Origin of the sequence: Streptococcus cristatus (assembly GCF_003943535.1) — a bacterium.
Lineage (GTDB): Bacteria > Bacillota > Bacilli > Lactobacillales > Streptococcaceae > Streptococcus > Streptococcus cristatus_L.
On sequence record NZ_RJPU01000002.1, the window covers coordinates 114,840 to 345,525 of the forward strand.

At 41.5% G+C, this 230,686-nt stretch carries 215 protein-coding genes, 2 tRNA genes, 1 other RNA gene, 9 pseudogenes, 1 CRISPR repeat array, 1 riboswitch and 1 other annotated feature (2 of these 230 only partly in view); of the genes and pseudogenes, 209 read left to right on the forward strand and 18 right to left on the reverse strand.

Annotated features, from left to right (window positions below):
- The 40 genes and pseudogenes from D8790_RS03770 to lepB form a co-directional block, all read left to right on the forward strand.
- Window positions 1-231, forward strand: partial view of a helix-turn-helix domain-containing protein gene (locus D8790_RS03770; protein WP_125387640.1) — the 3' portion only. Its footprint begins 141 nt before the window's first position; 231 of the gene's 372 nt are visible here — the last part of the coding sequence; its start codon lies beyond the left edge, outside the window; its stop codon occupies window positions 229-231.
- A gap of 14 nt (window positions 232-245) precedes the next feature.
- A complete protein-coding gene (locus D8790_RS03775; RefSeq protein WP_011184692.1) occupies window positions 246-1,478 on the forward strand; it encodes a site-specific DNA-methyltransferase in 1,233 nt (410 codons plus the stop codon).
- Window positions 1,475-2,743: a DNA cytosine methyltransferase gene (locus D8790_RS03780; RefSeq protein ID WP_011184691.1), complete on the forward strand. Its 1,269-nt coding sequence runs from the start codon at window positions 1,475-1,477 to the stop codon at window positions 2,741-2,743. Before D8790_RS03775 ends, D8790_RS03780 begins: the two co-directional genes overlap by 4 nt.
- A 62-nt stretch (window positions 2,744-2,805) precedes the next feature.
- On the forward strand, window positions 2,806-3,018 hold the full coding sequence (locus D8790_RS03785) for a DUF4314 domain-containing protein (protein WP_032462752.1): 213 nt from the start codon (window positions 2,806-2,808) through the stop codon (window positions 3,016-3,018).
- Between the two features lie 306 nt (window positions 3,019-3,324).
- Window positions 3,325-3,574 (forward strand): annotated as a pseudogene (locus D8790_RS03790) (Nmad4 family putative nucleotide modification protein).
- A 65-nt stretch (window positions 3,575-3,639) separates the two neighbouring features.
- Window positions 3,640-4,107 (forward strand): phage terminase small subunit P27 family, encoded by a 468-nt coding sequence (locus D8790_RS03795; RefSeq protein WP_032462765.1) that lies wholly within the window; start codon window positions 3,640-3,642, stop codon window positions 4,105-4,107.
- A gap of 1 nt (window position 4,108) precedes the next feature.
- Window positions 4,109-5,701, forward strand: a complete 1,593-nt coding sequence (locus D8790_RS03800) for a terminase large subunit (protein WP_032462751.1) — start codon at window positions 4,109-4,111, stop codon at window positions 5,699-5,701.
- 11 nt (window positions 5,702-5,712) lie between these two features.
- Window positions 5,713-6,954 (forward strand): phage portal protein, encoded by a 1,242-nt coding sequence (locus D8790_RS03805; RefSeq protein WP_011184688.1) that lies wholly within the window; start codon window positions 5,713-5,715, stop codon window positions 6,952-6,954.
- Window positions 6,947-7,633, forward strand: coding sequence for a head maturation protease, ClpP-related (locus D8790_RS03810; protein ID WP_011184687.1), 687 nt, complete (start codon window positions 6,947-6,949; stop codon window positions 7,631-7,633). The genes D8790_RS03805 and D8790_RS03810 overlap by 8 nt, the downstream gene beginning before the upstream one ends.
- A gap of 15 nt (window positions 7,634-7,648) precedes the next feature.
- The gene (locus D8790_RS03815) at window positions 7,649-8,836 is read left to right on the forward strand and encodes a phage major capsid protein (protein WP_011184686.1); all 1,188 of its coding nucleotides are present in this window, start codon (window positions 7,649-7,651) and stop codon (window positions 8,834-8,836) included.
- A gap of 3 nt (window positions 8,837-8,839) precedes the next feature.
- Window positions 8,840-9,103 carry a head-tail connector protein gene (locus D8790_RS03820; protein ID WP_032462750.1) on the forward strand — a complete coding sequence of 88 codons (264 nt, stop codon included), beginning with the start codon at window positions 8,840-8,842 and terminating at the stop codon, window positions 9,101-9,103.
- Entirely contained in the window at window positions 9,104-9,433 is a 330-nt protein-coding gene (locus D8790_RS03825; RefSeq protein ID WP_011184684.1) for a phage head closure protein, read from the forward strand.
- A complete protein-coding gene (locus D8790_RS03830) occupies window positions 9,430-9,789 on the forward strand; it encodes an HK97 gp10 family phage protein (protein WP_032462749.1) in 360 nt (119 codons plus the stop codon). Before D8790_RS03825 ends, D8790_RS03830 begins: the two co-directional genes overlap by 4 nt.
- Complete coding sequence (locus D8790_RS03835; RefSeq protein WP_011184682.1) at window positions 9,786-10,103, forward strand: hypothetical protein; 318 nt, start codon at window positions 9,786-9,788, stop codon at window positions 10,101-10,103. The genes D8790_RS03830 and D8790_RS03835 overlap by 4 nt, the downstream gene beginning before the upstream one ends.
- Before the next feature lie 12 nt (window positions 10,104-10,115).
- Window positions 10,116-10,706, forward strand: a complete 591-nt coding sequence (locus D8790_RS03840) for a major tail protein (RefSeq protein WP_011184681.1) — start codon at window positions 10,116-10,118, stop codon at window positions 10,704-10,706.
- The gene (locus D8790_RS03845) at window positions 10,703-11,122 is read left to right on the forward strand and encodes a hypothetical protein (RefSeq protein ID WP_011184680.1); all 420 of its coding nucleotides are present in this window, start codon (window positions 10,703-10,705) and stop codon (window positions 11,120-11,122) included. The genes D8790_RS03840 and D8790_RS03845 overlap by 4 nt, the downstream gene beginning before the upstream one ends.
- A gap of 38 nt (window positions 11,123-11,160) precedes the next feature.
- Window positions 11,161-11,283 (forward strand): hypothetical protein, encoded by a 123-nt coding sequence (locus D8790_RS10840; RefSeq protein WP_032462748.1) that lies wholly within the window; start codon window positions 11,161-11,163, stop codon window positions 11,281-11,283.
- A gap of 17 nt (window positions 11,284-11,300) precedes the next feature.
- Window positions 11,301-14,420: a phage tail tape measure protein gene (locus D8790_RS03850; RefSeq protein ID WP_032462747.1), complete on the forward strand. Its 3,120-nt coding sequence runs from the start codon at window positions 11,301-11,303 to the stop codon at window positions 14,418-14,420.
- Entirely contained in the window at window positions 14,417-15,142 is a 726-nt protein-coding gene (locus D8790_RS03855) for a phage tail protein (RefSeq protein ID WP_011184677.1), read from the forward strand. Before D8790_RS03850 ends, D8790_RS03855 begins: the two co-directional genes overlap by 4 nt.
- Complete coding sequence (locus tag D8790_RS03860; RefSeq protein ID WP_125387641.1) at window positions 15,142-18,030, forward strand: phage tail spike protein; 2,889 nt, start codon at window positions 15,142-15,144, stop codon at window positions 18,028-18,030. The genes D8790_RS03855 and D8790_RS03860 overlap by 1 nt, the downstream gene beginning before the upstream one ends.
- A gap of 12 nt (window positions 18,031-18,042) precedes the next feature.
- On the forward strand, window positions 18,043-19,899 hold the full coding sequence (locus tag D8790_RS03865) for a DUF859 family phage minor structural protein (RefSeq protein WP_032462746.1): 1,857 nt from the start codon (window positions 18,043-18,045) through the stop codon (window positions 19,897-19,899).
- 10 nt (window positions 19,900-19,909) lie between these two features.
- Window positions 19,910-20,326: a phage holin family protein gene (locus D8790_RS03870; protein WP_032462745.1), complete on the forward strand. Its 417-nt coding sequence runs from the start codon at window positions 19,910-19,912 to the stop codon at window positions 20,324-20,326.
- Window positions 20,327-20,336: 10 nt separating this feature from the next.
- A pseudogene (locus D8790_RS10845) lies at window positions 20,337-20,804 on the forward strand (CHAP domain-containing protein); the annotation flags it as partial.
- A 393-nt stretch (window positions 20,805-21,197) separates the two neighbouring features.
- A complete protein-coding gene (locus tag D8790_RS10490) occupies window positions 21,198-21,359 on the forward strand; it encodes an SHOCT domain-containing protein (protein WP_032462744.1) in 162 nt (53 codons plus the stop codon).
- Window positions 21,360-21,443: 84 nt separating this feature from the next.
- Window positions 21,444-22,655, forward strand: coding sequence for a recombinase family protein (locus tag D8790_RS03880; protein ID WP_228380115.1), 1,212 nt, complete (start codon window positions 21,444-21,446; stop codon window positions 22,653-22,655).
- Window positions 22,652-24,217 (forward strand): recombinase family protein, encoded by a 1,566-nt coding sequence (locus tag D8790_RS03885; RefSeq protein ID WP_011184672.1) that lies wholly within the window; start codon window positions 22,652-22,654, stop codon window positions 24,215-24,217. Before D8790_RS03880 ends, D8790_RS03885 begins: the two co-directional genes overlap by 4 nt.
- 55 nt (window positions 24,218-24,272) lie before the next feature.
- On the forward strand, window positions 24,273-24,848 hold the full coding sequence (locus tag D8790_RS03890; protein ID WP_011184671.1) for an ADP-ribosyltransferase: 576 nt from the start codon (window positions 24,273-24,275) through the stop codon (window positions 24,846-24,848).
- A 79-nt stretch (window positions 24,849-24,927) separates the two neighbouring features.
- A pseudogene (locus tag D8790_RS03895) lies at window positions 24,928-25,503 on the forward strand (ComEC/Rec2 family competence protein); the annotation flags it as partial.
- Between the two features lie 106 nt (window positions 25,504-25,609).
- Window positions 25,610-26,545 (forward strand): DUF805 domain-containing protein, encoded by a 936-nt coding sequence (locus D8790_RS03900; protein WP_125387642.1) that lies wholly within the window; start codon window positions 25,610-25,612, stop codon window positions 26,543-26,545.
- A 293-nt stretch (window positions 26,546-26,838) separates the two neighbouring features.
- The gene (locus D8790_RS03905; RefSeq protein WP_179856623.1) at window positions 26,839-27,309 is read left to right on the forward strand and encodes an RNA polymerase sigma factor; all 471 of its coding nucleotides are present in this window, start codon (window positions 26,839-26,841) and stop codon (window positions 27,307-27,309) included.
- A complete protein-coding gene (locus D8790_RS03910) occupies window positions 27,296-28,294 on the forward strand; it encodes an anti sigma factor C-terminal domain-containing protein (RefSeq protein WP_045499358.1) in 999 nt (332 codons plus the stop codon). The genes D8790_RS03905 and D8790_RS03910 overlap by 14 nt, the downstream gene beginning before the upstream one ends.
- A 122-nt stretch (window positions 28,295-28,416) precedes the next feature.
- Window positions 28,417-29,613 carry an elongation factor Tu gene (gene tuf / locus D8790_RS03915; RefSeq protein WP_005590656.1) on the forward strand — a complete coding sequence of 399 codons (1,197 nt, stop codon included), beginning with the start codon at window positions 28,417-28,419 and terminating at the stop codon, window positions 29,611-29,613.
- 139 nt (window positions 29,614-29,752) lie between these two features.
- On the forward strand, window positions 29,753-33,037 hold the full coding sequence (gene rexB / locus D8790_RS03920; RefSeq protein WP_125387643.1) for an ATP-dependent nuclease subunit B: 3,285 nt from the start codon (window positions 29,753-29,755) through the stop codon (window positions 33,035-33,037).
- Window positions 33,034-36,696, forward strand: coding sequence for a helicase-exonuclease AddAB subunit AddA (gene addA, locus D8790_RS03925; RefSeq protein ID WP_125387644.1), 3,663 nt, complete (start codon window positions 33,034-33,036; stop codon window positions 36,694-36,696). The genes rexB and addA overlap by 4 nt, the downstream gene beginning before the upstream one ends.
- 141 nt (window positions 36,697-36,837) lie before the next feature.
- Entirely contained in the window at window positions 36,838-37,836 is a 999-nt protein-coding gene (locus tag D8790_RS03930) for an LTA glycolipid anchor biosynthesis glycosyltransferase, IagA/BgsA family (protein ID WP_125387645.1), read from the forward strand.
- 1 nt (window position 37,837) lies between these two features.
- Window positions 37,838-39,151: a glycosyltransferase family 4 protein gene (locus D8790_RS03935; RefSeq protein WP_125387646.1), complete on the forward strand. Its 1,314-nt coding sequence runs from the start codon at window positions 37,838-37,840 to the stop codon at window positions 39,149-39,151.
- A 36-nt stretch (window positions 39,152-39,187) separates the two neighbouring features.
- Window positions 39,188-39,553 (forward strand): hypothetical protein, encoded by a 366-nt coding sequence (locus D8790_RS03940; protein WP_125387647.1) that lies wholly within the window; start codon window positions 39,188-39,190, stop codon window positions 39,551-39,553.
- 331 nt (window positions 39,554-39,884) lie between these two features.
- The gene (locus tag D8790_RS03950; protein WP_125370710.1) at window positions 39,885-40,241 is read left to right on the forward strand and encodes a hypothetical protein; all 357 of its coding nucleotides are present in this window, start codon (window positions 39,885-39,887) and stop codon (window positions 40,239-40,241) included.
- A 90-nt stretch (window positions 40,242-40,331) separates the two neighbouring features.
- Complete coding sequence (gene thrS / locus D8790_RS03955; RefSeq protein ID WP_125387648.1) at window positions 40,332-42,281, forward strand: threonine--tRNA ligase; 1,950 nt, start codon at window positions 40,332-40,334, stop codon at window positions 42,279-42,281.
- A gap of 152 nt (window positions 42,282-42,433) precedes the next feature.
- Window positions 42,434-42,991 (forward strand): signal peptidase I, encoded by a 558-nt coding sequence (gene lepB / locus D8790_RS03960; RefSeq protein WP_015605388.1) that lies wholly within the window; start codon window positions 42,434-42,436, stop codon window positions 42,989-42,991.
- A 26-nt stretch (window positions 42,992-43,017) separates the two neighbouring features.
- Here the strand turns inward: lepB and D8790_RS03965 are convergent, their stop codons facing one another.
- The 3 genes from D8790_RS03965 to murT are packed head-to-tail and all read right to left on the reverse strand — an operon-like array spanning window position 43,018 to window position 45,418.
- A complete protein-coding gene (locus D8790_RS03965; protein WP_125387649.1) occupies window positions 43,018-43,275 on the reverse strand; it encodes a LapA family protein in 258 nt (85 codons plus the stop codon).
- 14 nt (window positions 43,276-43,289) lie between these two features.
- Window positions 43,290-44,075: a lipid II isoglutaminyl synthase subunit GatD gene (gene gatD / locus D8790_RS03970; RefSeq protein WP_125387650.1), complete on the reverse strand. Its 786-nt coding sequence runs from the start codon at window positions 44,073-44,075 to the stop codon at window positions 43,290-43,292.
- Window positions 44,075-45,418 carry a lipid II isoglutaminyl synthase subunit MurT gene (gene murT, locus D8790_RS03975; protein ID WP_125387651.1) on the reverse strand — a complete coding sequence of 448 codons (1,344 nt, stop codon included), beginning with the start codon at window positions 45,416-45,418 and terminating at the stop codon, window positions 44,075-44,077. Before murT ends, gatD begins: the two co-directional genes overlap by 1 nt.
- A 107-nt stretch (window positions 45,419-45,525) precedes the next feature.
- Between murT and cdaA the strand changes: the two genes are divergently transcribed.
- The 6 genes from cdaA to D8790_RS04005 all read left to right on the forward strand — a co-directional run bounded on the left by cdaA (window position 45,526) and on the right by D8790_RS04005 (window position 50,355).
- The gene (gene cdaA, locus D8790_RS03980) at window positions 45,526-46,383 is read left to right on the forward strand and encodes a diadenylate cyclase CdaA (RefSeq protein WP_125370609.1); all 858 of its coding nucleotides are present in this window, start codon (window positions 45,526-45,528) and stop codon (window positions 46,381-46,383) included.
- Window positions 46,370-47,119, forward strand: coding sequence for a CdaR family protein (locus D8790_RS03985; RefSeq protein WP_048763687.1), 750 nt, complete (start codon window positions 46,370-46,372; stop codon window positions 47,117-47,119). The genes cdaA and D8790_RS03985 overlap by 14 nt, the downstream gene beginning before the upstream one ends.
- Before the next feature lie 29 nt (window positions 47,120-47,148).
- On the forward strand, window positions 47,149-48,501 hold the full coding sequence (gene glmM, locus D8790_RS03990) for a phosphoglucosamine mutase (protein WP_125387652.1): 1,353 nt from the start codon (window positions 47,149-47,151) through the stop codon (window positions 48,499-48,501).
- Between the two features lie 195 nt (window positions 48,502-48,696).
- The gene (locus D8790_RS03995; protein WP_065426516.1) at window positions 48,697-48,825 is read left to right on the forward strand and encodes a DUF4044 domain-containing protein; all 129 of its coding nucleotides are present in this window, start codon (window positions 48,697-48,699) and stop codon (window positions 48,823-48,825) included.
- A 52-nt stretch (window positions 48,826-48,877) separates the two neighbouring features.
- Window positions 48,878-50,188, forward strand: a complete 1,311-nt coding sequence (gene obgE, locus D8790_RS04000; RefSeq protein WP_125387653.1) for a GTPase ObgE — start codon at window positions 48,878-48,880, stop codon at window positions 50,186-50,188.
- Window positions 50,189-50,199: 11 nt separating this feature from the next.
- On the forward strand, window positions 50,200-50,355 hold the full coding sequence (locus tag D8790_RS04005) for a hypothetical protein (RefSeq protein ID WP_125387654.1): 156 nt from the start codon (window positions 50,200-50,202) through the stop codon (window positions 50,353-50,355).
- 157 nt (window positions 50,356-50,512) lie between these two features.
- Here D8790_RS04005 and D8790_RS04010 read toward each other — a convergent pair whose 3' ends face one another.
- Window positions 50,513-50,755: a type B 50S ribosomal protein L31 gene (locus D8790_RS04010; RefSeq protein WP_048763695.1), complete on the reverse strand. Its 243-nt coding sequence runs from the start codon at window positions 50,753-50,755 to the stop codon at window positions 50,513-50,515.
- Window positions 50,756-50,860: 105 nt separating this feature from the next.
- A complete protein-coding gene (locus tag D8790_RS04015) occupies window positions 50,861-51,796 on the reverse strand; it encodes a DHH family phosphoesterase (RefSeq protein ID WP_125387655.1) in 936 nt (311 codons plus the stop codon).
- Between the two features lie 105 nt (window positions 51,797-51,901).
- On the opposite strand from D8790_RS04015, the gene D8790_RS04020 reads away from it, so the two are divergent.
- The 17 genes from D8790_RS04020 to D8790_RS04100 all read left to right on the forward strand — a co-directional run bounded on the left by D8790_RS04020 (window position 51,902) and on the right by D8790_RS04100 (window position 68,390).
- Window positions 51,902-52,342 (forward strand): flavodoxin, encoded by a 441-nt coding sequence (locus D8790_RS04020; RefSeq protein WP_037586414.1) that lies wholly within the window; start codon window positions 51,902-51,904, stop codon window positions 52,340-52,342.
- A gap of 123 nt (window positions 52,343-52,465) precedes the next feature.
- On the forward strand, window positions 52,466-53,848 hold the full coding sequence (sufB, locus tag D8790_RS04025; protein ID WP_125387656.1) for a Fe-S cluster assembly protein SufB: 1,383 nt from the start codon (window positions 52,466-52,468) through the stop codon (window positions 53,846-53,848).
- A 153-nt stretch (window positions 53,849-54,001) separates the two neighbouring features.
- Window positions 54,002-54,268: a chorismate mutase gene (locus D8790_RS04030; RefSeq protein ID WP_125387657.1), complete on the forward strand. Its 267-nt coding sequence runs from the start codon at window positions 54,002-54,004 to the stop codon at window positions 54,266-54,268.
- A complete protein-coding gene (gene crcB / locus D8790_RS04035) occupies window positions 54,265-54,639 on the forward strand; it encodes a fluoride efflux transporter CrcB (RefSeq protein ID WP_125387658.1) in 375 nt (124 codons plus the stop codon). Before D8790_RS04030 ends, crcB (D8790_RS04035) begins: the two co-directional genes overlap by 4 nt.
- A complete protein-coding gene (crcB, locus tag D8790_RS04040; RefSeq protein ID WP_185761904.1) occupies window positions 54,636-54,962 on the forward strand; it encodes a fluoride efflux transporter CrcB in 327 nt (108 codons plus the stop codon). The genes crcB (D8790_RS04035) and crcB (D8790_RS04040) overlap by 4 nt, the downstream gene beginning before the upstream one ends.
- Window positions 54,963-55,080: 118 nt before the next feature.
- A complete protein-coding gene (gene rplS, locus D8790_RS04045) occupies window positions 55,081-55,428 on the forward strand; it encodes a 50S ribosomal protein L19 (protein WP_005590628.1) in 348 nt (115 codons plus the stop codon).
- Between the two features lie 40 nt (window positions 55,429-55,468).
- Window positions 55,469-55,540 (forward strand) — tRNA-Arg (locus tag D8790_RS04050).
- 818 nt (window positions 55,541-56,358) lie between these two features.
- Window positions 56,359-58,773 (forward strand): CRISPR-associated helicase Cas3', encoded by a 2,415-nt coding sequence (cas3, locus tag D8790_RS04055; RefSeq protein ID WP_185761905.1) that lies wholly within the window; start codon window positions 56,359-56,361, stop codon window positions 58,771-58,773.
- Window positions 58,774-59,018: 245 nt separating this feature from the next.
- Entirely contained in the window at window positions 59,019-59,747 is a 729-nt protein-coding gene (cas5c, locus tag D8790_RS04060; RefSeq protein ID WP_125387661.1) for a type I-C CRISPR-associated protein Cas5c, read from the forward strand.
- Window positions 59,747-61,636 carry a type I-C CRISPR-associated protein Cas8c/Csd1 gene (gene cas8c, locus D8790_RS04065; protein WP_125387662.1) on the forward strand — a complete coding sequence of 630 codons (1,890 nt, stop codon included), beginning with the start codon at window positions 59,747-59,749 and terminating at the stop codon, window positions 61,634-61,636. The genes cas5c and cas8c overlap by 1 nt, the downstream gene beginning before the upstream one ends.
- A gap of 16 nt (window positions 61,637-61,652) precedes the next feature.
- On the forward strand, window positions 61,653-62,504 hold the full coding sequence (cas7c, locus tag D8790_RS04070; protein WP_125387663.1) for a type I-C CRISPR-associated protein Cas7/Csd2: 852 nt from the start codon (window positions 61,653-61,655) through the stop codon (window positions 62,502-62,504).
- A 1-nt stretch (window position 62,505) separates the two neighbouring features.
- Window positions 62,506-63,177 carry a CRISPR-associated protein Cas4 gene (gene cas4 / locus D8790_RS04075; protein ID WP_185761906.1) on the forward strand — a complete coding sequence of 224 codons (672 nt, stop codon included), beginning with the start codon at window positions 62,506-62,508 and terminating at the stop codon, window positions 63,175-63,177.
- Window positions 63,174-64,199 carry a type I-C CRISPR-associated endonuclease Cas1c gene (gene cas1c / locus D8790_RS04080; RefSeq protein ID WP_125387664.1) on the forward strand — a complete coding sequence of 342 codons (1,026 nt, stop codon included), beginning with the start codon at window positions 63,174-63,176 and terminating at the stop codon, window positions 64,197-64,199. The genes cas4 and cas1c overlap by 4 nt, the downstream gene beginning before the upstream one ends.
- Window positions 64,200-64,209: 10 nt before the next feature.
- Window positions 64,210-64,503 carry a CRISPR-associated endonuclease Cas2 gene (gene cas2 / locus D8790_RS04085; RefSeq protein ID WP_002930608.1) on the forward strand — a complete coding sequence of 98 codons (294 nt, stop codon included), beginning with the start codon at window positions 64,210-64,212 and terminating at the stop codon, window positions 64,501-64,503.
- Between the two features lie 146 nt (window positions 64,504-64,649).
- Window positions 64,650-65,940: direct repeats of the CRISPR family, unit length 32 nt; unit sequence GTCGCTCCCTTCACGGGGGCGTGGATTGAAAT.
- A 310-nt stretch (window positions 65,941-66,250) separates the two neighbouring features.
- Complete coding sequence (locus D8790_RS04090) at window positions 66,251-66,892, forward strand: amino acid ABC transporter permease (RefSeq protein ID WP_125370595.1); 642 nt, start codon at window positions 66,251-66,253, stop codon at window positions 66,890-66,892.
- Window positions 66,893-66,900: 8 nt separating this feature from the next.
- The gene (locus tag D8790_RS04095; RefSeq protein ID WP_061422651.1) at window positions 66,901-67,530 is read left to right on the forward strand and encodes an amino acid ABC transporter ATP-binding protein; all 630 of its coding nucleotides are present in this window, start codon (window positions 66,901-66,903) and stop codon (window positions 67,528-67,530) included.
- An 11-nt stretch (window positions 67,531-67,541) separates the two neighbouring features.
- Complete coding sequence (locus D8790_RS04100) at window positions 67,542-68,390, forward strand: amino acid ABC transporter substrate-binding protein (RefSeq protein WP_125387665.1); 849 nt, start codon at window positions 67,542-67,544, stop codon at window positions 68,388-68,390.
- A 7-nt stretch (window positions 68,391-68,397) separates the two neighbouring features.
- Here D8790_RS04100 and D8790_RS04105 read toward each other — a convergent pair whose 3' ends face one another.
- A complete protein-coding gene (locus D8790_RS04105; RefSeq protein WP_125387666.1) occupies window positions 68,398-69,588 on the reverse strand; it encodes a cation diffusion facilitator family transporter in 1,191 nt (396 codons plus the stop codon).
- 146 nt (window positions 69,589-69,734) lie between these two features.
- On the opposite strand from D8790_RS04105, the gene pcrA reads away from it, so the two are divergent.
- The 21 genes from pcrA to D8790_RS04210 all read left to right on the forward strand — a co-directional run bounded on the left by pcrA (window position 69,735) and on the right by D8790_RS04210 (window position 96,195).
- Window positions 69,735-72,023 (forward strand): DNA helicase PcrA, encoded by a 2,289-nt coding sequence (gene pcrA, locus D8790_RS04110; protein WP_125387667.1) that lies wholly within the window; start codon window positions 69,735-69,737, stop codon window positions 72,021-72,023.
- Window positions 72,020-72,418 (forward strand): NUDIX hydrolase, encoded by a 399-nt coding sequence (locus D8790_RS04115; RefSeq protein WP_125387668.1) that lies wholly within the window; start codon window positions 72,020-72,022, stop codon window positions 72,416-72,418. The genes pcrA and D8790_RS04115 overlap by 4 nt, the downstream gene beginning before the upstream one ends.
- 98 nt (window positions 72,419-72,516) lie before the next feature.
- Window positions 72,517-73,797 (forward strand): O-acetylhomoserine aminocarboxypropyltransferase/cysteine synthase family protein, encoded by a 1,281-nt coding sequence (locus D8790_RS04120; protein ID WP_125387669.1) that lies wholly within the window; start codon window positions 72,517-72,519, stop codon window positions 73,795-73,797.
- Between the two features lie 98 nt (window positions 73,798-73,895).
- A complete protein-coding gene (locus D8790_RS04125; RefSeq protein ID WP_125387670.1) occupies window positions 73,896-74,822 on the forward strand; it encodes a glycosyltransferase family 2 protein in 927 nt (308 codons plus the stop codon).
- Window positions 74,819-76,303 (forward strand): glucosyltransferase domain-containing protein, encoded by a 1,485-nt coding sequence (locus D8790_RS04130; RefSeq protein ID WP_125387671.1) that lies wholly within the window; start codon window positions 74,819-74,821, stop codon window positions 76,301-76,303. The genes D8790_RS04125 and D8790_RS04130 overlap by 4 nt, the downstream gene beginning before the upstream one ends.
- 276 nt (window positions 76,304-76,579) lie before the next feature.
- Window positions 76,580-77,434 (forward strand): dTDP-4-dehydrorhamnose reductase, encoded by an 855-nt coding sequence (rfbD, locus tag D8790_RS04135; RefSeq protein WP_125387672.1) that lies wholly within the window; start codon window positions 76,580-76,582, stop codon window positions 77,432-77,434.
- Between the two features lie 113 nt (window positions 77,435-77,547).
- Window positions 77,548-78,825, forward strand: coding sequence for a lipopolysaccharide biosynthesis protein (locus D8790_RS04140; protein WP_125387673.1), 1,278 nt, complete (start codon window positions 77,548-77,550; stop codon window positions 78,823-78,825).
- Window positions 78,826-78,831: 6 nt separating this feature from the next.
- Window positions 78,832-79,824: a glycosyltransferase family 8 protein gene (locus D8790_RS04145; RefSeq protein WP_125387674.1), complete on the forward strand. Its 993-nt coding sequence runs from the start codon at window positions 78,832-78,834 to the stop codon at window positions 79,822-79,824.
- A gap of 36 nt (window positions 79,825-79,860) precedes the next feature.
- A complete protein-coding gene (locus D8790_RS04150) occupies window positions 79,861-80,577 on the forward strand; it encodes a glycosyltransferase family 2 protein (RefSeq protein WP_185761907.1) in 717 nt (238 codons plus the stop codon).
- Window positions 80,577-80,936 (forward strand): DUF2304 domain-containing protein, encoded by a 360-nt coding sequence (locus tag D8790_RS04155; protein ID WP_125387675.1) that lies wholly within the window; start codon window positions 80,577-80,579, stop codon window positions 80,934-80,936. The genes D8790_RS04150 and D8790_RS04155 overlap by 1 nt, the downstream gene beginning before the upstream one ends.
- The gene (locus D8790_RS04160) at window positions 80,926-81,705 is read left to right on the forward strand and encodes a glycosyltransferase family 2 protein (RefSeq protein WP_125387676.1); all 780 of its coding nucleotides are present in this window, start codon (window positions 80,926-80,928) and stop codon (window positions 81,703-81,705) included. Before D8790_RS04155 ends, D8790_RS04160 begins: the two co-directional genes overlap by 11 nt.
- Window positions 81,706-81,729: 24 nt before the next feature.
- Window positions 81,730-84,663, forward strand: a complete 2,934-nt coding sequence (locus D8790_RS04165; protein WP_125387677.1) for a rhamnan synthesis F family protein — start codon at window positions 81,730-81,732, stop codon at window positions 84,661-84,663.
- Window positions 84,650-85,951, forward strand: a complete 1,302-nt coding sequence (locus D8790_RS04170; protein ID WP_185761913.1) for a DUF2142 domain-containing protein — start codon at window positions 84,650-84,652, stop codon at window positions 85,949-85,951. The genes D8790_RS04165 and D8790_RS04170 overlap by 14 nt, the downstream gene beginning before the upstream one ends.
- Window positions 85,952-85,960: 9 nt before the next feature.
- On the forward strand, window positions 85,961-87,205 hold the full coding sequence (locus tag D8790_RS04175) for a glycosyltransferase family 4 protein (protein WP_125387679.1): 1,245 nt from the start codon (window positions 85,961-85,963) through the stop codon (window positions 87,203-87,205).
- A 170-nt stretch (window positions 87,206-87,375) separates the two neighbouring features.
- Window positions 87,376-88,524 carry a beta 1-4 rhamnosyltransferase Cps2T gene (gene cps2T / locus D8790_RS04180; protein ID WP_125387680.1) on the forward strand — a complete coding sequence of 383 codons (1,149 nt, stop codon included), beginning with the start codon at window positions 87,376-87,378 and terminating at the stop codon, window positions 88,522-88,524.
- Window positions 88,521-89,456, forward strand: coding sequence for a glycosyltransferase family 2 protein (locus tag D8790_RS04185; RefSeq protein WP_125387681.1), 936 nt, complete (start codon window positions 88,521-88,523; stop codon window positions 89,454-89,456). The genes cps2T and D8790_RS04185 overlap by 4 nt, the downstream gene beginning before the upstream one ends.
- A gap of 5 nt (window positions 89,457-89,461) precedes the next feature.
- Window positions 89,462-90,271, forward strand: coding sequence for an ABC transporter permease (locus D8790_RS04190; RefSeq protein ID WP_125387682.1), 810 nt, complete (start codon window positions 89,462-89,464; stop codon window positions 90,269-90,271).
- Window positions 90,271-91,479, forward strand: coding sequence for an ABC transporter ATP-binding protein (locus D8790_RS04195; protein WP_125387683.1), 1,209 nt, complete (start codon window positions 90,271-90,273; stop codon window positions 91,477-91,479). Before D8790_RS04190 ends, D8790_RS04195 begins: the two co-directional genes overlap by 1 nt.
- 17 nt (window positions 91,480-91,496) lie before the next feature.
- A complete protein-coding gene (locus tag D8790_RS04200; protein ID WP_125387684.1) occupies window positions 91,497-93,143 on the forward strand; it encodes a rhamnan synthesis F family protein in 1,647 nt (548 codons plus the stop codon).
- Window positions 93,144-93,167: 24 nt separating this feature from the next.
- The gene (locus D8790_RS04205; RefSeq protein ID WP_045499488.1) at window positions 93,168-95,636 is read left to right on the forward strand and encodes an LTA synthase family protein; all 2,469 of its coding nucleotides are present in this window, start codon (window positions 93,168-93,170) and stop codon (window positions 95,634-95,636) included.
- A gap of 70 nt (window positions 95,637-95,706) precedes the next feature.
- On the forward strand, window positions 95,707-96,195 hold the full coding sequence (locus D8790_RS04210; RefSeq protein ID WP_045499491.1) for an EbsA family protein: 489 nt from the start codon (window positions 95,707-95,709) through the stop codon (window positions 96,193-96,195).
- On the opposite strand, the gene D8790_RS04215 is transcribed toward D8790_RS04210, so the two are convergent.
- Window positions 96,192-96,389 carry a ferredoxin gene (locus tag D8790_RS04215; protein WP_279539025.1) on the reverse strand — a complete coding sequence of 66 codons (198 nt, stop codon included), beginning with the start codon at window positions 96,387-96,389 and terminating at the stop codon, window positions 96,192-96,194. The genes D8790_RS04210 and D8790_RS04215 overlap by 4 nt on opposite strands.
- Before the next feature lie 45 nt (window positions 96,390-96,434).
- Between D8790_RS04215 and D8790_RS04220 the strand changes: the two genes are divergently transcribed.
- The 17 genes and pseudogenes from D8790_RS04220 to D8790_RS04305 all read left to right on the forward strand — a co-directional run bounded on the left by D8790_RS04220 (window position 96,435) and on the right by D8790_RS04305 (window position 110,042).
- On the forward strand, window positions 96,435-96,893 hold the full coding sequence (locus tag D8790_RS04220; RefSeq protein ID WP_048765175.1) for an SAG1386/EF1546 family surface-associated protein: 459 nt from the start codon (window positions 96,435-96,437) through the stop codon (window positions 96,891-96,893).
- A 9-nt stretch (window positions 96,894-96,902) separates the two neighbouring features.
- Entirely contained in the window at window positions 96,903-97,580 is a 678-nt protein-coding gene (gene cmk / locus D8790_RS04225; RefSeq protein ID WP_125387685.1) for a (d)CMP kinase, read from the forward strand.
- 26 nt (window positions 97,581-97,606) lie between these two features.
- Window positions 97,607-97,737 (forward strand) — a sequence feature (ribosomal protein L20 leader region).
- Between the two features lie 16 nt (window positions 97,738-97,753).
- Entirely contained in the window at window positions 97,754-98,284 is a 531-nt protein-coding gene (gene infC, locus D8790_RS04230; protein WP_015604487.1) for a translation initiation factor IF-3, read from the forward strand.
- A gap of 33 nt (window positions 98,285-98,317) precedes the next feature.
- A complete protein-coding gene (gene rpmI, locus D8790_RS04235) occupies window positions 98,318-98,518 on the forward strand; it encodes a 50S ribosomal protein L35 (protein WP_005590589.1) in 201 nt (66 codons plus the stop codon).
- Between the two features lie 45 nt (window positions 98,519-98,563).
- Entirely contained in the window at window positions 98,564-98,923 is a 360-nt protein-coding gene (gene rplT, locus D8790_RS04240) for a 50S ribosomal protein L20 (RefSeq protein ID WP_005590588.1), read from the forward strand.
- Between the two features lie 102 nt (window positions 98,924-99,025).
- Window positions 99,026-99,493 carry a deoxycytidylate deaminase gene (locus D8790_RS04245; protein ID WP_125387918.1) on the forward strand — a complete coding sequence of 156 codons (468 nt, stop codon included), beginning with the start codon at window positions 99,026-99,028 and terminating at the stop codon, window positions 99,491-99,493.
- Window positions 99,494-99,835: 342 nt separating this feature from the next.
- Window positions 99,836-100,141 (forward strand): tetratricopeptide repeat protein, encoded by a 306-nt coding sequence (locus D8790_RS10850; RefSeq protein WP_312023745.1) that lies wholly within the window; start codon window positions 99,836-99,838, stop codon window positions 100,139-100,141.
- Between the two features lie 343 nt (window positions 100,142-100,484).
- Window positions 100,485-101,675, forward strand: a complete 1,191-nt coding sequence (metK, locus tag D8790_RS04260; protein WP_125387686.1) for a methionine adenosyltransferase — start codon at window positions 100,485-100,487, stop codon at window positions 101,673-101,675.
- A 102-nt stretch (window positions 101,676-101,777) separates the two neighbouring features.
- A complete protein-coding gene (murA, locus tag D8790_RS04265; RefSeq protein ID WP_125387687.1) occupies window positions 101,778-103,037 on the forward strand; it encodes a UDP-N-acetylglucosamine 1-carboxyvinyltransferase in 1,260 nt (419 codons plus the stop codon).
- Window positions 103,038-103,070: 33 nt separating this feature from the next.
- The gene (locus tag D8790_RS04270) at window positions 103,071-103,622 is read left to right on the forward strand and encodes a GNAT family N-acetyltransferase (protein ID WP_125387688.1); all 552 of its coding nucleotides are present in this window, start codon (window positions 103,071-103,073) and stop codon (window positions 103,620-103,622) included.
- On the forward strand, window positions 103,615-104,892 hold the full coding sequence (gene spxR / locus D8790_RS04275) for a CBS-HotDog domain-containing transcription factor SpxR (RefSeq protein WP_125387689.1): 1,278 nt from the start codon (window positions 103,615-103,617) through the stop codon (window positions 104,890-104,892). The genes D8790_RS04270 and spxR overlap by 8 nt, the downstream gene beginning before the upstream one ends.
- A gap of 14 nt (window positions 104,893-104,906) precedes the next feature.
- Complete coding sequence (locus D8790_RS04280; protein ID WP_125387690.1) at window positions 104,907-105,764, forward strand: methionyl aminopeptidase; 858 nt, start codon at window positions 104,907-104,909, stop codon at window positions 105,762-105,764.
- A gap of 47 nt (window positions 105,765-105,811) precedes the next feature.
- Entirely contained in the window at window positions 105,812-106,732 is a 921-nt protein-coding gene (locus tag D8790_RS04285; RefSeq protein WP_125387691.1) for a YihY/virulence factor BrkB family protein, read from the forward strand.
- A 10-nt stretch (window positions 106,733-106,742) separates the two neighbouring features.
- Window positions 106,743-107,590, forward strand: a pseudogene (locus D8790_RS11065) (hypothetical protein).
- A gap of 82 nt (window positions 107,591-107,672) precedes the next feature.
- A complete protein-coding gene (locus tag D8790_RS04295) occupies window positions 107,673-108,476 on the forward strand; it encodes a hypothetical protein (RefSeq protein ID WP_125387692.1) in 804 nt (267 codons plus the stop codon).
- Between the two features lie 400 nt (window positions 108,477-108,876).
- Window positions 108,877-109,326 carry a MarR family winged helix-turn-helix transcriptional regulator gene (locus D8790_RS04300; RefSeq protein ID WP_125387693.1) on the forward strand — a complete coding sequence of 150 codons (450 nt, stop codon included), beginning with the start codon at window positions 108,877-108,879 and terminating at the stop codon, window positions 109,324-109,326.
- Between the two features lie 8 nt (window positions 109,327-109,334).
- Complete coding sequence (locus D8790_RS04305) at window positions 109,335-110,042, forward strand: B3/B4 domain-containing protein (RefSeq protein WP_125387694.1); 708 nt, start codon at window positions 109,335-109,337, stop codon at window positions 110,040-110,042.
- Between the two features lie 72 nt (window positions 110,043-110,114).
- Here the strand turns inward: D8790_RS04305 and D8790_RS04310 are convergent, their stop codons facing one another.
- Complete coding sequence (locus tag D8790_RS04310) at window positions 110,115-110,555, reverse strand: GtrA family protein (RefSeq protein ID WP_125387695.1); 441 nt, start codon at window positions 110,553-110,555, stop codon at window positions 110,115-110,117.
- A gap of 28 nt (window positions 110,556-110,583) precedes the next feature.
- Window positions 110,584-110,706: riboswitch (PreQ1 riboswitch) on the forward strand.
- Here D8790_RS04310 and D8790_RS04315 point away from each other — a divergent pair.
- The 4 genes from D8790_RS04315 (at window position 110,704) to pulA (ending at window position 116,564) form a co-directional block, all read left to right on the forward strand.
- The gene (locus tag D8790_RS04315; RefSeq protein ID WP_125387696.1) at window positions 110,704-111,219 is read left to right on the forward strand and encodes a QueT transporter family protein; all 516 of its coding nucleotides are present in this window, start codon (window positions 110,704-110,706) and stop codon (window positions 111,217-111,219) included. Its footprint overlaps the riboswitch before it by 3 nt.
- 106 nt (window positions 111,220-111,325) lie before the next feature.
- The gene (ligA, locus tag D8790_RS04320) at window positions 111,326-113,284 is read left to right on the forward strand and encodes an NAD-dependent DNA ligase LigA (RefSeq protein WP_125387697.1); all 1,959 of its coding nucleotides are present in this window, start codon (window positions 111,326-111,328) and stop codon (window positions 113,282-113,284) included.
- A gap of 8 nt (window positions 113,285-113,292) precedes the next feature.
- Window positions 113,293-114,252, forward strand: a complete 960-nt coding sequence (locus D8790_RS04325; protein ID WP_125387698.1) for a diacylglycerol kinase family lipid kinase — start codon at window positions 113,293-113,295, stop codon at window positions 114,250-114,252.
- A gap of 14 nt (window positions 114,253-114,266) precedes the next feature.
- Entirely contained in the window at window positions 114,267-116,564 is a 2,298-nt protein-coding gene (gene pulA, locus D8790_RS04330) for a type I pullulanase (protein ID WP_125387919.1), read from the forward strand.
- A 132-nt stretch (window positions 116,565-116,696) separates the two neighbouring features.
- Here pulA and D8790_RS04335 read toward each other — a convergent pair whose 3' ends face one another.
- A complete protein-coding gene (locus D8790_RS04335) occupies window positions 116,697-118,898 on the reverse strand; it encodes an LTA synthase family protein (RefSeq protein ID WP_125387699.1) in 2,202 nt (733 codons plus the stop codon).
- Between the two features lie 360 nt (window positions 118,899-119,258).
- Here D8790_RS04335 and D8790_RS04340 point away from each other — a divergent pair, with 360 nt between their 5' ends.
- The 13 genes from D8790_RS04340 to D8790_RS04400 all read left to right on the forward strand — a co-directional run bounded on the left by D8790_RS04340 (window position 119,259) and on the right by D8790_RS04400 (window position 129,252).
- Window positions 119,259-120,422 (forward strand): class I SAM-dependent rRNA methyltransferase, encoded by a 1,164-nt coding sequence (locus D8790_RS04340; protein WP_125387700.1) that lies wholly within the window; start codon window positions 119,259-119,261, stop codon window positions 120,420-120,422.
- Window positions 120,419-121,096, forward strand: coding sequence for a type I 3-dehydroquinate dehydratase (gene aroD, locus D8790_RS04345; protein WP_005590561.1), 678 nt, complete (start codon window positions 120,419-120,421; stop codon window positions 121,094-121,096). Before D8790_RS04340 ends, aroD begins: the two co-directional genes overlap by 4 nt.
- On the forward strand, window positions 121,086-121,940 hold the full coding sequence (locus tag D8790_RS04350; protein WP_125387701.1) for a shikimate dehydrogenase: 855 nt from the start codon (window positions 121,086-121,088) through the stop codon (window positions 121,938-121,940). Before aroD ends, D8790_RS04350 begins: the two co-directional genes overlap by 11 nt.
- A gap of 53 nt (window positions 121,941-121,993) precedes the next feature.
- Window positions 121,994-123,061 (forward strand): 3-dehydroquinate synthase, encoded by a 1,068-nt coding sequence (aroB, locus tag D8790_RS04355; RefSeq protein ID WP_125387702.1) that lies wholly within the window; start codon window positions 121,994-121,996, stop codon window positions 123,059-123,061.
- 90 nt (window positions 123,062-123,151) lie between these two features.
- Window positions 123,152-124,318 carry a chorismate synthase gene (aroC, locus tag D8790_RS04360; protein ID WP_125387703.1) on the forward strand — a complete coding sequence of 389 codons (1,167 nt, stop codon included), beginning with the start codon at window positions 123,152-123,154 and terminating at the stop codon, window positions 124,316-124,318.
- A 15-nt stretch (window positions 124,319-124,333) separates the two neighbouring features.
- On the forward strand, window positions 124,334-125,440 hold the full coding sequence (locus D8790_RS04365) for a prephenate dehydrogenase (protein ID WP_125387704.1): 1,107 nt from the start codon (window positions 124,334-124,336) through the stop codon (window positions 125,438-125,440).
- A gap of 18 nt (window positions 125,441-125,458) precedes the next feature.
- Window positions 125,459-125,794 carry a YlbF/YmcA family competence regulator gene (locus D8790_RS04370; protein WP_048765128.1) on the forward strand — a complete coding sequence of 112 codons (336 nt, stop codon included), beginning with the start codon at window positions 125,459-125,461 and terminating at the stop codon, window positions 125,792-125,794.
- Window positions 125,795-126,052: 258 nt separating this feature from the next.
- Window positions 126,053-126,538 carry a thioesterase family protein gene (locus D8790_RS04375; RefSeq protein ID WP_125387705.1) on the forward strand — a complete coding sequence of 162 codons (486 nt, stop codon included), beginning with the start codon at window positions 126,053-126,055 and terminating at the stop codon, window positions 126,536-126,538.
- A gap of 108 nt (window positions 126,539-126,646) precedes the next feature.
- Window positions 126,647-126,995: a transfer-messenger RNA gene (gene ssrA, locus D8790_RS04380) on the forward strand.
- A 27-nt stretch (window positions 126,996-127,022) separates the two neighbouring features.
- A complete protein-coding gene (locus D8790_RS04385; protein ID WP_125387706.1) occupies window positions 127,023-127,847 on the forward strand; it encodes a DUF695 domain-containing protein in 825 nt (274 codons plus the stop codon).
- Window positions 127,848-127,885: 38 nt separating this feature from the next.
- Window positions 127,886-127,973: transfer RNA gene (locus D8790_RS04390), tRNA-Ser, on the forward strand.
- A gap of 210 nt (window positions 127,974-128,183) precedes the next feature.
- Window positions 128,184-128,564, forward strand: coding sequence for a CidA/LrgA family protein (locus D8790_RS04395; protein WP_125387707.1), 381 nt, complete (start codon window positions 128,184-128,186; stop codon window positions 128,562-128,564).
- Window positions 128,557-129,252, forward strand: a complete 696-nt coding sequence (locus D8790_RS04400) for an LrgB family protein (protein ID WP_061422692.1) — start codon at window positions 128,557-128,559, stop codon at window positions 129,250-129,252. Before D8790_RS04395 ends, D8790_RS04400 begins: the two co-directional genes overlap by 8 nt.
- 53 nt (window positions 129,253-129,305) lie before the next feature.
- Here the strand turns inward: D8790_RS04400 and D8790_RS04405 are convergent, their stop codons facing one another.
- Window positions 129,306-129,854 (reverse strand): NADPH-dependent FMN reductase, encoded by a 549-nt coding sequence (locus D8790_RS04405; protein ID WP_125387708.1) that lies wholly within the window; start codon window positions 129,852-129,854, stop codon window positions 129,306-129,308.
- An 88-nt stretch (window positions 129,855-129,942) separates the two neighbouring features.
- A complete protein-coding gene (locus D8790_RS04410; RefSeq protein ID WP_125387709.1) occupies window positions 129,943-130,389 on the reverse strand; it encodes a MarR family winged helix-turn-helix transcriptional regulator in 447 nt (148 codons plus the stop codon).
- Between the two features lie 85 nt (window positions 130,390-130,474).
- On the opposite strand from D8790_RS04410, the gene D8790_RS04415 reads away from it, so the two are divergent.
- The 7 genes and pseudogenes from D8790_RS04415 (at window position 130,475) to D8790_RS04445 (ending at window position 138,782) form a co-directional block, all read left to right on the forward strand.
- On the forward strand, window positions 130,475-130,963 hold the full coding sequence (locus D8790_RS04415; RefSeq protein ID WP_125387710.1) for a cell wall elongation regulator TseB-like domain-containing protein: 489 nt from the start codon (window positions 130,475-130,477) through the stop codon (window positions 130,961-130,963).
- Window positions 130,960-132,138 (forward strand): pyridoxal phosphate-dependent aminotransferase, encoded by a 1,179-nt coding sequence (locus D8790_RS04420; protein WP_125387711.1) that lies wholly within the window; start codon window positions 130,960-130,962, stop codon window positions 132,136-132,138. The genes D8790_RS04415 and D8790_RS04420 overlap by 4 nt, the downstream gene beginning before the upstream one ends.
- A 2-nt stretch (window positions 132,139-132,140) precedes the next feature.
- Window positions 132,141-132,505, forward strand: a pseudogene (locus D8790_RS04425) (VOC family protein).
- A gap of 20 nt (window positions 132,506-132,525) precedes the next feature.
- A complete protein-coding gene (gene asnS, locus D8790_RS04430) occupies window positions 132,526-133,872 on the forward strand; it encodes an asparagine--tRNA ligase (protein ID WP_125387712.1) in 1,347 nt (448 codons plus the stop codon).
- Between the two features lie 157 nt (window positions 133,873-134,029).
- On the forward strand, window positions 134,030-135,217 hold the full coding sequence (locus D8790_RS04435; protein WP_125387713.1) for an MFS transporter: 1,188 nt from the start codon (window positions 134,030-134,032) through the stop codon (window positions 135,215-135,217).
- A 96-nt stretch (window positions 135,218-135,313) separates the two neighbouring features.
- The gene (locus D8790_RS04440) at window positions 135,314-137,056 is read left to right on the forward strand and encodes an ABC transporter ATP-binding protein (protein ID WP_125387714.1); all 1,743 of its coding nucleotides are present in this window, start codon (window positions 135,314-135,316) and stop codon (window positions 137,054-137,056) included.
- Window positions 137,046-138,782, forward strand: a complete 1,737-nt coding sequence (locus D8790_RS04445) for an ABC transporter ATP-binding protein (protein WP_125387715.1) — start codon at window positions 137,046-137,048, stop codon at window positions 138,780-138,782. The genes D8790_RS04440 and D8790_RS04445 overlap by 11 nt, the downstream gene beginning before the upstream one ends.
- Window positions 138,783-138,857: 75 nt before the next feature.
- Here the strand turns inward: D8790_RS04445 and D8790_RS04450 are convergent, their stop codons facing one another.
- From D8790_RS04450 to D8790_RS04460, 3 genes are all read right to left on the reverse strand, one after another.
- On the reverse strand, window positions 138,858-140,384 hold the full coding sequence (locus D8790_RS04450; RefSeq protein WP_125387716.1) for an ATP-binding cassette domain-containing protein: 1,527 nt from the start codon (window positions 140,382-140,384) through the stop codon (window positions 138,858-138,860).
- Window positions 140,385-140,753: 369 nt separating this feature from the next.
- On the reverse strand, window positions 140,754-141,494 hold the full coding sequence (locus tag D8790_RS04455) for an amino acid ABC transporter ATP-binding protein (protein WP_005590533.1): 741 nt from the start codon (window positions 141,492-141,494) through the stop codon (window positions 140,754-140,756).
- A complete protein-coding gene (locus D8790_RS04460; protein ID WP_125387717.1) occupies window positions 141,494-143,668 on the reverse strand; it encodes an ABC transporter substrate-binding protein/permease in 2,175 nt (724 codons plus the stop codon). The genes D8790_RS04455 and D8790_RS04460 overlap by 1 nt, the downstream gene beginning before the upstream one ends.
- A gap of 161 nt (window positions 143,669-143,829) precedes the next feature.
- On the opposite strand from D8790_RS04460, the gene D8790_RS04465 reads away from it, so the two are divergent.
- The 8 genes from D8790_RS04465 to D8790_RS04500 all read left to right on the forward strand — a co-directional run bounded on the left by D8790_RS04465 (window position 143,830) and on the right by D8790_RS04500 (window position 153,806).
- The gene (locus tag D8790_RS04465; RefSeq protein WP_125387718.1) at window positions 143,830-147,672 is read left to right on the forward strand and encodes a metallophosphoesterase family protein; all 3,843 of its coding nucleotides are present in this window, start codon (window positions 143,830-143,832) and stop codon (window positions 147,670-147,672) included.
- Window positions 147,673-147,695: 23 nt separating this feature from the next.
- The gene (locus D8790_RS04470) at window positions 147,696-148,643 is read left to right on the forward strand and encodes a CPBP family intramembrane glutamic endopeptidase (protein ID WP_125387719.1); all 948 of its coding nucleotides are present in this window, start codon (window positions 147,696-147,698) and stop codon (window positions 148,641-148,643) included.
- A 159-nt stretch (window positions 148,644-148,802) separates the two neighbouring features.
- Window positions 148,803-150,791, forward strand: coding sequence for an excinuclease ABC subunit UvrB (gene uvrB, locus D8790_RS04475; protein ID WP_125387720.1), 1,989 nt, complete (start codon window positions 148,803-148,805; stop codon window positions 150,789-150,791).
- Window positions 150,792-150,898: 107 nt separating this feature from the next.
- Window positions 150,899-151,675 (forward strand): hypothetical protein, encoded by a 777-nt coding sequence (locus D8790_RS04480; protein WP_125387721.1) that lies wholly within the window; start codon window positions 150,899-150,901, stop codon window positions 151,673-151,675.
- Window positions 151,676-151,706: 31 nt separating this feature from the next.
- Entirely contained in the window at window positions 151,707-152,204 is a 498-nt protein-coding gene (locus tag D8790_RS04485; protein ID WP_125387722.1) for a GNAT family N-acetyltransferase, read from the forward strand.
- Between the two features lie 36 nt (window positions 152,205-152,240).
- The gene (locus D8790_RS04490; protein ID WP_125387723.1) at window positions 152,241-152,786 is read left to right on the forward strand and encodes a DUF1697 domain-containing protein; all 546 of its coding nucleotides are present in this window, start codon (window positions 152,241-152,243) and stop codon (window positions 152,784-152,786) included.
- Window positions 152,787-153,126: 340 nt separating this feature from the next.
- Complete coding sequence (locus tag D8790_RS11045; protein ID WP_376739450.1) at window positions 153,127-153,261, forward strand: hypothetical protein; 135 nt, start codon at window positions 153,127-153,129, stop codon at window positions 153,259-153,261.
- A 95-nt stretch (window positions 153,262-153,356) separates the two neighbouring features.
- On the forward strand, window positions 153,357-153,806 hold the full coding sequence (locus D8790_RS04500; protein WP_260470268.1) for a hypothetical protein: 450 nt from the start codon (window positions 153,357-153,359) through the stop codon (window positions 153,804-153,806).
- Between the two features lie 17 nt (window positions 153,807-153,823).
- Here the strand turns inward: D8790_RS04500 and D8790_RS04505 are convergent, their stop codons facing one another.
- Both D8790_RS04505 and D8790_RS04510 read right to left on the reverse strand, forming a co-directional pair.
- A complete protein-coding gene (locus D8790_RS04505) occupies window positions 153,824-154,600 on the reverse strand; it encodes an XRE family transcriptional regulator (RefSeq protein WP_125387724.1) in 777 nt (258 codons plus the stop codon).
- Window positions 154,601-154,690: 90 nt separating this feature from the next.
- A complete protein-coding gene (locus tag D8790_RS04510) occupies window positions 154,691-155,533 on the reverse strand; it encodes a DegV family protein (protein ID WP_125387725.1) in 843 nt (280 codons plus the stop codon).
- Window positions 155,534-155,659: 126 nt separating this feature from the next.
- On the opposite strand from D8790_RS04510, the gene D8790_RS04515 reads away from it, so the two are divergent.
- From D8790_RS04515 to D8790_RS04555, 7 genes are all read left to right on the forward strand, one after another.
- Complete coding sequence (locus D8790_RS04515; protein ID WP_015605159.1) at window positions 155,660-156,232, forward strand: TetR/AcrR family transcriptional regulator; 573 nt, start codon at window positions 155,660-155,662, stop codon at window positions 156,230-156,232.
- A 183-nt stretch (window positions 156,233-156,415) separates the two neighbouring features.
- Window positions 156,416-156,757, forward strand: coding sequence for a LytTR family DNA-binding domain-containing protein (locus tag D8790_RS04520; RefSeq protein WP_125387726.1), 342 nt, complete (start codon window positions 156,416-156,418; stop codon window positions 156,755-156,757).
- Between the two features lies 1 nt (window position 156,758).
- Window positions 156,759-157,490 (forward strand): response regulator transcription factor, encoded by a 732-nt coding sequence (locus tag D8790_RS04525; protein WP_125387727.1) that lies wholly within the window; start codon window positions 156,759-156,761, stop codon window positions 157,488-157,490.
- Between the two features lie 32 nt (window positions 157,491-157,522).
- On the forward strand, window positions 157,523-158,857 hold the full coding sequence (locus tag D8790_RS04530) for a sensor histidine kinase (protein ID WP_125387728.1): 1,335 nt from the start codon (window positions 157,523-157,525) through the stop codon (window positions 158,855-158,857).
- Between the two features lie 1,094 nt (window positions 158,858-159,951).
- Entirely contained in the window at window positions 159,952-160,815 is an 864-nt protein-coding gene (locus D8790_RS04540; RefSeq protein ID WP_125387730.1) for an ABC transporter ATP-binding protein, read from the forward strand.
- Window positions 160,812-161,972 carry an ABC transporter permease subunit gene (locus D8790_RS04545; protein WP_125387731.1) on the forward strand — a complete coding sequence of 387 codons (1,161 nt, stop codon included), beginning with the start codon at window positions 160,812-160,814 and terminating at the stop codon, window positions 161,970-161,972. Before D8790_RS04540 ends, D8790_RS04545 begins: the two co-directional genes overlap by 4 nt.
- A gap of 349 nt (window positions 161,973-162,321) precedes the next feature.
- Window positions 162,322-162,720, forward strand: coding sequence for a hypothetical protein (locus tag D8790_RS04555; protein WP_125387733.1), 399 nt, complete (start codon window positions 162,322-162,324; stop codon window positions 162,718-162,720).
- Window positions 162,721-162,964: 244 nt separating this feature from the next.
- Here D8790_RS04555 and D8790_RS04565 read toward each other — a convergent pair whose 3' ends face one another.
- The gene (locus tag D8790_RS04565) at window positions 162,965-163,135 is read right to left on the reverse strand and encodes a DUF3042 family protein (RefSeq protein ID WP_005590510.1); all 171 of its coding nucleotides are present in this window, start codon (window positions 163,133-163,135) and stop codon (window positions 162,965-162,967) included.
- Between the two features lie 82 nt (window positions 163,136-163,217).
- Here D8790_RS04565 and miaA point away from each other — a divergent pair, with 82 nt between their 5' ends.
- The 18 genes from miaA (at window position 163,218) to D8790_RS10860 (ending at window position 179,076) form a co-directional block, all read left to right on the forward strand.
- Window positions 163,218-164,102: a tRNA (adenosine(37)-N6)-dimethylallyltransferase MiaA gene (miaA, locus tag D8790_RS04570; RefSeq protein WP_125387734.1), complete on the forward strand. Its 885-nt coding sequence runs from the start codon at window positions 163,218-163,220 to the stop codon at window positions 164,100-164,102.
- 31 nt (window positions 164,103-164,133) lie between these two features.
- Window positions 164,134-165,372 (forward strand): GTPase HflX, encoded by a 1,239-nt coding sequence (hflX, locus tag D8790_RS04575; RefSeq protein WP_125387735.1) that lies wholly within the window; start codon window positions 164,134-164,136, stop codon window positions 165,370-165,372.
- Entirely contained in the window at window positions 165,365-165,988 is a 624-nt protein-coding gene (locus D8790_RS04580) for a cystathionine beta-lyase (protein WP_185761908.1), read from the forward strand. The genes hflX and D8790_RS04580 overlap by 8 nt, the downstream gene beginning before the upstream one ends.
- Before the next feature lie 10 nt (window positions 165,989-165,998).
- Window positions 165,999-166,928 carry a ribonuclease Z gene (gene rnz / locus D8790_RS04585; RefSeq protein WP_125387737.1) on the forward strand — a complete coding sequence of 310 codons (930 nt, stop codon included), beginning with the start codon at window positions 165,999-166,001 and terminating at the stop codon, window positions 166,926-166,928.
- Between the two features lie 39 nt (window positions 166,929-166,967).
- Window positions 166,968-167,459, forward strand: a complete 492-nt coding sequence (locus D8790_RS04590) for a DUF7832 domain-containing protein (RefSeq protein ID WP_125387738.1) — start codon at window positions 166,968-166,970, stop codon at window positions 167,457-167,459.
- A gap of 24 nt (window positions 167,460-167,483) precedes the next feature.
- Window positions 167,484-168,239, forward strand: a complete 756-nt coding sequence (locus D8790_RS04595; RefSeq protein ID WP_125387739.1) for an SDR family NAD(P)-dependent oxidoreductase — start codon at window positions 167,484-167,486, stop codon at window positions 168,237-168,239.
- Window positions 168,240-168,245: 6 nt separating this feature from the next.
- Entirely contained in the window at window positions 168,246-168,956 is a 711-nt protein-coding gene (locus D8790_RS04600; RefSeq protein WP_125387740.1) for a class I SAM-dependent methyltransferase, read from the forward strand.
- Window positions 168,957-168,995: 39 nt separating this feature from the next.
- Complete coding sequence (locus tag D8790_RS04605) at window positions 168,996-170,048, forward strand: acyltransferase family protein (protein WP_125387741.1); 1,053 nt, start codon at window positions 168,996-168,998, stop codon at window positions 170,046-170,048.
- 219 nt (window positions 170,049-170,267) lie between these two features.
- Window positions 170,268-172,484, forward strand: coding sequence for a single-stranded-DNA-specific exonuclease RecJ (gene recJ / locus D8790_RS04610; RefSeq protein ID WP_125387742.1), 2,217 nt, complete (start codon window positions 170,268-170,270; stop codon window positions 172,482-172,484).
- A 464-nt stretch (window positions 172,485-172,948) separates the two neighbouring features.
- Complete coding sequence (locus tag D8790_RS04615; protein ID WP_005590499.1) at window positions 172,949-173,461, forward strand: adenine phosphoribosyltransferase; 513 nt, start codon at window positions 172,949-172,951, stop codon at window positions 173,459-173,461.
- Window positions 173,462-173,561: 100 nt separating this feature from the next.
- Entirely contained in the window at window positions 173,562-174,503 is a 942-nt protein-coding gene (gene metA, locus D8790_RS04620) for a homoserine O-acetyltransferase MetA (protein WP_048763248.1), read from the forward strand.
- A gap of 9 nt (window positions 174,504-174,512) precedes the next feature.
- A complete protein-coding gene (locus D8790_RS04625) occupies window positions 174,513-175,193 on the forward strand; it encodes a DnaD domain-containing protein (protein WP_061909295.1) in 681 nt (226 codons plus the stop codon).
- A 301-nt stretch (window positions 175,194-175,494) separates the two neighbouring features.
- Window positions 175,495-175,767, forward strand: coding sequence for a TIGR04197 family type VII secretion effector (locus D8790_RS04630; RefSeq protein ID WP_125387743.1), 273 nt, complete (start codon window positions 175,495-175,497; stop codon window positions 175,765-175,767).
- Window position 175,768: 1 nt separating this feature from the next.
- On the forward strand, window positions 175,769-176,128 hold the full coding sequence (locus D8790_RS04635; RefSeq protein WP_125387744.1) for a cingulin: 360 nt from the start codon (window positions 175,769-175,771) through the stop codon (window positions 176,126-176,128).
- On the forward strand, window positions 176,119-178,122 hold the full coding sequence (locus D8790_RS04640; RefSeq protein ID WP_185761909.1) for an EndoU domain-containing protein: 2,004 nt from the start codon (window positions 176,119-176,121) through the stop codon (window positions 178,120-178,122). Before D8790_RS04635 ends, D8790_RS04640 begins: the two co-directional genes overlap by 10 nt.
- A gap of 23 nt (window positions 178,123-178,145) precedes the next feature.
- Complete coding sequence (locus tag D8790_RS04650; RefSeq protein ID WP_045504288.1) at window positions 178,146-178,526, forward strand: hypothetical protein; 381 nt, start codon at window positions 178,146-178,148, stop codon at window positions 178,524-178,526.
- A 139-nt stretch (window positions 178,527-178,665) separates the two neighbouring features.
- Complete coding sequence (locus D8790_RS10495) at window positions 178,666-178,842, forward strand: hypothetical protein (protein ID WP_155719696.1); 177 nt, start codon at window positions 178,666-178,668, stop codon at window positions 178,840-178,842.
- A gap of 24 nt (window positions 178,843-178,866) precedes the next feature.
- Window positions 178,867-179,076: a hypothetical protein gene (locus D8790_RS10860; RefSeq protein WP_260470269.1), complete on the forward strand. Its 210-nt coding sequence runs from the start codon at window positions 178,867-178,869 to the stop codon at window positions 179,074-179,076.
- Window positions 179,077-179,517: 441 nt separating this feature from the next.
- On the opposite strand, the pseudogene D8790_RS04660 reads toward D8790_RS10860, so the two are convergent.
- A pseudogene (locus D8790_RS04660) lies at window positions 179,518-179,652 on the reverse strand (IS110 family transposase); the annotation flags it as partial.
- A gap of 134 nt (window positions 179,653-179,786) precedes the next feature.
- On the opposite strand from D8790_RS04660, the gene D8790_RS04665 reads away from it, so the two are divergent.
- The 51 genes and pseudogenes from D8790_RS04665 to uvrC all read left to right on the forward strand — a co-directional run.
- Window positions 179,787-180,476 (forward strand): tRNA (adenine(22)-N(1))-methyltransferase, encoded by a 690-nt coding sequence (locus D8790_RS04665; RefSeq protein ID WP_125387745.1) that lies wholly within the window; start codon window positions 179,787-179,789, stop codon window positions 180,474-180,476.
- Window positions 180,463-181,260, forward strand: coding sequence for a Nif3-like dinuclear metal center hexameric protein (locus D8790_RS04670; RefSeq protein ID WP_125387746.1), 798 nt, complete (start codon window positions 180,463-180,465; stop codon window positions 181,258-181,260). Before D8790_RS04665 ends, D8790_RS04670 begins: the two co-directional genes overlap by 14 nt.
- 11 nt (window positions 181,261-181,271) lie before the next feature.
- A complete protein-coding gene (locus D8790_RS04675) occupies window positions 181,272-182,390 on the forward strand; it encodes an NAD(P)/FAD-dependent oxidoreductase (protein ID WP_125387747.1) in 1,119 nt (372 codons plus the stop codon).
- Window positions 182,381-183,421 carry a hypothetical protein gene (locus tag D8790_RS04680; RefSeq protein WP_125387748.1) on the forward strand — a complete coding sequence of 347 codons (1,041 nt, stop codon included), beginning with the start codon at window positions 182,381-182,383 and terminating at the stop codon, window positions 183,419-183,421. Before D8790_RS04675 ends, D8790_RS04680 begins: the two co-directional genes overlap by 10 nt.
- A gap of 108 nt (window positions 183,422-183,529) precedes the next feature.
- A complete protein-coding gene (locus tag D8790_RS04685; protein ID WP_125387749.1) occupies window positions 183,530-184,000 on the forward strand; it encodes an 8-oxo-dGTP diphosphatase in 471 nt (156 codons plus the stop codon).
- Between the two features lie 176 nt (window positions 184,001-184,176).
- Window positions 184,177-185,046 (forward strand): glucose-1-phosphate thymidylyltransferase RfbA, encoded by an 870-nt coding sequence (gene rfbA / locus D8790_RS04690; RefSeq protein ID WP_125387750.1) that lies wholly within the window; start codon window positions 184,177-184,179, stop codon window positions 185,044-185,046.
- Window positions 185,047-185,050: 4 nt separating this feature from the next.
- Entirely contained in the window at window positions 185,051-185,644 is a 594-nt protein-coding gene (locus D8790_RS04695) for a dTDP-4-dehydrorhamnose 3,5-epimerase family protein (protein ID WP_125387751.1), read from the forward strand.
- A 14-nt stretch (window positions 185,645-185,658) separates the two neighbouring features.
- Complete coding sequence (locus D8790_RS04700; RefSeq protein WP_125387752.1) at window positions 185,659-186,138, forward strand: hypothetical protein; 480 nt, start codon at window positions 185,659-185,661, stop codon at window positions 186,136-186,138.
- A gap of 9 nt (window positions 186,139-186,147) precedes the next feature.
- Window positions 186,148-187,194: a dTDP-glucose 4,6-dehydratase gene (gene rfbB, locus D8790_RS04705; RefSeq protein ID WP_125387753.1), complete on the forward strand. Its 1,047-nt coding sequence runs from the start codon at window positions 186,148-186,150 to the stop codon at window positions 187,192-187,194.
- Window positions 187,195-187,394: 200 nt separating this feature from the next.
- Window positions 187,395-187,997: a hypothetical protein gene (locus tag D8790_RS04710; RefSeq protein ID WP_125387754.1), complete on the forward strand. Its 603-nt coding sequence runs from the start codon at window positions 187,395-187,397 to the stop codon at window positions 187,995-187,997.
- A gap of 212 nt (window positions 187,998-188,209) precedes the next feature.
- Window positions 188,210-188,503, forward strand: a complete 294-nt coding sequence (locus tag D8790_RS04715) for a cupin domain-containing protein (RefSeq protein WP_005590484.1) — start codon at window positions 188,210-188,212, stop codon at window positions 188,501-188,503.
- 116 nt (window positions 188,504-188,619) lie between these two features.
- Complete coding sequence (gene hemW, locus D8790_RS04720; RefSeq protein WP_125387755.1) at window positions 188,620-189,750, forward strand: radical SAM family heme chaperone HemW; 1,131 nt, start codon at window positions 188,620-188,622, stop codon at window positions 189,748-189,750.
- Window positions 189,751-189,753: 3 nt separating this feature from the next.
- Window positions 189,754-190,491, forward strand: a complete 738-nt coding sequence (locus tag D8790_RS04725; RefSeq protein ID WP_125387756.1) for an acyl-[acyl-carrier-protein] thioesterase — start codon at window positions 189,754-189,756, stop codon at window positions 190,489-190,491.
- Between the two features lie 10 nt (window positions 190,492-190,501).
- Window positions 190,502-191,272: a TIGR01457 family HAD-type hydrolase gene (locus D8790_RS04730; protein WP_125387757.1), complete on the forward strand. Its 771-nt coding sequence runs from the start codon at window positions 190,502-190,504 to the stop codon at window positions 191,270-191,272.
- Window positions 191,265-191,888: a TIGR01906 family membrane protein gene (locus D8790_RS04735; RefSeq protein WP_125387758.1), complete on the forward strand. Its 624-nt coding sequence runs from the start codon at window positions 191,265-191,267 to the stop codon at window positions 191,886-191,888. The genes D8790_RS04730 and D8790_RS04735 overlap by 8 nt, the downstream gene beginning before the upstream one ends.
- A 19-nt stretch (window positions 191,889-191,907) precedes the next feature.
- The gene (locus D8790_RS04740; RefSeq protein ID WP_125387759.1) at window positions 191,908-192,879 is read left to right on the forward strand and encodes a CPBP family intramembrane glutamic endopeptidase; all 972 of its coding nucleotides are present in this window, start codon (window positions 191,908-191,910) and stop codon (window positions 192,877-192,879) included.
- Between the two features lie 147 nt (window positions 192,880-193,026).
- Complete coding sequence (locus D8790_RS04745; RefSeq protein WP_125387760.1) at window positions 193,027-193,770, forward strand: DeoR/GlpR family DNA-binding transcription regulator; 744 nt, start codon at window positions 193,027-193,029, stop codon at window positions 193,768-193,770.
- The gene (pfkB, locus tag D8790_RS04750; RefSeq protein WP_125387761.1) at window positions 193,767-194,678 is read left to right on the forward strand and encodes a 1-phosphofructokinase; all 912 of its coding nucleotides are present in this window, start codon (window positions 193,767-193,769) and stop codon (window positions 194,676-194,678) included. The genes D8790_RS04745 and pfkB overlap by 4 nt, the downstream gene beginning before the upstream one ends.
- Window positions 194,675-196,633, forward strand: a complete 1,959-nt coding sequence (locus D8790_RS04755) for a PTS fructose transporter subunit IIABC (RefSeq protein ID WP_125387762.1) — start codon at window positions 194,675-194,677, stop codon at window positions 196,631-196,633. The genes pfkB and D8790_RS04755 overlap by 4 nt, the downstream gene beginning before the upstream one ends.
- Before the next feature lie 328 nt (window positions 196,634-196,961).
- Window positions 196,962-198,353 carry a vWA domain-containing protein gene (locus D8790_RS04760; RefSeq protein ID WP_125387763.1) on the forward strand — a complete coding sequence of 464 codons (1,392 nt, stop codon included), beginning with the start codon at window positions 196,962-196,964 and terminating at the stop codon, window positions 198,351-198,353.
- 672 nt (window positions 198,354-199,025) lie between these two features.
- The gene (locus tag D8790_RS04765; RefSeq protein ID WP_005590470.1) at window positions 199,026-199,400 is read left to right on the forward strand and encodes a DUF1149 family protein; all 375 of its coding nucleotides are present in this window, start codon (window positions 199,026-199,028) and stop codon (window positions 199,398-199,400) included.
- A gap of 2 nt (window positions 199,401-199,402) precedes the next feature.
- Window positions 199,403-200,251 (forward strand): DegV family protein, encoded by an 849-nt coding sequence (locus tag D8790_RS04770; protein WP_125387922.1) that lies wholly within the window; start codon window positions 199,403-199,405, stop codon window positions 200,249-200,251.
- 42 nt (window positions 200,252-200,293) lie between these two features.
- Window positions 200,294-201,061: a 4-hydroxy-tetrahydrodipicolinate reductase gene (gene dapB, locus D8790_RS04775; RefSeq protein ID WP_125387764.1), complete on the forward strand. Its 768-nt coding sequence runs from the start codon at window positions 200,294-200,296 to the stop codon at window positions 201,059-201,061.
- Window positions 201,058-202,263 (forward strand): CCA tRNA nucleotidyltransferase, encoded by a 1,206-nt coding sequence (locus D8790_RS04780; protein ID WP_125387765.1) that lies wholly within the window; start codon window positions 201,058-201,060, stop codon window positions 202,261-202,263. Before dapB ends, D8790_RS04780 begins: the two co-directional genes overlap by 4 nt.
- Window positions 202,260-204,125: an ABC-F family ATP-binding cassette domain-containing protein gene (locus D8790_RS04785; RefSeq protein WP_125387766.1), complete on the forward strand. Its 1,866-nt coding sequence runs from the start codon at window positions 202,260-202,262 to the stop codon at window positions 204,123-204,125. The genes D8790_RS04780 and D8790_RS04785 overlap by 4 nt, the downstream gene beginning before the upstream one ends.
- 50 nt (window positions 204,126-204,175) lie before the next feature.
- Window positions 204,176-205,033 (forward strand): GNAT family N-acetyltransferase, encoded by an 858-nt coding sequence (locus D8790_RS04790; RefSeq protein WP_125387923.1) that lies wholly within the window; start codon window positions 204,176-204,178, stop codon window positions 205,031-205,033.
- Window positions 205,034-205,082: 49 nt separating this feature from the next.
- Window positions 205,083-205,997, forward strand: a complete 915-nt coding sequence (locus tag D8790_RS04795; protein ID WP_125387767.1) for a TDT family transporter — start codon at window positions 205,083-205,085, stop codon at window positions 205,995-205,997.
- A gap of 102 nt (window positions 205,998-206,099) precedes the next feature.
- Complete coding sequence (locus D8790_RS04800) at window positions 206,100-207,008, forward strand: LysR family transcriptional regulator (protein ID WP_125387768.1); 909 nt, start codon at window positions 206,100-206,102, stop codon at window positions 207,006-207,008.
- A complete protein-coding gene (lspA, locus tag D8790_RS04805) occupies window positions 207,005-207,472 on the forward strand; it encodes a signal peptidase II (protein ID WP_125387769.1) in 468 nt (155 codons plus the stop codon). The genes D8790_RS04800 and lspA overlap by 4 nt, the downstream gene beginning before the upstream one ends.
- Window positions 207,456-208,358 (forward strand): RluA family pseudouridine synthase, encoded by a 903-nt coding sequence (locus D8790_RS04810; RefSeq protein WP_062006099.1) that lies wholly within the window; start codon window positions 207,456-207,458, stop codon window positions 208,356-208,358. Before lspA ends, D8790_RS04810 begins: the two co-directional genes overlap by 17 nt.
- Window positions 208,359-208,481: 123 nt before the next feature.
- Window positions 208,482-210,305: a translation elongation factor 4 gene (gene lepA / locus D8790_RS04815; protein WP_125387770.1), complete on the forward strand. Its 1,824-nt coding sequence runs from the start codon at window positions 208,482-208,484 to the stop codon at window positions 210,303-210,305.
- Between the two features lie 170 nt (window positions 210,306-210,475).
- Entirely contained in the window at window positions 210,476-211,120 is a 645-nt protein-coding gene (locus tag D8790_RS04820) for a hypothetical protein (protein ID WP_125387771.1), read from the forward strand.
- A 94-nt stretch (window positions 211,121-211,214) separates the two neighbouring features.
- Window positions 211,215-211,709 carry a YkgJ family cysteine cluster protein gene (locus D8790_RS04825; protein WP_002904626.1) on the forward strand — a complete coding sequence of 165 codons (495 nt, stop codon included), beginning with the start codon at window positions 211,215-211,217 and terminating at the stop codon, window positions 211,707-211,709.
- Window positions 211,710-211,795: 86 nt separating this feature from the next.
- Window positions 211,796-212,629 carry an AraC family transcriptional regulator gene (locus D8790_RS04830; protein WP_125387772.1) on the forward strand — a complete coding sequence of 278 codons (834 nt, stop codon included), beginning with the start codon at window positions 211,796-211,798 and terminating at the stop codon, window positions 212,627-212,629.
- 576 nt (window positions 212,630-213,205) lie between these two features.
- Entirely contained in the window at window positions 213,206-213,961 is a 756-nt protein-coding gene (locus tag D8790_RS04835; protein ID WP_125387773.1) for a hypothetical protein, read from the forward strand.
- A 317-nt stretch (window positions 213,962-214,278) separates the two neighbouring features.
- Window positions 214,279-214,965: a pyrimidine 5'-nucleotidase PynA gene (pynA, locus tag D8790_RS04840; RefSeq protein WP_125387774.1), complete on the forward strand. Its 687-nt coding sequence runs from the start codon at window positions 214,279-214,281 to the stop codon at window positions 214,963-214,965.
- Window positions 214,966-215,092: 127 nt separating this feature from the next.
- Complete coding sequence (gene rpsP / locus D8790_RS04845; protein WP_005590447.1) at window positions 215,093-215,365, forward strand: 30S ribosomal protein S16; 273 nt, start codon at window positions 215,093-215,095, stop codon at window positions 215,363-215,365.
- A gap of 19 nt (window positions 215,366-215,384) precedes the next feature.
- Window positions 215,385-215,624: an RNA-binding protein KphA gene (gene kphA, locus D8790_RS04850; RefSeq protein ID WP_005590445.1), complete on the forward strand. Its 240-nt coding sequence runs from the start codon at window positions 215,385-215,387 to the stop codon at window positions 215,622-215,624.
- A gap of 261 nt (window positions 215,625-215,885) precedes the next feature.
- Window positions 215,886-216,436 (forward strand): annotated as a pseudogene (locus D8790_RS04855) (putative immunity protein).
- Complete coding sequence (locus D8790_RS04860; protein WP_125387775.1) at window positions 216,433-217,782, forward strand: TrkH family potassium uptake protein; 1,350 nt, start codon at window positions 216,433-216,435, stop codon at window positions 217,780-217,782. The pseudogene D8790_RS04855 and the gene D8790_RS04860 overlap by 4 nt, the downstream one beginning before the upstream one ends.
- A 10-nt stretch (window positions 217,783-217,792) precedes the next feature.
- Complete coding sequence (locus tag D8790_RS04865) at window positions 217,793-218,458, forward strand: potassium channel family protein (protein WP_125387776.1); 666 nt, start codon at window positions 217,793-217,795, stop codon at window positions 218,456-218,458.
- 158 nt (window positions 218,459-218,616) lie between these two features.
- The gene (locus D8790_RS04870) at window positions 218,617-219,171 is read left to right on the forward strand and encodes a GNAT family N-acetyltransferase (RefSeq protein ID WP_125370468.1); all 555 of its coding nucleotides are present in this window, start codon (window positions 218,617-218,619) and stop codon (window positions 219,169-219,171) included.
- Between the two features lie 75 nt (window positions 219,172-219,246).
- Window positions 219,247-219,609, forward strand: a complete 363-nt coding sequence (locus D8790_RS04875; RefSeq protein WP_125387777.1) for a TIGR02328 family protein — start codon at window positions 219,247-219,249, stop codon at window positions 219,607-219,609.
- Window positions 219,610-219,703: 94 nt separating this feature from the next.
- Entirely contained in the window at window positions 219,704-220,222 is a 519-nt protein-coding gene (rimM, locus tag D8790_RS04880; RefSeq protein WP_125387778.1) for a ribosome maturation factor RimM, read from the forward strand.
- Window positions 220,212-220,943, forward strand: coding sequence for a tRNA (guanosine(37)-N1)-methyltransferase TrmD (gene trmD / locus D8790_RS04885; protein ID WP_005590438.1), 732 nt, complete (start codon window positions 220,212-220,214; stop codon window positions 220,941-220,943). Before rimM ends, trmD begins: the two co-directional genes overlap by 11 nt.
- A 260-nt stretch (window positions 220,944-221,203) precedes the next feature.
- Window positions 221,204-222,136: a metal ABC transporter solute-binding protein, Zn/Mn family gene (locus D8790_RS04890; protein ID WP_125387779.1), complete on the forward strand. Its 933-nt coding sequence runs from the start codon at window positions 221,204-221,206 to the stop codon at window positions 222,134-222,136.
- An 8-nt stretch (window positions 222,137-222,144) separates the two neighbouring features.
- Window positions 222,145-223,362 (forward strand): annotated as a pseudogene (locus tag D8790_RS11070) (pneumococcal-type histidine triad protein); the annotation flags it as partial.
- Between the two features lie 96 nt (window positions 223,363-223,458).
- A pseudogene (locus tag D8790_RS11075) lies at window positions 223,459-224,733 on the forward strand (pneumococcal-type histidine triad protein); the annotation flags it as partial.
- Between the two features lie 910 nt (window positions 224,734-225,643).
- The gene (locus tag D8790_RS04900) at window positions 225,644-228,088 is read left to right on the forward strand and encodes a CAP domain-containing protein (RefSeq protein WP_125387781.1); all 2,445 of its coding nucleotides are present in this window, start codon (window positions 225,644-225,646) and stop codon (window positions 228,086-228,088) included.
- Between the two features lie 195 nt (window positions 228,089-228,283).
- Complete coding sequence (hemH, locus tag D8790_RS04905; protein ID WP_125387782.1) at window positions 228,284-229,378, forward strand: ferrochelatase; 1,095 nt, start codon at window positions 228,284-228,286, stop codon at window positions 229,376-229,378.
- A gap of 111 nt (window positions 229,379-229,489) precedes the next feature.
- A protein-coding gene (uvrC, locus tag D8790_RS04910; RefSeq protein ID WP_125387783.1) for an excinuclease ABC subunit UvrC crosses the window boundary here: on the forward strand, window positions 229,490-230,686 show its 5' portion. It continues 639 nt past the right edge of the window; only the first 1,197 of its 1,836 coding nucleotides appear in the window; the start codon lies at window positions 229,490-229,492; its stop codon lies off the right edge, out of view.

Here is a 230,686-nt window from a genome sequence, read left to right on the forward strand (position 1 = left end):
AGAAATGGACAATTGTGCAAAGAATGTTTGAAACCCATTGAGCAACCTCGTAAAGGGAGAACGAAACAATTCTGCTCAGACAGTTGCCGTCGTAAGAATTGGGTGACGCAACATCCTGAAAAAGCGGATAGCCATGTTTGTGAACTGTGCGGTAAGACCTTCACAGCTTATGGTAGCCCTAGAAGAAAATTTTGTAGCAGAACCTGCGCAAGAACACCACGGAGGACATGATGACGAAAGAAAGTATGACATGGTTAACATTAACAGTTGACCAACTTAATTCAGCTAGTTATAACCCAAGGAAGGCTCTCAAAAAGGGCGACAAGGAATACGAAAAAATCAAACGGTCGATTCAAGAGTTTGGTTATGTCGAACCTATTATTGTCAACTATGATATGACTATCATTGGTGGTCATCAACGACTGACGGTCTTGAAGGACTTGGGCTTTAAAGAAGTACAGTGCGTTCAAGTCCATATTGAAGATGAGAATAAGGTTAAGGCACTGAACGTTGCCCTAAATAAAATCACTGGTAGCTGGAATGAAGAGTTGCTTGCGGATTTGATGTTGGACTTACAAGAAGCTGACTTTGATACAGACCTAACTGGTTTTGAATTCCCAGAAATTGACCAGCTTTTTTCTAAGGTCCATAACAAGGAAGTCAATGAGGATGACTTTGATGTGGATGAAGAACTCAAGAAACCAACTGTTGCTAAACAAGGTGACATTTGGTACTTAGGAAAACATCAAGTCATTTGTGGCGACTCTACCTTGCCAGAAACTTACATCACATTGATGGGGGATAAGAAAGCTAACTTAGTTTTGACAGACCCACCTTATAACGTCAATGTGGAAGAGACAGCAGGTAAAATTAAGAACGACAATATGAGTGACTCTGACTTCTATAAGTTCTTATTTGCTATGTTCGTTAATGTTGAACAGAACATGGAGTCCGATGCCTCTATCTATGTTTTTCATGCTGATACGGAAGGGTATAACTTCCGTAAAGCGTTCAAAGATGCAGGCTTTTACTTGAGTGGATGCTGCATCTGGAAAAAGAACTCACTTGTTCTTGGTCGCAGCCCTTATCAGTGGCAACATGAGCCTTGTCTCTTTGGTTGGAAGAACAAAGGGAAACACCAATGGTTTTCTGACCGCAAACAAACTACCATTTGGGAATACGACCGTCCTAAGTTAAGCAAAGAGCACCCAACCATGAAACCAATTCAATTGATGGCCTATCCCATTCAAAACTCATCCATGCGTGGAACAGTCGTCCTTGATCCATTCCTTGGAAGTGGGTCAACCTTGATCGCTTGTGAAGAAACAGGTCGGATTTGTTATGGTATTGAATTGGATGAGAAGTTTGTGGACGTGATTGTGAAACGTTACTTTGAAGCGACTGGTGACCAATCAATCAAGGTTATGCGAGATGGGAAAGAAATCAAGTATGCGGATTTAGTTGAGGTGTCAGTATGAATCAGTTAACCTTCATTGATTTCTTCGCAGGTATTGGTGGTTTTAGACGTGGACTTGAGCTGGCTGGGATGACCTGCATTGGTTATTGTGAAAAGGATAAATTTGCGGTTAGAAGTTACCAAGCCATGTATGATACGGAAGGAGAATGGTATTCAGATGATATTACAAAACTTAAGCCAAATGACATTCCAAAAGCAGATATATGGACTGCGGGAAGTCCTTGCCAAAATGTGTCTATCGCAGGAAAGCGAGCTGGACTACGAGCTGAAAGAAGTGGACTCTTTTTTACACTCGTTGACCTCCTCAAGAGCCAAAGTGAAGAAGATAAGCCCGAGTGGCTCATCCTTGAGAATGTTAAGGGACTTTTATCAAGTCGCAGAGGAGTCGATTTCCTCGACTATCTCCTTGAACTGGACGAAGCAGGGTACGACCTTGAATGGCAAGTGTTCAATTCCAAAGATTACGGAGTTCCCCAAAACCGAGAACGTGTCTACACTATCGGACATCTTAGAAGCAGAGGTAGACGACAAGTATTACCTCTCCAGCCAGAAAGCAGTGGCAATCTTAAGCAACTTGTAGGAGGTATGCAGTCCTATCGTGTCTATGATACGGACGGTATTTCTACAACTTTAGTTGGCACTGGTGGCGGTGTTGGGGCAAAGACAGGGCTTTACTTGATTGACCAATCTACAACCAAACCAAAGGTAACAGACCAAGCACGGTGCATCACTGCTCGTTACACAGCAGGTTCTACCAAGAGGACAGCCATGAACTCTGGTGTGATGGAAGTACAACCTATTCTAACTCCAGACCGAGTGAACAAACGTCAAAATGGTCGTCGATTAAAAGAGAAAGGTGAGCCTATGTTTACCTTAACTTCTCAAGACAGACACGGAGTTGTAGAAGGAATTAAAGTAAGGAACGGTACAAAGCAAGGGTATCAAGTGGCAGAACTTGGTGACTCTGTTGATTTATCTTATCCAGCATCTCCAACGAAACGAGCAAGAGTAGGTAAGGGCATTGCTCATAACCTCTCTTGCAGTGGTCAAATGGGTGTGGTGGTCTGGAATGGTCGAATGGTTAAAATCAGACGATTAACACCTCGTGAGTGTTTTAGACTTCAAGGTTTCACGGATGACCTCTTTGAGAAAGCTCAAGCCGTAAACTCTGATGCCCAACTCTACAAACAAGCAGGTAATGGTGTAACAGTTACCGTTGTTTATGCGATTGGAAAGGCTATTCTTTCTTGCTTAAATCTTAGATGATTACTGGATAGTGTTTGGTACTAATGGTAATATACAGCTACCAAAAAGAAGGAGGCTTCACAATGAATAACGGTGCAAAAGAAAGAGTTGAATGTTTATACCCTGTAGGCTGTCGAGTTAAACTACTTGAAATGGATGATCCATTTCCACCACCTATTGGAACGCTAGGTACTGTCTATGGACATGACGACTTAGCTTCAGTTTTAGTTCATTGGGATAATGGTAGTGGGCTGAGTGTCGTCTATGGAGTTGATAGGATAGTAAAGGTGGAATAAGGCTATGTGGGAGTTGGTAGTCATTGATAGAGGTGAGAGACATTATGTCTGCGATTTGCTCAGAGAATCTTCAACTGACCCAAGTTATATCAATGGTGAATAGATTGCTCATTTGACCTTGAAACGTGACGGTCATCTTGTGTATGCTTACCATCGTGGGGTCTCATTAGATGCAATGAATGCTTTGGATAGGGAAGTTTTTAAAGAAATAATAGCAGATTATAATTGATAATAGTGAGCTTATAACTGGCTATTAAACTCCTTTAGAGGTAATATGTTCACAACAAAAGAAGAGGAGAACAAAAAATGTCAACATCCACAACACTTGAAAAAATGTTTCAAACTATGGAACAACCTCAAGTATCATCCCTTACATAGATTGGGTGATTGTAGCTTTCAATGGATACAAAGGGGTTGGACTTCATATCTATGAAACCATAGATAGCCTAGAAGACTTTGATAACTTTGAAAGAAAGTTTGACAGAATCATTGAAGCTGAAGAAACATTTCAAGATTTGGGCATGCAGTAAAATGGGCTTTTGAACAATTACAATAAACCGAAAGGGTCTCGCAAGAGGCCTTTTTGCGTGTCAGAAAAATGGAAGATAGGAGGTGAGCGACCTGGCACAGCGTGGACGTAAACCAAAACCAACTGGTTTAAAAGTTCTTGAAGGTAACTTAGGTAAGCGTCCTCTCAACCATAAAGAACCTAAACCAACTAAGAAAGCTCCTCGATGCCCATCGTGGTTAGAAGAGGATGCCAAGAAAGAATGGAAACGCATGAGCAAGGTGCTCGAGTCCATGGGTCTTTTGACAGATATGGATATGACGGCTTTTGCAGGATACTGTCAAGCGTACGCTAGATGGAAAGAGGCAGAAGAGTTCCTAACGAAACATGGCTCTATTATCAAAACACCGAACGGCTACCTCCAGCAGGTTCCACAAGTTTCCATTGCTCAAACCAACATGAAAATCATGCTCAAGTTCTCCGAGCAGTTTGGTCTAACCCCTTCTGCAAGAAGTCGAATACAGGCTGATAGTAGTGATGGAGAACAAGATGAAATGGAAAGTCTATTGAGGGAGGTATAGGATGACTTATCACTATAAACCAAGTCCTTTTATGTTGCCTACCTCACACTACGATGAGAAGAAAGCGGATAGGGCGGTAGCCTTTATCCAAAATCTTAAACACACCAAAGGGAAGTGGGCAGGTAAGCACTTTTTACTTTTACCATGGCAGGAACAGATTATTCGTGACTTATTTGGAATTGTGAAAGAGGATGGAAACAGACAGTTTCTCTCCGCTTATGTAGAGATTCCAAAGAAAAATGGTAAGAGTGAGCTTGCGGCTGCCATTGCCCTCTATCTGTTATATGCGGATGGTGAAGCAAGTGCTGAAGTTTACGGTGCTGCTTGTGATAGAAACCAAGCCTCCATTGTATTTGATGTGGCCAAGCAAATGGTAGGGATGTCAAACCCATTAAACAAGCGATCCAAAATCATGGGAGCAACCAAACGCATTGTTAATTACAATAATGCAGGTTTTTATCAAGTGCTATCTGCGGAGACTGGGACAAAGCACGGACTTAATGTGTCAGGTCTTGTCTTTGATGAAATCCATGCTCAACCCAACCGCCATCTCTATGATGTTCTTACCAAAGGTTCTGGTGATGCGCGTGAACAACCACTATTTTTTATCATCACTACCGCAGGTACAGATAAGAACTCTATCTGTTATGAACTTCATACGAAGGCACTAGATATCTTGTCTGGACGAAAGAAAGATGAAACGTTCTACCCAGTTGTTTATGGCCTAGCTAATGATGAGGATTGGCAGGATGAAGAAAATTGGTATAAGGCAAATCCATCATTGGGTCACACCATTCAGATTGACCGTGTGCGTGAAGCCTATCGAAATGCCATCGACAATCCAGCTGAAGAAAATGTTTTTAAGCAACTCCGTTTGAATATGTGGACAAGTTCCACGGTGACGTGGATTGCGGAACATGTCTATGACAAAGGAAATAGACCGATAGTTGAAAGTAGTCTGCTTGGTCGAGAGTGTTATGCAGGGCTTGACTTATCAAGTACGTCTGACATTACTGCCTTTGTTTTAGTGTTTCCACCACGGACTGAGGATGAATCTTACATTGTGTTGCCCTACTTTTGGTTGCCAGAAGACACGCTACCTTTGAGATGTCGACGTGACCATGTTCTTTATGATGTTTGGGAACGTCAAGGCTATCTCAAAACAACCGAAGGGAATGTGGTACATTATGGCTTTATTGAGCGTTTTATCGAAGACTTATCTACTAAGTTTAACATCAAAGAAATTGCTTACGACCGTTGGAATGCGACACAGATGGTTCAAAACTTGGAGGATATGGGCTTAACTGTAGTGCCATTTGGTCAGGGATATAAAGATATGTCACCACCATCTAAGGAATTATACAAACTCATGATGGAGGGCAGGGTCACACACGCTGGTCATCCAGTTTTGAAATGGATGGCTCAAAATGTGGTCATGAGGCAAGATCCAGCTGGTAACATCAAGCCAGACAAAGAGAAGTCAGTCGATAAGATTGATGGGATTGTAGCTCTCATTATGGGACTAGACCGTTGTATCCGTCATAAAGGTGATGATGGTAGTATTTACGACCAGCGAGGAATTTTGAGTTTTTAGAAGGAGGCTCTATGGGAATCTTAGAATTGATAGGCTTAAAGAGGGCAAGAGACAAACCGACCAACTCGTATGAGGGGTCGGATTTTTCGTACCTCTTTGGACGAACCACATCAGGGAAGAATGTCAATGAAATGACAGCTCTTCAAACCACTGCAGTCTATGCCTGTGTGCGAATTTTAGCTGAGGCGATTGCCAGTCTCCCCATTCATGTTTACAAGCATACGGATGAAGGCAAGGAACAAGATGTTAATCATCAGCTCTATTACCTACTTCATGATGAACCAAATCCAGACATGACATCCTTTGTCTTTCGTGAGACACTCATGAGTCATCTATTGATTTGGGGCAATGCTTATGCCCAGATTATTCGTGATGGAAGAGGGCAGGTCTTAGCCTTGTATCCCTTGTTGCCAGATAGGATGACCGTCAAGCGTGATGATAAGGGTGAACTCTACTATGTTTATCAACGTAGTGAAGAGGACAACCCGAACTTCAAAGATAAAGGAAATATCATTCTCAAAAAAAGTGAGGTTTTACATGTTCCTGGCCTTGGCTTTGATGGTTTAATTGGCTACTCACCGATTGCTATGGCAAAAAATGCCGTTGGTATGACCTTGGCGACTGAAGAGTATGGTGCATCATTCTTTGCGAACGGTGCGAATCCCGGAGGTGTTTTGGAACATCCCGGTATTCTCAAAGACCCCAGTAAGGTTAGAGAGTCGTGGAATCAAGTCTATCAAGGCACAAACAATAGCCATAAGGTTGCTGTCCTTGAAGAAGGCATGATCTATAAGACTATTGGGATTCCACCCAATGAAGCCCAGTTCTTAGAGACACGTAAGTTTCAAATCAATGAAATTGCAAGACTCTATCGGATACCACCTCATATGGTCGGTGACTTGGAGAAATCTTCCTTTTCAAATATTGAACAACAGTCCTTGGAGTTTGTGAAGTACACGCTAGATCCTTGGGTAGTTCGATTTGAACAAGCCTTTCAAAAAGCTCTGCTTTTACCTGATGAGAAGAAGACCTACTTTATCAAGTTCAATGTGGACGGTTTGTTAAGAGGGGACTACCAGAGTCGGATGAATGGCTATGCCATAGGCCGTCAAAATGGTTGGTTGTCAACAAATGATATTAGACGCTTAGAGGACATGAACCCACTTTCAAAAGAAGAAGGTGGTGACCTTTACTTGGTCAATGGCAACATGACCAAGTTAGAAGACGCAGGAGGTTTTATCAAAGATGCATAAATTTTGGAATTGGGCCAAAAATGAGGGGGAACGAACCCTCTTTTTAAATGGTGTGATTGCCAGTGAATCTTGGTTTGGGGATGAGGTAACTCCTCAACTATTTAAAGATGAACTGCTTTCAGAACAAGGAGATATCACACTTTGGATTAATAGCCCGGGTGGAGATGTCTTTGCGGCGGCTCAGATTTATAACATGTTAATGGATTATAAAGGAGCAGTCACCGTAAACATTGATGGCATTGCGGCTAGTGCAGCATCTGTCATTGCCATGGCTGGAACAATTGTAAACATGAGTCCAGTCTCTATGATGATGATTCATAATCCGGCCACTTTTGCGAGTGGTGACAAACGTGAGATGGAAAAAGCTATTCAGCTTCTAAATGAAGTGAAGGAGTCGATTATCAACGCTTATGAGATTAAGACATCTCTAAGTCGTCAGAAACTCTCAAACCTCATGGATGGAGAGACTTGGCTCAATGCAAAGAAAGCAGTTGAGTTAGGTTTTGCGGATCAGATTATCTTCGATGGCACTCATGACAATGATGAGTCACAAGATGCCTATGCATTTTCAATGCAGACAGTAACCAATCAAGTGGTCGCCAAGTGTGAACAGTTGATAGATAAACCCAAGGTTGCAGTAAGCACCTTGGAAAAACGACTACAGTTATTAAAACCCTAGGAGGACATTTATACTATGGACAAAATTTTAGAACTACGAGAAAAACGTGCCAAGGTTTGGGATAAAGCCAAGAACTTCTTAGATTCATGTCGTGATGAAAAGGGCATGATTTCACAGGAAGATAGTGAACACTACGATAAGTTGGAACAAGAAGTGGTTGACCTTGGAAAAGAGATTGACCGTTTGGAACGCCAAGAACGTATTGAGCGTGAACTGTCACAAGCAACTAGCGCGGCTATTGTCTCTCAACCACGAACTGATGCTGGTGGTGATGAGAAGACAGGTACGGCTTCAACTGTTTACAACCAATCATTCTGGAAAAATGTGCGTCAAAAGAATTTCTTTGACGTTAATAATACCTTGAACATTGGGAATGATGGTCAAGGTGGTTACTTGGTACCTGATGAATACGAGAACCGCTTGATTAAGGCTCTTGAAGAGGAGAACTTCTTCCGTCGTTTGGCAACCATTATCAAGACCTCAAATGGTGAGCGCAAGATTCCAGTGGTGACAGGTCATGGTACGGCTGCGTGGATGGATGAAAATGGTACTTACCCAGAGAGTGAAGAAACCTTTGGCCAAGTGACTCTTGGTGCTTACAAGGTTGGGACAGCTATCAAGATTTCAGAGGAGTTGATTCATGACTCTGTCTTTGACCTTGAATCCTATATGGCAGAAGAGTTTGCTCGACGCATTGGGTCTAAGGAAGAAGAAGCCTTCTTGATTGGTGATGGTTCTGGTAAACCAACTGGTGTCTTTACCACAGTTACTGAAGGGGTTACTTCAACAGGTGCCAACATCACCTTTGATGATGTGATGGACCTTTATCATTCTCTCAAGTCACCTTACCGTAAGAATTCCGTTTGGATTCTCAATGATTCTACTATCAAGGCTCTGCGTAAGTTGAAGGACAACAACGGAAATTACATCTGGCAACCATCTGTTCAAGCAGGAGTACCAGATATGATTTTGAATCGACCATACTATACGTCAAGCTATGCCCCAGAAATTGCTTCTGGGCAAAAAGTTCTTGCTTTTGGGGATTTCTCCCACTATTGGATTAGTGACCGTCAAGGGCGTTCCTTCAAACGTCTGAACGAGTTGTATGCGACTAGTGGTCAAGTTGGATTCTTGGGTAGCCAACGTGTGGATGGGAAATTGGTTCTTCCTGAAGCTGTCAAAGTGCTCACCATGAAAGGGTAAGATATGCTTACGCTTTTAGAAGCTAAAATCTATCTACGAGTTGATACTTCTGAGGAAGATAATTTGATAAAAGTCTTGATTGCAACGAGTGAAGAACTCTGCAAAGACGTATTGCGAGTGGATGAGTTGGTGGATACACCGCTTATTCGCTCCGCAATGCTCTATGCGGTAGCTTATCTTTTCGAGCATCGAGAAGAGGCTAACCATCATGATTTGAAAGAGACGCTCTATCATCTGTTAGGTGGTTTGCGAAAAGAGGTGTTTTAAATGAAAATTGCACCTTTAAACCAGCGAGTTCTTTTCAAGAAACGTGTGATTACTCAAGATGATATTGGTAACGAAACAAGTCAGTTTACTAATTTATTTTCACGATGGGCTAGTGTGAATCAAGCAAATAGTGATGAGATATTTGAAGTGGGTCAAACGAAACGAAAACTTCAGCTGATAGTCACTCTTAGATATGATTCAGAAGTCGCCTCACTTGATACCACCAATACACAACTCATCTTTCAAGGGAAATCGTTTAATATTCTTTCAATTGACCATGTCTTTTTTGAAAAGAAAATGGTCAAATGTCGAGTGGAGGAAGAGCCATGAGAGCTGATGAACTGAGTAGGGCTATTGAAAAGGAGCTAGAGGAATACTTGCATCAAACAACAGAGACGGTAGTTGAAGCAGTCGATGATGTAACGGACGAGGCGATTGCGACTCTAAAATCTACATCGCCCAAGCGGAGTGGTCGCTATGTGAGAGGGTGGACTTCAAAGGAAACGAGTAGCACGTCCACTGGTAAAACGAAAACGATTCATAATCGGACACCAGGCCTAACTCATCTACTTGAGAATGGCTATGCCAAACAAAATGGTGGTCGAGTTTCCGGGCGTCCTCATATTGGCCCCGTTGAACAAAAAGCAGTTCAAGCTTTGGAGAAGAAGATTCGAGGTAACTTATGAGTGAAAAGGAGTTTTTTAAACAGCTAAAAGCCTTACATCTTCCGATTGCTTATCATCACTTCGAAGAAGGTCACAGTCCAAGTCCGCCTTTTATGGTTTATTATAGTCCGCAATCAGAAAACTTTGGGGCAGACAATCAGGTTTACCATAAGGGCGCGCAATTCATTCTTGAACTTTACACAAGGAAGAAAGACCTCGACGTTGAAGGGAAGATTGAAACTTTTCTGACGGAACAACATTTGTTTTTTGACAAGGTTGAAACTTATATTGATACCGAGCAACTTTATCAGGTTGCTTTTCATTTTGCATTTTAAGAAGGAGAACATATGGCTGAAAAAAATAAAGTCACGTTTGGTCTACAAGATGTCCACTGGGCAGAAGTCACAACGGAAGGGAGTGACGGAGCCTTAACCTATGGGAATGTTGAACGATTAAGAGGTGCTGCAGAGTTGACCCTTGAAGCAACAGGAGATTCAGGTTCCTACAAAGCGGATAATATCAACTTTTATACGACTGAGTCTAATGATGGTTATAGTGGAACTTTGAAGGTTGCCCTTTTAACACAAGAGTTCTTAACTCGAGTGTTAGGAGAAACACTAGATGATACCAATAAGGTGATTACGGAATCATCCAATGCAACTCGGAAAAACTTCGCATTAATGTTCCGTTTTGAAGGGGATAAGAAGGAGACACTTCATGTCCTCTATTACTGTTATGCCTCTCGACCAACAGTAGGCTCAAAAACCAAGAATGGTAGTGATATCAATGAAGTGGAATTGAAATTCACAGCCAGTCCACGTCCACTTGATCAGGTGGTTCGTCGTCGGACAACAGAAGAGACCCCCGAAACAGTGAAGAAAAATTGGTTTAAGTCTGTATATGAGCCAACTGTCGCAAGTGGAGGTAGTCGTACATGAGAAAACAGGTGACGATTTGTGGGAAAGTTTACCCACTAGCAAGTAATGCTTACACGCCGATTGCCTATAAAGAACAATTCGGTAAAGATTACTTTCAAGACCTCTTTCAAATGATTAATGCCAAGTCTATTTTAGACCAACTTAATCAGTTAGAAGAAGGAGAGGAGCTAACCGCACAAAATATGGATGTCTCCATTCTTTCTGATTTCGATATGACCTTCTTTCATCGACTATTTTGGGTATTTGCCAAATCAGCCAATCCACGGGTGAAAGCATTTGATGTTTTCTTTATGGAGATGGAGGAGTTACCGATTCAGGAGATTGGTCCAGTCTTGATGGAGATGTTAAATCAAGGAATGTCGACTCGAAAAAAGTCGATGAAACCGATGAAGCGAGTGAAGAAATCTTCACGGTAGAAAGCTACTTGTCCTGTTGCAAGGAAACTGGACTATCTATGGATGATTTAAAACACATCTCTATTGGGATGGCACTGGATTATCAGACGGATTATGTCGCCTTGCGTTCTGACAAACCACAAACTAGACGAGCAACCCAAGCTGATTTTGATAACTTTTAGAGAAAGGAGGGAGAACTATGGCTGGTAACATCAAAGGCATTACGATTGAGATTGGTGGTGACACCCAACCTTTACAACGAGCCTTGAAGGGAATAAATAAAGAATCAGCGGAATCCACTAAAGAGCTGAAACAAATTGATAAAGCACTGAAATTTGATACTGGCAATGTCACTCTCCTTACTCAAAAGCAAGAGGTGCTTTCAAAACAGATTGCGACCACGAAAGAAAAATTAGAAACCTTACGTCAGGCACAAAGTCAAGTTGAAGCGCAATTCCAACGTGGGGATATTGGTGCAGAACAATATCGAGCATTCCAACGTGAAGTTGAGACAACACAAAATGTCCTAAAAAGCTATGAAACAAAACTTGAAGGAGTTAATCGAGCGCTTGATTCTCACGGAAACACAGTTGAAAGCAACCGGTCGAAATTAAACAGTTTAGAAGCTGAACAGGCCCAATTAGCATCAGAGAGTGAGAAACTCAATTCCACCTTTCGTTTGCAAGAGAGTCAGCTTGGTTCAAATGCTTCAGAGTCTGAAAAATTAGCCTTAGCACAAAGAAGAATTGCTAGTCAGTCTGAACTCGTTGAGCGTCAAATTGCGAATTTAGAACGTCAGTTAGAACTAACCAAATCAGAATATGGCGAGAATTCTGTCGAAGCCAATCGGCTTGAGAAAACACTCAACGATACTAAGACAGCCTATAACAATCTCCAACAGGAAATGGAGGGGCTTTCCAATGCCTCCCAACAATCTGCAGCAAGCCTTGAACAAACCAATGGTTTATTAAAAGCAGATATCCTTATGGAGTTTGGAGACCGATTGGGTGAACTCTCTCAAAAGTTAATCGAATTTGGGCAACAATCTCTTGAAGCTTTTCGTGAAGTTGATGAAGGAATGGATATCATCATCACCAAGACTGGTGCTAGTGGAAAGGCACTTGAAGGGATGCAAGATATTGCGACTGAACTCGCCACTTCCATTCCTACAGACTTTGCGACAGCAGGTAGTGCGGTTGGGGAATTAAATACTCAGTTTGGCTTAACAGGAGATGCTTTATCACAGGCTTCAGCATTACTGATTAAGTATTCTGAAATCAATGGTTCGGATGTGACGCAATCGGCTATTTCTGCCAAACAGGCCATTGAAGCCTATGGTCTTGAGTCTAAAGACCTCGCCATGGTACTTGATACGGTCACTTTTACTTCCCAACAAACTGGGGTTGGTGTTCAGGATCTAATGAGTAAGGTCGTATCTGGTGCTCCTCAAATTAAGTCACTTGGGTTATCCTTTGACGAGGGTGTCGCCTTAATGGGACGCTTTGAAAAAGCTGGTGTCGATTCAAGTGCTGCACTTTCTACTTTATCTAAAGCGGCTGTTAATTATGCCAAGGATGGCTTAACCTTACAAGATGGTCTGGCAAAAACTGTTGAACAAATTAAGAATTCAACAAATGAGACAGAGAGTCTGACACTCGCTTCAGAAGTTTTTGGTTCAAAAGCTGCGCCACGAATGGTCGATGCCATTAAGCGTGGTGCTTTTTCATTTAATGATTTATCAGGGACTGCTAAGAATGCTTTAGGAGTTGTGACGTCAACTTATGAAGCAACACTTGATCCGATTGATAAATTTACGATTGCACAAAATACTGCTAAAGCTGCCATGGCAGAGGTTGGTGGTGTTTTAGCTGAAGCTCTAGCACCAGTCTTAGAATTATTGGCTCAATTACTACAAGCTGTCGCCAATTGGTTCAGCAACTTACCTGGTCCCATTCAGACCTTTATTGTCATTATGGGGGGGTTAATTACAGTTGTCGGTCTGTTGTTACCTGGACTCTTAGCCCTTCAAGCGGCAGCAGTCGCCATGGGAACGACCATTGGCGGATTGGTCGTTGCAGCAGCTCCGATTGTTGGAACAGTTCTAGGCATCATAGCAGTGATTACCCTATTAGTCGTTTGGATTCAAGAACTGTGGCAAAACAATGAGGGCTTTAGAACTGCAGTCATTGAAATCTGGAATGCCATCTATGCTTTTATTTCTGTGATCATTCAAGAGATTTCTACCTTTATCATGACGATTTGGGGAACTCTTACCACTTGGTGGACAGAAAATCAAGCCCTTATACAAGCAGCAGTGGAAACGGTCTGGAATGCCATTTCTACAGTTATTCAGACGGTCATGTCTTTGATTGGCCCTTATCTTGAAGCTGCTTGGGCAAATATTCAGTTAATCATCACCACGGCATGGGAGATTATCAAAACGGTTGTAGAAACAGCTATCACAGTTGTATTAGGAATCATCAAAGCCATTATGCAGGCTATTACTGGTGATTGGTCTGGTGCATGGGAAACCATTAAGGGTGTTCTTCAAAGAGTTTGGCAAGCTATTCAACAAATTGTGACGACTATCTTGTCAGCAATTGGTCAGTTTATTTCCAACACTTGGAACGGTATCAAAAATACCATCAGCAATATCCTATCTGCCATTTCAGGTATCGTGTCTTCTATTTGGAACACGATAAAATCCGTCATTTCGTCAGTGATTTCTTCAATTGTTTCTTTTGTATCCAGTGGCTGGTCTGGCATTCAACAGACCATTTCTAGTATTCTCAGTGGTATTAGCTCCACTGTTTCAAGTGTCTGGAATGGTATCAAGAATTCTATCTCAAACGCCATCAATGGTGCAAAAAATGTTGTATCTTCTGCCATTAATGCCATCAAGAATCTGTTTAACTTTAAGATTTCATGGCCACATATTCCTTTACCTCACTTTTCTGTGAGTGGTTCTGCCAATCCACTTGATTGGTTAAAGGGCGGTTTGCCTAAGATTTCGATTGCTTGGTATGCCAAGGGTGGGATTCTAACGAAACCGACAGCCTTTGGCATGAATGAGAAACAACTGATGGTTGGTGGTGAAGCTGGGAAAGAGGCTGTCTTGCCTTTAACCAAACAGAATCTTGCGGCAATCGGTGAAGGAATCGCCTCAACCATGGGAACTGGTGGCAATTTCATCAATGTTTCCATTACAGATGTAGTGATAAGAGAAGAAGCCGATATCAAACGACTAGCCAATCAAGTAGCAGAAAGAATTCATGACGAGTTAACTCGTCAACAATCATTGAGAGGGGTGACTTTGTGATCCAACATAATGCTTTAATCATAGACGGTGTATCAACGGCCTCATTCCCTTACAAGATACTCGTGGAAGATAGACCAAGTTTTCATATTCCGACTTCTAAAAGCCAACTGCAAGAACATGACGGTTTGAGTGGTGGTTTGGTTTTGACCAATAAGCACCGAAAAGCGATTGAGAAAGCTTATCGGATTCACCTTATTGGTGCGACTGAGGAACAAATTAATGAATTTTCTGCACTTTTAACTCGTGAAGGCTTTTGGCTTGAAAGTGAGCGCATGAAAATGACTCGGTACTGGTGCTATAAGGTGGATAGTTTTGATATTGTTCAAGATAATTTAGGAGTCTTCAGCATGGAGGTAACTTTTCTGTGTCACCCCACTCGATATTTTAAGAAAGTGAGTGAGTATACTTTAACGAAGAATGGGATGATTCCCTTGCTTGGTTCAGCTCTGTCTTATCCTAAGATTACTGTTTCAGGTAAATCGACTGGAGAGACAAGTTTCACCATCGGTGAACAAGTTATTGGTTTGGAGCAACTAAACAAAACTTTGGTTATGGATAATGACCCAAGTCATCCTAGTTTTTTGACGGAAAGTGGAGAGTTGGTTCATTGGTCAGGAGATTTTATCACGCTTGATGCCAATCAAAAGGACAAGAAAGTTGGTGTTGTTCTTGGTACTGGAATCACCAGTCTTCACATTGAAATATTATGGGGGTGGACGTAATGTTATTTTTGTTAGACGGACAAACTAAAACTCCAAAATGGAATGGGTTTCCTCTTCATGAAACCTTGAGTGCGGAAGTTGAAGAAACTTTGAATGGAGATTTTACGCTTCAATTTGACTATCCCATCACAGATTCAGGCATCTATAAAGAGTTGGTGACAGATAAATTGATACTATGTCCAGTACCATATGTCAAAAAACAACTCTTTCGGATTAAGAAACCAGTTGAAGAAAACGATAGGGTTCGTGTGACTTGCCAACATATTACGGATGATATCATGCGTCGCTCTATTCTACCAGTTTCGAATCAAAATGTGACCTGCCAAAGTGCCCTTGGACAATTGATTTCAAAAGCTAAAAGAGATATAGCACCCTTTTCTTTTGATAGTGATATTACAAAGAAACGGTCGTTTAATACGACAGAGACAGCTACACTTTACCAAGTGTTGATGGATGGGAAACATTCTATTTTAGGAACTTGGGAGGGAGAGTTGGTTCGTGATAACTTTTTGTTCACTATCAAAGAACATCGAGGAAAGAATCGTGGGGTGGTCATTTCAACGCATCATAACTTAGAAAAGTTTGATCGTACTCGTTCTAGTCAGTCTATTGTCACTCGCATTTATGCGTCCTCAATTTTTAAGCCAGAAGGTGAAAAGGAAGAGAAAACTCTTTCGGTTATGGTGGAGAGTCCTCTCATCCATCAATATCCTTATGTGCATGAGGCGGAGTATGAGAACAATAATCTCCATACCGAGGAAGAATTGAGACAATGGGCGATGGCAAAATTTAGCAATGACCATTTAGATCAGGTTTCAGAAGTGATTGAGATTGAAGCCTTTGAACTAGATGGGCAAGAGGTGCAGTTGGGGGACGAGGTGACCCTAAAAAGTAGACTTCATCAAGTTGATGTGGTCAAAAGAGCAGTTGGTTATCGCTTTAATGCCTTAACAGAGCAAATCACATCCATCTCATTTGACGATACGGTCGCGTTTGGTGGACAAGGGGTGTCAGGAAATCCAATATCATCTGTCGCAAATGAGCTCTTAACTCTCAATGATGGAAAGATTCAACGTCAGATTGAAAGGGAGCGAGCCAATCTCAGTCGTGTACTTGATTTCAATATGAGTCGAGTAAACAAGGATGTAGAAGATGGGATTGAGCGAGCAAAAGCTGAAGCAATTCGGAGTGGCAATCAAGCAGCAGTTGACTATTTATCCTCAGAGGCGGCAGAAATTCGCTTTGCGGCTATTCAAAAAGCAAAGATAGATGAACTAACCGTGTCCAATTCTGCTTGGATGCGTCGTTTGGTTTCTCATCAGGTGTTGACTGAGTATTTAAATGCGATAGAAGTCAATGCCAACAAGGTTGTTATTCCTGGAAGTCACAAGCCAGTATTTTCATTGGACTCCAATGGGAATATTTCAATTGATACACCACTCTTAAAAGTGAGAGGCGAAGAACTAGCTACCAAGAGTCAACTTTCTAAACTGTCACTCACTCCAGGTCCAAAAGGAGACAAAGGTGTCAGCATTTCCCAAATCGAAGAATACTATTTAGCGAGTAATCAAAAAACAGGAGTCCTCACATCAACGAGTGGTTGGTCAAAAACCATTCCTGTTTTAACGGATACCATTAAATATCTTTGGAATTACAAACGAACTGTTTTCACTGATGGAAATGAAACGTCGACGACACCAGTGGTTATTGGTGTATATGGGAATAAGGGAGATACCGGTCAAACCTTATATACGTGGAAGATGTATGCGGACAGTGAAAAAGGAGAAGGCGTTTCACCCTCACCCAAGGGAAAACGCTATTTTGGTCTGGCGGTGAATCGACCAACCGCAACACCCTCAACGAACCCAAGTGATTATACTTGGTCTTCTTTCTTTGAGGGGACTGTTTTAGGTGGTCGGAATTACATTGATGACTATGCCATGCGAGAAACAAGTTTCACTAATCTTCAGTCAGAATGGCGAAAAGAAATCGTAGAAGATAGTACATCTGTCAGTGGCATCTCGATTAAAATGACTTGTACCAAAGCAGGAAGTGGTGGCTTTAAGCGAGATTTTTTTGACTTGCGGACACGCATTGGACAGACCATGACTTTTTCGGTGGAACTAAAAGCTTCAAGAGCAGTATCCATGATGATTGGCTCTGAATTAGGTGGAACAAAGCCTGTTTCACTGACAGCTAATTGGGAACGAGTGGTGTCTAGCTGGAAGGTGTCCAGTAATTCAACATGGTCTTTTGTCTTTACCTTATCCTCAGGAGCATGGGCGCAAGGAGATGTGGTTTGGTTACGGAATGTTCAATTAGAGGATGGCAATGTGGCAACCGCTCCAGGTCCATCCTTAGCAGATTTGATGAAGCAAATTGATGGGAAAGCAGACCAAAGTTTTATGAAGCAACAATTGGATATCCTAACGGAGAAGACGGAGTCGATTCGAGTGGATATGGAAGCGAGGGCACTGGCCAGTGAAGTTTCTGATTGGCTCAAGACCTATAAGGAATTTGAAAAGAGTAACAAGGAAACACTCACCAAATTCAATCAGGATTTTGTCACAAACACGCAACGCATCGCAGCTATTGAAGCTGATTTGAAAAGTAATGCCTTGCTTTTACAATTTGTGAACACTTATCTGCGAGCAGGTGATAATGGTGTCATCATTGGTAAGAAAGATAATTCTGAGTTTATCGAATTAACCCCACAAGGAATGATGATTAAATCAGCAGGGAATGCGGTCATGACCGTTACTTCTGGTGTGATTAAAATCCACCATGGTGTATTCGTTGAAACGCTACAAGTTGGATATTATCGTTTAGAAGCTGCAAGGCATAACCCCAAACATTTGGTTTGTCGCTTCATCGACAGCAAGACTTAGAAAGGAAAGACTATGGCAGATTATGGCAGTAATAATGACCGAGGGTACAATCTTCTACTTAGGGTAGAAGAAACAGGAACTAGCACCGCCAATAATACCTCAACTGTACGTGTTCAATTGTGGCTACGAAATGGCCAAACAACCTTTGGGATGTATAACTGTAGTGCCAGTGTTTCCATAGATGGTCAAACTCTTTCTTGGAGTGGTAGACCAGATATGTACAGCATGAACTCTTCTCTTCATCTCATTGATAAAACCATCACCATCGCTCACAATTCCAATGGTCAAAAGACCATTGGTTTTTCTGCGACCTTTTCAGGAAGTGGTGGATGGTCACCAGGAACTCTTAATACCGGTTATCAATCGTTACGATTACGAGATATTCCACGGTCCTCAACAGCTAGTGTTTCTGGGAATATGATGGGTTCTCCAATTACCATTTCTATTACGAGAGCAAGTGGGGATTTTACACACAAGGTTACTTGGCAATTTGGTAGTTTGAGTGGAGTGGTCGCAACTGGTGCAACCACTTCTTGTAGTTGGACACCAGAAGTTGCAAAATTAGCTCCTCAAATCCCCAATGCGACCTCTGGTATTGGCACAATTTTAGTACAAACCATTTATGGAGGAAAGGTCATCGGTGAGTCTCGGATTCAAGTGACTCTTCAACTTCCGAGCTCGGTGGTTCCCAGTCTATCCTCTATCAGTTTATCGGATTTAAATACGATTGCTCAAAATGCCATTACAGGCAATACCTTTGTTTCATTGGAGTCAAATCCCAAGGTTACCTTTAATGGTGCTACAGGAATTTATGGATCAACTATTCCAGCTAGTGGTTATCGAGCGGAAGTGTTTAAATTTGAAGGAAATAGCTGGATACAACTCCAGAATGTAGCTACTGCACAAAATGGCGGAGTAGGAGGTATTAACCATGTTGGTCGTGCCAAAATCTCTGCTTTTGTGACGGATTCAAGAGGAAGACAAAGTCCGAGAAAGGAAGTCGAGATTTCTCTACTTGAATATTTTAAACCCATTCTATCCTTTACTTCAGTTCGAGTCGGAACTACCATGAATCAATTAAATGTGATTCGAAAAGTAAAAATTGCACCACTCATTGTAGGCAATAGTCAGAAGAATCGAGCCACTATGACGTGGGATATTCTTGATTTATCAACTGGTACAAAGACAACGAATGTAGGTGGAGCCGCTAACTGGAGTACGACAACGGAACATACCAAAGAGAATTTTCAAGCTACCCTGAATGGCACCTATGACCAAACCAAGTCTTATACCATCATTGGTCATTTGCGAGATTTATTCTATGAAACGGATTTTGAGTTTACGGTTGGTCCTGAAAAGGTAGTTTATGGCTTATCTCCGACAGGGATGGGGATAGGAAAAGCATGGACACGAGGGGTTCTTGATGTGGATGGTAGTCAGCCTTCTTATTTTGATGGAGACATCATCATGCGTAACAAAAAGCTGATTGATATTTTCTATCCGATTGGAACGATTTATGAGTCTACGAGTTCTGAAAGTCCTTCAACTTTTATGGGAGGGAAGTGGGAGCGGTTTGGGAATGGACGTGTTTTGGTTGGTGTCTCTGAGACAGAAAGCGAATTTAATACTGTTTCAAAAACAGGTGGCAGCAAAACTCATACCTTAACCATCAATGAAATGCCTGTTCACTCACATCCGCAATATGTTTCTGCCAATTCAGGTAATCAGGCCACACGTCGAGATTATTCTTCTGACGGGAGTTCATCATTGTATCCTCAAGGAAATAACACAGGTAATTCTGGAGGAGGACAGGCTCATAACAATTTACAACCTTATATTACAGTTTATCGGTGGCGACGTACCGCTTAGAGGAGAAACAATGAAACAAGAAGTTTTGACTAATAAATTAGTGTTTTCAGGAATCGGTGGGGTCATCGGTTCTATTTTTGGAGAAATCGATGGCTTTCTTTATGGCCTTTTGATTTTTATGTTGATTGACTATGTGACAGGGATTATGGCAGCCATTGTCGAGAAGAACCTCTCCAGTTCTATCGGTAAAAAAGGGATTTTCAAAAAAGCCATGATTATCTGTTTGGTGGCTGTTGCCCACATGATTGACCTACATGTCTTAAAACAAGGTGGGGCAGTTCGAACAGCTGTTATCTTTTTCTACTTCAGTAATGAAGGACTGTCCATCTTGGAGAATGCGACTCGTATTGGATTGCCAGTGCCTAATCGTATTAAACAAGTCTTACGTCAGTTAAACGAAGATAAGGAGGATGAGAATGACAAGTAAAGAAAAGGTTGTTGCCAATGCCCTCTCGAAAGTCAATACCAAAGTGACGGTGCCTACCAATCCTTATGGTGGGCAATGTGTGGCTCTAATTGATAAAATCGTTCAGGAGGAAACAGGGAAGAATATGTCTTACACCAATGCCATTGACTGTCTTGATAAGGCAAAAGCCAATGGTTTTCAGGTCACCTATGATGCCGTAGGGGTTAACCCACAGGCGGGTGACTTTTACGTGATTCGTGTACCGAGTCACAGTTTTGGTCACATCGGTGTTTGTTTAGCGGATTCTGATGGTACTGGACTTGAAGGTGTGGAACAAAATGTCGATGGTTATTCGGATAGTAACCGTAATGGGGTCAACGATCAACTGGAAGTTGGCGGTTACACTCGACGTGTGTCACGAAAGTGGTATTCTGATGGGCGATTAGTTGATAGCCATAGTGGTGGATTGGTTGGTTATATGGTTGGCTGGTTTAGACTGCCTTATGAGGTAGCAACTAGCACAAAGAAAGTAGAAACTTCGGAGGATGAGGATATGAAAAATTTTGTCGTACGATCAAAAAGTGGGAAACAAGGTTATGTGGCAGTGGTCAATGGTGCTGTCTTTGGGATTGGTCACATTGATACAGTTGTTCAGTTGCAATCAGCTGGTGCAGCACACTTAACCTTAGACGATGGCGATTTCAACCGTTTCTTAGAGTCACAAAAGTTTGACGATGAGAAATTGGTTGCTTCAGTACAGGCCTTGGAAAAGGCAATTAAACAGTAACTTATGTTAAGCCTGATGGAGTGTATTTTCTGTCAGGCTTATTTTTTTTGCCTAAAAAGCGGAAAAAATGCCCTCAGCCTTACTTAGTAAGGTAGGAGGGCTATTATGACTAATGACAAATTACAAGATGAGATGACTTACCAACTGACCATGATACAGGCCGATAGACTCCTAAAATCTAGGATTATTAGTGAGGAAGTTCATCAGCAATTTAAGGAAAAGATGCTTGAAAAATATCAACCATTTATTAGTAGATTATCGACCTAAAGACTTGATAAATGAGGCCTTTAGAGTGATATATAGTAGCGAAAGGAGTGTATCAAATTGAGAATAGTTAGACGAATTCAACCGATGATGACACCGCAAAAACCTAAGTTGCGTGTAGCAGCATATGCGAGGGTATCTGATAGTCGCCTACATCATTCGTTATCCACTCAAGTCAGCTATTATAGTAGATTAATTCAGTCTCATCCAGACTGGGAATTGGTTGGCGTTTATTATGATGAAGGCATCAGCGGTAAAGAACAAAGTAACCGTCAAGGGTTACAAGATTTGTTAAAGGCATGTGATGATGGAAAAATTGATAGAATTTTAACTAAATCCATTGCAAGGTTCGGTAGAAACACCGTTGACCTATTGTCTACAGTGCGTGTACTTAGACAAAAGAACATAGGAATTACCTTTGAAAAAGAAGGGATAGATAGCCTAAGTTCCGAAGGCGAGTTGATGTTAACTCTCCTAGCTTCTGTCGCTCAAGAAGAATCGCATAACATCAGTGAAAACTTAAGATGGCAGATTAAGAAAAAGTTTGAACAGGGTCAACCTCATACACCTCAAGATATCTATGGCTACCGTTGGAATGGTGAGAATTATGTCATTGAGCCTGATGAAGCAAAGGTTGTACGACAGGTGTTTCAATGGTTCTTGGACGGAGATAATGCCCCAATGATTACTAAAAAGTTAAATGAGCAAGGAGTCTTGACACGACTGGGAAATCCCTTCACAGTCTCTAGTGTCCGAGAGTTCTTTAAGCAGGAAGCATACTTTGGACGTTTGGTATTACAGAAGACTTACCGAGAACCTTTTTCACGAAATCCTAAACGAAATAATGGGCAAAAGAATAAGTATATTGTAGAGGATGCTCATGAAGCCATTGTTTCAAAGTCTTATTTTGATGTGGTACTACAAGAAAAAGAACGTCGGTACAAGGTAATGTATCAGGAAAGCCATATGCACAAAGGTACTTTTAGAGAGTTAATCGAGTGTAGCCATTGTGGAAAAATAATGATTACTAGAGTAGACTCCAAAAAGGTACACCGAACCATCAGATACTGTTGCCGCACTAGAGACAGGTTCGGAACATCCTCTTGTCCTAGTAAGACTCTATCTGAAAAACGGATATTAGCTACATTTGAAGATAAAATTGGATTTAAACCAGATAAAAATTGGGTTACCGAAAATATCAAGAAGGTTATTTATGACTCATCAGTAGGTTTAATTACCGTCTTTCCTATAAAAGGTAGAAAATATGAACTGAAGGTTAGAAAGGAGCACTTCTTATGAAAAACGTCATAACTATTGAAGCAAATGCGCCTAGGAACTCAGAGTTAGCTAGCATTTCGCTACCTAAGAAACGTCGTGTAGCAGGTTATGCGAGGGTATCAACTGATCATGAAGACCAAACAACCAGCTATGAATCTCAGATGAGGTATTATGCAGAATACATTTCAACTCGAAGCGATTGGGAGTTTGTTAAAATGTACTCGGATGAAGGTATTAGTGGCACTAATACTAAACTGCGAGTGGGTTTTAAGAGCATGATTGAGGATGCCTTGGCTGGCAAAATTGACCTCATTATTACCAAGTCAGTTAGTCGGTTTGCAAGAAATACAGTTGATTCATTGACAACAGTTCGTAAGTTGAAGGAAGTCGGAGTTGAAATCTACTTTGAGAAAGAGAATATCTGGACTCTAGATTCAAAGGGTGAGCTGTTGATTACCATCATGTCTAGCTTGGCCCAAGAAGAAAGCCGTAGCATCTCAGAGAACGTCACTTGGGGCTTGAGGAAACAGTTTGCGGAAGGAAAGGTACATTTTCCCTATACCAACGTCATGGGCTTTGAAAAGGGCGAGAATGGTGAGATTGTTGTTAATCAGGAAGAAGCTAAGACTGTCCGCTACATTTTCCAACAGGCATTGCTTGGTAAAACTCCCTATAGCATTGCAAAAGACTTGACACAACAAGGTATCCTCTCACCTAGTGGTAAGAATCATTGGAGTTCTGTGACCATCAAACGGATGTTAAGGAATGAGAAGTACAAGGGTGATGCCCTCCTTCAGAAAACCTACACAATTGATTTTCTATCCAAAAAGAAGAACATTAACAAGGGAGAGTTACCACAGTATTATGTAGAAAATAACCATGAAGCCATTGTAGATAAAGAAACGTTTGATGCAGTTCAAGCATCACTAGATAGGAAAGAAAAGGGTAAGGGGAGTACTACACTATTTAGTTCAAAGCTGGTATGTGGGGATTGTGGGCATTACTTCGGTAGCAAGGTCTGGCACTCCACATCAAAATATCGAAGGGTTATCTACCAATGTAATGAGAAGTACAAGGGCGAAAAGAAGTGTACCACTCCTCATGTTACTGAAGATGAAATTAAGGATTGGTTTGTAACAGCAATAAATAAGGTAATCAGCAATAAGGATGAGATTATCCAGAATCTAGAAATGTTACTTGACGTTGGGGAAAGTTCTGACCTTGAACGAAGGTTGGTTGAGCTTGAAACCGAGGTAGAAGTAGTCACTCAAATGGTTTCTAATCTAGTGAAAGAGAATGCGATAATGCCACAGGACCAAGATACCTATCAGAAAAAGTACAGTAACTTGGTCGAGCGGCATGATGCACTGGTTAGTGAAATTGAGTCGATAGAGAAGCAGCTACTGGAAGCAGCCAGTCATCAAAAAGACCTCAAAGAATTTTTAAAGACACTCAATCAGCAAAGTGAGCTTATAAGTGAGTTTGATGAGTTGCTTTGGGAAACTATGGTAGATGAAATTAAAATTTTTTGTGACCAAACAGTGGCTATAAAATTTAAGAATGGAATAGAGGTAGTAGAGTAATTCTATGAAATTTTGATATAATGTGTGTAAAAAAAGTAGGTAAGAATAAAGTCTTATGAACGAGTTTTGCTATAAACTTAAAGGAAAAATACTTAGAACTGGCCAGAAATGGGATTTGCTTTCGAGTTCCCAAGCTGATGTACCCCTCTTTGTCGCAAAGTATCTAAATAATGAGCCACCAAGGTATGTGGGGAAAATACCATCTGACGAATATATTATTGCTTCTTCTGGGCCAACCATAAATGGTAGATTGAGGTCAGGTTCTGTTGATGAAAAGATAGAAAATATTTACCAAACTCTAAAAAAATATAGCACAAAAGCAGATATTGTAGTATATCGAGGAGTTAGTATGGAAACATTAGAAAAAATGGTAGAATCAGCACAAGTGGAAGGATGTATTGATTTTAAAGAGAAAGGCTTCCTTCATACCTCTCTTGTCAAAGGATTTGAATTCAGAGATCCTTATAAAAAACTACGTATTAAAATTCCTAAAGGAACTAACGCATTTTATGTAGGAAATCTTAATAATGAAGAGACACATTATTATGAAGTCATTATCCAAAAAGGAGCCAAGTTAAAAGTGATTTCGATTGATGATTATATAAATTGTGAGTTAGTGGGTACGGATTAATAAGTTAAGAAAAAAATGAAACTCAAATGAAACTCAATTAGGAGTTTCATTTTTTTATTGAGCTTGTATCAAATTGAGAACTCACACCGATACCGATCACATGGGTGATATGTTGGAGGTGGCCAAGCATTTTTCTATAAAGGAAATTTACGTATCTAAGGGAAGTTTGACCCAGTCGGATTTTGTTGAGAAACTGGAGCGGATGCAGACGAGAGTCCATGCGGTAGAGGTAGGGGATAAGCTTCCGATTTTTGATGGAGCTTTGCAGGTTCTTTATCCTGAGGAGACGGGCGACGGCAGTAATGATGACTCTGTCGTCTTGTACGGGAAGTTTTTTGGAACCAGCTTTTTGTTCACAGGAGACTTAGAGGAAAATGGCGAAGCTACCTTGATGCGGCGTTTTCCGCAACTCAAGGTGGATGTCTTAAAAGCAGGCCACCACGGTTCTAAAGGATCCTCTAGCCCAGAATTTTTACATCAGCTTCAGCCCAAAATTGCCCTCATCTCTGCCGGTAAGAATAACCGCTACAAGCATCCTCACCGGGAAACTCTGGACAGATTTGAGAACATTCAGACACAGATTTTCCGAACAGATGAACAAGGAGCTATTCGCTTCAGTGGCTGGGATTCATGGGAAATCGAAACGGTAAAGTAACACCTGTTTCCTTGCTCTGAGAGTGAGCCAAGATTAACTTACCTTGATTTCGAGCTAAAATTATGATACAATGAATTCTGTTAATAAAAATTTAGAGGAGATTTCTATGTTTTCTGCTTATAAAAAATTTTGGACTCGTTATGCAGACTTTAGTGGTCGTTCAAGTCGTTCGGATTACTGGTGGGTTGTCCTATGTCATTTTTTGATTACCTTACCATTTTCGTTTATTGCCGTTTTTGGTTTTCTCATTCCGCTTTTTAGTGAAGTTTATTATGCAGGACTATACGATTATGAACCAGATTTATCTGGAGTTACGGCTGGCGCTGGTTTGGCTGTGTTCATAATGTTCTTACTTGCCATCTATTGGGTTGCAACAATCGTTCCTAATCTTGCCATCGCTGTTCGTCGTCTTCGTGATGCTGGCTTCCATTGGGCATTTATTTTTCTCACTGTAGGGCCTTCACTAGCTTCCTTCATTCCAGTGTTGAATATCCTAGCTGCTTTAGTCAGCTTGCCATGTAGTATTGCTTTAATTGTCTTGCTTTGCCAAGCTAGCAAACCAGCTCAGCAAGTTAAAGGAGCTCCTTATGGTCAACAAGGATTCCAAGGTCAGCAATTTGGTCAAGCTCAACAACCAGTTCAAAACCAACAGTTTGCTCAGCCTGGATTCCAAGGACAACAACAGCCGGCACCAAACCAACAATTTGGTCAAGTTCAACAGCCAGCTCAAAACCAACAGTTTAGTCAGCCTGTTAGCCAAGAGCAACCATTTGCTCAGCAACAAGCACCAGTTCAAAATCAAGGATTTGGTCAGCCTCAGCAACCTTTTGGTCAGAATCAAGTGAACCAGCCAACTCAACCGTTTGCTGCTAGCCAAGCCCAAACTCAAGAATCAACTCAATCAGCATTCTCAGCATCAGTTTCAGAACCAGCTGAATCAGTTCATTCAGTAGAAGCTCATCAGTCTCAAGCTGAAACTGCAGAACAGGCTCTGGGAACTGCTTCTGAACAAATCAACAACTCAGAGTCAATCTCTCAATAAAATCTATAAGATATCAACCCTAGATAGTTTCAATCTATCTGGGGTTTCTTTGTCGTCTTTTAAACTTTTGTAACCAAAATGACTTTCTATTCGTTATACTAGTAGAAAGGGGGAAGAATAGAAAAGTATTGAATAGAGAAAAGTAGTATCAAATGAAAAGTAGCAGCTGCGAGCTTTGGATTAGAAAGACTTTTTACTATTATTCTGCTTTTTTAAGGAATGCAAGTAAGGAGAGATTTGAGGAGAAGTTGTGGGGAGGTGAGATTATCAAACTGGATGAATACGAAAACATCTTGATTGGCTTTGCCCGAGAGATTGTTTTCTACTTGCAAAAGTCAGGAGCTTCTAAGGCCGAGGCAGAAGATGTGGTACAGGATGTTTTTGTCAAAATGTTAGAGACTGATCTGGTCATCCCAGCAGAGAAGATGCGAGCTTGGATGTATCGGGTTTCCATCCGCCGCTACATCGATCGCTATAGGCGCGATCAGCATTATCTAGAAATTTTGCAAAAGGAATTTTTCAAACAAGATGTGATTCAACCATTTGAGAACGACCATTATGAGCTGTTAAGGTTGACGATAGAAGAGCTCCCAACTAAGGAAGCAATGCTTTTAGATCTTTATTATTTCCAAAATTTTACAGTAAAGGAAATCGCTCAAATTATGTCGTATTCTGTAAGTAAAGTGAAAGTACAACTCATGCGTAGCCGAATTAAGCTCCGCCATAAATTGGAAAAGAAAGGATATAAAAATGGAAACATTTGAAATTTTAGCGAAGAAAAGTAAACGGAAACGACTTTGGAAGACAGTTGCCATCAGTAGTCTTGTCTCCTTAGCTTTATTGCTTTTACTAGGAAAGGGATTGATAGAATTAGCCTCGAGTAATGGTCGAAATTTGCAGAAAGAGTACGAAGTTATGTCGGAAATCGCCTACCCTAATGTTGACTATGACAGTCTTTACTACACTCAAAATTCTTTGTTTTCAGGAACCTTACATTCTGATCGTTTCAAAGATTTAGATGGAGTGAAGGTGGCTTATCCTTCCTATGAGGGGAACTATTCACTCATAGGTGCTTTTAGAGATCCGACTGCGGAAGGGACTTATTTGTCTCTCTCAGGAACCTATACGCGAACCCTGCGTCAAAAATATCCGGTCTTCTATAATATCAATGTCAAAGGGACAAAGGATAGTAATTCTATACCTAAGGAGTTGGCTTCTGTCAAAGAAATGCCAAATCAATTGGTGGAAGTAGCTTTGACTTTTGATAAAGCTTATACTTATAAGGAAATCCAGAAGATGATACCGAACAATCTCAAGATTAACTGGTACTGGATTGGCAGTCAGTCAGAAGATGTTGACAATACTGGGGCATTGCGCACTGATCCTAAGACGACTTACGGAGCTAACGCTGGTCTTCTCTTTACTTATGATTCAGATGTTAGAAAGAAGGCAAAAGAGGCTAAGAAAGAGCAGCAGACTTTCTTGGATTATCTGAAAAAGGCAGATAAAAATCTTTTCCCAAGTGTTAGTGGGTACAACACGTACAATGATGTGGAGTCCTATCTCAAGAAATTTGGTCAGCTAGATATTCGTGAAGCAGAAAATCGGGATCAATTAACTTTCTCTGGTGTCATCTTGACAGGAAAAGCTGAAAATTTCGCTCAACTAGAAGAGAAAGAATGGATTTATGCTTCCAGTATTGGTGCTTCTGTTCCCAATCAGCCTTACTATAAGCTAGATAAGGAATAATTGACAAAAAATGTGTAAAAGGCTTGCATTTTCAGTAAAATTTGATAAAATAGTAAGGAAAGTTAGACTGTATTGCCTACTGTCTATCTATAAAATATATTTTATTGGAGGCTTTTACTCAAATGGCAAAAGAAAAATACGATCGTAGTAAACCACACGTTAACATTGGTACTATCGGACACGTTGACCACGGTAAAACTACTTTGACAGCAGCTATCACAACTGTATTGGCACGTCGCTTGCCTTCATCAGTTAACCAACCAAAAGACTATGCGTCTATCGATGCTGCTCCAGAAGAACGTGAACGTGGTATCACTATCAACACTGCGCACGTTGAGTACGAAACTGAAAAACGTCACTACGCTCACATCGACGCTCCAGGACACGCGGACTACGTTAAAAACATGATCACTGGTGCCGCTCAAATGGACGGAGCTATCCTTGTAGTAGCTTCAACTGACGGACCAATGCCACAAACTCGTGAGCACATCCTTCTTTCACGTCAGGTTGGTGTTAAACACCTTATCGTCTTCATGAACAAGATCGACTTGGTTGATGACGAAGAATTGCTTGAATTGGTTGAAATGGAAATCCGTGACCTCTTGTCAGAATACGACTTCCCAGGTGACGATCTTCCAGTTATCCAAGGTTCAGCTCTTAAAGCTCTTGAAGGTGATACTAAGTACGAAGACATCATCATGGAATTGATGAACACTGTTGATGAGTACATCCCAGAACCAGAACGTGATACTGACAAACCTCTTCTTCTTCCAGTCGAAGACGTATTCTCAATCACTGGTCGTGGTACAGTTGCTTCAGGACGTATCGACCGTGGTACTGTTCGTGTCAACGATGAAATCGAAATCGTTGGTATCAAAGAAGAAATCCAAAAAGCAGTTGTTACTGGTGTTGAAATGTTCCGTAAACAGCTTGACGAAGGTCTTGCAGGGGACAACGTAGGTGTACTTCTTCGTGGTATCCAACGTGATGAAATCGAACGTGGTCAAGTTATCGCTAAACCAGGTTCAATCAACCCACACACTAAATTCAAGGGTGAAGTTTACATCCTTACTAAAGAAGAAGGTGGACGTCACACTCCATTCTTCAACAACTACCGTCCACAGTTCTACTTCCGTACAACTGACGTTACAGGTTCAATCGAACTTCCAGCAGGTACTGAAATGGTAATGCCTGGTGATAACGTAACTATCGACGTTGAGTTGATCCACCCAATCGCCGTTGAACAAGGTACTACTTTCTCTATCCGTGAAGGTGGACGTACTGTTGGTTCAGGTATGGTTACTGAAATCGAAGCTTAATTCGATTTCGTTCCCAGATAACAATTATAAAATCAGACACGAAAAGTCTCGCTTCGGCGGGGCTTTTTCTTTTAGAGAAAGCCTTTTTCTCACAAACATGATATAATATTTCTATATTTTGTTGTTGAAAAGAGACGGTATGAAATTACTTTATACGGATATCCGCAGTCCTTTGACAGCGCATTTGGTTAAGCAAGCTCAGGACTTAGCAGCAGCCGGCAAGCGGGTCTTTTATATAGCTCCCAACTCCCTTTCTTTTGAAAAGGAGCGAGCAGTTTTGGAGGAATTGGAAAATCAGGCTTCCTTTGCCATTACAGTGACGCGTTTTGCCCAGATGGCTCGCTATTTTGTCCTCAATGATGTTCAGGAAGGACAGTCCTTGGACGACATTGGCCTAGGTATGCTATTTTACCGAATATTATCGGAAATGGATGATCGAGAACTAAAGGTTTATGGGCGGATCAAGAAGGATGCACAATTTATCCAGCAACTGCTAGACCTTTATCATGAGCTTCAGACAGCCCAGATGACTTTTGCGGATTTGAATCATCTAGAAGAGCCAGAGAAGCGCGAGGATTTGCTCAAGATTTTCACGGCTTTTTCTGCTGCTCTTCAGGCGGGAAATTATGATGCGACCTCTAAACTCACGATTTTTGCCCAGCATATTCTAGCTGGAGATTTGGATGGGGAATTGGCTAATCTCGCGCTGGTTATTGACGGATTTACCCGCTTCTCAGCAGAGGAGGAATATCTAGTAGATTTGCTGCATCGCAAGGGAGTGGAGATTGTCATTGGCGTTTATGCTAGTCAAAAAGCCTACCGGACAGCCTTTCGTGAGGGCAATCTTTACCAGGCCAGCGTGGACTTTTTGCTCAAGCTGGCTCAAACTTATGAGATCAAGCCAGAGTATCTAGCGGGAGATTCGATTCAGTCGGATGATGCCTTTGGCAAGATTTCAAAGATTTTAGAGAGTCGCTATGATTTTTCTGAAACCCATGTGGAATTGACTGCGGAGGATCGCTCTCACGTAGAGATTTGGTCGGTGCGCAATCAAAAAGAAGAACTAGAGTATGTGGCCAAGTCCATTCGTCAGCGGCTCCATGATGGCGCTCGCTACAAGGATATCCGGCTGCTTTTGGGTGATGTGGAGGTCTACCAGCTCCAGCTGAAGACCATTTTTGACCAGTATCAAATTCCATTTTATTTAGGGCGGTCTGAGTCCATGGCTCAGCATCCTTTGGTCCAGTTTTTAGAGTCACTGGAACGGTTGAAACGCTATAATTTTCAGACAGAAGATTTACTCAATCTTTTAAAAAACGGCCTGTATGGCGGCTTGCGTCAGGAGGAGCTGGATAGTTTTGAGCAGTACCTTCGCTTTGCGGAAATTAAAGGAGCAGCCAAGCTGGGGAGAGATTTCACCATTAACCGTCAGGAGAAATTTGACCTGAAGCGGCTCAATGTCATGCGTCGCAGCCTTATCACGCCTCTGTTAGACTTTTTCAAATCTCGCAGTCATACAGTGGCTGGCCTCTTGGCTAAATTTACCAATTTTATCAAAGAAGTTCGCTTGGATGCCAATCTGATGGGGCTGTTGGAAGATGCAAGTCAGCAGGAAGTAGAGCGGCAGGAGGAAGTCTGGAAGACCTTTTGCCATGTCTTAGAGCAGCTTGCTCAGGTGTTTGATGGTAGCAAGCTCAAGATCGATGATTTTCTGGCTCTGATTCTGTCTGGCATGCTTCTGGCCAAGTACCGAGTTGTACCAGCGACAGTGGACGTGGTGACAGTTCAGTCCTATGATTTGATTGAGCCCATGGCTGCGCCTTATGTCTATGCTATCGGATTGACGCAGGAGCGCTTGCCTAAGTTAGCGCAAAATAAAAGTCTACTCAGTGACGAGGAACGTCAGGCCTTAAACCAAGCAACTGGGGACGAATCAGAGTTGCAGGTAGCTAGCAGTGAAAATCTCAAGAAAAACCGCTTTGCCGCCCTATCTTTACTCAATTCAGCGACAGAAGATTTGGTTCTGTCTGCTCCTGTTTTGACCAATGAAGTAGAAGATGCCATGTCTTCCTATCTGACAGAGCTGGAAATAGCGCCTATCTCTCTACCCATCATCAGCAAGCAATCACAGGCTAGCAGTGACGATATTGGGACTTATCGGGCTCTGTTGGCGCGCGTGATTGACCTCTATCAGGAGGATATTGACCGCGAATGGACGCCGGAGGAACAGACCTTTTGGGCAGTGGCCATCCGAGTCTTGCGTAAGAAGTTGGCAGCTGAAGGGATTTCTATTCCCCAGATCAGTAAGGAGTTGAAAACGGAGCCTCTCAAGTCGGAAACCCTCCAGGCTCTGTATCCTTCAGAACAGCCATTGAGACTATCAGCCTCTGCTCTCAATGAATACTTTAAAAACCAGTATGCCTATTTCCTTAAGTATGTTTTGCGGTTGCAGGAGGAGTGGACCATTCAGCCGGATGCGCGCAGTCACGGGATTTTCCTCCACCGAATCTTTGAAAAGGTTATGCAGGAGCACTTGGAGCAGGATTTCGACACTCGCTTGCAACGGGCTATGGAGGAGACTAGCTGGGAGGCTGAATTTGAGTCTATCTATGGTGAAAATGGGGAGACCCAGTTTGCCCGCCGTTTGCTATTGGACACGGCTCGAGCTACTGGTCGTATCTTGGCTCAGTCGGATGGGCTGGAGGTCATCGGTAAGGAGACTGACTTTGGTCATGATCGGCCTTTCTTACTTTTTGACAATGGCAGAGCTCTTCAGGTGAGCGGCAAGGTGGACCGTATTGATCGTCTAACGGAGACGGGGAGTCTGGGAGTTGTGGATTACAAGTCGGGCGATACCAAATTTAGCTTTGAAAAGTTCTTTAATGGGCTTAATTCTCAGTTGCCGACCTACCTAACAGCTATCCGAGAAATGCCAAAATACCAGGAAGACAAGGGAATTTTCGGTGCCATGTACCTACAGATGACGGAGCCTCTAGCTAGCTTAAAGGAGACCAAGGCGCTGGACGAGGCAGTGAAACAAGTTATGAAAAGTCAGGTCTATAAAGGCCTCTTTCTTGCTGACCAGGCCAAGGACTTGTGCGCTAACTATGAGAAAAGCAAGGTTAATTTGCTGACTAAGGAAGAGTTGGAAGTGATTCTGACTTATAATGCTTTTCTCTATCAGCAAGTAGCAGAAGGCATTTTAGCTGGTCGATTTGCCATCAATCCTTATACAGAAAATGGACGCAGCATTGCCCCTTACGTGGACCAGTTTAAGGCCATTACAGGCTTTGAAGCCAATCTCCATCTGGGGCAGGCTAGACAGCTGACCAAGTTAAACCTGGACCAGTATGATAAACGGCCGACAGGCGAGAAGCTGCGTCAAGCCTGGCTAGAAAAAATCAAGGAGGAGTTGGACAAATGAGACGGATTCCCTTTTTAAGCGAGCAGGATATCCTAGTCAAGCAGGCTGAGGAAGCTGCCTCTGACAAGCCACAAAAGCGCACACCAGAGCAGATTCAGGCCATCTACTCCTCTGGTCAGAATATTCTCGTCTCAGCTTCGGCTGGCTCTGGTAAGACCTATGTTATGGTTCAGCGGATTATTGACCAGATTCTCAGAGGTGTGGAGGTCAGCCAACTCTTCATCTCCACCTTTACTGTCAAGGCGGCAGGTGAGCTCAAGGAACGGCTGGAGAAGGAGCTGAGTCTGGTACTCAAGGAGACTTCAGATCAGGAACTCCGCCAGCATCTGGCCCAGCAGTTGGCTGAGATTGCCAATGCGGATATTGGTACTATGGACGCTTTTACCCAGAGAGTAGTCAATAAGTACGGCTATTTGCTGGGGCTGGCACCGCATTTTCGGATTTTACAGTCGGCCAGTGAGCAGCTCATTCTGCAAAATGAAGTCTTTGATCAGCTTTTCGATACCTACTATGAGAGTGATCGACAGGAATTATTCAGTCGCTTGGTCAAAAATTTCACGGGCAAGCGCAAGGACATTGCTAGTTTCCGCCAGCAGATTTATAGTATTTATAGCTTTCTCCAGTCTACCAGCAATCCGCGAAAATGGTTGGAAGAGACCTTTCTTCTAGGTTATGAAATCAGTGATTTTGTGGCAGAGCGGGAGCGAATTCTCTCTGAGGCTAGGCAGTCTTTGCTAGATTTGGAAGATTTTTTCCAGAGCCATTTGGCTCATGAAGGTCAGGCCTTTGCTGGGGCTAAATATCAGGAAAATGTTCAGGCATCCTTAGATATCTTGGCTGAGCTGACAGAGCAGACCGAATCGGAACAGTTGCTAGACTTGATTCAGCGCTTTTTAGAATTAGCCAAGACCTCTAACCATCAGGCTTTTACTGCCCGAGTTGGTAAGAATGCGGACGAGCTTAAAAAGGAGCTGGCTCAGATCTATAATGAGGCCCGCAAGCCCTTGATAGAGCGAATTAAAGAGCTGGATGTCCGCCTTTACCATCTGAATTTTATGGAGCAGCATCAGGCGGAAGCACTCCCTCTACTAGATTTGTTGCGCGAGTTTGTCCGAGATTTCTCGCAAGCTTATTTGGAGCGCAAGGTAGCGGAAAATGCCTTTGAATTTGGCGACATCAGCCATTTTGCTATTGAGATTTTAGAAAATTATCCAGAAGTGCGGCGTTATTATCAGGATAAGTACCATGAGGTCATGGTCGATGAGTATCAAGACACCAACCATACTCAGGAGCGAATGCTGGAATTGCTGGCTCGAGGAAATAATCGCTTTATGGTTGGCGACATTAAGCAGTCCATCTATCGATTCCGCCAGGCCGATCCGCAGATTTTTAATGATAAATTTAAACTCTATCAGGCCGATCCTAGTCAGGGCAAGCTGATTATTCTCAAGGAAAATTTCCGCAGTCACATCGAGGTACTGGAAGCCACTAATGATGTCTTTAAACGACTCATGGACGAGGAAATCGGCGAGATTGACTACAATGAGACCCACTACTTGGTGGCAGGAAATCCAGCCAAACGGGAGCCGAATCCAGCCAATCAGGCGGAGTTCCTGATTTATGATGGTAGCGCCGAAGAGGATTCTGACCAAGGCCTACCTAGTATTTCAGCTGGTGAAGTCGCCTTGGTAATCAAGGAAATCATCCGTCTTCATAATCAGGAAGGGGTGGATTTCAAGGATATTACCTTGCTGACAGCTTCGAGGACCCGCAATGATCTAATTTTGGCAGAGTTTGACCGACATCATATCCCGATTGTGCCTGATGATGGCGAAACCAATTACCTCCAGTCAGTAGAGGTTATGGTGATGTTGGATACCTTGCGGACCATTAACAATCCTCTCAATGACTATGCCCTGACCGCTCTCCTAAAGTCGCCAATGTTTGACTTTGATGAGGACGAATTGGCTCGGCTAGCCTTGCAAGCCTCCAGTCCTAAGTCTATGGAAAATCTCTACGAAAAGCTGAGGAATGCTCTGGCTGATCAAGGTCTGGAACCTCAGCTCATCCATGATGAATTGCGTAAGAAACTGCAGCACTTCCAGGAAACGCTTAATGACTGGCGCAGCTATTCCAAGACCCATTCTCTCTATGATTTAATCTGGAAGATTTATCAGGATCGTTTTTACTACGATATGGTCGGGGCTCTGCCCAACGGTGAGCAGCGTCAGGCTAATCTCTATGCCCTGTCCTTGAGGGCCAACGACTATGAAAAGTCGAGTTTCAAAGGCTTGTCCCGTTTTATCAGCATGATTGACAGAATTTTGAAAAATGAGCACGATTTGGCCAGTGTCCCTCTGGCTGCTCCTAAAAATGCTGTCCAGCTAATGACTATTCATAAGAGTAAGGGGCTGGAGTTTAAATATGTCTTTCTGCTCAATATGGATAAGACCTTCAATCGTCAGGATAGCAGCTCTGCCATTATCCTCAGCCGACAAAAAGGCATTGGAATCAAATATGTAGCCGATGTGGTCGTTGAGGCTCAGGATCCTCATGCACCCAAGCAGATCCGCATTTCCATGGAGACCCTACCTTATCAGCAGAATGCCGAAGAACTCAAGCTGGCTAGCTTATCTGAGCAGATGCGTCTGCTCTATGTGGCCATGACGCGGGCTGAAACTAAGCTCTATCTGGTCGGCAAGGGCAATCAAGCTAAGCTCCAAGAGCGCAAGTGGGGGACTAGCCAAAATGGGCGCTTATCTAGCAGTCTTCGAAGCCAGCTGACCAATTTTCAGGATTGGCTCTATGCTATTCAGTCAGTGTTTGAAAAGGAAAATCTAGCTTATCAAACCCGCTTTGGAACTGATCAGGAGCTGACAGACGAGCAGATTGGAGTAGTGGAGCAGGCTGATCCTATTCCAGTAGATGATTTGACGGGCAACCGTCAGTCAGAAGATATCCGCCGAGCTCTGGATATCTTGGAGAATGTAGATCGGCTCAACAGTCTTTATCAAGCGGCTATTGAATTGCCTAGTGTCCGTACACCCAGTCAAATCAAGAAGTTCTATGAGCCGGTTATGGACTCAGAAGGGCTGGACATTATGGATGCGCCTCGAAGCCATCAGACTCAGCTGACTTTTGAACTGCCTGATTTTGGCAAGAAGGAGCAAGTCACGGGAGCTCAAATCGGCTCTGCTGTCCATGAGCTCATGCAAAGGATTCCGCTGGATCGTCCTATTACTAAAACTAGCATTCGTCAAGCCTTGACTCAGGTTCAGTCAGATGCGGCAGTTAAGAAAGAGATTGACTTGGCTAAGATTGAAGCCTTTTTCGCTACAGAACTAGGTCAGCTAATTCAGCAGGAGGTCAATCATCTCCATCGTGAAGCCCCTTTTGCCATGTTCAAGCAGGATTCGGCCAGTGGTCAAAACTTTGTTGTTAGGGGAATCTTAGACGGCTACCTGCTCTTTGATGATCGCATTGTCCTCTTTGACTATAAGACTGATCGCTATCATGAGTCGACAGAGTTGGTGGATCGCTACCGAGCTCAGCTGGATCTCTATGCTGAAGCACTCAGCCGTTCCTATGGTCTTAGCCAAGTAGACAAATATCTGATTCTACTGGGAGGTACTGAACTGCAGGTAGTCAAGGTGGACTAGTCTGCTTGGAAACTGAATAGAGTTCCAGCAAGAATGGATATTGCTACAGGAAATGCTTGTGGGAAGGATGAGTGCATTATTTAACTACCAATTTTCCCTTGGCGTTTCCTTTTTTTGCTTCTTTTGGGTATAATAGAAGATATGAAAGTATTACTATATCTAGAAGGAAAGTCTGTTTTAGAAAAATCAGGTATCGGCCGTGCCTTGCAGCATCAAATGCATGCACTGGATCTGGCAGGAATTCCTTATACCACAGATGTTTTAGGAGATTATGATGTCGTGCACATCAACACTTACGGACCTCGTAGTTTACTTCTTCTTCACGCGGCTAAGCGGGGAGGCAAAAAAGTGATCATGCACGGACATTCGACCAAAGAAGACTTCGAAAATTCTTTTATTGGGTCTAATCTTTTTGCGCCCTTATTTGGCAAATATCTAGCGCACATGTATAAGATGGCGGACTTTATCATTACTCCGTCTGAGTATTCAAAAAAATTGATTGAATCCTATGGCGTGACGACGCCCATTATGGCTGTTTCAAACGGCATTGACCTGTCGAAATACAAGAAAGATGAACGTAAGGAGGAAGTCTTTAAAAAACATTTTCGGATTGCAGATGGACAGAAAGTCGTAATCTGTGCCGGCCTTTATTTCAGACGAAAAGGAATCGAAGACTTTGTCGAAGTAGCTCGTAGAATGCCAGATGTCCGCTTTATCTGGCTGGGTTCTATCAATCTCTGGCTTATTCCGCGCAAGATTCGAAATCTTGTCCTCTATAATCATCCTGAAAACGTAGAATTTCCGGGTTATTTCAAAGGTGCAGTTTTCCAAGGAGCCATGTCAGGCAGCGATGCCTTCTTTTTCCCGTCTTATGAAGAGACTGAAGGGATTGTGGTCTTAGAAGCCCTGGCCAGCGGGCAACACGTGGTCCTACGTGATATTCCTGTTTATAATGGCTGGATTGATGAGGAGTCGGCAGAGCTTTGTCATAATGTAGATGAGTTTGTCGAATCGCTTCGTAAGGTTCTTGACGGAAAAGTCGATAAACGTGAAGCAGGCTATCGTGTTGCGGAGAGTCGCTCCATTGATGACGTCGCGCTTCAGTTAGTCAAGGCTTACCAAACAGTTTTGGAGATGTGATATGCGGATTGGTCTTTTTACAGATACCTATTTTCCTCAGGTTTCCGGGGTTGCGACGAGCATTCGCACCCTCAAGACTGAGCTAGAGAAATTAGGTCATAAAGTCTTTATTTTTACTACGACGGACAAGGATGTCAACCGCTATGAAGATTGGCAGATTATCCGTATTCCCAGCGTGCCTTTCTTCGCTTTTAAGGATCGGCGCGTGGCTTATCGTGGTTTTTCCAATGCCTTAGAAATTGCTCGCCAGTACCAGTTGGATATCATCCATACTCAGACAGAGTTTTCACTGGGTCTCTTGGGCATCTGGATTGCCAAGGAACTGCGGATTCCAGTGGTTCATACCTACCATACCCAATATGAGGATTATGTGCATTATCTTGCCAAGGGCATGGTGATTCGTCCGAGTATGGTCAAGTACATCGTGCGTGGTTTCATGAGCGATTTGGATGGTGTCGTTTGTCCTTCTGAGATTGTTTATGACCTTTTGGTTGGTTATAAAATCAAGGCGGAAAAACGGGTCATTCCAACAGGAATCGACTTGGCCAAATTTGACCGCCCAGAACTCTCACGGGAAGACATCAAGAAACTACGCTTTAAGCTGGGAATAGCAGAAGATGAAGTCATGCTACTCAGTTTATCAAGAATTTCCTACGAGAAAAATATCCAGGCGATTGTTGAAGCACTGCCAATGGTTTTGGAAGAAAATGCCAAGGTGAAGTTGGTCATTGTCGGAGATGGGCCTTATGCTGAGGACTTAAAAGCCTTGGTAGCCCAGCTTCATATTGAGGATTCAGTCATTTTTACAGGGATGATTGCACCAAGCGATACGGCCCTCTACTATAAGGCGGCAGATTTCTTTATCTCAGCCTCAACCAGTGAGACGCAGGGGCTGACTTATCTGGAAAGTCTAGCCAGCGGTACGCCCATCATCGCCCATGGCAATCCCTATCTGGACAATGTGATCAGCGATAAAGCCTTTGGTACGCTTTATTATGAAAGTAGAGATTTAGCAGGGGCTATTTTGGAGGCCATTTTGGCAACACCAGATATGGACGAGAAAAAGCTAGCCGATAAATTATACGAGATTTCCGCCGAGAATTTTGGTCGCCGTATCTATGAATTCTATTTGGATTTAACCATTAGCAAGGATTTTCATAATGATCTCAATCCAGAAGAAACGGTTGCTAAACGTTTAGCCAAGACCATTGTCTATTTGCCAGGGAAAATCATGTCACTGCCGGTCAACAGCTCAACTAGGATGATAAAAGCATCTAAGAAGCAGATCAAGAATATTCGGAAATATTGGGAATAAACTTTCTCATAAGGCCTAATGAACGGAGGTGCTCTTATGAAAATCTATAAAAAAGAAATTTTCTTTTTGCTCCCCCTTTTCTTTTTCTATTTTGTCTTTTATATACTGTTACGGTATTTGCCCATAGATTCCATCTTAAGTAAGGGGCTGGTAGTTGGAAATGTTCTCATCTACTCTCCTCTGGCGACCTTCTTGGTATCCCTGCTCTATGCAGCTTTGTATGGATTTTCTCTGCGCTTTTCTTTCTTGGTTGCTCTCTTATTTTTCCTGACTATTTTCACCTTTGGGGAGTGGATTCCTCTTTATCATGCCGTCTATTTCCTTTTCTCACTAGCTGGAAATGGTTTAGGACACTTGATTTATCGATTTACTAGGAAAAATAGCAGAGCTGAAAACCAATAAAAGTTCTTGCAAATTTTTTCAATCGTGCTATAATAATTTTTAGAGACATATCACCTGCAGGAAATCTTTTAGAGAGCGCGTGGAGCTGGAAATCGCGTAGAGGATGCAGTTGGGACTACTCTACTAGATTTTATGAAAACATAAAACGGTGGCTACGTTAGAGCCAATCAGAGGTGTAGGTCTTTTTGACTTGCATAAATGAAGGTGGAACCACGTTGCGACGTCCTTTCGAGGATGTCGTTTTTTGTATGGAGAATAGTTACGACAAAGTTAAAATGAATTTAGCCAAGAGCTGAATGAGGTGATAGATTTGAAGAAATATTTATCTTGGATGATGGCTTGTACCTTCCTATTAGTCTATGTCTGGCTAATGAATACGCTCAGTCTATGGGGAACGGAAAATATTGTCGTCTTTTCATTTTTTCTACTCATTCCTCTCTTGCCATTTCTTGCCCCCTTTCTTGGTATCTTAATGTTTTTCAACAACAAGAAACTCATTATAACAGGATATCTTTTAAGTTTGACAGCTGGTATCTATTTGGTCAATGCGATCAAAAGTTATCCGATAAGAATATACATGAGAGGTGAGATGACTCAGGAGGAATATCTGTCTCTTATTCTTTCTTTGGTAGGCTATCTATTTATTTCTACGCTTTTCTTTATTTTTAGAATGAAAAAGCTAAAATGAAATTGATTGTTATCATTCTTTGTTGATAGCTAGTTTCCCAGTTCTTCAACCCTCAGTTATAAAATATGATAAATTTTTAAGGAGAAAACCATGATTAAGATTACTTTCCCAGATGGCGCTGTTCGTGAATTCGAATCTGGCGTTACAACTTTTGAAATTGCCCAATCTATCAGCAATTCCCTAGCTAAAAAGGCCTTAGCTGGTAAATTCAATGGCAAACTCATCGACACGACTCGTGCTATCACTGAAGATGGAAGCATCGAAATCGTGACACCTGATCACGAAGATGCCCTTCCAATCTTGCGCCACTCAGCTGCCCACTTGTTCGCCCAAGCAGCTCGTCGCCTCTTCCCAGATATTCACTTGGGTGTTGGTCCAGCGATTGAAGATGGTTTCTATTACGATACGGACAATCAAGCTGGTCAAATCTCCAACGAAGATCTTCCTCGTATCGAAGAAGAAATGAAGAAGATCGTCAAAGAAAACTTCCCATCTATTCGTGAGGAAGTAACCAAAGACGAGGCCCGTGAAATCTTTAAAAACGACCCTTACAAGTTGGAATTGATTGAAGAACACTCTGAAGACGAAGGTGGGTTGACTATCTACCGTCAGGGTGAATATGTGGACCTTTGCCGTGGCCCGCACGTCCCTTCAACAGGCCGTATCCAAATCTTCCACCTTCTCCATGTAGCTGGTGCTTACTGGCGTGGAAATAGCGATAATGCCATGATGCAACGGATCTACGGTACAGCTTGGTTTGACAAGAAAGACTTGAAGAACTACCTTCAAATGCGCGAAGAAGCCAAAGAACGTGACCACCGTAAACTCGGTAAAGAGCTTGACCTCTTCATGATTTCTCAAGAGGTTGGTCAAGGTTTGCCATTCTGGTTGCCAAATGGTGCGACTATCCGTCGTGAATTGGAACGCTACATTGTCGACAAGGAGTTGGCTTCTGGCTACCAACACGTTTACACTCCACCACTTGCTTCAGTAGAGCTTTACAAGACTTCTGGTCACTGGGACCATTACCAAGAAGACATGTTCCCAACTATGGACATGGGTGACGGGGAAGAATTCGTTCTTCGTCCAATGAACTGCCCACACCACATTCAGGTCTACAAACATCATGTTCACTCATACCGCGAATTGCCAATCCGTATCGCCGAAATCGGTATGATGCACCGTTACGAAAAATCTGGTGCCCTAACTGGTCTTCAACGTGTGCGTGAAATGTCTCTCAACGATGGTCACCTCTTTGTTACTCCTGAACAAATCCAAGAAGAATTCCAACGTGCCCTTCAGTTGATTATCGATGTTTATGAAGACTTCAACTTGACTGAATACCGCTTCCGTCTCTCTCTTCGTGACCCTCAAGATACTCACAAGTACTTTGACAACGATGAGATGTGGGAAAATGCCCAAACCATGCTTCGTGCAGCTCTTGATGAAATGGGCGTGGACTACTTTGAAGCCGAAGGTGAAGCAGCCTTCTACGGACCAAAATTGGATATCCAAGTTAAGACAGCTCTCGGAAAAGAAGAAACCCTTTCGACTATCCAGCTTGACTTCTTGCTTCCAGAACGCTTCGACCTCAAATATATCGGAGCTGACGGTGAAGAACACCGTCCAGTTATGATCCACCGTGGGGTTATCTCAACCATGGAACGCTTTACAGCTATCTTGATTGAGAACTACAAGGGTGCCTTCCCAACATGGCTTGCACCACACCAAGTGACCCTCATCCCAGTATCCAACGAAAAACATGTGGACTACGCATGGGAAGTGGCGAAGAAACTCCGTGACCGCGGTGTTCGTGCTGATGTGGACGAACGCAATGAAAAAATGCAGTTCAAGATCCGTGCCTCACAAACCAGCAAAATTCCTTACCAATTGATCGTTGGAGACAAGGAAATGGAAGACGGAACGGTCAACGTTCGTCGCTATGGACAAAAAGAAACACAAACTGTTTCAGTTGATGATTTTGTTCAAGCTATCCTAGCTGATATTGCTAACAAATCACGCGTGGCTAAAGAAGATTAAAATAAAAAAGGCAAATTCAATTGAGGAAGCTCCTCAATAGGCTTTGCCTTTTCATTTTTTACAATTTTGTTAAACGTGATCCTCTCTTATCTCTGTGTTTTGTCTAATCCCATGAAAAATGATATAATAGAACAAAAGGACAGGGGAGAGAGATGTTAAAGAGAGATTTACTGAGAAATATTATCATTGTGACGGTATTTATTGCCATTCTGGTGGGGCTACGCTTGTTTGTCTATACACCTTATCGTATCACCAAGCAAGATGCCAATTCTTTCTTAGCGGAAAATGATTTGGTCTTGGCGGATAAGACAGCCAAGCTTGCTCGTGGGGAATTTGCCCTCTATGAGGTCGATGGAAAAGAATATGTCGGCCGTGTTATTGCTATGGAAAATGACAAGGTGACCTATATGGATAACTTGCTGTATCTGAACGATCAGGTGCAATCAGAGCAATATATCGAAAAGATGCGAGAGAAATATCTGGCTTCGGCTGCCAGCACGGGCTATTATACCCACGATTTTTCTGTTGTTGACTTAAAAGGAGCGACTTCTGATACCATCCCTAAAAATTCTTTTTTAATCTTAAATGATCGACGCGAAAATACGAAAGACAGTCGAGAATTTGGTCTGATCAAAAAGGAGCAGATTAAGGGAATTGTAGAATTCCGTATCTCTCCTTTAGATAAATTTGGTTTTGTTGAAACAAAGTAGTAAAAAACTAGGCTGGAATTTCCAACCTAGTTTTCTTTTTGAGATGTTTTCAGAGCTTCTTTGGTTTTCTTAAGCTCATTTTTTAGTGAGAAATTTTTTGGCATGCTGATGAGAAAGGTCGTGACAGAGCCCAGGAGAACAGAGACCAAAATCAATATAATCAAGGGAAGTTTGAAGTTGAAGACGATAAAGCTAACATTGACGCTCTGCATATTGGCCAAGGAAATACTGGCCACCAATAGAATGGTAATTAAGAGCAGGATATAGTGGAATTTTTCTTTCATAACAATTCTCCTATTTATTCAAACTCAGCCTTGCTTTTGACATCGCCGTACTCTTCTTGAGTTTCTTGGGCTAGGATGTCCTCATAGGCTGACAGTTCAATGGCAGAGCCATACTTATTTTTCAGAGCAGTGGTCACTAGACGGTAGGCCAAGTTCGCATTGCGAGACAAGATGGGACCATGGAAATAGGATCCGAATACATTCTTGTAGTGGACACCTTCGTTGCCGTCTTCTTGATTATTACCATTTCCATAGACGACCTTGCCCAGAGGTTTCTCATCGTCAGAGAGGAAGGTTCGTCCTTGGTGGTTTTCAAAGCCGTAGTAGGTCTCGTTAAATTCTTCGTTATGAATCTTGATGTCACCAATATAGCGATTCTTGACTTGGTTGAGAGTATAGTGTCCCATGATGCCTAGACCTTCGATTCTACGGCCAGAAGCTTCGATATAGTATTGGCCTAAGAGTTGGAAGCCACCGCAGATAGCTAGCACAACGCCGTTGTCATTGATAAAGTTTTCCAAGGCATCTTTTTTAGCTGGCAGGTCACGAGCCACGATCGTTTGCTCATAGTCTTGACCTCCGCCAAAGAAGACGATGTCGTAGCTATCCTTGTCAAAGTCATCTTCTAGAGAAACGATATCAACCTCAACCCTAGCACCTAGCTTTTCAGCTACATACTTGAGCATGAGAACATTGCCATTGTCGCCGTAGGTATTCATAAGGTCGCCGTAGAGATGAGCGATTTTTAAGTCATAGTGATAGTCCTGGTTTTCAGGAGAAACGAGGGATCTATAAACCATTAGTTCATCTCCTTTCTGATTACTTGTCGTTCTGCCAGCAACTCACGGAATTCCAGCATGGCGGTATAAGTAGCTAGGATATAGGCGTGTTTGGTTTCTTGCTCTTCAATCAACTTAAAGACTGCTTCCAAATCTTTGACTTCGGTAATCTGATCTGCTGGATAGCCCGTCACGCGCAGTCGACGTGCAATCTCTGAGTGGCGCACACCGCCTGCAATGACCTGAGGAATATTCATTTCTAGAATTTTCTCAAAATCTGCATCCCAGATCCAGCTAGTATCAATACCGTCCGCATAGTTGGCATTTAGCAGGACAGATAGGCTAAAGTCAAAAGGTGCCAGCTCAATCATTTCCAAGGCTTGGGTGGCTCCGACCGGATTTTTGATCAAGACCAAGGTACATTCCTTATCGCCGATTTTGAAAGTTTCCTGACGGCCAAAGACAGCTCTGCTCTTGTCAAAGCCAGTCTTGATAGTAGCCGGCTCAACTCCGAAGAACTGAGCAACTGACACAGCGGCCAAGGCATTGTAGATATTGTAGAGACCACCGATATTAATCTGATAGTCTTGTCCATCAATGGTAAAGGCAGAGCGATTGTGCTCAAGTGCTTTGAGAGAGGTCAGGGTGTAGTCAAGCTTAGGGCGCTTGAAGCCGCAGTCCTCACAGATGTAAGCTCCGAGATTGGCATAAGTATTGAGCTCGTACTTGAGGATATGCTCGCACTTAGGACAGAGGATACCCTCTGTATTGTAGTGTGCTAGCTTAGGTTGGCTTTTCTCCGTGTCAAATCCATAGTAGCAGACAGGATTTTTCAGGCTGACCGAGTTAAAGAGAGGGCTGTCACCATTCATCAGCACAGTTGCTTCAGGTACTTTAGCTGCAGCATCTAAAATCATCTGGTAAGTTGTGTAGATCTCACCATAGCGGTCCATCTGGTCACGGAAAATATTGGTAAAGACGAAGAGGCTAGGCTTGATATAATCACAAATCCGAGACAGACTGGCTTCATCGATTTCCAGAACAGCGATATGTTTGCCAGATTTGCCTTTTTTAGCTGTTAGGAAGGTCGTGGTGATCCCGGTAATCATATTGGCACCACTGGGATTGGTCACCACTTCGCCAAAAGCTTCCTTGAGAATGCCCACTGTTAGAGCTGTAGTCAGAGTTTTTCCATTGGTTCCGGTAATAACAACAACTTCGTAGTTTTTGGCCAAGTTTTGCAAAATGTTTTTGTCAAATGTGAGGGCAACTTTCCCTGGCAGAGTCGAGCCGCGTCCCATTTTGCTGAGAACAAAGTGGGAGGACTTGCCTGCCAAGAGGCCCAATGCTGTATTTATCTTCATAAGAAATATTTTATCATAAAAAAGTAAAGAAGGTTACAGAAAAATATCCTTAAAAGTGATATAATGGTTGAGAACTGTTTGTTTTTGACTGGGAGGGCCACTATGCAATGAACTTTCAACAATTAACCAATCTCCAATACTGGGCTAATGTATTCAGTAATCCTTGGAATATTTTAATCAACATTATTGATATTGCTTTAGTCACCTGGATTTTATATCATTTTACTAAAGCAATTGCCGGAACCAAAATTATGATTCTGGTTCGGGGAGTGCTCTTCTTCATCTTGGCACAGTTTTTAGCGAATATCATTGGTTTGACGACCATTTCATGGTTGATCAATCAGGTTATTACTTACGGTGTTATTGCAGCGGTGGTGATTTTCTCGCCTGAGATTCGGACTGGTCTTGAAAAGCTGGGTAGAGCAACCGAGATTTTTTCGGCCACGCCAGTCAGCAGCGAGGAGAAATTGATTCAAGCCTTTGTTAAGGCAGTAGCTTACATGAGTCCGCGTAAGATCGGTGCCTTGGTGGCTATTCAGGGCGCTCGAACGTTGCAGGAATACATTGCAACGGGAATTCCACTGGATGCGGATATCTCTGGGGAACTGTTGATCAATATTTTCATTCCTAATACGCCTCTGCATGATGGGGCAGTTATTATCAAAGATAATAAGATCGCTGCCTCTTGTGCCTATTTGCCGCTTACCGAAAGCACAGGTATTTCCAAGGAATTTGGGACTCGTCACCGGGCTGCGATTGGCCTTTCAGAAGTTTCAGATGCCTTTACTTTTGTCGTGTCTGAGGAGACAGGCGGTATTTCTACGACACATAATGGAGTCTTCAAGCATGACTTGAGTTTGAGCGAGTTCGAATCACAACTTCGGGAAGTTCTCTTATCAGACAAGCATGAGAAAATGAGCCTAAAGAATCGTATCCTAGGAGGATGGAAGAATGAAACAAAGTAAAAAAATTCTCTATATTATCTCCTCCTTATTTTTTGCTTTGGTTTTGTTTATTTATGCGACGTCTAGTAGTTTTCAAAATAGTATCAGCATTCGCCAAGTGACCTCGGAAACTTACAGCAATACGATTTCTAATGTCCCGATTGATATCAAGTATGATAGTGAACGGTACTTCATTAGCGGCTTTACTTCCGAGGCTAGTGTTGTTTTAACGGGTTCTAATAGAGTGGCTTTAAGTAGCGAAATGCAAGAGAGTACACGGAAGTTCCATGTGGTAGCAGATTTATCCAATGCATCAGAAGGAACAGTCGAAGTGCAGCTGAAAGTCGAAAATCTACCTAGCGGCCTGTCTGCTACGGTTAATCCGCAAAAAATTTCAGTCAAGATAGGTAAAAAAGCAAGCAAGAAAGTGCCAGTGAAGTATCTCATCACAGGCAGTCAGGTTGCAGAAGATATTTCTATCACAAATGTGAGCTTGGAGCACGAAGAAGTGACAGTGACAAGCGATGAAGAAACTTTGGAAAAAGTTAATCATGTCGCAGCAGTTTTACCAAGCAATGTCACTATTTCAGGAAATTATAGTGGAGCAGCATCCTTGCAGGCCATGGATGCCAATGGGAATGTTTTGCCAAGTGTTGTGACACCGTTTGAAACAACGATGAAAGTTACGACCAAAACCACACATTCGAATTCGTCAAGCTCCAAATCGAGCTCAAGTTCGAATTCATCTAGTAAATAAATGCAAGATTTGAAAGGAAAATTTTAAAAATGGGTAAATATTTTGGAACCGATGGTGTTCGTGGAGAAGCTAATGTGGAATTAACGCCGGAATTGGCTTTTAAACTAGGCCGTTTTGGTGGCTATGTTCTGAGCCAACACGAAAGTGAAGTTCCTCGGGTATTTGTTGGCCGTGATACACGCATTTCGGGAGAAATGCTGGAGAGTGCCTTGATTGCAGGTCTGCTTTCTGTGGGGATCCACGTCTACAAACTTGGTGTGATTGCTACTCCAGGTGTTGCATACTTGGTCAAATCCGAAAAAGCTAGTGCGGGTGTCATGATTTCGGCTAGCCATAACCCAGCTCTTGATAATGGCATCAAATTCTTTGGTGGCGATGGTTATAAACTGGATGATGAGCGTGAACTTGAAATCGAAGCTTTGCTGGACGCAGCAGAAGATACCCTTCCACGTCCAAGTGCAGAGGGCTTAGGAAAAGTCGTGGACTATCCTGAAGGCCTGCGTAAGTACCAACAATATATCGTGTCAACTGGTTTAGATCTTGAAGGAATGCATGTTGCCCTTGATACAGCAAATGGTGCTGCTTCAACTAGTGCCCGTCAAATTTTTGCCGATTTGGGTGCCCAGCTGACTGTTATCGGAGAAAATCCAGATGGTCTCAACATTAACTTAAATGTAGGCTCCACTCATCCAGAAGGCTTACAGGAAACAGTCCGTGAGTCAGGTGCGGCAATTGGTCTCGCTTTTGATGGCGATAGTGACCGCTTGATTGCCGTTGATGAAAATGGCGATATTGTAGATGGTGACAAGATTATGTACATCATCGGCAAGTATCTGTCTGAAAAAGGTCAATTAGCTCAAAATACAATTGTGACTACGGTTATGTCCAACCTTGGTTTCCACAAAGCCTTGGAGCGCGAAGGCATCAATAAAGTAGTGACTGCCGTTGGTGACCGCTATGTGGTAGAAGAAATGCGCAAGAACGGTTATAATCTAGGTGGCGAGCAATCTGGACATGTTATTATCATGGATTATAATACCACTGGTGATGGTCAATTGTCAGCGGTACAATTAACCAAAGTGATGAAAGAAACTGGCAAGAGCTTGTCTGAACTTGCGGCAGAAGTGACTATTTACCCACAAAAATTGGTCAATATTCGTGTCGAAAATGCTATGAAAGATAAGTCAATGGAAGTACCAGCCATCAGAGACATTATTGAAAAAATGGAAACTGAAATGGCAGGAAACGGCCGTATCCTTGTCCGCCCAAGTGGGACAGAACCGCTTCTGCGTGTCATGGCTGAAGCGCCAACTCACGAAGAAGTGGACTATTATGTGGACACAATTGCGGATGTCGTCCGTGCTGAAATTGGTATCGAATAAAAGTCAAAAGATTGGAGAAGCCTCCTATTTGGAGTGAGTTCTTCAATCTTTTTAAATTATTTCCATAAATATCCTTTAGGATTCTTTGGCTAATGGAGTAAAACCTCTCTTTTTCTTTTTCATCTCGTAAATATTTGAAAAAGTATGCTAATCGTGTTAAAATATAGGGAGTAATCTAGGAATTGAGGTAATAAAGTGGCTTTTGGAGATAACGGACAACGTAAAAAAACTGGATTTGAAAAATTGACAATGCTGGTCGTGGTAATCATGTTACTTGTAACGATTGGTGCAATTTTTGCACAAGCTATCGGCGTAATCTTCTAATCCTAAACGCTGCAAGGCGTTTTTTTAGAGTAAAAAAGAAGCGAGAATTTATATGAGTATGTTTTTAGATACAGCCAAGATTCAAGTCAAGGCTGGCAAAGGCGGCGATGGCATGGTAGCCTTTCGTCGAGAGAAATATGTCCCCAATGGCGGACCTTGGGGCGGCGATGGCGGTCGTGGCGGCGATGTGATTTTTGTCGTGGACGAAGGACTGCGTACCTTGATGGATTTCCGTTACAATCGTCATTTCAAGGCTCAATCAGGCGAAAAAGGAATGACTAAGGGAATGCATGGTCGAGGAGCGGAGGATTTGATTGTCCGTGTACCGCAGGGGACGACCGTGCGTGATGCTGAAACTGGCAAGGTCATTACGGATTTGATTGAACACGGTCAACGATTCATCGTAGCGCATGGCGGTCGTGGTGGTCGTGGCAATATTCGCTTTGCTACACCTAAAAATCCTGCTCCGGAAATTTCTGAAAATGGGGAGCCCGGTCAGGAAAGAGAATTACTGCTGGAGCTAAAAGTGCTGGCTGATGTTGGTTTGGTTGGTTTTCCTTCGGTTGGAAAATCAACCCTACTAAGTGTGATTACATCAGCTAAGCCGAAAATCGGAGCCTATCACTTTACCACGATTGTTCCTAATCTGGGCATGGTTCGGACTCAGTCTGGGGAATCTTTTGCTGTAGCCGATCTACCAGGTTTGATCGAAGGAGCCAGTCAGGGAGTGGGCTTAGGTACCCAGTTTCTTCGTCATATCGAGCGGACACGGGTCATTTTGCACGTTATTGATATGTCTGCCAGTGAGGGTCGCGATCCTTATGAAGATTACCTTGCGATCAATAAAGAGCTAGAATCCTATAATTTGCGCTTGATGGAACGGCCGCAGATCATTGTAGCCAACAAGATGGATATGCCTGATAGCGCAGAAAACTTGAAAGAATTCAAGAAAAAACTGGCTGCCAATTATGACGAATTTGAAGAGTTGCCACAGATTTTCCCTATTTCTAGTCTGACCAAGCAGGGGCTTGCCACGCTCTTAGATGCGACAGCTGAGCTACTGGATAAGACACCTGAGTTTCTGCTTTATGAAGAATCCGATATGGAAGACGAGGCTTATTATGGCTTTGATGAAGAAACACCAGCCTTCGAAATCTCTCGTGATGATGATGCTACATGGGTGCTTTCAGGTGATAAACTAGAAAAACTCTTTACAATGACTAACTTTGACCGTGATGAGTCCATCATGAAATTCTCTCGTCAGTTGCGCGGTATGGGCGTTGACGAAGCACTTCGTGCGCGTGGTGCCAAAGACGGAGATTTGGTGCGCATCGGTAAGTTTGAGTTTGAGTTTGTTGACTAAGGAGATATGTAATGGGTGATAAACCAATATCTTTCCGAGACGAAAATGGCAATTTTGTCTCAGCAGCAGATGTTTGGAATGCAAAAAAGCTGGAGGAACTCTTCAACCGGCTAAATCCGAATCGCAAACTTCGCCTTGAGCGAGAAAAATTGAAAGAAGATCAATAGTTGAAACCAATCCTTTGAGATGAAGGAATGAGTGACAGTAGTTATGTTGCCTCATTCCAGATTTCGAAGGATTTTCTATTGGAAAAAACAAAAAAGCCAAATCCGATTTCTCGGATTTGGCTTTGTATCAACATTCTTTTTAATGTCAATACAGTTCTTATTTGAGACCGTATTTTTTGTTGAAACGATCCACACGTCCATCTGCTTGAGTGAACTTTTGACGTCCAGTGTAGAATGGGTGTGAGTCTGATGAAATTTCGACACGGATCAATGGGTAAGTTTCACCTTCGAATTCAACAGTTTCGTTTGAACGTTTAGTTGAACCGCTAAGGAACTTGTAGCCAGTAGTAGTGTCCATAAATACAACTTGACGGTATTCTGGGTGAATGTCTTTTCTCATTTTAAAAAAATCCTTTCTGCCATGGACTCTTTGCGAGCCATAGATTAGTTACTTTGATAGTTTATCAAATTCTAAATGATTTGACAAGTCTTTTGGATGATTTTCTTACTTTTTTGCTCTTTCTTTTAATTTTTGATAAATTACGTCCACTTCATCTTTGGAATAAGCATTGGCACCGCTGGCAAGTGGGTGGCCACCTCCATCATGTTGCTTAGCAATTTCATTGATTGGAGTAAATTTACTGCGCATCCGCACACGATAATGGCCGTCAGGCTGTTCGACAAAGATGGCCCACATCTGGACATCTTCGATCCGTCCGGGTGCACCTACAATTGCTGAAGTATCAGCATCAGTCAATCGATTGTCTTTCAATAATTGCTGCGATAGGATGACACGCGCAGCACCATTTTCATCCACTTCCAGATTATCGTACACATAACCTTGCAGTTTGGCAACTTGATGAGTAATGGAGTCCATTTTTCGAGAAAGCTCTGAAAAATTAAAAGCGTATTGGCGGAGTTTTCCAGCTACTTCAAATGTGCGTGCAGTAGTTGCTGGATAGAGGAAGCGACCTGTATCCCCAACAATGCCAGCATAAAGAAGTTTAGCGATATAGTCATTTACTTCTAAGTGATTTTCGAAGGCAAAAAGAGCGATAATTTCGCTCGTGCTACTAGCATCTGTATCAACCAGCAGCAAATCTCCGTAGGCATCATCGTTGGGATGATGGTCGATTTTAATCAAAAAGTCGCTCATGCTGTAGCGTTGATCATCAATGCGGGGAGTATTGGCTGTATCGCACACGATTACCAAGGCCTGCTCATAGTCCGCATCTGTTACCTCATCCATCTTTGCCAGCCAAGTGAGGGTTGGCTCGTCATAACCTGTCACTTTGATGGATTTTTCAGGAAAGTTGAGCTGGAGAAGTTTTTGTAAGCCGACTTGACTGCTAATTGCATCTGGGTCAGGGCGCATGTGGCGGTGGATGATAATTTTATCGTATTCTTTAATTTTTTTCAGAATTTTGCTATAGATACTCATTGTAAACCTCTTAAACTTTCTCTAGTTATTGTAGCACAAGAATTTTTATTTTTAAAATAAAAAAGATGTGTTATAATGAATGAAGATTATAATTTGGAGGGAACTATGACCTTAGCGAAAATTGTATTTGCCAGTATGACTGGAAACACCGAGGAAATTGCCGATATTGTGGCGGATAAGCTAAGAGAACTAGATGTAGAAGTTGAAGTGGACGAGTGTACCACTGTCGATGCAGAAGATTTCTTGGAAGCGGATATTACGATTGTAGCGACCTATACCTATGGGGATGGTGAGCTACCTGATGAGATGATGGACTTCTACGAAGACTTGTCTGGACTGGATTTGTCTGGCAAGGTCTATGGAGTGGTCGGTTCAGGCGATACTTTTTATGACGAATTCTGCAAGGCTGTTGATGATTTTGATGCTGTTTTTGCGGCTACAGGAGCAGTGAAAGGTTCAGAATGTGTCAAAGTAGATCTTTCTGCAGAAGAAGATGATATCGAGCGCTTGGAAGCATTTGCGGAAGAGTTGGTAAGTAAAGTTTAAAATGACAATATGGAGAGCGGCTGTGGCCGTTTTTCTTTTGTTAAAGTATTATTTTCTGACAATTCTCATGATTAGGAGTATAATATAAGTAAGCGTTATCCCTTAGATAAAGGAGGAGTTCCTATGAAAGAACGCGACTATGCCTTTGGTTTTCATGATAATGTCAAGCCACTCTTTTCAACTGGTAAGGGCCTGACAGAAGAAGTGGTTCGAGAAATCTCAGAAATCAAGAATGAGCCCCAGTGGATGTTGGATTATCGCCTCCGCTCTTTGGAACTTTTTCATAAGCTACCCATGCCTAACTTTGGACCAGATTTATCAGGTATTCGCTTTGATGATATTATCTACTACCAAAAACTAAGCGGAGATCGGGCTCGCAGTTGGGATGAAGTTCCAGAGGAGATTAAGAAAACCTTTGATCGCTTGGGAATTCCAGAAGCCGAGAAGCGCTTTCTATCTGGAGCTGTGGCCCAGTACGAATCGGAAGTGGTTTACCATAATATGAAAGAAGAATTTGCCAAGTTGGGGATTATCTTTACTGATACGGATACGGCTGTGCAGGAATATCCGGACTTGGTCAAGCAGTATTTTGGTACTGTGATTTCAAATGCTGAGCATAAATTCTCTGCTCTTAATAGTGCAGTTTGGTCCGGCGGAACCTTTATCTATGTGCCTAAGAACGTCCAGTGCCAAGTTCCTGTTCAGACCTATTTTCGTATCAATGGTGAAAATGCCGGCCAGTTTGAGCGCTCCTTGATGATTATCGAGGAGGGTGGCTCTATCCAGTACATTGAGGGTTGTACAGCACCGACTTACACAAGCAATAGTCTTCATGCGGCAAATGTTGAAATCATTGTCAAAAAGGATGCTTTTTTCCGCTATACGACCATTCAAAACTGGTCGGACAATGTCTATAACCTCGTAACGGAGCGGGGGATTGTTGAGGAAGGCGGCACCTTAGAGTGGATTGATGGGAACTTAGGCAGTAAGGTCAATATGAAATATCCTTGTAGCATTCTTAATGGCCGAAATGCCAGAACTTCTGTTCTATCCATGTCTTTTGCCAACTATGGTCAGCACTTGGATGCTGGCTGCAAGGTCTTTCATAATGCGCCCAAGACTTCCAGTACCTTAATTTCTAAATCAGTGGCTAAGGATGGCGGCAAGACAGACTATCGTGGTCAGGTTCGCTTTGGCAAGAATAGCGCAGGTTCCAAATCTCATATCGAGTGCGATACCATTCTGATGGATGGCGAGTCCAGTTCTGATACCATTCCTTTTAATGAAATCCATAATTCCAATGTCGCGCTAGAGCATGAAGCCAAGGTTTCCAAAGTGTCTGAGGATCAGCTCTACTACCTGATGAGCCGAGGAATCAGCGAAGAAGAAGCCACAGCTATGATTATCAACGGATTTATGGAACCCATTACCAAAGAACTACCAATGGAATACGCCGTCGAACTCAACCAACTCATCAACATGAGTATGGAAGGGTCAGTTGGTTAAAAAGGTCCAGCGGACCTTTTTAATCTGCGGATAAAAACTCGCTTTTGCGAGTTTTCTTTTAATTTAAGGTCCAGTGGCCCTTTTCTATTTAGGATAAAACTAGAAGATTTTACTATTTTTTGATATGATAGATAGAATACGAGGAGGAATGAGATGATGTTAGAAGAAATCAGACGGGAAATTGACCAAGTAGATGACGCACTCGTTGCCTTACTAGAGCAGCGTATGAATCTGGTCGGCCAAGTTGTGGCTTTTAAAAAATCAACTGGGAAGGCCGTCACAGATCCTAAGCGAGAAGAAAGGATCTTTGCTAGAGTTGCGAGCAAGATTGAAAATAAGAACTATCAAGAAACGATTCTAGCGACCTTTGCGGATATCCTAAAGCATTCACGTGCTTTTCAGGAGAAACAAATTCGATGAGTGAAGTAAAAAATTCTTTAGTAATCTTCTTGGGAGCTATGCTAGGCGGTTTACTTCGTTATCAATGCTCATCCTTTTTCACATTTACGGGATATTTTCCGCTAGCGACACTTTTGGTTAACTATTTGGGAACTTTCTTGTTAGTCTATTTGGTTAAAGGCTATCTCAGTCGTAAGCAAGTTTCTAAGCGTTTGTTATTGGCTTTGTCGACGGGATTTTGTGGCGGCTTGACGACTTTTTCTAGTCTTCTATTAGATTCGCTCAAATTGCTGGATTTGGGTCGTTATCCAGAATTGCTCCTATATCTTGCCTTGAGTATCGGGGGCAGCCTTTGCATTGCTTTATGGGCTGGAAGGAAGGTGACCGCATGATTTGGTTTTTGCTCATTGCTTGCGGTCTAGGAGCTCTTGTCCGTTACTTTTTTTCTAAGGTTAATAGCAGAGCTGCTTTGCCAATAGGCACCTTGATGGCTAATGTACTGGGAGCCTTTTTGATTGGATATTTTTATAATCATATCCAAGATAAACAGTTGTATAGCATTTTAGCAACTGGCTTCTGTGGCGGTTTAACAACTCTTTCAACCTTTAATGCGGAATTAGCAGAGCTGTTCTCAGATAAGAAGAAATTTAACCTCTATCTGATGCTGACCTACCTTATAGGATTTTTAGCCATTCTTTTAGGAATTTTTATCTAAAAATCTTTACTTTTGCTAGAATTTTGATATAATATACTTTGTGCATAAATGGATGCACTAAAAAAACGGCTAATCCGCTGTCGTCTAGAACTACAAGATTAGCAAGATAGGAGAAAAAATGAATCCATTAATTCAAAGTTTGACTGAAGGTCAACTTCGCTCAGATATCCCTGCATTCCGTCCTGGTGACACTGTCCGCGTTCACGCGAAAGTTGTCGAAGGAACTCGCGAACGTATCCAGATCTTTGAAGGTGTCGTTATCGCTCGTAAAGGTGCTGGTATCTCAGAAAACTACACAGTTCGTAAAATCTCTAACGGTGTAGGTGTTGAACGTACTTTCCCAATCCACACTCCACGTGTTGATAAGATTGAAGTCGTTCGTTACGGTAAAGTTCGTCGTGCTAAATTGTACTACCTTCGTGCATTGCAAGGTAAGGCAGCGCGTATCAAAGAAATCCGTCGTTAATATCAGAAATGACTCTGTCACTTGGCAGAGTTTTTCTCTAGTCCCCTTAGTTCAATGGATATAACAACTCCCTCCTAAGGAGTAGTTGCTGGTTCGATTCCAGCAGGGGACATTAAACAACACTTAAAACCCTTGATTAACAAGGGTTTTTGTTATATTTGACCCAAATCTGCCCCAAAAGTTTCGAAAATATTTCTTATTCGATTATGATTTTTTTCTTCTTGTTGCTCTAAACGATGGGTATAGACTTATACATGCTCAAAAGAGATTGGTCTATCGGAAGCTAGATGATGAAAGTAAGTTTTTTGCAGTGGAGCACACAAGCATTAGCGCTCACTTTTTACAAAAATTAAAGAGGAGTGTGGACAAAAGATTGTTCATAAAATCGTTCTAAAATAATTACAACAAAACTATTCTCTTCTAAGACTAGTTGAAATCCTCAGCCTAAAGGAGTCAGATGGCTTGCTGTCATTACCGAGTAACGAGAGTAATATCAGTCTTTATAACTGTAGATATGGAGATATAGAAGAATGAAAAATGAGTGCTACAGCAAATGTTGTAGCGTTTTTTAATAGAAAGTAACAAAAATACTCATAATCTATTGAAATTTTTAGTTTTTAAGTTTACAATGATATTAATATAGTGTTTTGAATATATTCCTATGAAGATTATCAGTGATTTTTATTAAAGTTAAATAATTATAGTATAGATCATTAGTAATGTTTTAATCTATATGGTCGCATTGATAAAGGATTCATTTTCTAGGACTAAGACATTATTCTTTTAAGTATTCTGTAATCTGTCTATAATACTTCAGAAACTATTTTCTCCAAAAATGAAAGCGCTTTAAAATCCGGAAGTTTTATTAAATTAGAGATTTAAGATTGGAATATTTTTCCAACATTAACACTAAATGAAATGAGGGTAAAAATGATAAAAGCTCATTATAATCGTGATACGAACGAAATGCAATCGTTAAAAATACATTTAACAAATGTTGCTGAAAGTGGAAGAAAACAAGCAGAGTCTTTAGGACAAGGGGATGTGCTTTTTTTGCTAGGATTGTATCATGATTTAGGTAAGGCAAATAAAGCTTTTCAAGATAAATTGGAAATGCAACCTAACAAGCATGTTGATCATTCATCTGCTGGAGCTATCTATCTCTTTCAAAGTATACAAGCATGTTTAAAAAAATCAAGTATTCCAATGGAAGATAGGATACTTTTTCAGGAGATCAGTGCTTATGTTATTTCAGCTCACCACGGTATGTATAATATTTTTCTGGAAGATGAAGGTGTTCAAGCAGAACAATTTGCATTCAATAAATTAAGGCATAGAATGACAAAATGTATGAATAATCTTGCTTACCAAGAAGATATTCTACCTTTTGCTCAAGAATTAGAAGCTGAATTAAATCCTCATGGTTACTGTGATTTAAACGATTTAATCGAAAAAGCATTTACAAATTACCAGCAAGCCTGGTCTAAACTTAGTTGGTCTGATGAAAGTGAGAAAGAATATTATAGTGGTTGTTTTATTCGCATGTACTTATCTTTTTTGAAGAATGCAGATATACTAGATACTGTCAATGCTTATGGCTTGCTCATTGAACCTTTAAAAGATGAAGAAAAACAAAAACTAAATGATTCTTATCTTGAAGCTATTGAGCGAAAATATCGTAGCTTTAGTCATCCAACTACAAGACTTAATGAGATTCGTTCACAAATTGGTGAACGAGTTAAGAGTAGAGGGGAAAAAGATTCAACGGGAATCTATCGTTTAGATCTTCCTACTGGCGCTGGGAAAACGAATCTTAGTATGAGATATGCCTTTCATCAGTTAGTTGACCAAAATAAATCAAGATTTTTCTATATTACGCCTTTTTTATCTGTTTTAGAACAAAATGCAGCAGCTATTAAAAAAGTTATTGGAGAAGATGGGGTACGAGAGCATCATTCAAATGTTGTACAGAACAAACAAGAGAACGAGGATAAGGGAGACGAAAAAGAGAGCTTATTACCAGAGTACCTGATAGAAAGTTGGGATAGTCCAGTCGTTTTGACATCAATGGTTCAATTTTTTCAAACTTTATTTAAAACTAAATCAGCAAATATTCGCCGTTTTTCTAGTTTAGCGAATAGTGTTTTGATTTTAGATGAAGTGCAATCATTGCCTATTGAGGTGACAACTTTATTTAATTTAACCATGAATTTCTTAAATAAAGTTATGAACACGACTATTATCTTATGTACGGCTACACAGCCTGCTTATGATTCTACTGCTATTAAACATAAACTTTCTTATGGTGGGAAATATGCTGAAGCTACTGATATAGTCGAGTTAACTAATGAAGAAAAAGAAGTCTTTTCAAGAACAGAACTTAGAAAATTTGATGAAAACAATCAACATTCCAATCTGTCAGATTTAGTAGATTTTGTACTGGAAAATGACGAGTCTATTCTTGCGATTTTTAACACCAAGAAGACAGTTGATAAATTTTATATGATGCTTGAAAGATTGACTGATAGACCTATTTATCAACTTTCGACTAATATGTGTGCTCAGCACAGATTAGACATTATATCGGAAATTAAACAGTATCTAAAAAAAGGAATACCTATTATCTGTATTAGTACGCAACTAATTGAAGCTGGCGTTGACATTGATTTTAATCGCGTCATCAGATCTTATGCAGGAGTTGATTCAATTGTGCAAGCTAGTGGACGATGCAATCGTGAAGGTAAACGTGATAAAGGTCAAGTTACCTTGGTCAATCTTACCGCTGAAGAGGAAAATCTATCACGCTTGAAAGAAATAAAAGCTAAGAAAGACGCCACAGAGCATATTATCCATAAGATCTCATCGCCTATTGAAATGTCACTTTTAAATCGGGATTTTTTTGAATATTATTATGCTAATAATCAAGGTTCAATGGATTATCCTTTATCGCATGGTGAATCAGTTTATGATTATTTAAGCATAAATTCATATCAAGACAGAAATGATTTTAAAGGAAAGTTAAAACAAGCCTTTAAAACTGCTGGTTTGAGGATGAATTTAATAAACAATGACACAATAGGGGTGTTGGTTCCGTATGGAGAAGCTATTGAAAAGTTGTTGGTTTTAGAAGAATTGTGTGAATATGATTGCCCATCTGTCGAAGACTATCAAACAATAAAAGCACTTTTAAAGGAATTGCAGCCCTATACGGTAAATGTTCGTCAGCACGATCAAATACTTGAAGCGACAAAATCATATTTGAATGGGCAAATTCAGATATTGTCAGATGGTTATTATGATGAGAAAAAGGGGATCACCCTAGAGTCAGGAAGTTTCCTGATGTAAAAATTAAAAGAAAACAGGTCGACGAGAGTCAGTAGAGGACTTCGTTGACCTGTAATTCAGTATAAATAAGCACTAAATATAATTTCAATCCACATAGATAGCACTATGATGGCTAGATTATATCAAAATTGATTCATATAATCAACAGATATTTTATAAACACTAAATATAGAAAGAAAATAATTGACTTTTGAAGTTTCAAGTGCTAAGATAGGTTTATAGAATCACAGAAGGAGGTTTTAACCTTGTACAGATCAAGAAATTTCTATGCGAGGGTGCGTGGGGATCAGGCTATCTTTACAAATCCTGCAACTAAAGGCGGAAGCGAAAGGAGCTCTTATAGTACCCCTACTCGACAAGCTCTCCAAGGCATAATTGATGCTGTGTACTACAAGCCGACATTCACAAATGTTGTGACTGAAGTTAAGGTCATGAATCAAATTCAGACAGAGCTACATGGTGTTCGTGCTTTGTTACATGATTACAGTGCGGATTTGAGTTATGTTTCATACTTGAGTGATGTGGAATATCTAGTGAAATTCCATTTCATTTGGAATGAGAATCGTGAAGATTTGATGCAAGATCGGCTACCTAAAAAGCATGAAGCCATTATGGAACGTTCTATTCGAAAAGGTGGCCGGAGACATATTTTTCTTGGCACAACGGAATGCTTTGGCCTAGTCGATGAAATTAGTCAGGAAGAGTATGAGAACACCCCTTCTTATTATGATGGCGTTACTATTGATTTAGGTATTATGTTCCATTCTTTTGCTTATCCAAAAGACGAAACGACACCATTAAAATCTTATTTTACAAAAACAGTGATGGAGAATGGGTTGATTAAGTTTAAGCCTCAGTCTGAGTGTGAAATTGTAAATACTTTATCTAGTTATACCTTTAAGACACTTGGCCAGATTAAGTCCGTTGATGATGAACTTAAGGAATATGACGCTATGGAGAAAGGAGAAGAATAATGGATTTTTTTACTTCTCTCTTAAAAGCTTATGAAAAAGCAGAAGAAATTGGCTTAGTTGACCAACAAAGTGGGGACAATCCTGTTTTGCTTCCGATTTATCATACTAGTTTGAAGTCAAATGGTAAAAATATTATTGCAGTTAAGTTGGATCAGGATGGCAGTTTCTATAAGGCAGAATTCATGTATGATAATCAAACGATTATATTTCCTGTGACTGCAAATTCTGTAGCAAGATCTGGTAGCAATCCTGCTCCACATCCTCTTGTAGACAAGTTTTCTTATTATATACCAGAGGTGAGTCAATTACAATATGATGATTTTCATAAACAATTAGCTAGTTGGATTGCTTACTGTGAGGAAGGTAAAGTCAAGGATTTTTTGATGAAAATTCAGCATTTTATTCTCCAAACAGATTTTCTAAGTAGCATTCTTCAGTCTTTATATGGTGAGCATTACCAAAGAGAGGGATTGAAAATCACCTATTCTGACTCTGATGGAAAAAACAAGACTGTTGATTTATCCGCTTATTTCCTAGAGTTTTCAATTGTACGATTTAATGGCTTTAAAGATGAATCAGTGACTAGCTACAAGGAATTACATCAATCATATATTTCATTTGTAAGAGCTAATCAGTATAATTTGGGAATATGTAATATTAGCGGACGAACGGAGCAAATTACCAATAAGCATCGAGGACTGATGGGGAATGCTAAAATTATTTCGGTTAGTAATAAAGGAGAGGCCTATAAAGGGCGCTTTAAGGAGCGAGAAGATGTTTTTAGTGTTGGCTATGAAACTTCAGAAAAAATTCATTTAATGATTAAGTATCTGCTAGAAAATAAAAACAGTAGTACTTGGCTAGGATCGTCACAATATCTGATCAATTGGTTTAGTGATGATTTAGCGAATGAGAGTCAATTGGATATTGTTAAGCCGGTTTTTAATGAATTATTTGAAGATGATATAGACCAAAAAGACAGTTCGGTTTTCCTCAAACCGAACCAAGTAAATAAAAAAATAAGGTCTTCGTTTATCAAAGGAAGAAAATTATTTGGCAATGATGCAACCTACTACGTTGCAATACTAAATAAAACAAGCAATGGTCGTATTGCTTTAAAATATTTCCGTCAGCTCCAGGTCTCACAATTATTGAAAAATCTGGAATCATGGCAGGAAAATTACTCTTGGGAACCAAAAACTAAAGTAGAAGATTATAAATTTAGAACGCCTACTTTTAGTGAGATTATTAATGCTGCTTACGGTGTTGATAGAGAACGATATTTAGAATTGGACAATGACAGTTTTAAGAGCGATCAATATCAGCAATTAGTAACAGCTTTGATTGATGGGAATCCAGTGCCTAGTACTATCGTTAAGAAGTTAGAAACGAATATTAAACAGCGACAAAAGTACCCTAATCACTGGTCTCAGGTGCAGCAAATAAGTTTAGCGATTTTACACAAACAATATGGAAGGGAGTTTAAACCAATGTTAGATCACGAAAATACTAATCGTTCCTATCTCTTCGGAAGATTATTAGCTATTTTTGAATTGATGGAATTGAAAAAATATGAAATTGAGAATCCAAATAAGGACAAGAAAGAATCTAATAGGATAACAAATGCCGAGAGATACTGGAATGCCTATACCAGCCAGCCAGCCAAGTTAATGATGAATTTGACAAATAAAATCAAGCCTTATGAAGAGGCTGTGAAATTAAACGCTCATGGAATCTTTCATAAATTAGACAAAGAGCGAGCAGAAATTGTCCAATTACTCAGCCCCCTAATGGCAAAGAAGGATATCAATGATCCCTTGGATTATCAATTTATTTTTGGTTACTATGCTGAAAAGCAGTTCTTTTATACAAAACAAGAAAAAAAATGAAAGTGAGGAATAGTAGATGTTGGAACACAAGATTGATTTTATGGTAACGGTTGAAGTGAGGGAAGCTAATGCAAATGGAGATCCCTTGTCAGGAAATATGCCAAGAACAAATGCAGCTAATCAAGGTTTAATCAGTGATGTAGCCATCAAGCGCAAAATCCGCAATCGGATGCAGGATTTGGGTCATACCATCTTTGTACAAGCAAATGATCGTATTGAGGATGGGCTTAATTCACTCGAGAAACGGTTCAAGACTCAATTTACAGGAAAAGAATCAGATGAAGAAATTAATGAAAAAGCCAATCAATTATGGATCGATGTCCGTTCATTCGGTCAAGTTTTCACTTATCTAAAAGATCGTTCTTTTGCTATTCGTGGACCGGTTTCTGTCAGCATGGCTAAATCTTTGGATCCAATCATCATCTCTAGTTTACAGATTACTCGAAGCACAAATGGTGTCGAACCTAAAAAAGCAGGTGGACGTTCATCTGATACGATGGGGACCAAGCATTTTGTGGACTATGGTGTCTATGTCATCAAAGGTTCGATTAATCCAAATTTTGCTGAAAAAACAGGATTCTCTAACGAAGATGCTGAAGTTATTAAGGAAGTGCTCGTTAGTCTTTTTGAAAACGATTCTTCTTCTGCTCGTCCAGAAGGTTCTATGCGCGTGAGGGAAGTCTTCTGGTTTACTCATTCTAATAAGTTGGGAAATGTTTCCAGTGCGCGTGTTTTTGATTTGATTGAATTTGACAAAGAAAAACAGGATAAAGATAGTTACGATGATTACCGCATTCATCTTAATCAAGAAAAATTAGCAGAGTATGAAGCTAAAGGATTGAAAGTTGATATCTTAGAAGGACTGTAAAATGGTTTATGCTGAAAGTGACTATTTGATGTTATCTGGTATTCAGCATTTCCAATTCTGCAAGCGCCAATGGAGTTTGATTCATATTGAGCAGCAGTGGGCTGAAAACGAAGCGACAGCTCATGGACAGATTTTGCATCAAAAGGCGGATAATCCTTATATTAAAGAAAAGCGAAAGGATGTCATTACCTCACGAGCTATGCATGTCTCATCAAAAGAGCTTGGTCTCTATGGGATATTGGATGTGGTTGAATTCCATAAGGATGAAAATGGAGTTCCATTAAAAGGAAAACGTGGCAAATGGCTTCCTGTCATTATTGAATATAAGCGTGGAAAACCAAAAAGAGATACCCGGGATATTGTTCAGCTGGTTGCTCAAACGATTTGTCTTGAAGAAACTCTTGGGTGCGCAATCGAGTATGGCTATCTTTATTACCATAGTGTGAATCAAAAGAAGCGAATAGAAATCACTTCTGATTTACGAAAAGAAGTAGCCGAGTTAGCTTGCCAAATGCATGAATATTATGACAAAAAGCTTATTCCAAAAGCTGAATATTTTAAAAACTGTCAGTTATGCTCCTTAGTTGATATTTGCATGCCGCGTTTGAGTAAAAAGGCGCGCAATATTGACAATTACATTTTCCAAGCATTAAAAAGTGAGGATAGCTTATGAAAAAGCTACTTAATACTCTATATTTGACTCAAGATAATTTTTATTTAACCCGTGAAAGAGATAATATCGTTATCAAGCAAGAAGGTAAAGTTATCAGTCGTTTCCCGTATCGAATTATTGACGGCATTGTTTGTTTTTCTTATTTGGGAGCGTCTCCTTCTTTGATTGAACTCTGTGCTGAGAATCAGATTAATTTGTCCTTCCATACCCCGCAAGGACGCTTTTGCGGTCGATTTGTTGGGCAAACAAATGGGAATGTTTTGCTAAGAAGGCAGCATTATCGTTTGGCTGATGAAGAACAATCTCTAGAATATGCAAAACATTTTATTCTTGCTAAAATTTCAAATTCTAGAAAATATTTACTACGTTTTAAGCGTGATCATCGCGATCGGATTGATAGCCAACTATTTGAAGAAGTGAATACGGAATTGACTTGGGCCTTGGAACAGGTTCAAGCAGCTGAAAACAAGGATTCTCTTTTAGGAATAGAGGGTCAGGCAGCAAACCAATATTTTCGTATTTTTAATGATTTAGTATTAACTGATAAGGAGACTTTTCAGTTTAATGGGCGAACTAGACGCCCTCCATTAGATTGTGTCAATGCTTTGTTATCATTTGGCTATAGTTTATTAACATATGAATGCCAATCTGCTTTGGAAGCAGTAGGGCTGGATAGTTATGTTGGCTTCTTTCATACGGATAGGCCAGGTCGTGCTAGCTTGGCATTGGATTTAGTCGAAGAATTTCGTGCTTATATAGTTGACAGATTTGTGTTTTCTTTGATAAATAAAGCTCAGTTAAGCAAAAAACATTTTGACTTTAAGGAAAATGGAAGTGTCATATTAACTGAAAAAGGGCGTGCAATTTTTATTGAAGCCTGGCAAAAGCGGAAACATCAGGAAGTAGAACATCCTTTCACTAAAGAAAAAGTGAAATTGATGTTACTGCCCTATATCCAAGCACAGTTATTGGCCAAGACAATCCGTGGAGAATTGGAATCCTATCCACCGTTTTTAATATAGGAGCCGGTTTATGATGGTATTAGTAACATATGATGTGAATACTGAAACTGCGCAAGGCAGGAAAAGATTACGTCATGTGGCAAAATTATGCGTTGATTATGGGCAACGCGTTCAGAATTCAGTTTTTGAATGCTCAGTAACTCCTGCAGAATTTGTAGAAATAAAAGCTAAGCTTTTGAGTATAATTGACACTGAGTCCGACAGTATTCGTTTTTATTTGCTAGGAAAAAACTGGCAAAATCGTCTAGAAACGATTGGACGTGATACAAGTTATGATCCTGATATAGGGGTATTACTCCTTTAAATAGTCTAGTGCGAATGGATGTTACTCAGAAAAAAGCAGGACTTTCGCGCAAAAAATAAACAAAAATAAGGCAAAAATTCGAAATTCTAGAAGAGTTTACTTTCCTCGAAAGATAATTTTTGCCTAAAACAGTGCAACTACGCGCTGTCGCTCCCTTCACGGGGGCGTGGATTGAAATAGGGTATTTAGAAAGCCTAATTAGTCAATATGGAGTCGCTCCCTTCACGGGGGCGTGGATTGAAATCTATTTTATACTGTGACAGAAAGTGGAGGGGCTGGGTCGCTCCCTTCACGGGGGCGTGGATTGAAATTACACGATTGACAATTATGTGAAGACAAACGCTAGTCGCTCCCTTCACGGGGGCGTGGATTGAAATATTGGATAATATTTAACTATCATCTTCCGAATGAGTCGCTCCCTTCACGGGGGCGTGGATTGAAATATCAAGGTAATAAGATTGAGTTTGGATGTAGTATTGTCGCTCCCTTCACGGGGGCGTGGATTGAAATATAGCATTTACATTGTCATTCCGCCTAAGTTCCAGTCGCTCCCTTCACGGGGGCGTGGATTGAAATCTAATTTTACTACTGAACATTTCCAAGCTAACAAGTCGCTCCCTTCACGGGGGCGTGGATTGAAATACAAGCTGAGATAATTTCAGGGTTTGTGTATTTCGTCGCTCCCTTCACGGGGGCGTGGATTGAAATGTAAGCGCAAGTCATTATTTTCAAAAGGGGCGGACGTCGCTCCCTTCACGGGGGCGTGGATTGAAATGGATTTAGAAAGGAATTAAAAATGAAAAATGAAAGTCGCTCCCTTCACGGGGGCGTGGATTGAAATTGATCGCTTAGTTTTTCAACATTTTTCGTATAAAGTCGCTCCCTTCACGGGGGCGTGGATTGAAATAGGAATATCACCTGTGATGCGCGTAATACGAGAAGTCGCTCCCTTCACGGGGGCGTGGATTGAAATACACTCCAGGTAAACCACAACCCAACAAACCAAGTCGCTCCCTTCACGGGGGCGTGGATTGAAATGCTAAAGATAACTACACAATGCTCGACAACCTAAAGTCGCTCCCTTCACGGGGGCGTGGATTGAAATTGGTCGAAAATTACCCGTAAATGAAAAAGTACTCGTCGCTCCCTTCACGGGGGCGTGGATTGAAATTTCCCAAAAACCAACTAAGATGCTGACAAATGTCTGTCGCTCCCTTCACGGGGGCGTGGATTGAAATTCGAAGCCGTGTCGAGTATCAGAATTGATTTTATGTCGCTCCCTTCACGGGGGCGTGGATTGAAATGTGGTTATTTCGGTAGGCTTCGGCAGAATGATCCAGTCGCTCCCTTCACGGGGGCGTGGATTGAAATAAATAATCAGGGATTTCATCCCCTACATTTAAACGTCGCTCCCTTCACGGGGACGTGGATTAAGCATTGGCTGACAGACTTGTTGTCTGTCGCTCCCTCCCAGAATGTGTTTTTTCATGAAGCCACTGTAATTAACAAAGAGCTAACCTCTCCTTTTGGTTGAAAGGTTATTTGTCAGTTTTAGAGCTGTGTTGTTTCGAATGGTTCCAAAACGACACGAAGCTCCCCATAGTCAAATAAATCCGATTCTTGAAAGGAGAGTCGGATTTTAGTTATGTTTGATTTCGATTTTCTTACTATAACTTTTTTGTAATTTCTGGTTGTATTTTTTTAAAATTCTGCTATAATGGTATAATATTTATTTAGGAGGAAGAGAATGAGCTATATTTTGGAAATTTTACCTAGTCTTCTAAGTGGAGCGGCAACTACCTTGCAGGTGTTTGCTTTGGTCTTGGTTTTTTCGATTCCTTTGGGAATTATGCTGGCATTTTCAATGCAAATTCGCTTGAAGCCCCTGCAATGGCTGCTCCATATTTACATTTGGATTATGCGTGGGACGCCGCTTTTATTGCAGTTAATCTTTATTTACTATGTTTTGCCAAGTATCGGCGTTCGGCTGGATCGGATTCCTGCAGCGATTATTGCCTTTACATTAAACTATGCAGCTTATTTTGCGGAGATCTTCCGCGGCGGCATTTCTTCCATTCCGACTGGACAGTATGAAGCTGCGAAGGTTTTGAAATTTACTCCTGTTCAGACGATTCGCCTGATTATTTTGCCGCAGGTCGTAAAAATTGTGCTACCAAGCGTATTTAATGAAGTCATGACTTTGGTGAAAGATACCTCTTTGGTTTATGCTTTAGGCATTTCAGACTTAATTTTGGCTAGTCGTACAGCGGCCAACCGAGATGCCAGTCTGGCACCGATGTTTGTTGCAGGCTTGATTTATTTACTCTTAATCGGTCTGGCTACCTTGATTGCCAAGCAGGTCGAAAAGAAATTTAGTTATTATAAGTAGGTGCTATTATGTTAGAATTACGAAATATTAGTAAAAAATTTGGTGATAAGCAGATTCTAAAGGATTTTAATTTGATTGTGCCTGAAAAGCAAGTATTGGCCATTGTTGGACCTTCTGGCGGAGGGAAGACGACCCTTCTGCGAATGCTGGCAGGTTTGGAGACAATTGATTCGGGGCAAGTGATTTACAATGGAGAGACTTTGGATGTCACTGAACTTGAAAAGCGCAATCTTCTAGGCTTCGTCTTTCAAGATTTTCAACTCTTTCCTCATTTGTCTGTCTTGGAAAATTTGACCTTATCACCAATATATACAATGAACATTTCCAAAGAAGAAGCTGAAGAGAAGGCGCAGGGCTTATTGGCTCGCTTAGGCTTGTCCGAGCATGCCAAGGCCTATCCTTATTCGCTGTCAGGCGGGCAAAAACAGCGGGTCGCTTTGGCTCGTGCTATGATGATCAACCCAGAAATTATCGGATATGATGAGCCGACTTCTGCCTTGGACCCTGCCTTACGCTTGGAAGTAGAAAAACTCATCCTCCAAAATCGGGAAATGGGGATGACACAAATTGTGGTCACACATGATTTGCAGTTTGCGGAAAACATTGCGGATTCTATTCTCAAAGTCACACCAAAATAAGGGAGGTCCGAATGAAACTAAAGAATATTCTTTTGGCCTGTTTGACCTTGCTCCTAACTTTTCTGCTCGGTGCTTGTAGTTCCAATGTCAGTGACCCCAGCTTAGACAACTGGAGCAAGTACGAGGAGAAAAAACAGATTACAATCGGCTTTGATAATACCTTTGTCCCTATGGGATTTGAGCAAAAAGATGGCACTTATGCAGGATTTGACATTGATTTGGCCAACGCTGTTTTTGAGGAATATGGAATTAAGGTGAAATGGCAGCCGATTGATTGGGATATGAAAGAAACAGAGTTGACCAACGGCACAATTGACCTCATCTGGAATGGCTATTCCGCGACGGATGAGAGAAGGGAAAAGGTAGAATTTACCAATCCTTATATGAAAAATGAACAGGTTTTGGTCAGCAAAAAATCCTCTCATATCTCACAGGCCAGTGATATGGCAGGAAAAGTATTGGGTGCTCAAGCAGGATCTTCTGGCTACATCGCTTTTGAAAGCAATCCTGAAATTTTGAAAACCATTGTCAAAAATCATACAGCGACTCAGTACCAGAGCTTTAACGAGGCGTTGATTGACTTGCAAAACGACCGGATTGATGGTCTCTTGATTGACCGTGTTTATGCCAATTATTATCTGACAGAAGAAGGCATTTTAGATCAGTATTCAGTCTTTTCAGTTGGATTTGAGAGCGAGGACTTTGCGGTCGGAGCTAGAAAGGCGGACCGTACTTTAGTTGAAAAAGTAAATGCTGCTTTTGGAAAATTATACCATGAAGGAAAATTCCAGAAAATCGCTGAGAAGTGGTTTGGAGAGGATATTGCGACAGACCAAGTGAAAGCATATAAAAACAACTAGCAGAAAACTAGTTGTTTTTTCGTGTTTCTTGGTGAAAGATATTTTGCCAGACTTCGTGTCGGCGCCAGAGGCTAGTATGGATGACATCGCCGATTTGATAGCGAATCAGCTTGGTCTTTTGGCTGACGGATGTAATTTCTAAATTTTTGATAGGAGAAGTTTGGGCTCTCTCTAGTTGAAATTCCTCTTTGTTTAGCTGGCGACCATCTTGGGAAATGTAGACAAAATCAGAGGAAAGAAGCGCCTCCAATTGACTACCTTGGTCGACTAATTGCTCACGCATCAGGAGCTTTTGATAAACATTATCCAAAATCTCATCTTCAGGAATCGGAGCTGGCTCAATATGAATATCAATGTCGAAGACGCCAAAGTCTTCCTTGAGCATATCCTCTACCTGGTCAGCAATTTCGTGGCTTTCAAAGACGGAGAGGTCAGGATTCATTTGCAGTATGATATCCAGATAGATATTACTACCATAGGTCCGACCACGCTGGGATTTGACGCGTGTGATTTTAGGAATTTCCAAAATGGCACGCTTGTAATCGTCTAAAAGGTCCTGATCAAAGCCATCTGACAGGCTGAAAGAAGACTCTATAAAGATATCATAGGCTGTTTTTAGAATGAAAAACGTAATAACGATGGCTGCTAGCTTATCAACGATAGGGAATTTCAGGGAGCTGGCAATAATGGCAACGGATGTGCCCAGAGAAGTGATAGCGTCCGATAGATTGTCCTTGGCAGCCGCATCCAGAGCTTTGGATTTTACTCTTTTGGCTAGATTTTTATTGTAAAGATAGACACCAAACATGATGATGGCCGATACAATTCCGACAACAGCACCCACAGGATCAATCAAGGTTTCTTCCTTGTTAATGATTTTTTGAGCTGTATCAATGAGGACATTGAAGCCGACAAAAAACATGATGAAAGAGGTAATCAGACTGGCCAGATCTTCAATCTTCCAATGGCCGAAGCGGTGGTCCTTATCCGCTGGTTTTCGCGCCATGCGCAGGCCAATTAGGACTGCTAGATTGGCAACGATATCGGAGACGTTGTTGAAACCATCCGCCGTCAAACTGGAGGATGTCAGTGCTGCACCTGCAATGATTTTTGTAACGGATAGGCCAATGTAGGTGGCAATTGCTAGGAGGGCGCCTCGTTCGGCAAGTTTGAGATTGTCGCTTGGATGATTGTTCATGGTTGCCCCTTTCTAAACTATTATTATAACTTTTTCACACTTGGATTTCAAATGAGGTAGTTGCCTTTTCGATAACAAATTCGCTCGAATTTTGATATAATGGAAGCATTGATTTTCAGTTTGATGTTATATTGAAAGGATAGAAGATGAATCCCTTATTAAACGGTATGAATGACCGTCAGGCAGAAGCGGTCCAGACGACAGAAGGCCCCTTGTTGATTATGGCGGGGGCTGGTTCAGGAAAGACTCGTGTCTTGACTCACCGCATCGCCTATTTGATTGATGAGAAGATGGTCAATCCTTGGAATATCCTAGCCATTACCTTTACCAATAAGGCAGCGCGGGAGATGAAGGAACGAGCAGCTACACTCAATCCAGCCACCCAAGATTGCTTAATCGCTACCTTCCACTCCATGTGTGTACGTATCCTGCGGCGAGAAGCAGATCATATTGGCTACAACCGCAACTTCACCATTGTTGATCCGGGTGAGCAGCGAACTTTGATGAAAAGGATTCTCAAAAATCTCAATCTGGATCCTAAAAAGTGGAATGAGCGCGCCATTCTGGGGACCATTTCAAATGCCAAGAACGACCTGATTGACGAGGTGGCCTATGCAAATATGGCTGGTGATATGTACACAGAGATTGTAGCCAAGTGCTACACGGCCTATCAAAAGGAATTGCGCCAGTCTGAGGCCATGGATTTTGACGATTTGATTATGCTGACTCTGCGCCTTTTTGACCAAAATCCTGACGTCCTGACCTACTACCAGCAACGTTACCAGTACATCCATGTAGACGAGTATCAGGATACCAACCATGCCCAGTACCAGCTGGTCAAGCTCTTAGCTTCTCGCTTTAAGAATATCTGCGTTGTCGGAGATGCTGACCAGTCTATCTATGGCTGGCGGGGAGCCGATATGCAGAATATCCTTGACTTTGAAAAGGATTATCCAGAAGCTAAGGTAGCTCTGCTAGAGGAAAACTATCGCTCGACTAAAATTATCCTTCAGGCGGCTAATGAAGTCATCCGAAACAACCGCAACCGCCGTCCTAAAAATCTCTGGACTCAAAACGAAGACGGTGAGGAAATTGTCTACTATCGGGCTAATGACGAGCAGGACGAGGCTCTTTTTGTCGCTCGAACTATTGATCAGTTGAGTCGAGAAGGTTACAGTCATAGGGATTTTGCAGTCCTGTATCGGACCAATGCCCAGTCACGTACGGTGGAGGAAGCCCTGCTCAAGGCCAATATTCCCTACACCATGGTCGGTGGCACCAAGTTCTATAGCCGTAAAGAAATCCGTGATGTTATTTCTTATCTCAACCTTATTGCCAATCCTAGCGATAATATCAGCTATGAGCGCGTGGTCAATGAACCCAAGCGGGGTGTCGGTCCAGGAACGGTAGACAAGATTCGGAATTTTGCGGCTAGTCAGGAAATCTCTTTGCTAGAGGCGTCAGCCAATATCATGCTTTCGCCAGTCAAGGGTAAGGCGGCTCAGGCGGTCTATGATTTTGCCAATATGCTTCTAGATTTGCGGGAGCGCTTGGACGACTATACAGTGACGGAGCTGGTAGAAGCTGTGTTGGAAAAGACAGGTTATGCTGCGGCCTTAGCTGCGCAGGCAACTTTGGAAAGCCAGGCACGGATTGAAAATATCGAAGAATTCCTGTCTGTAACCAAGAATTTTGACGAAAGTCCAGACAATCCTACTGATGAGTCTGGTCTTGATAAGCTCAGCCGATTTCTCAATGACTTAGCCTTGATCGCAGACACAGACGACGGAGATCAGGAGAGTTCTGAAGTAACTCTGATGACCCTCCACGCAGCCAAGGGATTGGAATTTCCAGTCGTTTTTCTGGTTGGTATGGAGGAAAATGTCTTCCCTCTGAGCCGAGCATCTGAAGATGAGGATGAGCTGGAAGAGGAGCGCCGTCTGGCCTATGTCGGTATCACCCGAGCAGAAAAAATTCTCTATCTGACCAATGCCAATTCCCGTCTGCTTTATGGTCGTACCAACTACAATCAGCCGACTCGCTTCTTGAGAGAAATCAGTTCAGACTTGCTAAACTATCAGGGACTGGCTCGACCAGCCAACAGCTCCTTTAAGGTTAGTTATACCAACAGCGATACTAGCAAATTCGGTCAGGGCATGAGTCTGGCCCAGGCTCTACAAGAGCGGAAACGTCAGGCAGCACCAAGTTCGATTTCTACAGGCAGCCTGCCTTTTGGCAAGAGCGTTCAGAACCAGCTATCTAAGCCGGAAGTTGCTTGGGCTATTGGAGATATTGCCCACCACAAGAAATGGGGCGATGGGACTGTTCTGGCAGTCTCTGGTAGCGGAAACAGTCAAGAGCTCAAGATTAATTTCCCAGAAGTTGGTCTGAAGAAAGTGCTGGCCAGCATAGCACCGATTGAGAAAAAATCATGATGAGGCGGTCGATTGAAGCCTGGATCTACCATCCAGAGGAACGAGAAATCTTGCTCTTGAAAGTTGAGGATGAGACAGTTTCCTTTTGGCAGCCCATTACTGGTGGGATTGAGAGTGGTGAGAGTCCAGAAGAAGCCTGTCTTCGTGAAATAAAGGAAGAGACCGGCTTGCTCTTAGATTGTTCAAATCTGACAGGTCTTGGAAATTTCACAGTAAAGATTGATGAAGATCTGTCCATCCATAAAAATCTCTTTCTAGTTCTGACAGAGCAGAAGGAAATTCAGATTTCTGATGAGCATGTGGGAGCTCAGTGGATAGCGTTAGACAAAGTTTCGTCGCAGCTGTACTGGCCTAGCAATCAAGCGACTTTTGAGATTATAACCGAGAAGCTATAAGATATAGCTTCTCTTTATTTCTTTTGATAAAGAAATTCTATTAGTCAAGCGGGGCTTTTAGTGGTAGACTTATCACATAACTATAGTGAGGTGACCTTATGACACGTGAATTTAAATTTGAAACCATGCAGCTCCATGCCGGACAGACAGTTGACCCGACAACTAAGTCGCGGGCTCTGCCTATTTACCAGACAACTTCCTATGTGTTTGATGATACTCAGGAGGGAGAAGATCTTTTTGCCCTACGCAAACCGGGCAATATCTACACTCGGATTACCAATCCGACCCTGTCTGCTTTTGAGGAGCGGATTGCGGCTTTAGAGGGAGGAGTCGGAGCTCTAGCGACAGCCTCTGGTATGGCGGCCCTTACCTATACCATTTTAGCTTTGGCGCATGCTGGCGACCATGTAGTGGCAGCCTCTACCATCTACGGCGGCACCTTTAATTTGCTCAAGGAAACCCTGCCTCGCTATGGCATTACCACGACTTTTGTCGATATTGAAAATTTGGCTGAAGTAGAAGCAGCCATTCAGGACAATACCAAGCTGGTTCTGATTGAAAGCTTGGGCAATCCTTTGATTAATATTCCTGACTTTGAAGCTTTGGCAGATCTGGTTCATGCTCATAAGATCCCGTTGATTTCCGACAATACCTTTGCTACACCTTATCTGATCAATGTTTTTTCTCATGGTGTGGATATTGCAGTCCATTCTGCAACTAAGTTTATCGGCGGTCACGGAACTAGTATCGGTGGTGTGATTGTGGACAGCGGTCGCTTCGACTGGGAAGCTTCTGGCAAGTTTCCACAGTTTGTTGACCCGGACCCGAGCTACCACGATATCAGCTATACGCGCGATGTTGGAGCGGCAGCCTTTGTCACTGCTGTGCGGACCCAGCTCTTGCGCGATACGGGCGCAGCTATGTCTCCCTTCAATGCCTTTCTCTTCCTGCAAGGGTTGGAAACTCTCTCTTTGCGCGTAGAGCGCCATGTGTCCAACGCAGAGAAGATTGTAGATTTCCTAGCAGGGCACCCTAAGGTCGAGCAGGTCAATTATCCCAAGCTTGCTGACAGTCCTTATCATGCTTTGGCAGAAAAATATTTCCCTAAAGGCGTAGGCTCAATTTTCACTTTTAATGTCAAAGGTGGGGAGAAAGAAGCTCGTAAGGTTATTGACAGCCTGGAGATTTTCTCTGACTTGGCCAATGTAGCAGATGCTAAGTCTCTGGTTGTCCATCCAGCTACAACGACTCATGGTCAGATGTCACCAGAGGCTCAGCTGGCAGCAGGCATTACACCAAATCAAATCCGTCTCTCTATCGGCTTGGAAAATGTGGATGACTTGATAGAGGATCTGAGAATAGCTTTGGAAACTATCTAATTTTCAGGGCCTCTAGACAGAGCAAATAAGAATAAAACTAGGTTTTCGCCTAGTTTTTTGGTACAATGAAAGATATTAAAAAATAGTAGGTGATCAAAATGACAATTTCAGTGATTGTTCCGTGCTTCAATGAAGAAGAGTCTATTCCTTTGTTTCATGAAGCCATGGAAGCGGTCAAATATCAAATCTGTGACCAGTTCGAATATATTTTTGTCAATGACGGATCGACGGATCGGACCTTGGCTGTTTTGCGTGAGCTCAGCAGTCGCTGTCCAGACGTGCACTATCTGTCCTTTTCTCGTAATTTTGGAAAAGAAGCAGCGCTTTACGCTGGTTTGCAAGAGGCGAGTGGGGATTTTGTGACGGTTATGGATGTGGATTTGCAGGATCCGCCCGAGCTTCTGATTGAGATGAAGGCCATGCTCGACTCGAATCCCGAGCTAGACTGCGTAGGAACCCGTCGAACCACTCGCGAGGGAGAGCCGCCAATTCGAAGCTTTTTTGCCAATTTGTTCTATAAGCTGATTAACAAGATTAGTCAGGTACAGATGGTAGATGGTGCGCGTGACTTCCGACTGATGCGCCGCCCGATGGTAGAAGCCATTCTGGAGGTTTCAGAGTACAATCGCTTCTCCAAGGGAATTTTTGCCTGGGTTGGCTTCAATACTGAGTACTTGGAATACAAAAATGTTGAACGAGTGGCTGGCAAGACCTCTTGGAATTTCTGGTCTCTTTTCAACTATTCTTTGGAAGGCATCGTCAATTTCTCTGATGCGCCTCTCAACATCGCCTTTTTAGGGGGCATCCTGTCCTGGATTTTAGCTTTTATCCTGATGGCAGTAATTATTATCCGTACCTTGGTTTTTGGTGATCCGACATCGGGTTGGCCGTCCCTTATGACTGTCATTCTTCTTATCGGAGGCTTCCAGCTGTTGACCATCGGTATATTGGGCAAGTACATCGGCAAAATCTTCATGGAAACAAAGAAACGCCCTGTTTATGTGATTAAGGAGAAGAGTAAGTGATTTTCAAAAACCGTTTTTCAGATTTTAAAAATTATTTTCTTTTAAATAAATTTTCTGCACTTTTAATTTTTATTATTTATTCAATTGTCAATATAAATATTGGTTTGGCTGAATATCCTTACATTGATGATATTGGAAGACAATTACAAGGTTATTCAGGATTTTCTGAGCATTATTCAAGATATTTAAGTGAGTATTCTGCTCGTTTAATACAGGGTGGGAAGCATCTGACAGATTTAGGATTAACTACTCATATTCTGTCAGCTTGTTTTCTATCTCTTGCTAGCTTGGTTTTATTATTTGTCTTATATCCTAAAAATAAGATAACTTTTGTAACTGCATGTGCTTCAACCATTATAGGAATTAACCCATGGTTTTTAGAACCATTAAGTTTTAGGTTTGATAATCCTTTTATGACTTTAAGTATATTAGTTTCAATCATTCCGTTTATTTTCTGGGATAATAAAAAAATATTTGGAATCATGTCAGTTGTTGGTATATTCTTAATGTGCAATTCCTACCAAGCTTCTTCAGGAGTGTACATTATGGTAACCATGACGCTAATATTTTTAGAATTATTGCAAGGAAGTCAGTTTAAAGAAGAAATTTCTAAAATTGTTATTTCAATCTTGTCTTATGTAGTTGGATTGGTTTTATATCGTATACAAATTTTTATAAAGCCTCCTATTTTTGTCGATCAAGCTAATATTCCAAAGGGATTAGGAATTCTTAAAATAATAATTTTGAATGCCAAGGGATATTTGAAAAATATATTTTTACAAAGTTCAACTATTTGGATCTTACTAAGTATAATTGCTATACTTCTCTTGACTATTAGTGTGGTTCGCTTATCAAAAACAAAGTCTGTTTTAAACTTTATTTATATGCTGATTTGGTTAAGCTTAGGAAGTGTATTTAGCTATGGAACCTATTTGATTTTGTCTAATCCTTATTATCTTATGAGGCCAAGATATGAATATGGTTACGGAATTTTTTTAGCGATTATCTTAATTGTTAGCTTAGAGTGTATTGAAAAGAGTAAGATTCTACGTGGGATTAAGTCCCTCGTTTCTGGATTATTAGTTTTCTATTTCCTATCTTTCTCTTTTGTTTACGTGAGCAGTCTAAAACAACAAAATGATATGTTCAAATCGCAGAGCATATTGCTAGCTTCCTCCCTAAATAAGTATGTTGAACCAGAAAAAACAGTTATTAATGTGAATCGATTTCTTTCTGATTCTCCAGTATTTAGTAATACAGCTTCTGTTTATCCAATATTAAAAAGTTTGATTATGCCAAATACGAATGTGTCTTGGGATATGACGATGAGATTTAATAGTATAACTAACTTAAATGTCGACTTCAAATTAATTGATACTTCTAATTTGGATTTTAGTAGTGAAAAGTATACATTACTTGAGGAAACAAAGTTATATAATATCTATCTTAAAAACAATGAATTATTTGTTATCATGAAATAGAATATTTCCTGTCTTATAGGAGAATGAAGAAAACTTTAATTTTATATTGTATACTGTAGATTTCTCTATACTCTATTGCATTTGATGATAAGTCTATTCATTATTACTTGCAGATTGTTGTATAACTTATATACGGAGTATCAAAGGGAATAAGAAACTATTCTTTAGTGTTCCAACTGAAGAGATTTTCCGATAATGATTTGATCGAGCAGATTTTTTCTGCTTTTTTTGGTATAATAAATTCATCGAATTTTTATGATATGAAAGGACAAACATATGATTTTAATTACAGGTGCGAATGGACAGCTGGGTACAGAGCTCCGCTATCTTTTGGATGAGCGCAATGAGGAGTATGTGGCTGTTGATGTGGCAGAAATGGATATTACCAATGCCCAAATGGTAGACAAGGTCTTTGCGGAAGTCAAGCCAAGCTTGGTTTATCACTGCGCAGCTTATACTGCAGTTGATGCGGCTGAGGACGAAGGAAAAGAGCTGGACTATGCCATCAATGTGACCGGAACCGAAAATGTAGCAAAAGCAGCAGAAGCGCACGGGGCGACCATGGTCTACATCTCAACAGACTATGTCTTTGACGGACAAAAGCCTGTCGGAGAGGAATGGGAAGTAGACGATAGGCCTGATCCACAGACCGAGTATGGCCGTACCAAGCGCATGGGTGAGGAGCTGGTTGAGAAATATTCCAGCCGTTTCTACATTATCCGTACTGCTTGGGTCTTTGGGAACTACGGTAAAAACTTTGTCTTTACCATGCAAAATCTTGCTAAGACACATAAAACTCTGACAGTAGTTAATGACCAGCATGGCCGTCCGACCTGGACTCGTACGCTGGCTGAGTTTATGACCTATCTGGCTGAAAATCAAAAGGAATTTGGTTATTACCATCTGTCTAATGACGCGGCAGAGGATACAACTTGGTATGACTTTGCAGTGGAAATTCTCAAAGATACGGATGTGGAAGTCCAACCGGTGGATTCTAGCAAGTTCCCAGCTAAGGCTAAGCGACCTTTCAACTCAACTATGAGTCTGGCCAAGGCCAAGGCTACAGGCTTTGTCATTCCAACTTGGCAGGATGCTTTGAAAGAGTTTTACAAGCAGGATAAAAAACACTGATATCTATCAAAAGGACCTTTGAGTCCTTTTTTGATGGCTATTTAACAGTGGCTTTTCACATTTAATGGAAAGTATAGTATAATAAGAACTAGAACATAATTGGAGAAGATAGAATGTCCCAGAAATCAGAAATTTCACTACCGTCAGTTAAGAGCAATTATATATGGAATATGCTGGGGACAGTCTCATCATCATTGATATCAGTCGTCTTGCTTCTACTAGCTTCTAGATTTCTAGATTCAAGAGATTCTGATATTTTTAGTATTGCTTATGCTCTTGGTCAGCAGTTCTTTGTTCTAGGTTATTTTCAAGTTAGAAATCTGCAATCTACGGATGTAAAAGAAAGGTACCAATTTGCTTCTTATCACAACACGAGACTTTTCACGGTCTTTTTGATGATTTTAACATCGTTTATCTATACTCTATGGCAAGGGTATGATGTTTACAAATCTAGTATTATTTTATTGCTTGTTCTTTATCGGGCTATAGATGCGTATTCAGATGTTTTTCAAGGATTATTTCAGCAAAAAAATAGATCAGACTTAGCCGGAAAGGTGCAATTCTATAGGAGCTGGATTTGTATGTTAATATTTGCGATAGTCCTGTTGCTTACAAAATCATTGATGGTAGCTAGTATTGTTATTTGCTGTGCGAATTTCATTCTGACCTTCCCTTTAGATTTCAGAAACTGTAGATTGTATTTTTCTCAGGAAATGTTTTCGCCTAAACTCCATGATGACAGAAAAAATGTTTATTCTATTTTAAAAAATAGTTTTCCCTTGTTTTTAAATGGATTTTTGATAACGTATATCTATAACGAGCCAAAAATTGATATTGATTACCTTTTGACAAATGGCTATTTTTCATCTGGGGTTCAAAGAGACTTTAATGTTCTATTCATGCCTGTCTTTGTCCTATCCCTTTTATTCTTCGTCCTGAGACCGTTGACTACACAGCTTTCTATTTATTGGAATGAGAAGAAATTTACACTATTTTTCAAACAGGTCAATACGCTATATCTAGTAATGACTGTTTTAGGAGTTGTTATTGTTGTTTTGGGTTATCTAATTGGTACAGAAGTGCTTGGAGCTGTTTATGGTATCCGATTACAGGAGTATAAGCTTCCTTTCACTATACTACTTATAGGTGGCATTTTGAATGTTTTTGCTCTAGTAGTTGATATCATTATGACCATCTTTAGAAAACAGCATTATCTGATGATAGCCTATTTATTGACATTTGCTGTTTCAAAATCTATTACCTTACCATTTATCCGTGACCAAAAATTGCTCGGAGCTGCTAATTCCTTTTTAATCTCCATGTGCGTCTTTTATGCAACAAGTCTGATTATTTATGGCGTTGTTAAAAATCAGGAAAAAAGAAAGAAGTAGGATTCTATGAATATCTTATTTACATTAAATGATGCGTTTGTACCTCAAGTTGCAACCTGTATGTGTTCTCTATTTGAGAATAATAAATCTGCTGAGAATATTACAGTATATTTAATTGGCGAGAGGATAAGCGAAGAGAATCAAAATAAATTAAAAGGATTCGCTAAAAGTTACGATAGAAAAGTTTGTATTATTTCTATAAATAATATCGCAGACTATATTGACTTTGATTTTGATACAAACGGTTGGTCTTCAATTATTTTAGCACGTCTTTTTTTAGATAAGCTTCTTCCACAAGAAGTTGATAGGATCTTATATCTCGATGGAGATACACTAGTTCTAAAAGATTTAGGTTCATTGTTTTATAGCGACTTAGGAGATAAGGTAATAGGTATGTGTCCTGAACCAACTGTCGATAAGTCAAGAAAGGAATTTCTAGCTTTGAAAGAGCATCCCTATCATAATTCGGGTGTCCTATTGATCGATCTAAAAAAATGGCGTAGGGAAGAGATTGGTAAAAAAGTCATAGAATTTTATCAATTTCATGAAGGGAAGCTATTCGCACCAGACCAAGATGCCTTAAATGGAGCCTTGAAAGAGCAAATTTTTACCTTGCCAATTTCCTTTAATTATTTTAATATTTATGATGTCTATCCTTATAAAACGTTGAGTGAATTAAGTAAGCCAACTAAGTTTGTGTCTCAGGAAGATTTTAATCATTTTCGGAAAGCACCTACAATTATTCATTATCTAGGTGAAGAGAGACCTTGGCGGAAGGGGAATACACATAGATTTAAAAAGGAGTACCTCTATTATCTACACAAAACTCCATGGAAGGATACACCAATGGAAGAAGGTTGGCAGCTGTATTTTGTTTGTTTTAGAATCTTTAATATTGTTATGAAGCCTTTTCCAATGCTAAGATATAAGATTATCAATTCCCTAATTCCGAGCTTTATGAAATATAGAAAAAAACAGTTGCAGAAAAACAAAAAATAATGTGATGACATGTTATAGAAAGAATAGATTAAATTAATGAAAGTTTTAATGATAATTCCTGCTTATAATGAGGAAGAAAGTATTTTAAATACGGTTATGAGCATTGTAGAATATCGGAAGAAAGTTGATTTTGACTTAGACTACGTAGTTATCAATGATGGGTCAGTTGACAGAACTAAGGAGATTTTGGACAGCCATCATCTGAATGCTATTCATTTGGTTATGAATTTAGGGATTGGTGGAGCTGTTCAGACGGGCTATAAGTATGCTCTTGAGAAGAATTATGATGTGGCCGTACAGTTTGATGGAGACGGCCAGCATGATATCGAGTCGCTGGATGCTTTGCTGGAGCCTATTCGTCGTCAGCAGGCTGATTTGGTTGTTGGTTCTCGTTTTATCGGTGACAAGGCCTCAGAATTTCAGACGACTTTTATGCGTCGTTTTGGCATTACTATTATCTCAGCCTTTATTAAATCAACAACTGGTAAAAGGATTCTAGATACCACATCAGGCTATCGTTTGGCCAATCGAGACATTATTCGACAATTCGCTGCGCGCTATCCTATAAAATATCCTGAGCCAGAATCAATCGTCCATATCTTGAAGCGGAAATATAAAGTGGTGGAAGCACCAGCCAATATGTTTGAACGTGCAGGAGGAGTCTCTTCGATTACTCCGATTAAATCCATTCGCTATATGATTGAAGTTTGCTCTTCAATCTTGATTGCTGCTTTTATGAAAGAGAGTGAATAATGTCTATTTTGTCTATTGTCATGCTGGTGGCGTCAGTTTTATTCTTGTATTTTGTCTTTCGGAATATCAATCAAAACAATATTTTATTTGAGCAAGCCTTTATGTGGATTGTTATTGGCTTCGTGCTGATTATTATCTCTGCTTTTGATCGGATTCCAGTTTCTATCGCTAAATTGTTGGGTTTTGAGCTGACATCAAACTTTGTGATGTCTTTGGCTATTTTTTTCCTGTTGATTATTGTTTTTTTGCATACTATTGCTATTTCAAGGCAAAAGGAACAAATCAAGCAGCTGGTGCAAGAACTGTCCATCATGAAGCAAAAAATGTCTAAGTTAGAGAGTGAAAAAGATGAAAAATAACCATACTTGGGTGATTTGTGCCTATGGCGAAAGTGAATTCTTAGAAGCTTGCATCCTGTCTCTGCAAGCTCAAACCTTGTCATCAAAGATTATCTGTTATAGTTCAACACCGCTGGATTCAATCAAGCAGCTGTGCCAGAAGTATGAAATTCCTTTTTATACGAAAGAAGGCGGCGGTATCGGTAAGGACTGGAATAATGCACTCTCTTTTGCTGAGACTTCTTATGCTACCATTGCCCACCAAGACGACTATTATGAACCTACTTATCTAGAAGCAGTGATGCAAAAAATAGAGCAGTCTAAAGACATTCTCATTGCTTATACAGACTATTTTGAAGAGAAAAATGGAGTCAAAATTCCAGCTAATACCAATTTGAAAATCAAGACTCTCATGCTTAAAACCTTGAATCTAATGCCATCCAGTCGTTTTTGGAGAAATCGGGTGTTGGCTTTTGGCAATCCCATTTCCTGTCCAGCGGTGACTTACAACCTAGAGTTATTAAGAGATTTTCGATTTGATGAGGAAATGCGCGTGAGTCTGGATTGGTACGCTTGGTACAAGATTAGCGCCTATAAGGGTCGCTTTGCTTATATTTCTGAGAAGCTTATGTGCCACCGGATTCATGGAGAATCTGAAACAACCAAGACCATTTCAGATAATACTCGGACTAAAGAAGATTTGTTCATGTATCAGCTTTTCTGGCCAAAGTGGGTGGCTAATCTGATAAATAAAGCATACATGAAAAGTCAAGATGCTAACTCAAACTAATAGAGTTATTTACAAGGAAAGTATATGAAAGATTTAATATCTGTTGTTGTAACATGTTACAACCATCAAGACTACATTGAACAGTGTTTGCGCAGTATTTTTGCTCAGACCTATCGAAATATTGAGTTGTTGGTATTGGATGATGGGTCCACAGACAAGTCCGCCCAGATTATCCAAGAAACTTTGGTAGATTCCCCTTTCCCGACGCGGTTTGAAAGCCATGAAAATATGGGGGTTGTTAAGACAAGAAACAAGGCTTTGCAGCAAATTCAAGGCACTTATTTTATTTTTGTGGATAGTGACGATTTTCTGGATTCAGACTACATTGAGAGCTTCTATACAACCATGCTGCAAGGGGAGGCAGATATTGTCTATGGGGATCTGTATGACCCCGATAAAAAGGAGTTTTACCTTAAATCACGGCCATTTGACAAGGTAGCTTTCTTAACGGAGAATTTTATTTCCAACTGTTCCCTCATTCGTCGCTCAATTGCTGATGGTATTTATTACGATGAAGCGCTGAATCGTGAAAAACTGGAGGACTATGATTTTCTTTTAAGCTTAATTATTAATCAAGGTGCGAAACCTGTTTATGATACAAAAACGAAGCTGAATTACCGGGTCTTTGACAAAGAGTCAATCTCTAAACGTGATTCTACTCGATATCATTACGAAATCTATCTAAAAATCCTGCGTAAGTATGTGAAACAGTTGCCAGATGAGATTTATCAAGCTTTGTCTACAAATATTTATACTTTAGATGGCAGACTGAATGATTTAATTCAGCATATGAATCAGGTATCCGATTATATCCATGAGCTAAAGAAAGGCTGGGAACGTGATAGTGAATTAATTTATCAATATCAGGATGACATTGATGAATTACGTAACTCACTCTCTTATCGTGTTGGGAATGCTATCGTCACTCCAATTAAGCAAGTAGGTCAGATTGTCAAAAATCCGCGGAATATTAGAATTGTCCTATCTCAATTGAAGCGTCAGTGTATTACCATAAAACGAAATATCAAATCGCCAAAAAGCTATTATTATCGAGTTTTACGAAATTCTCAGCGAAAACAGCTTCAACAAGTGACTGGCAAAAAGTGCCTAATCTACGTCATTTTTGAGGCAGAAGAGAGTCTTCAGCGCTACAAAGTTCTATTTTTAGAGAAATTAGCAGCTTTGGTAGATGAAACGTTGATTGTGGTAAATGGAGGATTGAAATCAGAGGATTTATCTGTCTTGGAACAATATGGCCAAGTTCTGGTAAGGGATAATACAGGTTACGATGCTGCAGCATTTAGGGAAGGTATTTTAACCATTGGTAAGGAAAAGTTGCAAACGTCTTCTCAGCTTCTGTTAGTCAATGATACGAATATTGGTCCAATGAGAGATTTGAATGAGGTCTTCCAAACAATGGCGGATAGAAATCTTGATTTCTGGGGAATTTCCTTTGGTGAAGTACAAGAAGATGCCACGAATTTCAATCAATATGGCTATATTCCAGAACATCTGCAATCCTATTTTCTTGTCATTGAGCCTTTATTGCTTCGATCAGAGGAGTTTTTCGACTATTGGAATAACCTAACCGATACGGATTCGCGTGATAAGGCTATTGGGAAACACGAAACAACTTTTACTAAGTATTTTGCGGATTTGGGTTATCGATATGATGCTTTGGTGTCTGAAAACAAAGACAGTGCTATGTATATTCATCCTTTGAGAATGCTCAGGGCTGGTAGTCCTTTGGTTAAGTACACCTCATTACAAAATTATAATGCGCAACAATTCCGTTGGCAGGGGCTGGAAAGACGAACGGAAATACCTGATTTGCTTAATTATGTACAAATGGAAACAGATTATCCAGTTGAAATATTGGAAAACATTGTACAAAAATTCAAATCAATCTCCAGAGAACAGTATATCTTGATTATAGATGGGGTTGAAAACATCATTCCGCAATGTACACGTTACCGAGTGCTGAACAAAGCAGAACAGTTGCGAAAAAACGGCTTCACGGTCAAAGTAGTAAATGTATCAGAATTTGAGATTTCTCAGGCTCGATATGCAAGTCATATTATCATCTATCGGGCTCCATGGTCTTATCAACTTCAATTCTTGTGCGATACAGCTAAAAGAGATAAAAAACCAGTTTATTTTGACATTGATGATTTGGTTTTTGATACAGTTTATACAGATCAGCTGAGCTATACTCAAGGCTTGTCAGAAAAGGACAAGGGCAACTATGATGCTGGTGTCAAAAATTATGGCAAGATGCTAGTTGCCTGTGATGGAGCGATTACTTCGACTTTCCAACTGAAGGAAGAGCTGCTCAAATATAAAGATAAGGTATTGCTGAACAGAAATCGAGCTTCCAGTGACTTGATTGAAATCAGTTCTCACTTTATCAAAGATTATGGTCAGCAGGATTCAAAAGTCAAGATTGGCTATTTTTCAGGTTCAATCAGCCACAATGAAAATTTTGAATTGATAAAACCAGCCATCCAATCCTTGCTTGAAGTCTACAAGAATGTGGAGCTTCATATCGTCGGACATCTGGATATTCCAGAGGATATGAAGCCGTATCAACAGCAGATCGTTGTACATGACTATGTTGACTGGAAGGATTTACCTCAGCTGATTAGTAGGGTAGACATCAATTTAGCGCCACTAGTTGACTCGGTCTTTAACCGGGCTAAGTCTGAAATCAAATGGATGGAGGCTGCCTTAGTAAAAGTTCCTACAGTTGCTAGTCACATTGGGGCCTTCTCTGATATGGTGAAAGATGGGGAGACTGGATTTTTGGCTAAAGACGGGGAGTGGAAAGAAAAGTTAGAGCGTTTGATTCTTTCGTCTGACCTACGTCAGGAATTAGCAGAAAATGCCTATAATTTTGTTCTTGAAAACTGCAGTTTAGATAGTAAAGATGAAATGGTGAATGATTTTGAAAAGAAGTAAGACGATAAAAATAGAAAATATCTTTTTGGTCTTGGCGACAGTCTTTGTCTTGACATTTATGGTGGTTCAACCGATCAACCGTGTTCCGGATGAAACGAATCACGCCCGCATGACTTGGGAGATTTTCCATAAACCGACAGAGAAAACCTACAATTGGATGGAAAATATTTCTTCGGAACCGCATGTTTCTCCAAGAGAGTACAAGAAGCTTTTTACGGAAAAATTGGATTTATCTCAGGAAGAGTCTACTTTGGGGATTAATCTCAAGACTCTTTCCTTTTTACCGCAGCTAATTGGCATGACCTTGGGATCGTTTATCTATCCATCAGTGGGAGTTATTATCATGATGGGGCGATTTTTTAACGGCCTAGCCTATATTTTGGGTGTTTACTTCCTGATTAAGTATTTTAAGTACGGCAAGAAAGCTCTCTTTTTCATTTCACTTCTGCCAATTATGGTTCAACAGGCAGCTTCTCTCTCCTACGATGTAATGAACTACTTGGAGCTTATGCTAGTTATTGGTTTTTTCACTAATATTGCTTCCAGCAAGAAATTTACCAATAAGAATTTTATCCAGCTTTTGATTATATCTGTTGGACTCTTTGCAACCAAATTAAACAATGTTCTGTTATTGGGCTTGTTGCCTTTCATTGATTTTGAAATGGAAGGATTCTTAGCTGTTTTGAACAAGCCTTTTCTTGCGACCAAGGAATTTATCGGTCGTCATCGTTATGTTTTTTACAGTTTGGCTCTTGTCGCAGTTTTATTGGCCTTGCATCTGGTTGTCCGCCATCAAGGAGGGATTTTCCGCTACAGTAGGGTTCTGCTCAACACTTTGTTTAAACAGCGCATGAACGGTGACCTCAATAACATATTGACTATTGGTCTCTTTGGATTTTTGGGTAATTTCACCATTCAGTTGCCTCTATGGCTAATCTTTCTTGATGTAGCGGTACTGACTATCATTTTCTTGCAGTCTAAGAAAGATTTTATGACGAAGTCCTATGCAACTGTCTCTGCGTATCTTTTCCTTTTGCAGGTCATTGCTGTTGTCACTATCATGTACCTAGAGTGGACTCCAATTGTTTTAGGAAAAGGTGCTCAGATATCCGTTGGAACTCAGGGCCGCTATTTCACGCCTTTCCTAATTCTATTCTTACCTGTACTTGCGAATATGGGCAAGCTGGAGATTCAGGAGCGGACCGTTAAAAACTTGCTTATAGGCACTTTGTCAGCTAACTTTTTAATTTCAATCTATTTAATGATTCCATTCTATTGGAATTGGTAAGGATAAGCTATGAAGAAAAATATTTTATTCATTTCGCCGACTGGAACCTTGGATAATGGGGCAGAGATTTCTATTTTCCATCTGATGAAGTATTTGGTTCAAGATGGCTATCACGTTATCAATGCGATACCAGATTATCATGTCCAAGTCCAGCAAGACTATATTTCTACTCTTTCAAAAGAAGGAATTAGGACCATTGCTCTGCCATCGGTTAAATGGTGGTGGGAGGATGCACCAGGTGGTCTTCCTGGAACTCATGAAGAGAGGGTAAATTCTTACCAAGAAAATATTGCTGCGCTGAGAAAGTTAATGGCAGATAGCCATATTGACTTGGTCATTACAAATACAGTTAATATGTTTCAAGGAGCAGTAGCAGCAGCTTGTGAGGATATTCCGCATTTCTGGCTGATTCATGAATTTCCTGAGGGAGAATTTGGTTATTATAAAGAGAAAATTGATTTTGTGGATGAATATTCTAAGGAGATTTTTGCGGTAACAGGTTCTCTGCAAAAAAGACTAGCCCAGCATCTCCCTTATAGAGAAATTCAGTCCTTTGCCCCGTTTACTGAGATTGAAGTTAAAAAGGAGCACAAACTTGCTGGAACTGAGTGTCGTATTCTGTCGGTTGGTCGTCTAACAGAGAGAAAAAATCAACTAGAACTCCTTCAAGCTTATGCACAACTCCCTCAGCCAAGACCAGAACTAGTCTTTATTGGGGCTTGGGACAATGAATATAAGAATAAGTGTGACTCCTATATAGCTGAACATCAGTTAGAAGATGTCCAGTTTTTAGGATATCGTGATAATCCTTGGGCTGAGGCAACAACGACCGATGTGGCAGTTTTTCCATCCGCTATGGAGACCTTTGGTCTAGTCTATATAGAATCCATTATGAATGGCCTGCCAACTATCCTATCAGATAATCCTGGCCATCTATCAGCTTATGAAATGTTCGAGGAGGGACAACTCTATCCTACGGGAAATGTAGATGAATTAACAAATCAAATCCAGCAATGTTTAGAGAATTTCGAATACTTGAAGCAACGCTCTTTAGATAGCATAGAAAGAGTAAAGAATCTTTACAAGGTTTCCAGTGTTTATCGTGACATATTAGAGGCAATCGCTCATTCGGATATAAATAGTGGACATTCTTTGCGACATATAAAATTTTTATTTGAACCGCGCCCTTCCCTTTCGTCAATAAGTACTCTCTTGAACAAAGTAAAGAGAAAAATAAGTTTTTTAAAAAATTAAAGAATGCTTTTAAGTGATAGTAGTTACTACGGATGCTATAAAAGTCGAATCAAACGATAATTTTGCTTAGGCGATATTATGCTTTGTTCGACTTTTTTCTCTGTAGCCCACAAATCACCAAGAAAATGATATAATAGAATAGATTGTAAATCTTTGAATAGAGGAAAAGCATGAGACATGTCTTCATCATCGGGAGTCGCGGACTTCCTGCTAAATATGGCGGCTTTGAAACTTTTGTTGAAAAAATAGTAGAAAATAAGGTTTCTTCCCAAATTCAGTATCATGTAGCTTGTTTGTCGGATGATGAAGCTTTTCATCATTTTGATTACAAGGGAGTGGATTGCTTCACCATTAAGGCTCCTAAATTAGGGCCGGCTCGGGTGATTGCCTATGATATGATGGCCATCAATTATTCTTTAAAGCTAGTACAAGAGCAGCAGATTGAGCGTCCAATTTTTTATATTTTGGGCAATACGATCGGAGCCTTTGTGGCACCTTTTGCACATAAAATTCATAAAGCAGGTGGGACTTTCTTTATTAATCCAGATGGTCTGGAATGGAAGCGAGCTAAGTGGCCTAAGCCGGTTCAAGCCTATCTTAAATATTCTGAGAAGGTGATGACCAAGCATGCTGATCTGGTCATTGCGGACAACCAAGGCATTGAAAGTTATATAAAACAGTCCTATCCTTGGTCTAAGACGGCTTTCATTGCTTATGGGACAGATCTCCAGCTATCTTCTCTTGATTCTCAGGATGCTCGCGTGCGTGATTTTTTTGAGAAATGGCAGAGCAGAGAAAAGGAATATTATTTGATTGTTGGACGTTTTGTGCCAGAAAACAACTATGAAACCATTATCCAAGAATTTATGAGGTCCCAGACCCAACGTGACTTGCTGATTATCTGCAATCATGAGGGAAATCCTTATTTTGAAGAGCTCAAGCAAAAAACGGGTTTTGATAAGGATTCTCGGATTAAGTTTGTCGGGACAGTCTATGATCAGGAACTGCTCAAATACATCCGTAATCAAGCCTTTGCCTATTTGCATGGACACGAAGTCGGTGGAACTAATCCCGGGCTTCTGGAAGCTCTGGCTCAGACTGATGCCAATCTGGTGCTGGATGTGGACTTCAACCATCAAGTAGCTAAAGAAGCCGCTCTTTACTGGAAAAAAGAAGAGGGGCAGTTGGCCCGGCTGATTGACCGAGTAGATGCTCAAACAGCCTTTTCTGAGCTAGGTCAGGCGGCCAAAGAAAATATGAAAGAAAACTACACCTGGGAAAAAATTGTAGGTGAATACGAGGATCTATTTTTATCATGAAAGTGACTATTCTTCTGTCTACCTATAATGGTGAGCAGTTTCTAGCAGAGCAGATTGAAAGTATTCAAGCCCAAACCTATAGGGATTGGCAGCTCTTGATTCGAGATGATGGCTCTAGTGATGGGACGCGAGCGATTATTGAGGATTTTTGCCAACAGGACGACCGGATCTTCTTTATCAATCCGGAAGAAGCTCAAAATTTGGGTGTCATTAAGAGTTTTTATAGCCTGCTTAAATATCAGGATTCGGATGTCTACTTTTTTAGTGATCAGGATGATGTCTGGTTGCCGGATAAGTTGGCGATTCAGTTGGCGGCAGCAGAAAACTATGATGCTTCCGTACCTTTGTTGGTTTATATGGATTTAAAAGTGGTGGATCAGGAGCTAAATATTGTTCATGAAAGTATGATTCGAACGCAGTCTGATCATGCCAATACAAAATTAATTCAGGAACTGACGGAAAATACGGTGACAGGTGGCGTTTCGATGATCAACCGCGCTCTGGCTGATTTGTGGACAGGGCAGGAGGAGCATGAACTGCTTATGCACGATTGGTATCTTGGCTTGTTGGCTTCGGCCTTTGGGCAACTCGTTTATCTAGATCAGCCAGGGGAACTCTACCGCCAACATTCCAATAATGTGTTAGGAGCCCGAACTTTACGCAAGCGGATGAAGAACTGGATTCATCCTAGCCGTCTATTTACTAAATATTGGAAATTGATAAAAGACAGTCAGACTCAGGCTCGCAACCTTCTCAGCCAGCCTTTGACAACTGAAAATAGAGAAATTATTGAAAATTTTGTGACAATCATGGAAGCCCCTTTTGCAGAGCGACTGCGACGGATTCGAAAGTATGGTTACAGAAAAAATCGTGCCTTTCATACTTTGGTTTTCACGACGCTCATTCTCACAAAATTTGCTTATAAGGAGTAATATGCATGCTAGATTATTTTAGCCAAAAAAACTGGATTCTCTTGAGGGAACTGGTTAAAACAGACTTCAAATTGCGTTATCAAGGCAGTTTCATTGGGCATTTGTGGTCGATTTTAAAACCCCTAATGCTTTTTACCATTATGTATCTTGTTTTCGTTCGTTTTCTGCGTTTTGATGATGGGACGCCTCATTATGCAGTGTCGCTTCTTCTAGGGATGGTGACGTGGAACTTTTTCTCGGAAGCGACCAATATGGGCATGATGTCCATTGTTGCGCGAGGGGACTTACTACGAAAACTGAATTTTTCTAAATCAATTATCGTTTTTTCAGCTATTACTGGTGCAGCGATTAACTATGCGATCAATTTGTTGGTTGTTTTTGTTTTTGCTCTGATTAATGGCGTATCAATCACGCTAGGATGGCTGGTTATTATCCCGCTGTTTCTGGAATTAGTTTTGATTTCAGCTGGCTTTGCCTTTATGTTGGCGACACTTTTTGTTAAATATCGTGATATTGGCCCCATTTGGGAAGTGGTTTTGCAGGCAGGCCTGTATGCGACACCGATTATTTATTCACTGACTTATATACTGAAGGGTGGGCATGTTTTGGTCGCTAAGCTGATGATGCTTAATCCAATGGCTCAGATTATTCAAGATCTTCGTCATTTTATCGTTTTCTCAGGCAGTACTCGAGGCTGGGACTTGATGGACTATTACTGGATTGCTCTGATTCCTTATTTATTGCCAGTAGTGATATTTGGGCTTGGATATTATATCTTTAATAAAAATGCTAAGAGATTTGCGGAGATTTTATAATGTCAAATAATATTGCAGTAAAAGTTGACCATGTCAGTAAGTTTTTTAAACTGCCAACAGAGTCAACACAAAGTTTAAGAACAAGCCTAGTCAACCGTTTTCGAGGCATCAAAGGTTACAAAGAGCAGAACGTTCTTAAGGATATTTCCTTTGAAGTGGAAAAGGGAGATTTTTATGGAATTGTCGGCCGTAATGGTTCAGGAAAATCAACCCTTTTGAAAATCATTTCAGAGATTTATATTCCCGAAAAGGGAACAGTGACCATTGATGGCAAGCTAGTTTCCTTTATCGAGCTAGGTGTCGGCTTCAATCCAGAGCTGACCGGCCGCGAAAATGTCTATATGAATGGTGCCATGCTGGGCTTCTCAACTGAAGAAGTAGATGCCATGTATGATGACATCGTTGAATTTGCTGAGCTGGGTGAGTTTATGAATCAAAAACTCAAAAATTATTCTAGCGGGATGCAGGTTCGCTTGGCTTTCTCTGTGGCAATCAAGGCTCAAGGGGACATTCTGATTTTGGATGAGGTTCTGGCTGTTGGGGATGAAGCCTTTCAGCGCAAGTGTAATGATTATTTCATGGAACGGAAGCATTCGGGAAAGACAACTATTTTAGTAACTCACGACATGAATGCTGTTAAAAAGTATTGTAATAAAGCTGTTTTGATTGAAAATGGTTTAGTCAAAGTTGTCGGAAATCCAGATGATGTAGCTAACCAATACAGCTTAGACAATGCAACTGACACCAAAGCCATGAATGAAGATTATGTCGCTGAAACGGAATCTGTTGCAGTTTCTGATTTAGAGGTTCGTCTACTAAGCTCTCCTCAGATAGCACCGACTGAAGAAATTGAATTTGAGATTAGCTATCAAGTCAATCAAGATATGCCAACCTACATAGCCTTTTCACTGACTGATATTGACCGCACGATTTGGTTATATAATGATAATTCAATGGATAATTTGACAGAAGGAACAGGCAAGAAGACATTTAAATACAAATGCCATCTTTCCCAAATTAATCATGCAAAATTGAAATTGCAGGTTTCTGTACGTGATGAAGAGAATCAGATTTTAGCCTTTGCAGATTCTAAGAATACTCCGGTCATTATTATCAGCCGACGGGATATTGAAGATGACGATATCTCTGCAAAAGACTCAGCAACGGGCTTGATTCAGCGTAATGGGGTCTGGGAAATCTCTCAATAAAATGATAAGGTGTTTTCATGGAACGAATATTACTCTATGTTCATTTTAATAAATACAAGCGCGTGAGTAATCATGTCTTCTACCAATTAGAACAGCTCAAGCCCCTGTTTTCCAAAATCCTTTTTATTTCAAATAGTCATATCGAAGAAGTAACTAAGAAAAAGTTGCACGACGAATTTGGGATAAGCAATTTGCTGGAACGGGACAATCAAGGCTATGATTTCGCGGCTTGGCGGGATGGAATGAGCGCCGTAGGTTTTGAAGAGCTCAAAAACTACGACTCTCTGACTCTGATGAATGATACTTGTTTTGGTCCACTCTGGGATTTGGAGCCTATTTATAAGCATTTTGAGGCGGATACTCAGGTTGATTTTTGGGGTATGACCAACTTTCGAAAAACAAAGTATTTTGAAGAACATTTGCAGAGCTATTTTGTTACCTTTAAGCAGCAGATATTGAGGGCAATTTCTTTTCAAGAATTTTGGACAAAAGTAAAAGATTTTACTGATGTTCAAGATGTGATTGACCACTACGAGACGAAATTCACCCAATATTTTACAGAGGCAGGCTTTAGCTATCAAGCTTTATTTGATACTCGTCTAGAAGAAGCAACAGATTTAATCCATCCAGATTTTACTTATTATAAGCCTTTTACTATTCTTGAGAAAAAGGTTCCCTTTTTGAAAGTAAAAGCTATCACTGGCAATCCTTTTTCTGCGAGGTATCTGCTGGAAGAAATTAAAGGGAGAACTTCTTATCCGGTTTCCTTAATTTCTGAGCATATATTTGAATATATTTGTCCAGATATGCCCTGCCTGTTGCAGGATAAGCAGCTTTCGAAAGATGATAAGAATGACTCTCCAGAAAAGCCAGTGGCGCTTCATATTCATGTGACAGACCTTCAAGTCTTCGAGCAATTTAAAGAAAAATGGGAAGATCTTTCTCTACAATACCGATTTATGGTGACGACAGCTGACGAAGAAATCTTTGATCAGATTTTGGAAACTGTATCAGACCGTTATCAAGTTCTTCTAGGCAAAGAAGAAAATTCTATGCAGGCGATGCTTGAACAGAGCGACTTATTACAGAAATTTGCTTTCGTTGGGCATATTTCTACTGTAAATTTAGTAGATAGAATACCTCAGCTTGATAATGTTATGCGTAGAGAACTGATGGAGATGATGTTTGAAAATGCCAATGCTAGTATTAAAGCATTGGAACGAGATGATAAGCTTGGTCTCGTTATACCAGATCTTCCAAGTTTAGTCAGATATGGCTTGTTTGAGCAAAAAACATATCGGAAAGAAATGGCTACAATTTGGCAAGAGCTCCATTGCCAGAAAAATTTTGATTTTGAACAATATCCTGTTTTTACTAGGGGGTATGGTGGCTTTCTTTGGTTTAAGCCTTCTGCTCTGATTAGACTTTTTCAAAACGACTACCAGTTATCAGCTCAAACTGAACCTCAAGTTTTAGAAAGTTTGTTGGTTTATTTGGCTTGGGAACAGGATTATGATTTTAAAATCATGTCTGGAACTCCATTGCCTGCTCTATTAGACTTACAAAGAGAAGCAGAGCGATTAAACCAACAGAAAGGAAAACTGGCTCACAAGAGCCTAGCAAAAAAAGTTAGAAGGTATTTATCGAATCTTTTTAAAAGTTAGATAATAGTTTCTGTAGAAAGAATAATGAAATTTTTAGTCAATTATTATAAGCAGATTTCCTATTTGCTTATTAGTTTTTTAGTTTTGGATACCATAGCTGTTGCGACGTTATTCTTATTTCAAGTAAATAAGAGGTTAGACAATTATGTCAGCCTCGGTTTGGTTTTTCTCATTTTAATAGCGGTTTTATTTGGTGTAGGTCAGATTGTTGCCAAACTGCTAAATCGAAAATTATTAGTTTGGTCTTTTCTCATTTATGGAATCTACGCCCTGTTTTCTTATTTGCTGACGGTGACGCAGCATGTGAATGATTTTGATTTTAAAGCAGAGAATCTTTTCAGTAATCACTTTGTAGAAGTTAACGGTTTACCTTACTTATTGCTGATATTTTTATTTGCTTATCTCATAAACCGCTTTTCTTCTCTGCAAAAATATCATTCCCAAAGCTTTCTAACTGTTGATGAATTTAATATTGGTTTTCTAGAGATACTTTTCTTGTCCCAATCTTTTCTTCTCTTATCGCTAACAGATAGTAAGATGACCGCTATTTTTCAGCAACAGAGTTTGTTGATGAATTATCTTTCAGATAGCGGCTTTGCAATTTCTCAGGATTCGATTTTTAAGTTAATTGGTTTTATTATTTTACTCTTTTTCTTATTTTCGATTCCTAGCTTTTTAGCGGTAAAGGGTTTGATAGATATTTCGAGAAATAAAGGAAGCCTTTCAGTCGCAGTCTTAAGTAGCGCAGCTTTTTCTGTTATCTTTAACTACACTATCCAAAATAGTATTCGAGCGGATGTTTCTGTGTTAGAACTTCATTTATTTACTGGGGCAAGTCTCTTTCAGATAGCAGTCTTTTTTGCACTATTTATTTTTATCTATCTTGCTTTTAATCAAATTTTTCTACCTACAATTATCATATTGGTGATAGGTGTTAGTTCAACAATTGCCAGCAGCTTGAAATTTCAATATCGACAAGAGCCAATTTTGCCAAGTGATATCAGCTGGCTAAAAGATCCTAAGCTTTTATTTGATTTTCTTGGTGGTAACTATGGAATCTACGCGATTGCTAGTGTGGTAGCTATTGGTCTTTTCTATTGGTTTTTCCGTAGGAAAATTTTACCTGGAAAAATAATCACCATGGTAAAAATTCAACTTATTTCACTGATTTTTCCTATTATTTTTTTCTTAGGTGTTTTACAGATATTCTCTTCGAAAGAGAATGGTAAAGTTGCTGACAATATTCCAGTTGTGTCCATTTTGAATAATTATCATGATTTGACTTGGTTTGGTAATACAGTTAATTCGCAAATGCGGTCGGTTTCTTTTGTTTGGTTTACTCAATTATCTGATAAGCCTATGATTCAGCCAGCGGGATATTCTAAAGAAAAAATTCAAGAATTAGAAAAGAAATATGGGGCACTAGCTGATTCTATCAATCAGGAACGTAAGCAGAAAATAGAAGAACAGACGGTCATTTATGTTCTTAGTGAGAGCTTTTCTGATCCAGCACGGATTTCTGGTGTATCTATGTCACAAAATCCGATTCCAAATATTCAGGAAATCATGTCTAAGACTACCAGTGGGTTGATGCAATCAGATGGCTATGGTGGTGGAACTGCAAATATGGAGTTCCAAACGCTGACTGGTTTACCGTTTTATAATCTATCACCCTCTGTCTCTGTCATTTATACAGAAGTTGTACCAAAGATGAACAAGCTTCCGGCAATCAGTGATTCCTATTCTTCTCAAAATCGTACAGTGATTCATTTAGCTTCACCAAGTAATTATTCCAGAAATATCATTTACAAAGATCTGGGATACGATACCTTTATTCATTATGGAACTCAAGGATTACAGGGAGATCATATTGGTGGAAACTATAGTGATAAAACAACCTATACTCAAGTCTTAGACCGTCTAAAAACAGACCAAAGTCAATTTTTCTCAGTTATGACGATGCAAAACCACATGCCTTGGACGGAAGTTAATCCGATTTACATGTCTGCTAGTTACTCAGGTTTCACGGAGGCAGGAAATAAATCCTTATCCAGCTATGTAAGGATGCTCTACCACACAGACAATGCGACCAAGGAGTTTCTAGATAAGCTTTCTAAAATTGATAAAAAGATAACAGTAGTTTTTTATGGTGATCACTTGCCAGGTCTATATCCTCAATCAGCTTTTAAGGATCATCCCGAAAATCAATATTTGACCGATTACTTTATCTGGAGCAATTATGAGACACCTAAGTTGAACTATCCTTTGGTTAATTCTAGTGATTTTTCAGCCCTACTACTTGAGCAGACCAATTCGAAAGTATCTCCTTACTACGCTTTATTGACTGAGGTTCTCCATAAAGCCAGTGTGGACAAGAAAGCACTGGATTCATCAGCTCAGGAAATTGCAGATGATTTGAAATTGATCGAGTATGATATGGTTGGTGGAAAAGGATATCTTTCGAAGGATTTCTTTGCTGTACCAGCAAAATAAAAAATAGAATAGGTTTACCAATTCTATTTTTTATTATTTTATGCTAAACTAGTAGTAAGGGGGTGAAGATATGATAAAGATTTTTGGGAAAGTCCGCTATCATTGGCAACCAGAAATGTCGGTGTTGGTGATTTATTGGTCTTTGTCAGTCATTCCGATTTTTATAGGACTGGCCTTGATGTACGAAAGTTCCAGCGTTCCGACTCTTGTCCTCTTTTCATTCTTTTTGTTCATGGTCTTACTGGCTATCGGTGTGCATAGATATTTCACGATTTATGATGACGGTATTTTGCGCATTATTACGGCAAATCCTTTCACGCCAATCAAGATTGACATTTCAACGATTGAGAAGCTAGAAGTAACAAAAACGTCTATCACCCTTCATTTTACAGGGAAGAGTCGTAGCAGGACCTTCTGTATGCGGAAGTGGCCAAAAAAATATTTTGTCAACGCCCTAGCTTTAAATGAGCATTTTAAAGGCGAAGTGGAATTAGTAGACAATCTGACTCTTCTAGATTATTTCGAGGTCTACTATGGTGACCAATCTAAGAAAAATTAGTCTTTTAGCAGAGCTCGGGTTGGACAGTTTTTAATAGCCTCGAGAATCTCAGGCTGACTATCAACCTCTTTTTCTAAGAGATGGTCGTCTTGATAAAATTTGACAATGCCATTATCGTGATAATCAAAGAGATCTGAGTAGGTCTGGCAGAGTCCGCAAGCAATGCAACGTTCGGGAATGAGTGTAACTTTCATACTCATATTGTAATAAGATTTTTAGAAAAACTCAAGGAGGAAGTCATGGAAAAAGAACCATGGGAAGCAGATGTATATGATAATGGAGCAGAGAAATTGAATCGCAGAAAGAAAAGTCAGGCGAGTAAAGTTGATCGCTGGCTGACAATATTAGCAGCTATTTTTCTAGTGATGGTTATTGCTATGGCACTCTTTTTCGCCTACCTATCTACTGGCGGAAGTAATAAAAAGACCGTTATGGATGGATTTTATGGCACTTCTAATGCAGCTGCATCTTCAAGTAGCAGCGCGGAACAACCAGCTCCATCAGAGCAACCAAGTGAATCAGAAGAAAAGCCAACTCAGTCTTCAGAAGGTACCTTGACTGTTCAGCCTGGTGAAGGAGAAGCTGCAATTGCAGCGCGTGCAGGTATCTCTATTGCAAAATTGGAGCAATTAAATCCGTCGCACATGTCTACTGGTTCTTGGTATGCCAACCCAGGTGACATTGTTAAGATTCAGTAGGAGCGGGTTATGAAACAGATTCAGATTGCGATTGATGGACCTGCTTCAAGTGGAAAATCCACTGTTGCAAAGATTATTGCCAAAGATTTTAATTATACCTATTTGGATACGGGTGCCATGTACCGTGCAGCCACTTATCTGGCTCTGCGAAATCATCTGACTGAAAATGATGCAGATGAGATCGTAACCTTGCTCGAGACTTATTCGATTAGTTTTGGTCGTTCGGAGAATGGTGAGCAGTTAGTGTTTGTAGGAGATGTCGATGTTACTCATCCGATTCGAGAAAATGAAGTAACCAATAATGTGTCGTGGGTAGCAGCTATCCCGGAAGTGCGTGAAAAATTGGTTCATTTGCAGCAGTTGATTGCCGAACAAGGTGGTATCGTCATGGATGGACGTGATATTGGAACGGTCGTTTTGCCAGATGCAGAATTGAAGATTTTTCTAGTTGCTTCAGTTGAGGAAAGAGCAGAACGCCGCTACAAAGAAAATCTTGAAAAAGGGATTCCGGCTGATTTGGAAACTCTTAAAAAAGAAATAGCGGAGCGGGACTACAAGGACAGTCATCGTGAAGTATCACCTTTGAAACCAGCGGCTGACTCCATTCATTTTGATACGACAGGCATTGGAATCACAGAAGTTGTCAAATTTATTGAAGAAAAAGCAAAAAAAATTATTGACAAATAAAAAGAAACTTGATATGATAGTGGAGTTGAGAAAAGCAGAAGTGAGAACTTCTCGCCTTGCGACTAACGTTGTCTGGCTCTACAGGATTCAGTTTCAGTGATGAAATACTATCATGTAGTGCGGGTTTGCGTTAGCAGGTCCGCACTTGTTTTTCTCTAAAAATAAAAAAAGAGGTGAAAACCATAGCAAAACAAGACTTATTCATCAATGATGAAATTCGTGTGCGTGAAGTTCGGTTGATCGGTCTTGACGGCGAACAATTAGGTATTAAACCGCTTAGCGAAGCGCAATCTCTTGCGGATGAAGCAAATGTCGATTTAGTCCTGATTCAGCCACAAGCTAAACCACCTGTTGCGAAAATTATGGACTATGGTAAGTTCAAGTTTGAGTACCAGAAAAAGCAGAAAGAACAACGTAAAAAACAAAGCGTTGTTACTGTGAAAGAAGTACGTCTCAGTCCTACCATTGATAAGGGGGATTTTGATACAAAACTTCGTAACGCACGCAAGTTCCTTGAAAAAGGAAATAAAGTTAAGGTATCCATTCGCTTTAAAGGCCGGATGATTACCCACAAAGAAATCGGGGCTAAGGTCTTGGCAGACTTTGCTGAAGCAACTCAAGATGTTGCAATCATTGAGCAAAAGCCTAAGATGGATGGGCGTCAAATGTTCATGCAAATGGCACCGATTAGTGACAAAAAATAAACTGTCAAAAAGTTAGAAAAAGGAGATTTTATCATGCCAAAACAAAAAACACACCGCGCATCAGCTAAACGTTTCAAACGTACAGGTTCTGGTGGCTTGAAGCGTTTCCGTGCTTACACTTCTCACCGTTTCCACGGAAAAACTAAGAAACAACGTCGTCATCTTCGTAAAGCATCTATGGTGCATGCTGGAGATTTCAAACGTATCAAAGCAATGCTTACAGGTCTTAAATAAGAGATTTTGTAACAATTATCTAGGAAATATTGGAGGAAATAAAACATGGCACGTGTTAAAGGTGGCGTTGTATCACGCAAACGTCGTAAACGTATTTTAAAATTAGCTAAAGGTTACTATGGAGCAAAACACATCTTGTTCCGTACTGCAAAAGAGCAAGTAATGAACTCTTACTACTATGCATACCGTGACCGTCGTCAGAAAAAACGTGACTTCCGTAAATTGTGGATCACTCGTATCAATGCGGCAGCTCGTTTGAACGGACTTTCATACTCACAATTGATGCATGGTTTGAAATTGGCTGAGATCGAAGTAAACCGTAAAATGCTTGCTGACTTAGCTGTTAACGATGCAGCAGCTTTCACAGCTCTTGCAGATGCAGCTAAAGCTAAACTTGCTAAATAAGAATACAAAGAGTTGAAACATTGTTTCAACTTTTTTCTTGTCAGGATGACAATCGCTAAGTGTTTTAGTATAATATAGTGAGAATGGATGGAGGACTGAATGATGATGTCAAATCGGCTAGCTTGGGATGAATACTTTGCAGCACAGGCACTTTTGATTGCCAATCGTTCGACCTGTAAGCGCGCCAAGGTCGGTGCGGTCTTAGTCAAGGATAATAAGGTCATATCGACCGGCTACAATGGCTCTGTTTCAGGAACAGAGCACTGTATTGATCATGAGTGTTTGGTCATCGATGGTCATTGCGTGCGAACCTTGCATGCAGAGGTCAATGCTATCTTGCAGGGAGCGGAGCGGGGCGTTCCTAAGGGATTTACGGCTTATGTGACTCATTTCCCTTGTCTCAACTGTACCAAGCAACTGCTTCAAGTCGGCTGCAAGCGGGTGGTTTACATCAACCAATATCGGATAGATGACTATGCTCAGTATCTCTACAAGGAGAAAGAGGTGGAATTAGTTCATCTGCCGCTGGATGATGTCAAGAAGGCTATTGCTCAAACAGATTTGGTTTAGAGGAGAAGTTCTGGAGGTAAAAGGAGAAGGAAGATGAATGAGAAATTGGTAGCTGCTTAGCAGCATTTCTTTGAAGGACAATTAAACAAGGCCGAAGAACTAGAGCAGCAACTTGAAAAAGATTCCTTTAGCCGCTGGAATTTGCGAGCTTATCTTGCTGTAGAAAGGCAAGATTATCAGAATGCTTTTGCAAATTTGGAGCTTTATCTGATTCAGGCTCAGAATGATAGTGATATTGAAAATGAGCATATCGCTTATCATTAGCTAGGCTATGTTGCTAGAGCTGCGGGAGATTTTTATCAAGCTTTAGAATGGATAGAAAAAGAGGCTGCTTTCCTAGCGATGTACTTCCCAGATGATCATTATCGTCAATCAGTTAATCTCTATGAGCTAGGCTATCTAAATCTTAAATTAGGCCGATTGACTCAAGCTCAGGAGTTTATGAGAAAGGCGAATATCTATGCTAAGGAGTCAGATGATGTGATCAATCATGCATGTAGTTACCGAGGCTTGGGTGAAATTGCTCAATCATTGGGAAATCTCCAAGAAGCAAGAATCAACTTCGCGGCTGCTATCAGACTTTTTGACCAAGCCGGTGATGCTATCGGTAAGGTGGAAGTTGAAGAGTTGTTAGCAAGCTGCCCTTAGTTTATCATTGCAATAAAGCTATAGTTTTCGGCTATAACTTTTTCTATTTAAAAAATTCTGAATTTTTTAGCGAAAAGTGGTATAATGGAGAGGTTATATAGTCCCGATAAGATGGTAGGAAACTTCTATCAGTACTTTGTAACTCGCAAACAATGACGGCTCCAAAGTCACTCGGCATTCAACGGTTGCCGCTATATTGCGGTCACCCTATGCGCCTTACTAGCTACAGGAATAAAAAAATATCGTTTTTATTTCTTACGCGTCGTAACTCATGGGCGAGATGATTTGCAATCATTTTGGAGTTTGTTTACTTGTTTAATATTTTTTAAGGGGGGACATTTCTATGTCAGAACGTAAACTTTTCACGTCTGAATCTGTATCGGAGGGACATCCCGATAAGATTGCAGACCAAATTTCCGATGCTATTTTGGATGCTATTTTAGCTCAGGATCCAGAGGCTCATGTTGCAGCTGAAACTGCTGTTTATACAGGCTCCGTCCATGTTTTTGGAGAAATTTCCACTACAGCCTATGTAGATATCAATCGGGTGGTTCGTGATACCATCGCAGAGATTGGCTACACCAATACAGAGTATGGCTTTTCTGCAGAGACAGTTGGCGTCCATCCATCTTTGGTGGAGCAGTCGCCAGATATTGCTCAAGGGGTCAATGAAGCATTTGAGGTTCGAGGAAATGCTCAAAAAGATCCGTTGGATTTGATTGGGGCTGGTGACCAAGGCCTTATGTTTGGTTTTGCGGTGGATGAAACGCCAGAGCTCATGCCATTGCCTATTTCTCTCAGTCATAAACTGGTGCGTCGTTTGGCAGAACTGCGCAAATCAGGTGAATTGTCTTATCTGCGACCAGATGCCAAGTCTCAGGTTACGGTCGAATACGATGAAAATGATCGCCCAATTCGTGTAGATACGGTAGTTATTTCTACTCAGCATGATCCTGAAGTCAACAATGAACAGATTCATCAGGATGTTATCCAAAAGGTTATTGCTCAGGTGATTCCAAGTGAATACTTGGATGGTCAGACCAAGGTCTTTATCAATCCTACTGGCCGCTTTGTTATCGGTGGCCCGCAAGGAGACTCTGGCTTGACAGGACGTAAGATTATTGTGGATACCTATGGTGGCTATTCTCGCCACGGCGGTGGTGCCTTCTCTGGTAAGGATGCAACTAAGGTCGATCGCTCTGCGTCTTACGCGGCTCGTTATATCGCTAAAAATATCGTAGCTGCTGGTTTGGCTAAAAAAGTAGAAGTGCAGTTGGCCTATGCTATTGGGGTAGCTCAGCCTGTTTCAGTCCGCATTGATACTTTTGGAACTGGCTTGGTTTCTGAAAGCAGACTTCAGAACGCTGTCCGCCAAATCTTTGATTTGCGTCCAGCAGGTATTATCCAAATGTTGGATTTGAAGCGCCCAATCTATCGCCAAACGGCTGCTTACGGTCATATGGGTCGAACAGACATCGATCTTCCTTGGGAACGTACAGACAAGGTAGCTGCGCTCCAAGCAGCTTTGCAATAAAATAGTAGCTCTCGGTTTAAACTGAGGGCTTTTTTGTCTAGGAAAATGGATAAAACTATGATATAATAAAGAGTAATACCGTGAAAGTGCTAATTTTAAAACATGAAAAAAATTGTAATTAATGGTGGTCGCCCTTTAAAAGGAGAGGTGACCATTAATGGTGCCAAAAATAGTGTTGTGGCCCTTATCCCAGCTATTATTTTAGCTGATAATGTTGTTACTTTAGATGGTGTGCCGGCGATTTCGGATGTTGATAGCCTCATCGAAATCATGGAAATCATGGGAGCGACTGTCAAGCGGTCTGGCGATTGCTTGGAGGTTGATCCTAGAAACATCAAGAATATGCCAATGCCATCTGGTAAAATCAATAGTTTACGAGCGTCTTACTATTTCTATGGAAGTTTACTAGGCCGCTTTGGAGAAGCGACAGTTGGTCTTCCTGGGGGCTGTGACCTTGGTCCGCGTCCGATTGATCTCCATCTCAAAGCTTTTGAAGCGATGGGCGCTCATATGACCATGGAAGGCAATTATATGAAATTGTCAACGGGTGGTAAGCGCTTGGCTGGAGCTAGTATTTACATGGATACCGTTAGTGTCGGTGCCACGATTAATACGATGTTGGCAGCAGTCAAGGCTGAGGGGCGTACGGTGATTGAAAATGCGGCACGTGAGCCAGAAATCATCGATGTAGCTACGCTGCTTAATAATATGGGGGCTCATATTCGTGGGGCTGGGACTGATATTATCACGATTGAAGGTGTAGACAGCCTTCATGGAACGCGTCATCAAGTGATTCCGGATCGGATTGAGGCTGGGACCTATATTTCCTTGGCGGCAGCAATTGGACAAGGTGTCCAGATTAATAATGTTCTTTATGAACATTTAGAAAGTTTCATTGCTAAGCTAGAGGAAATGGGTGTGCGCATGACCATTTCAGAAGACAGCATCTTTGTAGAAGGGCAGAAGGATTTAAAGGCTATTAACATCAAGACTTCGCCTTATCCTGGCTTTGCTACGGATTTGCAGCAGCCAATCACTCCGCTTTTGCTGACAGCTCATGGCCATGGAAAAATCGTTGATACCATTTATGAGAAACGGGTCAACCATGTCGCTGAATTGGCAAAAATGACTGGTAGAATCTCAACCGCTAGCAATCAAATCGTCTATGAAGGACCAAATCAGCTGAAAGGTGCTTCTGTGAAGGCAACGGATTTGCGTGCGGGTGCAGCCTTGGTGATTGCTGGTCTGATGGCCCAAGGCCGAACAGAAATTACCAATATTGAATTTATTTTACGCGGTTATTCCAATATTATTGACAAATTAAGAAGTTTGGGTGCGGACATCCAGCTCATCGAAGAATAAGCGTTCATCGCTTATTTTTTATAGAGGAAGCCTATGAATTTGTGGACACAGTTAGCAGCTTTTTCTTTTATTGAAACGGAGCATTCTTTTTTACGCCCGATTCTTTTTGGAGATGCAGAATCCCTTTATAAAATTGCTTCCAATCCGGATAATACCGAGTTTATTTTTCCGACTGAAAGTAGCTTGCAAGAAAGTGAATATGTTATCGCCAATTATTTTATGAAAAATCCCTTGGGAATCTGGGCAATTTGTGATAAGGAAACGAATGAAATGATTGGTTCCATTAAATTTGAAAAAATGGACGAAATAAAAAAAGAAGCTGAACTAGGATATTTTTTGAGGAAGGACTATTGGGGACAGGGCTTGATGACCGAAGTTGTCCGTGAATTGGTTTTTCTTTCCTTTACGAAATTCGATTTTAAGCGTCTGACCATCATCGCGCATGAAGAGAATATTGCTAGTCAGAGAGTTGCACTGAAAGCTGGTTTTAAGCTCTTCCGTCAGTTTAAGGGGAGCGACCGCTATACGAGAAAGATGAGAGATTACACCGAATATCGCTACGAAAAAGGAGATTTCAATGAGTAAACACCAGGAAATTTTGGCTTATCTTGAAAATCTTCCAATTGGCAAGCGAGTCAGCGTTCGGAGTATTTCAAATTACTTGGGGGTCAGCGACGGAACTGCCTACCGAGCGATCAAGGAAGCTGAAAATAGAGGAATTGTCGAAACCAGACCCAGAAGTGGGACTATCCGCGTGAAGTCGAAGAAAGTTGTTTTAGAGCATCTGACCTACAAGGAAATTGCTGATATTACTGGATCAGAGGTGCTTGCCGGCGAAAAGGGACTGGAAAAAGAATTTAACAAGTTCTCCATCGGAGCTATGACCGAGCAAAATATCCTACGTTACTTAAACGAAGGCGGCCTTCTTATTGTCGGGGATCGGACGCAGATTCAGATCTTGGCTCTTGAAAATGAGAATGCCGTACTAGTAACTGGAGGCTTTGAAGTCGATCCAGAGGTTTTAAAACTGGCCAATCGTATTGACATTCCTGTCCTAAGAACCAAGCACGATACCTATACCGTGGCAACCATGATTAACCGCGCCCTGTCCAATATCCAGATTAAAACAGATATTTTGACGGTAGAGCAGGTTTATAGAGCCAGTCACGAATATGGTTTCTTGCATGACACAGATACCGTTCGTGACTATCTGGATTTGGTTCGTCGTAACCGCACCAGTCGTTTTCCAGTCGTCAATCAGCATCAAATGCTGGTTGGGGTCGTGACGATGCGGGATGCGGGAGATAAGTCTCCTTTGACTACCTTGGATAAGGTTATGACCCGAAAAATCTTCATGACTGGATTGTCGGCAAATATTGCCAATATCAGTCAGCGCATGATTGCAGAAGATTTTGAGATGATTCCGGTGGTACGTAGTAATCAGACTCTCCTTGGGGTGATTACTCGTCGGGATATTATGGAGAAAATGAGTCGCTCTCAGATTTCCAGTTTACCGACTTTCAGCGAGCAGGTGAGCCAGAAGATTCATCGCCAAGAGGATGTTTTTTCTTTCACTGTCGAGCCTTTCATGCTGGAGCAAAATAGAGTCTTGGCTAATGGCGTCTTGACGGAAATTATCACTCGGATTACGCAGCAGTTGATGACGACGAATAGTCAGAGCTTAATCGTCGATCAGATGATGATTCATTTCTTTCAGGCTGTTCAGATTGATGATGTCCTGCAGATTCGGCCTCGGATTATTCATCAAACGCGGAGAACAGCAGTGATTGACTATGATATCTACTTAGATTTGCTATTCGTTGCCAAAGCAACGATTACTGTAAAAATTACTTAGTAAAGAGGTAAATAATGATTACTATAAAATCACAACGTGAAATTGATTTAATGGACAAGAGCGGAGATTTTCTAGCTTCTGTTCATATCGGTCTGAGAGACTTGATCAAGCCAGGTATTGACATGTGGGACATTGAAGAATATGTCCGCAAGCGCTGTAAAGAAGACAATGCTTTGCCCCTTCAGATTGGCGTAGAGGGCAGCGTTATGGATTATCCTTATGCGACTTGTTGTTCTCTCAATGATGAGGTGGCCCATGCTTTTCCTCGCCATCAAAAGTTAGTCGAGGGTGATATCATCTGTGTGGACATGGTTGTCGGTTTAGTCGACAAGGCTGAGCTGGATGTCTCTAAGTTGGACTTTGACAATGTTGAGCAGATGAAGCAATACACAGAAAACTTCCGTGGCGGTGTTGCAGATTCATGCTGGGCTTATGCAGTTGGTCAGGTTAGTCCAGAAGCGCAGCAGCTCATGGATGTGACCAAGGAATGTCTCTACCGAGGAATTGCAGCTGCAAAAGTTGGTAATCGCATTGGAGACATTGGCGCAGCCATTCAAGAATATGCTGAAAGCCATGGATATGGAGTGGTGCGTGATTTGGTTGGTCACGGAGTTGGCCCAACCATGCATGAGGAGCCAATGGTGCCGCATTACGGTCGTGCAGGACGCGGTTTGCGTTTACGGGAGGGAATGGTTCTGACTGTCGAGCCAATGATCAATACAGGTACATGGGAGATTGACACGGACTTTGAAACCGGTTGGGCGCATAAAACCCTAGATGGCGGTCTTTCTTGCCAATATGAGCACCAATTTGTCATTACCAAAGATGGTCCTGTGATTCTAACTAGCCAGGGCGAAGAAGGGACTTATTAAGCATAGAGGGCTGGGCTTGTCCCAGCCTTTTTGAATAGGAGAGAGATGTGACAGGATTCATCAAAAAGATAAGAGAAAATGAATTTCTCAGAGCTTTTTTCCATTTTTATCAGGCGTCGGAGGCAGATATTACCAGCATTGCTGTGGCCTACTATTTTCTGATTTCGATTTTCCCCTTGTTATTGATTGCGGCAAATATTCTGCCTTATTTTCAGATTCGGCCAGATGAGCTATTGGTTGCGCTGAGAGACATACTGCCAGAGTCATTGTATCTGACGATCGCCAAGGTTGTCCGTGATGTGCTGACCAAGCCATCGACAGGTTTGCTGAGTATTTCTATCCTATCTGCCCTGTGGACTTTTTCCCAGAGTATGACTTTTCTGCAAAAGGCTTTTAATAAATGCTATGGTACGAAGCAGGGGCGGGGCCTTATCTGGGAGCGGATCTTTGCTTTTATCATGAGTCTAGGCTTGCAATTCTTATTGGGCTTGTCGCTCGTTTTGACCCTATTCGGTCGAATGCTGGTTGGGATTCTTTATAATTTCTGGCAGTTTGACCGTGGCCTCTACCAGCAGTTGCTGACCATGACAGAGCCTACGATTTATCTGATGCTCTTTCTTTCGCTGATTCTGCTTTATTTTTCTTTACCCAATGTGAAGATTCCTAAAATCCGCTATGTGCTACCCGGTGCGACCTTGGTTCTTGTTATCATTTATAGCCTCATGAACCTTTTTACTGTTTATATCGAAGCTTATCTAGATCGCTTTTTAGATGTGCGTTTTGTTGGCTCAGTGGTGGTTGTGATTATCATGTTTTGGTTTATCCTGATTGCCAAGGTGCTAATCGTCGGTGCTGTCCTCAATGCGAGCATCCAAAGTCGTTTCGTATCGCACTTTGAAAGCCGTAGTGGTGAGCTTATTCTGAGATTTGATGACGAAGGACAAGCAGAAAAGGATACAAATGTATAATAGGTAAAATATGAAACAAACAATTTTTAATGCCTCGTTAGAGGAAAGTATGAACTTAGTGACAGATCAGTATATCAAAACTTCATTTGAGGATTTCAATGAAAAAGGTTATGAGGGAAAGCTTTTAGGATTTATTACAATGCAGTTTATCCTATTTCTAATCTTTCTTTTGAGTATTTGGATTGATTCTCAAAATTTGCAGTTTTTATTTATGTAAGTAAGCCTCATAAATGGTGCTCTATTTGGATTAGGATTTGTAGGGTTTGTTGGTTATTTAATTGATCTAACCAAAATAAAAAATCAGTCAATACTATCCTACTATTACTATAAAAAATGGATTCATTTTGTGATCTTTCTTCTTTGTTTGCAGTGTATAGTAGTAGGTATAGCCGGAGCAGGAACGATAATTGGAGAGATTTTATCTGGCACGTTATATACGGTTGCTTTTATTTTGTACTTTATTAGACTATTTCAAAATTTTCAGAAGAACACGTTCGAAATTTTGTATCAAGAGTCTACTTACTCAAATAGAGGAGCGGATTTTCTCGATCGTTTTGTTGTATTTGCAAAAGGGTACGGAGGGCTTATCCTATTCCTAATACTTATTTTCGTATTTTTTTCTCAAACTCGGATTTTATTCAGCAAAATGGTACCCTTCGTTCAATTTTTATAGCCATTAATCCAATATTATTTGTCCCCTTCCTTTACTTTCTGTATGCTTTAAGTGTGAACAATTTTCAAGGCTACTATCTCAAAAAATATTTGGAAGATTACCGCCAGTTATCTGACTACTCCATAGAAGACTGGTATGGGAAAGAATCGAAAAGATACAAAGAGTCGCTGGATCAGGAAGTTTAGTCAATGTTGGTTTACCCATTCGATTTTTATGGCGATGGTGCCTCCTTTTACAATGTAACCTGAACAAAATAGGAGAAAATAAATGTATAAGATACAAAAAGATATTAATGATGCACTTGAGACAACGCGAGGATGGAATATATTAGTAATGATTTTCGTAATGTCTCTATATTCGTTTTTGATTACTTGGGCCTCATACTTTCCAATGGGAGTTCTTCGATTGGCTAGTGAAGATGGACATGAACTAGTTACACAATTGACATCAGTAGAAAATAGCCTTATTCCTCCAGCTAGTTTTTTTGTTTTCCTATTTTTATTTTGTTGGATCAGTTTTATTAGTTTTTATATAATTTCTAAAAGAAACCGTATTAAAGCCTATTTATTGACTCAGATTTTTCAATTATTTGTGCTTGTAATTTTTTATTATGGTTGGTTTAGAGCCATTTTATATTTAATCCCTCTAGTGGCAATTCGTATCGTCTACTGGATTGGATTTGTCTTATCACTGATTTATCTTATTTATATCCTTGTAACAAAGCAGCGTGCTAGAAAGGATTATTTCTCCTCAGAATATTATAAAAAGTTTTTGAATGTTATTTTATTCTTATGGTTGTTGATGTATGGAATCAACCTCTTTACCCATGGTCTTAATCATTTCCTAGCGTATCTCTTGCTTGCTTTGTTGCCGGTTTCACCTATTTTCTTAGGCCTATTTTTGGTATCATTTTTCAAGTCCAATGTAGTAACGCTAGAGAACTTGAATACAGTCAATAAAAACCAAGAGACATACCGTGAGGAATATGGCTATACCATTGAAGAATGGTATGGAAAAAAGTCAAAAATGTATAAAGAATATGTTAAGAAGCAACGAGGCATTAGTAAATAAATGTCTATCCTAAGCTTTCCACCTGGGTTGACTTCAGGTGGTTTTTCTATGCTCTTCTCAAGCTGATTTGATATTGTAGTATTATATGATGTGACTAATAAGGTTGCACTAATGGATTTTAAAGGTGAAGATTATACTCGAGAGAATCTAGCTAGTGATTGTACTGACCTTTATCAAAACATATCAAGAGGTTGCTTAACAATCAATCAGCTAACCTTCCCAGTATCTATTTCTAATAAAAAAAGAGGCTAAGACTTTTTCCTAGCCTCTTTTTTGATGGTGCAGATAAGGGAAAGGCAGAAATAGTTCTATATAGAATTTTTTTAAGGTAAGTATTTCTAAATAATTTTTGTTGCATTTGCAACAAAAATCTGCTATACTATCTTCAGAAGGAGGAGGTATGTCAATTTTACGTGAGATTGGAATCATTGCTCGGGCTTTGGATTCCATCGCTAATATTGAGTTTCGTGACATAGATTTGGCGCGGGGGCAGTATCTCTATCTGGTGCGGATTGCGGAGAATCCTGGGATTATTCAGGAGGAGCTGTCAGACTTGCTCAAGGTGGATCGCTCAACGGTGGCTCGTTCAGTCAAGAAGCTAGAAAGTAAAGGCTTAGTGGAACAGCGGCCAGCAGCCAATAACCGCAAGAACAAGGAATGGTTCGTCACTGAGAAGGGGGTAACACTTTATCCTTTTATCATAGCGGAAAACGAATATTCGGAGCAGGTTTCGTTGGAAAAATTTTCAGAAAACGAGCGGAAAGAGTTAGAGAAGTTGCTGGTTCGCGTCCGAGAGAATATTACCAAGGACTGGGAGCTGGTCAAAAAAGGCCAGAAAAGAAATTATTGAGGTAGAACATGAAAGTTACAGTTGAAAATGAATTTTGGGCTTTGTTTCCAGAAGCTCAGATTAGTGTTTTAGTGGTCAAGGGACTGGATAATAGTGTGGATGAAAGTAAGGATCCTTATTTCAAATCCCTGCTGGATAAGGGAGCGAAGCGAGCAGCAGACTTTATTCCAGATGAGAACTTCACTCAGAATGATGTCATTCAGGAGTGGCGGCAGGCTTTCAGCCAATTCAAGACTAAAAAAGGAGCGCGTTCCTCTATCGAAGCCCTACTCAAGCGGGTCAGTCAAGGACGGGAATTTAACCCCATCAATCCTTTAGTAGATATTTATAATAGTGTTTCCCTTTCTTATGCTGTTCCTTGTGGCGGTGAGGATTTGGACAAGATTGTCGGTGGTCTTTATCTAGGAAAAGCCAAGGGTGGCGAAGCATTTTTCCCGCTGGGAGCTGAGACTGACGCGCCGGCTTTACCGGAAGAAATCATCTACTATGATGAAGAGGGAGCGGTCTGCCGTTGTCTTAACTGGAGAGAAGCGCAGCGAACCATGCTGACAGAAGAGACCAAGGACGCCATCTTGGTTATCGAGGCCATCAATGGAGAGCAGGCGGCGCGTGCCCAAGCAGCTATGACAGAACTTCAGACTCTGATTGAGGAGTATTTTGGGGTTAAGGGTGATATTACCCACCTGACAGCTGAAAATCCCAGCTTGGAAGTCTAAAAATAAAAATATCTGGATCAGAAATATCTGGTCCAGATGTTTTTGTTTAGGGGAAAATGGGCTGATCTATTCCTATTTTGCCTTGTTTTTAAAGACAAAAATCTTGCTGAAGACATAGTTGAGAACGATAATCAGCACTTGAGCAATCAAGGTTTCAATGGTGTTGACCATCTTAATATCGTTGTGGACGAATTGACCGATAATCTGCGGGAAGCTAGTGACAAAGATAAAGGTTAACAGCAAGTTCAAGGCCATAGTTGCCAGGCGGGCTGTGAAAAATTTGACCAATCGCACTGGCCAGCCCTGTCTCTTTTGCTTGAAAACGATAGTATCGTTGGTCACAAAGGCAAAGAGAATACCCAGAATATCACCAATAATTGTAGCCAGTAGTTCGTTTCCTGTCAGTTCATAGCAGAGCATCCGACTGACAACGGATACGACAGTGGTTGCCATACCAAAGAAGAGGTAGGATAGGACTTCATTGTCAAAGAATTTTTTAATCAAAGTTTTCATAAGCATAGTCTATCACATTTCTAGGATTTATGCTATACTAGTGAGGTTGTCGATTTGAAGGAGATAGCTTTTCCGTCTGAGGCGACCCTTGGCGCTTAACTTCTTTCGCCAAGCATATTACACGCGCTCATGCGCTAAAGGAGAAAACATGAAACAAGAAAACTTATCAGTTCGTGATTTGACACACATTGCCATTGTTGCCGCCATTTATGTAGCCCTTACGATTACGCCCCCTTTAAATGCTATAAGCTACGGCGCTTACCAGTTCAGAATTTCTGAAATGATGAACTTTATGGCCTTTTACAATCGTAAATACATTCTGGGAGTGACTATTGGCTGTATGATTGCCAATCTCTATAGCTTTGGAATCATTGATGTCTTTGTCGGTGGTTGGTCAACTTTAGTCTTCCTGTCATTAGGTGTCTACCTCTTTAGTCGCTATAAGAATCAGTATCTGATTAAAGATTTGCTTCGTTTAGATCATTTCTATTTTGCCCTTTTCTTCTCTATTTCGATGGTGACGATTGCGGCAGAGTTGTATTTCTTACAGGGCTTGCCATTCTTCCTGACTTGGTTTACAACAGCCATTGGAGAATTTGCTTCCTTGATAGTTGGAGCTATGATTATTAACCTTATTGCTAGACAACTTGATTTGACAAGATAAGACAGTCAGAGAGCGGCATTTCCGCTCTTTTTATGTCCTTTTGCTTTTTAGGAAGAATTCGGAACAAATAGAGGAAGATTTTGTGTATTTGTGATAAAATAGAAGTATGAAAAAAAGAATGTCAGAATTAGTAGAATTGCTCAACCGATATGCCCATGAGTATTATACGGCAGACAGGCCAAGTGTATCGGACAGCGAGTATGACAGACTCTATCGCGAGTTAGTGGAGTTAGAAGAAAAGTACCCAACTGATATCCTACCTGATAGCCCGACCCATCGGGTGGGTGGGAAGATTTTAGAAGGATTTGAAAAATATCCACACCAGTATCCTCTCTTTAGTTTGCAGGATGCTTTTTCACGTGAAGAATTAATGGCTTTTGACCAGCGAATCCGCAAGGAATTTCCCCAGGTTTCCTATATTTGTGAGCTCAAGATTGATGGGCTCTCTATTTCCCTGACCTATGAAAAGGGAATCTTGGTAGCAGGAGCGACTCGGGGGGACGGTTCTATCGGTGAAAATATCACGGAAAACCTCAAGCGAGTCAAGGATATTCCGCTGACCTTGAAAGAACCGTTGGACATTACCGTTCGCGGAGAGTGCTACATGCCCAAGGCTTCTTTTGATGCGGTCAATCAGCTGCGGCAGGAGAATGGTGAACCTGAATTTGCTAATCCTCGAAATGCGGCAGCAGGAACCTTGCGGCAGCTGGACACAGCAGTTGTGGCCAAGCGCAATCTAGCAACCTTCCTCTATCAGGAAGCCAGTCCGACTCAGGCTGGAAGCCAGGAAGCAGTTTTGCATAAGCTAGCATCTTTGGACTTCTCAGTCAATCCGATTCATTTTCTAGCGGATTCGATTGATGGCGTTTGGGAATTTATTGAAAAGATTGCTCAGGAGCGGGACAGTCTGCCTTATGAGATTGACGGTATTGTCATCAAGGTTAATGACTTGGCTGTGCAAGAGGAGCTTGGATTTACTGTCAAGGCTCCCAAGTGGGCCATTGCCTATAAGTTTCCTGCTGAGGAAAAGGAAGCCCAGCTTCTGTCTGTTGACTGGACAGTCGGTCGGACAGGAGTTGTGACTCCGACAGCCAATCTGACACCAGTTCAGCTAGCGGGAACGACCGTTAGCCGAGCAACCTTGCACAATGTGGATTATATTGCGGAGAAAGATATTCGTCAGAAAGACACCGTTATCGTCTATAAGGCGGGGGATATTATTCCTGCTGTCTTGCGAGTGGTTGAGTCCAAGCGTGTCTCGGAGGAGACTCTGGAAATACCAAGTCACTGTCCGAGCTGTGAGAGTGAGCTGGTGCATTTCGAGGACGAAGTGGCTCTGCGCTGCATCAATCCCCTCTGTCCAGCCCAGATCAAGGAGGGCTTGATTCACTTTGCCAGCCGAGATGCCATGAATATTACTGGCCTTGGTCCAGCAGTGGTCGAAAAGGTCTTTGATAAGGCCTTGGTCAAGGATGTGGCTGGAATTTACCGACTTTCTGTAGAAGATTTGCTGACCTTGGACGGCTTTAAGGAAAAATCAGCAAATAAATTGTATAATGCCATTCAAGCTTCTAAGGAAAACTCAGCAGAGAAATTGCTCTTTGGTCTGGGAATCCGTCACGTGGGAAGCAAGGCTAGTCGGATTTTGATGGAGAAATTCCACGATATGATCAAGCTTTCTCAGGCTAGTCAAGAGGAAATTTCTTCTATTGATAGCTTGGGGACAGTTATCGCTCAGAGTCTACATTCTTACTTTGATCAAGAAGGCAGTCAGCTTCTGCTGCAAGAATTACAAGAAGCTGGCGTCAACCTAGACTATCTGGGGGAGAAAGTAGCAGCTGATGCCGCTCTCGCTGGTAAAACAGTCGTATTGACCGGAAAATTACAAAAATTAACACGGAATCAAGCTAAAGAAAAATTGCTGAGCTTGGGTGCAAATGTCGCTGGAAGTGTGTCTAAAAAGACAGATTTGGTGGTGGCAGGTAGCGATGCAGGCGGCAAATTGACCAAAGCCCAAGAACTTGGAATCGAGATTCGGGACGAGGACTGGCTAGATAGCTTGTGAGGCTGAGAATGGAAAATAAGATAAAAAAAGCAAGATTGATTTATAACCCAACTTCTGGGCAGGAAATTATCAAAAAAAATATTGCCGAAGTCTTGGATGTTTTGGAAGATGTTGGCTATGAAACCAGTGCCTACCAGACCACTCCAGAGCCTTTCTCTGCTCGGCGAGAAGCTGAAAGGGCAGCCAAGGCTGGTTTTGATTTGGTCATAGCAGCTGGTGGAGACGGTACGATCAATGAAGTAGTGAATGGGGTTGCAGGTCTAGAAGTGCGCCCCAAGCTGGCTTTCATCCCAACTGGTACGACCAATGATTATGCGCGTGCCTTGAAAATTCCGATGGGAGATCCAGTGGCTGCAGCTCGAATTATCGAGAAAAATCAGACGATTCAGATGGATATCGGCCGGGCTTATGGCAGCAAATACTTTATCAACATTGCTGCGGCGGGCACTCTGACTGAGCTGACTTACAGTGTCCCTAGTGAAGTCAAGACCCGTCTAGGCTATCTGGCTTATGTAGCCGAAGGAGCCAAAATGCTGCCACGCTCCAAATCCCGTAAGGTACGGATTGAGCATGACCATGGTGTTTTTGAGGGCAAGATTTCGCTTGTCTTTGCAGCCTTGACCAATTCTATCGGAGGTTTTGAAAAACTAGCGCCAGATACAAAACTGGACGATGGAAATTTCACCTTGATTCTTGTAAAAACGGCCAAGTTGTTTGATATGCTTAGTCTCATCATACAGGCAATTAATGGTGGCCAACATGTGACGGATGCCAATGTTGAATATCTGAAAACTAGCAAATTGAAGCTAGAAGTATTGGATAAAAAAGCCCCCTTTATGTTGAATCTGGACGGTGAGTACGGAGGAGATACACCAGTAGAATTGGAAGTTTTGCACAATCATCTGGAGTTTTTCGCCAATATAGATGAAATCGATGAGAGCGCTCTTTCCTTAGAAAAATTAGAATGAAGAGATAAATGAAAATGCTAGACTATAAGGTCATTGTCCATTACCACAATCCTAAGGGGGATTACTTTTCTTATGATTTGTGGCAGTGGCAGACGGATCAGTGGGGAAAAGAAGCACCTTTTTCTAAACTAGATTATTTTGGTATCCAGGGAGAACTATCTTTTAAAAGTTGGGAGCCCCTTAGTCAGGCTCATGTGATTGTCAAGCGTTCAGACTGGTCCAGCCAATCTTGTGATTATCACATTGATTTATTGCCAGTTCATTTGCCCACAGAGGTTTGGTTGATTGAAGGAGATCATCAGGTCTACTATTCCTTGCAAGCGGCGACGACGAGCCACCAATATTCGCGGCGACGTCCTCATAATTTCGATGTGGCCATGCGGTCGGATTATTTTGACGAATGCTGGGGCTACCAAGGTTGGCTTGGGCATCGTCTGCGGGGGCAAGTAAATGAGTTTAAAGTTTGGGCTCCGACAGCCAAAAAAGTTGAATTGGTAGTTTATAAAACTTCCGATAATCAAGCAGCTGTTTATAAAGAATTCCCTATGGAAAAGGGCGAGATTTACTCGCACGATCATGCTAAAAATACAATCGGAGTTTGGTCAGTAGAAGTGCCAGAAGATTTAGCTGGTAAGGCCTACCAGTATCATGTTCATTTTGAAAACCAGCATTTTTTGACGCGAGATCCTTATACAATCGCTACCAGTCCAGATGGCAAGCGTTCAGCTATTGTTGCCGAACAGGACAAGACTGTTGCTGGTTTTAAGGTATGTCAAGGCAAGGAGGCAACTTGGCGTTTAGATAACCCAAATCAGGCGGTCATCTATGAGATGCATATCCGAGATATTAGCAAATCGCCTAGTTCCGGTGTCGCAGAGCATTTGCGAGGGACTTTTTTAGGTGCTTGTCAACGTGGCACTAGAAATAGTCAGGGAGACCAGACCACTTTTGATTACATTCGTAATCTAGGTATCAATGTGGTGCAGCTCCAGCCGGTTTCTGACCGACATAAGGACTATGATGAAAATGGCCAAGTTACTTATAACTGGGGCTATGATCCGCAGAACTACAATGCACCAGAAACCAGTTTTTCTTCTAATCCAGATGATCCAGGTCAGGCTATCCGAGATTTGAAAACCATGATTCAGGCTTATCATGATGCAGGGATTTCTGTGACCTTAGATGTGGTTTACAATCATATTTATTCCACCTTTGACTCCGCTTTTCAATCAACAGTTCCCGATTATTACTACCGAATGAATCCCAACGGTTCTTTCCAAAATGGTACAGGTGTCGGCAGTGAGACGGCCAGTGAGCATGAAATGTTCCGCAAATTCATGATTGATTCCCTTCGCTACTGGGTAGAAGAATTCAATGTGGATGGCTTCCGTTTTGATCTGATGGGAATCCATGATGTCACCACCATGAATATCATCCGAGAAGAAATGGACAAAATTGATCCACGGATTTTGCTTTATGGTGAAGGTTGGGATATGGGAACAGGCCTGATGCCAGAGGACAAGGCTAAGAAAGACAATGCATATCAACTGCCACGAATTGGCTTTTTCAATGATACTCAGCGCGATGCGATAAAGGGTGCTGAAGTCTACGGTGGTCTGAAAGCTGGTTATGTGAGCGGACAAGCGACTGAAGATATCATAGCCAAGGCTATTCTGGGCAGCAGTGAGTTGGGCTCCTATTTGACACCGGGCCAAGTTCTTAATTATGTGGAGGCGCATGATAATTTCAATCTGCATGACTTGCTGGTTGACTTGCACCCAGAAGATGATGAGGTCACTCGGACCAAAAGAATTGAGCTGGCAACAGCTATGAACTTGCTTATGCAGGGGATGGCATTCATGGAATTGGGTCAAGAATTTTCTCGCACAAAACTAGTAGGTACAGGCGAAGAGGGCCAAGTCCTACCTAGCGACCGTGACAGGGCCATGAATAGCTATAATGCTCCCGATGCAGTCAACCAAGTGAATTGGGAATTGATTAGCCAACATCAGGAAAGTATTGATTATATTAAGCAAATCATTCACCTAAAGACAAGTCAGAAGGAATTTTCTTATCAAACCTATGAAGAGATTTACAAACATGTCTTTGTAAGAGAAGCCTTTGCTGGCAGCGGTATCGTCATTTTTGAGATTAAAGATGAAAAACATTATGAAATCATTTTTAATGCAAGTGGCCTGCCCTATTATCTTGAGAATGCGGATCGCCTACGTTTGTTGGTCGGCAATAGCCGTCATAAGAGACCTTTCTATGTTGAAAATCTGACCGCTTCCGTTTTTGAAGTGATTGTATAATATGAGTAAAGTTAAGAAAAGATTGAAGACGGCTTTGCAGCTTAAGTTTTCAATCTTTTTTGTGCTTCAAAAATAAAAACTCTCCCCAAAACATTTTTCAATGTTTTAGGAAGAGTTGAGTAGCCTCATAGATTAGGGACTGGCACTTGAACTGGAGGAGCTAGAAGAGCTGGAGGACTCTCCGCTAGTTCCCTCTTCGCTGCTAGTGCTAGAGTGAAATTGTTCTGGGTGAAGTGCTCGATAACTTGGTGAATTAAAGAGATCCACAGAAGATACACCGCCACGTTTTGAATATAGACTGGTTGATTGATCACCTTTTTCTTTCTCAATGGCCTTGAGGGCTTTCAAAGAGTTGATGTAGTTGTAATCATCAGGGTTGACTTTTCCTAGGTTATTGCCTGTGTAAAAGCGGAATAAATCCCCCGTCTGAATAGCATCGCTCATCTTCAGCTGTGTATTTGCGGCTGTTCGTATAGCTTCTAGTTCAGCTGTTGTTGACTCGTCTGGCAGAGTGATCTCCTCACCAGTTTGTGTGTTGTAAATGCGGCCGCTATAACTTGTGTATTTTGGTGTTACAAAGTTATTGGTTGAGCGGAAGGTCACGATTTGCTGGTGCTGAGGTGAGAGGAGGTCTTGGCCGACTTGAAGGTAATTTTTGGAGTCAATTCCCAATAAATGCTCCAAAGTTGGCAGCATATCGATTTGTCCGCCAAAGGTATCGATGATTTTTCCTTTTTCCATCCCAGGTATCACGACCATGTATGGCACTCTCTGCAACATGGCATTGTCATAACTAGACCAAGTCTCAGAATTTTTATTGATCAAAGGTGCCAGAGCAGGATTGCGGGAATTGGAAATTCCATAGTGGTCTCCGTAAAGAACAATAATTGAATTTTCATACAGCCCAGCTTCTTTAAGATAGTCAAAGAAGGCTTTGACAGCTGAGTCGAGGTAGTTCGCTGTTGCAAAGTAGCCATTGATGGTTTCGTCTTTGGTATCTGCCAGTGGGAAACCGATCTCGTCGCCAATCAGACTGGTCGTATAAGGATAGTGATTGGAGACGGTGATGTATTTCGCATAGAAAGGCTGCTGCAAATGTTCCAGATACTTGATGGAATCTTTGAACATAATCTTATCGTTCAAGCCATACTGGAAGGAGTTGGTCTCGTCTTGCTTGGTAAAGTAAGACGCATCGAAGAAATAATTATAACCCCATTGCTTATAGGCAGTGTTGCGGTTCCAGAAACTACCTGTATTTCCATGGAAAACAGCAGATGTATAATCTCCATTTTTCGATAGGATAAAAGGTGCTGCCTGTTGGGTATTGGTACCGCCGTAGTTGACCATGAAGGAGCCTTGGTTGAGACCGAAGAGACCAGTTTCAATCATGGTTTCAGCATCAGAAGTCTTACCAGCCTTGACCTGGTTGAAGACATTAGAGAAAGCCAGAGTTGAGTTGGAGTGGTAAAGGGAGTTGAGGAAAGGCGTAACTTCGTATTCCTTGCCCTCCATCTGCAGTTTATAATCAATCAGAAACTGCTGGAAGCTCTCTAGATGGACATAGATAACATTGCGACCTTTGGCAATGCCGTAGTATTCAGAGTTTGGCTCGGCATAGTGGGATTGGATATATTGTTGAACGGGTTCTAGATCCTTGGCAGAGGCTTTGGAACGCTCTTTATTAGCAGCATAGGTTTGATTAGCACTGTAGCCGAGAAAGGCGGGAAGACCAAGGGCGCGAACGACATAGTAATTTGAAAATCCGCGTGTCAGGAGCTCTGGACGATCAATTTCTGCTAGGAAAAGATTGGCCGAAAAGAGCATCGCTGATAGGGACGTTACAGCAAAGCTAGCGCGGAAATTAAACCTACGATGATCCAAGCGGATATACTTTTTATAAAAAAGCCAGCCCAGAATTGGGAAATCAATGATATAGATAGCATCCCAAGGGCGGAAGAGCTCCATGGCTGCTGCCCCGAGGCCTGCAGACACCTTGCTAGAGGCCAACATGGTATTGACTGTCACAAAGTCGGTAAACTCACGGTAGTAGATGGAGTTTGATACCAACCATACAAAGAGCATGATGTAGATAGCCGTGCTGACACAATAAAAAAGCTTGGTCGGCTTGATATAAAGAGCGAGTCCAATCAGCAAAAGTCCAATTGGGAAAGGGTTAATCAGAGCCAGAAAAATTTGATAGGCTCCTTGAATATCTAAATTAAAATCAACGGTATAAGCCCACATGGTTTTTAACCAATAAATCGTGAGCAAGCTCAAGACGAAACCGAGCCTTGTACTCATAAAATTGAGTAAATTCTTGGTTATTTTTTTCACAGAAAGATACTTCCTTGTCTTATTTCCTAAAAATTCTCTTCTTCTAAGTATATCACAATTTTTCAAGTTGAGGAAAAATTGAGGTGATTTAGTGTGTAGTTTATTTTATTTGTAAAGTAATTTAATAAGGGCAATCATTTCCTAGCTTCAGGATTGTTCGCAAGAATATCTAAAATTAAACAGGCCTTGCTTCATGATAGATAGTGGAAAGTGGTAGTAGGGAAGCTTACTTGAAAGTCCACCTGATAAAATAAATATTTAATATATAAAATGTTGAAAATTTCTTCTACTAAAACAAGATTATGTGAAAATAATAAATATGCTTTGAGAATTTTCACAATATTTGGTATAATAATGCTTATGAAGAAACTTACTGTTAATAAACAGACAGAGGAAAAGTTGAGAAAAGGAATTTTAGTTCTAGATAAGAATGATTTTCCAACTCTTTCATTCACCGATCAATGTGTGGAATTGCATAGTCAGCAGGGGAAGTTCTTGGGAACGGCTTATCTCTCCTTACAAAATAAGGGACTTGGTTGGCTGATTTCCTATGCTAAGGTAGAGCTGAACTCAGCTTTCTTTCAGCATTTGTTTGAAAAAGCTAAAGACAAGCGTTTCTATTACCGTCATGCGGAGGATACGACAGCCTATCGCTTGTTTAACCAAGAAGGTGACGGTTTTGGCGGTTTTACGGTTGATATCTATGAGAAATATGCCGTTTTCTCTTGGTACAATTCCTTTGTTTTTTCAATCAAGGACCAGATAGTGGCTGCTTTCCAGCAGGTCTTTCCTGAGGTCGCTGGAGCTTACGAGAAGATTCGCTTCAAGGGCTTGGACTATGAGTCTGCCCATCTCTACGGAGCAGAAGCGCCAGCCTATTTTACGGTTTTGGAAAATGGCGTGCGCTATCAAGTCTTCATGAATGATGGCCTGATGACTGGGATTTTTCTGGACCAGCACGAGGTGCGGGGAAGTTTGGTTGACGGCTTAGCTAGCGGAAAAAGTCTGCTCAATATGTTTTCTTATACAGCAGCTTTCTCGGTGGCAGCTGCCATGGGCGGTGCCAGTCAAACAACTTCGGTGGATTTGGCCAAACGTAGCCGTGAGCTTTCTCAGGCGCATTTTGAAGCCAATGGTTTGGATTTAGAGCCACATCGTTTCGTGGTCATGGATGTTTTTGATTATTTCAAATACGCCAAGCGTCACGAGTTGAGGTATGATGTAATTGTCCTAGATCCGCCGAGCTTTGCTCGCAATAAAAAGCAGACCTTCTCTGTTGCGAAAGATTACCATCGTTTGGTAGCTCAGGCCTTGGAAATCTTGAGTCCGAATGGAATATTGATTCTTTCGACCAACGCAGCTAATGTTCCTAAAAGTAAGTTTAAAAAAGAAATTGAAAAAGGATTTGCAGGAGTCCCTCACCGCTATCTAGCGGAATATGGTCTACCAGCAGACTTTGTATACAATAAGAAAGATGAGAATAGTAACTACCTCAAGGTATTTACAATTAAGGTGGACAAATGAAATTAGTCGTTTCAATCATGCCCAGAAGTTTAGAAGAGGCTAAAGCAATTGATGTGAGTCGTTATGATGATGCTGACATTATCGAATGGCGCGCGGACTTTTTGCCTAAAGAGAGCATTCTCAATGTTGCTCCTGCTATTTTCGAGAAATTTGCTGGACGTGAATTGCTCTTCACGCTGCGAAGTCGCGGAGAAGGTGGCGAAATTGATCTGTCAGATGATGAATATGTTGCTCTTATCAAAGAAGTAGCCAATTTTTATTCGCCAGACTATGTTGATTTTGAATACTATTCGCATAAAGATAAATTTGAAGAAATGCTCGAGTTTCCTAATTTAGTTCTCAGTTATCATAATTTTGAGGAAACGCCTGAAAATATGATGGAAATTTTGTCAGAATTGACAAGTTTGGCACCAAAAGTGGTCAAAGTTTCTGTCATGGCGCATAATGAGCAGGATGTCTTGGACCTGATGAACTACACTCGTGGATTTAAGATTTTGAATCCTGAGCAAGAGTATGTGACGATTTCTATGGGGAAAGTCGGAAAGATTTCTCGCTTAGCTGCAGATTTGACAGGTTCGAGCTGGTCTTTTGCCAGTGTTGAACAGCCGAGTGCACCAGGCCAGGTTTCCCTCGCAAACATGAAGGTTGTTCGGGAGATTTTAAATGAAAATTGATGGCCATACTCGTCTAGCAGTAGTGGTTGCTAAGCCGATTAAGCATAGCATTTCACCATTTATTCATAATACTGCCTTTGAGAAGACTGCTGTCAATGGTGTCTACCTTGCTTGGGAAATTGGAGCAGAGGATTTAGAAGCGACCGTTGCTAATATCCGAAGGTATAATATGTTTGGGATAAATTTGTCAATGCCCTACAAGCAGGAAGTCATCCAATATCTTGATGAATTGGCTCCCAGTGCCCGTCTTATCGGGGCTGTGAATACAGTGGTGAATGAAAATGGTACATTGATAGGATATAATACGGATGGCAAGGGATTTTTTAAGAGCTTGCCGTCTTTTGCTATTCAGGGCAGAAAAATGACCATTTTAGGTGCTGGAGGAGCCGCGACAGCTATTATCGCTCAAGCTGCTTTGGATCAGGCAGAGGAAATCTTTGTCTTTACTCGGCAGACTTCCTATGAGAAAACTGTCAGCAAGATGGCAGCTATCAGCCGCCAGACTAAGAGTAGGATTCAAGTGTTGAACTTAGAAGACTCGGCTACCTTGCAGGATAAAATTAACCAATCAGACCTTCTGGTCAATGGAACAAGTGTGGGTATGGATGGAAAAACTTTGCCATTAGCTGAAAGTATTCAGCTGCCGAGCCAGATTTTAGTCGCGGATGTGATTTATAAACCTTTTGAAACACCTTTTTTAAAGTGGGCTCGAAGTCAGAAGGTAGTGGCAGTGAATGGTCTGGGTATGTTGCTTTATCAGGCAGCAGAAGCTTTTGAGCTTTGGACAAGTCAATCCATGCCCTGTCAGGAAATTTGGCAGCAGCTGGAAGCTCTGTATAAATAGTTACTCGTACTCAACTGCTCTATGGTTGGAGCAGGAAAAACAAGGAGGCGCTTATGAAATTGAATGTAAATCTCCCCCATCATCCCTATGATATTACCATCGAAAAAGGAGACTTATCTCAGGCTGGAAACTGGCTGAGTCAGCTTTGGCAGCCTCAGAAAGTGGTCATCATCACGGACAATCGAGTGGCTCGACTCTACGCGGAAAAGGTCAAGCTGAGCTTAGAAGCGGCTGGGTTTGAGACTTTTGTCTTTGACTTTTTGGAGGGCGAAGCCAGTAAGAACCTAAAGACAGTCAACAAAGCTTATGAATTCCTGGTCAAGGTTGGCCTGACCCGCAGTGACGGCATTGTAGCCTTGGGTGGTGGTGTTGTCGGTGATTTGGCAGGCTTTGTTGCTTCGACCTATATGCGAGGCATTCATTTCGTGCAGATTCCGACCAGTCTGACAGCTCAAGTTGACTCCTCAATTGGTGGTAAGACAGGTGTCAATACGCCTTGGGCCAAGAATATGGTCGGGACTTTTACCCAGCCTGACGGAGTTCTGATTGACCCAGAAGTCTTGCATACTTTGGGTCAGCGGGAACTAATCGAAGGTATGGGCGAGGTGGTCAAGTACGGCTTGATTGAGGATAAGGAACTCTGGGATGAGCTGTCAGAAATGAACGGCAGTCCAGAGTCGATTTTGGAGCATGCTGAAAGCATCATTTACCATTCCTGCGATGTCAAACGTAAGATTGTGGTCGAGGACGAGCTGGATAATGGCGTCCGCCTCTATCTGAATTTCGGCCATACCATTGGGCACGCTATCGAAGCGACAGCGGGCTATGGAAAAGTCATGCACGGTGAAGCGGTGGCGATTGGCATGGTACAAATTTCTCGAGTCGCTGAAAAGAAAGGTCTCATGCCAGCTGGGATTACAGAAGACATCATCCGTATGTGTCAGAAGTTTGGCTTGCCGGTGGATTATCAGCCTTGGAATGAGAATGCTCTTTATCAGGCCCTGACCCATGATAAGAAGGCTCGAGGGAATTCTATCAAACTAGTACTGGTGCCTGAGCTGGGTTCGGCTAGCATTCACCAGATTCCGCTGGAAGAGATGAAAGAATTTCTGAAGAAATAAGTGCTAGATGGAGTTTAAGACGATTGGATAGCTTGGATAAAAATAGACAGGTCGTCCATATCTTTCCATCCCAGAAATAGGAGAAAATGTATGAGATATTTAACAGCAGGAGAATCCCACGGACCACGTCTGACAGCTATTATTGAGGGAGTGCCGGCTGGTCTTCCTCTGACCGCTGATTATATCAATGCTGAGCTCAAGCGACGCCAGGGTGGGTATGGTCGCGGTGCCCGCATGAAGATTGAGAGCGATCAAGTCGAGATTACGTCTGGGGTTCGGCATGGCTTGACCATGGGCGGCCCGATTACCCTCAATGTCACGAATCTGGATCATCAGAAGTGGCTGGAGATTATGAGCGTGGCAGATGTGGATGAAAAGAAAAAAGGGCTGCGTAAGATTACCAAACCACGCCCTGGCCATGCGGATTTGGTCGGTGGTATGAAATACCGCTTTGACGATTTGCGAAATTCACTTGAGCGTTCTTCTGCCCGCGAAACGACCATGCGTGTAGCAGTCGGAGCGGTAGCCAAGCGTTTGCTGGAAGAAATCGGTGTAGGGGTGGCTAGCCATATCGTAACTTTTGGTGGCATTGATATTGATGTGCCGGACGACCTGACTGTAGCAGAAATCAAGGAAAGAGCTGCCCAGTCGGAGGTTTCCATTGTCAATCCCGAGCGCGAAGAAGAGATCAAGGCCTACATTGATCAGATTAAGAAAGATGGCGATACCATCGGAGGTGTCATTGAGACTGTCGTTGGAGGTGTTCCGGTCGGTTTGGGTTCCTATGTCCAATGGGACAAGAAGTTGGACGCCAAGATTGCTCAGGGAGTCGTTTCCATCAATGCTTTCAAGGGAGTTGAGTTTGGTGTGGGCTTTGAAGCAGGCCGTCTCAAGGGCAGTCAAGTCATGGATGAAATCCTTTGGTCTGAGGAAGATGGCTTCACTCGCAAGACTAATAATCTAGGCGGCTTTGAGGGGGGTATGACCAATGGTCAGCTAATCGTGGTGCGAGGTGTTATGAAGCCCATTCCAACCCTTTACAAGCCACTGATGAGCGTGGATATTGAGACCCACGAGCCCTACAAGGCGACAGTGGAGCGGAGCGATCCTACGGCTCTGCCAGCGGCGGGTGTTGTCATGGAAAGCGTGGTGGCAACAGTTTTAGCTACCGAAGTCTTGGAGAAATTCTCTTCGGACAATCTGGAAGAACTGAAGGATGCGGTAGCCCGCCATCGGGAATTTGTCAAGAACTTTTAGAAGAGAGGAGTTGGCATGGAGAGAAAAACGGTCTATATCGCAGGTCTGGGACTGATTGGAGCTTCCTTGGCTCTGGGCATCAGGCGAGCTCATCCTGAGATAGAGATTCTTGGCTATAATCGAAGTGAAGAATCAAGACGGATTGCCTTAGAGCGGGGAATGGTCGACCGGGTAACGGATGATTTTGCCGCCCTTGCTCCATTGGCTGATGTGATTATTCTGGCTGTGCCTATCAAGCAAACCATAGCATTTATCAAGGATCTAGCGGAGCTGGACCTGAAGGAAAATGCCATCATCTCAGATGCTGGATCAACCAAGGCTAAGATTGTGGCTGCAGCAGAAAAGTATCTGCAGAATAAGCCCATCCGCTTTGTCGGTGCTCATCCTATGGCTGGAAGTCACAAGACCGGAGCCAAGGCTGCCCATGTCAACCTCTTTGAAAATGCCTATTATATCTTCACCCCTTCTAGTCTGACCAAGCCTGGTACGCTTGAGGAAATGAAAGACTTGCTGAGTGGTCTTCATGCCCGCTTTATCCAAGTGGACGCAGCCGAGCATGATCGAGTGACCAGTCAAATCAGTCATTTTCCGCATATCCTAGCCTCCAGCCTGATGGAGCAAGCGGCAGCATATAGCCAAGAGCATGAGCTGACCCAGTCTTTTGCAGCCGGTGGTTTTCGAGATATGACACGGATTGCGGAGAGCGAGCCGGGTATGTGGACCTCTATTCTCTTGACAAATCATCAAGCCATTTTGGAGCGGCTGGAAGATTTTAAAGCCCAGTTAGATAAGGTGGCTGCAGCGATTGAGGCTAAGGACGAGACAGCTATTTGGGAATTTTTCGACCGAGGACGGCAAAGCCGCAAACAAATGGAAATTCATAAGCGTGCAGGTGTGGACAGCTTTTATGACCTCTTTATTGAGGTGCCCGACGAAGAAGATGCGATATTGGGTATTTTGGAGCTTCTGCGCGGAATTTCGGTCGTCAATATTCGGATCAACGAGGAAAACCGAGAAGATATCAACGGTATTCTGCAAATCACCTTTAAAAATCGCCAAGATTTGGAAAAATCTGCTAAAATAGTAAGTGAAAATACGGATTACCAAGTGTCCGTAGATTAATATAGAATGGAGAACTCTATGTCAAATATTTATGATTTAGCCAATGAACTCAGCCGTGGACTTCGCGAAATGCCAGAGTACAAAGCTGTGGTAGAAAGCAAGCAGGCTATCAATGCGGATAGTGAAGCCAAGGCTATTTTTGATGACTATCTAGCTTTCCAGAAAGAGCTGCAGCAACTGGCTCAAACAGGTCAAATGCCGACTCCAGACATTCAAGAAAAGATGCAGAGTTTTGGAGATAAAATCCAAGGCAATGATTTATTATCAGCCTTCTTTAATAAGCAACAACAACTCTCTATCTACTTGTCTGATATTGAACGGATTATTTTTGAACCAATTCAGGAACTATTCTAATAGAGAAATTTATAAGATTTTATGAAACCAAGAAGCCAGATCGGGCCTTCTTGGTTTTTCTATGCTTTAGAAAGGCTATTCAGGCTGAAAATAAGCGTCTTTAATTCAAGAAAGAGGTAGAAAACTTAGGTGCTTTTTATAAAATCAGATTATAGCAACAATTAAAATATATTGACTCTACTTTCTATTTACTATTGCCCCAAAGGCTGATATACTAATCAAAAAACGCTTACAATCTGATTTTTGAAAGGAACTGCTATGACTTTAGAAACAAGAAAGATTGCGATTCAAGATACATATGGCGACCGATTTCAACATTGCTGGGGCTGCGGTCCGAAGAATGAGCTAGGTCTACATTTAAAGACTTATCCTAGCTTGGATGGGAAGGAATGTATTACTAGAATACGACCAGAATCTCACTACACTGGTGGTGTGCCGGCCAATGTTTTTGGTGGCATGATTGCTATGATTTTTGATTGCCATGGAACGGCTTCAGCAGCTTGGTTTGCCCATCAAGAAAAAGGCTTGGACTTGACCCAAGATACAGTCATTGGTCGCTTTATCACAGCCCGTTTAGAAGTTGATTATAAAAGCCCGACGCCTATTGATCAGGAAATCATCGTCACTTCGCAGCTTGAGGAGTTGGGAGCAAGGAAGGCTATTATCGTGATGGAGATGTCAGTAGCAGGACAGCCAAGAGCCAAGGCTAGAATGGTGGCAGTTGCAGTAAAAGATCATATGTAGTCAAATCCCCTTGGTGCCTTATATCAAGGGAATTTTAGCATCTTTGGAGTAATTTTATCTTGATTTTTGCAATTAGGACATTATTTTGGTATAATAGTTACTTGTCTTGGGGTCGTTACGGATTCGACAGGCATTATGCGGCACATTTTGCGACTCATCTAGCGGATGTAAAACGCCAGTTAAATATAACTGCAAAAAATAACAATTCTTACGCTTTAGCTGCTTAAAAACCAGCCAGCGTGACCTGATTCGGATTGCTTGTGTCTGATGACCGGTCTTATTATGAGCAAGCTACGGTAAAATCAAGTCTAGGGATTTTACAAGAGATTGATAGACTCGCTTAGCTTGGGCTTGAGCCATGTGTCAAAGCTGAGTTAAATGAAGACATGGCCTATGGTCGTAGACAAATGTGTTAGCAGGTGTTTGGACGTGGGTTCGACTCCCACCGGCTCCATAGGGATATGTAAATGAGGTTTTTGATGATATGAGTTTTTTTGGAAAAATCTTAGGGAAAAGTCAAGATAGTCATCTACCCATTGAGGAGGTTTCTGTTGATTTAGAGAATCTTCCGAATGAATGGGGCTCTTTTTCGACCCTTATTGATGACCGAATGGCTAGTATCCGTCTAAATTTAGCGTTGAATTCTATCGCTCCCTATCCATCCTATACTTATGCACTACGGTTGAGAATTGCCATTTTGAATGTTGATCCAGAAACAGGGTTTCCAGATTATGACGAATTTTCTAATTTGAATCTTATCGAAGATCGTCTTTCAGAAGCGATGAAGCGCATTGCGGCTATCTATGTCGGAGTAGTCATCACAGATGGTCATATAGAATTTTATTACTATTTGAAAGATAGAGAGCGACACATGCCGATTATTGCTCAGGTAATGGAGCAATTTTCGAAATATCAATATAGTTCAGCTACTCTGGTGGATCCTGAATGGAAACAATACTTTGACTTCTTGTATCCAAATGAATATGAGTACCAATCTATCTTAAACCAGCGTATCTGGTATCGCTTAGAAAAAGACGGGGATGACCACAGTCAACTAAGGGAAATCACTCATCAGTTTAGTTTTGAGACTTACGATGATCGTGTTTCCTTTATGGGGGATGCCTCTGCTCTTGATTATAATATTTCTTCTAAGAAAAAAGAAGAAGGCGATCCTCGACCTTACAAACTAGAAATATCCCGATTTGATACCACAGAGCTCCCTAGCATCAACCAACATGTTTGGGAATTAATAGAAATTTCAAAAAAATATAACGGAAAGTATAGCGGCTGGAGCTGCAATGTGGTATAATGGATAAAGTTTTGAGAAAGCAAGTCTTTCTCTTTTATGGAAGATTACTCAAGAGGCTTAAGAGGCTGTGTTGGAAACGCAGTAGGCGTGTAAAAGCGTGCGTGGGTTCGAATCCCATGTCTTCCGTTGTATTTCAAGAAGCGCCTAAAGGCGCTTTTTTGATAGCAGGACGAAGAACGATAATCACTTTGTTTAATGCTAGACCCGCAGAATATAGAAGTAAGGATAGTATGTAAGAAATCAGATGGATTCGTTTCCATCTTTTTTATTTGAGAAAAACCTTGAAATTTTTCTGAAAAGGAGTAAACTGTACATAGAAAGTTTCGGAGGTTCTGCATGAAGTTATATGTCCAGTTGATGATTATTTTCTCGATTTCCATCATTGGAGAGGGGATATCAAGTGTCTTCCATCTTCCCATTCCAGGTAGTATTATCGGCTTAATCTTGCTATTTCTTGCTTTGCAGTTTAAGTTATTGCGGCTCCGCCACGTCAGTATGGTCGGAAACTTCCTGTTAGCCAATATGACCATTCTTTTTCTGCCGCCGGCGGTTGGTATTATGGATAAATTCCATGTGATTGCTCCTTATCTGCTACCGATTATCTTGATTATTCTTGGTGCCATTGTTTTAAATGTGATCGTCATTGCCCTTGTCGTACAATTCATCAAGCAGCATTTTGAAGGCGATTATGAGGAAGGAGGGGTAGACCATGTCTAATCTATGGAGTAACCCGCTATTTGGCCTCGCTTTGTCCATTTTGGCCTACCTCATTGGGATGCTGATTTTCCGTAGATTTCCTCATCCTTTGACAACGCCTCTCCTTTTAGCAGCGATTTTGGTCATTGCCTTTTTGAAATTAACGGGAATTTCTTATAAGGACTACTATGTCGGTGGGGCTTATTTGAACAATTTAATCGTACCGTCAACGGTTGCTTTGGGGATTCCGCTTTATAAGACCTTCCACTTGATGAAGCACCACGCTCGCAGTATCCTGCTAGGAACCTTTGTGGCTGTAGTGGTCAATACGACTTTCACGGCTCTGCTTGCAAAATTCTTTGGGATGGATTTCTTTTTAGCGATTTCCCTATTCCCAAAATCTGTCACAACAGCGATGGCGGTAGGAATTACTGATAAAATGCAGGGCTTGACAACTGTTACCTTGGTGGTTGTTGTGGCGACAGGTATTTTGACAAGTGTCATGGGACCCACTATTCTTAAACTGCTGAAAATTAAGGATCCAGTAGCAGTTGGCTTGGCCTTAGGTGGCACGGGGCATGCAGTTGGTACCGGAACGGCTTTCAAATATGGACATGTTGCTGGAGCCATGGCAGGTCTTGCAATCGGAGTGACAGGGATCATGTATGTAATTGTCAGTCCAATCGTCGCAGCCATTATCTTAAAATAAAAAAACATGAAGCAGTATTTCTCGGAAATTTTGCTTCATGTTTTTATTTTATCTTAGTTGATAGCTGCTAGGAGGGCATCTGCTTGGGCAGAAAGCTCAGCAAGCTTGTCTTCTGAAAGGACTAATTGACCAGTTCCCCAAGCTTCTGGGTTGATACCGACACCAGTAAATTGATCAACCACATTCATGCGAATAAATGGAAGGAGGCTACGGTAGTGCTTGAAGACCTCGTCAGGTGAAGTGCCGTTAGCAACAGATGAAACAGTTACCACTTTGGCATTGAGGGCAGAAGGGCCGCTTGGATCTGACAAATCAAGTGCGCGTGAAGTCCAGTCGAGCAAGTTTTTCACCACGCCTGGGATGGCCCAGTTGTAGACAGGTGAGAAGATCCAGATAACATCAGCTGCAAGGATTTCTTCACGAACCTTGGCAACAGCAGCTGGAGCTGGACTTTCGAGGTCTTGGTTGAAGAATGGTACATCCTTGTAGTCCAGATAGGAAACCTCAGCTTTGCCAGCTAGAGCCTTTTCTGCTTGTGCTGCCAACTGATGATTGAATGAACCTTGACGAAGTGAGCCGACAATAAATAGTACTTTAGACATAAATGTGTCCTCCATTTTATCCTTATTTTAAGAGGTCTCCCCCTTGTTACTATTTATGTTACAACAATTGTCACTAATTAGCAATAATTTAGCTCAGCTTTTTGAAAGTTTTTAAAATCCGCACCAAATCTTCTTTGTCGTTTTGGGAGAGGTGGGCAGTCATGTGGCGGATATTGGCCATGTGCTCTGGCAAGACAGCCTCGATCTTTTTCTGGCCTTGGTCGGTTAGTTGGATGAGAAAGGAGCGGCGGTCATTGGGATTGCAGCTGCGACTTATCCAGCCATCTCTCTCCATGTTTTTGATAACGACCGTCATATTTCCCGAAGTAGCTAGCATGCTATCAATCAAATCTTGAATCCGCAACTCTCCTTTGCTATACAAGGTTTCCAAAACGGAAAATTGGGTAGGCGTCAAATTGTGCTTTTTAAAAATTTGAGCTTCGAGATTTCGAATAGTGCGCTCCGCCTTATGAAGAACGATAATTGTCTTGAGGTCAAGTAGAGTCTCGTTATCTAGGTTTTCAGTTATTTTCATAGCAACATTTTAACAATAAGTAGTAATAAATGCAAATGTAATAAAAGTCCTAGAAAAATCAGGCTATTTGTAGTATAATGATTCAGTGAAACCTAAAATTAAAGAAAGGGCTAAATTTCCTATAAGGCACTATGCCATCGGGCTTTTCCTAGTCCTCACGGCGCTTGTTTTTTCATTTTTTACGATCTTGCACTTTGCTATCGAGCCTTGGCAGTCAGCCAAGGAAGGTTCTCAACAAATCGCTAAGGAATATGCAGATTTGGAAAGTCTGACAAGCTTTGCGATTTATAATGGCAAAGAGTCCTACTATAGCTTGATTGGGACAAATAGTAAAAAAGAGGAAGAAGCTGTTCTGATTTCCAAAAATTCCAATAAAATCCATGTCTATCACTTGCAAGATGGGATGAGTCAGGCAGAGGCAGAGCAGGTGGCCAAGGAAAATGGAGCGACCTCTATTGATAAGACCACTTTTGGTTACTTAGACGGTCAGCCTGTTTGGGAAATTAAGTCTGGAAGCACTTATTACAATATCGGATTTGAAAGCAAAACATTGCTCAGCAAGGAGGGGCTATGAAATTATCCAATCGTGTTTTAAATATGGAAGAAAGTGTGACTCTGGCAGCGGCAGCCAGAGCGAAAGCTTTGAAGGCTGAAGGCAGGGATATCCTTTCTTTGACCTTGGGAGAACCGGATTTTCCGACGCCTAAGAATATTCAGCAAGCGGCGATTGCAGCGATTGAAGATGGCAGAGCCAGTTTTTATACGGTAACAAGTGGCCTGCCTGAGCTGAAAGCAGCGGTTGTAGACTATTTTGCCAAGTATTATGGCTATGAGATTCAGCCTAATCAAGTGATAGTGGCAACGGGTGCTAAGTTCTCTCTTTACACCTTCTTTATGAGCGTGATTGATCCAGGAGATGAAGTCATTATTCCGACGCCTTATTGGGTCAGCTATGCCGATCAGATCTTGATGGCTGAAGGAAAGCCTGTTTTTGCTCAAGCGACAGAGGAAAATAACTTTAAGGTGACGGTGGCCCAGTTGGAGGCTGCCCGTACTAAGAAGACCAAGGTCTTAGTTCTAAACTCTCCGTCCAATCCGACTGGTATGATTTATACAGCAGAAGAGCTGCTAGCTATCGGAAACTGGGCTGTTGAGCATGATATCCTGATCTTGGCTGACGATATTTATGGTCGTTTGGTCTATAATGGCAATAAGTTTACGCCGATTTCCAGTCTGTCAGAGGAAATTCGCAAGCAAACAGTCGTCATCAATGGTGTTTCCAAGAGCTACTCTATGACGGGCTGGCGGATTGGCTATGCAGTAGGTGAGCCTGAAATTATCTCAGCCATGAGCAAGGTTGCAGGGCAAACGACTTCTAATCCAACAGCAGTGGCGCAATATGCGGCCATTGAAGCCTTGACGGGCAGTCAGGATACGGTCGAAAATATGAGATTGGCCTTTGAAGAACGCCTGAATACTATTTATCCTTTGCTGGCTCAAGTGCCTGGCTTTGAGGTTGTCAAACCTCAGGGAGCCTTCTATCTCTTCCCAAATGTTAAAAAAGCGATGGAAATGAAAGGCTATACCGATGTGACCGCCTTTACCACAGCGATTTTAGAAGAAGTAGGAGTTGCTTTGGTGACAGGGGACGGATTTGGTGCGCCAGAAAATGTCCGCCTCAGCTATGCGACTGACATGGATACACTAAAAGAAGCGATTCAACGCCTCAAGGATTTCATGGAGAAGTAAGAATGATTGATCATTTTGAGATTAAAGTAAAGAATTTGGAAGCTAGCAAGCTATTTTATCAGAAAACCTTAGCTCCTTTGGGATATAAAATAGCCTTTGAGATACCTCAAGCAGTGAGTTTTGCAGAGCCACGAACAGCGGCAGCTGGTGATTTCTGGCTAGGTCAAGGAGAATCGGATCCAACTCATTTTGCTTTTAATGCTGAGACGCGGGAGCAGGTGGATGCTTTTTATCAAGCAGGTCTAGTAGGGGCGGTCAAGATAATGGTGCTCCAGGCATTCGTCCCCAATATCACCAGCCTTATTATGCAGCTTTTATCCTAGACCCAGATGGAAATAATGTCGAAGTAGTCTGCCACAAAGAATAAAAATAGAAAAGAGAAAAAACGTGTCGAAGAAAAATGTAACAATTATTGATGTAAAAAATCATGTCGGTGAAGAAGTAACGATTGGTGCTTGGGTAGCCAACAAGTCAGGAAAAGGGAAAATCGCTTTCTTGCAGTTGCGTGATGGTTCTGCCTTTTTCCAAGGTGTAGCCTTCAAACCTAACTTTATTGAGAAATTTGGCGAAGAAGTAGGACTTGAGAAGTTTGATACTATTAAACGCTTGAGCCAAGAAACGTCTGTATATGTGACAGGGATTGTCAAGGAAGATGAGCGTTCAAAATTTGGCTATGAGCTGGACATTACAGATATCGAAATCATCGGCGAGTCTAACGACTATCCAATTACGCCAAAAGAACATGGGACTGACTTCCTCATGGACAACCGTCACTTGTGGCTGCGTTCTCGTAAGCAAGTGGCAATGATGCAAATCCGTAATGCTATTATCTATGCTACCTATGAATTCTTTGACAAGAATGGCTTTATGAAGTTTGACAGCCCGATCTTGTCAGGAAATGCGGCAGAGGATTCGACTGAGCTCTTTGAAACCGACTACTTTGGAACTCCAGCTTACTTGAGCCAATCTGGTCAGCTTTACCTCGAAGCGGGAGCTATGGCTCTGGGCCGTGTTTATGACTTTGGACCTGTATTCCGTGCAGAGAAATCAAAAACTCGCCGTCACTTGACAGAGTTCTGGATGATGGATGCGGAGTATAATTTTGTTACTCATGATGAGTCACTCGACTTGCAGGAAGCTTATGTTAAAGCCTTGATTCAAGGTGTTCTTGACCGTGCTCCTCAAGCTTTGGAAACATTGGAACGTGATGTAGAACTCTTGAAGCGCTACGTTGCTGAGCCTTTCAAGCGTGTTACTTATGATGAAGCGATTGATCTTTTGCAAGCTCATGAAAATGATGAAGATGCAGATTATGAGCATTTGGAACATGGCGATGACTTTGGGTCACCACATGAAACATGGATTTCAAACTACTTTGGTGTACCAACATTCGTCGTGAATTACCCAGCAGCTATCAAAGCTTTCTACATGAAGCCAGTTCCTGGAAATTCAGACCGTGTCCTCTGTGCAGACTTGCTTGCTCCAGAAGGCTACGGAGAAATCATCGGTGGCTCTATGCGTGAGGAAGACTACGATGCTCTTGTCGCTAAAATGAATGAGCTTGGTATGGATACTTCAGAATATGAATTCTACTTGGATCTTCGTAAGTATGGATCTGTTCCACACGGTGGATTTGGTATCGGTATCGAGCGTATGGTAACCTTTGTCGCAGGTACCAAGCATATCCGTGAAGCCATTCCATTCCCACGTATGCTGCACCGTATTAAACCTTAAAATCAATAAAAACGCCCGTGTGGCGTTTTTTCAACAATGAACTATGAAATAATCCAAATATAGAATTTTAGAGAAAGAAGAGGTAGGAGTCATGTAACCAGCAGATTAACAAGTGACAAAGGATAGAAATTGGGAAACACTTGTTAAAGGAGAAAATATGTTTAAAAGAAGTTATCGGAAAAATATCGGCCTTATGGCCGGAGTAGAATTTTTTGCCTTTCTAGGCATTACTAGTTTTTGGATTTTATTTCTAAGTCAAAATGGTATGTCTCTTTGGCAAATTGGGCTTTTGGAAAGTATTTTTCATGCGACCAGCGTCATTTGTGAAATTCCTTCTGGGATGTTGGCGGATCGCTTTTCCTATAAAACTAATCTGTATCTGAGCCGGATAGCTGGGATTGTGTCTTCGATTCTTATGTTGGCCGGGCAGGGGAACTTTTGGGTCTATGCACTGGCTATGATGATCAGTGCTTGGTCCTATAATTTTGATTCGGGGACAAGCGCAGCTATGGTCTATGATTCGTCCGTAGAGGCGGGACTCAAGGAACGTTACCTATCCATCTCCAGCTTCATGTCTGGAGTGGCCGAGGCGACCCGATCTTTGGGAACGGTCTGGGCTGGATTTTTTGTCCACGGACAATTGCATCTGACCTACTATATCATGATTAGCACCTCTGTCATCGTTCTTTTCTTGACTTGGATGCTGAAGGAGCCGAGTGTCAAAGCAGAGAAAGCGGAACGTCTGACTATGAAAAAGATTATCTGGGCTGTCAAAGAGGAGTTGCAGAGAAATCCCAGCCTTTTTATCTGGATGATTCTGTCCCAAATCATCGGAACTCTGATGTGTATGTTTTATTTTTATTATCAAAATCAATTGCCTGACTTAAAAGCTTGGCAAATTTCGACGGTCATGTTGTTTGGCAGTGCTTTGAATATCTTAGCGGTCTATCTGGCGAGTGTGATTGGAAAGAAGCATTCAGCCTTGAAACTCTTTCCTTCAGTGGTTTTTCTAACTGGAGTGACCTACCTATTGTCCTACTTTGGAACGCCGATCATCTATATTTTGATTTATCTAATCAGCAACGCCTTGTACGCTCTTTTCCAGCCGATTTTTGACAATGATTTACAAAAGCAGTTTCCAAGTGAAGTGCGGGCGACCATGCTTAGTGTCTATTCTATGATGTTCAGCCTGAGTATGATTGTCATTTTCCCTCTGACGGGCTGGCTGATTGATAATCTTGGCTTCGACTGGACTTTTATAGCTTTGGGCAGCTTTTTATTAGCTGTAACACCATTTTTGTATATAGGTCTAAAGAAAATAAGCCAGAACTTACAAGAAGTCTAATATCAATGTTCTCTTTCTGCTGGTCAGAAGGAGAATATTTTTTTCCCTTTGAAAATTATGGTAAAATAAATACAGTTTAATGGAGAAGTAGACAGCATGAAAGATTTATTGAAATATTTCAAGGGCTACATCAGGGAGTCTTTGCTAGGGCCCTTGTTCAAGCTTTTGGAGGCCAGTTTTGAACTGTTAGTTCCGATTTTGATTGCGGGGATTGTGGACGAGACCATTCCTAGACACGACAGCTCCCATCTCTACTGGATGGTTTTTCTTTTGATGGGCTTGGCAGCTCTGGGCGTGGTGGTAGCGGTGGTGGCCCAATATTATTCGTCAAAGGCGGCAGTGGGCTTTACTCGTCAGATGACAAGCGACCTCTATCAAAAGATTCTGCGCCTGCCCAAGGCTAGTCGGGATGAGTTGACGACTTCTAGCTTGGTGACTCGGCTGACGAGCGACACCTATCAGATTCAGACGGGCATCAATCAATTCCTTCGTCTCTTTCTGCGGGCGCCTATCATCGTTTTTGGCTCCATCATCATGGCCTTTACTATCAGTCCGGTCATTACCTTGTGGTTCTTGCTCATGGTGGCAATTTTAACGGCTATTATCGTCCTCATGTCTCGTCTGATGAATCCTCTATATGCTAAGATTCGTCAACTGACAGACCAACTAGTCAATTTGACGCGTGAGCAACTGCAGGGCATGCGGGTCATACGAGCTTTCGGTCAGACCCAGCGCGAGGTTCAGACCTTTCGCAATCGCAATGAGCTCTATAAAACCTGGCAAATCAGGACGGGAGCTCTGGCTAGTCTGATTAGCCCCCTGACCTTTCTCACAGTCAATGGTACCCTGATTGCTGTGATTTGGCAGGGGAATAACTTTATCGGCAAGGGCTTACTGACTCAGGGGATGCTAGTGGCCTTGGTTAATTATTTATTGCAGATTTTGGTGGAATTGCTCAAGCTGGCTATGCTGGTCAACTCACTCAATCAAAGCTACATCAGTGCAGGCCGCATTAGTCAGGTCTTCGAGCAAGCAGAAGAAGATGTCCTGCAGGAATTAGTGCAGGAAACAGCTCTGCCGGATCAAGCCATTAAAGTCCAGCAGGTCAGCTTTTCCTATCCCAAAGCGGCTAGTCCTGCTTTGACTGGTCTGACTTTTGATTTGAAAAGAGGTCAGACTTTAGGTGTTATTGGTGGGACAGGTTCAGGGAAGTCTACTCTGGTTCAGCTGCTGGCTCATCTTTATCCTGTGGCTGCTGGTCAGTTGACCATCTTTTCCCAAGGACGCAGTCCTAAAAATCTCAGAGAATGGCGGTCCTGGATCAGTCTGGTGCCTCAGAAGGCGGAGCTTTTCCAAGGAACTGTTCGCTCCAATCTGACTTTAGGATTGTCAACTAAGCCAACAGATGCAGACTTGTGGCAGGCTTTAGAGATTGCTCAGGCGGCGGACTTTGTCTCCCAGAAGGAAGGTGGTTTGGATGCGACTGTAGAGGCCTTTGGTCGGAATCTTTCTGGCGGTCAGCGTCAGCGTTTAACCATCGCCAGAGCTGTCTTGCGGAGGGCGCCTTTCTTGGTTTTAGATGATGCAACCTCTGCTCTGGACTATTTGACAGAGGCAAGACTCCTGCAGGCTATTAAGAATGAATTGACAGAGACCAGTCTGGTCTTGATCTCTCAGCGGACCAATAGCTTGCGCTCAGCGGATCAAATTTTAGTCCTAGATAAGGGAGAACAGGTGGCTCTTGGTCGCCATGAGGAACTCTTAATCAGCTCTGCCATTTACCGAGAAATCCATCACTCACAGCATAGTCAAGGAGAGGAGGACAAGCATGAAGCATAAGACATCACCTAGCAGCTTGAGACGTTTGACTCGAGATTTGCTGCAGGCGCGCTGGCTCTTTCTCTTAGCTAGTCTGGGAACGGTGGCTCAAGTGGCTCTAACTGTTCTTCTTCCAGTTTTAATCGGGAATGCGGTTGATAGCGTTCTTCTTACTCAAGTAGAGCAGCATTTGATGCCGATTTTGGGGCAGATGCTGTTGGTAATCTTAGCCAATACGCTGATTCAATGGCTCAATCCCTTACTCTATAATCAGTTGGTTTATCGCTACAGCCAGCAGCTCCGTCAAGGCGTTATCAAGAAAGTACACTATCTGCCATTGGCCTATCTGGATCGGCAGGGAACTGGCGATTTGGTTAGTCGGGTGACGACAGACTTGGAGCAGCTCAGCAATGGCCTACTTATGGTTTTCAATCAATTTTTTGTGGGTTTGCTGACAATTTTAGTGACCATCATTAGCATGGCTAGATTGGACTTTTTCCTCCTGCTTTTGGTTCTGCTTTTGACGCCCCTTTCTCTCTTTTTAGCGCGCTTTATTGCCAGAAAAAGTTTTAGCTTTTTCCAACGTCAGACGCAGGCAAGAGGAGCGCAGACCCAGCTGATTGAGGAAAGTTTGACCCAGGAAAGTTTGATTCAGGCATTTAATGCTCAGGATCAGTTTGATACAGCTTTTACTCGCAGTAATCAAACCTATGCTGACTATTCGCAGGCGGCTATTTTCTATTCTTCGACAGTCAATCCTTCGACTCGTTTTATCAATGCCTTGATCTATGCTTTGATTGTAGGCTTTGGGGCTGTCCGAATCATTCAGGGAACAGGTTTTACGGTTGGGCAGCTGGTAACTTTTCTCAACTACGTCAACCAGTACACCAAGCCTTTCAATGATATATCGTCGGTCATGTCGGAATTGCAGAGCGCTTTAGCTTGTGCAGAGCGGATTTACAGCGTTTTGGACCAAGAAGAAATAGCTGAGCCCGGTCAGGAAATTCTTCATCCTGAAAATGTCAAAGGACAGATTAGCTTTGAGCATGTGGCTTTTGGCTATAATCTTGGAAAAGAGCTGATTCAGGATTTGAATATAAGGATTCCAGCAGCTAGCAAGGTGGCTATTGTCGGGCCAACTGGTGCTGGTAAGTCAACCCTGATCAATCTCCTCATGCGCTTTTACAATGTTGATAGTGGTCTTATTTCGCTAGACGATGTTCCCATCAGTCATTACACTAGAGCCTCTTATCGTCAGCAGTTTGGTATGGTACTGCAGGAGACTTGGCTCAAGACGGCGACCATTCATGATAACATAGCTTTTGGTCGGCCAGATGCTAGCCGAGAAGAGGTCATTGCAGCTGCCAAGGCGGCCAATGCGCATTTCTTTATCCAGCAGCTTCCTCAGGGCTATGATACCTATCTGGCGGATGCTGGGGACTCCCTGTCTCAAGGTCAGCGGCAGCTCTTGACTATTGCGCGCGTCTTCCTTTCGGTTCCTAAAATCCTAATCTTAGATGAGGCGACTTCCTCCATTGATACCCGGACAGAAGTCTTGATTCAGGAGGCTTTCAGCAAGCTCATGGTAGGACGGACTAGCTTCATCATTGCCCATCGCCTATCCACTATTCAAAATGCGGACATCATCCTCGTCATGGTAGATGGCAATATTGTCGAACATGGGAATCACCAGGAGCTCATGGCAGCCAGAGGTGTTTATTACCAAATGCAGACGGCGCAGGAGTAGAAGGAGAGCTTTATTAAATCTCACAGATTGATGCTAAACAAAGCAAAAAGAGTTGGAAATTCCAACTCTTTTTGCTTATAATTTAACTTCTTTCAACCCTGTTTCTGTCAGTTTATAAATCTTCTGGCAGACTTCTTTGAGAAAGATTCGGTCGTGGGAGACAGCGATGATGGCGCCAGGATAGGTCGCCAAAAGCTGGCGAACCTGAGGCTGAGAGGTGGGAGAGAAGTTGCGGGTTGGCTCGTCCAGAAGGAGGACATTGGGACGGTCTAAGACTAGTTTAAGCAGGAGGAGCTTGGCTTTTTGGCCACCGGAAAGCTGCCCAATCGGGTGACGGGCTTCGTCACGCGTGAACTGGAGACTGGCTAGATGCGTCAGGATTTTCTCTTCCTGAGCCTTGTCGCCAGAGGGAGCTAGAAAGTCCAAAGGACTGCTCTCATCAGTCAGCAAGTCGCCATAATGCTGGGGCATATAACCGACCCGCATGTCTGTCCGCTCACGCAGGATCTTCCATATTTCCTTAAGCAAAGTTGATTTGCCTGCACCATTAGCACCAATCAGTCCTATTTTTTCCTGACCGCAGACCTCCAGAGTTAGGTTCTCCGCTAGTTGTCGTCCATCTGCTTCTAGTTTCATTCCTTCTAATTTTAGGATTCTTTTGGTCAATGGCAGAGCTTCTATGTCTGAGAAGTGAAGGCTGATGGCATCTTCCTGTGTCGGAATTTCTGTCATTTCAGAACCTGCCTTTTCAAATCGTTTGCCCTGTGAGAGGACGTTTTTCATCTTCTTGGCTAGTAGGCGGCCTTGGACATCATTTTTGGTATTTCTCAAGGCATTCTCAACATTTTGCTTAACTTGTCGGTGTTTTTCCATGGTCTTGGCGTGTTCTTCCCGTTCTTTCCGTGCCAGTTGACCTTGTTTTTCAAAGGCCTCCTGACGCTGATGTCGGTAATTTTCATAATCCAGACTCTTGACGCTGGTTCTAGCCTCCTGCTTCTTTTTGATTCGCTCCAGATGAACAATCTTGGTCGCGGCTTGAGCGAGAAAGTGCTCGTCGTGAGAGACGAAAAGGACCGTTCTCTGGCTGTGGCTGATAAAGTTTTCCAGCCATGTCAGAGTTTCGAGATCGAGGTCATTAGAGGGCTCGTCAAGAAAGAGAATGTCCCAATCACTAGCTAATTTCTTGATGAGCTGGACCTTGAGTTTTTCTCCTCCAGATAGGCTAGAGAGCTGCTGCTGACTGGCAAAGCGCTGGCTGTCAAAGTTGAGCTCCCCAGCATAGCGGTAGAGCTTAGCATAGTCCAGCTCTGTATCAAAATCAGCAAAGAAATAGTCATTGAGCGTCAGTTGGGCATCCTCTGAAGGCAGTTGCTGGGGCAGGTAAACAGCAGCAGTATAGGACTTATCAATCTGTCCGCTGTAACTGACATAGGAACTGACCAGTCGCTCGTCTAGCAGGAGCTTGAGTAGGGTAGACTTGCCATTGCCCTCCTCACCGATAATACCGACCTTGTCTCCTTGATTGATGGTCAGTGTCAGATCTTTGACCAGCTCCTTCAGGTCTTTTAGGTGGGTAATAGTTAGATTTCTTATTTGCAGCATAGATATCTCCTTTGTTTTATAACACAAAATACAGCCCTGCTTTATTTAGCAGAGCTGTTTAGATTGCACAAAGAAGACACTGGAGTGTCCAAGTAGGATCATTCGTTTCTAGGCTTTCATCTTGCCCTGTCATAGGAGTGTCAGGATTAGTCTAAAGATAAGGCATAGATGCTTGAAAGCACAAAAAAACGAAAGTCCCGCGGATATGCAGAAACATGACAAAATCTACTAAATAAAGTTTCCTTTAAAAAATAGACTTAATTTTTCATGTCTCCGTGTACCTCCGAAATCATTCTACCCTTAGTCTAGCAAAAAGGCCAGCATAAGTCAATAAAAATCCTGAAAGATTACTTTCAGGATTCGTCATATTTATACGTTGAGCACCTTGTCCAAGAAGTCCTTGAGACGTGGATGCTGAGGGTTATCGAAGATTTGGTCTGGTTTGCCGTCTTCTAGGAATTCGCCGTCAGCAGTGAAGATGACGCGATTAGCAACCTGACGAGCAAAGCCCATTTCGTGAGTCACGATCAGCATGGTCATGCCCTGCTGAGCCAGATCCTTCATAACGTTGAGAACGTCACCAACCATTTCAGGGTCGAGAGCAGAAGTCGGCTCGTCAAAGAGCATGATGTCTGGGTTCATAGCTAATCCTCGAGCGATGGCCACCCGTTGTTTTTGACCTCCTGACAGGCTGTCTGGTTTGGCATCAGCCTTGTCTGCCAGCCCAACCTTTTCCAAGAGCTCCATACCAAGCTTGTCTGCATCAGCTTGGCTCATTCGCTTGTGCTCAACAGGAGCGAAGGTGATATTTTGCAGGACAGTCATGTGTGGGAAGAGGTTGAAGTGCTGGAAGACCATTCCGATATCTTCACGAACATGGTCCACATTGGTAGCCTTGTCTGTCAAATCATAGCCGTTGACAGTAATGGTCCCACTGGTTACTTCTTCAAGCAGGTTCAGGCTGCGTAGGAAAGTTGATTTACCTGATCCAGAAGGACCAATGATACAAACAACATCTCCTTCATAAAACTTAGCACTAATCCCTTTTAGGACTTCATTTTCCCCATAGTATTTATGTAAATCATTAACATCAATTTTTAATTTAGCCATTAGTGAATCCTCTTTTCTAAGCGTTTAGCCAATCTTGTTAAGAGTGTGATGATGACCAAGTAAAGCACTGCTAGGATAGCATACATCTTGAAGCTCTGATAGTTACGGGCGATGATGATTTTACCTGTTTGGAAGAGCTCAACAAGTCCGATAGCTGATACGATAGTTGTATCCTTGAGAGCGATGACGAACTGGTTGACAAAGTTTGGTAGCATGATCTTGGTTGCTTGAGGCAGGATAATCTTGCGCATGGTCTTTCCATACGAGATCCCCAGACTTCGGCTAGCTTCCATCTGTCCGACCGGAACGGCTTGAATCCCTCCGCGAACAATCTCAGCGATATATGCACCAGCATTGAGTGACAGAGCAATTGTTCCTGCAACGAAGTCGTTAATCGGACTTTGCTGACCAGTCATAGATTCAATGAGGTTTGGAATTCCCCAGAAGATGAAGGCAGCCAGAATCATAAGTGGAATACCACGAATAACGTCAACAAAAATTTCTGAAATGATGCGAAGCGCTTTGATTGGGCTGACGCTGAACATCCCAAAGATAATCCCGATCACCATGGCAATCGCAAAGGAGATCAGTGCTAAAGCAATGGTAATTCCAAGTCCGCTTAACAGCTGTTTGTAGTTGTTTTGGAGAAGTCCCCAGATAGTTGTTTCATCAACGGTTGTGGAATTATCCTTCTCAGCTGAAAGATATTTATCAAGAATTTCTTGATATTTACCATTCGCTTTTAGATTAGCCAGACCGTTATTGAACATCTCGATGAGTTCAGGGTTGGTGCCTGCTTTTACTGCAAAAGCAACTTCACCACTAGGGGTTCCTTCGATTGGCGTTTTCATTTTCTTGCCTTGATTGATGGCATATTTGACAACGGGCTCATCGTCCATAATAGCAGCGACAGAGCCAGAGTTCAGACTATCATACATAGAAGAACCGTCTGAAAAAGTTTTGATTTTGTAGCCGTATTTGCTTTGATTTTCGACGAGGAAGGTTTGAGAGGCCGTACCGTTCTTGACTCCGACGGTCTTTCCTTTCAAGTCTTCATAGGAGCTAATAGTGCTCGATTCTGTCACCGCAAGGATAGAGTTAGCAGTGTAGTATGGTTCAGAGAAATTAAAGGTTTCTTTGCGGGCCTCTGTCACAGACATCCCCGCAATCATCCCGTCAGCTTGACCAGATTGAACAGCATTGATGGCAGCGTCAAAACCAGGGTTAGAGATTTCCAGTGTAAAACCTTGGTCTTCGGCAATGGCTTTGATCAAGTCCATGTCAATACCAGTATATTGGTTGCTATCATTTTGGAAAACGAAAGGAGCAAAGGATGAGTCGCTGGCAATCGTATATTTAGCTTTGACTGGGGTGGCTTTTTGTCCAGACTTGGTTGTCGTCTCTGGTACTGCTGAGTTGGTTGAAGTGCCAGAAGCGGCAGTCCACTTAGTGATGATGTCCTTCAAGGTGCCATCTTTTTTCATCTGCGCCAAGGCTTCGTTAAACTCCGTCACCAGATATTCGTATTTGCTGCCTTTTTTGACACCAAATGCGAAGCTACCAACGGCCTCACCTTTCATTGAGATTTTCAAATCTTGTCCTTGGCTGATTGCGTACTCAATAACAGGTTGGTCATCCATAGCTGCATCAACGGCTCCAGCTGTTAGGCTGTTATACATAAGGTCGCCTGTATCAAACGTTTTGATAGTAAAGCCGTATTTGTCCTTGATTTTTTCAAGGAAACGTTGTGCGGCTGTACCGTTTTTAACTCCGACAGTCTTTCCTTTAAGTTGATCGTAAGATTTTACTGTATTAGCCTTGGTCGTTGCGATGACAACTTTTGTGTCATAATATGTATCAGACATGGTAAAGACTTTTTCGCGTTCAGCAGTCTTGGTCATACCTGCCATAATGGCATCGGCCTGTCCTGCTTGAACGGCATTGACAGCAGCGTCAAAGCCAGGGAAGGACATTTCATATGCCCAGCCTTTGATTTCAGCAACTTTATTGATAATATCTACATCAATTCCTTTATATGTCTGGTCTACATCTTTAAATTCAAATGGGGCATAAGCCGTGTCAGATACGATTTTGATGGTATCTGCGTGAGTGGTTGTCCCTAGTGCAAAGATAGGGAATAACGCTAGCAGAAAAGCTATGATCTTTTTCTTCATATTTTCTCTCCTTTAGTTGAATATTTTTTGATTATATCAGAAAAATTTAAGAAAGGCAAGAGTTATGTAAGAAAATATAACATAGATAATTATTTGTTTTGGAGGATTTCATCTTGTTTTTATGATATAATGGTACAAATATTATCGTGGAGAATAGCTTTATGGGGATGAATATTTTACAATTATCGGATTTACATATTGGAAAAGAACTAGGTGAACAGAGATGCTTGGATATATTAAAAAGAAATTTGGAAACCTTGCTTCACTCTATTATTGACGCCTTAGATAAAGAAAGTTTAAATTCTAAAATAGATAAAATTACTGTTACAGGTGATATTTTTGATTGTAAAGTTTTTGAAGAAAGACAAGGTATCTCTAATTATCTTAATACTTTTAATATGGCAGTATGTTTTTTTGAGAATCTTATTGAAAATGTCAACAGTAAAGGGAATAATAATCTTTCCATTGAAGATTTGATTGTAATCCCTGGAAATCATGAATTAAATAGACCTAACATAGAGAGTGGAGAAGCTTATTCAAAACCAGATGTTCATTTTCAAAAATATAGAGAATTTTTGAGGATGCTTTATAAAGGAATGTTTGATAGACTATATCCTGAACCTGATAGTAATAAACATATTGTTAGAATTGTTTTGGATGAGAATAAAAATACTATTATTATTGGATTTAACTCTGTTAACTTTTATTGGAGTTTTCAGAAGCCTAGCAAAGAAATAAAGCACGAGTATTTTTCGGAAAATGATTTTGGAGCTATTTCGTTTGAACAAATAACATATGTACGAAATTTTTTAAAGAATGTTAAAAATTTAGAAAAATATTCTATTGTTGCATTAACTCATCATCATTTCTCTCAATACGAAGAACGAACATTGGATTATCATGATAATAGTGCTATTCGAAATGAAGAAACTTTTTTAAAGTTTCTTTCAGATTTTAATGTAAAATTAATTTTACATGGTCATAAACATCAAACTATTGATAGATTAATCAGTACAACTTTTGACTTAAGTAAACCTATACGTGTTATTCCAGCAATAGGCTGTGGTTCGACAACAGCAGCAGGAGCAGATAAAAAACAGTTTAATGTTATTACTATATACGATTATAAGAATAAGCAAGTAGATTTTGAATATAAAGAATTTTCTACAGAAAACCAAGGATTTGAATTGTCTAGATCTTTTTGCTACCCCCCCTTAGCAGATGATAAAAATCAACAAGATTTTGAAAATCTTTTGAGGAATATAGAGAAAACATCAATAAAAGAAACTTTTTTTAATATTAAAAAAAAAATCAAAAAAGATAATTTCGATTTTTTTGAGGAAATCTTAAAAAATGTAATCATACCATTACCTAGATGTGTGGAATACTTACAATCAAATTCTAATTCTTTTTTGACTCTACTAATAGCTATTTTAGCAAGAAAAAATTTAAAAAATAAGGTAATTGAAGAATTTTTGGAGGATAAACTTAATTCTTTACTAGGTGACAAAGATGAATGTGATAAAATATTAAAATGGCTACTCTCATCAGAGTTAAGAATCATTGAACATTACCAAAATATTGATTTCATCTCAGCTGATAATTCTAAGGAAATAATATTTATTATTTTAGGGGCATTCTTAGCTGATTTGTATATATCTATTAACGATGATTATGTGAATTTTTATAGAAATAATATTCAAAATAAAGTTAATATCTATATTGATATGAATGGGATTAGCTTTAATGGTGGGAATTTAGAGATTGTCACAGATCTTGAACGGCGTTCTTTAGATATAAAAATTATTGTTGAAAATGCTGACTCCCACAAAGTTATGAAATTAATTGCAACTGAGTTTAGTCTTCTGTTATCTCAACTTGAAGAAGTTTTTTCATATATTGGATTCAAAATTTATCACATTACTTCTATAGTTAGAGATGAGGAATCCAATCAGTTAGAAAGTTATAATTTTGAAGCTTACACTCCAACTCTTATCCCACTGTTAGCAGGAAAAAATATTTATCTTGATAATCAGCATGCTTTTCTTCGTGAATTAATTCAAAATTCAATTGATGCAATTGAAGTTAGAAGAAAGATGGATAGAAATATTCCATATGCAAGAATCAATATCCATTTAGATGAGAAGCGATTTTTTGTAAGGGATACAGGAACAGGTATGAGCAGATACCTTCTCGAAAGATTTTTTACAAGTATCGGAAGAAGCTATTATACCAGTAAAGATTTTCGTAGACTATATATAAGAGACTACTCCCCTGTTAGTCAATTTGGTATAGGCTTTCTTTCGGTATTTTTGGTTACAAATCATGTAGAGATATTTACCAAACATTATCAAGAAAGGAAATATTTCCACCTTGATATTCCAAATAATGATGGCTGTTTTTTTATTAATGAACTCTCTCAGCAACCAAACCTTTTAGCAGAATCCAATACAATATATAATACGGCTGTCTGTTTAAATTTTGAAGAGAAGCAAATTCATGATAAACGTCTTAAACTGTGCCAAAAAATGGAAAAAATTTTTTTAAACCCCCCAGTAAAAATCCTTATGCTAATAGGAAGATCTGAGAAAGTAAATCATAAGGAGGAGAAAAAAGACGGCTCATCTCCACAGTATAGGGAAATTAAGAGTAATAGTCTTTTTAGAGAAATTGATACAGCAACAGATAGAAATGGATTATTTTTCTTTTTTCCATTTAAAAGTAGTGATGAGGGTTACAGCAATGAAGTTATGATTGACGAAAGCGTTGTACAAGATAAAGTTAATTGCGTGGGGAACGATAGCTTCTTTAATCAGAGTAATTATGGAATTTTACTTTATAAGCCAGATAAAGAGTTATCTACTATATCTAAAGTTCAACAATTATCTGCAGGAATGTTTATAGGGGAAGATGATAAGTACGCTTGGAGTAATAGACTAGTTAAGGCATCTAAATTTCAGGAGAGTTCACAATGGACGGATAATTTTTTTGATGTGGTGATTAACTATCCTCCAAGCTTATTAAAACTTAATGTTTCGAGAGATACTGTAAAAAATGCTAATGATTTTATTGATATTTTGGATAATCAAAAAATAAGAAGAATCACAGATATAAAGGTTTCTAATGTGAGAGCTATTATTGAAGTAGTTAAAGCAAAAATCATTTGTTCTGATAAAAGGAATTTTTGCTATTTTGATCTTTGTCGCATTTTCCCTGATAATTATGGCCTTCATGAGCTACACCTTGATGTAACCGAAACAGGTTTATATGTTTGCAGACGATTTGATAATTCGTCTGGTAAGGATGAATCTATTACAAAAATTTGTGATCAATTATCTATGTCTTTGTCGAACTTTTCTAACAATGATTTAATACTAAGTTTAAAAAGTAATTTTGAAAAAATGGATCACGTTAAGTTAGATGAGTCATGTTTAGCTTCGATTTTTGTATTAACATATAGAGTTGCTCAATGGTCAACATTTTTTGCAAATAACAGTTATAAAGCAAGAGGATTTCAAAAGATTTTATATGATTTTTTAAATATAGATATACTATCAGATTTGTCAGTATTGAAAGAAGATGCAAATAATGCCTTAAGAGATATTTCAGGATTACAAGAATACTTTGGCCTGAAAAAGAAAGATGGAAAAATAGTATTTGAGAAAGATGAGGAAAGACAATTTTTTGATTTTCCAGATAAATCAAGTAATAAAGATGATAACAATATCGATCAGAGAAAAGGTAAACCCAAAAAGAAACCTTCATTGGTACCAGCACAATCTATCATAACTTATATCACTAATAATATTTTATCCGATATTGAAAAAAACGATTTTTTTGTACAAATATTAGCAGTTATGCTTACAATAATGGAGAAAAAATTACAAAATGAAAGTAAAGATGAAATAATTGCCTTATCTATTTATCATTTTTATCCAATATATATTTCAATGTTTATTAATAAAAATGATTTAGACCAGGGAATTAATATCAAATTATTTTAATTATGTAAGAAAGGAACATATTTATGTTTAAATCACGCATGTTAGATAATGTGAAGCTGTCGCGCTATATTCCGCCGATTTGGTTAGCAATTCTGATCTCTATTGGCTTTATCCAGATAGGAGAAATCCTTGCAGTCATTGGAATGATTCCGATTGGGATCGTCATTGGAACTGTGCTTGCCATGGTAAATCCGACAGCTGACCGAGCAACAGTTATGGAAGTGTTCGGGCATTATGGTATCTTTTTTCAGCTGGGTAGTTTTTTCTTTATGGCCTTACTTGTTTTTCTGTGGGTCAAGTTTCGAGAAAAGAGACCTTTCTCCAGTCTGGGCTTCTTTAAGGAAGGATGGCTGAAAGAACTGGGTAAAGGATTTCTGATTGGTTCGATACAGTTTTCGCTTATCGTTGCCCTGCTCTTGCTGACCGGATCTGGTAGACTGGAATTAGCAGAGCTTAGTTTAGAGCCAGTTCTTTTTATTCTTTCCCTGATACCTTTTTGGATTCTGCAAGGTGGGACAGAGGAGCTAGTGACGCGTGGTTGGCTCTTTCCAGCGGTTAGTGCCAAATCAAATATCCTTGTCGGTGTCTTGGTTTCCAGCACTCTATTTGGGGCGATGCACCTGCTCAATGCTGGTGTGACTGTTCTTTCCATTGTTACTATTATCTTGGATGGGATTTTTGCCTGCCTACTCATGATCAAGTATGATAATATGTGGGTCTTGGCTGGTATGCATGGCGCTTGGAATTTCGTCCAAGGAAATGTCTACGGCATCCAGGTTAGCGGGCAAGGAGCTAATGCCTCTGTCTTTAATTACACGTCTCAGACTTCTATTGATTGGCTTTCAGGAGGAGCTTTCGGTGCTGAAGGATCTATTTTTGCCAGTATCGTCCTGATTGGCTGCATTGCCTATCTTTACTGGTCACTCAAGAAAGAAAATCGCCTGCCTCAAGCACTGATCTTTAAGAAATAAAGACATCGCTCAGCTTAGCTGGGCGATTTTTGATGCTAATGAATGATCAGAATGCAAGACTAGCCGTTCTTAGAGATGTAGCTACTAAATCAGAGCCAAAGGCAGAGAAAATGAGGCAAATATGGTAAAATGATAGAAGCACAATTTAAGGAATAAAAGATGATTAACAGAATTACAGATAATAAATTTGAATTGGTGTCTAAGTATGAGCCTTCAGGTGACCAGCCTCAAGCTATTGAACAGCTGGTGGATAATATTGAGGGAGGCGAGAAAGCCCAGATTCTCATGGGAGCGACGGGTACTGGTAAGACCTATACCATGAGTCAGGTTATCGCTCGGGTCAACAAGCCGACTCTAGTGATCGCCCATAATAAAACGCTAGCCGGCCAGCTTTATGGTGAGTTCAAGGAATTCTTCCCCAATAACGCTGTGGAATACTTCGTTTCCTACTATGATTACTACCAGCCTGAGGCCTATGTGCCTTCCAGTGATACTTATATCGAAAAGGATAGTTCGGTCAATGACGAGATTGATAAGCTCCGTCACTCAGCGACATCAGCTCTCTTGGAGCGCAACGATGTGATTGTCGTGGCTTCGGTCTCTTGTATCTACGGTCTGGGATCGCCTAAGGAATACTCCGACAGCGTGGTAAGTCTGCGTCCAGGCCTTGAAATTTCCCGTGATAAGTTGCTCAATGACTTGGTTGATATCCAGTTTGAGCGCAATGACATTGACTTTCAGCGGGGGAAATTCCGGGTTCGTGGTGATGTAGTGGAGATTTTCCCTGCTTCTCGGGATGAGCATGCCTTTCGGGTGGAGTTTTTCGGAGATGAGATTGACCAGATTCGTGAGGTCGAAGCCTTGACAGGACGAGTCTTGGGTGAGGTGGACCATTTGGCTATTTTCCCAGCTACTCACTTCGTCACCAATGAAGACCACATGGAAGTAGCCATTGCCAAGATTCAGGCGGAGCTGGAGGAGCAGCTAGCTATCTTTGAGAAGGAAGGCAAGCTTCTGGAAGCCCAGCGCTTGAAGCAGCGTACGGAGTACGATATCGAAATGCTGCGTGAAATGGGCTATACAAATGGTGTTGAAAACTATTCTCGCCATATGGATGGTCGAAGCGAAGGAGAGCCTCCTTATACCCTTCTGGACTTTTTCCCTGATGATTTCTTGATTATGATTGATGAGAGTCACATGACCATGGGACAGATTCGGGGTATGTACAATGGCGACCGCTCTCGTAAGGAGATGCTGGTTAATTATGGTTTCCGCTTGCCGTCTGCCTTGGACAACCGTCCGCTGCGCCGAGAAGAATTTGAAAGCCATGTTCACCAGATTGTCTATGTATCGGCTACGCCGGGTGACTATGAAAATGAACAGACGGACACTGTTATTGAGCAGATTATCCGACCGACAGGGCTTCTGGATCCAGAAGTGGAAGTCCGCCCAACTATGGGGCAGATTGATGACCTTTTGGGTGAAATCAATGCCCGTGTTGAAAAGAATGAGCGAACCTTTATCACAACCCTGACCAAGAAGATGGCGGAAGATTTGACGGACTACTTCAAGGAAATGGGTGTCAAGGTCAAGTACATGCACTCAGATATCAAGACCTTGGAGCGGACTGAGATTATCCGAGACCTGCGCTTAGGTGTCTTTGACGTTCTGGTTGGGATTAACCTTTTGCGCGAGGGAATTGACGTGCCTGAGGTTAGTCTGGTAGCCATTCTTGATGCGGATAAGGAAGGTTTCCTCCGCAACGAACGTGGCCTGATCCAGACTATTGGACGGGCAGCCCGCAATAGCGAGGGGCATGTGATTATGTATGCGGATACTATGACCCAGTCCATGCAGCGCGCTATCGATGAAACTGCCCGCCGTCGGACAATCCAGATGGCATATAATGAAGAGCATGGCATTGTACCGCAGACTATCAAGAAAGAAATCCGCGACCTAATCAGTGTGACCAAGGCTGCCCTGCCAGACAAGGAAGAAACAGTCGAAATCGAAAGCCTCAACAAGCAGGAGCGCAAGGATATGATCAAGAAACTAGAAGGTCAAATGCAAGAAGCTGCCGGACTTCTGGACTTCGAACTGGCCGCACAGATTCGCGATATGATTCTGGAAATAAAGGCGATGGATTAAAAAATATGGTTAGTGCCAAAGTTGCAAACTAAGCTCTTAATTACATCTCTAGTCAATGAGTCACTATGTGAAAAATAAGTTAGAGAAGTTTAAGTGGGGGAATTGAAGTGAAAAGGAATCTAATTAAACTAATATTTATTTTCTTTATTCCAATTTTTGTCATAGGCATGATGCCGATAGTTCAATTGCTTTGGGCATTTTTGCCGACAAAACTTGTTACGAAAGAGGAAAAGCAGCATATTGAATATGTTGTGAACACAGCTTTTGAAGATAATTTAGGATTGAAGGTTAAGAAAATAGAGATTCCAACGTGGGTCGGTCATTTTTCTTATCAATATGAAGTAAAAGTTCAATTGACTGAAGAGGCGGACAAAATTTTAACAGATGAGTTAGAAGAAAGAACTTATTACTATTACTCTAATAGTGATGATGAGCCATCTTCCATATTAACAGATCTTACCTTTTCTTCTGTCTTAGATACAAATTCCCATCCTATGTTGAATACCTTATATTTTGATAAAGAGTCTGTTCTAAAGCCAATGAAATTTAAGGAGCTGAGAACAGATTTAGATTACGATGTAACTGACAACCAAAAAGGGTTTTATCGTGATTTGGTTCAAATTAAAAAAGAACTAAAGTATAATCCCAAGACAGAGAAGTATGAAGCGTCAGCAGAGGACATAAAGAAATTGAGAAAGGATATGATCCGATTATCAGAAAAGTATGGAGCTCAATTGAATCTGTATCTCTTTCTGGAAGGCGAGGTTCCTGAAGGTGCGAGTTTAAGTGACTATATTGATTTTACTACCTTACCCAAAAATGTTTATGTAGTTGTTCGGGGAGAAAATGGAAAATTAGATAGCAATGGTTTTCAGGCGAAATAATTGAGATAGATTTATTCAAGGAGAAAAATAAATGGTCATCACTATCAAAACAATGGAAACAGCTGAGGAGATAGAAAGTAAATCCAGAGTTCATTGGCAGACATGGCGAGAAGCTTATGATGAGATTTTGCCTGCGGAATTTCAAGAGCAGATAACCTTGGATAAGTGCCGATTTTATAGTCAAAAGTATCCTGAAAATACCTTGATCGCTTTGGATGATGCTAAAGTGGTTGGCTTTGTTAGCTACGGTGATTTTCGAGATTCAGCTACGATAGCGGGTGAAATTATTGCCCTGTATGTCTTAAAAGATTATTATGGCAAGGGTGTAGGACATCAGCTCATGCAGGCTGCATTTGCTGCCTTGGATAGTTATCAAAAGATTTTATTATGGGTGTTAGAAGATAACAAACGTGCTATCGCCTTTTATGAAAAAATGGGTTTTGTTTTTGACGGCGAGGAAAAGGTCATTGACCTAGGAAAAGCCGTGAAAGAAAAACGGATGATTTACATGAGAAACTCGAACAGTTAGTCTGAAAATAATAGATATATTTTTAAGGAGCACTACATGCGTTATGCACTTTTACTCCGCGGCATTAATGTCGGCGGGAAAAACAAGGTCGTCATGGCTGATTTGAAGAAAGATTTGGCTGGGTTGGGTTTTGAAAATCCGGTTTCCTACATTAATAGCGGCAATCTTTTCTTTGATAGCGAGGAGCAGGAGGAAAGGATTCGGGAGAGCTTGACTGCTTATTTCAGTCGGTCTTATGATTTTCCTCTGCCTTTCGTCCTTGTCAGCTCTGCTATGCTTCAAAAAGAAATAGCCAATCTTCCTGCTTGGTGGCAGGATGAAACAGCCTTTCGGCGCGATGTTCTCTTTTATCTGCCAGAGACAGATAGGGAGAGTGTTCAAGAACTGGCAGGCAGTTGGGCGAATGACAAGGAGCAGCTGCATTTTGGACAGACGGCTTTCTTTTATAGCAATGCTGATCAAGCGGACTATCTCAAGTCCAACTACCATAAGAAACTGCTCAAGTCTAGTTTCTACAAGCAACTGACTATCCGAAATGGCAAGACTTTCCAGAAGATTGTGGAGTTGGTTGGAAATGAGTGAGCTAAATTTGGAAGATACAAGGGAAGAAAAAGCGAAGCGCTGGAAGTTTTCTAAAGTTATTTGGCTAGCGCTCTATCTCTTGTTGTTTATCTTTGTCTTGCTGCATTTTAGTTTGAGTCCCTTTGACTTGGCCTTTACGCCCCTGCTGTGGAACAATTGGCTTTTTCTTCTGTCAGTGGTCGTATTTTGTCACCTATGGTTTCTCTTTTTGAAAAAGAGAGAGTTTCGCTGGTTCCATCTCATCTGGGGGATCCTGAGTATACCTCTTGCATTGTTTATATGGTTTGTAATTTTCTTTCATTTCTCTATAGTCAAATCAGAAAATTCTGTCCCAATCAATATGGATTACGGGATAGAGGGGAGAGAAGTTGTTTTACGAAAAGGCTATTTATTAGATGAATATGATGAATACCATGATTTAGTCAATCCCTATATCATGAAAACCAAGGTCAATCGTGTTCGTTATATTGATTGATGCAGCTCTTGTCAATGGAATCTGGTTTCAAAACTCGTCTTAAAAGCTAAGAGAGGGGTGTGAATGTGAATAGGAATAGGAATAGGAATGAGTGGATGTGGCTAGATAAAGTGAATACATGGCTCAAGCGCCATGGTTTTCTAGCTTGGTTATTGGATTTCTCCGTCCTTATGCTTTTTGTAATGATTACGGGTATCCTAGTTTTTCAAATTCCCTTCCTCCCTACATATTTAAAGAGTAATTATGTTTTTCCTTTGTTTATAAATATTCTTGTTTTACTGTACTATGCCTATGGTTCTATCCTACGTGAAAATAGTGTAAAGAGGGTCACTTCTTTGAAAGACTTAGTCAATCCTCTCCTTTATATAAATCCTATGGTTCTTTTGCTACATTACTTTGGAGTGAGGAGCCGCCGTCATAGACCTTTGCTACCACTGCCTACTTTGGACCATCGCTATGTCTGGTTCCCAATTGCCACTTATATTATTTTCTTTCTGATAGTAGTAGTCATCACGATTGCAAGCAAAGGAAGTAAGAAAAAATAGAAAAGCCGCTTTATGTACTAAAGTGGCTTTTGTGCTTGTTCTGATAAATCTAAGGGCATAAAGGCAGCCATGACACGGCCGATGACCTTGGGTTCTTCTTGATGCGGGATAAATTTATCGCTGTATTTTTTATTGAGAGAGATGAGGCGGATGCCAGTTGGGTCATTGAAAACTCTTTTCAGAATCGTCTGACCGTCGTAATCGATGGCATAGATAGCGCCAGCAAACTCAAAATGTGTATTCTTGATGAGTGCCACAGAACCTTCCGGATACTTGGGTTCCAGCGAATCGGTCCGAATCCAGAGGGCAATATCATAGTCAAGCTCTTTGTCTAACCAGACGATGTCAGCTTGTTCAGGCTTGTTCAAGAAAGTCTGGTAGCTTTCATAGACCTTGTAAGGAAAATAGTCATCTTTTAATCTTTCCTCAGTCGTTTGATTTTCCAGCTCTTTTTTGGCAAAGTCTGTCACAGCTTGCTTGCGGCTTTGGTCTAGGGATTGGAAAATATCCGTGAACTCTAGCGAAAATGGTGTAGGGCTATGAACAGATAAATAGCGAGGATCCAGCTCTTGAACATCCATATCAAAGAAGTCTGCAATTTTCTGCATATTTTCGAGGACAGGTAGGGAATTTCCTTTGATATAGCCAGTAAGAGTGCTGGCTGGGATTCCTGTTCCTCGGGAAAGTTCGATTTGTTTGATTTGCTTTTGCTTCAATAAAGTTTTGATTTTTTTAGAAATGAGCCGCATTGCCTCCTTATCCTGGGGGCTAGCGACACCGCGTCCTCTGGCCATGATATTCACTCCTTTTCTTTCTTCTATTTTAACGAATTAAATCGAAAAAGTAAAGAGCTGAATACGGATATTCAGCTCAAAAGGAGAGGATTAAATTTCGTAGCCCATCAAGAGGCCGCCTTCTTCTGCGTAAAAGCTGCAAAGTCCAGAAGTTGGTAGGAATGAAATGTCGGCAGCTGGGAATTTTTCCTTGATAACTTCCGAAAATTGCTGGCAAAATTTCTCGTTATTGCGGTGAGCAATGATAATGCGGCCGCCCTTATATCCAGCTTTCAGAACTTCATCCACTGCAGCAGTCAGAGCCTTTTTAGCCCCTCTAGCTTTTTGGAGAAGCTCCAGAGTACCAGTATCGCTGGCTTCGCCGACCATGCGAATATTGAGGAGGCCGACAACCGCACCGATTAGCTTGCTGAGACGACCATTTTTGACCAGATTATCTACCTTAGCCAGGACAAAGAGAAGCTTTGTGTTTTTTTGGTAGTGGGTAATGGCTTCCACGACTTGCTCGAAAGAAAGTCCTTCTTTGATGAGGTCGTTCAATTTTCTAACAATCAGATCAACCTCGCCACCAGCCGAAAGACTGTCAATAACATGGATATTTGCTGTTGGGTTTTCTTCTAAGAAGAGCTTTTTGGCTAGCTGGGCGCTATTGTGGCTACCAGAAAGGGAGCCTGTAATCGTCACGACAAAGATATTTTCAGCCCCTTCAAAGCTTCTGAGGTAGTCATCAGGGCTTGGGCAGGCTGATTTTGAAGCACTTGAAGTAGCATACATTTTTTCCATCATGTCATCAATATTGAGATGAGCGTTATCCACAAAAATCTCATTATCAATCTGAATGGTCAGTGGCACACTCTCAAACCTTGTCTGGTTAGCCAAATCAGCAATCTCACGGTAGTCACAGCCAGAATCGGCAACAATTTTCCAAGTCATTTGGGTTCTCCTGCTCTATCAGTTCTATACATTGACAAAAAACTTGTCTTTTCTTACAATTATAACATGAAGATGCTTTGATATAAAGCCTTAATTCTCAGCTGATACAGGAAGAAAGAAATTGTTATGGCGGAAAAGAAAATATCAGAAAAATCCCTTGCAAATTTAAAAACTTATAATCAAGAATCCAATCGAATTACAAAGGAATCCTTGGAAATTTCTCTGATGCAACTGCTAGAGAAGAAGGATTTGAAAAAGATTACCATCTCTGAGTTAGTCGAACGGGCTGGGGTTTCGCGCGCAGCCTTTTATCGAAACTATAGCTCCAAAGAAGAAATTCTAGAGGGGATTTTCAAAAATACGGTTCAAGGAATTGTCGACAAGCTGGAGCAGTTTAATTTCAAAACAGAAATGTACCAGATTTGGCTTTTTCTTTTTAAGGAAGCCAAGAAGGAGGCGCGTGTCATTAGTCTGGCTATTGACTATAATTTTGAAAAGTTGCTGACGCAGGCGGTCTTTGATTTCCTTGAAAAGCGCAGCAAAGGTGGGAAAAAGACAGCTAATTCCTATATGAATTCATTCTGGAGTTCTGCGGTTGTCTCCGTGCTTTCCAAATGGATCAAAGAAGGCATGAAGGTTCCAGCTGAAAAGATTGCTGCATTGGGCATGCCCCTTTTCCCACAGAAAAAGAAAAAGTAAGAGTTTATACAACTGTTTGGCACCAATATATCAGACTGAAATAATAGATCGTAAAAACTTACCTAACAAGTAAGTTTTTACTTAGTGCTTCTGAGACCATTTAAGACTTCTCAGCTACCATTTAGGATTTGGGAGTCATTTGTGATGCTACCTGTGCTATGCTAGAGCAACGGAGGTAGACAAATGGCTACTATTATAATCAAAGATGGCAGCACTCTTCGAAAGCTGGATCTTTCGACAATTTACTATATCCAGTCCCATCCTCAAAAGCCTCACATCGTTCTTATCGTCACTGGACAAGACAACTACAGCCTTAGGGCTTCTCTGACTGAGTTGGCTAAGCTCTATCCTGATGCGCTGGTTCACTGTAATCGTCAAACACTGGTCAATTTAGGCAAGGTCCAAGGATTGGACAGGGAGCGTAAAAGATTGTTTTTTGAGCAGTCTGACTTGGGAGATATTGTCTGCTCAAGGCGTCATTTAACCAGTCTCATCAAGCGCTGGTCTCAGGAAGGAAGAAAATAAGATGAAAATTTTTGTATTAGAAGACGATCTTAAGCAACAAGCCTATATGGAGTCAACCATTCAGAGAATTTTGGAAAAGAACGGCTGGGAATGCCAGTTTTTAGAAATCTACGGCAAGCCGGACATGCTAATTGATGCAGTAAGGGAACGGGGGAGCCATCAGATTTTCTTTTTGGATATTGAGATTAAGCAAGAGACGCAGAAGGGGCTAGAGGTTGCAGGAAAGATTCGCAAGTTGGACCCCTATGCTCTGATTGTATTTGTGACGACTCACTCAGAATTTCTGCCCTTGACTTTTCGCTATCAGGTATCAGCTTTTGACTTTATTGACAAAGGTTTACCTGAGGAGGATTTTATCAAGCAGATTGAGCAGGACTTGGCCTATCTTTACGAGAGAAAGGACAGTTTTCAAGCTGAGGAAACTTTTCTCTTTGAAAATTCCAAATCAGATTTTCAGGTGCCTTTTAATGAAATCTATTATTTTGAGACATCAGAAGTGCCTCATAGACTAGTTCTCTATACCAAGAAAGAGCGCATCGAATTTTACGGACAGCTTTCTGAGATTACAAAGCAGGACAAGCGTCTCTATCGGTGTCATCGCTCTTATGTGCTCAATCCAGCGAATATCTCACAGCTAGATAAGATAGAAAACATAGCCTATTTTCCTAATGGCGCTAGTTGCTATGTATCACGCCTCAAGATGAAAGGATTACGGACAGCTTTAAGGCAGTAGGGAAGTAATATGATAGAAGTGGGAGAGGAATTATGCCAAGAATAATACAAGTTGTTTTACTTGTTTTCGAAATGATAGCTCTGTCTTTCTTATTTTCACATATCAGTGGAATTAAGTTGACATGGATTAAGTACGTCTTAATACCTTTTGTTTATATATTTTTTAATATTCTACTTTTTATCTTATTTAGTGAAACTTTTTTAACTTACTTAGATCTTCCAGTTTATTTTTTAATTTTTTCTTTATTATTAACTAGACAGAGTTCTATTCCTATAACGTTATCTATCTTTTATGGTCTTTTCCCAGTTGTTCTTTGGAATCTTCTATATCGTATATTAACTTTTTTTGTTATTCCTATTTTCGGTTTGGAATATAACCAACTAATAAATGAAGAACAGCTTATTTTAAATATTACGGCTTTTGTAGCTAGTTTACTATCGTTATGGATTCCAAGTTTACTACATTATAAATTTAAGCGGTTAAGAGAATTTAGATTAAATGAGGCTGATAAACACCTAGTCATTTTCCTTAATATATCCATGATTTTTTATATTGTATTTGTACAATTTTTCTCTTATTTAGAAATAACTCATAATGTGGTTAATTTGCCATATAGAAAATTAATTGTGATAATTTATATTATTCTCTTTCTAAGTTCGGTAAATATCCTAGACCGTAATTTGCGAGAGCGAATTCAACAGCAGTTAAGTGAACAAAGAGAGTTACAATTGAGAAATATGTCCGATTACAGTCAGCATATTGAAGAACTTTATAATGAGTTGCGAAGTTTTCGGCATGATTACATCAATATTTTAAGGAGTCTGAAGTTGGGAATTGATACGCATGATTTACCAGCCATCGAGCAGATTTATAACCAAGTTCTTAAAGACTCAGGTCAAGCGCTCAACCAATCTAAATATGATTTGGGTCGTCTGTCCAATATCCACAATGATGCTCTCAAGAGCGTCTTGTCAGCAAAATTTTTAGAAGCTCAGAGCAAGGGAATAGAAATTGGCTTGGAAGTTCCTCAAGAAATCAAACCTCAAGGAATGGAGTTGCTCGATTTTATCACGATTGTTTCCATATTGGCTGATAATGCTATGGAAGCAGCAGTGGAGACTAGTCATCCAGTGGTTTCTTTTGCCTTTTTGGAGCAGGAAAATAGACAGATTTTTATTGTTGAGAATACAATAAAAGAGTTTTCTATCTATTCCGATACTATTTTTAAAAAGGGATTTAGCACTAAAGGAGAAAATAGAGGGCTTGGTCTCTCCAATGTTCAAAATATTATTAGCCACTATCCCAATGTTTCTCTGCGTACCACTAGTCATGATTACTCTTTTAGACAAGAGTTGGAGATAAAATGAATTTATTAGATTGCGAATGATTAGATTTTCCACTTGATTTAACTCAATGAGAGTAACAAGAACTGTTTATGAGTAAAAAAAGACAATTTAAGGTTTTTAGTGCCACACCTGTTTAAAAGTGCTATAATTAATATAGGGTTTAAGAATACGAAGGCACTAAGAGAAATGCCTTGTTTAGAGACAAATATAACTTAATTCAAACTGTTGTCTGGTTATTTGTTATTTAATTGTTAGGAGTGACAAGAAATGAAGAAATTATATAGCAATACATACCTAATGCGATTTTTAACTGCCCAGCTTCCTAGTCTGGCTGTATTCGTTATGATTTTAAGTAACCAGATTTTTAAAACATCGCTTCTAGTCCAGATTTGTTTTTATTTGATACTTGTGAGCAATCTTGTGTTGAATCTTTATTTTATGGACCAAATAAAAAAAGAAAGTAGTTCCGACATCTTATCAAACCAAATTTTCTTTACTATTTTGACTTTGGCTCTGTTTATATTTAGTTCTTACAGACTGATAACGATTAGTGATGAATTTCAAAAATTAATTGCTCTGATATCCACTATTCTATTATTTATCTTACTTATTCTACTTATTTGGGGAATAAAATATGCCAAGATGGTTAATAGAAAACATAAAACAAATTAGATTTGCTAAATTGAACAGTCTATCGCTATACTCTCTCTGTCTTACTTTTTTGTGATGTTTTCTAAGAATATTTCTTACAACATTTTTCCAAGAAGACGATACGGAATATCCTGCTGGTCAATTCTTTCTTATGCTCTTTGTAATTTAAATTTTATTATTTTAGTAAAATCAGCATTTGCTTCCAGCAAGTGCTGTGTTTTTTTCTTCAAATGACCATTTAGGATGAAATACAGACTGTTTATGATTTTCGGCTTGTTATTTGAAGAAAGTGCGCTATAATCTAAGCAGGTTAAGATTGACTTTGCAAATGGTTGAAGTCTGTTAAGACAAAAAACTTTTAATCAAAAATTTATGTTATAATAACAGTATAATCGTCGTTTGTAATTTTGGGAAAAAGGTGATTTGCTATCTCTAATGGCACTTTTTTGGAATGGAGGGCATCTATGAAATTAGAAATGATAGGCATTAGCAAGAACTATGGCTCTAAGTCTGTGCTCAAAGGTATTTCCTGCGAATTTACTGAGGGAGTTTATGGTTTGCTTGGGGCAAATGGTACGGGTAAGACGACCCTGATGAATATCATTTGTGATCTCATAAAGCCGAGCCAAGGAAGGATAAAGTGTGATGGGGCATCACATACAGAAGAGTATATCCAGTATCTTGGATTCTTGCCACAAGATTTTTCTTATTATCATAACTTTACTGGGCTCGATTTCCTTTTATATATGGCCGCTCTTAAGGGAATGACGAAGAAACAAGCCAGAGTAGAGAGCGATAAGTTTTTGAAACTTACTGGTTTATACGATGTTCGGAAAAAGAAGATTGCTTCCTATTCGGGTGGTATGAAGCAAAGACTTGGCATTGCGCAGGCACTTCTCAATCATCCCAAAATATTGATTTTAGATGAGCCAACCGTGGGATTGGATCCCAAGGAAAGGGTGAAATTCAGAAATATTATCAGTGAGCTATCGGCTGATAAAATCTTTCTCTTATCTACCCATATCGTATCGGATGTAGAAGCGATAGCCAAGGAAATCCTAATCCTAAAAGATGGAAATTTTGTGGAGAGAGGTAGTGCTAAGGAACTTCTTTCACTTATCGAGGGGCAAGTTTGGGAATTTCGTGTTTCCGAGCGTGAGTGGCAGCGTTTTGCAAAGGATTATGTAATTGTGAATGAGCGGATAGAACCAGACGGTATCGTCTTGCGGGTTATTAGCGATGAGAGTCCTGTCGAAGGAGCGCAAGGGGTGATTCCAAGTTTGGAAGATTTGTATATTTATTACTTTAGAGAGGAGGTAAATGGATGATAGCATTAGTTCCTTTTGAATTGAAGAAATTATTAAAAAAGAAGTCAGTTTTAGGTGCAGTACTGGCTATTATATTGGTTTTAGCTGGATTGTTTTATGCAAATTTTTTTAATGATGGACAAATTAGCGGATCTTCAGCTGATCGAATACATGGGAAACAAGCAGTTGTGATCAAACAAAAGATTGCTGAAGAGCATACTGGTTATTTATCTGATGATTTAATGGATAAAATCGTTAATGACTATGCAGCCAATATGCCCTATTTCAAACAGAATGACTTGTATGATATGTTTTCCTGGTATGCCATTGATCGTCTCGTCTCAAATTCTCAAGAAATTTTAACAGATACCTATAAATCTGATGATGTCTTACATTATGACCGGATTAGCCTCAAGTCGCAAGAAGAGCTGCAGTCTCATTTCCCTTTAAAAACGTTAAAGCTGGGAAATTTTGCTCCTTGGCATAAGTTGTTTAATACCTTAAATGCTGCTTTTAGTTTAATGGTGGTATTTGTAATCTATATTTGCTGCTCTGTTTTCTCAGGTGATCGAGCAAGAAAGATGGATTCATTACTTTTGACAACTAAATATGGTCGCAATCAGTTAACGATTGCAAAAATCGTATCTGTTTTTGGAATTGCTACTTTAACATTTGTCCTTGTTAATAGTCTTGTTTTACTGGTGTTTGGGACCTACTTCGGTTGGAGTGGGTGGGATACCAGCGTCCAGATGAACTTGGAGTGGATTTCGACCATTTATAATATTTTGCAATTTCCTGTCCATATGAATCTCTTAGAATTGTTGATTCGCCTTATTCTATTCCAGTTTGTTGGTTTACTCTTTATTCTTGGGGTGATGGTTCTCATATCTAGTTTGACAAAGTCGCCGCTAGCAACATTTGCAAGTTCTGTAGGGATGTTCTTGGCGCCAGACTTTTTGATGAATATCTTCAGAGATGGTCTGATGAATAAGATACTAACTATTTTTTCAATTTCAACTGATGGAACGGAAGGAATCTTATTGAAACTTTCCAATAGCAAAGGATTTTTCTTCAATGATTTTACTGCAAATGGTGTCAGCGTGATCATGATCCGGCTCTCTCTCATGCTCCTCTGCTGTCTGATGACTTATCGGATCATCCGAAAAAGAGGACTTTAAACTAACTGTTGTCTATTTTAGAAAAGCAGTTCCGCTTTTCTAATGGAATATACAAGGAAAAAAGAGGTCACTAATATGGAAAAGAAATTGTTTTTAAAAATTTCTCTGCTTATATCTTTTATGCTAACGGCAGGAGGTCTATTATTAACACTCTTTAATTATTTATTTTTTAATTATCCGTTTTTAAACCAAACTACGGTAGGCCTAATTGTCTCGTTTTTAATGGTTTTGCTTATATTTTTTAGTTCTCATCATAGAGATAAGGATTGATTTTTTGATTACTTGAGAATAAAAAGAAAAAAACTGTTAAAGACATTCTTTGAATTTATCCTTTAAAGGAGTTGATTTTATGACTAATACTAGGCGAGCAGTAGTTGCTACGAGCTTAGGTTTCATCTTATTATTAGCAGTGGGAATTCTACTGCGGATTCGCTTTGGGAGCATGGTCTTTTTGCTAAGTCTATTCTGTTATGCGGAAGCCTTTATCATTTGGTACGCGAAAAGTAAGTCTAAGTCGCAGATCAGTGGCAGTCGGAGCATTGAACTCTTCTGGCTTTATATCAAGCAGTTGAAAATCTTTTATGTCACAATTTTGTGTCTTGCAATTCCCTTCGTGTCCCTGTCTTCTGACCCCACTTATGATTTGTTTTTTGTGCTTGGCTTGTTAGTATTTTCGCTCTTAAGCAATTATATCTTTAGCTCTCATGGTGTTCAGCCATCTAAGAAAGAGAGAAATGTAAAAGATTAATTGTTTTAGCTGTAGCAGTTATTCAGCTTGCTGTTTTCTACAAAAGAAAAGAGGCTGGGACAAAAGTCCTAGCCTCTCAATTGTCTTTGGAATGTTGAGCAAGACGCAGTGGTTGAGTGGGCTCTACTACGCTGATTTCATCAGCTTTTACAGCCCTACTCAACTGTGCGGAGGTGGGACGACGAAATCGAATTCTAACGAATTACCGATTTCTGTCCCACTCTCTTTTGTAAAATGTGCAGGCTTAGTGTGCTACACGTTTGCGAGCGGCTTTCTTACGGTTTTCTTCGATGAAAGCTGCTTTTTGTTCCTCAGGTTCGATGACTTTTTTCTTAAAGGCATAGACTGCACCAGCAAGGGCAGCGACAGTACCTGCTACACCTGTAAGAACGCCTTTTCCAAATCCTTTAGCCATGTGATTTCTCCTTTTCTGAACTTTTATTATTTATGTTATAATTAATAGTAACGAAAAATCAAAATTTTTTCAAGGAAAAAAGATGAAAACCAAAATAATTGTGATAGTGGGGCCGACGGCGGTCGGAAAAACGGCTCTGAGTATCGAGGTAGCCAAGCGCTTCAATGGCCAAATCATCAGCGGAGATAGCCAGCAGGTCTATCGCGGCTTGGATATTGGCACGGCTAAGATTCGTCCTGAGGAGCAGGAGGGCATTCCACACCATCTGCTGGATGTGCGGGAGGTCGGCGAGAGCTATTCGGCCTATGATTTTGTGACTGAGGCGGCTCAGGCTATTCGTGAGATTGCGGCTCAAGGTCAGCTTCCCATCATATGCGGCGGTACGGGGCTCTACATCCAGAGCTTGCTCGAGGGCTACCATCTGGGCGGATCCGCCTCTCATGAGGAGATTCTGGCCTATCGGGCGCAGCTGGACAGTTGGTCGGATGAGGCTTTGTTTGGGAAAATAGCAGAGCTGGGTATCGAGATTCCACAGATAAATCGACGCAGAGCTATGAGGGCGCTGGAAATTGCCCATCTGGGCGGTTCGTTAGAAAACAATCAACCAGACTATGAAGCCCTACTAATTTGCCTAGATGATGAACGAGAAAAACTTTATGAGCGAATCAATCAGCGAGTGGATCTGATGATAGAAGCCGGACTTTTAGAAGAAGCTCGCTGGCTGTATGAGCAGGCTCCAACCTGTCAAGCTAGCAAGGGCATCGGCTACAAGGAACTTTTTCCCTACTTTGAAGGCCAGATAAGCCTAGAGGAAGCGGTGGATAAGCTCAAGCAGAACACCCGCCGTTTTGCCAAGCGCCAGCTGACTTGGTTTCGAAATCGGATGTCCGTGACCTTCTATCAGGTGGGAAATCCAGACTACAAAGAGCAGGTTATGGAAGACATCAAGAATTTTTTGGACAAATAGCTGGCTGACCAAGTTTTAATAAGGATATGAAATGATAGAAACAGAGAAAAAAATAGAGCGTGTCTTTCTGGTCGGTGTGGAACTAGCAGACACGGAAAATTTTGACCTATCCATGGAGGAGCTGCAAAGTCTAGCTGAGACTGCTGGAGCTGAGGTAGTCGGCTCCTATAGCCAGAAGCGGGAAAAGTATGATAGCAAGACCTTTGTCGGTTCTGGTAAGTTAGAAGAGATCCGGCAGATGGTTGATGCTGAAGAGATTTCGACCGTTATTGTCAATAACCGTCTGACACCTCGGCAAAATGTCAATCTGGAGGAAAGCTTGGGAGTTAAGGTCATTGACCGTATGCAGCTGATTTTGGATATTTTTGCCATGAGGGCTAGGAGTCATGAGGGAAAACTTCAGGTGCATCTGGCCCAGCTCAAATACCTGCTACCTCGCTTGGTTGGGCAGGGTATTATGCTTAGCCGTCAGGCTGGTGGAATTGGCTCTCGCGGACCTGGTGAAAGTCAGCTGGAGCTCAATCGACGTAGTGTCCGCAATCAGATTCATGATATTGAGCGCCAGCTCAAGGCAGTGGAGAAAAATCGGGCAACCGTTCGTGAAAAACGGCTGGAATCTAGTATTTTCAAAATCGGCCTCATCGGTTATACCAATGCTGGCAAGTCTACGATCATGAACTGCTTGACCAGCAAGAGCCAGTATGAGGCGGACGAACTCTTTGCGACGCTAGACGCCACTACTAAGAACATCAACCTCAGTGGCCAGCTCAATGTCACTCTGACGGACACAGTTGGCTTCATTCAGGATTTGCCGACAGAGCTGGTATCTAGCTTTAAATCCACACTGGAAGAGAGTAAAAATGTCGATTTGCTGGTCCATGTCATTGATGCCAGCGACCCTCACCATGAGGAGCATGAAAAGACTGTCCTCGACATCATGAAAGAGCTAGACATGCTGGATATTCCTCGGCTGACTCTTTATAACAAAGCAGACAAGGCAGAGGATTTCACTCCGACCCTGACTCCTTATTCTTTGATTTCGGCTAAGGCTGACAATAGCAGAGCTCTTTTGCAGCAAGTCCTGCTGGAGCGGATGAAAGAGCTCTTTGTGCCTTTTACCATCAAGGTAGCTCCGGCTAAGGCCTACAAGATTCATGATTTAGAAAAAGTCGCAATTATCGGAAATCGAGAATACATAGACGATGTCGAAGCTATTTCAGGCTGGATTGCCGAGAAAAATAAATGGAAACTGGAAGAATTTTATGACTGATTATATTGACTTAGCCCTCCAATACGGCGGTTTTACTAGCCTAGACAGGGTCTACTTAGAGCAAGTGTTGGATGGCCTGACAGAGGAGCAGAAGCGGAACTTCATCACACCGCCGCCCAGCGTTATCAATGCTTACTTCGCTGAGCTTTATCAAAAGAAAAGTCCGGAAGCCGCAACAGCTTATTTTCTAGAAATTACGCAAGCGCTGGACTTATGGAATGCGGAGCCTAGCTTTGTAGAAAACAAGCCTTTTGTCCGGCTTAATCTTTCTGGTAAGTCCTATGGATTTTGCTTTGAGAGCGAGGAAGTCGGCTTGGTCTTCCCTGAAAAGCCAGAGTCGGTAACAGCTGACCTGCTCTTTGAAATCGCGCAAGTCTTCCCACAGTACTTGGTCTACGAAGAGGCTGGGAGAATAAAAATGGTACCTCTCAAAGCTGAATCTCAAGTCGTGGACAGTCAGGCGCTGACTGCCTTGACTGATTGGCAGCAGCTGGCGGATGGCAGCCAGAGAGTTCTGGGCTACAATCAAGATGAAGTCAGTCAGCTGGCCCAGTCCTATGCTGGCAAAAAATACTATCACTCGCAGAATCGCTCTGCCATGATTTATATCATTTAGGAAGAAAAATATGCAATTACAATTTTTAGGAACCGGAGCCGGTCAGCCGTCCAAGGCCCGCAATGTGTCTAGTCTTGTCCTCAAGCTTTTGGAGGAAATCAATGAAGTCTGGATGTTTGACTGTGGAGAAGGCACCCAGAATCAAATTTTGGAAACCACCATCAAACCTCGTAAGATTTCAAAGATTTTCATCACGCATCTGCATGGTGACCATATTTTTGGCTTGCCGGGTTTCCTCTCTAGTCGAGCTTTTCAGGCCAATGAAGAGCAGACGGATTTGGAAATTTATGGACCAGTCGGTATCAAAAGCTTTGTGATGACAAGCTTGCGCGTGTCTGGTTCTCGCCTGCCTTATCGGATTGATTTTCATGAGTTTGATGAAAACAGTCTGGGTAAGATTTTAGAAACGGACAAGTTTACTGTTTATGCGGATAAGCTAGACCACACGATTTTCTGCGTGGGTTATCGGGTGATGCAGAAAGATTTGGAAGGAACGCTGGATGCCGACAAGCTGCGCGAGGCGGGCGTTCCTTTTGGTCCTCTCTTTGGAAAAGTCAAGAATGGTCAGGACATCGTCCTAGAAGATGGTACCAAAATCATCGCAGCCGATTATATCTCAGCTCCTCGCCCGGGTAAGACCATTACCATTTTGGGTGACACCAGAAAGACCGATTCAAGTGTTCGCTTGGCTGTGGCGGCAGATGTACTGGTCCATGAAGCAACCTATGGCAAGGGAGATGAAAAACTTGCCCGCAATCACGGTCATTCTACCAATATGCAAGCCGCAGAAGTAGCCAAGGAGGCCGGCGCTAAGCGCCTCCTCCTCAATCATATCAGTGCTCGCTTTCTAGCCAAGGACATCAGCCAAATGCGGCGCGATGCCAGTGCTGTCTTTGACAATGTCCACGTGGTCAAGGATTTGGAAGAAGTTGAGTTATAATTTTACAGTCTCGGATAGTTTCGTTGAGAGGAAAATAAAATGGCAGTTGAAAATCGTTTATTAGATAAAGCTGATTGGTATTTTGAGGATGCATTAACCAACTATCTTTACAGCTACCAATTACAAAATGAGGAATTGACACAAGATGATTACCGAGAGATTCACCGTTGGGCTGCGAATCATATTGGCTTTTTCGTTACTTGGCTCATCCAGCATGATGCAAAAGAAATGATGACTCCTGATGAAGAAGCACCACTCCAAAGTGTCAAAGACGAGCAAACTTTGGGTGTGGATTATGTTCTAGACTGGTGTGACGGAAAATTAGGAACAATGGATGTCAAAAAGGACTTTCAGGCTTTTGTGAACAATTATTATGAACATCAGTACATGAAGGATTATTCCGAATTTGTAGTCAATGACTTGTACGACCTACCTTTGGAATTTTTAGGTGGCTGGGAGGATTATCATCTTTTTGCTCCGGTCATTGATCAAGCTTATGCTGACTATTTAGCTGGAAAAAGATTTCATTAAATTAACAACACGAAAGGCAGAACAATGCGTACCATCATCATCACAGGAGCTAGCGGTGGGCTGGCTCAGGAAATGGTTCAGCTCTTGCCCCATGACCGACTGATTTTGGTTGGACGGAGCAAGGCTAAGCTGGAAAAACTATATGGAGAAAAAGACAATCTTGACCTAGTGGAGCTGGATATTACAGACAGCTCGGCTTTGGAAAGTTTTGCTGAGCGGATTGACAGTCAGTACGGACGCGTAGATGTCCTAGTCAATAACGCTGGCTATGGAATTTTTGAAGAATTTGACAAAATCAGCTCCAGTGATATTGAGGCCATGTTTGAGGTCAATACCTTTGCCCTGATGAACCTGTCTCGTATCTTTGGAGCTCGCATGAAGCAGGCAGGTCAAGGACATATCATCAATATCGTTAGTATGGCCGGCCTCATTGCAAGTAGCAAGTCCAGTCTTTACTCAGCGACCAAGTTTGCTGCTATTGGTTTTTCCAATGCCCTGCGTTTGGAGCTTCTGCCTTTTGGGGTCTATGTCACGACGGTAAATCCCGGTCCTATCAAAACAGCCTTTTTCGATCAGGCAGATCCTGACGGTTCCTATGTGAAAGCAGTAGACAAATATATGCTTGAGCCAGACTTTGTAGCAGGCAAAATTGTCAGCTCCTTTGGCAAAAAGAAGCGGGAAATTAATTTACCTGGCATTCTCAATCTAGCCCACAAGCTTTATACACTTTTTCCAAGAATGGCCGACAAGATGGCAGCCAATATGTTTAACTATAAGTGAGGTTTCATGACAGCTAATCTACAAGCCTACAAGGCTCATCTGCAAGCACCTTGGGGCAAACTGCAGTATGATATTGTTTTTGCCTTTCTTAAATTGCTGAAGGGACAGAAAATTCTGGATTTCGGTAGCGGTTTTGGGATTGTGGCTGATTTTCTAGCGGAAAAGAACCAAGTAACTGCCATCGAGCCGAACTCAGAAATGATTGCTGAGCGCAAGGAGGACTTTTCCTATGAGCAATTGCAAGGTAGCCTAGAAGTTCTGCAAACATTGCCAGACCAGTCTTTTGATGTCATCGTCTGTCATAATGTCTTAGAGTATGTGTCCGATCCAGCCCTCTATTTAGCAGAATTTTCTCGCCTCTTAAAAAAGGACGGCAAAATTTCTCTGGTCAAGCATCACGAGGTTGGGCGGATTATGCATACGGTGGTTTTTGAAAATGACCCAGAAAAGGCTCAGCAGCTTTTAGCGGGTCTGGAATATCAAACCCACAGCATGGGAGCTGCAAAGGTCTATCAGGTTCAAGATGTGATTTCAGGTCTTCCGTTAGAAGTTGAGGATTATCAAGGAGTACGGATTTTTTACGGGCTGCAATCCAATGACTATAAAACGGCCCCTGACTGGGCTGAAAAGATGCTTGAAATGGAGCTGGCTGTCTGCAATCAATCACCTTATCGAGACATCGCTGCCTTTCAGCATGTTTGGCTGAGCAAGCACTAAATCTATTTATTAAACATAATCTTCCTAGGGAGAATATTTATGGCAGAAAGAAATGTCAGAGAGACGGAGCAGTCGGTCAACTACGCCATGCTCAGTTTATTTCAGTACATGGCTTCAATTTTGGTAATCTTGGTGCATTGCCAGAGGCTTTTTGAGAATGAAATCCTGCATTTTACTCAGAAAAGTATGTTTGGTCGTATGGCAGTGCCCTTTTTCCTGATTTCATCAGCTTTTATGGTTAAATCCAGCTTGGCTAAGAAGCAGGAAATGAAGCTGTATATTAAGCGTGTTTTGAAGCAGTATCTTTTGTGGAGCGGGATTTATGTCCCTTATGCCTTGGCGTATTTTTGGACCTTGCCACTTCCGAAACATTATGCTCCATTAGCCTTATTGGCTGGGCTTTTGTATATCGGCTTATGTTATCAGCTTTGGTATATTCCTGCCTTTCTCTTGGGCCTTTTACTTGTTCACTATTTTTATAGAAAATGGGGTGCTAGAAAGACGGGGATTTTTTTGCTCCTGCTTTATGTAATGGGCTCGATCGAGACATACTACGCTTATTTCTCAAATAGCTGGCTTACCCAGTCATTTGATGCCTATGCTAAAGTTTTCTTTACTACCCGAAATGGCTTTTTCTATACTCCCATTTTTGTTTACTTGGGCTATCTCCTTTATGATTATCGGCATTTCAGCCTTTTCAGGGACAATGTTGGGAAAAAGCTATTCTTGTCTGGCCTTCTTTTGTTGCTAGATGGGTGGATTGTCTTTATTCACCAAGGGATTGACAAGAACTTCTTTTTGGCTTTGCCTCTCTTTGCTTTATTTCTGGTGAATTGGGTTTTGCGTACAAAAATTGGTCAAAAATGGCGTCTTTATCACCTTAAAGAATTGAGCGTTTTATATTTCTTTTTGCATCCGATTTTTATAGAATCCTCTTTTTATCTGCTCCAAAAGACCGATTTTGCCAAATGGCAGCAGGGAAGGATTGTCTTTTTGCTAACCTTGCTCTTGACTCATCTAAGTGCAGAAGTCATTTTATTGGCTCGGAAGCGCTTGTTCTTGAAGCAAAGACTTACAAAGGAAATAGGATAGCGAAAGAAAGCTAGTGAGTCGGATCTGCCGATTGGAGAAGTTCTAGCTGGTAAGCGAAAATCCAGAAAAGTTATCCTTACTCAAATTTTAATCGAGTGAGAAAGTAAAACACAAAGTGATAGAACACAAGAAATATTCCGTGCCTTTTTCTTCTGTTCTGTCGCTTTTTCATGTTATAATATTCAGACAAGATTGAACGGAGAGAGTGTTTCACTTATCATGATTAGCTCAAAATATGACTGGCAGTTTGCCACTAATTTTACAGACGAAAAATTTTTAAAAAAGGCTAAGAAAGCTGGATTAGAGCCTGCCGCTGCCAGTCTTCTTTATCAAAGAGGTGTGCAGACTGAAGAGGCCTTACAGGAATTTTTGGAGCCTAGTTTAGACCAGCTTCATGACCCTTATGACCTGCATGATATGGATCGGGCAGTGGAGCGCATTCGTGCAGCGATTGAGAATTACGAGCAGATTTTGATCTATGGCGATTACGATGCTGATGGGATGACCTCGGCATCTATTGTCAAGGAAGCCTTGGAGCAGTTGGGGGCTGAGTGTCAGGTCTATCTGCCCAATCGCTTTACGGATGGCTATGGACCTAATAGCAGTGTTTACAAATATTTTATTGAAAATCATGGGATCTCGCTCATTATTACAGTAGATAATGGAGTGGCGGGACTTGAAGCGATCGAGCTAGCCCAGTCTCTGGGCGTGGATGTTATCGTGACGGATCACCACTCCATGCCTGAGGAGCTGCCAAATGCCTATGCGATTGTCCATCCGGAACATAGCGGAGCGGATTATCCTTTCAAGCATCTGGCTGGTTGCGGGGTGGCATTTAAGCTGGCAACAGCCTTGTTGGAAGAAGTCCAAGTCGAACTTTTGGACTTAGTTGCCATTGGCACTATTGCCGATATGGTCAGTCTGACGGGGGAAAATCGGATCTTAGTCAAATATGGCCTTTCCGTCCTCAAAAATACCCAGCGAGTAGGACTTCAGGAACTCTTCAAAATCGCAGGTATTCAGCCAGATGAACTGGATGAAGAAATGGTTGGCTTTCAGCTTGCTCCCCGACTCAACGCCTTGGGACGGCTGGATGATCCTAATCCAGCGATTGAGCTTTTGACAGATTTTGACGACGAAGAAGCTCGCGACATTGCGCTCATGATCAACCAGAAAAATGACGAGCGCAAGGAAATCGTCCAGCAGATTTATGAAGAGGCACAAACCATGCTGGACCCTAAGAGACCAGTGCAGGTGTTGGCCAAGGAAGGCTGGAATCCCGGTGTGCTAGGGATTGTCGCTGGGCGCATGCTGGAAGAGCTGCACCAGCCAGTCATAGTGCTTAATATCGAGGATGGCATCGCTAAGGGCAGCGCCCGCAGTATTGAAGTGGTCAATATTTTTGAGGCCTTGGACAGCCATCGTGATCTCTTTATAGCTTTTGGTGGACACGCTGGAGCAGCTGGAATGACTCTCGAAGCAGATAAGTTGGCGGAGCTTGCTGATATTTTGGCGGCCTATATCTTAGATAATGCTTTGGATTTGACTGGCAAAACAGCTCTGTATTTAGATGAGGAGCTGCACTTGCCAGAACTGACTTTGGATACACTCAAAAGCTTTGAAAAACTTGCTCCTTTTGGTATGGACAATAAAAAGCCGCTTTTTTACCTCAAGGACTTTAAAGTGGACAATGCACGGACTATGGGGGCTGGCAATAGCCATCTCAAGCTGAAAATTTCTCAGGAAGATGCATCTTTTGAAGTAGTAGCTTTTGGGCAAGGAAACCTGGCGACAGAGTTTGCCCAAACCAAGAATCTGGAGCTAGCTGTCAGCCTCTCTGTCAATAAATGGAATGGACAGACCAGTCTCCAGCTCATGCTGGTAGATGCCCGTGTGGACGGTGTTCAGCTTTTCAATATCCGCAGCAAAAATGCGACGCTGCCTGACAAGGTTCCTGTCTTGCGTTTCACAGAGGAATTGCCGGATTTGGCAAATAGCAGAGCTGTTGTGGTTTATGACCTACCTGAGGATTTGCAGGACCTGAAGAAGATTCTTCAATCTCAGGATTTCGAAGCAATTTACTTTAAGAATGAGATTGCTAAACCTTACTATCTGACAGGTTACGGTTCCCGTGAGCAGTTTGCTAAACTCTACAAGACTATATACCAGTTCCCCGAGTTTGATGTTCGCTATAAGCTCAAGGATCTAGCAGCTTATCTGAAAATAGACCCGATTCTCTTGGTCAAAATGATTCAGATTTTTGAAGAACTGGGCTTTGTCAGCATCACGGAAGGCGTCATGAAGGTCAATAAAGAAGCTGAAAAGAAAGAAATTGACAGCAGTCGTATTTATCAAGATCTCAAGCGCCTGGTCAAAGAGCAAGAACTCATGGCACTGGGCAATGTGCAGGAGATTTATGATTATTTGAAAGGATAAAAATGAGTTGTTTCAAGAATTTCAAAAAATGGGTTGTTAAAAACAGAGGGATTACAAAAATCTCCTTGATTTTCGTAGGTATCTCCTTTTTACCGGTATTGTATGTGTTGGTAAAAAAATTTTTTAAAGAATATATAGTTCAATGTGAAAGAAAGCAAGACCCAGAATATTATGTAAAGTTAGGAGAGGAGAGAGTTTATTTAGCCAATTTGTCTAGCGCATACTTTGAAAATTATTTTCCAAAATTCTTAGGTAAAGTGAAAGAATCAAACCAATAAAGAACAGGAACTCATGGCACTGGGCACCGTGCAGGAGATTTACGACTATCTCATGGATTGCTAGGGGAAAGGCCTCCTTGTTTTACAAATCTTTCATATCTAAAAATATTTGAAAGTCTGCTAGAGCCTTTTTGAATAAAACATGGTATAATAGAGAGTAAAAAATTTTTTGAAAGAAAGAACATTATGAATTTAAAAGATTACATTGCAACCATTGAAAACTACCCAACGGAAGGGATTCTCTTCCGTGATATTAGCCCTTTGATGGCTGATGGGAATGCCTATAGCTACGCTGTACGTGAAATTGTACAGTATGCGACTGACAAGGAAATCGACATGATCGTCGGTCCAGAAGCGCGTGGCTTTATCGTAGGATGTCCAGTTGCCTTTGAATTAGGAGTTGGTTTTGCTCCTGTCCGTAAGCCTGGCAAACTTCCTCGTGAAGTTATCTCAGCTGACTATGAAAAAGAGTATGGTGTAGATACTCTGACTATGCATGCGGATGCAATCAAACCTGGTCAACGAGTTCTGATTGTTGATGATCTTCTTGCAACTGGTGGAACTGTTAAGGCAACCATTGAGATGATTGAGCGCCTTGGTGGCGTAGTGGCTGGCTGTGCCTTCCTCATCGAGTTGGATGAGCTCAAAGGTCGCGAAGCAATCGGCGATTATGACTATAAAGTATTGATGCACTACTAAAGATATAGCTTATTACTATATCTAGTTAGAGAAAAAGTATAATTGAAAACTATATCTCCTTTGAGTATAATAGGTATATTAAACAAAAGGAGATATTTTCATGCCTATCAAGATTGATAAGAAGCTTCCCGCAGTTGAAATTTTAAGCTCTGAGAATATCTTTGTCATGGATGATGACCGGGCAGATCATCAGGATATCCGCCCCTTGAATATCTTGATACTCAATCTTATGCCCCAGAAAATGGTGACGGAAACTCAGATTTTACGTCATTTGGCCAATACGCCCTTGCAGCTGACCATTGAGTTTCTTTATATGACTTCTCATACGTCAAAGACCACCCAAGTGGAGCATATGCAGACCTTTTACAAGACTTTTGATGAGGTCAAGCATCGTTTCTTTGATGGCTTGATTATCACAGGAGCGCCAGTAGAACATCTTCCTTTTGAGGCGGTGGACTATTGGGAGGAATTCCAGCAGGTGATTGAATGGTCCAAGACTCATGTCTTTTCGACTTTACATATCTGTTGGGGAGCACAGGCTGGCCTTTATGCCCGCTATGGCGTAGATAAGCACCAGATGGAAGAGAAACTTTCGGGTGTTTACGAGCAGTCAACTCCAAGCAATAATCTGCTTTTTAGAGGTTTTGATGATGAATTTATCACGCCTCATTCAAGGCATACAGAAGTGCTGAAGGAAGACATTCTGAATCTGACCAATCTAGAGATTCTATCCGAGGGAGAAGACACGGGCTTGTCTGTTTTGGCGAGCCGTGACTTGCGAGAGGTGTATAGCTTCGGTCATATGGAGTACGACCGTGATACCCTTGCCAAGGAGTATTTCCGTGACTTGGAAGCGGGAAAGGATCCTCATATTCCTGAGAATTACTTCAAGAATGATGATGTGAATACGACTCCTTGTCTGCGCTGGAGTTTGGCAGCAGCTCTCTTTTTCAGTAATTGGGTCAATTATGCAGTCTATCAAGAAACACCATTTGATTGGCAAAGTCCAGAGAATGATGCATCCTTCTTTGCTTATTTATAAAGAGGTACTATGACTTATTTAGCAGCTTACAAAAATGGCAACTTGGTTCTTCCAAGTGCCCTCTTTTTGCATTTTAAAGACATTTTTGATTCCAGTGATGATTTTTTGGTCTGGCAGTTTTTCTATTTGCAAAATACTACCTCATTGGAGGAATTTGCGCCCAGTCAGATTGCGGAGTATATTGGCAAGACCTTATCCGAGGTCAATCGCTCCATGTCCCATCTGACGGAAAAAGGCTTGCTCCAGTACAGAACCATTGAACTGAATGGGGAAATCGAGGCGATTTTTGATGCTTCGCCAGCCTTAGAAAAACTAGACGAGATTCTAGGCACTTCCAGTCCTACAGGGTCAAGGCCAGCGTCTGATGGCAATCTTCTCAAGGAACTGGTTGAAACCTTCCAGCAAGAGCTGGGTCGTCTTTTGACTCCATTTGAAATTGAGGATTTGACCAAGACCATTAAGGACGATCAAACCAATCCAGACCTGGTCAAAGCTGCCTTACGCGAAGCGGTTTTCAATGGCAAGCCTAATTGGAAATATATCCAGGCGATCTTGCGTAATTGGCGGCGGGAAGGTATTACAACCCAAGCTCAAGTAGAAGCCAAACGGGCGGAGCGTGAAGCAAGTAATCCACAGAATGTAACGGTTTCGGATGATTTCCTCAATGCCATGAATTTGTGGAAGGACTAGTTACAAGTAAGTATGGTGGGGTTGTGCGAAATGTTTGAAGATTTTGCTTTTCTTTCTACTATCTAGTTTCAGATTTAAAGATCTTCAAGTCATTATAAATAGTTCCAACTCCGAGTGATTGCTCAGCAACCGCTGGTCATTGATCAATTATCAACCATATCAATAGTTTCTGAACATAATAAGGCGAGACTAAAACATTTTTGTTTCAGTCTCTTTTTTGTTTTAGAGCCTATGATTTTGAGGAATTATGATATAATGAAAAGGTATGTTGATAATTCCATAAACAAAAGGAGAAGCGAAGATGGGACAAATTAAATCAAGCACTATTTCAGCTAGGTCTGCTATCAGCGAGCTAGTTGGAGTTGATACCAGCAATGCACAAAATAAACAAGTTGACTTTTCCTATACAGCGGAAATTTCTGGGATGGAAGCTGGCCGTCAAGCTTGCAATCAAATGTTACAGGCTATCAGTGACTTCAGTTCGGCCGTCCTAACTCAGGCCAATAAATTTCCAGAAATTGCTGCAAAAATTGAGAAACGCGATATAGAGCAGGCTAAGCGCTGGGAGAATTAAAATGAAGGTAGATAAAAGCGAAAAAGAACGCCAAGCACTTTACGAAAAAATTCTCAAAGTTGACGAAAAAGAAGATAAATTTATGGCTCTCAAACATCAATACGAAGATTCTCTGATAAATTTTGCGATGGATTTCCAATATTTGACGACTCGAATGGAAAATCTACTTTATGAGTATCCGCAAAATACTGCTTCCCTCAGTCGTGATTTAGCAGAGACTCAGCATCTTAACCAACAGGTTAAGAACTATGTGGGGGTGCAGATGGATGAACTAGAAAAGCTCGGTCGTCAAACAAGAAAGACTCTGGAAGAGGAGCGAGAGAAACTGACCAAAGAAAGGAATAGTCTGCCATGGGAGTGAGATATAGTGCAGCAGATTCGGCCCAGCTTATCCAAGCGATGACCAGCAACCTGCAGGTAGCTAATCAGGTGACCGATCGTCTATCTAGTGGCTGCGATCACCTGATTGCCTCTTTGGAGTCGGGTGAGCTGCAGGGAGCGGCTTATACAGCGGGAAAGGGCTTATTTACAGAAATTATAATCCCTGCTATCAAAAAGCTACAAGCTGCTATTGATGATATTCAGGAGGAGCTGAATTCTTATAAATATGCTGACTCCACCGTATCTGAGTATGGGATACTGGATCTTGACTTGCTGAAAGAACAGTTGGAAACAAAACAGGAGATGCTAGAGAAAACTCAAGCTCAGCTGGCAGAGTATCAATTTCTATTTCGCCGGATTATTGATGGACTTGCAGGGGAATTAGCTGACAATCTGTCCAAGACGAATGCTCTGACAGTGCTGGAAAACCAGCTAAATATCGGCATTCGAGAAATTCAGGAAAAAATTGACAAACTTGAATGGTTTGTGGCTCAGGTATCCCAGTATTTCACAGATAGTCTGCAGGTTTTGGCCCTAGCTATTCAGGGAGCGACGCAGCTTAGTCAGGTATTGGTAGACAGTGAGGGTAATTACTCTACTGATGGAATAGATATGAGTTGGTCTGCTAAGATGAAGGCTCAGAAGATTCAGACTGTTTCAAAGAGTGATTATCGGACACCCCAAGAACAGGCTATAGACAAGGCTGTCAAAGATATGAAGTTATCCGGTGCTGCTGAAATCTATTACCGAGGTAAGCTTGCAGAGAAGCTGCAGGGAAAACCACGTTCTGAATGGAAGAAGATTATTTCAAACTTTAATAAAGATCTTAAGACAGATAAAGGGGATAATCTACTGGATGTTTTCAATATGACCCGAGCTGAGCTTGAGGAAAAGTATGGTGGCAAGATTCAGGCCTATGAACGTTTTTTAACCACGGGATATGGTGATGCATCTATTGCTACTATGAGTCAGGATGCTCTTCAATTGATTATGGCGAGATATGACCAAGTAAAAAATGATCATCGAGGCTTGAGTCCCACAGAATTAGCTAAGGTTGATCCAGCTTTCAAGAAAAAAATAGATGGTATGAGCCAAGAGGAGATAGAAAAAGAATTTCCTGAGCTCAAAAATGCCATTTCCCAAGCTCATGTGAAACCATTTGGCAGTTTAGGCATGTCAGAGACTGAATGGGCCAATCATCGCTATGTGACAGACCGTTATTTTTTAATGGACAGTCAGAAATTACTTAGTTGGCGTGATCCTAATTACACGGCGAAGTTTAATCATTACATCCTTGAAGAAGGGATCAATCCAATTACACTTGAGCCAGCTACAGCCGAAGAAATCCAAACAGCTGAATGGTATAATCGCATCCATCCTATCACTGAAACACTTAGCTGGGGAACTGCCTTGTATTCTGCTTATGTGGGGTATAACCAGTATTACAATAAGCCTTATACAACAATCCCCGAAGCTTTTGGTAAAGGGAAAGACTGGATTAAAGGGAAGATTCCGAGTATGGGGAGTCAGCCGGTGGTTGAGGTTAAAACCTACACTATGGATGACTTAGCGAATCTTAAGCATACAGAGAACTTTACAGATAAGTCTAAGATTCACATTTTTGAAGGTGATATAAATAAAAAAGGTCGAGCAGGAGGCTATCACTATGATATGGTAGAGGGGACTTCTGGAAATATTATCGAGGGTACGAAAGGGCCGGCCTTAAATGATGCTGGGATTTATGAGGCAAAAGTTGAAGTAAATGGAACTCTTAAGAAAGCTAATGGAGGGAAATCAACATTCTTCCCTGACCATATGAGTCCGCAGGAGGTTGTAGATGCCATTAATGAGGCATATTCCAACAAGGTATTGATGGAAGGTAGTCGTTATATAGGAACAAGTCAAAATGGAATAAGCATTGAAATAATTTTAAATTCTGAGGGGAAAATTATTACTGCTTATCCGCTAAAATAGAATAATTTTAAAGGTGCATATAAATGAGACGAAACTATATTGTAAAAGTAAATAAAAATAATGATAGTCAGAAATTTTTGTTAGTAGAATTTGATAGTCCCAATTGTCACTCCTTATCAAATTTTTTAAATTCGGAGGTCCATAATTTTTATCTGGATGTTCGAGAAGCTTTGGAGAGTGTAATTTCTGGGAGTATGGAAGAATATGCTTTTGATGGTAATCTCTTAGGGATTGAAATTGGCAAAGAAATAACGGAAGTATACTTCCAATTTGAGGAAGAAATATTAGGTAGCCCTTGCTTTATTCCTACAAATGAGCTTTATAAATTGGTTTTAGAGTGGAAAGAAATGGAAGAAAAAATGTACAGAGGGGAAGATATTTTTCCTGTGATTTTAGAAGATTAAACTAGTATAAAGAATCCAATATAGATTCATAAAACTATTACACGGCTTGGGTTTACTCAGGTCGTGTAATTATTCAAAAGAAATCTCTGTCTCAAAAAATATCTAAGGTTAATCCAGCTTTTAAGAAAAAATAGATGGAATGAGCCAAGAGGAGATAGAAAAAGAATTTCCTGAGCTCAAAAATGCCATTTCCCAAGCTCATGTGAAACCATTTGGCAGTTTAGGCATGTCAGAGACTGAGAGGACTAATCATAGCTATGCAATTGACCGTTACTTCCTGACGGACAGCCATAACAGAAATGCCGGATGCTCGTAATATAAATATCAAAGGAGAAAAGTAATGAGTCGACTTCAAGAAGTAAAAAAAGTGACTAAAGAGTGGCTATCAGAAAACATTAATATTCTAAAACAAGAAAATATTAGTCTAGAAGTTTTAATTGATAATGAAAATTGCTTGAGAATATTATTAGAAACAAAAGATAAAATGGGAGAAATACTAGTTGAAGAGCCAAGCTTTGCTCCTTATAAAAATTTCAAATTTCAAATTTGAAATTGCTCAAATAATTGATAATCAAGCTCAGATAGTAAATGCATGGTACGACAATGAAAATACAAATATTGAAGACTATAAAGTTATATTAGATACTGGAATGGTTCTTATGTAAAACTATTACACGGCTTGGGATTACTCAGGTCGTGTAATTATTTAAAAGAGATTTTAGTCTCAAAGAATTAGCAAAGGTTAATTCAGTTTTCAAGAAAAAAGTCAAGAGGAGATAGAAAAAATTCTATACTGGACAGGGATAAGTCCTTTTCTATCATTTGTCAAGTATATCAAGGTATTTGATGAAAAATAGTTTGAGTTCCATAGTCAAACTAAGGAAATTGTCTTTTTCTGAACTAAAGTTTAGTGTAAAAAGTGTACACTAAACCAACACCTCATCTGGTGATTTTTTTGATAAGGCGTTACAATAATATGGCATAAACAATTTTACCGATTTTGGGTAGAAGTATAATCGTAAAGTTTGTTATGCGTTATAAGGTAATACATTGTTCTAATGAGACGATGTATAGAGGCAATCGTGTGTGGTTTGGTTGAAGTCACTTGCGATTGTCTTTTCCGTTTTATTTAATTTCAATTCGTTTGTTGTAATAATCAATCTAATTAATTTATCGAAAAGCTGATTTTTGTTCCGCTGCTTTTTTTATACCCTTAAAAATGATATACTGAATAGAAGAATGTTTAGAAAAGAGTAAGCAATGCAAAAAAAGACTATTTCCCAACGCTTGGAGCGAGTGGCTGCTTTTGTTCCAGATGGGGCGAAGCTGCTGGATGTTGGGAGCGATCACGCCTATCTGCCTATTTACCTGATTCAGCAGGGACGGATTGAGAAGGCTCTGGCCGGAGAAGTGGTAGAGGGGCCATTTCAGTCTGCTCAGAAAAATGTGGCAGAGCATGGGCTGACGGAGCAGATTGAGGTTCGCTTGGCCAATGGTCTGGCAGCTTTTGAAGTAGAAGATCAGATTGACACCATCGTTATCGCTGGCATGGGTGGTCGCTTGATTTCAGAGATTTTGGAAAATGGCAGAGCTAAGCTTGCGTCTATTTCCCGCTTGATTTTGCAGCCCAATAACCGAGAGGATGAGCTCCGCAGCTGGCTGGTATCTAACGGCTTTCGTTTGCTGGCTGAGGATATCTTAGAAGAGGCTGGTAAGTTTTACGAAATCCTAGTGGCTGAGGCAGGCCAGCAAACTTTGACGGAGCAAGAAAAACGCTTTGGTCCTTTCCTGTTAGAACAGCAATCTCCAGTTTTTCGGAAAAAATGGCAGAAAGAACTGAAGAAATTCGAAGGAGCTTTAGCCCATATCCCAGAAAAAAATGAGCTAGAACGCTCTGCTATGTCTCAAAAAATCGAAAGTATCAAGGAGGTACTCCATGCTAGCAAGTGAAATTATCGCTCGTTATGAAGCCTACTGCCCGCAAGAACTGTCCATGGAGGGTGACATTTCAGGCCTGCAAATCGGAACTCTGAACAAAGAAGTGGACAAGGTCCTAGTAGCACTGGATATTCGCGAGCAGACGGTGGCGGAAGCTATTGAAGCAGGTGCTGGACTGATTATCGTTAAACATGCGCCTATTTTTCGCCCGCTCAAGAACCTAGTGGGAGATAAGGCGCAAAATCAAATGATCTTAGATCTCATCAAGCATGATATTGCTGTCTATGTTAGCCATACCAATATTGATATTGTGGAGGACGGGCTCAACGACTGGTTCTGCCAGCTTCTTGAGATTGAGGAGACAAGTTTTCTCAGTCAGACGGGGCCAGAAAACGGGATTGGCCGCGTGGGGAATATTGCTCCTCAGACTTTTGGGGATTTTGCGGTTAAGGTCAAGGCAACTTTTGGACTAGATAGTTTGCGTCTCGTCGCTTATGAAGAAACGGATCTAGAACGTGTGGTTGAGCGTGTAGCTATTTGTGGTGGCAGCGGTCAGTCCTTTTATCCGGAGGCCATTGCTAAGGGAGCGCAGGTCTACATCACTGGTGATATTTACTATCATACAGCTCAGGAAATGCTGACAGAAGGGCTTTTGGCACTGGATCCTGGACACCATATCGAGGTTCTGTTTACGGAAAAATTAAAAGAAAAGCTTGATACTTGGAAGGCAGAAGAGGGATGGGAGATTGAGATTCTGGCTAGTCAGGCTTCGACCAATCCTTTCCGACATATTTGAGAGGGAGCGACATGAAAAAAGTAGCAGTGATTGGAGCAGGGATTGTTGGCTCAACAGTGGCTTACTATCTGTCCAAATCCCCAGATGTTGAAGTGACTGTCTTTGATGACGGCAAGGGGCAGGCAACCAAAGCAGCCGCTGGCATTATCAGTCCTTGGTTTTCCAAGCGTCGCAATAAGGCTTGGTATAGGATGGCGCGTCTGGGAGCTGATTTTTATCAGGAATTGATTGCAGAACTGAAATCGGCTGGAATCCAGACAGACTTTTACCAACAGACAGGTGTTTATCTGTTGAAAAAGGATGAGAGCAAGCTGCAGGAACTTTATGATTTGGCTGCTAATCGTCGTGAAGAGTCGCCGCTGATTGGGGACTTGAGTCTTCTCAGCCGTCAGGAAGCCCAGGAGAAATTTCCAGACTTGCAAGGCTTTGAGCAACTTCTCTATGCTTCCGGTGGCGCCCGTGTGGAGGGAGCACTCTTGACGGAGACGCTTCTGAAAGCCAGCAAGGCAGAGTTAGTTGAGAAAAAGGTAATCTTGACAGTAGATAGAGAGCAACTTCTGGTGGATGGTCGGAGCTTTGACTGTGTTATCTTAGCTGTGGGGGCTTGGCTAGGAGAAATCTTGCAGCCTCTAGGCTATAAGACAGATGTTCGGCCGCAAAAAGGTCAGCTGCGTGATTTTAAGCTGGCTGAAAAGACGGATGACTACCCTGTTGTCATGCCTGAGGGCGAGCTGGATATCATTCCTTTTCTAGCAGGAAAGGTCAGCGTCGGTGCCAGTCATGAAAATGATCAGGGCTTTGATTTGACAGTTGATAATACGGTATTGAATCAGTTGCAGCAAGAAGCGGAAACTTATTTGCCGAGGTTGGCTACTGCAGAGATTCTAGGCGAGCGTGTGGGAACGCGGGCTTATACCAGCGACTTTTCTCCTTTCTTTGGCGCTGTGCCAGACTTGCCGCATGTTTATGCTGCCAGTGGATTAGGCTCTTCTGGTCTGACAACTGGTCCGCTCATCGGACGCCAATTAGCTCAGATGGCTCTAGGAGAAGCGGGGCTGCTGAATCCAGCTGACTATCCTATTGAGCGGTACGTGGAGAAGAAGATACTTAAGGAGAATAAATGTTTTTAATATTTCTCATTTTACTTTTACTAGTAATATCAATCTTAATCTCAATCTCACTTATTCTATTTACTAGACACAAAAGTCGTTCTCAACATCCTCTTATTGCTCAAAATAATGGAGGAAATCAGGAACTAGCAAAGAATACAAAAAATAAAGTAGGTTTTGGTGTTTTGGGCTGTTTCTTATCTGGTGTGGTGCTCATTTTTTTCATGGCTCTTGTTTCTATGTTTCTGAGTTTCATAGATATGTGGGGAGTTTTTGTACGAGTGCCGAAATATGAAATGGTACAGGCTGTTCAGCGCTCTTATAAGCAGAGTGGTTTTGAAGGAACGGTCAGAGTTTTAGATGCCAATAAAAACTATACCTCTTTCGCTGGTTATTTAATCAGAGCTGAATATTCTGAGGAAATTGAGGGGCAAACGGTTAAGATCGGTGACCGAATTGAGTATTACACCTCTCGGGATGAGAAATATGGAAAAACAGATATTGACCTACAGCTTGAAAAGGGAGACGCAATTTATCAAGTTTTTCCTAGTATCGCTTATAGGGGACTTGAGCTGAGTCCAGATTATAGTGAAACTTTAGAGACTGTAAAAGATAGTTTTACAAAGGCAGATAAGAAGAAACTATATCTTGAATCCCTTGATTTTATGATAGATAAGGATGCGCCACATATTGATGCATACGAGGCCCTTATAAAAAAGAATCGGGCAGAAGGCCAGCCTTTGCAGGGCTTATATCCAATCCCTATTTCTGACATGTTGGAAAAAGAGGCTCTTGCCATTGAAATGAAGGTAATTTTGAACGTGGAGCAAGACGATGGATCTATCATTGGTATTGGCCAAGACCAGAAGAACGATGATAAAATCAAGCAGATTTTACAAGAGCAGCTAGATTTAACGAAGCTACCAAATGCACGTTATCTTATGGACATTGGTGTCGGGAAACATAGTAAGTATTCTGGATTTGGTAAATACGAAGTCATTGTTCAAAATCATCAGATCGTTCGATTTTCTATCCAAAATAAAGAATATTAAGTTGGAATAAGGTTTTTGGGAGCTTGTGTTCAATTACAGCTTGTGGTTGTGTAGGCATCTGAACGCGGTTTTCCTAGAGATACTAGTTCCATGTAAAGAAGGTTTGATATGACAGAACATATTTTGAATTGGGTCAATATTTGTGTTAAAAAAGGTGATGAAATTTTACTGCTTAATCGCCAGCATGATAATTTTAAAGGGTGGATACAACCAGGAGGGAAGGTGGAGTTTCCAGAATCTTTTTTTGAAGCTGCAAGGCGCGAATTAAAAGAAGAAACAGGGTTGACTGCTCTAAACTTGGAATTGAAAGGAATTTCAGGCTTCACTAATCCGAGTAAAAAAGAACGGTATGTGTATTACGATTTTCTTTGTACTGCCTTTGAGGGGCAAGTTAGGGGAAACGATCATGAAGGGGAGCCCAAATGGTGGAAGATTTCGGAACTTGACCAAATAGATATGCAGAACGACATACATGAACGTTTGCCTCTCTACTGGAGGAAAGGCTCTTTCGAGCGGATTCATTACTGGAATGAGGAAAAACACTGTATCGGGGAAACCAAGACGATTTTGTATGATTGATTTCAGAGAATAAGGAGAAGTTATGGACTGGTTACGATCGCAGCCTGTGGTTATGCAGGCGTTCTTGGCTGGGCTTTTTACATGGGGTTGCACTATTATTTAAAGAGAGTGAAAAGGATGACATCCGCTTTCAAAAATGGTAAAATAAAGGGAATACATTAAGAGAGGAAACTCATATGAAAGGTATTATTCTTGCAGGTGGTTCTGGTACACGTTTGTACCCATTGACCCGCGCTGCGTCAAAACAGCTCATGCCGGTTTATGACAAACCCATGATCTATTATCCATTGTCAACTCTTATGCTGGCTGGTATCAAGGACATCTTGATTATCTCCACTCCGACAGATCTTCCTCGTTTTGAGGATCTGCTGGGTGATGGCTCTGAGTTTGGCATCAAGCTCTCTTATGCTGAGCAGCCAAGTCCAGACGGACTGGCACAAGCCTTTATCATTGGGGCTGATTTTATTGGAGATGACAATGTAGCGCTGATTCTTGGGGATAATATTTACCATGGACCAGGTCTGAGTAAAATGCTCCAAAATGCTGCTGCTAAGGAAAAAGGGGCAACAGTTTTTGGCTACCATGTCAAGGACCCAGAACGTTTTGGTGTTGTAGAATTTGATGAGAAAATGAATGCTATCTCCATCGAAGAAAAACCGGAACAGCCGCGCTCTAACTATGCGGTTACTGGCCTGTATTTCTACGATAATGATGTTGTAGAAATTGCCAAGAACATCAAGCCAAGTCCTCGCGGAGAATTGGAAATCACTGATGTTAACAAGGCTTACTTGGATCGTGGTGACTTGTCTGTTGAGCTCATGGGACGTGGTTTTGCTTGGTTGGATACAGGAACCCACGAAAGTCTCTTAGAAGCCGCTCAATATATCGAAACAGTTCAGCGTATGCAGAATGTTCAGGTGGCAAATCTGGAAGAAATTGCCTATCGTATGGGCTATATCACTAAAGAGCAAGTGCATGAATTGGCGCAACCATTGAAAAAGAATGAATATGGTCACTATCTCTTACGCTTGATTGGAGAAGAATAAGAAGATGACGGAACAATTTTTTGATAAGGAATTAGCAGCGCGTGAGGTTCCCGGAATTCCTGGAATGCTAGAATTTGATATTCCTGTTCGCGGGGACAACCGAGGCTGGTTTAAGGAAAATTTCCAAAAGGAAAAAATGCTGCCACTAGGCTTCCCTGAAAGCTTCTTTGTAGAAGGAAAACTGCAAAATAATGTCAGCTTTTCTCGCAAAAATGTCCTGCGTGGTCTTCATGCTGAACCATGGGACAAGTACATCTCTGTTGCAGATGACGGGAAGGTGCTGGGATCTTGGGTAGACCTGCGTGAGGGTGAGACCTTTGGTAATACCTACCAGACAGTAATCGATGCCAGCAAGGGAGTTTTTGTGCCACGTGGTGTAGCCAACGGCTTCCAAGTCCTTTCTGACACCGTTTCCTATAGCTATCTGGTGAATGACTACTGGGCTTTGGAACTCAAACCTAAGTATGCCTTTGTCAACTATGCAGACCCAGCTCTAGGCATCCAGTGGGAAAACCTAGAAGCAGCAGAAGTCTCAGAAGCAGACAAGAACCATCCACTACTTAAGGATGTCAAACCACTAAGAAAAGAAGATTTGTAAGAGAAAATTTATAGATGAAGGAAAAAGAATATACCGAATCTTATGAGTGGAAAACTATAATGCTAGAATTTTTGTTATCCATACTTTTACTATCTTTGGTTTCTACAATTACAACTTTGACAAAAGAAGGAAATATTTTTCAATGGACAGAGTGTCTATCTATAGGCGTTTCTGCCTTCTTAATAGTTTTTATTGGACTACACGAGAATAGAAAAGTTTTTCAAAATACTGTCAAGGAATATGAAGAAATTAATCTTCTTAAAAAAATATCTTTAGTATTACTAATTCCAATTATCACATATATATTATACGTTATTCCATTGTCAAATTCTTTTCTATTTGGACAACTGAATGATTGTATCTTCGATTTTGCTTTTAATTTCATTAGATACTTTTGTTTTAGCGGCATTGTATCATATGAATTATATATGTGTGGTTTACTTTTTTATAATGAGATTACAGAATTCTTATCTGTACAAAATATTAAGAAATGAGGAAACAATGTGACTGAATACAAAAAAATTATCGTGACAGGTGGAGCTGGTTTTATCGGTTCTAACTTTGTCCACTATGTTTATAATAACTTTCCAGATGTTCATGTGACAGTGCTGGACAAGCTGACTTACGCGGGTAATCGTGCTAATATTGAAGAAATTTTAGGCGACCGCGTTGAGTTGGTTGTTGGAGATATTGCTGATGCAGCCTTGGTAGATAAGCTGGCAGCTGAAGCTGATGCTATCGTTCACTATGCGGCAGAAAGCCACAATGATAACTCGCTCAATGACCCGAGTCCGTTTATCCACACCAACTTCATCGGAACTTACACACTCTTGGAAGCAGCTCGTAAATATAACATTCGTTTCCACCATGTGTCAACTGACGAAGTCTATGGGGACCTGCCTTTGCGTGAAGATTTACCAGGTCATGGAGAAGGTCCAGGTGAGAAATTTACCGCTGAAACCAAGTACAACCCAAGTTCGCCTTACTCATCAACCAAGGCAGCTTCAGACTTGATTGTTAAAGCTTGGGTGCGCTCATTTGGCGTCAAAGCGACTATTTCTAACTGCTCAAACAACTATGGTCCTTACCAGCACATTGAGAAATTTATTCCGCGCCAGATTACTAATATCCTGAGTGGTATCAAGCCAAAACTCTACGGTGAAGGTAAAAACGTTCGTGACTGGATTCATACCAATGACCATTCATCAGGCGTTTGGACGATTCTGACCAAGGGTCAAATCGGTGAAACTTACTTGATCGGTGCTGACGGTGAGAAGAATAATAAGGAAGTGCTGGAGCTGATTCTCAAGGAAATGGGACAGCCAGCTGACGCTTATGACCATGTGACAGACCGTGCCGGCCATGACCTCCGCTATGCCATTGATGCCAGCAAGCTCCGCGATGAGCTAGGATGGAAGCCAGAGTTTACCAACTTTGAAGCGGGTCTCAAAGAGACCATCAAGTGGTACACAGACAATCAAGACTGGTGGAAATCTGAAAAAGAAGCAGTCGAAGCCAACTATGCTAAGACGCAACAAGTGATTAAGTAGAATAGGCTAGCTATGCTAAGCCTTGTTACACAGGCAATATACGACTTAGAGGCTGGGATCATCTGTCCCAGCCTTTTTCATAGGATTGTTAGTCTTTTAATCTCTTTGTTACAGAAAATGATGAAAAAATAGTGTAAAATGAGATAAATCCTTTCTGTGTTTTCAGCTAAGGAGATTTCTCAAGGCAAAGGAAGACAAAAATGAAATTGATCAAAAGATTGGTAGGAATTGTCTTGGTGCTGTTGCTTGCAGCAGTGCTATTTCTGGTTCCTTCTTCTATCAATCCGAATGAACAACTAAAAAATGTTCAAGCTAATACTTCGTGGGAAAATATTATTGGGCCGACTTTGAGTAATGCTAATGTGACAGCTCAGGGAGTCAGCACGGAGGTCTCTCTCAATAGCGTCCAGCTCAATCAGGTGCTCAAGTCTTCGCTGACTGATAGCGAGAATCAGGAACTGCTGAACAGTGCTTACAGTATTGAAGGCAATAAGCTGCGCATTCAGTATCCGGTTAAACTGCTCTTTATTGATAGTAAGCTGGATCTGGAGGTGGATGTGACGGTGAAGGGGAGTGCCTTATACATCACAATCGATAGTGCCAAGCTAGGCATCCTTCCTATCCCTAAATCTTGGGTGACTGGCATGCTCAAGCAGCGACTGCAGGCCTTTAATTCGACTATCACGACGGAGGGAGATAGTTTCCTTCTATCTCTGCCGCAGAGTCCGTTCAGCATTGACAAAATCAGCCTGCAGAATGGAGTTGCTAAAATCCAGATCAGTATGGCTTATGGAATTCAATGATTTTGAAATCTAATTCATAACAAATTTCTAGATTGAAGAAAAGATCTATTTTAGATGACGTTCTTCAATCTTTTTTATATTTAAGAAAATTAATCGAATAGAGCATGATAAAAATACCATATTTTGTAACTTTGTAGGTATCAATTAGGAATATTAAAAAATTCTGACAATTCTTCGGAATTATGCTAAAATGAAGAAAAGGAGGGAAGACGATGAAATTTTACTCAATAGATCCAAATGTTGATGTGGTTGAAACTCCGGTCGAAGAGCAAGGACGTCTCATCCGCCATTTGCACCTTGCTAAAGGAAAACAAATCCCTGAACATAGTGCAGATGCTCTTGTTACAGTTGTCTGTCTAGAAGGGAAGGTGGATTTTACTGCCTTGGGAGAAACTGTACAATTAGTACCGGGAAGTTTTCTGACTATGGAGCCGAATGAACTTCATAGTTTATATGGCGTAGAAGAGAGCCATGTTTTAGTGATTCAGCAGTTGCTTTATCCGTGATCTACTCGAACAGATGCTCTTTCAACATTAACTCAAGGAATTTTTCTATTTCTTGAGTTTTTTTATTCTATTTTCCAAGGGGGCTTTGTCGCTAATTTTATGCTATAATAAATACTATGCAAACTAAACCAACTTCTGCCTATGTGCATATTCCTTTTTGTACTCAGATTTGTTATTACTGCGATTTTTCCAAGGTTTTTATCAAAAATCAGCCGGTAGATAGTTATCTGGAGCATTTGATTGAGGAGTATCATTCTTACGACATCAAAAAGCTCCGCACCCTCTATATCGGTGGTGGGACTCCAACGGCTCTATCAGCACCTCAATTGGCCTTTTTACTGGAAAAGCTGACGGACAAGCTAGATTTGTCTTATCTTGAGGAGCTGACCATCGAAGCCAATCCTGGGGACTTGGATGAGGAGAAGATTGCTGTACTTAAAGACTCGCCTGTCAATCGGGTTTCGCTGGGTGTACAGACTTTCAATGATCGCATGCTCAAGCAGATTGGCCGCAGTCACTTGGAAAAGGACATCTACGAGAATATTGCCAATCTCAAAAAAGTAGGTTTTGACAATATCTCGATTGACTTGATTTATGCCCTGCCCAAGCAGACCATGGAAGATGTGAAAACCAATGTTGCCAAGGCCATTGCCCTAGACATTCCTCACATGAGTTTGTACAGCTTGATTTTGGAAAATCATACAGTCTTTATGAATCGGATGCGGCGAGGGAAGCTGCCTCTACCTAAGGAAGACTTGGAAGCGGAGATGTTTGACTACATTATAGCTGAGTTGGGAAAGGCTGGCTTTGAGCATTATGAGATTTCAAACTTTTCCAAGCCAGGCTTTGAGAGCCGCCACAATCTCATGTACTGGGACAATGCGGAGTATTATGGTCTCGGGGCAGGAGCTTCTGGCTATGTCGATGGTGTTCGCTATAAAAACCACGGGCCTATTCGTCATTATCTGCAGGCGGTGGAAGCGGGCAATGCCCGTGTGCGGGAAGAAGTGCTGACGCTGCATGAAAAGATGGAAGAAGAGATGTTTCTAGGACTGCGCAAGAAGTCAGGTGTTTCTAAAAAGCGCTTCGAGGAAAAATTCGGTGTTTCCTTTGAAGACCAGTATGGAGCTGTTGTGTCTGAGCTGACTGAGCTGGGCTTGCTAGTGCCGGACAGAGACATCGTGCGCATGACCAAACAAGGTCTCTTTTTGGGCGATACGGTTGCTGAGAAATTTATATTGGAGTAAATCATGGGCTTAACTTATCAAATGAAAATGAAAATTCCTTTTGATATGGCGGATATGAATGGCCATATCAAGCTGCCTGATGTCATCCTGCTGTCCTTGCAGGTATCCGGGATGCAGTCGATTGAGCTCGGTGTCAGCGACAAGGACATGCTGGAGCAGTATAATCTAGTCTGGATTATTACGGACTACGATATTGATGTGGTTCGTTTGCCTAGATTTGCAGAGGAAATCACCATTGAGACAGAAGCATTGACTTACAATCGGCTTTTTTGCTACCGTCGCTTCACGATTTTTGATGAAGCGGGTGAGGCTATTATCCAGATGATGGCAACCTTTGTCCTCATGGACCGAGATAGCCGTAAGGTTCATGGGGTGGAGCCTGAGATTGTTGCACCTTACCAGTCGGAATTTTCTAAGAAACTGTTGCGTGGGCCCAAGTATCCAGACTTGGAAAATCCTGTCAGCAAGGACTACCATGTGCGCTTTTACGACTTGGATATGAACGGTCATGTCAACAATAGCAAGTATCTGGACTGGATTTTTGAGGTCATGGGCGCAGATTTCCTTACCCAGCATATTCCTCGGAAAATCAACCTGAAGTATGTCAAGGAAGTTCGACCAGGCGGGATGATTGCCTCTAGCTACGACCTAGAAGGCCTGCAGAGCACTCACCAGATTTCTAGTGATGGTGAAGTCAATGCGCAAGCTATAATCACTTGGCAAGAGATTGAAAAAGATTAGAAAGTAATGTATGACATATAAAGGATATTTGATTGATTTAGACGGGACGATTTACAAGGGAAAGAGCCGAATTCCTGCTGGCGAAGATTTTGTGCATGAGTTGCAGAAGCGGAAGATTCCCTATCTTTTCGTGACCAATAATACCACGCGTACGCCAGAAGCTGTTCAGACTATGCTGGCTGAGAATTTCAACATTGAGACGCCACTTGAAACCATTTACACAGCGACTCTGGCTACTATTGACTACATGCAGGAGAAAAATCTGGGCAAGAAAGTCTACGTTATCGGTGATGTCGGACTGAAACAGGCCATTGAAGAAGCTGGATATATAGAGGACGCAGAAAATCCAGACTATGTAGTAGTGGGGCTGGACTGGGAAGTGGACTATGAGAAGCTGACAGTAGCGACTTTGGCTATTCAAAAGGGTGCCCACTTTATCGGGACCAATCCAGATCTCAATATTCCGACCGAGCGAGGTCTGCAGCCGGGAGCGGGTGCTATCAATGCTCTCTTGGAAGCCGCTACTCGTGTTGAGCCGACCTTTATCGGCAAGCCCAATGCCATCATTATGGAAAAAGCCATAGAGCATCTAGGGCTGGCGCGTGAGGATGTGGTTATGGTCGGCGATAACTACCTGACAGATATTCGAGCGGGAATTGATAATGGCATTCCGACTCTCTTGGTTACGACAGGCTTTACCCTGCCAGAAGAAGTGCCAAATCTGCCAATCCAACCGACGCATGTCTTGTCTAGCCTAGCGGAGTGGGACTTTGATGCGTGATAGGTTAAGATTTTTAGCCAGCATCCTATGCTTGCTGGCAGCAGCTATCTTGCTGACCATTTATCTGGCTTGGTTATTTTACCCGCTGGAAATTTCCTATTTCGCTTTGCCCGATAAGGTTCATTTGAAAGCAGAGACCATCCAGTATAATTTCAACATTTTGCTGAATTACTTGACTAATCCTTTTAGTCAGAAGCTGGTAATGCCTGATTTTCGTTCGTCAGCAGCAGGTCTGCATCATTTTCAAGCGGTCAAGTATCTTTTTCACTTGGCGCAAGCTATTTTTCTAGTTACTCTGCCTGCTTTGATTTTCTTTATCAAAAAAGTGGTCAAAAAAGGATTTTTAGCTCTTCACCAAAGAAGCTTATTTATCTTGAGCGTATTGCCCTTTGTCATGATTTGTTTGGCTGGCTTGATTGGTTTTAACAATTTTTTTACGCTCTTTCATCAAGTACTTTTTGTGGGAGATAATACATGGTTATTTGATCCAGCCAAGGATCCAGTCATCTGGATTTTACCAGAAGAATTTTTCATGCACGCCTTTATTCTTTTTGCTCTTCTTTATGAGGGAATCTTTTTAAGTTTGTATGTTTTCAGTAGAAAGACTCGTAGCTAATAATAACAAAGGAGAATTTATGAATACGTTACCTAAGCCTTTAAATCCCAAGAAAGATCTGGGGAGATTTTCAGCAAGCTGCTTCACTTATTCTATCGTGATGCTAGTGGTTGTCATACTTTATACTGTCTTTTCCTATTTCTTTGTTCTTTTTCAGCAGGGCTTTGATATAGGTAAGACTGAGGAATTTGTAAAAAGTTTTATGGATAAAGATGGCGGTTCCTACATTATTGCTTCTTGTGTGGGAGTGCTTATTTTCACGATTTTCAGGGGCAAGCAGCTTTTTACTCGAGATTTGCGCAAGAAAAATAAGAAAATGACAGCCAAAGTCTTCTTCTTCATGATTTGTTTTTTGTTTTTCTCTCAGCTGTTTAGCACTGTGACAAGTCAAATCATGAATGCTATTTTGTCTCTCTTTGGTTTGGATCTTTCTGAGATTTTATCCCAAGATTTTAGCTCTCATTCAATCACCATGTTTATCTATACAACAATCATGGCACCGATTACGGAGGAGATTATTTTTCGAGGAGCAGGATTGCGGGCTTTGGAAAAGCACGGAAAAGTATTTGCCATTGTCATGACGGCTCTCCTTTTTGGACTGTTTCATGAAAATCTCTATCAGCTTTATTTTGCTGCTATGATTGGTCTGGGATTTGGTTACATCGCTTTTGAATATTCCATTTTCTGGGTGATCTTCTTCCATATTTTCAATAATTTGGTCATCGCAGAAGGACTTGATTTTCTGACCAACTATATCCCAGAAAGTATCGTGAATCTCATAAATTATGGATTAATGACTGTAGGAACAACGGTAGTATTGATTGTACTCATCCTAAATAGGTCGAAAATTAAAGCTTATATTACTGAAAATAAATCTCAGCCCGGCACATATAGGCAAGCCTTTAAATCAGTCTGGTTCTGGGTATTTTCAATCTTATGTGTGCTTGCTGCCTTTTTACCGATCCTTCTTGTCTATATCACTACAAGATAATAAAGAAATTCAAAGAAGTCTAACAGGCTTCTTTTTTTCTATATTCAAACAAATGATTTATTTTTGATAGAAAATGACAGAAAATGCTTGACTTTGAAATTTAATCTTGTATAATAGAACTGTAATCGATTGCAGAGGAGGTATTCTATGCTGAAGTCGAAAAGAAAACAGCTGATTCTCGAAAAAGTTACCAAAGATAAATTTGTATCTTTAGAGTATCTAGTACAAGCTTTAAACACTTCAGAATCAACTGTTAGAAGAGATTTGGATGAGCTTGAAATCGAGCGGAAGTTGAGGCGTGTGCATGGTGGTGCCGAGAGTCTTCACTTTTTGCAGGAGGAAGAAAGCAATCAAGAAAAATCTATCAAAAACATTCAAGAAAAAACCAGGATCGCTCAAAAAGCAGCCAGCTTGATTCAAGAATACGATGTTATTTTTATTGATGCAGGGACGACCAATGAACTCTTAGTCAATGAATTGCACGATCCGAGCGTGACGGTGGTGACCAACTCTATCCATCATGCGACTAAGTTGGTGGAGCGCAACATTCCCACTGTGATCATTGGTGGTATCGTGAAACGTTCGACAGATGCCAGTATCGGTGGTGTCGCTCTAAATCAAATCGGTCAGCTGAATTTTGACAAGGCTTTTATCGGAATGAATGGAATCGACGATGGATTTTTCACGACTCCGGATATGGAAGAAGGAGCGGTGAAACGCGCTATTCTAGAAAATGCCAAGAGAACCTATGTTTTGGCTGATGCTTCAAAGTTAGGTCAGACATCTTTTGCAAAAGTGGCCCCGATATCGCGCGCAAGGCTTATTACAAACCAAACTGAATCTGAAGTGATTCAAAAGATTAAAGAAAAAACGGAGGTAATAGAAGCATGATTTATACAGTCACACTCAATCCGTCCATTGACTATATCGTGCGCTTGGACCATGTTCAAGTTGGTAGTGTCAATCGTATGGACAGTGATGATAAGTTTGCTGGTGGGAAAGGAATTAATGTCAGTCGTGTCTTGAAACGCTTGGATATTCCTAATACTGCGACTGGATTTATTGGAGGATTTACTGGTAAATTTATCACAGATACTTTGGCAGAAGAGGAAATCGAAACGCGTTTTGTTCAAGTAGCAGAAGATACTCGTATCAATGTCAAGATTAAAGCAGACCAAGAAACAGAAATCAACGGGACTGGTCCTAATGTTGAACCGGCTCAGCTAGAAAAATTGAAAGCTATTTTGTCTAGTCTGACAGCGGATGATACGGTTGTGTTTGCGGGTTCGAGTGCTAAGAATCTAGGCAATGTTATCTATAAGGATTTGATTGCATTGACACGCCAGACTGGTGCGCAAGTCGTTTGTGATTTTGAAGGACAGACCTTGATTGATAGTTTGGCCTACCAGCCCCTTTTGGTTAAACCAAATAATCACGAGCTTGGAGCTATCTTTGGAGTGAAACTCGAAAGTTTAGATGAAATCGAGAACTATGCTCGAGAATTGTTGGCTAAAGGTGCTCAAAACGTTATCATCTCTATGGCTGGAGACGGTGCACTTCTTGTCACATCTGAGGGAGCTTACTTCGCTAAACCAATCAAGGGAACAGTGAAAAATTCAGTGGGAGCTGGTGACTCTATGGTTGCTGGATTTACAGGTGAATTTGTCAAATCCAAGGACGCAGTAGAAGCCTTCAAATGGGGAGTGGCTTGTGGAACGGCAACTACCTTCTCGGATGATTTGGCAACAGCGGAATTTATTAAAGAAACATATGAAAAAGTTGAGGTAGAAAAACGATGAAAATTCAAGACCTATTGAGAAAAGATGTCATGTTGCTGGATTTGCAGGCAACTGAAAAAACAGCAGCTATCGAAGAGATGATTCATAGCTTGGTAGATCATGGTTATGTGACGGATTTTGAAACCTTTAAAGAAGGAATCTTAGCGCGTGAAGCTCTAACTTCCACTGGTTTGGGTGACGGAATCGCTATGCCACACAGCAAAAACTCTGCTGTCAAAGAAGCAACAGTTCTCTTTGCAAAGTCAAACAAGGGTGTTGACTATGAGAGCTTGGATGGGCAACCAACAGACCTCTTCTTCATGATTGCAGCTCCGGAAGGTGCCAATGATACTCACTTAGCAGCCTTGGCAGAATTGTCTCAATACTTGATGAAGGACGGTTTTGCTGACAAACTTCGCCAAGTAACATCAGCTGACCAAGTTATCGAACTATTTAACCAAGCTTCAGAAAAAGCTGAGGAACCTGTTCAAGTACCTGCTAATGAATCTGGCGACTTTATCGTAGCTGTTACAGCTTGTACGACAGGTATTGCCCACACTTACATGGCCCAAGAGGCCCTTCAAAAAGTAGCTGCTGAAATGGGTGTTGGCATCAAGGTTGAAACCAACGGTGCCAGCGGTGTCGGAAACCAACTGACTGCAGAGGATATCCGCAAGGCTAAAGCTGTTATCATCGCAGCAGACAAGGCAGTTGAAATGGATCGTTTTGATGGCAAACCTTTGGTTAACCGTCCAGTTGCAGACGGTATCCGTAAGACTGAAGAATTGATCAACTTGGCTCTTTCTGGCAATGCCGAAGTCTACAAGGCTGCTAACGGTGGCGCTGCAGTAGCTAGCAGCAATGAAAAACTTAGCTTGGGTGGAGCTTTTTACAAGCACTTGATGAGCGGTGTTTCTCAAATGTTGCCATTCGTTATTGGCGGCGGAATCATGATTGCCATTGCCTTCTTGTTGGATCAGATCTTAGGTGTGCCAAAGGATCAGCTTTCTAATCTGGGAAGCTATCATGAAATTGCAGCTCAATTTAAGGCAATTGGTGGTGCAGCCTTTGGCTTCATGTTGCCAGTATTGGCTGGTTATATCGCTTATTCAATCGCTGAAAAGCCTGGTTTGGTTTCTGGTTTCGTAGCCGGTGCAATTGCTAGCAGTGGCGCATCATTTGGTGGTGTTGCCTATGCTGCAGGTGGTGAGAAGACACTCTCTCTAACGGGTGTATCATCTGGTTTCCTTGGAGCTCTGGTCGGTGGATTCTTAGCTGGTGGTGTGATTTTAGTCCTTCGCAAATTACTTACAGGTCTGCCTCGCTCACTTGAAGGTATTCGCTCCATCTTGCTCTTGCCACTTCTTGGTGTTCTTGTGACTGGATTCCTTATGCTGGCAGTCAATATCCCTATGTCGGCAATCAATACAGCCCTCAACGATTTCTTGGCAAGTCTGAGCGGAAGCTCTGCTGTCCTTCTCGGTCTCTTGGTCGGTGGTATGATGGCGGTCGATATGGGTGGACCAGTGAACAAAGCAGCCTATGTATTTGGTACAAGTACGCTGGCAAGCACTGTCTCAACTGGTGGTTCTCCAGTCATGGCAGCGGTTATGGCAGCTGGTATGGTTCCGCCGCTTGCAGTATTCGTGGCAACTCTGCTTTTCAAAGATAAATTTACTACCGAAGAACGTGATTCAGGTTTGACAAATATCGTTATGGGTCTTTCCTTCATCACAGAAGGTGCGATTCCATTTGGAGCTGCTGACCCAGCCCGTGCAATTCCAAGCTTTATCGTCGGTTCAGCTCTTACAGGTGCACTTGTCGGTCTGTCTGGCATCAAACTTATGGCACCACACGGAGGAATCTTCGTCATCGGTTTGACTAACAACCCAATCCTTTACCTTGTGTATGTCTTGATTGGTGCAGTTGTCAGCGGTATTCTTTTCGGATATTTGCGTAAACCATTGGAAAAATAAAACATATGCGAAAGAATCTTGATGGCTTGTCAAGGTTCTTTTTGCGTCTTCTAGAATCTTGATAGGCAGAGGTCTCATTATTAGGTGAAATAAAAGGAAATGAAATCTTGATAAAAACTTTACTTACAGAAATAAAATAAGAAGCGTTCTTTGGATTAATATCTATACCATGTTTTGAAAATAATTTCAAGAATTGAATTTGTTACCAAAGAGAATCTAGAATCTGATTTTAGTAAATATAGCAAGTTGTTCCGAACATTAGATCATATTTGACAAATCCCCTTGATATTGATATGATATAATCAAAATTTATTAAAGGAGAATATTTATGAAAAATAAGAAGCGTTCTTTATTTTGGAAATGCAAATCTGTTTTATTTTCAGTTGCCCTAGCATCTGTTTTTACAGCAGTTACACAAGCTGATGCTGATGAGGTAAATAAGCCAAGTCAAGCTGCTAATGAGCTAGCTCAAGTAAGCTCAAATGAACTTGCTGCTAAAACAACTCAGGCTAATCAACAACTTTCTGAGACAGCCAAAGAGATTCAAGAAAAGGTTAGTACTCCAGTAGTGCCAATCGATAAGGCTAAAACTGGTGATGTAGTGAAAGTATCTACTACTTCTACTGATGTCAAAGTGGATACGAAAGAAAATGAAGCTGGTACAGAAGCTGTTGCTAAAGCAGAGGCTTCTGTGAGTGTTGAGACAACTAGTGTAGCTGCTAAAGGAACTGCTGTTGGAGAAAAAGCGCCAGTTGCTACATCAAAGACAGTTACCGATCATGTTGATACGGATGAGTATGTAGCTGATGTTACTCAGACCATCAAGAAGACAACATTTGAAAAAGTGATGAAAGAAGCAGATGTGACAATTACGAAGCAATCGTCTGGTTCTGCTGACATCGTTTTTACTATTGATAAGTCAGGTTCAATGGGTTCATCTATTCAGAATGTTATGCAAAATATTGAGGTTTTTGTCCGTGATTTGGCTAGTAAAAAGGTTGATGCTCGTCTTGGCTTAATCGCGTATGAGTCTGCTAAGGATGTTCAATATTTCGATTTTAATGGGTCTAAATTCACTAAGAATGTAGAAGAGTATATTAAGGCTCTTAGATCTATTCAAACAGGCGGTGGAACAGAAGAGCCTACAGCCCCTCTTCATCATATTGCAACTTCAAAAGATTACGATTGGTCTACAGCTTCTAATAATCGTCGTTTTGCTTTCTTGATTACTGATGAAAGTATTGATTTCAGTACTCCAGGTATTCCAACAGTAGAAGAAACTCTGAAAGCTCTTAAAGCGGCTGATATTTCCCTATCGGTTGTGGGTGTAACATACGAAAAAACGACTTTTAAACCTCTAGTTGAAGGAACAAAAGGTCTTTACCTTGATATCCGTCAAGAATTTTCTAGTCTTTTAAATCGTGATTTTACAAATCATGTTGTTAAGACTGTCCAAGAAGGACGTGTTTACCGCATTGTGACAGAGAAATATGACTTCTTGGCAGAAGCACATGTCGTACTTAAGCAAAAAGCTCCAGCTCCTACAGTAGCGAAACCTATTGGAAGTACGAAGCCAGTTTATCATACTACATCAATTTCTAATAAGGTGGCTGAATTACCAAAAACTGGGGAGCAAGTTTCTTCAGGTTTGGCTGTAGTTGGAGTAGCATTAGTTGCAGTAGCTTCAGGATTGACTATTAGTGCTAAGAAAAAAGACTAATAGAGTCATGGATAAAGTAAGTTTTACTTGCTTTTCGAAAGTGATATAAGTCATGTGAGAAAAAGTCTTGGTTTTGTACAATACAGAACTAAGGCTTTTTGGTTCTTTGTTAACTTGTAGCTGGGTGATGTTAGTTAACATTGATTTCTTTAGTGATCAATACATAGGAAAGGATGGGCGATAAAAACGTTTATTCCTTAGTTTTTGACTATCTTGTTGGATGAGTTTCCAGCATCGTTTTATTGTCTTGTAATCGCGAGATTTTTGATCAAATTGTTTCATGATTTGGATGTGAAGGCAGTCCATAGTCTGATTTAGGTGTTGTACATGTGAAAGCGATCGAGGACAATTTAAGCAGAAAGAAATCCTTAGCTATGTTGTAGTACACCCATGGCAATAACTATAAGTCCGTTTCGAACCAGTCTGGAATAGCGCCGAAATCAATTACAAGTAGTTACTTGAGCACATCCATCTAAGGTAGTTATAATCTTTCTTGAATTGAAATCTTGCACAATAAAACTTATTTAAAAATGCTAAATTAAAGATTTGCTTACACTTGTGCAATGTTAGGAGAAGTTTTTTATCTATTTGTTGGGTAGGCTCCTTTTTTACATAGAAACTTTCCTTAAATTATGTTATAATGGACTATCGTATATTTTTAGGAGAATAGTAATGGAATTACAACGTGAACAAGAATTTGTCAGCCAGTATCATTTTGATGCACGCAATTTTGAATGGGAAAAAGAAAATGGAACACCTGAAACAAAAGTTGACGTGAATTTTCAGCTGATTGAAAGAAATGAAGAAAAGAATTCAACATCCATGATTGTGATTTTGACTTTCATGATTGTGTTTGATCGTTTTGTAATTAGTGGAACGATTACACAGACAAATCATATTCAAGGACGTTTGGTGCAGGAACCTAGTGAGTTTGAGCATGAAGAAGTGGAAGAATTGGCGCGTCCTTGTTTGACCATGCTCAATCGTTTGACTTATGAAGTGACTGAAATTGCGCTAGATTTGCCAGGTATTAATTTGGAGTTCTAATGATGAAATTAGCGGTTATAACGGATTCGTCCGCTTTTTTACCGGATAGCCTTCGTGGAAATGACCATCTTTTTGTGCTCGATATTCCAGTAGTGATTGCTGGAGAGACTTATGTGGAAGGAAAAAATCTGACGGCCAGTGAGTTTTATGGAAAAATGGCTGCTGCAGATGATTTGCCAAAGACAAGTCAGCCTAGTGTGGCAGAGTTAGAGGAGACGTTGACGCTCCTTGCTGGCGGGGATTACACGCATGTACTGGGGCTCTTTTTATCCAGTGGGATTTCAGGATTTTATCAAAATATCCAGTATCTCAAGGACGAGTTTCCTGATTTGAAAATCGCCTTTCCTGATTCAAAAATCACCAGTGCTCCGCTGGGTCTCATGGTCGAAAATGCTTTGACTTGGGCTGCTGAGGGGCAGGATTTTGAAGAGATTTCGATTAAGATTCAACGACAAATCGATGGAACCAGTGCCTTTATCATGGTTGACGATCTCAATCATCTGGTTAAGGGCGGTCGCTTGTCCAATGGCGCGGCTATTTTGGGAAATCTCCTAAGTATCAAGCCGATCCTGTATTTTAACGATGCAGGTGTCATTGAAGTCTTTGAAAAGATTCGGACAGAAAAGAAAGCGATTAAGAGATTGATTGAAGTAGTGGAGGAAAAAACAGCCTCTGCTTCTTATCAGATCATAGTGATTCATGGGAATGCTGAAGAGAAGGCGGAAAGCTTACGCCAGCAGCTGATAGAGGCTGGCATAGCGGACGATATTCCTCTTGCTACCTTCGGTAGTGTGATTGGAACTCACTTGGGCGAGGGTAGTGTCGCTTTGGCCTACATTCCGCTGGTCTAGAGTTTTCTAGAGTGCTTAGTCAAGAATAAAGAGAGGTTCTAGATGAGTATAAAAGTTATTATTGCTGGTTTCAAGGGAAAGATGGGACAAGCAGCCTATAAAATGGTAATAGAAGATCCTGAGTTGGCATTGGCCGGTCTACTAGATCCCTTTACAGATGAAAAGGAAGTAGCAGGAGTTCCTGTTTTCAATGCTAAGGAAGAACTTGCTGGTCTTCAGGCAGATGTCTGGATTGACTTTACGACTCCCAAAGTGGCTTATGCAAATACTCGCTTCGCTCTTGAGAATGGCTTTGCTCCGGTGGTCGGAACGACTGGTTTTACGCCTGAGCAGATTGAAGACTTGACCCAACTATCGCGTCAAAAGCGTCTGGGCGGTTTGATTGCGCCGAATTTTGCTCTGGGGGCTGTTTTGCTTATGCAGTTTGCAGCCCAAGCAGCCAAGTATTTCCCAGATGTGGAGATTATCGAACTGCATCATGACAACAAAAAAGATGCACCGAGCGGCACGGCTATCAAAACAGCTGAATTAATCAGCAAAGTCCGGACGAGTAAGCAGCAGGGAGCGGCTGATGAAGAAGAATCGTTAGCTGGTGCCCGTGGGGCAGCCTTTGACGGTATGCGGATTCACTCAGTGCGTTTGCCGGGATTGGTGGCCCATCAGGAAGTTATCTTTGGTAGTCAAGGAGAAGGGCTGACTTTGCGGCATGACTCCTATGACCGGGTTTCCTTTATGACTGGGGTAAATCTAGGTATCAAAGAGGTAGTGAAGCGCTCTGAATTGGTCTATGGATTGGAACATTTACTATGAGATTAGAGAAGATGCCTTCTGAGTTTCAGGAGGCTTTGCCAGTATTAGAGAAGATTAAAGAGGCTGGTTTTGAGGCTTATTTTGTCGGCGGTTCTGTACGAGATGCTCTGTTGAATCGGCCGATTCACGATGTGGACATTGCCAGCTCAGCCTATCCCGAGGAAATCAAAACAATCTTTCCTCGGACAGTTGATGTCGGCATTGAGCATGGAACGGTTCTGGTCTTGGAAGGCCAGGGGGAATACGAGATAACGACCTTTCGGACTGAGGATGTCTATGTGGACTACCGCAGGCCTAGTCAGGTCTCTTTTGTGCGCTCTTTGGAAGAAGACCTGAAGCGTAGGGATTTTACAATTAATGCACTTGCTTTAAACCAAGAGGGGGAGATTGTGGACCTCTTTAACGGTTTGGCAGATATGAAAAATCGCACTCTGCGGGCAGTTGGAGTGGCTTCAGAGCGTTTCAATGAAGATGCTCTCCGCATCATGCGGGGCTTCCGTTTTCAGGCTGGTTTAGACTTTGATTTGGAAGAGTTGACCTTTCAGGCTATGGCAGCTTGCGCGCCGCTTTTGGAGAAGATATCGGTAGAGCGGATTTTTATCGAGTTTGACAAGCTCTTGATGGCACCTTTCTGGCGGAAAGGCTTGGAGAGCCTGATCAAAGCTGCTGCCTACGACTTTCTTCCTGATATGAAACATTCAGCAGAAGCTTTGCAGGAATTATTAGACCGTCTAGCAGGAGATTTTCAATTTTCTAGTTCCGAGCAGGCTTGGGCTGCGCTTTTGCTGGCTTTGAAGGTAAAAGATGTTCGTAAGTTCTTGAAACATTGGAAAACGTCCAATGACTTTCAAAAGCGAGTGAATCAGCTGGTAGCTGTTTATAAGATTCGACAGGAACGGAGTCTTTCCAAGCGTGATTGCTATCAGTATGATTTGGATTTGATTTTGCAGGCAGAAAGTTTGAGACAGGCAGCAGGCTTGCCAGTTGAGTTTGAGGCTATTGAGGCGACACATGCTTCTCTGACCATTCATGACAAACATGAGATTGTGGTGACGGGCAGTCATTTGATCCGAGATTATGGCTTTAAACCAGGGCCAGAATTGGGACAAATCCTGACTAAAATTGAATTGGCCATTGTCGACGGAGAATTGGCAAATAGCAAGGAAGAGATTATGAACTTTATGAAGGAGCAAGTTGGATGAGTGAATTTATCGTTGAAAAGCTGACCAAGTCTGTCGGGGATAAGACAGTCTTTCAAGAGATTTCTTTTATCATTCATGACTTGGATCGGATTGGACTGATTGGAGTCAATGGGACAGGAAAAACCACTCTTCTGGATGTCTTGTCTGGCAAATCAGGCTTTGATGGTGATGTATATCCTTTTTCAGCAAAATCTGACTATAAAATCTCTTATTTGACTCAGGAACCAGACTTCGATGAAGAGAAGACAGTCTTGGATACTGTTTTGTCCAGCGATTTGCGAGAAATGCAGCTCATTCGAGAATACGAACTGCTCATGGCAGCTTATGATGAAGCCAAGCAAGCTCGTCTGGACAAGGTCATGGCAGAAATGGACTCGCTGAATGCTTGGGAGATTGAAAGTCAGGTAAAAACCGTCCTATCCAAGCTCGGGATCTCAGATTTGGCAGCAAAAATCAGCCAGCTTTCTGGTGGTTTACGTCGGCGGGTGCAGTTGGCGCAGGTGCTACTTTCAGAAGCAGACTTGCTGCTGTTAGATGAGCCGACTAACCATCTGGATATTGATACGATTGAGTGGCTGACAAATTTCCTGAAAAATTCAAAGAAGACCGTCCTCTTTATCACTCACGACCGCTATTTTTTGGACAACATTTCCACGCGGATTTTTGAATTAGACGGTGGGAACTTGGTTGAGTATCAGGGAAATTATCAGGACTATGTTCGGCTCAAGGCTGAGCAGGATGAGCGCGATGCTGCCTTGCTACACAAGAAACAACAGCTTTACAAGCAGGAACTGTCTTGGATGCGCCGTCAGCCTCAGGCGCGGGCGACCAAGCAGCAGGCACGTATCAATCGTTTCCATGACCTCAAAAGTGATTTGGCGGGTCAGACCAATCAGACGGACCTAGAGATGAACTTTGAAACCAGTCGGATTGGGAAGAAGGTTATCGAGTTTCAGGATGTGGATTTTGCATACGGAGACAAGCAGATTTTGTCGCATTTCAATCTCTTGCTGCAAAACAAAGATCGACTGGGCATTGTTGGAGATAATGGAGTGGGCAAGTCTACTCTCCTCAATCTAATTGCTGGTCAATTGCAGCCCCAGTCTGGTCAGGTTATCATCGGTGAAACAGTCCGAGTGGCTTATTTTTCTCAGCGTATTGACGGGCTAGATGAGTCCAAGCGGGTCATCAATTACTTGCAGGAAGTGGCAGAAGAAGTTAAGACAGGGAGCGGCACAACCTCTATTGCTGAGCTCTTGGAGCAGTTTCTCTTTCCTCGCTCAAGCCACGGCACTTTGATTGAGAAATTGTCTGGCGGAGAGAAGAAGCGGCTTTATCTGCTCAAGCTTTTACTAGAAAAGCCCAATGTCCTGCTTCTGGACGAGCCGACCAATGATTTGGATATTGCAACCTTGACAGTTCTAGAAAATTTCCTGCAGGGCTTTGCAGGGCCGGTGATCACAGTTAGCCATGATCGGTATTTCCTCGATAAGGTAGCCAGCAAGATTTTAGCTTTTGAGGATGGCGAGGTCAGAGAGTTCTTTGGCAACTACACGGACTATCTGGATGAGAAGGCTTTTAGACAATCCAGCGTAGCTATTTCCCAAAAGAAAGAAAAGGAAAAGCCCGTCAAGGCGCGGGAGCAGAAGAAGCGGATGAGCTACTTTGAAAAGCAAGAGTGGGAGACCATCGAGGCGGATATCGAGAAGCTGGAAGCACGCATCGCCACCATTGAGACGGAAATGGAGCAGAACGGTTCGGACTTTACCAAGCTATCGGAACTTCAGAAGGAGCTGGATGACAAGAATGAGCAGCTTCTTGAAAAGTATGAGCGCTATGAGTATCTGAGTGAGTTAGAGTAGGACAGTTACAAATTATATGTATTATTGTTAAAAGTTTGTGAGGGAGAATGATGGAAATACAGATTTATAGCAAGCCTAGTCAGGAAATCAAAGATCAGCTCTTTGAGCTGGTTCAAAACTGCCACGTTATAGATGGGACTTATCGTCTTCCTTATCTGGACAACGCCTATAATTTTGATGGGGATATGCCAGCCTTTTTTCTGGCCAACCTAGATCATCAAACGGTTGGTTTTTTATCGGTTTATGCGGATGAGCCGGGGCAAGCAGAGGTATCTGTCTATGTATTGCCCGACTATCGCGGACAGGGCATAGCGAGCGCTCTTTTGCAGGAATTTTCCAAAATTGCAGAGAAATACGATTTATCCCAAATCGAATACATCAGTGAAGTCAAGTTTTTAGCAGACCATCCGACCTTTGCTGAGAAGTTTGACTATGATTTGAAAGAAACGGAAATCTGGCTGGAGCAGGCAGCGGGGACTTTCCCTGAAGAAGAAAAAGAAGGCGTGGAAGTTTTACTGGGTAGAAAGGAAATGGTTGCGGAGATTGCAGCGTTTCAGTCGCAGATTTTTGAAATGCCGATGGATACTGCGCTTCACTATGCCAGTCAAGCACTGGAGAGCCCAGATAGCCTGCTCTATGTACTGAAAAAAGATGGTCAGATCGTAGCGTCTTGCTCAGTTGATACAAGTTTTGGAAGTAATTATCTGTTTGCCTTAGCTGTGGATCAGGCCTTTCAGGGACAGGGCTTAGGGAGCTACCTAGTCAGATCTATCCTGAATGACCTTTATGGCCGAAATGGACAAGTCTGTCAAATCGTAGTAGAAGCCCAGAATACAGGTGCCCTAAGGCTGTATGAAAGATTAGGCTTTAAACGAAAATCGGAAACAGTTTATTTAAAGAGAAAATAAAAAGATTAGCCTTCAGAGTAAAGGGATATGGAGGTCAGGAGATCTGTTTATGATAAAGAGAAAAGATCCATTCTTAGTTCAGGCGGGCTTGGTACTAGGCTTACTAGCCTTGGGAAATTTAGTCGGTGATGTTAGTCAGCTCTTACGTTATCTTTTAGCAAGTCTGGCACTCTTGTTTTTCCTTCATCTAGTGATGGGAATGCTGACGCATACTAAGCAGGTCAAAGAGCAGCTGGGGCAAGCATTAGTAGCCTCGGTCTTTCCGACCTTTTTCATGCAGGGAATGGTGGCTTCGACCTATCTAGCGAGCTGGACTTTTTTGGGAAATTTGACCCGCATTAGTGCACAAGTTCTGTGGTGGCTAAGCTTTAGCGGGCTGGTTTTCTTGATGGTATACTATATTCTAGCTTTTGTATTTCCTTTCAAGTGGGAGAATGTGTTTCCCGCTTGGACGGTCTTATTTGTCGGAATTGGTGTCGTTCCTCTGACCATTGCGGTTCCCCAGCAGTTAGCTTTGGGCCAGCTAGTCTTTTGGTACGGCCTTTTAGCGACACTCTTGGTCTTGCCAATCGTCCTTTATAAGACCTATAAAATCGGCTTAGTAGAGAATGTTCGCCCGAATACAACAACGATTTGTGCGCCGATTTCCTTGATGACAGCAGCTTATGTGGCTACTTTTTCTCAGCCAAATCCTGTCTTATTAAGTTTGCTCTTGATTTCAGGACAATGCTTTTATGCCTTTATTTTGTGGCAACTTCCTCGTTTAATCAATCGCCCTTTTTCAGCAGGATTTTCGGCTTTTACCTTCCCTTTGGTTATTTCGGCTGTAGCCTTGAAGCAATCTTTAAACGTATTGGATTTCGGTCTAGTCGGGCAAATTTTGCTTGCTTTTGAGGTCTTAATAGCTTTGTTTGTCGTACTTTATGTCACCTTCTTATATGCAAAGGACATTTTAGGCAAATGATGCAGATTTTAGATATGTATTTCTAAGAGGAAAGTAGCTGCCTGCCTTTGAGGAAGGTTGATTTTGTGGTATAATTAGGAGTATTTATAAAAGGAAAAAGATATGAATATTCAACAATTGCGTTATGTAGTGGCTATTGCCAACAGCGGAACTTTCCGCGAAGCAGCAGAAAAGATGTATGTCAGCCAGCCTAGCCTATCTATCGCGGTGCGAGATTTGGAAAAGGAGCTGGGATTTAAGATTTTCCGCCGGACCAGTAGCGGAACCTTTCTGACTCGGCGGGGCATGGAATTTTACGAGAGAGCTCAAGAATTGGTCAAAGGCTTCGATGTTTTTCAAAATCAGTATGCTAATCCTGAAGAGGAAAAGGATGAATTTTCCATTGCCAGTCAGCACTATGACTTTTTACCACCTTTGATAACAGAGTTTTCTCAGCGCTATCCTGACTACAAGAATTTCCGGATTTTCGAGTCGACAACCGTGCAGATTTTGGATGAAGTAGCCCAAGGCCATAGTGAGATTGGGATTATTTATCTCAATAATCAGAATAGTAAGGGCATTATGCAGCGGGTGGAGAAGCTCGGCTTGGAGGTCATTGAGCTAATTCCTTTCCAAACCCACATTTATTTGCGGGAAGATCATCCTCTGGCTCAAAAGGAAGAGTTGGTCATGGAGGACTTGGCAGATTTGCCGACGGTTCGCTTCACACAGGAAAAGGATGAGTACCTCTATTATTCAGAGAATTTTGTTGATACCAGCGCTAGTTCCCAGATGTTTAATGTGACGGATCGAGCTACGCTGAATGGGATTTTGGAGCGGACGGATGCTTACGCGACTGGATCTGGCTTTTTGGATAGCAACAGTGTAAATGGAATCACTGTCATCAAACTACGAGACAATTTAGACAATCACATGGTTTATGTCAAGAGGGAAGATGTGGAGCTGAGTCAGGTCGGAGAAGCCTTTGTAGCCGTTATGAAAGAATATTTTGCACAGAAAAGAGAAGTATGAAACGAAAGATTACCATTCCTTTTTTAGTTGTTCTTTTGATTGCTCTTGATCAGGCAGTCAAGTATTATATTGTTTCCAATTTTTCTTTGGGGCAAGTCAGAAAGTTTATTCCTAAGATTGTCAGTTTGACCTACTTGCGAAATACTGGTGCAGCCTTTTCTATCTTGGAAAATCAGCAGTGGTTTTTCGCTCTGATAACTTGTATCGTGATTGGAGTTGCCGTTTGGTATTTGATTAAAAATATCCAAGCTTCTAAGTGGATGCTGACGGGACTCATTCTAATTATTGCTGGTGGCTTGGGCAATTTCATTGATCGGATCCAGCAAGGATTTGTAGTGGATATGTTCCAGCTAGATTTTGTCAATTTTGCTATTTTTAACGTAGCGGATATGTACCTGACTGTTGGAGTAGCGATTTTATTACTGGTGATGTTGAAGGAAGAAACAAATGGAATTGAAAATTGATGCAGCAGCCGCAGGCCTGCGTTTGGACAAGGCAGTGGCGGACTTGACGGAGCTATCCCGTGGTTTAGCCAATGAACAGATAAAAAATGGCCAGATTTTGGTCAATGGAGAGGCAAAAAAAGCCAAGTATGCCGTCAAAGAAGGTGATGTCATTTCCTATGAAGTGCCTGAGCCAGAGGTGGTTGAGTATGTGGCAGAGGATCTTCCGCTAGAGATTGTCTATCAGGATGAGGATGTTGCCGTCGTCAACAAGCCGCAAGGCATGGTGGTTCACCCGTCAGCTGGACATACCAGCGGTACTCTGGTCAATGCTCTCATGTACCACATCAAAGACCTTTCTGGCATCAATGGTGTGCTGCGCCCGGGAATTGTCCATCGGATTGATAAGGATACTTCTGGTCTATTGATGATTGCCAAGAATGACCAGGCCCATCTAGCACTTGCAGATGAGCTTAAGGATAAGAAATCCTTGCGTAAATACTGGGCGATTGTCCATGGAAATCTCCCTAACGACCGCGGAGTGATTGAGGCGCCGATTGGTCGTAGTGAAAAAGACCGTAAGAAACAGGCGGTTACAGCCAAGGGAAAACCCGCTCTGACACGTTTCCAAGTCTTGGAACGTTTTGGGGACTATACCTTGGTTGAGTTGCAGCTGGAGACTGGGCGGACGCATCAAATACGTGTTCACATGGCTTATATCGGTCATCCAGTCGCTGGCGATGAGGTCTATGGACCACGTAAGACCCTGAAGGGCCATGGTCAATTTTTGCACGCGCGAACACTGGGCTTCACCCATCCTCGGACTGGCGAAGTGTTGGAATTTACGGCTGAAGCGCCAGCTATTTTCCTAGAAACTCTTGAAAAACTCAGAAAAGCCCATGACTAATCATCTCCGAATGTATGAGACTCTAGATAAATGGAAAATTAAGTCGACTGTCTTGGTTACAGTCGTTTTTATTTTCGAAAAATCATGATATAATAAATAGAATACCCTAAAAGGAAGAGAAAAATGAAGTTAGAAGATTTGAAAAAACGTCAGGAGAAAATCCGCAATTTCTCCATCATTGCCCACATTGACCATGGGAAATCAACCTTGGCCGACCGGATTTTGGAGGCGACAGAAACGGTTTCCAGTCGGGAAATGCAGGCTCAACTCTTGGACAGCATGGACTTGGAACGGGAGCGTGGCATCACCATTAAGCTTAATGCCATCGAGCTCAATTATACTGCCAAGGACGGCGAAACCTATATCTTCCACCTCATTGACACGCCGGGACACGTGGACTTTACCTATGAAGTTTCGCGTTCTCTAGCGGCCTGCGAAGGGGCGATTTTGGTCGTGGATGCTGCTCAGGGGATTGAGGCTCAGACCTTGGCCAATGTCTACCTAGCATTGGACAATGACTTGGAGATCTTGCCAGTTCTCAACAAGATTGACTTGCCAGCTGCGGATCCTGAGCGGGTGCGGGCAGAGATTGAAGACGTGATTGGGTTGGATGCTAGCGAAGCAGTACTGGCTTCTGCCAAGGCTGGTATCGGAATTGAAGAAATTTTAGAGCAGATTGTGGAAAAAGTTCCAGCTCCGACTGGAAATGTAGAAGCACCACTCAAGGCCTTAATATTTGACTCAGTCTATGACGCCTATCGTGGGGTAATTCTGCAAGTGCGGGTTATGGACGGTGTGGTCAAGCCGGGAGACACCATTCAGCTCATGAGCAATGGCAAGACCTTTGATGTGACTGAGGTCGGCATCTTTACGCCTAAGGCTATTGGACGTGATTTCCTGGCGACAGGGGATGTTGGCTATATCGCAGCTTCTATCAAAACGGTGCAGGATACTCGGGTAGGGGATACAGTGACCTTGGCCGACAATCCAGCATCTGAGCCCCTGAACGGCTATAAGCAGATGAATCCTATGGTCTTCGCTGGTCTCTATCCGATTGAGTCCAATAAATACAATGACCTACGCGAAGCACTCGAAAAGCTCCAGCTAAACGATGCCAGTCTGCAATTTGAACCAGAAACGTCACAAGCACTAGGATTTGGATTCCGTTGTGGTTTCTTGGGCTTGCTGCATATGGATGTTATTCAGGAGCGCTTGGAGCGTGAGTTTAATATTGATCTGATCATGACAGCGCCGTCTGTTATCTATAAGGTTAATCTGACAGATGGTGAAGCTATTGATGTCTCTAATCCGAGTGAGTTTCCGGATCCGACCAAGATTGATTCCATCGAGGAGCCTTATGTCAAGGCGCAGATTATGGTGCCGCAGGAATTTGTCGGAGCTGTGATGGAGTTGGCTCAGCGCAAGCGGGGTGACTTTGTGACCATGGACTATATTGATGACAATCGTGTCAATGTTATCTATCAAATTCCACTTGCCGAAATTGTCTTTGACTTCTTTGACAAGCTCAAGTCCTCTACTCGTGGCTATGCTAGCTTTGACTACGAAATCTCTGAGTATCTCTCATCCAAGCTGGTTAAGATGGATATTCTCCTCAATGGCGACAAAGTCGATGCTCTTAGCTTTATCGTTCACAAGGAATTCGCCTATGAGCGTGGTAAGCTGATTGTTGATAAGCTCAAGAAAATCATTCCTCGTCAGCAGTTTGAGGTACCAATCCAAGCAGCCATTGGCCACAAGATTGTAGCTCGGACTGACATCAAGGCCTTGCGTAAGAATGTCTTGGCCAAGTGTTATGGTGGTGACGTTTCTCGGAAGCGCAAACTTCTAGAAAAACAAAAAGCCGGTAAAAAACGGATGAAAGCTATCGGATCTGTCGAAGTCCCACAAGAGGCCTTCCTCAGCGTCCTGAGTATGGATGAGGAATAAAGTTGACTTTGAACGCCTGGACTCAGCATTACAAAGCAAATAAAAACAGTGGATCTGTTCCTAAAAATAAGATAGGGAAGCAATCTTGAAAAGTTGATGTTATCTATAATGTTTCGATAGTTGGAAATCTAGATGGTTCGGGCTCATGTAGTCTAAAAAGGAGATTTGTTATGGCAAAAAAGTATTTTCTAAGTTTCTTGGCAGTTTTGGTTGGTCTGTCTCTGGCTTCTTGTGGCCTTATTAAAAATTATGGTAATCGGAAATCGTCTACTTCTAGTAGTACAACTAGTCAAGTTTCTCAAAAAGATAGCAGTAAATCTGATAAAGCTAGTGATAAAGATATTTCCACTACAACCGAGACTAAACGCATTGGCTCGGCTGATTACGGTTATATCGATATTCCAAGTAATTGGATCAAGTTCACCGACCTAGATGGTGGTGACAGCGTTCAGTTCACGGATGGCTCAGCTTATAATATCGTTACCATGAATGGCTATACTAGAGAAAAAGCTCATGTCCAAGATGGAGAAACTTTCAATGCTGAGTTAATTGCCCAGCGACTAGCCTATAGTTGGAATGATAATAAAGATGTAGAAAAAATGTGGGGAGCAAAATCCACTGTTTCTGGCAATGAAGCTTTCCAACTGAATGTAATTATGAAATCAGGGCAGTTAGTGGTTTCTTGGGTTTTCCAAAAAGATGACAAAGTGTATTTGATCTCTTTTGAAGGCGACCGAAAAACTCTGGCTTCTGTCATCTCATATATAGAAGAAACATGGAGCCTTGATGAAAAAGGGCCAGCTAACAATATTTAGTACAAATAAAATGAGGTCTACCTGAAAGTAGGTCTCATTTTTGTAAGATTTATGATATAATGCTAACGAAAATCAACTGATTAGAAAGTAGTTTATGACTCAAGAAATCGACCTTGAAAAATACCATCAGCTAGCCCTACAAAAGCAGAAAGAGCACCGAAAGTTTTTAGCCAGTCTCAAGAAAAAGCCACCAAAAAACCTCGATAAGATTGCCCAACAAATCCATGATGAGGTCTTTGAGGAGATTGACTGTACAGCCTGTGCCAATTGCTGTAAGACGCTGGGACCAGACTTTAAGGAAGCCGATATTGTCCGTATTGCCAAGTATTTTAAGATGAAGCTGCCAGCTTTTGAAGAGGAGTTTCTGCAGGTGGATGAAGACGGTGACAAGGTTTTCAAGGCTATGCCTTGTCCTTTTTTAGGTGGAGACAATCTCTGCTCGATTTACGATGTCCGTCCCAAGGCCTGCCGTGAGTTTCCCCATACAGACCGCAAAAAGATTCATCAGATTAATCATCTGACAATCAAAAATACCCTGACCTGTCCAGCAGCCTATCTCTTTGTGGAGAAGCTGCGGGATAGGTTGTAAAAAGTCCTCCTCTAAATCTTGTACAAAAATTCTAGGGCAGAAGTATCTGAGATCTGTTAGACTATAGTCAAGAGGTGAAAAAGAATATGATGCATCAATTCAATCGAACCATGGAATNTCTGGAAAGTAAGCTGGACGCAGAAGTGGATTTGCAGCAATTCAAGGAGCTATCGGGCTATTCTTATGCTCTCTTTAGCAGGCTCTTTTCTATTCTAGCAGATATGACTTTAGCAGAATACTTGCGCAATCGCAGGCTGTCAGAAGCTGTGACAGACTTGCAGGAAAGCTCTGAGAAAGTCATTGAAATAGCGATGAAATACGGCTATGAGTCTGCGGATGCCTTTAGCGCAGCCTTTAAGAAATTCCATGGGGCAACTCCCTCAGAAGTTCGAAATGGAAAACCTTATCGGGTCTTTCCTAAACTTCAATTATCCTTAAAGATTACAGGAGGAAAGAACATGGATATCAAGATTCAAAAGAAACCTGCTTTTACTGTTGCAGGCGTCCTATTGGAAGCTATTGACAATAGCCAGTGCCCGTCTGTATGGGAACAGCTCTATGCCAATCACAGCTTTGAAAGCCTGGAAAGTCTGGGCAGTGGCCAATCCTTTGGCATCTGCTCGGATGTCAAAGAAGGCGAAGTCATCAACTATATGGCCGCTTATGATGTGACGGATAAAGCTAAAGCAGAAGAACTAGGTCTGTCAATCAAGGAAATCGCAGAAGCTGAATATGCCATCGTACCAGTCAGGGGGGCTATACCAGCCAGCATCCACCATGCTTGGAAATATGTTTTGGAAGTCTTTTTCTCAGAAACAGGTTATCACCACTCAGGAGCACCAGATTTTGAAGTCTACACCGAGGGTGATATGTACTCTCCAGACTACCAAATGGAACTCTGGATTCCAGTAGTGAAATAGATTAGAAATCAGCCGTTCATTTTTGAGGGGCTGGTTTTTTTGTGGCTTGTGGTATAATGTCCGCACTTTACTTAGCAGTACTAATTTTTATATATATAGATTGAGTCTCAGATCGCTCTTTTAAATATCAGCAATACATATGACTTTGAATAACTCGCTTCAACTCATCATTTTATGGGTAATTTTAAAAATATATTTTGCAATGATTGTTTCATGCTTAATTAGGTAAATTAGCCATTCTTCGAGCGGTCGTATTTATATTTTCATCGTTTGAGGGAAGATCTTACCGTTTTCAAATCGATGGTTAAGTCGATATATTTTTCCTTCTCAAATATTTTCCAAATCATTTAATCTTTTTAAAGATAAGAACCACTTTCTAATTAATCAAAGACTACTTCAAATTTTTCAACTCTTGATAACATGAGAAAACCTCCGTAAAATGATTCAATTTATCATAACAAAAAAATACCGGAAAAACACCATATTATATTGGTATGTGTCTGGTGTTGGATGAAATTGACTTTCGAAAACATTAACTATATAATGTCTGTAAACAAGAAATAATGAGGTAACGATATGAATAAAACAGAATTACTGTTACAAAGACTAGATGATATTGGTCAGTCTCTAAAAGATTCTAGACAAGCACTAGCTTTGCTGGCACTTGGTTCTTGCGGAGCAGAAAGAGAACGATTGGATCAGTACTCAGATTTGGACTTCTTTGTTATAGTAAAAGATGGCTACAAGCATGCCTATATCCAGGACCTAACCTGGTTAAGTAAGCTAGAACCAATTGCATTTCACTACCAAAATACAGTGGATGGACATAAAGTTCTATTTGAAGATGATGTTTTTTGTGAATTTGCTGTCTTTGAAGCTCATGAACTAGTAAACATTCCCTTCGCTGAAGGCAAGATTATCTGGAAGGAGGTCTGTTTTGATGGAACAATCTGCCAACCACAAAGATTGCCATCAAAAGAAAATAGAGACCGTGAATGGCTGTTGGGAGAAATTTTATGCAATCTATATATAGGACTAGGTCGCTATCAACGAGGCGAAAAATTAGCTGCTTATGATTTCATCCAAAACAGATCCGTCAAGCTTTGGACTGAATTAATCAATTTGGAAAAAACTTCTAAATCTGATTTTATAGATATTTTTAACAGCAACAGACGATTTGAAAAAGGTTATCCAAATGAGGCCAAACAATTACCCTACTTTTTGCAAGGTTACGAACGAATCTCTGAATCTGCTCAGGCACTCCTAGAATATCTTGATAAACACTATTCTCTTAACGCATTTATAAAAGAAAAAATTCGCAATTTATTATAATAGAGACTTTCCAAAAGATGACCTAAATCCCAAAAGTTAGATATCTTTGTCAACTGTAGTGGATTAATGAAATTTTAAAATCTGTAGAGGATAATTGACGTCCTCTCCTTTTTTATGTTCAGAGTGAGAAAGATTCATTTCTTAAAGTTGCCAAAGTTAAAAAATCCAAAGGTTGGTATTTGATTGGTTTAATTAGAGCCTAAAAAGCGCCTTTGAGGTTACTTTTTTAGTTGAGCTTAGAGGTTACTTTGGTTATTGGACTGCTAGGTACAGTATGATATAATAAACCTACTACAGTTATAGAAAGGATTCCAACCTTGTCATACAAATTTCTACTTTTCGACCTTGACCATACGTTGCTGGATTTTGATACGGCAGAAGATATCGCCCTGACGCAGTTTTTGGAAGAGCAGGGCGTGACGGAGATCCAGACCTACAAAGACTATTATATTCCCATGAATAAGGGGCTTTGGCGGGATTTGGAACAGGGGAAAATCACCAAGCCGGAGCTGGTCAATACGCGCTTTTCTCGTCTTTTTGCTCATTTTGGTATTGAGAAGGATGGCGCCGAGCTGGCCCTTCTCTATCAGCAGCATATTGCTCAGCAAGGACAAACCTACGCTGGTGCTAGCGAGCTTTTGGACAGTCTGACAGCAGCTGACTATGAGATTTACGGGGCGACCAATGGTATCACGGCTATTCAGACTGGCCGCATGGCCCATTCCGACATTTCTCCTTATTTTAATCACATTTTCATCTCGGAAAAGATGGGGACTCAGAAGCCTGAGGCTTTGTTTTATGAAAAAATAGCAGAGCAGATACCGGATTTTGACCTGTCTCAGACTTTGATGATTGGAGATTCCTTGACTGCAGATATTTCAGGCGCTAATAATGCAGGTATGGACTCTCTCTGGTACAATCCCAAGAAGCTGATTAACAATAGCAGTGCGCAGCCGACTTATACGGTATCCTCCTATGAAGAAATTAAAAAATTGCTGCTTTGAAAAAAATTCTTGAGCCTGTCAAGAAAAAAACTTGACAGCTGTTTTTAATCTGCTATAATAGAACATGTGCTAAATAGCTCAGCTATTTCACCGAAATAAAAAATAAGAAAAGAGAGAAATTTTAAAAATGGCAGTAAAAATCCGTTTGACTCGTATGGGTTCTAAGAAAAAACCTTTCTACCGTATCAACGTTGCAGACTCACGTTCACCACGTGACGGACGTTTCATCGAAACAGTTGGAACTTACAACCCACTTGTTGAAGAAAACCAAGTGACTTTGAAAGAAGATCGCGTTCTTGCATGGTTGGCTGATGGAGCTCAACCTTCAGATACAGTTCGCAACATCCTTTCAAAAGCTGGTGTTTTGAAGAAATTCCACGATTCAAAATACTCTAAATAATAGAAGTGCAGGTTGATATATGGACACGATTGAAAATCTCATTATTGCGATAGTGAAACCTTTGATTTCACAGCCAGATGCCTTAACTATCAAGATTGAAGATACACCTGAGTTTTTAGAGTATCATCTTGATCTTGATCCAAGCGATGTTGGACGTGTGATCGGTCGTAAAGGTCGTACTATCTCCGCTATAAGGACGATTGTTTACTCTGTCCCAACCGAGTACAAAAAAGTTCGCATCGTTATTGATGAGAAATAAGAAGCAGCGGGGCCATGTGTCCCGTTTTTCTATGGCCCTTAATGAAACAAGCCGTTAGGCGCAGTTGAATTTAGGGCCATTGATGCAGTTCGAGCTCCGCGAGAACTACGTTCCTCATTTTCCTTACTTGCAACAAGCCGTTAGGCGTAGTTGAATTTAGGGCCATTGATGTAGCTTGAGATCCGCGAGAACTTGACACTTCATTTAAGAGAAGAATGAAATGCAGGGGCGAGTTTAGAGAAATCCGAAATCGGAGGACATATGAAGCCAGAAGAGTATGCTTGGAACGTTCATGAGCGCAAGTGTTATGAGAATGATCAAGTGATTTTACCGAGCTCTTACAAGCTGAAAATTCTAGATGATGGTGAGAAGAGATTGGAATTGGAGCTTGTTTTGGAGCAACTTCCTCAGGGGAAACTGGCTCGATGGCTATGAAAATGGCGTCAAGCTTTATACCGCTGATAGATATGGAAGATGAGTTTGAAAAGCAGAAGATTTTGACTCAAGTAAGAGAGGTTTTTCAGGCTCGACTTGATGGGAGGGCATCTGCCTATGAACTAAGGAAGGCTGGTTTCTTGGCTAATAAACTGTCTCAGCAAGCTCAATCACAAATCGGTAAATATGCTGCGCGTGTCTTTGCCCAGGCAGTCGCAACAGCCCATATGCGGGGACATGCTATTGTCGCAGCGGATTATGCCATCAAAGTCAGAAACTTGCAGAGTCCAGATGATTTACAGCTGGCTATCAAGGAAAGAGGAGGGCAGATAGAGCTAGCCTCTGCATTTATTAGATCAGGAAAGGAAACTTTATGAAGCATTTATTTTCACGCTTGTCACCAGCGCAAAAGATTATCTTGTCTTTTCTTCTGGTGATATTCTGTGGTTCCTTGCTACTCAGTCTGCCTTGGGTGCAGACGGCAAGTTCCCAAGCGGGCTATCTGGATCATCTTTTTACAGCTGTCTCCATGGTCTGTGTGACAGGGCTTTTTACTCGATCGGTTGTAGATACATACAATGTCTGGGGGCAGTTCCTTTGTATGCTGTTGATTCAGATTGGTGGCTTGGGAATCCTGACCTTTATCGGATTTTTCACCATGGAAAGTCGGAAAAAGCTCAGCCTCAAGGATCGCCGCATTCTGCGAGATAGTTTTAGTTATGGGCACAATCGTACCTTAGGTCAATTTGTCCGTTCGATTTTTATCACGACTTTTACTATCGAAGGACTGGGCGCTCTCCTTCTCATGATTCACTTCATTCCTAAGTTTGGCTTGGGAAAAGGGATTTTTAATTCTATCTTTTTAGCCGTTTCTGCATTTTGTAATGCAGGATTTGATAATTTTGGCAATGATAGCCTACTAGGCTTGCAGACAGATGTTTTGGTTAATATCACCTTGGCTCTCCTCATCATTACTGGCGGACTTGGTTTTATGGTCTGGTTTGACTTGGCTACTAAATTAGGAGGAAAACAGAAGGGACTGCACTTTCATACTAAGGTAGTCTTGCTTCTGACTGCTGGTCTCCTCGTTTTTGGGACGGTTGCGAGTCTTTGGACGGAGTATAATAATCCTGGAACGATTGGCAATCTTTCCTTTGGCGATAAGCTATTGGTCAGCTTTTTCCAGACAGTCAGTATGAGGACAGCTGGCTTTGCTTCCATAGATTATACGGCTGCTCGTCCAGTAACCCTGTTTATCTATCTGCTCCAGATGTTTTTAGGAGGAGCTCCGGGTGGTACAGCAGGTGGTCTGAAAATTACGACCTTCTTAGTTCTTTTGCTTTTCGCTCGTAAGGAGATTTTGGGCTTGCCACATACTAATCTCGGTCGGAGAACACTGGCTCCTCAGCTGGTGCAGAAGGCTTTTGGTGTGACAGTGATTTTTCAGCTGACATTTCTGCTTGGTCTTTTGGCTCTTGGGCTAGTGACCGATAGCAGTCATCGTTTTATTTACCTGATATTTGAGACTGTGTCGGCACTGGCTACAGTTGGTGTGACAGCCAATATCACTACCAGCCTCAATACAGCTGGTATGGTTGTGATTATGTTGCTGATGTTTATTGGACGGGTGGGGCCGCTGACTCTTATGGTCAGTCTTAACCATTATCAACCGAAGAAGGCGACTACCTTGCACTACAGCAAGGCGGACATTATGATTGGATAGGAGAAAAGAAATGGCAAATCAAACAGTTGGAATCCTTGGCTTGGGGATTTTTGGACAGAGTATTATTGAGGCCTTGATTTCTCAGGATGTAGAAATCATTGCAATTGATAATCACGAAGAGACAATCAATCAATATGAAGACATGATTGCCGTCGGTGTGATCGGGGACATTACTGATATGGAACTTTTGGAGGCGGCAGACGTTGGTTCCTGTGATACGGTCGTCGTGGCGACTGGAGAAAGTCTGGAATCCAGTGTTCTAGCGGTCATGCACTGTAAGGCATTGGGCGTTAAAAATGTCATTGCCAAAGTCAAGGATGAAGTAACCCAGCAGGTACTGGAAAAGGTGGGAGCTGATTTGGTTATCCTGCCTGAAGTGGAGGCTGGTATTTCATTGGCCAAGACCATTCTCTTTAACCATTCGATTGAGGTTTTCCAGCTGGATGACGATGTAGTGGTGGCTGAGTTTGAACTGCCTGCTAGCTGGGTCGGGAAAACGGTCCGTGAAGTAGATGCTCGTAGGCTGTATCATCTCAATATTATCGGCTATCGTCTGACAAAAAATCAGCCTTTGGAAAGCCAGTTTACTCCAGACTTTGTCTGGTCAGAAGGAGTCAGCATTATGGCTGTGACTGATAACCAGCATTTGGACGATTTACGTGAAATAGTGAAGTAGTAGCTAGGAGTCCAATCGGGACCAACTGTCGGTAGTTCTTAGGAACTCGGCACCTTACTATCATTTCAGAAAAATAAATACATAAGAGCTCTTCTAGGGCTCTTTTTTGAAACCAGTTGCAAAATTTGTTATACTATCACTAGAAAAGGAGTGATTTTATGAGCTTAACCAGCCAGATCATTACAGCAGATTTTCCAGATTTGGATAAGGTAGAAGCCTTGAATAATGAGGCTTTCCCAGAAGAGGAAAGGATACCGCTCAGTGAATTTTTACGATATGAGGAACAGGAAGATGCTAATTTTTTCGCCTTTTATCATGAAAAGGAGTTTGTTGGTTTTGCCTTCGCCATTTCCAACGCGCAAGCCTTTTATGTTAGTTTCTTTGCGATTATGCCTCACCTGCGCAGCCATGGCTATGGCGGTGAAATCATTGAAAAGCTGGTCAATTTCTATCAGCGAACCATGATTTTAGAAATCGAGCGTCTAGATGAGCCATGTGACAATCTTGAACAGCGTCAAGCTCGCTGGGATTTTTATCAGAGCAAGGGATTCCGGTCAGCCAATGCCTTTCTGGAATATGAGGATCTTAGCTTTGAAATCCTTTATCGAGGGGAGTCTTTTGACGAAGAAGCCTATCGGGACATTTTCCACCGACTTCAGGAAGAGAATTATTTCGACTTTGAAATCAAACATAGACGTTTCAGCGATTATTAAAAGGATGTTCTCTGGAGCTCAATGGCGATTTGGAGCAATAAAAGATTGCTTTGTTTTTACTAAAAGGAGGTTAGAATGAGACTCTGGCATCAAGCACTGATTCCCAAGCTTCCCCGTCCGCAACTACTTGGCCAGCATCGGGAATGCTGCGCCCTTCGTGGCAATGGCTGGGGTAAGAAACATGCGACCGTTGACTATGTTTTTGCTCACTCTCCTTACTTGCTTTATCGCTACCATGAGCTGATTATGGAGGAGATGAGCAAGCGAGGTTATCGTGTGTCCCCAGAGTGGCTGGAGCGGGACTATCGTGGCAAGACTTGTCTAGCCTATGTGCATCTGGAAGAAGTGGCTGTGGCGAGTCCTATTTACTCCGAGCATGATGCGGCTTACTATGAGGAATGCCTGCAAAATCTCAAAGAAAAAGGCATTGACTTATAAGCTTTTCCGCTGTCTGAGCCAGCTGCCTGCCTTGAGAAAAAGCCAGCAAAATGATACAATAAAACGAATAGTAAAAAGATTAACTGGAGTAAAAATGAATTATTTTAATGTTGGTAAAATCGTCAATACCCAAGGTTTGCAAGGCGAGATGCGGGTTTTATCAGTGACAGATTTTGCGGAAGAGCGTTTTAAAAAAGGCAATAAATTGGCTCTTTTCGATAAGAAAGACCAGTTTGTTATGGATGTGGAGATTGCCAGCCACCGCAAGGCCAAGAACTTTGATATTATCAAGTTCAAGGGCATGTATCATATCAATGACATCGAGAAATTTCGTGACTTTAGTCTGAAAGTAGCCGAAGAAGACTTGGCTGATTTGGAAGATGGCGAATTTTACTACCATGAGATTATCGACCTTGAAGTCTATGAAAATGATGTTCTGCTAGGTACGATTAAGGAGATTCTCCAGCCAGGAGCCAATGATGTCTGGGTGGTCAAGCGTAAAGGTAAGCGTGATTTGCTGCTGCCTTACATTCCGCCAGTAGTGTTAGGCATTGACATCGAGCAAGGTCGGGTTGATGTAGAGATACCGGAAGGACTGGATGATGAAGATTGATATTTTGACCCTCTTTCCAGAGATGTTTGCGCCTTTGGAGCACTCGATTGTGGGTAAGGCGCGAGAAAAAGGACTCTTGGAAATCAACTACCATAATTTTCGAGAAAATGCGGAAAAATCTCGGCATGTGGATGACGAGCCCTACGGTGGCGGTCAGGGCATGCTGCTGCGGGCTCAGCCAATTTTTGATGCCTATGATGCCATTGAAAAGAAGCAGCCGCGTGTGATTTTGCTGGATCCTGCTGGTCGGACTTTTGACCAAGCCTATGCTGAGGAGCTGGCCAAGGAAGAGGAACTCATCTTCATCTGCGGTCACTATGAGGGGTATGATGAGCGGATCAAGACCTTGGTGACGGACGAGATTTCGCTGGGTGACTATGTGCTGACCGGAGGAGAATTGGCGGCTATGACCATGATTGATGCGACAGTTCGCCTGATTCCAGAGGTTATTGGCAAGGAAGTCAGTCACACGGACGACAGCTTTTCGTCTGGACTCTTGGAATATCCTCAGTACACTCGTCCCTATGACTATCGCGGCATGGTTGTTCCGGAAGTTCTCATGAGTGGGCACCATGAGAATATCCGAAAGTGGCGTCTTTATGAAAGTCTGAAAAAAACCTATGAGCGTCGTCCGGACTTGTTGGAAAACTATGAATGTACAGCCGAAGAAGCCAAAATGTTGGAAGAAATTCGAGCCAATAGTAGGGATAGTGAACACTAGTCCTTTCTATAAAAATAGCAAAATTTAGATATCGATTTCTCAAAGCCACGTTTGTGGCTTTTTTAATTGGATGAAGGGATGGAAAATTTTTGAAAAAATTCAAACATCCTTCTTGACAGAAAAAATAAAAAGGAGTATTATCTTAACTAGTTAATAAACCAGTTAACAAAAGAGACTATTTTTGAAAGCAATTCTTGGCAAAGAATGTTTTGAAAATAGTTCTTTCTTTGAATGATTGCTAAACTGGTTAAGGAGTTAAAATGAAAATCAAAAAAGTTTTGATAGCTTTAAGTCTAGTCTTGCTGGGGCTTGGCCTTGCCGCTTGTAGTAAAAAGGAAGCAAGCGGTGCTGGTAGCAAACGCGGGCTCAATATTGTCACGAGTTTTTACCCGATTTATTCGATGGTCAAAGAAGTCTCAGGAGATTTGAACGATGTACGGATGATTCAGTCAGGCGCAGGAATTCATGAATTTGAGCCATCAGCCAGTGATGTAGCGGCTATTTATGAAGCAGATGCCTTTGTGTATCATTCTCGGACTTTGGAGTCTTGGGCCGGTAGTCTGGATCCTAGTTTACAAAAGTCTAAAGTAGCGGTCGTAGAAGCCAGCAACGGGATGCAGTTGGATAAGGTATCCGGCTTAGAAGAAGTGTCTGCTGAGGAAGGGATTGATGAAAAGACCCTCTATGATCCACATACTTGGCTGGATCCTGAAAAAGTGGCAGAAGAGGCGCAACTCATCGCTCAAGAATTGTCCAAGCTAGATAGTAAAAATGCGGATACCTATCAGAAAAATGCTCAAAAATTTGCAGAGAAGGCAAAGGCCCTGAGCCAAAAATATCAAGGAGTCTTTAGTGGGCTAGATGAAAAAACTTTCGTGACCCAGCATACAGCTTTCTCTTATCTAGCCAAGCGTTTCGGTCTCAAGCAACTAGGGATTTCAGGAATTTCGCCAGACCAAGAGCCTAGTCCAAGGCAGTTGACCGAGATACAAGACTTTATCAAGACCTATAAAGTCAAGACGATTTTTGTCGAGAGCAATGCTTCCTCTAAGTTGGCTGAGACCTTGAAGAAGGCAACAGGAGTCAACCTAAAGGTGCTAAATCCTCTCGAAGCAGATCCTGAAAATGACAAGACCTATCTTGAAAATTTAGAAGATAATTTAGAAATTTTAGCGAAAGAATTAAAACAATGAGGTGATGTATGAAAAAGAAATATATTATTAGTTCAGTTGCGGCACTAGCTACACTAGGTGTGTGCGGTTATGCGATCATGCAGTATCAAGCAGATAAGCCACAAGAACAAGCAACAAATCGAGTGGCTTATGTAGAAAAGAAATCTGCAAATAAGCAGGACAATAAATCTCAAAAAGCCGAGAAATTGACGCCTGAGCAGATTCAGGCCAAAGAAGGCATTACTGCTGAGCAGATCGTTGTCAAGATTACGGATCAAGGCTATGTGACTTCACATGGCGATCACTATCATTACTATAATGGCAAGGTTCCCTTTGATGCAATTCTTAGTGAAGAGTTGATTATGCGGGATCCAAATTATCAATTGCAGGAATCAGATATTGTCAACCAAGTGAAAGATGGCTATATTATCAAGGTTGCAGGCAAATATTACCTATATCTGACCAATGCCAAAGAAACCAGCAATGTCCGTTCAGTTGATGAAATCGCACAGCAAAGACAAATTCATCCTAGCAAGGAAGAAGGCGAAGGCGGGTCAGAAGCTAAATCGAGTCAAACCGTTAGCAGAAAAACGCAAGATTTCAGTCGTCCAAGTGCCGCTTATGCTGCAGGAAAGAGAACCTATCAAGCAGAAGGTACTGCATCGAGTCGGAGCAATGGCGCTTATACAACAGATGACGGCTATGTTTTCAGTCCATCTGATGTGATTTCGGATACAGGAGATGGCTTCCTTGTGCCACATGGCGGTCATATGCATTATATTCCTAAAAGTGATCTGTCGCCAGGTGAGTTAGCGGCTGCCCAAGCCTACTGGGATTCCTTGCAGCGAGGCAAGCAAGCAGCTAGTCCAGCTGAAAATCCTAATACAGGAGGAGAAGCTTCTGCTCCTACAGCTAAAGCATCGGAAAATCAACATGCAGGAACTGCGACTAAGCCAGCGCATCAAGCTGATAAGGGACAGACTGCTAAGCCAGCTCAACCGTCCAAACCTGCCCAATCAGACGCTGGGCACGGAACCAAACCAGCTGAAAAAGCAGAAGATGCACCATCAAGTTACCAAACCTTACTTGAGAAACTCTACCATACACCAAAAGAAAAACGCTATGTTGAAAAAGATGGTCTTGTCTTTGATCCAAGTAAAATCGTTAGACGGACCGCAGAAGGAGTAGCCATTCCGCATGGAAATCACTACCACTTTATCCCTTACAGCAAACTGTCTGCCCTAGAAGAAGAAATAGCTCGGAACATTCCTGTTGCTGGTCAGCAGACTTATCCTAAGGCTGCTGCAAGTACACCAAGTCAGCCAGCCAAACCAGCTGATAAAGACGAGCACGACCATGGTTTCCATGCTGAACATGTCATCTCAAAAGATGAGGAAGGTTACGTTGTCCAACACGGCGGCCATGCACATTATTTCTTTAAAAAAGATTTGACCAAAGATCAGATTGCAGCTGCAGAAGCCAACCTGGCTAAGCACAAAGATTCAAGTCAGTCCAGTCAAGTCAGCACAGAATATGACCGTTTTTCTCGTGACGCAAGTGACGAAGAGAAAATCGCTTATATTTCCAAGACTTATGGCGTACCGCGTGAAGCGATTAAGATTTCAAAAGGCTTCTTTGTCTTTAATAATCCAGATCAAGACTACGATCCGACACATATCCATCCATACGCTGTTCGAAAAGAGCACGTTCGGATTCCTCTAGAAACTGGAAATCCAGAGCTGGACTTCCTGAACGAGCTTTATACAACAGCCCTGCGTTCAGGTCTGTCTCCATACAGTATTCAGGTGGAAAATGGTCAGTTTGTCATTCCGCATGGCGATCACAACCACTACATCCGTGTCCAATCCAAAGGATTGAATCTAGGTTTGAAGAACAAAATCCCAGCTTTGCAATCAGCTTATCAAGCAGGGGCATATGATGAAAAAGCCGTTCTTGAAAAGGTGGATGCCCTCTTGGCAGCTAGCCGAACCATTTATGATAAAGATCTGCTCATGCAGCGTCGAATTGAGCTAGCTCTCGGTAATTTTGTAGAAACCATGAAGCAATTGCCAAGCAACTCAACAGAGGGATATTTGGCAAGCCTAAATCAATTTGATAAGCACTACATTCATGTTGATGAAAAAGCGAAAACGGCAGAGCTGACAGAAGTTGATAAAAAATATCAAGAATTGGTTGACAAGATCAAACGTTTGGAAACAGACAGCTACAATGTGAATAAAACCAGCTTGCTCAGTGAATTGCAGACAGCTAAGGTAGAAAAAAATGAAGCTAAGATGGCTGAGATTGAGCAGCTATTGGCAAGTCTGCAAGATTATCAAGACCGGACAGGAGTGACCTCCGTTGAGTACCTCAAAGCTTTCTATCTCGCAGTTGATGATGCTCGTTTGCAGCCAGAACTTCGTAAGAAAGTTGCTGATTTGACGCTCAAACTTTATAAGTCTCAAGCCTTTATCGAAGCGGTCGATCTGAAAGCTCTTTTCTTGGAACTCTATCAAACTAAGCTCGAAGTTGATAAGGCTCTGGCAAGTGGCGAGGCTGCTTCAGCCAAGGATAAAACGGTTCTGGATACCGAAAAACTGGACGACCACAGTTATAAGACGGCTATCTATGGTTTCTTGAAAGAATTGTATGGAGAATTTGCACCGCAGCCTACAGAGGAAATCTCAGAAGCAACTCTCCAAGCTCTCTTCCAAAAAGGTAAAGAACTTTTGGAAAAAGTAACGGATTCGACTCTGCAAGAAAATTATCAAAAGCAACTCGCAGCACTTGGTACTGATTTGCAAGAAGGTCGCAAAGATAGAGAAACAATCTTAGCAGAAACGAAAACGCTCTTGACTCAAATCGTTGAAACCTTAAAAGAACAGCAGGCATCTGCAGCGCTCAAGGATAAAGAGATCTATCTTAAAATTTACAATTTGCTGATGTCCGCCCACAAGATGCTTGAGGAACAACAGGGGACAGATGAGCAATTTGCCAAGGTAGATGCTCTATTGGATAAATTATCCGATCCGAGTGTGGACAAAGCAGCCTTGCTAGCTGAAGCAGAAGCGTTCTTTAATCAGCTTCAAGCCAACAAGCCTGCTCCGACTGAAGCTAAAACTGAGACGGAGGCCAGTCCGGCTGAGGAGACTAAAAAAGAAACACCTAGCGAGGCTCCTAAAGAGACAGTGGAAGAGTCAAGTTCACCAGCCACTCCTGAAGTAGAAAAATCAAATTCAGCAGCTCCTTCAGAAAAAGAGGCTGAAAATCAAGTGACATCAGAAGCAAATAAGCAGTAAAGAAATTTTTTCTAAATAAATGGAATAAGGAGCGGAAGAGGCGAAAAATGCTTTAAATCCGCTCTATTTCTATATTCTTAGGATGGAGCGTTCGATTTTTGTCATAAAATTGTAATAGAATTTCTATTTAAATGATATGGTTTTGACTGGTTTAACCAGTCATTTTATGTTAGTATTATAGCATAGGACTGATTGTAAATGATACATGTGCTATTAGAAGGAGATGTCTATGGACAAGAAAATTGGTAAATCCGTTGTAGCAACTGGCATTGCAGCGACAACGATTATTTCTGGTGCGCTCAGCCATCAGGTAAAAGCGGATGAACTCGTTGAGTCAACGGCTACGAAACCAAAGGCAACAGCAGTTACCGAGAAACCAATTACGACAGCGGATGTAGCAGAAGCGAAGGAAAAAGCGGATGCTGCCAAGAAAAATGTAAATCAGCAACAAGAGCAAACTAAGAAAGCTGAAGCAGACCTTGAAGGAGCTAAAACTGCAGTTTCAGAGGCTCAAGAGAAAGTGGCTACAGCTACTGAAAATGAAAAAGCAGCAACTGAAGAAAACATTTCTCAAGCAGAGACCAATGTTAAAAAAGCTGAAGAAGAAGTAACAGCAAAATCAGAAACTGTCAAAGAAGCAGAAACTACTGTACAAGAAGCAAGTCAAGCAGTTAAAGACCAAGAAAATACAATAGCTGGTCAACAATCATTGGTAGATGTGGCAGAATCTGAACTAAACAAAGCCAAAGAACCAGTTCATGCAGAAACTGCTGCTGTAGAAACTGCTAAAAATCAGGAAAATCAAGCTCAGACAGCTGTGGAGCATGCTAAAAATGAACTAGCAAAAGCAGACCAAGCAGCAAATGCTGCGCCACAAAATCAAGCAGAAATCCAAAACAAAATCAATCAAACTCAGGCTAAGTTAGAGCAGACCAAGCAATTGATTGCTGCAACAAATACAGAGTTGGTGCATGAACAGAAAAATGCAAGTACAGCACCGGTTGATTTACGAAATACGACCTATTCGCAATTCTTAGAGAATCTTCGAGATAATTCGAATAATGAAGTCGTAAGAAATGCTGCAGTTGATGCTTTGGCTCTTTACAAACGTGGTCAGAATGAATTTAAGATCACGGTTGGTTCAGATTCATCTAGCCCAGCCAGCTTGGAAAATAACTTGCAGGCTTTGGAATTGGTTAAGGCTATCAATGCTTACCGTCGTAATGCGGGTCTCCCAGAGCTTTTGGTGGATCCATATGCTAATGTTGCCAGCCAAATTCAGACCTTGTACTTTGAGAAGGAAAATTGGCACATGGGCAAGCTGATTGGCAATGAAAACGTAGCTATTAGCTTCGATCCTCAAGGTGCGGTTAATTTCTGGCATAGTGAAAAAGCCTTGTATCAGAAGATTGCTGCTCAATACGGCTTGCCAACTGATGAAAGACAACTGGATGCCAATGATATTTATATGAAGGTAGGGCCTAACGTCTTTGCGCAAATCGGTCACTATGTCCAAATGATGGATAACAAGGCCAATGCTATTTCTGCTGCCTATGACACTCATCCAAATCAGTTTGGAACTCCACACGGAACTTCAGAAGTTGGATTCCATAATGTTCGTAATTTCAATCAAAGAGTCAATAATGGCACATTGCTAACAGTTGAAGCGATGGAGAAACTTCTCCGCAGCGGCGGCAGTCGTGGAGCTGCTTCAAGTGCCAATGTGACAGCCTTGAAGAATCGTTTGGCAGAGTTGCAAGCGCAAAAAGTTAGCCAAGAGTCTAGCCTGAATCTTTTAAACAATCAGTTGACAGATTCGTACAAGGCACAGAAAGATCGTGCGGCTGCTGTTGTAAAAGCTAGACAGAATCTTGAAGCTGCTGAGAAAGCCTTAGCTCTGACTCAACAAAACTTGTCAGATAAAAAGGCTGCTTTGAAATCAGCGACAGCAAGAATCGCGTCTGCCCTTTCTCCATATCAAGCCAAATTGCAAAAAGCTCAGGCAACCTTAGTAGAGGCCAAGAATCAGCTCGCAGCTTTGAAGACGGCTGAGGAAAACAAGAATAAGGCACTAGAAGCAGCTAAAGCTGAATTGGTCGCTGCTCAAAATCGTGTAGCAGCGGCTCAGAAGAAAGTTGCAGATCTCAAAACAGCTCCACAACAATTGGAAAGTGCTAAGCAAGATTTGGCTGCAGCAGAGGCTGACCTGAAGGCTAAACAACTTGTTGCTGAAACTGAGAATGCAAAATTAGTTGATTTGCAAACAGTCTACAATGAATTGCTAGCAAATTACAATTATTTGCTAGATCTGCTTCCAAAAGAAGTGCGCCAAGCCCTAGCATCGGCCACTACAACTACTTATCAAGCAAATGGTGGACTTAATTTTGCAGCAGCAGGTGCAGGTAGTCAAACGCTTCTGACTTCGAATGCAAATTCAGCTTCTCAAGATGAGAAGGATGCATCGGTTGAAACATTGGCTAACGTAGCTACTCAAGCTCAGCCAAAAACTGATAATAATACTAATGCTCCAGCGACTCCTAAAGCTTCGCCTAGCCAGTCAGTTGTCCTTCCTAATACAGGAACGGAAGCGGAACAATTAGCCTTCCTTGGAATGACTCTCGGTGCAGCTCTTCTCGCAGGTGCAGTGAAACATCGCCGCAGAAAAGCTTTATAGTATATAACAGTGAAGTGAGTATTACAGCTCACTTCATTTTTTATTGGTGAATTAGTTTGATTGAATTAAATTTAGGAAGAGAAGTTTTTGTGATTCAAATAATTCTTAAATTTGGTTAGAAAACATTCCTTTTATCTGCTTTTCAGGGGATATCATGTTATAATAGCAGAGGATTTTATACAAAAAGAGGGACTTATGACTAAAAAAGCTATTCTAATGATGACCTTTGGATCGCCAGAGGGCTATACTTTTGAGGATATTGCAGAATTTTTCACGAATATCCGTCGTGGCGTGCGACCTACTGATCAGGAGATTCAGCACCTTCATGATAATTATCAGCGTATTGGTGGCAGCCCCCTGCAACGCATCACGCGGGCAGAAGTTGAGCTGGTGAAGGAAGCTTTAAAAGGAGAGTATGCTGTCTATTTTGCTAATAAATTTTCTCGCCCCTTTATTCCAGATGTTATTAGGCAGATGGAGGATGACGGGATTGAGGAATGTATCTGCTTGATTTTAGAACCGCATTATTCTTTTTACTCTGTCATGGGGTATGAAAAATTTATTACGAGCCAGACAATTAAATTCCATATTATCAAAGAATGGTATCAGGCTGAGGACTTGCTTCGTTTTTGGGAGGAAGAAATCAGGAAAATCTTGCAAACGCAAGTCAAAGATGAAAGTTTTAAGGTCATTTTCTCAGCTCACAGTGTGCCAGTTTTAGCCCTTGATTTTGAAGATCCATATATTGATCAGATTATTGAAAACTCACAGTTGATTGCACATCGGCTGGGCCTTGCTCCATATGAGTATACCAATACCTGGCAGAGCGAAAGCGATATTGGATTGCCGTGGATCAAGCCAGATGTTTTAGAATATCTCCGAGATCAAACGAACCATCCGCAACATTATATCTTTGTCCCAATCAGTTTCATCAGCGAACATATCGAGGTACTGTTTGATAATGATGTGGAGTGTCAGGAATTGTGCCAAGAACTCGGTGTGGTTTATCATCGTCCACCAATGCCTAACACAGACTCCCGTTTGATTGCTGCATTATTAGCAACTATTCGTCAGCATGAAACAGAAGAGCTTCGATACATGCATCCAGAAGAAACAACCTTTGACGAATTGGCCCCTTCAGAAGAAAGTAATCAAATCTTAAGCGAAACAGAAGAACTTCAAATGCCTGAATTTGTCAAAAAGTTGATAGAGAAAAAGGGCAGAGAAAATGTCAAAATGCCTTATTTTATAAAGAAAATGTTAGAAAAAAGGGCGCGAGAAACAAAGTAAGTCTAGCCTAGGAATAAACATTTGCAACGAGGAATGATCATGAATTGTTAGGAAAGTGCATGTTCTAGGAAAATGAAAAATTTCTATTGAAAAGATAGGGTTTTGGAAAATATGTCTACAAACAAGCTAATTCAATCCAAGCTGGAACTGTTGCCGACCAGTCCCGGCTGTTACATTCACAAGGACAAAAACGGTACCATTATCTATGTCGGCAAGGCTAAAAATCTGCGCAATCGGGTCCGTTCTTATTTCCGTGGCAGCCACGATACCAAGACGGAGGCTCTGGTTTCAGAGATTGAGGATTTTGAGTTTATTGTCACTGAGTCTAATATCGAGGCTTTACTCCTAGAAATTAATCTAATCAAGGAAAATAAGCCCAAGTACAATATCATGCTCAAGGACGATAAGTCCTATCCTTTTATTAAGATTACCAACGAAGTCTATCCGCGTCTGATTATCACGCGCCAAGTCAAAAAGGATGGCGGTCTTTATTTTGGTCCTTATCCAGATGTCGGTGCAGCCAATGAAATCAAGCGCCTGCTCGATCGCATTTTTACATTCAAAAAATGTACCAATCCACCTGCAAAAGTTTGTTTTTATTATCACTTGGGGCAATGTGAAGCCCATACGATTTGCAAGCGGGATAGCCAGTATTTCAAGAACATGGCTCAGGAAGTGTCGGATTTTCTCAAGGGACAGGACGATAAGATTATCGATGAGCTCCGTGATAAGATGAATAAAACAGCTGCAGCCATGGAGTTTGAGCGAGCGGCTGAATACCGTGACCTGATTCAGGCTATTGGAACCTTACGTACCAAGCAGAGGGTCATGGCTAAGGATTTGCAGAATCGTGATGTTTTTGGCTATTATGTGGACAAGGGTTGGATGTGTGTGCAGGTCTTCTTTGTGCGCCAGGGCAAGTTGATTGAGCGTGATGTCAATCTTTTCCCCTATTATAATGATCCCGACGAGGATTTCCTGACCTATATTGGCCAGTTTTACCAAGAAAAATCTCATCTCAAGCCAAATGAAATCTTGATTCCAGCGGATATTGATGAAGAAGCCGTCCGAGCCGTGGTGGATACCAAAGTAGTCAAGCCTCAGCGAGGCGAAAAGAAACAGCTGGTCAATCTGGCTATTAAGAATGCTCGGGTCAGCCTCCAGCAGAAATTTGACCTTTTGGAGAAATCCGTTGAGAAAACGCAGGGCGCTATAGAAAATCTAGGGAAGCTCCTCAATATTCCGACACCCGTTCGGATTGAGTCTTTCGATAACTCCAACATCATGGGGACCAGTCCCGTCTCAGCT

What these genes read in the sequence shown, in the direction of transcription:
- D8790_RS03775 (WP_011184692.1), top strand. Translation starts at nt 246, where the DNA reads ATGACATGGTTAACATTAACAGTTGACCAACTTAATTCAGCTAGTTAT.
- D8790_RS03780 (WP_011184691.1), top strand. Translation starts at nt 1,475, where the DNA reads ATGAATCAGTTAACCTTCATTGATTTCTTCGCAGGTATTGGTGGTTTT.
- D8790_RS03785 (WP_032462752.1), top strand. Translation starts at nt 2,806, where the DNA reads ATGAATAACGGTGCAAAAGAAAGAGTTGAATGTTTATACCCTGTAGGC.
- D8790_RS03800 (WP_032462751.1), top strand. Translation starts at nt 4,109, where the DNA reads ATGACTTATCACTATAAACCAAGTCCTTTTATGTTGCCTACCTCACAC.
- D8790_RS03805 (WP_011184688.1), top strand. Translation starts at nt 5,713, where the DNA reads ATGGGAATCTTAGAATTGATAGGCTTAAAGAGGGCAAGAGACAAACCG.
- D8790_RS03810 (WP_011184687.1), top strand. Translation starts at nt 6,947, where the DNA reads ATGCATAAATTTTGGAATTGGGCCAAAAATGAGGGGGAACGAACCCTC.
- D8790_RS03815 (WP_011184686.1), top strand. Translation starts at nt 7,649, where the DNA reads ATGGACAAAATTTTAGAACTACGAGAAAAACGTGCCAAGGTTTGGGAT.
- D8790_RS03820 (WP_032462750.1), top strand. Translation starts at nt 8,840, where the DNA reads ATGCTTACGCTTTTAGAAGCTAAAATCTATCTACGAGTTGATACTTCT.
- D8790_RS03825 (WP_011184684.1), top strand. Translation starts at nt 9,104, where the DNA reads ATGAAAATTGCACCTTTAAACCAGCGAGTTCTTTTCAAGAAACGTGTG.
- D8790_RS03830 (WP_032462749.1), top strand. Translation starts at nt 9,430, where the DNA reads ATGAGAGCTGATGAACTGAGTAGGGCTATTGAAAAGGAGCTAGAGGAA.
- D8790_RS03835 (WP_011184682.1), top strand. Translation starts at nt 9,786, where the DNA reads ATGAGTGAAAAGGAGTTTTTTAAACAGCTAAAAGCCTTACATCTTCCG.
- D8790_RS03840 (WP_011184681.1), top strand. Translation starts at nt 10,116, where the DNA reads ATGGCTGAAAAAAATAAAGTCACGTTTGGTCTACAAGATGTCCACTGG.
- D8790_RS03845 (WP_011184680.1), top strand. Translation starts at nt 10,703, where the DNA reads ATGAGAAAACAGGTGACGATTTGTGGGAAAGTTTACCCACTAGCAAGT.
- D8790_RS10840 (WP_032462748.1), top strand. Translation starts at nt 11,161, where the DNA reads ATGGATGATTTAAAACACATCTCTATTGGGATGGCACTGGATTATCAG.
- D8790_RS03850 (WP_032462747.1), top strand. Translation starts at nt 11,301, where the DNA reads ATGGCTGGTAACATCAAAGGCATTACGATTGAGATTGGTGGTGACACC.
- D8790_RS03860 (WP_125387641.1), top strand. Translation starts at nt 15,142, where the DNA reads ATGTTATTTTTGTTAGACGGACAAACTAAAACTCCAAAATGGAATGGG.
- D8790_RS03865 (WP_032462746.1), top strand. Translation starts at nt 18,043, where the DNA reads ATGGCAGATTATGGCAGTAATAATGACCGAGGGTACAATCTTCTACTT.
- D8790_RS03870 (WP_032462745.1), top strand. Translation starts at nt 19,910, where the DNA reads ATGAAACAAGAAGTTTTGACTAATAAATTAGTGTTTTCAGGAATCGGT.
- D8790_RS10490 (WP_032462744.1), top strand. Translation starts at nt 21,198, where the DNA reads ATGACTAATGACAAATTACAAGATGAGATGACTTACCAACTGACCATG.
- D8790_RS03880 (WP_228380115.1), top strand. Translation starts at nt 21,444, where the DNA reads ATGATGACACCGCAAAAACCTAAGTTGCGTGTAGCAGCATATGCGAGG.
- D8790_RS03885 (WP_011184672.1), top strand. Translation starts at nt 22,652, where the DNA reads ATGAAAAACGTCATAACTATTGAAGCAAATGCGCCTAGGAACTCAGAG.
- D8790_RS03890 (WP_011184671.1), top strand. Translation starts at nt 24,273, where the DNA reads ATGAACGAGTTTTGCTATAAACTTAAAGGAAAAATACTTAGAACTGGC.
- D8790_RS03900 (WP_125387642.1), top strand. Translation starts at nt 25,610, where the DNA reads ATGTTTTCTGCTTATAAAAAATTTTGGACTCGTTATGCAGACTTTAGT.
- D8790_RS03910 (WP_045499358.1), top strand. Translation starts at nt 27,296, where the DNA reads ATGGAAACATTTGAAATTTTAGCGAAGAAAAGTAAACGGAAACGACTT.
- tuf (WP_005590656.1), top strand. Translation starts at nt 28,417, where the DNA reads ATGGCAAAAGAAAAATACGATCGTAGTAAACCACACGTTAACATTGGT.
- rexB (WP_125387643.1), top strand. Translation starts at nt 29,753, where the DNA reads ATGAAATTACTTTATACGGATATCCGCAGTCCTTTGACAGCGCATTTG.
- addA (WP_125387644.1), top strand. Translation starts at nt 33,034, where the DNA reads ATGAGACGGATTCCCTTTTTAAGCGAGCAGGATATCCTAGTCAAGCAG.
- D8790_RS03930 (WP_125387645.1), top strand. Translation starts at nt 36,838, where the DNA reads ATGAAAGTATTACTATATCTAGAAGGAAAGTCTGTTTTAGAAAAATCA.
- D8790_RS03935 (WP_125387646.1), top strand. Translation starts at nt 37,838, where the DNA reads ATGCGGATTGGTCTTTTTACAGATACCTATTTTCCTCAGGTTTCCGGG.
- D8790_RS03940 (WP_125387647.1), top strand. Translation starts at nt 39,188, where the DNA reads ATGAAAATCTATAAAAAAGAAATTTTCTTTTTGCTCCCCCTTTTCTTT.
- D8790_RS03950 (WP_125370710.1), top strand. Translation starts at nt 39,885, where the DNA reads ATGATGGCTTGTACCTTCCTATTAGTCTATGTCTGGCTAATGAATACG.
- thrS (WP_125387648.1), top strand. Translation starts at nt 40,332, where the DNA reads ATGATTAAGATTACTTTCCCAGATGGCGCTGTTCGTGAATTCGAATCT.
- lepB (WP_015605388.1), top strand. Translation starts at nt 42,434, where the DNA reads ATGTTAAAGAGAGATTTACTGAGAAATATTATCATTGTGACGGTATTT.
- D8790_RS03965 (WP_125387649.1), bottom strand. Translation starts at nt 43,275, where the DNA reads ATGAAAGAAAAATTCCACTATATCCTGCTCTTAATTACCATTCTATTG.
- gatD (WP_125387650.1), bottom strand. Translation starts at nt 44,075, where the DNA reads ATGGTTTATAGATCCCTCGTTTCTCCTGAAAACCAGGACTATCACTAT.
- murT (WP_125387651.1), bottom strand. Translation starts at nt 45,418, where the DNA reads ATGAAGATAAATACAGCATTGGGCCTCTTGGCAGGCAAGTCCTCCCAC.
- cdaA (WP_125370609.1), top strand. Translation starts at nt 45,526, where the DNA reads ATGAACTTTCAACAATTAACCAATCTCCAATACTGGGCTAATGTATTC.
- D8790_RS03985 (WP_048763687.1), top strand. Translation starts at nt 46,370, where the DNA reads ATGAAACAAAGTAAAAAAATTCTCTATATTATCTCCTCCTTATTTTTT.
- glmM (WP_125387652.1), top strand. Translation starts at nt 47,149, where the DNA reads ATGGGTAAATATTTTGGAACCGATGGTGTTCGTGGAGAAGCTAATGTG.
- obgE (WP_125387653.1), top strand. Translation starts at nt 48,878, where the DNA reads ATGAGTATGTTTTTAGATACAGCCAAGATTCAAGTCAAGGCTGGCAAA.
- D8790_RS04005 (WP_125387654.1), top strand. Translation starts at nt 50,200, where the DNA reads ATGGGTGATAAACCAATATCTTTCCGAGACGAAAATGGCAATTTTGTC.
- D8790_RS04010 (WP_048763695.1), bottom strand. Translation starts at nt 50,755, where the DNA reads ATGAGAAAAGACATTCACCCAGAATACCGTCAAGTTGTATTTATGGAC.
- D8790_RS04015 (WP_125387655.1), bottom strand. Translation starts at nt 51,796, where the DNA reads ATGAGTATCTATAGCAAAATTCTGAAAAAAATTAAAGAATACGATAAA.
- D8790_RS04020 (WP_037586414.1), top strand. Translation starts at nt 51,902, where the DNA reads ATGACCTTAGCGAAAATTGTATTTGCCAGTATGACTGGAAACACCGAG.
- sufB (WP_125387656.1), top strand. Translation starts at nt 52,466, where the DNA reads ATGAAAGAACGCGACTATGCCTTTGGTTTTCATGATAATGTCAAGCCA.
- D8790_RS04030 (WP_125387657.1), top strand. Translation starts at nt 54,002, where the DNA reads ATGATGTTAGAAGAAATCAGACGGGAAATTGACCAAGTAGATGACGCA.
- crcB (WP_125387658.1), top strand. Translation starts at nt 54,265, where the DNA reads ATGAGTGAAGTAAAAAATTCTTTAGTAATCTTCTTGGGAGCTATGCTA.
- crcB (WP_185761904.1), top strand. Translation starts at nt 54,636, where the DNA reads ATGATTTGGTTTTTGCTCATTGCTTGCGGTCTAGGAGCTCTTGTCCGT.
- rplS (WP_005590628.1), top strand. Translation starts at nt 55,081, where the DNA reads ATGAATCCATTAATTCAAAGTTTGACTGAAGGTCAACTTCGCTCAGAT.
- cas3 (WP_185761905.1), top strand. Translation starts at nt 56,359, where the DNA reads ATGATAAAAGCTCATTATAATCGTGATACGAACGAAATGCAATCGTTA.
- cas8c (WP_125387662.1), top strand. Translation starts at nt 59,747, where the DNA reads ATGGATTTTTTTACTTCTCTCTTAAAAGCTTATGAAAAAGCAGAAGAA.
- cas7c (WP_125387663.1), top strand. Translation starts at nt 61,653, where the DNA reads ATGTTGGAACACAAGATTGATTTTATGGTAACGGTTGAAGTGAGGGAA.
- cas4 (WP_185761906.1), top strand. Translation starts at nt 62,506, where the DNA reads ATGGTTTATGCTGAAAGTGACTATTTGATGTTATCTGGTATTCAGCAT.
- cas1c (WP_125387664.1), top strand. Translation starts at nt 63,174, where the DNA reads ATGAAAAAGCTACTTAATACTCTATATTTGACTCAAGATAATTTTTAT.
- cas2 (WP_002930608.1), top strand. Translation starts at nt 64,210, where the DNA reads ATGATGGTATTAGTAACATATGATGTGAATACTGAAACTGCGCAAGGC.
- D8790_RS04090 (WP_125370595.1), top strand. Translation starts at nt 66,251, where the DNA reads ATGAGCTATATTTTGGAAATTTTACCTAGTCTTCTAAGTGGAGCGGCA.
- D8790_RS04095 (WP_061422651.1), top strand. Translation starts at nt 66,901, where the DNA reads ATGTTAGAATTACGAAATATTAGTAAAAAATTTGGTGATAAGCAGATT.
- D8790_RS04100 (WP_125387665.1), top strand. Translation starts at nt 67,542, where the DNA reads ATGAAACTAAAGAATATTCTTTTGGCCTGTTTGACCTTGCTCCTAACT.
- D8790_RS04105 (WP_125387666.1), bottom strand. Translation starts at nt 69,588, where the DNA reads ATGAACAATCATCCAAGCGACAATCTCAAACTTGCCGAACGAGGCGCC.
- pcrA (WP_125387667.1), top strand. Translation starts at nt 69,735, where the DNA reads ATGAATCCCTTATTAAACGGTATGAATGACCGTCAGGCAGAAGCGGTC.
- D8790_RS04115 (WP_125387668.1), top strand. Translation starts at nt 72,020, where the DNA reads ATGATGAGGCGGTCGATTGAAGCCTGGATCTACCATCCAGAGGAACGA.
- D8790_RS04120 (WP_125387669.1), top strand. Translation starts at nt 72,517, where the DNA reads ATGACACGTGAATTTAAATTTGAAACCATGCAGCTCCATGCCGGACAG.
- D8790_RS04125 (WP_125387670.1), top strand. Translation starts at nt 73,896, where the DNA reads ATGACAATTTCAGTGATTGTTCCGTGCTTCAATGAAGAAGAGTCTATT.
- rfbD (WP_125387672.1), top strand. Translation starts at nt 76,580, where the DNA reads ATGATTTTAATTACAGGTGCGAATGGACAGCTGGGTACAGAGCTCCGC.
- D8790_RS04140 (WP_125387673.1), top strand. Translation starts at nt 77,548, where the DNA reads ATGTCCCAGAAATCAGAAATTTCACTACCGTCAGTTAAGAGCAATTAT.
- D8790_RS04145 (WP_125387674.1), top strand. Translation starts at nt 78,832, where the DNA reads ATGAATATCTTATTTACATTAAATGATGCGTTTGTACCTCAAGTTGCA.
- D8790_RS04150 (WP_185761907.1), top strand. Translation starts at nt 79,861, where the DNA reads ATGAAAGTTTTAATGATAATTCCTGCTTATAATGAGGAAGAAAGTATT.
- D8790_RS04155 (WP_125387675.1), top strand. Translation starts at nt 80,577, where the DNA reads ATGTCTATTTTGTCTATTGTCATGCTGGTGGCGTCAGTTTTATTCTTG.
- D8790_RS04160 (WP_125387676.1), top strand. Translation starts at nt 80,926, where the DNA reads ATGAAAAATAACCATACTTGGGTGATTTGTGCCTATGGCGAAAGTGAA.
- D8790_RS04165 (WP_125387677.1), top strand. Translation starts at nt 81,730, where the DNA reads ATGAAAGATTTAATATCTGTTGTTGTAACATGTTACAACCATCAAGAC.
- D8790_RS04175 (WP_125387679.1), top strand. Translation starts at nt 85,961, where the DNA reads ATGAAGAAAAATATTTTATTCATTTCGCCGACTGGAACCTTGGATAAT.
- cps2T (WP_125387680.1), top strand. Translation starts at nt 87,376, where the DNA reads ATGAGACATGTCTTCATCATCGGGAGTCGCGGACTTCCTGCTAAATAT.
- D8790_RS04185 (WP_125387681.1), top strand. Translation starts at nt 88,521, where the DNA reads ATGAAAGTGACTATTCTTCTGTCTACCTATAATGGTGAGCAGTTTCTA.
- D8790_RS04190 (WP_125387682.1), top strand. Translation starts at nt 89,462, where the DNA reads ATGCTAGATTATTTTAGCCAAAAAAACTGGATTCTCTTGAGGGAACTG.
- D8790_RS04195 (WP_125387683.1), top strand. Translation starts at nt 90,271, where the DNA reads ATGTCAAATAATATTGCAGTAAAAGTTGACCATGTCAGTAAGTTTTTT.
- D8790_RS04200 (WP_125387684.1), top strand. Translation starts at nt 91,497, where the DNA reads ATGGAACGAATATTACTCTATGTTCATTTTAATAAATACAAGCGCGTG.
- D8790_RS04205 (WP_045499488.1), top strand. Translation starts at nt 93,168, where the DNA reads ATGAAATTTTTAGTCAATTATTATAAGCAGATTTCCTATTTGCTTATT.
- D8790_RS04210 (WP_045499491.1), top strand. Translation starts at nt 95,707, where the DNA reads ATGATAAAGATTTTTGGGAAAGTCCGCTATCATTGGCAACCAGAAATG.
- D8790_RS04215 (WP_279539025.1), bottom strand. Translation starts at nt 96,389, where the DNA reads ATGAAAGTTACACTCATTCCCGAACGTTGCATTGCTTGCGGACTCTGC.
- D8790_RS04220 (WP_048765175.1), top strand. Translation starts at nt 96,435, where the DNA reads ATGGAAAAAGAACCATGGGAAGCAGATGTATATGATAATGGAGCAGAG.
- cmk (WP_125387685.1), top strand. Translation starts at nt 96,903, where the DNA reads ATGAAACAGATTCAGATTGCGATTGATGGACCTGCTTCAAGTGGAAAA.
- rpmI (WP_005590589.1), top strand. Translation starts at nt 98,318, where the DNA reads ATGCCAAAACAAAAAACACACCGCGCATCAGCTAAACGTTTCAAACGT.
- rplT (WP_005590588.1), top strand. Translation starts at nt 98,564, where the DNA reads ATGGCACGTGTTAAAGGTGGCGTTGTATCACGCAAACGTCGTAAACGT.
- D8790_RS04245 (WP_125387918.1), top strand. Translation starts at nt 99,026, where the DNA reads ATGATGTCAAATCGGCTAGCTTGGGATGAATACTTTGCAGCACAGGCA.
- D8790_RS10850 (WP_312023745.1), top strand. Translation starts at nt 99,836, where the DNA reads ATGTACTTCCCAGATGATCATTATCGTCAATCAGTTAATCTCTATGAG.
- metK (WP_125387686.1), top strand. Translation starts at nt 100,485, where the DNA reads ATGTCAGAACGTAAACTTTTCACGTCTGAATCTGTATCGGAGGGACAT.
- murA (WP_125387687.1), top strand. Translation starts at nt 101,778, where the DNA reads ATGAAAAAAATTGTAATTAATGGTGGTCGCCCTTTAAAAGGAGAGGTG.
- D8790_RS04270 (WP_125387688.1), top strand. Translation starts at nt 103,071, where the DNA reads ATGAATTTGTGGACACAGTTAGCAGCTTTTTCTTTTATTGAAACGGAG.
- spxR (WP_125387689.1), top strand. Translation starts at nt 103,615, where the DNA reads ATGAGTAAACACCAGGAAATTTTGGCTTATCTTGAAAATCTTCCAATT.
- D8790_RS04280 (WP_125387690.1), top strand. Translation starts at nt 104,907, where the DNA reads ATGATTACTATAAAATCACAACGTGAAATTGATTTAATGGACAAGAGC.
- D8790_RS04295 (WP_125387692.1), top strand. Translation starts at nt 107,673, where the DNA reads ATGTATAAGATACAAAAAGATATTAATGATGCACTTGAGACAACGCGA.
- D8790_RS04300 (WP_125387693.1), top strand. Translation starts at nt 108,877, where the DNA reads ATGTCAATTTTACGTGAGATTGGAATCATTGCTCGGGCTTTGGATTCC.
- D8790_RS04305 (WP_125387694.1), top strand. Translation starts at nt 109,335, where the DNA reads ATGAAAGTTACAGTTGAAAATGAATTTTGGGCTTTGTTTCCAGAAGCT.
- D8790_RS04310 (WP_125387695.1), bottom strand. Translation starts at nt 110,555, where the DNA reads ATGAAAACTTTGATTAAAAAATTCTTTGACAATGAAGTCCTATCCTAC.
- D8790_RS04315 (WP_125387696.1), top strand. Translation starts at nt 110,704, where the DNA reads ATGAAACAAGAAAACTTATCAGTTCGTGATTTGACACACATTGCCATT.
- ligA (WP_125387697.1), top strand. Translation starts at nt 111,326, where the DNA reads ATGAAAAAAAGAATGTCAGAATTAGTAGAATTGCTCAACCGATATGCC.
- D8790_RS04325 (WP_125387698.1), top strand. Translation starts at nt 113,293, where the DNA reads ATGGAAAATAAGATAAAAAAAGCAAGATTGATTTATAACCCAACTTCT.
- pulA (WP_125387919.1), top strand. Translation starts at nt 114,267, where the DNA reads ATGCTAGACTATAAGGTCATTGTCCATTACCACAATCCTAAGGGGGAT.
- D8790_RS04340 (WP_125387700.1), top strand. Translation starts at nt 119,259, where the DNA reads ATGAAGAAACTTACTGTTAATAAACAGACAGAGGAAAAGTTGAGAAAA.
- aroD (WP_005590561.1), top strand. Translation starts at nt 120,419, where the DNA reads ATGAAATTAGTCGTTTCAATCATGCCCAGAAGTTTAGAAGAGGCTAAA.
- D8790_RS04350 (WP_125387701.1), top strand. Translation starts at nt 121,086, where the DNA reads ATGAAAATTGATGGCCATACTCGTCTAGCAGTAGTGGTTGCTAAGCCG.
- aroB (WP_125387702.1), top strand. Translation starts at nt 121,994, where the DNA reads ATGAAATTGAATGTAAATCTCCCCCATCATCCCTATGATATTACCATC.
- aroC (WP_125387703.1), top strand. Translation starts at nt 123,152, where the DNA reads ATGAGATATTTAACAGCAGGAGAATCCCACGGACCACGTCTGACAGCT.
- D8790_RS04365 (WP_125387704.1), top strand. Translation starts at nt 124,334, where the DNA reads ATGGAGAGAAAAACGGTCTATATCGCAGGTCTGGGACTGATTGGAGCT.
- D8790_RS04370 (WP_048765128.1), top strand. Translation starts at nt 125,459, where the DNA reads ATGTCAAATATTTATGATTTAGCCAATGAACTCAGCCGTGGACTTCGC.
- D8790_RS04375 (WP_125387705.1), top strand. Translation starts at nt 126,053, where the DNA reads ATGACTTTAGAAACAAGAAAGATTGCGATTCAAGATACATATGGCGAC.
- D8790_RS04385 (WP_125387706.1), top strand. Translation starts at nt 127,023, where the DNA reads ATGAGTTTTTTTGGAAAAATCTTAGGGAAAAGTCAAGATAGTCATCTA.
- D8790_RS04395 (WP_125387707.1), top strand. Translation starts at nt 128,184, where the DNA reads ATGAAGTTATATGTCCAGTTGATGATTATTTTCTCGATTTCCATCATT.
- D8790_RS04400 (WP_061422692.1), top strand. Translation starts at nt 128,557, where the DNA reads ATGTCTAATCTATGGAGTAACCCGCTATTTGGCCTCGCTTTGTCCATT.
- D8790_RS04405 (WP_125387708.1), bottom strand. Translation starts at nt 129,854, where the DNA reads ATGTCTAAAGTACTATTTATTGTCGGCTCACTTCGTCAAGGTTCATTC.
- D8790_RS04410 (WP_125387709.1), bottom strand. Translation starts at nt 130,389, where the DNA reads ATGAAAATAACTGAAAACCTAGATAACGAGACTCTACTTGACCTCAAG.
- D8790_RS04420 (WP_125387711.1), top strand. Translation starts at nt 130,960, where the DNA reads ATGAAATTATCCAATCGTGTTTTAAATATGGAAGAAAGTGTGACTCTG.
- D8790_RS04435 (WP_125387713.1), top strand. Translation starts at nt 134,030, where the DNA reads ATGTTTAAAAGAAGTTATCGGAAAAATATCGGCCTTATGGCCGGAGTA.
- D8790_RS04440 (WP_125387714.1), top strand. Translation starts at nt 135,314, where the DNA reads ATGAAAGATTTATTGAAATATTTCAAGGGCTACATCAGGGAGTCTTTG.
- D8790_RS04445 (WP_125387715.1), top strand. Translation starts at nt 137,046, where the DNA reads ATGAAGCATAAGACATCACCTAGCAGCTTGAGACGTTTGACTCGAGAT.
- D8790_RS04450 (WP_125387716.1), bottom strand. Translation starts at nt 140,384, where the DNA reads ATGCTGCAAATAAGAAATCTAACTATTACCCACCTAAAAGACCTGAAG.
- D8790_RS04455 (WP_005590533.1), bottom strand. Translation starts at nt 141,494, where the DNA reads ATGGCTAAATTAAAAATTGATGTTAATGATTTACATAAATACTATGGG.
- D8790_RS04460 (WP_125387717.1), bottom strand. Translation starts at nt 143,668, where the DNA reads ATGAAGAAAAAGATCATAGCTTTTCTGCTAGCGTTATTCCCTATCTTT.
- D8790_RS04465 (WP_125387718.1), top strand. Translation starts at nt 143,830, where the DNA reads ATGGGGATGAATATTTTACAATTATCGGATTTACATATTGGAAAAGAA.
- D8790_RS04470 (WP_125387719.1), top strand. Translation starts at nt 147,696, where the DNA reads ATGTTTAAATCACGCATGTTAGATAATGTGAAGCTGTCGCGCTATATT.
- uvrB (WP_125387720.1), top strand. Translation starts at nt 148,803, where the DNA reads ATGATTAACAGAATTACAGATAATAAATTTGAATTGGTGTCTAAGTAT.
- D8790_RS04485 (WP_125387722.1), top strand. Translation starts at nt 151,707, where the DNA reads ATGGTCATCACTATCAAAACAATGGAAACAGCTGAGGAGATAGAAAGT.
- D8790_RS04490 (WP_125387723.1), top strand. Translation starts at nt 152,241, where the DNA reads ATGCGTTATGCACTTTTACTCCGCGGCATTAATGTCGGCGGGAAAAAC.
- D8790_RS11045 (WP_376739450.1), top strand. Translation starts at nt 153,127, where the DNA reads ATGGATTACGGGATAGAGGGGAGAGAAGTTGTTTTACGAAAAGGCTAT.
- D8790_RS04500 (WP_260470268.1), top strand. Translation starts at nt 153,357, where the DNA reads ATGTGGCTAGATAAAGTGAATACATGGCTCAAGCGCCATGGTTTTCTA.
- D8790_RS04505 (WP_125387724.1), bottom strand. Translation starts at nt 154,600, where the DNA reads ATGGCCAGAGGACGCGGTGTCGCTAGCCCCCAGGATAAGGAGGCAATG.
- D8790_RS04510 (WP_125387725.1), bottom strand. Translation starts at nt 155,533, where the DNA reads ATGACTTGGAAAATTGTTGCCGATTCTGGCTGTGACTACCGTGAGATT.
- D8790_RS04515 (WP_015605159.1), top strand. Translation starts at nt 155,660, where the DNA reads ATGGCGGAAAAGAAAATATCAGAAAAATCCCTTGCAAATTTAAAAACT.
- D8790_RS04520 (WP_125387726.1), top strand. Translation starts at nt 156,416, where the DNA reads ATGGCTACTATTATAATCAAAGATGGCAGCACTCTTCGAAAGCTGGAT.
- D8790_RS04525 (WP_125387727.1), top strand. Translation starts at nt 156,759, where the DNA reads ATGAAAATTTTTGTATTAGAAGACGATCTTAAGCAACAAGCCTATATG.
- D8790_RS04530 (WP_125387728.1), top strand. Translation starts at nt 157,523, where the DNA reads ATGCCAAGAATAATACAAGTTGTTTTACTTGTTTTCGAAATGATAGCT.
- D8790_RS04540 (WP_125387730.1), top strand. Translation starts at nt 159,952, where the DNA reads ATGAAATTAGAAATGATAGGCATTAGCAAGAACTATGGCTCTAAGTCT.
- D8790_RS04545 (WP_125387731.1), top strand. Translation starts at nt 160,812, where the DNA reads ATGATAGCATTAGTTCCTTTTGAATTGAAGAAATTATTAAAAAAGAAG.
- D8790_RS04555 (WP_125387733.1), top strand. Translation starts at nt 162,322, where the DNA reads ATGACTAATACTAGGCGAGCAGTAGTTGCTACGAGCTTAGGTTTCATC.
- D8790_RS04565 (WP_005590510.1), bottom strand. Translation starts at nt 163,135, where the DNA reads ATGGCTAAAGGATTTGGAAAAGGCGTTCTTACAGGTGTAGCAGGTACT.
- miaA (WP_125387734.1), top strand. Translation starts at nt 163,218, where the DNA reads ATGAAAACCAAAATAATTGTGATAGTGGGGCCGACGGCGGTCGGAAAA.
- hflX (WP_125387735.1), top strand. Translation starts at nt 164,134, where the DNA reads ATGATAGAAACAGAGAAAAAAATAGAGCGTGTCTTTCTGGTCGGTGTG.
- D8790_RS04580 (WP_185761908.1), top strand. Translation starts at nt 165,365, where the DNA reads ATGACTGATTATATTGACTTAGCCCTCCAATACGGCGGTTTTACTAGC.
- rnz (WP_125387737.1), top strand. Translation starts at nt 165,999, where the DNA reads ATGCAATTACAATTTTTAGGAACCGGAGCCGGTCAGCCGTCCAAGGCC.
- D8790_RS04590 (WP_125387738.1), top strand. Translation starts at nt 166,968, where the DNA reads ATGGCAGTTGAAAATCGTTTATTAGATAAAGCTGATTGGTATTTTGAG.
- D8790_RS04595 (WP_125387739.1), top strand. Translation starts at nt 167,484, where the DNA reads ATGCGTACCATCATCATCACAGGAGCTAGCGGTGGGCTGGCTCAGGAA.
- D8790_RS04600 (WP_125387740.1), top strand. Translation starts at nt 168,246, where the DNA reads ATGACAGCTAATCTACAAGCCTACAAGGCTCATCTGCAAGCACCTTGG.
- D8790_RS04605 (WP_125387741.1), top strand. Translation starts at nt 168,996, where the DNA reads ATGGCAGAAAGAAATGTCAGAGAGACGGAGCAGTCGGTCAACTACGCC.
- recJ (WP_125387742.1), top strand. Translation starts at nt 170,268, where the DNA reads ATGATTAGCTCAAAATATGACTGGCAGTTTGCCACTAATTTTACAGAC.
- D8790_RS04615 (WP_005590499.1), top strand. Translation starts at nt 172,949, where the DNA reads ATGAATTTAAAAGATTACATTGCAACCATTGAAAACTACCCAACGGAA.
- metA (WP_048763248.1), top strand. Translation starts at nt 173,562, where the DNA reads ATGCCTATCAAGATTGATAAGAAGCTTCCCGCAGTTGAAATTTTAAGC.
- D8790_RS04625 (WP_061909295.1), top strand. Translation starts at nt 174,513, where the DNA reads ATGACTTATTTAGCAGCTTACAAAAATGGCAACTTGGTTCTTCCAAGT.
- D8790_RS04630 (WP_125387743.1), top strand. Translation starts at nt 175,495, where the DNA reads ATGGGACAAATTAAATCAAGCACTATTTCAGCTAGGTCTGCTATCAGC.
- D8790_RS04635 (WP_125387744.1), top strand. Translation starts at nt 175,769, where the DNA reads ATGAAGGTAGATAAAAGCGAAAAAGAACGCCAAGCACTTTACGAAAAA.
- D8790_RS04640 (WP_185761909.1), top strand. Translation starts at nt 176,119, where the DNA reads ATGGGAGTGAGATATAGTGCAGCAGATTCGGCCCAGCTTATCCAAGCG.
- D8790_RS04650 (WP_045504288.1), top strand. Translation starts at nt 178,146, where the DNA reads ATGAGACGAAACTATATTGTAAAAGTAAATAAAAATAATGATAGTCAG.
- D8790_RS10495 (WP_155719696.1), top strand. Translation starts at nt 178,666, where the DNA reads ATGAGCCAAGAGGAGATAGAAAAAGAATTTCCTGAGCTCAAAAATGCC.
- D8790_RS10860 (WP_260470269.1), top strand. Translation starts at nt 178,867, where the DNA reads ATGAGTCGACTTCAAGAAGTAAAAAAAGTGACTAAAGAGTGGCTATCA.
- D8790_RS04665 (WP_125387745.1), top strand. Translation starts at nt 179,787, where the DNA reads ATGCAAAAAAAGACTATTTCCCAACGCTTGGAGCGAGTGGCTGCTTTT.
- D8790_RS04670 (WP_125387746.1), top strand. Translation starts at nt 180,463, where the DNA reads ATGCTAGCAAGTGAAATTATCGCTCGTTATGAAGCCTACTGCCCGCAA.
- D8790_RS04675 (WP_125387747.1), top strand. Translation starts at nt 181,272, where the DNA reads ATGAAAAAAGTAGCAGTGATTGGAGCAGGGATTGTTGGCTCAACAGTG.
- D8790_RS04680 (WP_125387748.1), top strand. Translation starts at nt 182,381, where the DNA reads ATGTTTTTAATATTTCTCATTTTACTTTTACTAGTAATATCAATCTTA.
- D8790_RS04685 (WP_125387749.1), top strand. Translation starts at nt 183,530, where the DNA reads ATGACAGAACATATTTTGAATTGGGTCAATATTTGTGTTAAAAAAGGT.
- rfbA (WP_125387750.1), top strand. Translation starts at nt 184,177, where the DNA reads ATGAAAGGTATTATTCTTGCAGGTGGTTCTGGTACACGTTTGTACCCA.
- D8790_RS04695 (WP_125387751.1), top strand. Translation starts at nt 185,051, where the DNA reads ATGACGGAACAATTTTTTGATAAGGAATTAGCAGCGCGTGAGGTTCCC.
- D8790_RS04700 (WP_125387752.1), top strand. Translation starts at nt 185,659, where the DNA reads ATGAAGGAAAAAGAATATACCGAATCTTATGAGTGGAAAACTATAATG.
- D8790_RS04710 (WP_125387754.1), top strand. Translation starts at nt 187,395, where the DNA reads ATGAAATTGATCAAAAGATTGGTAGGAATTGTCTTGGTGCTGTTGCTT.
- D8790_RS04715 (WP_005590484.1), top strand. Translation starts at nt 188,210, where the DNA reads ATGAAATTTTACTCAATAGATCCAAATGTTGATGTGGTTGAAACTCCG.
- hemW (WP_125387755.1), top strand. Translation starts at nt 188,620, where the DNA reads ATGCAAACTAAACCAACTTCTGCCTATGTGCATATTCCTTTTTGTACT.
- D8790_RS04725 (WP_125387756.1), top strand. Translation starts at nt 189,754, where the DNA reads ATGGGCTTAACTTATCAAATGAAAATGAAAATTCCTTTTGATATGGCG.
- D8790_RS04730 (WP_125387757.1), top strand. Translation starts at nt 190,502, where the DNA reads ATGACATATAAAGGATATTTGATTGATTTAGACGGGACGATTTACAAG.
- D8790_RS04735 (WP_125387758.1), top strand. Translation starts at nt 191,265, where the DNA reads ATGCGTGATAGGTTAAGATTTTTAGCCAGCATCCTATGCTTGCTGGCA.
- D8790_RS04740 (WP_125387759.1), top strand. Translation starts at nt 191,908, where the DNA reads ATGAATACGTTACCTAAGCCTTTAAATCCCAAGAAAGATCTGGGGAGA.
- D8790_RS04745 (WP_125387760.1), top strand. Translation starts at nt 193,027, where the DNA reads ATGCTGAAGTCGAAAAGAAAACAGCTGATTCTCGAAAAAGTTACCAAA.
- pfkB (WP_125387761.1), top strand. Translation starts at nt 193,767, where the DNA reads ATGATTTATACAGTCACACTCAATCCGTCCATTGACTATATCGTGCGC.
- D8790_RS04755 (WP_125387762.1), top strand. Translation starts at nt 194,675, where the DNA reads ATGAAAATTCAAGACCTATTGAGAAAAGATGTCATGTTGCTGGATTTG.
- D8790_RS04760 (WP_125387763.1), top strand. Translation starts at nt 196,962, where the DNA reads ATGAAAAATAAGAAGCGTTCTTTATTTTGGAAATGCAAATCTGTTTTA.
- D8790_RS04765 (WP_005590470.1), top strand. Translation starts at nt 199,026, where the DNA reads ATGGAATTACAACGTGAACAAGAATTTGTCAGCCAGTATCATTTTGAT.
- D8790_RS04770 (WP_125387922.1), top strand. Translation starts at nt 199,403, where the DNA reads ATGAAATTAGCGGTTATAACGGATTCGTCCGCTTTTTTACCGGATAGC.
- dapB (WP_125387764.1), top strand. Translation starts at nt 200,294, where the DNA reads ATGAGTATAAAAGTTATTATTGCTGGTTTCAAGGGAAAGATGGGACAA.
- D8790_RS04780 (WP_125387765.1), top strand. Translation starts at nt 201,058, where the DNA reads ATGAGATTAGAGAAGATGCCTTCTGAGTTTCAGGAGGCTTTGCCAGTA.
- D8790_RS04785 (WP_125387766.1), top strand. Translation starts at nt 202,260, where the DNA reads ATGAGTGAATTTATCGTTGAAAAGCTGACCAAGTCTGTCGGGGATAAG.
- D8790_RS04790 (WP_125387923.1), top strand. Translation starts at nt 204,176, where the DNA reads ATGGAAATACAGATTTATAGCAAGCCTAGTCAGGAAATCAAAGATCAG.
- D8790_RS04795 (WP_125387767.1), top strand. Translation starts at nt 205,083, where the DNA reads ATGATAAAGAGAAAAGATCCATTCTTAGTTCAGGCGGGCTTGGTACTA.
- D8790_RS04800 (WP_125387768.1), top strand. Translation starts at nt 206,100, where the DNA reads ATGAATATTCAACAATTGCGTTATGTAGTGGCTATTGCCAACAGCGGA.
- lspA (WP_125387769.1), top strand. Translation starts at nt 207,005, where the DNA reads ATGAAACGAAAGATTACCATTCCTTTTTTAGTTGTTCTTTTGATTGCT.
- D8790_RS04810 (WP_062006099.1), top strand. Translation starts at nt 207,456, where the DNA reads ATGGAATTGAAAATTGATGCAGCAGCCGCAGGCCTGCGTTTGGACAAG.
- lepA (WP_125387770.1), top strand. Translation starts at nt 208,482, where the DNA reads ATGAAGTTAGAAGATTTGAAAAAACGTCAGGAGAAAATCCGCAATTTC.
- D8790_RS04820 (WP_125387771.1), top strand. Translation starts at nt 210,476, where the DNA reads ATGGCAAAAAAGTATTTTCTAAGTTTCTTGGCAGTTTTGGTTGGTCTG.
- D8790_RS04825 (WP_002904626.1), top strand. Translation starts at nt 211,215, where the DNA reads ATGACTCAAGAAATCGACCTTGAAAAATACCATCAGCTAGCCCTACAA.
- D8790_RS04835 (WP_125387773.1), top strand. Translation starts at nt 213,206, where the DNA reads ATGAATAAAACAGAATTACTGTTACAAAGACTAGATGATATTGGTCAG.
- rpsP (WP_005590447.1), top strand. Translation starts at nt 215,093, where the DNA reads ATGGCAGTAAAAATCCGTTTGACTCGTATGGGTTCTAAGAAAAAACCT.
- kphA (WP_005590445.1), top strand. Translation starts at nt 215,385, where the DNA reads ATGGACACGATTGAAAATCTCATTATTGCGATAGTGAAACCTTTGATT.
- D8790_RS04860 (WP_125387775.1), top strand. Translation starts at nt 216,433, where the DNA reads ATGAAGCATTTATTTTCACGCTTGTCACCAGCGCAAAAGATTATCTTG.
- D8790_RS04865 (WP_125387776.1), top strand. Translation starts at nt 217,793, where the DNA reads ATGGCAAATCAAACAGTTGGAATCCTTGGCTTGGGGATTTTTGGACAG.
- D8790_RS04870 (WP_125370468.1), top strand. Translation starts at nt 218,617, where the DNA reads ATGAGCTTAACCAGCCAGATCATTACAGCAGATTTTCCAGATTTGGAT.
- D8790_RS04875 (WP_125387777.1), top strand. Translation starts at nt 219,247, where the DNA reads ATGAGACTCTGGCATCAAGCACTGATTCCCAAGCTTCCCCGTCCGCAA.
- rimM (WP_125387778.1), top strand. Translation starts at nt 219,704, where the DNA reads ATGAATTATTTTAATGTTGGTAAAATCGTCAATACCCAAGGTTTGCAA.
- trmD (WP_005590438.1), top strand. Translation starts at nt 220,212, where the DNA reads ATGAAGATTGATATTTTGACCCTCTTTCCAGAGATGTTTGCGCCTTTG.
- D8790_RS04890 (WP_125387779.1), top strand. Translation starts at nt 221,204, where the DNA reads ATGAAAATCAAAAAAGTTTTGATAGCTTTAAGTCTAGTCTTGCTGGGG.
- D8790_RS04900 (WP_125387781.1), top strand. Translation starts at nt 225,644, where the DNA reads ATGGACAAGAAAATTGGTAAATCCGTTGTAGCAACTGGCATTGCAGCG.
- hemH (WP_125387782.1), top strand. Translation starts at nt 228,284, where the DNA reads ATGACTAAAAAAGCTATTCTAATGATGACCTTTGGATCGCCAGAGGGC.